The organism is Rossellomorea sp. y25 (genome assembly GCF_038049935.1).
Taxonomy (GTDB): Bacteria; Bacillota; Bacilli; order Bacillales; family Bacillaceae_B; genus Rossellomorea.
The window spans coordinates 1,175,072-1,367,500 of sequence record NZ_CP145886.1 but is presented as its reverse complement, the minus strand read 5'-3'; the positions used below and the strand labels follow the sequence as shown (position 1 = coordinate 1,367,500).

187 protein-coding genes, 1 pseudogene and 2 riboswitches (2 of these 190 only partly in view) are annotated in these 192,429 nt (G+C 43.0%); of the genes and pseudogenes, 78 read left to right on the top strand and 110 right to left on the bottom strand.

Features of this window, described 5'->3' with window-relative positions:
- The 8 genes from perR to AAEM60_RS06705 form a co-directional block, all read right to left on the bottom strand.
- Positions 1 to 143: the start of a peroxide-responsive transcriptional repressor PerR gene (gene perR / locus AAEM60_RS06740; RefSeq protein ID WP_299745124.1), read on the bottom strand. It extends 304 nt beyond the left edge of the window; 143 of the gene's 447 nt are visible here — the first part of the coding sequence; its start codon is at positions 141 to 143; its stop codon lies off the left edge, out of view.
- 87 nt (positions 144 to 230) lie between these two features.
- Positions 231 to 779, bottom strand: coding sequence for a cob(I)yrinic acid a,c-diamide adenosyltransferase (locus tag AAEM60_RS06735; RefSeq protein WP_299745121.1), 549 nt, complete (start codon positions 777 to 779; stop codon positions 231 to 233).
- A 1-nt stretch (position 780) separates the two neighbouring features.
- Entirely contained in the window at positions 781 to 1,731 is a 951-nt protein-coding gene (locus AAEM60_RS06730) for a D-2-hydroxyacid dehydrogenase (RefSeq protein ID WP_299745118.1), read from the bottom strand.
- A gap of 227 nt (positions 1,732 to 1,958) precedes the next feature.
- A complete protein-coding gene (gene bcp / locus AAEM60_RS06725; RefSeq protein WP_341357707.1) occupies positions 1,959 to 2,423 on the bottom strand; it encodes a thioredoxin-dependent thiol peroxidase in 465 nt (154 codons plus the stop codon).
- A 72-nt stretch (positions 2,424 to 2,495) separates the two neighbouring features.
- Entirely contained in the window at positions 2,496 to 2,900 is a 405-nt protein-coding gene (locus AAEM60_RS06720; protein WP_299745113.1) for an ion channel, read from the bottom strand.
- A gap of 61 nt (positions 2,901 to 2,961) precedes the next feature.
- A complete protein-coding gene (locus AAEM60_RS06715; protein ID WP_299745110.1) occupies positions 2,962 to 3,747 on the bottom strand; it encodes an ABC-2 family transporter protein in 786 nt (261 codons plus the stop codon).
- Positions 3,748 to 3,750: 3 nt separating this feature from the next.
- Positions 3,751 to 4,542, bottom strand: a complete 792-nt coding sequence (locus tag AAEM60_RS06710) for an ABC-2 family transporter protein (RefSeq protein WP_299745107.1) — start codon at positions 4,540 to 4,542, stop codon at positions 3,751 to 3,753.
- A 60-nt stretch (positions 4,543 to 4,602) separates the two neighbouring features.
- Complete coding sequence (locus AAEM60_RS06705; RefSeq protein WP_299745104.1) at positions 4,603 to 5,613, bottom strand: ATP-binding cassette domain-containing protein; 1,011 nt, start codon at positions 5,611 to 5,613, stop codon at positions 4,603 to 4,605.
- 204 nt (positions 5,614 to 5,817) lie between these two features.
- Between AAEM60_RS06705 and AAEM60_RS06700 the strand changes: the two genes are divergently transcribed.
- Together AAEM60_RS06700 and AAEM60_RS06695 are read left to right on the top strand one after the other, a co-directional pair.
- Positions 5,818 to 7,104: a glutamate-1-semialdehyde 2,1-aminomutase gene (locus tag AAEM60_RS06700; RefSeq protein WP_299745101.1), complete on the top strand. Its 1,287-nt coding sequence runs from the start codon at positions 5,818 to 5,820 to the stop codon at positions 7,102 to 7,104.
- 255 nt (positions 7,105 to 7,359) lie between these two features.
- Positions 7,360 to 8,442, top strand: a complete 1,083-nt coding sequence (locus tag AAEM60_RS06695) for an aromatic acid exporter family protein (RefSeq protein WP_113970037.1) — start codon at positions 7,360 to 7,362, stop codon at positions 8,440 to 8,442.
- A gap of 53 nt (positions 8,443 to 8,495) precedes the next feature.
- On the opposite strand, the gene nikC is transcribed toward AAEM60_RS06695, so the two are convergent.
- From nikC to fabL, 10 genes are all read right to left on the bottom strand, one after another.
- Positions 8,496 to 9,392, bottom strand: a complete 897-nt coding sequence (gene nikC / locus AAEM60_RS06690; protein ID WP_044339707.1) for a nickel transporter permease — start codon at positions 9,390 to 9,392, stop codon at positions 8,496 to 8,498.
- 28 nt (positions 9,393 to 9,420) lie between these two features.
- Entirely contained in the window at positions 9,421 to 10,425 is a 1,005-nt protein-coding gene (locus AAEM60_RS06685) for an ABC transporter permease (protein ID WP_299745093.1), read from the bottom strand.
- 276 nt (positions 10,426 to 10,701) lie between these two features.
- Positions 10,702 to 12,291 (bottom strand): ABC transporter substrate-binding protein, encoded by a 1,590-nt coding sequence (locus AAEM60_RS06680; protein WP_299745154.1) that lies wholly within the window; start codon positions 12,289 to 12,291, stop codon positions 10,702 to 10,704.
- A gap of 74 nt (positions 12,292 to 12,365) precedes the next feature.
- The gene (locus AAEM60_RS06675; protein WP_299745090.1) at positions 12,366 to 13,331 is read right to left on the bottom strand and encodes a dipeptide ABC transporter ATP-binding protein; all 966 of its coding nucleotides are present in this window, start codon (positions 13,329 to 13,331) and stop codon (positions 12,366 to 12,368) included.
- Positions 13,306 to 14,322 carry an ABC transporter ATP-binding protein gene (locus AAEM60_RS06670; protein ID WP_299745087.1) on the bottom strand — a complete coding sequence of 339 codons (1,017 nt, stop codon included), beginning with the start codon at positions 14,320 to 14,322 and terminating at the stop codon, positions 13,306 to 13,308. Before AAEM60_RS06670 ends, AAEM60_RS06675 begins: the two co-directional genes overlap by 26 nt.
- Positions 14,323 to 14,638: 316 nt before the next feature.
- Positions 14,639 to 16,387 carry an ABC transporter ATP-binding protein gene (locus tag AAEM60_RS06665; RefSeq protein WP_299745085.1) on the bottom strand — a complete coding sequence of 583 codons (1,749 nt, stop codon included), beginning with the start codon at positions 16,385 to 16,387 and terminating at the stop codon, positions 14,639 to 14,641.
- Between the two features lie 162 nt (positions 16,388 to 16,549).
- Positions 16,550 to 17,080, bottom strand: a complete 531-nt coding sequence (locus tag AAEM60_RS06660) for a DUF402 domain-containing protein (RefSeq protein ID WP_299745151.1) — start codon at positions 17,078 to 17,080, stop codon at positions 16,550 to 16,552.
- Between the two features lie 251 nt (positions 17,081 to 17,331).
- Entirely contained in the window at positions 17,332 to 17,595 is a 264-nt protein-coding gene (locus AAEM60_RS06655; protein ID WP_299745082.1) for a YgaB family protein, read from the bottom strand.
- A 197-nt stretch (positions 17,596 to 17,792) separates the two neighbouring features.
- Positions 17,793 to 17,999: a gamma-type small acid-soluble spore protein gene (locus AAEM60_RS06650; protein WP_299745079.1), complete on the bottom strand. Its 207-nt coding sequence runs from the start codon at positions 17,997 to 17,999 to the stop codon at positions 17,793 to 17,795.
- A 76-nt stretch (positions 18,000 to 18,075) separates the two neighbouring features.
- Entirely contained in the window at positions 18,076 to 18,819 is a 744-nt protein-coding gene (gene fabL / locus AAEM60_RS06645; protein WP_034762580.1) for an enoyl-[acyl-carrier-protein] reductase FabL, read from the bottom strand.
- 103 nt (positions 18,820 to 18,922) lie between these two features.
- Between fabL and AAEM60_RS06640 the strand changes: the two genes are divergently transcribed.
- Positions 18,923 to 19,147 (top strand): hypothetical protein, encoded by a 225-nt coding sequence (locus tag AAEM60_RS06640; protein ID WP_299745069.1) that lies wholly within the window; start codon positions 18,923 to 18,925, stop codon positions 19,145 to 19,147.
- A gap of 39 nt (positions 19,148 to 19,186) precedes the next feature.
- Here AAEM60_RS06640 and mutY read toward each other — a convergent pair whose 3' ends face one another.
- Entirely contained in the window at positions 19,187 to 20,293 is a 1,107-nt protein-coding gene (gene mutY / locus AAEM60_RS06635) for an A/G-specific adenine glycosylase (RefSeq protein WP_299745066.1), read from the bottom strand.
- 49 nt (positions 20,294 to 20,342) lie between these two features.
- Positions 20,343 to 20,651: a hypothetical protein gene (locus AAEM60_RS06630; protein WP_299745063.1), complete on the bottom strand. Its 309-nt coding sequence runs from the start codon at positions 20,649 to 20,651 to the stop codon at positions 20,343 to 20,345.
- Between the two features lie 90 nt (positions 20,652 to 20,741).
- Between AAEM60_RS06630 and AAEM60_RS06625 the strand changes: the two genes are divergently transcribed.
- Positions 20,742 to 21,728, top strand: a complete 987-nt coding sequence (locus tag AAEM60_RS06625) for a metal-dependent hydrolase (RefSeq protein WP_299745060.1) — start codon at positions 20,742 to 20,744, stop codon at positions 21,726 to 21,728.
- Positions 21,729 to 21,771: 43 nt separating this feature from the next.
- Here AAEM60_RS06625 and AAEM60_RS06620 read toward each other — a convergent pair whose 3' ends face one another.
- Positions 21,772 to 22,047 (bottom strand): YfhJ family protein, encoded by a 276-nt coding sequence (locus tag AAEM60_RS06620; RefSeq protein ID WP_299745057.1) that lies wholly within the window; start codon positions 22,045 to 22,047, stop codon positions 21,772 to 21,774.
- A 151-nt stretch (positions 22,048 to 22,198) separates the two neighbouring features.
- Between AAEM60_RS06620 and AAEM60_RS06615 the strand changes: the two genes are divergently transcribed.
- Positions 22,199 to 22,363: a small, acid-soluble spore protein K gene (locus tag AAEM60_RS06615; RefSeq protein WP_044339716.1), complete on the top strand. Its 165-nt coding sequence runs from the start codon at positions 22,199 to 22,201 to the stop codon at positions 22,361 to 22,363.
- A 31-nt stretch (positions 22,364 to 22,394) separates the two neighbouring features.
- Entirely contained in the window at positions 22,395 to 22,553 is a 159-nt protein-coding gene (locus tag AAEM60_RS06610) for a YpzG family protein (protein WP_082051311.1), read from the top strand.
- 38 nt (positions 22,554 to 22,591) lie between these two features.
- Here AAEM60_RS06610 and AAEM60_RS06605 read toward each other — a convergent pair whose 3' ends face one another.
- On the bottom strand, positions 22,592 to 22,918 hold the full coding sequence (locus tag AAEM60_RS06605) for a YfhH family protein (RefSeq protein WP_299745047.1): 327 nt from the start codon (positions 22,916 to 22,918) through the stop codon (positions 22,592 to 22,594).
- 503 nt (positions 22,919 to 23,421) lie between these two features.
- Here AAEM60_RS06605 and AAEM60_RS06600 point away from each other — a divergent pair.
- Positions 23,422 to 24,093: an SDR family oxidoreductase gene (locus AAEM60_RS06600; RefSeq protein ID WP_299745044.1), complete on the top strand. Its 672-nt coding sequence runs from the start codon at positions 23,422 to 23,424 to the stop codon at positions 24,091 to 24,093.
- Positions 24,094 to 24,136: 43 nt separating this feature from the next.
- On the opposite strand, the gene AAEM60_RS06595 is transcribed toward AAEM60_RS06600, so the two are convergent.
- Positions 24,137 to 24,550, bottom strand: a complete 414-nt coding sequence (locus AAEM60_RS06595) for a hypothetical protein (protein ID WP_299745041.1) — start codon at positions 24,548 to 24,550, stop codon at positions 24,137 to 24,139.
- A gap of 43 nt (positions 24,551 to 24,593) precedes the next feature.
- On the bottom strand, positions 24,594 to 25,400 hold the full coding sequence (recX, locus tag AAEM60_RS06590; protein WP_299745039.1) for a recombination regulator RecX: 807 nt from the start codon (positions 25,398 to 25,400) through the stop codon (positions 24,594 to 24,596).
- A gap of 90 nt (positions 25,401 to 25,490) precedes the next feature.
- On the opposite strand from recX, the gene AAEM60_RS06585 reads away from it, so the two are divergent.
- The 3 genes from AAEM60_RS06585 (at position 25,491) to AAEM60_RS06575 (ending at position 26,885) form a co-directional block, all read left to right on the top strand.
- Entirely contained in the window at positions 25,491 to 26,396 is a 906-nt protein-coding gene (locus tag AAEM60_RS06585; RefSeq protein WP_299745036.1) for a TIGR01777 family oxidoreductase, read from the top strand.
- 71 nt (positions 26,397 to 26,467) lie between these two features.
- Positions 26,468 to 26,593: a YfhE family protein gene (locus tag AAEM60_RS06580; RefSeq protein ID WP_079531092.1), complete on the top strand. Its 126-nt coding sequence runs from the start codon at positions 26,468 to 26,470 to the stop codon at positions 26,591 to 26,593.
- 106 nt (positions 26,594 to 26,699) lie between these two features.
- Positions 26,700 to 26,885, top strand: a complete 186-nt coding sequence (locus tag AAEM60_RS06575; protein WP_044339722.1) for a YfhD family protein — start codon at positions 26,700 to 26,702, stop codon at positions 26,883 to 26,885.
- 96 nt (positions 26,886 to 26,981) lie between these two features.
- On the opposite strand, the gene AAEM60_RS06570 is transcribed toward AAEM60_RS06575, so the two are convergent.
- Positions 26,982 to 27,476 (bottom strand): DoxX family protein, encoded by a 495-nt coding sequence (locus AAEM60_RS06570; protein ID WP_341357706.1) that lies wholly within the window; start codon positions 27,474 to 27,476, stop codon positions 26,982 to 26,984.
- A 319-nt stretch (positions 27,477 to 27,795) separates the two neighbouring features.
- On the opposite strand from AAEM60_RS06570, the gene AAEM60_RS06565 reads away from it, so the two are divergent.
- Positions 27,796 to 29,418 (top strand): AarF/UbiB family protein, encoded by a 1,623-nt coding sequence (locus AAEM60_RS06565; RefSeq protein WP_341357705.1) that lies wholly within the window; start codon positions 27,796 to 27,798, stop codon positions 29,416 to 29,418.
- Positions 29,419 to 29,483: 65 nt separating this feature from the next.
- On the top strand, positions 29,484 to 29,666 hold the full coding sequence (locus tag AAEM60_RS06560) for a hypothetical protein (RefSeq protein WP_299745009.1): 183 nt from the start codon (positions 29,484 to 29,486) through the stop codon (positions 29,664 to 29,666).
- Positions 29,667 to 29,821: 155 nt separating this feature from the next.
- On the opposite strand, the gene AAEM60_RS06555 is transcribed toward AAEM60_RS06560, so the two are convergent.
- Both AAEM60_RS06555 and AAEM60_RS06550 read right to left on the bottom strand, forming a co-directional pair.
- Entirely contained in the window at positions 29,822 to 30,145 is a 324-nt protein-coding gene (locus AAEM60_RS06555; RefSeq protein ID WP_299745006.1) for an MGMT family protein, read from the bottom strand.
- On the bottom strand, positions 30,142 to 31,911 hold the full coding sequence (locus AAEM60_RS06550) for an ABC transporter ATP-binding protein (protein ID WP_341357704.1): 1,770 nt from the start codon (positions 31,909 to 31,911) through the stop codon (positions 30,142 to 30,144). The genes AAEM60_RS06555 and AAEM60_RS06550 overlap by 4 nt, the downstream gene beginning before the upstream one ends.
- 121 nt (positions 31,912 to 32,032) lie before the next feature.
- Here AAEM60_RS06550 and AAEM60_RS06545 point away from each other — a divergent pair, with 121 nt between their 5' ends.
- Together AAEM60_RS06545 and AAEM60_RS06540 are read left to right on the top strand one after the other, a co-directional pair.
- Positions 32,033 to 32,806 (top strand): Cof-type HAD-IIB family hydrolase, encoded by a 774-nt coding sequence (locus AAEM60_RS06545; protein ID WP_341357703.1) that lies wholly within the window; start codon positions 32,033 to 32,035, stop codon positions 32,804 to 32,806.
- A gap of 116 nt (positions 32,807 to 32,922) precedes the next feature.
- Positions 32,923 to 33,435, top strand: coding sequence for a CBO0543 family protein (locus AAEM60_RS06540; protein WP_299744998.1), 513 nt, complete (start codon positions 32,923 to 32,925; stop codon positions 33,433 to 33,435).
- A 138-nt stretch (positions 33,436 to 33,573) separates the two neighbouring features.
- Here AAEM60_RS06540 and AAEM60_RS06535 read toward each other — a convergent pair whose 3' ends face one another.
- Together AAEM60_RS06535 and AAEM60_RS06530 are read right to left on the bottom strand one after the other, a co-directional pair.
- Positions 33,574 to 35,703 (bottom strand): ATP-dependent Clp protease ATP-binding subunit, encoded by a 2,130-nt coding sequence (locus AAEM60_RS06535; RefSeq protein WP_299744995.1) that lies wholly within the window; start codon positions 35,701 to 35,703, stop codon positions 33,574 to 33,576.
- 389 nt (positions 35,704 to 36,092) lie between these two features.
- A complete protein-coding gene (locus AAEM60_RS06530) occupies positions 36,093 to 38,144 on the bottom strand; it encodes a catalase (protein WP_299744993.1) in 2,052 nt (683 codons plus the stop codon).
- A 219-nt stretch (positions 38,145 to 38,363) separates the two neighbouring features.
- Between AAEM60_RS06530 and AAEM60_RS06525 the strand changes: the two genes are divergently transcribed.
- The 4 genes from AAEM60_RS06525 (at position 38,364) to AAEM60_RS06510 (ending at position 42,591) form a co-directional block, all read left to right on the top strand.
- Complete coding sequence (locus AAEM60_RS06525) at positions 38,364 to 38,999, top strand: DUF4004 family protein (RefSeq protein ID WP_299744990.1); 636 nt, start codon at positions 38,364 to 38,366, stop codon at positions 38,997 to 38,999.
- A gap of 25 nt (positions 39,000 to 39,024) precedes the next feature.
- Entirely contained in the window at positions 39,025 to 39,816 is a 792-nt protein-coding gene (locus tag AAEM60_RS06520; protein ID WP_341357702.1) for a polymer-forming cytoskeletal protein, read from the top strand.
- A gap of 168 nt (positions 39,817 to 39,984) precedes the next feature.
- Positions 39,985 to 41,283: an ectonucleotide pyrophosphatase/phosphodiesterase gene (locus tag AAEM60_RS06515; protein ID WP_341357979.1), complete on the top strand. Its 1,299-nt coding sequence runs from the start codon at positions 39,985 to 39,987 to the stop codon at positions 41,281 to 41,283.
- Positions 41,284 to 41,316: 33 nt separating this feature from the next.
- Positions 41,317 to 42,591, top strand: coding sequence for an MFS transporter (locus AAEM60_RS06510; protein WP_341357701.1), 1,275 nt, complete (start codon positions 41,317 to 41,319; stop codon positions 42,589 to 42,591).
- 38 nt (positions 42,592 to 42,629) lie between these two features.
- Here the strand turns inward: AAEM60_RS06510 and AAEM60_RS06505 are convergent, their stop codons facing one another.
- The 5 genes and pseudogenes from AAEM60_RS06505 to AAEM60_RS06485 all read right to left on the bottom strand — a co-directional run bounded on the left by AAEM60_RS06505 (position 42,630) and on the right by AAEM60_RS06485 (position 45,859).
- Positions 42,630 to 43,265, bottom strand: coding sequence for an FMN-dependent NADH-azoreductase (locus AAEM60_RS06505; protein WP_299744981.1), 636 nt, complete (start codon positions 43,263 to 43,265; stop codon positions 42,630 to 42,632).
- Between the two features lie 142 nt (positions 43,266 to 43,407).
- Complete coding sequence (locus tag AAEM60_RS06500; RefSeq protein WP_299744978.1) at positions 43,408 to 43,551, bottom strand: hypothetical protein; 144 nt, start codon at positions 43,549 to 43,551, stop codon at positions 43,408 to 43,410.
- A gap of 114 nt (positions 43,552 to 43,665) precedes the next feature.
- Entirely contained in the window at positions 43,666 to 44,205 is a 540-nt protein-coding gene (locus AAEM60_RS06495; protein ID WP_299744975.1) for a DUF3189 family protein, read from the bottom strand.
- Between the two features lie 127 nt (positions 44,206 to 44,332).
- A pseudogene (locus AAEM60_RS06490) lies at positions 44,333 to 44,837 on the bottom strand (ferritin).
- Between the two features lie 83 nt (positions 44,838 to 44,920).
- The gene (locus AAEM60_RS06485; protein WP_299744972.1) at positions 44,921 to 45,859 is read right to left on the bottom strand and encodes a DMT family transporter; all 939 of its coding nucleotides are present in this window, start codon (positions 45,857 to 45,859) and stop codon (positions 44,921 to 44,923) included.
- A 146-nt stretch (positions 45,860 to 46,005) separates the two neighbouring features.
- Between AAEM60_RS06485 and AAEM60_RS06480 the strand changes: the two genes are divergently transcribed.
- The gene (locus AAEM60_RS06480; RefSeq protein ID WP_341357700.1) at positions 46,006 to 46,137 is read left to right on the top strand and encodes a hypothetical protein; all 132 of its coding nucleotides are present in this window, start codon (positions 46,006 to 46,008) and stop codon (positions 46,135 to 46,137) included.
- A 3-nt stretch (positions 46,138 to 46,140) separates the two neighbouring features.
- On the top strand, positions 46,141 to 46,326 hold the full coding sequence (locus AAEM60_RS06475) for a hypothetical protein (RefSeq protein WP_299744965.1): 186 nt from the start codon (positions 46,141 to 46,143) through the stop codon (positions 46,324 to 46,326).
- A 48-nt stretch (positions 46,327 to 46,374) separates the two neighbouring features.
- Here the strand turns inward: AAEM60_RS06475 and AAEM60_RS06470 are convergent, their stop codons facing one another.
- Entirely contained in the window at positions 46,375 to 46,695 is a 321-nt protein-coding gene (locus AAEM60_RS06470) for a hypothetical protein (RefSeq protein ID WP_341357699.1), read from the bottom strand.
- A 158-nt stretch (positions 46,696 to 46,853) separates the two neighbouring features.
- Between AAEM60_RS06470 and AAEM60_RS06465 the strand changes: the two genes are divergently transcribed.
- Positions 46,854 to 47,192, top strand: coding sequence for an ASCH domain-containing protein (locus AAEM60_RS06465; RefSeq protein ID WP_299744959.1), 339 nt, complete (start codon positions 46,854 to 46,856; stop codon positions 47,190 to 47,192).
- A gap of 10 nt (positions 47,193 to 47,202) precedes the next feature.
- Positions 47,203 to 47,649, top strand: coding sequence for a hypothetical protein (locus AAEM60_RS06460; RefSeq protein ID WP_299744956.1), 447 nt, complete (start codon positions 47,203 to 47,205; stop codon positions 47,647 to 47,649).
- 366 nt (positions 47,650 to 48,015) lie between these two features.
- Here AAEM60_RS06460 and AAEM60_RS06455 read toward each other — a convergent pair whose 3' ends face one another.
- Together AAEM60_RS06455 and AAEM60_RS06450 are read right to left on the bottom strand one after the other, a co-directional pair.
- Positions 48,016 to 48,426 (bottom strand): YbaN family protein, encoded by a 411-nt coding sequence (locus AAEM60_RS06455; RefSeq protein WP_299744953.1) that lies wholly within the window; start codon positions 48,424 to 48,426, stop codon positions 48,016 to 48,018.
- A 101-nt stretch (positions 48,427 to 48,527) separates the two neighbouring features.
- A complete protein-coding gene (locus tag AAEM60_RS06450) occupies positions 48,528 to 48,941 on the bottom strand; it encodes a potassium channel family protein (RefSeq protein ID WP_299744950.1) in 414 nt (137 codons plus the stop codon).
- Positions 48,942 to 49,094: 153 nt separating this feature from the next.
- Between AAEM60_RS06450 and AAEM60_RS06445 the strand changes: the two genes are divergently transcribed.
- Positions 49,095 to 50,681 (top strand): sensor histidine kinase, encoded by a 1,587-nt coding sequence (locus tag AAEM60_RS06445; protein ID WP_299744947.1) that lies wholly within the window; start codon positions 49,095 to 49,097, stop codon positions 50,679 to 50,681.
- A gap of 12 nt (positions 50,682 to 50,693) precedes the next feature.
- Positions 50,694 to 51,386 carry a response regulator gene (locus AAEM60_RS06440; RefSeq protein ID WP_299744943.1) on the top strand — a complete coding sequence of 231 codons (693 nt, stop codon included), beginning with the start codon at positions 50,694 to 50,696 and terminating at the stop codon, positions 51,384 to 51,386.
- Positions 51,387 to 51,431: 45 nt separating this feature from the next.
- Here the strand turns inward: AAEM60_RS06440 and AAEM60_RS06435 are convergent, their stop codons facing one another.
- Genes AAEM60_RS06435 through AAEM60_RS06425 form a run of 3 tightly spaced genes read right to left on the bottom strand, consistent with a single transcriptional unit; the run spans position 51,432 to position 54,480 of the window.
- Complete coding sequence (locus tag AAEM60_RS06435; RefSeq protein ID WP_299744940.1) at positions 51,432 to 52,946, bottom strand: tripartite tricarboxylate transporter permease; 1,515 nt, start codon at positions 52,944 to 52,946, stop codon at positions 51,432 to 51,434.
- A 12-nt stretch (positions 52,947 to 52,958) separates the two neighbouring features.
- Positions 52,959 to 53,417 carry a tripartite tricarboxylate transporter TctB family protein gene (locus tag AAEM60_RS06430; protein WP_299744937.1) on the bottom strand — a complete coding sequence of 153 codons (459 nt, stop codon included), beginning with the start codon at positions 53,415 to 53,417 and terminating at the stop codon, positions 52,959 to 52,961.
- A gap of 55 nt (positions 53,418 to 53,472) precedes the next feature.
- The gene (locus AAEM60_RS06425) at positions 53,473 to 54,480 is read right to left on the bottom strand and encodes a tripartite tricarboxylate transporter substrate binding protein (RefSeq protein ID WP_299745145.1); all 1,008 of its coding nucleotides are present in this window, start codon (positions 54,478 to 54,480) and stop codon (positions 53,473 to 53,475) included.
- 233 nt (positions 54,481 to 54,713) lie between these two features.
- Here AAEM60_RS06425 and AAEM60_RS06420 point away from each other — a divergent pair, with 233 nt between their 5' ends.
- From AAEM60_RS06420 to AAEM60_RS06410, 3 genes are all read left to right on the top strand, one after another.
- Positions 54,714 to 55,022, top strand: a complete 309-nt coding sequence (locus tag AAEM60_RS06420) for a hypothetical protein (protein ID WP_341357698.1) — start codon at positions 54,714 to 54,716, stop codon at positions 55,020 to 55,022.
- 753 nt (positions 55,023 to 55,775) lie between these two features.
- The gene (locus AAEM60_RS06415) at positions 55,776 to 56,501 is read left to right on the top strand and encodes a TerC family protein (protein ID WP_341357697.1); all 726 of its coding nucleotides are present in this window, start codon (positions 55,776 to 55,778) and stop codon (positions 56,499 to 56,501) included.
- A gap of 99 nt (positions 56,502 to 56,600) precedes the next feature.
- The gene (locus tag AAEM60_RS06410) at positions 56,601 to 57,305 is read left to right on the top strand and encodes a DUF421 domain-containing protein (protein ID WP_341357696.1); all 705 of its coding nucleotides are present in this window, start codon (positions 56,601 to 56,603) and stop codon (positions 57,303 to 57,305) included.
- A gap of 33 nt (positions 57,306 to 57,338) precedes the next feature.
- On the opposite strand, the gene AAEM60_RS06405 is transcribed toward AAEM60_RS06410, so the two are convergent.
- Positions 57,339 to 58,388, bottom strand: coding sequence for an NAD(P)/FAD-dependent oxidoreductase (locus AAEM60_RS06405; protein ID WP_341357695.1), 1,050 nt, complete (start codon positions 58,386 to 58,388; stop codon positions 57,339 to 57,341).
- 184 nt (positions 58,389 to 58,572) lie between these two features.
- Here AAEM60_RS06405 and AAEM60_RS06400 point away from each other — a divergent pair, with 184 nt between their 5' ends.
- The 5 genes from AAEM60_RS06400 to AAEM60_RS06380 all read left to right on the top strand — a co-directional run bounded on the left by AAEM60_RS06400 (position 58,573) and on the right by AAEM60_RS06380 (position 63,939).
- Complete coding sequence (locus AAEM60_RS06400) at positions 58,573 to 59,418, top strand: ABC transporter ATP-binding protein (RefSeq protein ID WP_341357694.1); 846 nt, start codon at positions 58,573 to 58,575, stop codon at positions 59,416 to 59,418.
- Positions 59,369 to 60,298, top strand: a complete 930-nt coding sequence (locus tag AAEM60_RS06395; protein WP_299744918.1) for an iron-hydroxamate ABC transporter substrate-binding protein — start codon at positions 59,369 to 59,371, stop codon at positions 60,296 to 60,298. The genes AAEM60_RS06400 and AAEM60_RS06395 overlap by 50 nt, the downstream gene beginning before the upstream one ends.
- Before the next feature lie 69 nt (positions 60,299 to 60,367).
- Complete coding sequence (locus tag AAEM60_RS06390; protein WP_299744915.1) at positions 60,368 to 61,372, top strand: iron ABC transporter permease; 1,005 nt, start codon at positions 60,368 to 60,370, stop codon at positions 61,370 to 61,372.
- Complete coding sequence (locus tag AAEM60_RS06385) at positions 61,372 to 62,379, top strand: iron ABC transporter permease (RefSeq protein WP_299744912.1); 1,008 nt, start codon at positions 61,372 to 61,374, stop codon at positions 62,377 to 62,379. Before AAEM60_RS06390 ends, AAEM60_RS06385 begins: the two co-directional genes overlap by 1 nt.
- Positions 62,380 to 62,625: 246 nt before the next feature.
- Positions 62,626 to 63,939 carry a TIGR00366 family protein gene (locus AAEM60_RS06380; RefSeq protein WP_341357978.1) on the top strand — a complete coding sequence of 438 codons (1,314 nt, stop codon included), beginning with the start codon at positions 62,626 to 62,628 and terminating at the stop codon, positions 63,937 to 63,939.
- A gap of 164 nt (positions 63,940 to 64,103) precedes the next feature.
- On the opposite strand, the gene AAEM60_RS06375 is transcribed toward AAEM60_RS06380, so the two are convergent.
- The 7 genes from AAEM60_RS06375 to AAEM60_RS06345 all read right to left on the bottom strand — a co-directional run bounded on the left by AAEM60_RS06375 (position 64,104) and on the right by AAEM60_RS06345 (position 71,084).
- Positions 64,104 to 65,087, bottom strand: a complete 984-nt coding sequence (locus tag AAEM60_RS06375; RefSeq protein WP_341357693.1) for a bile acid:sodium symporter family protein — start codon at positions 65,085 to 65,087, stop codon at positions 64,104 to 64,106.
- Complete coding sequence (locus AAEM60_RS06370) at positions 65,084 to 66,481, bottom strand: FAD-linked oxidase C-terminal domain-containing protein (protein WP_299744906.1); 1,398 nt, start codon at positions 66,479 to 66,481, stop codon at positions 65,084 to 65,086. The genes AAEM60_RS06375 and AAEM60_RS06370 overlap by 4 nt, the downstream gene beginning before the upstream one ends.
- A gap of 330 nt (positions 66,482 to 66,811) precedes the next feature.
- On the bottom strand, positions 66,812 to 67,909 hold the full coding sequence (locus tag AAEM60_RS06365; protein ID WP_299744903.1) for a beta-eliminating lyase-related protein: 1,098 nt from the start codon (positions 67,907 to 67,909) through the stop codon (positions 66,812 to 66,814).
- Positions 67,910 to 67,923: 14 nt separating this feature from the next.
- Positions 67,924 to 68,886 carry an alpha/beta hydrolase gene (locus AAEM60_RS06360; protein WP_341357692.1) on the bottom strand — a complete coding sequence of 321 codons (963 nt, stop codon included), beginning with the start codon at positions 68,884 to 68,886 and terminating at the stop codon, positions 67,924 to 67,926.
- Positions 68,887 to 69,054: 168 nt separating this feature from the next.
- On the bottom strand, positions 69,055 to 69,666 hold the full coding sequence (locus AAEM60_RS06355) for a class F sortase (RefSeq protein ID WP_299744897.1): 612 nt from the start codon (positions 69,664 to 69,666) through the stop codon (positions 69,055 to 69,057).
- Positions 69,666 to 70,457, bottom strand: coding sequence for a DUF4397 domain-containing protein (locus tag AAEM60_RS06350; RefSeq protein WP_299744894.1), 792 nt, complete (start codon positions 70,455 to 70,457; stop codon positions 69,666 to 69,668). The genes AAEM60_RS06355 and AAEM60_RS06350 overlap by 1 nt, the downstream gene beginning before the upstream one ends.
- Positions 70,458 to 70,613: 156 nt before the next feature.
- The gene (locus AAEM60_RS06345; RefSeq protein ID WP_299744891.1) at positions 70,614 to 71,084 is read right to left on the bottom strand and encodes a DinB family protein; all 471 of its coding nucleotides are present in this window, start codon (positions 71,082 to 71,084) and stop codon (positions 70,614 to 70,616) included.
- Between the two features lie 102 nt (positions 71,085 to 71,186).
- A riboswitch (purine riboswitch) is annotated at positions 71,187 to 71,288 on the top strand.
- A gap of 76 nt (positions 71,289 to 71,364) precedes the next feature.
- Here AAEM60_RS06345 and ade point away from each other — a divergent pair.
- On the top strand, positions 71,365 to 73,104 hold the full coding sequence (ade, locus tag AAEM60_RS06340; protein WP_341357691.1) for an adenine deaminase: 1,740 nt from the start codon (positions 71,365 to 71,367) through the stop codon (positions 73,102 to 73,104).
- A gap of 306 nt (positions 73,105 to 73,410) precedes the next feature.
- Here ade and AAEM60_RS06335 read toward each other — a convergent pair whose 3' ends face one another.
- Positions 73,411 to 74,919, bottom strand: a complete 1,509-nt coding sequence (locus tag AAEM60_RS06335) for a flotillin family protein (RefSeq protein ID WP_341357690.1) — start codon at positions 74,917 to 74,919, stop codon at positions 73,411 to 73,413.
- A gap of 202 nt (positions 74,920 to 75,121) precedes the next feature.
- A riboswitch (cobalamin riboswitch) is annotated at positions 75,122 to 75,311 on the top strand.
- 146 nt (positions 75,312 to 75,457) lie between these two features.
- Between AAEM60_RS06335 and AAEM60_RS06330 the strand changes: the two genes are divergently transcribed.
- The 5 genes from AAEM60_RS06330 to AAEM60_RS06310 all read left to right on the top strand — a co-directional run bounded on the left by AAEM60_RS06330 (position 75,458) and on the right by AAEM60_RS06310 (position 82,547).
- Complete coding sequence (locus AAEM60_RS06330; protein ID WP_299744882.1) at positions 75,458 to 75,931, top strand: acyl-CoA thioesterase; 474 nt, start codon at positions 75,458 to 75,460, stop codon at positions 75,929 to 75,931.
- Positions 75,932 to 76,245: 314 nt separating this feature from the next.
- A complete protein-coding gene (locus AAEM60_RS06325) occupies positions 76,246 to 77,496 on the top strand; it encodes a helix-turn-helix domain-containing protein (protein WP_341357689.1) in 1,251 nt (416 codons plus the stop codon).
- A gap of 303 nt (positions 77,497 to 77,799) precedes the next feature.
- Entirely contained in the window at positions 77,800 to 81,876 is a 4,077-nt protein-coding gene (locus tag AAEM60_RS06320) for a S8 family serine peptidase (protein WP_341357688.1), read from the top strand.
- 141 nt (positions 81,877 to 82,017) lie between these two features.
- Positions 82,018 to 82,269, top strand: a complete 252-nt coding sequence (locus AAEM60_RS06315; protein ID WP_299744873.1) for a YuzF family protein — start codon at positions 82,018 to 82,020, stop codon at positions 82,267 to 82,269.
- Positions 82,270 to 82,361: 92 nt separating this feature from the next.
- Positions 82,362 to 82,547, top strand: coding sequence for a hypothetical protein (locus AAEM60_RS06310; RefSeq protein ID WP_299744870.1), 186 nt, complete (start codon positions 82,362 to 82,364; stop codon positions 82,545 to 82,547).
- Positions 82,548 to 82,590: 43 nt separating this feature from the next.
- On the opposite strand, the gene AAEM60_RS06305 is transcribed toward AAEM60_RS06310, so the two are convergent.
- From AAEM60_RS06305 to AAEM60_RS06250, 12 genes are all read right to left on the bottom strand, one after another.
- Positions 82,591 to 83,364, bottom strand: coding sequence for an arylamine N-acetyltransferase (locus AAEM60_RS06305; RefSeq protein WP_299745142.1), 774 nt, complete (start codon positions 83,362 to 83,364; stop codon positions 82,591 to 82,593).
- Positions 83,365 to 83,474: 110 nt separating this feature from the next.
- Positions 83,475 to 84,428 carry a PDR/VanB family oxidoreductase gene (locus AAEM60_RS06300; protein ID WP_299744867.1) on the bottom strand — a complete coding sequence of 318 codons (954 nt, stop codon included), beginning with the start codon at positions 84,426 to 84,428 and terminating at the stop codon, positions 83,475 to 83,477.
- On the bottom strand, positions 84,425 to 84,907 hold the full coding sequence (locus AAEM60_RS06295; RefSeq protein ID WP_299744864.1) for a dimethylamine monooxygenase subunit DmmA family protein: 483 nt from the start codon (positions 84,905 to 84,907) through the stop codon (positions 84,425 to 84,427). Before AAEM60_RS06295 ends, AAEM60_RS06300 begins: the two co-directional genes overlap by 4 nt.
- Positions 84,904 to 85,842 carry a DUF3445 domain-containing protein gene (locus tag AAEM60_RS06290; protein ID WP_299744861.1) on the bottom strand — a complete coding sequence of 313 codons (939 nt, stop codon included), beginning with the start codon at positions 85,840 to 85,842 and terminating at the stop codon, positions 84,904 to 84,906. Before AAEM60_RS06290 ends, AAEM60_RS06295 begins: the two co-directional genes overlap by 4 nt.
- Before the next feature lie 75 nt (positions 85,843 to 85,917).
- Positions 85,918 to 87,786 (bottom strand): squalene--hopene cyclase, encoded by a 1,869-nt coding sequence (gene shc / locus AAEM60_RS06285; RefSeq protein ID WP_299744858.1) that lies wholly within the window; start codon positions 87,784 to 87,786, stop codon positions 85,918 to 85,920.
- Positions 87,787 to 87,898: 112 nt separating this feature from the next.
- Complete coding sequence (locus AAEM60_RS06280) at positions 87,899 to 88,612, bottom strand: DUF2161 family putative PD-(D/E)XK-type phosphodiesterase (protein ID WP_299744856.1); 714 nt, start codon at positions 88,610 to 88,612, stop codon at positions 87,899 to 87,901.
- Between the two features lie 279 nt (positions 88,613 to 88,891).
- The gene (nagE, locus tag AAEM60_RS06275) at positions 88,892 to 90,340 is read right to left on the bottom strand and encodes an N-acetylglucosamine-specific PTS transporter subunit IIBC (RefSeq protein WP_341357687.1); all 1,449 of its coding nucleotides are present in this window, start codon (positions 90,338 to 90,340) and stop codon (positions 88,892 to 88,894) included.
- A 730-nt stretch (positions 90,341 to 91,070) separates the two neighbouring features.
- A complete protein-coding gene (locus AAEM60_RS06270) occupies positions 91,071 to 92,558 on the bottom strand; it encodes a glutamate synthase subunit beta (RefSeq protein WP_299744850.1) in 1,488 nt (495 codons plus the stop codon).
- A gap of 17 nt (positions 92,559 to 92,575) precedes the next feature.
- Positions 92,576 to 97,174, bottom strand: a complete 4,599-nt coding sequence (gene gltB, locus AAEM60_RS06265; protein ID WP_341357686.1) for a glutamate synthase large subunit — start codon at positions 97,172 to 97,174, stop codon at positions 92,576 to 92,578.
- A 431-nt stretch (positions 97,175 to 97,605) separates the two neighbouring features.
- Complete coding sequence (locus tag AAEM60_RS06260) at positions 97,606 to 98,061, bottom strand: DinB family protein (RefSeq protein WP_299744844.1); 456 nt, start codon at positions 98,059 to 98,061, stop codon at positions 97,606 to 97,608.
- A gap of 125 nt (positions 98,062 to 98,186) precedes the next feature.
- Complete coding sequence (locus AAEM60_RS06255) at positions 98,187 to 98,648, bottom strand: SRPBCC family protein (protein WP_341357685.1); 462 nt, start codon at positions 98,646 to 98,648, stop codon at positions 98,187 to 98,189.
- Positions 98,641 to 98,991: a MerR family DNA-binding transcriptional regulator gene (locus tag AAEM60_RS06250; RefSeq protein ID WP_299744838.1), complete on the bottom strand. Its 351-nt coding sequence runs from the start codon at positions 98,989 to 98,991 to the stop codon at positions 98,641 to 98,643. The genes AAEM60_RS06255 and AAEM60_RS06250 overlap by 8 nt, the downstream gene beginning before the upstream one ends.
- 411 nt (positions 98,992 to 99,402) lie before the next feature.
- Between AAEM60_RS06250 and AAEM60_RS06245 the strand changes: the two genes are divergently transcribed.
- On the top strand, positions 99,403 to 100,953 hold the full coding sequence (locus AAEM60_RS06245) for a family 10 glycosylhydrolase (RefSeq protein WP_341357684.1): 1,551 nt from the start codon (positions 99,403 to 99,405) through the stop codon (positions 100,951 to 100,953).
- A gap of 42 nt (positions 100,954 to 100,995) precedes the next feature.
- On the opposite strand, the gene AAEM60_RS06240 is transcribed toward AAEM60_RS06245, so the two are convergent.
- From AAEM60_RS06240 to AAEM60_RS06210, 7 genes are all read right to left on the bottom strand, one after another.
- On the bottom strand, positions 100,996 to 101,547 hold the full coding sequence (locus tag AAEM60_RS06240) for a cysteine dioxygenase family protein (RefSeq protein WP_299744833.1): 552 nt from the start codon (positions 101,545 to 101,547) through the stop codon (positions 100,996 to 100,998).
- 17 nt (positions 101,548 to 101,564) lie between these two features.
- Positions 101,565 to 102,488 carry a DMT family transporter gene (locus AAEM60_RS06235; RefSeq protein WP_299744830.1) on the bottom strand — a complete coding sequence of 308 codons (924 nt, stop codon included), beginning with the start codon at positions 102,486 to 102,488 and terminating at the stop codon, positions 101,565 to 101,567.
- A gap of 448 nt (positions 102,489 to 102,936) precedes the next feature.
- Entirely contained in the window at positions 102,937 to 104,268 is a 1,332-nt protein-coding gene (locus AAEM60_RS06230; RefSeq protein WP_341357683.1) for a 6-phospho-beta-glucosidase, read from the bottom strand.
- A 19-nt stretch (positions 104,269 to 104,287) separates the two neighbouring features.
- The gene (locus AAEM60_RS06225; protein ID WP_341357682.1) at positions 104,288 to 104,578 is read right to left on the bottom strand and encodes a hypothetical protein; all 291 of its coding nucleotides are present in this window, start codon (positions 104,576 to 104,578) and stop codon (positions 104,288 to 104,290) included.
- A 380-nt stretch (positions 104,579 to 104,958) separates the two neighbouring features.
- The gene (locus AAEM60_RS06220) at positions 104,959 to 106,239 is read right to left on the bottom strand and encodes a PTS sugar transporter subunit IIC (protein WP_299744822.1); all 1,281 of its coding nucleotides are present in this window, start codon (positions 106,237 to 106,239) and stop codon (positions 104,959 to 104,961) included.
- 27 nt (positions 106,240 to 106,266) lie between these two features.
- The gene (locus AAEM60_RS06215; protein WP_044339788.1) at positions 106,267 to 106,572 is read right to left on the bottom strand and encodes a PTS sugar transporter subunit IIB; all 306 of its coding nucleotides are present in this window, start codon (positions 106,570 to 106,572) and stop codon (positions 106,267 to 106,269) included.
- A gap of 2 nt (positions 106,573 to 106,574) precedes the next feature.
- On the bottom strand, positions 106,575 to 107,441 hold the full coding sequence (locus AAEM60_RS06210; protein WP_341357681.1) for a MurR/RpiR family transcriptional regulator: 867 nt from the start codon (positions 107,439 to 107,441) through the stop codon (positions 106,575 to 106,577).
- A 161-nt stretch (positions 107,442 to 107,602) separates the two neighbouring features.
- Between AAEM60_RS06210 and AAEM60_RS06205 the strand changes: the two genes are divergently transcribed.
- From AAEM60_RS06205 to AAEM60_RS06175, 7 genes are all read left to right on the top strand, one after another.
- Positions 107,603 to 107,935 (top strand): PTS lactose/cellobiose transporter subunit IIA, encoded by a 333-nt coding sequence (locus AAEM60_RS06205; protein ID WP_299744814.1) that lies wholly within the window; start codon positions 107,603 to 107,605, stop codon positions 107,933 to 107,935.
- 18 nt (positions 107,936 to 107,953) lie between these two features.
- A complete protein-coding gene (locus AAEM60_RS06200) occupies positions 107,954 to 109,042 on the top strand; it encodes a MupG family TIM beta-alpha barrel fold protein (protein WP_341357680.1) in 1,089 nt (362 codons plus the stop codon).
- Between the two features lie 17 nt (positions 109,043 to 109,059).
- Entirely contained in the window at positions 109,060 to 109,974 is a 915-nt protein-coding gene (locus AAEM60_RS06195) for a BadF/BadG/BcrA/BcrD ATPase family protein (RefSeq protein WP_341357679.1), read from the top strand.
- Positions 109,967 to 111,133: an anhydro-N-acetylmuramic acid kinase AnmK gene (gene anmK / locus AAEM60_RS06190; RefSeq protein WP_341357678.1), complete on the top strand. Its 1,167-nt coding sequence runs from the start codon at positions 109,967 to 109,969 to the stop codon at positions 111,131 to 111,133. The genes AAEM60_RS06195 and anmK overlap by 8 nt, the downstream gene beginning before the upstream one ends.
- A 19-nt stretch (positions 111,134 to 111,152) precedes the next feature.
- Positions 111,153 to 112,052 carry an N-acetylmuramic acid 6-phosphate etherase gene (murQ, locus tag AAEM60_RS06185; RefSeq protein ID WP_299744804.1) on the top strand — a complete coding sequence of 300 codons (900 nt, stop codon included), beginning with the start codon at positions 111,153 to 111,155 and terminating at the stop codon, positions 112,050 to 112,052.
- 99 nt (positions 112,053 to 112,151) lie between these two features.
- A complete protein-coding gene (gene glcD, locus AAEM60_RS06180; RefSeq protein WP_299744801.1) occupies positions 112,152 to 113,564 on the top strand; it encodes a glycolate oxidase subunit GlcD in 1,413 nt (470 codons plus the stop codon).
- On the top strand, positions 113,561 to 114,880 hold the full coding sequence (locus AAEM60_RS06175; RefSeq protein ID WP_299744798.1) for a (Fe-S)-binding protein: 1,320 nt from the start codon (positions 113,561 to 113,563) through the stop codon (positions 114,878 to 114,880). The genes glcD and AAEM60_RS06175 overlap by 4 nt, the downstream gene beginning before the upstream one ends.
- Positions 114,881 to 114,968: 88 nt before the next feature.
- Here AAEM60_RS06175 and AAEM60_RS06170 read toward each other — a convergent pair whose 3' ends face one another.
- From AAEM60_RS06170 to bioD, 3 genes are all read right to left on the bottom strand, one after another.
- Positions 114,969 to 115,127 (bottom strand): hypothetical protein, encoded by a 159-nt coding sequence (locus tag AAEM60_RS06170; RefSeq protein ID WP_341357677.1) that lies wholly within the window; start codon positions 115,125 to 115,127, stop codon positions 114,969 to 114,971.
- Positions 115,128 to 115,471: 344 nt separating this feature from the next.
- Entirely contained in the window at positions 115,472 to 116,791 is a 1,320-nt protein-coding gene (bioA, locus tag AAEM60_RS06165; RefSeq protein WP_299745139.1) for an adenosylmethionine--8-amino-7-oxononanoate transaminase, read from the bottom strand.
- 16 nt (positions 116,792 to 116,807) lie between these two features.
- A complete protein-coding gene (bioD, locus tag AAEM60_RS06160; RefSeq protein WP_299744795.1) occupies positions 116,808 to 117,536 on the bottom strand; it encodes a dethiobiotin synthase in 729 nt (242 codons plus the stop codon).
- A gap of 85 nt (positions 117,537 to 117,621) precedes the next feature.
- On the opposite strand from bioD, the gene AAEM60_RS06155 reads away from it, so the two are divergent.
- Positions 117,622 to 118,200 carry a biotin transporter BioY gene (locus tag AAEM60_RS06155; RefSeq protein ID WP_299744792.1) on the top strand — a complete coding sequence of 193 codons (579 nt, stop codon included), beginning with the start codon at positions 117,622 to 117,624 and terminating at the stop codon, positions 118,198 to 118,200.
- A 159-nt stretch (positions 118,201 to 118,359) separates the two neighbouring features.
- Here the strand turns inward: AAEM60_RS06155 and AAEM60_RS06150 are convergent, their stop codons facing one another.
- The 3 genes from AAEM60_RS06150 to AAEM60_RS06140 form a co-directional block, all read right to left on the bottom strand.
- Positions 118,360 to 119,277 carry a ketopantoate reductase family protein gene (locus tag AAEM60_RS06150; protein ID WP_299744789.1) on the bottom strand — a complete coding sequence of 306 codons (918 nt, stop codon included), beginning with the start codon at positions 119,275 to 119,277 and terminating at the stop codon, positions 118,360 to 118,362.
- Positions 119,278 to 119,407: 130 nt separating this feature from the next.
- Complete coding sequence (locus tag AAEM60_RS06145) at positions 119,408 to 120,016, bottom strand: methyltransferase (RefSeq protein WP_341357676.1); 609 nt, start codon at positions 120,014 to 120,016, stop codon at positions 119,408 to 119,410.
- Positions 120,017 to 120,059: 43 nt separating this feature from the next.
- Positions 120,060 to 120,617, bottom strand: coding sequence for a GNAT family N-acetyltransferase (locus tag AAEM60_RS06140; RefSeq protein WP_341357675.1), 558 nt, complete (start codon positions 120,615 to 120,617; stop codon positions 120,060 to 120,062).
- 230 nt (positions 120,618 to 120,847) lie between these two features.
- On the opposite strand from AAEM60_RS06140, the gene AAEM60_RS06135 reads away from it, so the two are divergent.
- The 3 genes from AAEM60_RS06135 (at position 120,848) to AAEM60_RS06125 (ending at position 122,850) form a co-directional block, all read left to right on the top strand.
- Positions 120,848 to 121,807, top strand: coding sequence for a sodium:calcium antiporter (locus AAEM60_RS06135; RefSeq protein ID WP_299744781.1), 960 nt, complete (start codon positions 120,848 to 120,850; stop codon positions 121,805 to 121,807).
- Positions 121,808 to 121,934: 127 nt separating this feature from the next.
- Entirely contained in the window at positions 121,935 to 122,165 is a 231-nt protein-coding gene (locus tag AAEM60_RS06130; RefSeq protein WP_341357977.1) for a hypothetical protein, read from the top strand.
- A 7-nt stretch (positions 122,166 to 122,172) separates the two neighbouring features.
- Positions 122,173 to 122,850 carry an NAD(P)H-dependent oxidoreductase gene (locus AAEM60_RS06125; protein WP_341357674.1) on the top strand — a complete coding sequence of 226 codons (678 nt, stop codon included), beginning with the start codon at positions 122,173 to 122,175 and terminating at the stop codon, positions 122,848 to 122,850.
- Positions 122,851 to 122,898: 48 nt separating this feature from the next.
- Here the strand turns inward: AAEM60_RS06125 and AAEM60_RS06120 are convergent, their stop codons facing one another.
- The 4 genes from AAEM60_RS06120 to AAEM60_RS06105 form a co-directional block, all read right to left on the bottom strand.
- Positions 122,899 to 123,957, bottom strand: a complete 1,059-nt coding sequence (locus tag AAEM60_RS06120; protein ID WP_299744776.1) for a C45 family peptidase — start codon at positions 123,955 to 123,957, stop codon at positions 122,899 to 122,901.
- A gap of 72 nt (positions 123,958 to 124,029) precedes the next feature.
- Complete coding sequence (locus AAEM60_RS06115) at positions 124,030 to 124,548, bottom strand: hypothetical protein (RefSeq protein ID WP_341357673.1); 519 nt, start codon at positions 124,546 to 124,548, stop codon at positions 124,030 to 124,032.
- Between the two features lie 215 nt (positions 124,549 to 124,763).
- The gene (gene clpP, locus AAEM60_RS06110) at positions 124,764 to 125,363 is read right to left on the bottom strand and encodes an ATP-dependent Clp endopeptidase proteolytic subunit ClpP (RefSeq protein ID WP_341357672.1); all 600 of its coding nucleotides are present in this window, start codon (positions 125,361 to 125,363) and stop codon (positions 124,764 to 124,766) included.
- A gap of 3 nt (positions 125,364 to 125,366) precedes the next feature.
- Positions 125,367 to 126,053, bottom strand: a complete 687-nt coding sequence (locus tag AAEM60_RS06105) for a sigma factor-like helix-turn-helix DNA-binding protein (RefSeq protein ID WP_299744767.1) — start codon at positions 126,051 to 126,053, stop codon at positions 125,367 to 125,369.
- 184 nt (positions 126,054 to 126,237) lie between these two features.
- Between AAEM60_RS06105 and AAEM60_RS06100 the strand changes: the two genes are divergently transcribed.
- The 4 genes from AAEM60_RS06100 to AAEM60_RS06085 all read left to right on the top strand — a co-directional run bounded on the left by AAEM60_RS06100 (position 126,238) and on the right by AAEM60_RS06085 (position 130,043).
- On the top strand, positions 126,238 to 126,906 hold the full coding sequence (locus AAEM60_RS06100; RefSeq protein ID WP_299744764.1) for a response regulator transcription factor: 669 nt from the start codon (positions 126,238 to 126,240) through the stop codon (positions 126,904 to 126,906).
- Between the two features lies 1 nt (position 126,907).
- Entirely contained in the window at positions 126,908 to 128,278 is a 1,371-nt protein-coding gene (locus AAEM60_RS06095) for an ATP-binding protein (protein WP_341357671.1), read from the top strand.
- 72 nt (positions 128,279 to 128,350) lie between these two features.
- Positions 128,351 to 129,388 (top strand): ABC transporter permease, encoded by a 1,038-nt coding sequence (locus AAEM60_RS06090; RefSeq protein WP_341357670.1) that lies wholly within the window; start codon positions 128,351 to 128,353, stop codon positions 129,386 to 129,388.
- A gap of 1 nt (position 129,389) precedes the next feature.
- The gene (locus AAEM60_RS06085) at positions 129,390 to 130,043 is read left to right on the top strand and encodes an ABC transporter ATP-binding protein (protein ID WP_299744755.1); all 654 of its coding nucleotides are present in this window, start codon (positions 129,390 to 129,392) and stop codon (positions 130,041 to 130,043) included.
- A 43-nt stretch (positions 130,044 to 130,086) separates the two neighbouring features.
- On the opposite strand, the gene AAEM60_RS06080 is transcribed toward AAEM60_RS06085, so the two are convergent.
- Positions 130,087 to 131,109 (bottom strand): hypothetical protein, encoded by a 1,023-nt coding sequence (locus AAEM60_RS06080; RefSeq protein WP_341357669.1) that lies wholly within the window; start codon positions 131,107 to 131,109, stop codon positions 130,087 to 130,089.
- A 144-nt stretch (positions 131,110 to 131,253) separates the two neighbouring features.
- Positions 131,254 to 132,120, bottom strand: a complete 867-nt coding sequence (locus AAEM60_RS06075; protein ID WP_341357668.1) for a DMT family transporter — start codon at positions 132,118 to 132,120, stop codon at positions 131,254 to 131,256.
- Between the two features lie 211 nt (positions 132,121 to 132,331).
- Here AAEM60_RS06075 and AAEM60_RS06070 point away from each other — a divergent pair, with 211 nt between their 5' ends.
- Positions 132,332 to 133,867: a multicopper oxidase gene (locus AAEM60_RS06070; RefSeq protein WP_341357667.1), complete on the top strand. Its 1,536-nt coding sequence runs from the start codon at positions 132,332 to 132,334 to the stop codon at positions 133,865 to 133,867.
- A gap of 144 nt (positions 133,868 to 134,011) precedes the next feature.
- On the opposite strand, the gene AAEM60_RS06065 is transcribed toward AAEM60_RS06070, so the two are convergent.
- The 8 genes from AAEM60_RS06065 to AAEM60_RS06030 form a co-directional block, all read right to left on the bottom strand.
- Positions 134,012 to 134,446, bottom strand: coding sequence for an SRPBCC family protein (locus AAEM60_RS06065; protein WP_341357666.1), 435 nt, complete (start codon positions 134,444 to 134,446; stop codon positions 134,012 to 134,014).
- Positions 134,447 to 134,478: 32 nt separating this feature from the next.
- Positions 134,479 to 135,255 carry an SRPBCC domain-containing protein gene (locus AAEM60_RS06060; RefSeq protein ID WP_341357665.1) on the bottom strand — a complete coding sequence of 259 codons (777 nt, stop codon included), beginning with the start codon at positions 135,253 to 135,255 and terminating at the stop codon, positions 134,479 to 134,481.
- 228 nt (positions 135,256 to 135,483) lie between these two features.
- The gene (locus tag AAEM60_RS06055) at positions 135,484 to 136,188 is read right to left on the bottom strand and encodes a lactate utilization protein C (protein WP_341357664.1); all 705 of its coding nucleotides are present in this window, start codon (positions 136,186 to 136,188) and stop codon (positions 135,484 to 135,486) included.
- Entirely contained in the window at positions 136,175 to 137,614 is a 1,440-nt protein-coding gene (locus AAEM60_RS06050; RefSeq protein WP_341357663.1) for a LutB/LldF family L-lactate oxidation iron-sulfur protein, read from the bottom strand. The genes AAEM60_RS06055 and AAEM60_RS06050 overlap by 14 nt, the downstream gene beginning before the upstream one ends.
- Before the next feature lie 16 nt (positions 137,615 to 137,630).
- Positions 137,631 to 138,347, bottom strand: coding sequence for a (Fe-S)-binding protein (locus tag AAEM60_RS06045; protein ID WP_299744731.1), 717 nt, complete (start codon positions 138,345 to 138,347; stop codon positions 137,631 to 137,633).
- 342 nt (positions 138,348 to 138,689) lie between these two features.
- The gene (locus AAEM60_RS06040) at positions 138,690 to 140,465 is read right to left on the bottom strand and encodes an L-lactate permease (protein ID WP_341357662.1); all 1,776 of its coding nucleotides are present in this window, start codon (positions 140,463 to 140,465) and stop codon (positions 138,690 to 138,692) included.
- Between the two features lie 225 nt (positions 140,466 to 140,690).
- Positions 140,691 to 141,410, bottom strand: a complete 720-nt coding sequence (locus AAEM60_RS06035; protein ID WP_341357661.1) for a FadR/GntR family transcriptional regulator — start codon at positions 141,408 to 141,410, stop codon at positions 140,691 to 140,693.
- A gap of 405 nt (positions 141,411 to 141,815) precedes the next feature.
- Positions 141,816 to 142,673, bottom strand: a complete 858-nt coding sequence (locus AAEM60_RS06030) for an AraC family transcriptional regulator (protein ID WP_341357660.1) — start codon at positions 142,671 to 142,673, stop codon at positions 141,816 to 141,818.
- Between the two features lie 381 nt (positions 142,674 to 143,054).
- Between AAEM60_RS06030 and AAEM60_RS06025 the strand changes: the two genes are divergently transcribed.
- Together AAEM60_RS06025 and AAEM60_RS06020 are read left to right on the top strand one after the other, a co-directional pair.
- Positions 143,055 to 143,480: an SRPBCC domain-containing protein gene (locus AAEM60_RS06025; protein WP_341357659.1), complete on the top strand. Its 426-nt coding sequence runs from the start codon at positions 143,055 to 143,057 to the stop codon at positions 143,478 to 143,480.
- Complete coding sequence (locus AAEM60_RS06020) at positions 143,481 to 143,837, top strand: metalloregulator ArsR/SmtB family transcription factor (RefSeq protein WP_299744716.1); 357 nt, start codon at positions 143,481 to 143,483, stop codon at positions 143,835 to 143,837. It abuts the gene before it with no gap.
- 54 nt (positions 143,838 to 143,891) lie between these two features.
- Here AAEM60_RS06020 and AAEM60_RS06015 read toward each other — a convergent pair whose 3' ends face one another.
- Together AAEM60_RS06015 and AAEM60_RS06010 are read right to left on the bottom strand one after the other, a co-directional pair.
- On the bottom strand, positions 143,892 to 144,260 hold the full coding sequence (locus tag AAEM60_RS06015) for a permease (protein WP_299744713.1): 369 nt from the start codon (positions 144,258 to 144,260) through the stop codon (positions 143,892 to 143,894).
- Positions 144,260 to 144,469 (bottom strand): helix-turn-helix transcriptional regulator, encoded by a 210-nt coding sequence (locus tag AAEM60_RS06010; RefSeq protein WP_299744710.1) that lies wholly within the window; start codon positions 144,467 to 144,469, stop codon positions 144,260 to 144,262. The genes AAEM60_RS06015 and AAEM60_RS06010 overlap by 1 nt, the downstream gene beginning before the upstream one ends.
- 139 nt (positions 144,470 to 144,608) lie before the next feature.
- On the opposite strand from AAEM60_RS06010, the gene AAEM60_RS06005 reads away from it, so the two are divergent.
- Both AAEM60_RS06005 and AAEM60_RS06000 read left to right on the top strand, forming a co-directional pair.
- The gene (locus tag AAEM60_RS06005) at positions 144,609 to 145,586 is read left to right on the top strand and encodes a DUF4003 family protein (RefSeq protein ID WP_299744707.1); all 978 of its coding nucleotides are present in this window, start codon (positions 144,609 to 144,611) and stop codon (positions 145,584 to 145,586) included.
- A gap of 1 nt (position 145,587) precedes the next feature.
- Entirely contained in the window at positions 145,588 to 145,797 is a 210-nt protein-coding gene (locus tag AAEM60_RS06000) for a DUF3951 domain-containing protein (RefSeq protein ID WP_299744704.1), read from the top strand.
- 43 nt (positions 145,798 to 145,840) lie between these two features.
- Here AAEM60_RS06000 and AAEM60_RS05995 read toward each other — a convergent pair whose 3' ends face one another.
- Entirely contained in the window at positions 145,841 to 146,776 is a 936-nt protein-coding gene (locus tag AAEM60_RS05995) for an NADP-dependent oxidoreductase (protein ID WP_341357658.1), read from the bottom strand.
- A gap of 163 nt (positions 146,777 to 146,939) precedes the next feature.
- Here AAEM60_RS05995 and AAEM60_RS05990 point away from each other — a divergent pair, with 163 nt between their 5' ends.
- From AAEM60_RS05990 to AAEM60_RS05975, 4 genes are all read left to right on the top strand, one after another.
- Complete coding sequence (locus AAEM60_RS05990; protein ID WP_299744698.1) at positions 146,940 to 148,541, top strand: sigma 54-interacting transcriptional regulator; 1,602 nt, start codon at positions 146,940 to 146,942, stop codon at positions 148,539 to 148,541.
- A 162-nt stretch (positions 148,542 to 148,703) separates the two neighbouring features.
- On the top strand, positions 148,704 to 149,852 hold the full coding sequence (locus AAEM60_RS05985) for an iron-containing alcohol dehydrogenase (protein ID WP_341357657.1): 1,149 nt from the start codon (positions 148,704 to 148,706) through the stop codon (positions 149,850 to 149,852).
- Positions 149,853 to 149,903: 51 nt separating this feature from the next.
- On the top strand, positions 149,904 to 151,292 hold the full coding sequence (locus AAEM60_RS05980) for a hypothetical protein (RefSeq protein ID WP_341357656.1): 1,389 nt from the start codon (positions 149,904 to 149,906) through the stop codon (positions 151,290 to 151,292).
- Between the two features lie 21 nt (positions 151,293 to 151,313).
- Complete coding sequence (locus AAEM60_RS05975) at positions 151,314 to 152,732, top strand: NAD-dependent succinate-semialdehyde dehydrogenase (protein WP_299744690.1); 1,419 nt, start codon at positions 151,314 to 151,316, stop codon at positions 152,730 to 152,732.
- 54 nt (positions 152,733 to 152,786) lie between these two features.
- On the opposite strand, the gene AAEM60_RS05970 is transcribed toward AAEM60_RS05975, so the two are convergent.
- On the bottom strand, positions 152,787 to 153,584 hold the full coding sequence (locus tag AAEM60_RS05970; protein WP_299744687.1) for a LysM peptidoglycan-binding domain-containing protein: 798 nt from the start codon (positions 153,582 to 153,584) through the stop codon (positions 152,787 to 152,789).
- A gap of 175 nt (positions 153,585 to 153,759) precedes the next feature.
- Positions 153,760 to 154,044: a DNA-binding protein gene (locus tag AAEM60_RS05965; RefSeq protein ID WP_299744684.1), complete on the bottom strand. Its 285-nt coding sequence runs from the start codon at positions 154,042 to 154,044 to the stop codon at positions 153,760 to 153,762.
- Between the two features lie 303 nt (positions 154,045 to 154,347).
- On the opposite strand from AAEM60_RS05965, the gene brnQ reads away from it, so the two are divergent.
- Positions 154,348 to 155,649 (top strand): branched-chain amino acid transport system II carrier protein, encoded by a 1,302-nt coding sequence (gene brnQ, locus AAEM60_RS05960; protein WP_341357655.1) that lies wholly within the window; start codon positions 154,348 to 154,350, stop codon positions 155,647 to 155,649.
- A 70-nt stretch (positions 155,650 to 155,719) separates the two neighbouring features.
- On the opposite strand, the gene AAEM60_RS05955 is transcribed toward brnQ, so the two are convergent.
- Positions 155,720 to 156,184 (bottom strand): GNAT family N-acetyltransferase, encoded by a 465-nt coding sequence (locus tag AAEM60_RS05955; protein ID WP_299744679.1) that lies wholly within the window; start codon positions 156,182 to 156,184, stop codon positions 155,720 to 155,722.
- 125 nt (positions 156,185 to 156,309) lie between these two features.
- Complete coding sequence (locus tag AAEM60_RS05950; protein ID WP_299744676.1) at positions 156,310 to 156,804, bottom strand: lactoylglutathione lyase family protein; 495 nt, start codon at positions 156,802 to 156,804, stop codon at positions 156,310 to 156,312.
- A 131-nt stretch (positions 156,805 to 156,935) separates the two neighbouring features.
- Between AAEM60_RS05950 and AAEM60_RS05945 the strand changes: the two genes are divergently transcribed.
- Positions 156,936 to 157,268, top strand: coding sequence for a helix-turn-helix domain-containing protein (locus AAEM60_RS05945; protein WP_299744674.1), 333 nt, complete (start codon positions 156,936 to 156,938; stop codon positions 157,266 to 157,268).
- A 281-nt stretch (positions 157,269 to 157,549) separates the two neighbouring features.
- On the top strand, positions 157,550 to 157,906 hold the full coding sequence (locus AAEM60_RS05940) for a DUF488 family protein (protein WP_341357654.1): 357 nt from the start codon (positions 157,550 to 157,552) through the stop codon (positions 157,904 to 157,906).
- Between the two features lie 322 nt (positions 157,907 to 158,228).
- Here the strand turns inward: AAEM60_RS05940 and AAEM60_RS05935 are convergent, their stop codons facing one another.
- From AAEM60_RS05935 to AAEM60_RS05925, 3 genes are all read right to left on the bottom strand, one after another.
- Positions 158,229 to 158,759 (bottom strand): DUF402 domain-containing protein, encoded by a 531-nt coding sequence (locus AAEM60_RS05935; RefSeq protein WP_299745133.1) that lies wholly within the window; start codon positions 158,757 to 158,759, stop codon positions 158,229 to 158,231.
- Between the two features lie 166 nt (positions 158,760 to 158,925).
- The gene (locus tag AAEM60_RS05930) at positions 158,926 to 159,267 is read right to left on the bottom strand and encodes a zinc ribbon domain-containing protein YjdM (protein ID WP_299744668.1); all 342 of its coding nucleotides are present in this window, start codon (positions 159,265 to 159,267) and stop codon (positions 158,926 to 158,928) included.
- Between the two features lie 297 nt (positions 159,268 to 159,564).
- Positions 159,565 to 160,065, bottom strand: coding sequence for a GNAT family N-acetyltransferase (locus tag AAEM60_RS05925; protein ID WP_299744665.1), 501 nt, complete (start codon positions 160,063 to 160,065; stop codon positions 159,565 to 159,567).
- A gap of 249 nt (positions 160,066 to 160,314) precedes the next feature.
- On the opposite strand from AAEM60_RS05925, the gene AAEM60_RS05920 reads away from it, so the two are divergent.
- The 3 genes from AAEM60_RS05920 to AAEM60_RS05910 all read left to right on the top strand — a co-directional run bounded on the left by AAEM60_RS05920 (position 160,315) and on the right by AAEM60_RS05910 (position 163,489).
- The gene (locus tag AAEM60_RS05920) at positions 160,315 to 160,698 is read left to right on the top strand and encodes a GntR family transcriptional regulator (RefSeq protein ID WP_341357653.1); all 384 of its coding nucleotides are present in this window, start codon (positions 160,315 to 160,317) and stop codon (positions 160,696 to 160,698) included.
- Between the two features lie 4 nt (positions 160,699 to 160,702).
- Complete coding sequence (locus AAEM60_RS05915; RefSeq protein WP_341357652.1) at positions 160,703 to 161,806, top strand: DUF5808 domain-containing protein; 1,104 nt, start codon at positions 160,703 to 160,705, stop codon at positions 161,804 to 161,806.
- A gap of 264 nt (positions 161,807 to 162,070) precedes the next feature.
- Positions 162,071 to 163,489, top strand: a complete 1,419-nt coding sequence (locus AAEM60_RS05910) for a sodium:alanine symporter family protein (RefSeq protein WP_299744656.1) — start codon at positions 162,071 to 162,073, stop codon at positions 163,487 to 163,489.
- A gap of 37 nt (positions 163,490 to 163,526) precedes the next feature.
- Here AAEM60_RS05910 and AAEM60_RS05905 read toward each other — a convergent pair whose 3' ends face one another.
- Positions 163,527 to 163,730 (bottom strand): hypothetical protein, encoded by a 204-nt coding sequence (locus AAEM60_RS05905; RefSeq protein ID WP_299744653.1) that lies wholly within the window; start codon positions 163,728 to 163,730, stop codon positions 163,527 to 163,529.
- A gap of 346 nt (positions 163,731 to 164,076) precedes the next feature.
- Here AAEM60_RS05905 and AAEM60_RS05900 point away from each other — a divergent pair, with 346 nt between their 5' ends.
- A complete protein-coding gene (locus AAEM60_RS05900) occupies positions 164,077 to 164,946 on the top strand; it encodes a DMT family transporter (protein WP_299744650.1) in 870 nt (289 codons plus the stop codon).
- A gap of 252 nt (positions 164,947 to 165,198) precedes the next feature.
- On the opposite strand, the gene AAEM60_RS05895 is transcribed toward AAEM60_RS05900, so the two are convergent.
- The 4 genes from AAEM60_RS05895 to AAEM60_RS05880 form a co-directional block, all read right to left on the bottom strand.
- Positions 165,199 to 166,302: a carbohydrate-binding protein gene (locus AAEM60_RS05895; RefSeq protein WP_341357651.1), complete on the bottom strand. Its 1,104-nt coding sequence runs from the start codon at positions 166,300 to 166,302 to the stop codon at positions 165,199 to 165,201.
- A 220-nt stretch (positions 166,303 to 166,522) separates the two neighbouring features.
- The gene (locus tag AAEM60_RS05890; RefSeq protein WP_299744645.1) at positions 166,523 to 166,807 is read right to left on the bottom strand and encodes a thiamine-binding protein; all 285 of its coding nucleotides are present in this window, start codon (positions 166,805 to 166,807) and stop codon (positions 166,523 to 166,525) included.
- Positions 166,808 to 167,157: 350 nt separating this feature from the next.
- The gene (gene hflX / locus AAEM60_RS05885) at positions 167,158 to 168,423 is read right to left on the bottom strand and encodes a GTPase HflX (RefSeq protein WP_299744642.1); all 1,266 of its coding nucleotides are present in this window, start codon (positions 168,421 to 168,423) and stop codon (positions 167,158 to 167,160) included.
- Positions 168,424 to 168,891: 468 nt separating this feature from the next.
- Positions 168,892 to 169,743, bottom strand: a complete 852-nt coding sequence (locus AAEM60_RS05880) for a CBO0543 family protein (RefSeq protein ID WP_299744639.1) — start codon at positions 169,741 to 169,743, stop codon at positions 168,892 to 168,894.
- Between the two features lie 153 nt (positions 169,744 to 169,896).
- Between AAEM60_RS05880 and AAEM60_RS05875 the strand changes: the two genes are divergently transcribed.
- A complete protein-coding gene (locus tag AAEM60_RS05875; protein WP_299744636.1) occupies positions 169,897 to 170,916 on the top strand; it encodes a DUF3231 family protein in 1,020 nt (339 codons plus the stop codon).
- Between the two features lie 106 nt (positions 170,917 to 171,022).
- On the opposite strand, the gene AAEM60_RS05870 is transcribed toward AAEM60_RS05875, so the two are convergent.
- From AAEM60_RS05870 to AAEM60_RS05855, 4 genes are read right to left on the bottom strand one after another with little or no spacing between them, the layout of a single operon-like run.
- Entirely contained in the window at positions 171,023 to 171,967 is a 945-nt protein-coding gene (locus AAEM60_RS05870; protein WP_299744634.1) for a hypothetical protein, read from the bottom strand.
- Positions 171,964 to 173,058 (bottom strand): hypothetical protein, encoded by a 1,095-nt coding sequence (locus AAEM60_RS05865; protein WP_299744632.1) that lies wholly within the window; start codon positions 173,056 to 173,058, stop codon positions 171,964 to 171,966. The genes AAEM60_RS05870 and AAEM60_RS05865 overlap by 4 nt, the downstream gene beginning before the upstream one ends.
- Position 173,059: 1 nt before the next feature.
- Positions 173,060 to 173,506, bottom strand: a complete 447-nt coding sequence (locus AAEM60_RS05860; protein ID WP_299744628.1) for a hypothetical protein — start codon at positions 173,504 to 173,506, stop codon at positions 173,060 to 173,062.
- Positions 173,503 to 174,033, bottom strand: a complete 531-nt coding sequence (locus tag AAEM60_RS05855; protein ID WP_324748414.1) for a sigma-70 family RNA polymerase sigma factor — start codon at positions 174,031 to 174,033, stop codon at positions 173,503 to 173,505. The genes AAEM60_RS05860 and AAEM60_RS05855 overlap by 4 nt, the downstream gene beginning before the upstream one ends.
- 848 nt (positions 174,034 to 174,881) lie before the next feature.
- Here AAEM60_RS05855 and AAEM60_RS05850 point away from each other — a divergent pair.
- On the top strand, positions 174,882 to 175,313 hold the full coding sequence (locus AAEM60_RS05850) for a hypothetical protein (RefSeq protein WP_341357650.1): 432 nt from the start codon (positions 174,882 to 174,884) through the stop codon (positions 175,311 to 175,313).
- A 151-nt stretch (positions 175,314 to 175,464) separates the two neighbouring features.
- Here the strand turns inward: AAEM60_RS05850 and AAEM60_RS05845 are convergent, their stop codons facing one another.
- Together AAEM60_RS05845 and bglX are read right to left on the bottom strand one after the other, a co-directional pair.
- A complete protein-coding gene (locus tag AAEM60_RS05845) occupies positions 175,465 to 178,794 on the bottom strand; it encodes an amylo-alpha-1,6-glucosidase (protein WP_341357649.1) in 3,330 nt (1,109 codons plus the stop codon).
- Positions 178,795 to 178,813: 19 nt separating this feature from the next.
- On the bottom strand, positions 178,814 to 180,979 hold the full coding sequence (gene bglX, locus AAEM60_RS05840) for a beta-glucosidase BglX (protein ID WP_341357648.1): 2,166 nt from the start codon (positions 180,977 to 180,979) through the stop codon (positions 178,814 to 178,816).
- Between the two features lie 376 nt (positions 180,980 to 181,355).
- Here bglX and AAEM60_RS05835 point away from each other — a divergent pair, with 376 nt between their 5' ends.
- The 6 genes from AAEM60_RS05835 to AAEM60_RS05810 all read left to right on the top strand — a co-directional run bounded on the left by AAEM60_RS05835 (position 181,356) and on the right by AAEM60_RS05810 (position 189,721).
- Positions 181,356 to 182,591 (top strand): sugar ABC transporter substrate-binding protein, encoded by a 1,236-nt coding sequence (locus AAEM60_RS05835; RefSeq protein ID WP_299744612.1) that lies wholly within the window; start codon positions 181,356 to 181,358, stop codon positions 182,589 to 182,591.
- 160 nt (positions 182,592 to 182,751) lie between these two features.
- Entirely contained in the window at positions 182,752 to 183,651 is a 900-nt protein-coding gene (locus AAEM60_RS05830) for a sugar ABC transporter permease (protein WP_299744609.1), read from the top strand.
- A gap of 33 nt (positions 183,652 to 183,684) precedes the next feature.
- Entirely contained in the window at positions 183,685 to 184,515 is an 831-nt protein-coding gene (locus AAEM60_RS05825; RefSeq protein WP_113971086.1) for a carbohydrate ABC transporter permease, read from the top strand.
- A gap of 125 nt (positions 184,516 to 184,640) precedes the next feature.
- A complete protein-coding gene (locus tag AAEM60_RS05820; protein WP_299744600.1) occupies positions 184,641 to 185,633 on the top strand; it encodes a LacI family DNA-binding transcriptional regulator in 993 nt (330 codons plus the stop codon).
- A gap of 267 nt (positions 185,634 to 185,900) precedes the next feature.
- Entirely contained in the window at positions 185,901 to 186,476 is a 576-nt protein-coding gene (locus AAEM60_RS05815; protein ID WP_299744597.1) for a TetR/AcrR family transcriptional regulator, read from the top strand.
- Between the two features lie 77 nt (positions 186,477 to 186,553).
- Positions 186,554 to 189,721, top strand: coding sequence for a cytochrome P450 (locus tag AAEM60_RS05810; RefSeq protein ID WP_299744594.1), 3,168 nt, complete (start codon positions 186,554 to 186,556; stop codon positions 189,719 to 189,721).
- A gap of 216 nt (positions 189,722 to 189,937) precedes the next feature.
- Here AAEM60_RS05810 and AAEM60_RS05805 read toward each other — a convergent pair whose 3' ends face one another.
- On the bottom strand, positions 189,938 to 192,429 hold the 3' portion of the coding sequence (locus AAEM60_RS05805) for a bifunctional 2',3'-cyclic-nucleotide 2'-phosphodiesterase/3'-nucleotidase (protein WP_341357647.1). 1,819 nt of this gene lie beyond the right edge of the window; 2,492 of the gene's 4,311 nt are visible here — the last part of the coding sequence; its start codon lies beyond the right edge, outside the window; its stop codon occupies positions 189,938 to 189,940.

Here is a 192,429-nt window from a genome sequence, read left to right as displayed (position 1 = left end):
TTATATATATCATCAGCAGTTGGATGAGCCATTGAATCAATGAGATACTCTAATATCGCATGACGTTGAGGAGTAATACGGACTCCCGTTTCCTTCAATGTCGAAATCGCTTCTTTTAATTGTCCTTCTTCAGACATCGTCATGCACCTCTTTTCATAAGAATTATTATTTTATAATCTTTATAAATAGTGTACTAATCATCGGTCCCTTTTGTCAATCTTTCTCCCTAGTTACTCGTGTAAGTTTTTCTCTTGTTCCCCGAGCTGCTGGTTTATATAGCGGCCTGCAACGAAAAGGTAGTCAGAAAGTCTGTTCAGATAAGAAAGGACCAACGGATTAATGTCTTCATCAATGCCAACCGCTTCTCTTTCGGCTCTTCTCACGATTGTTCTGGCTGTGTGAAATGCAGCTCCAGCAGGCTGACCTCCAGGAAGGATGAAATTGCTAAGGGGCGTAAGGGCGCCATCAAGAAAGTCGATTTGCTCTTCCAGTTCTTTAATATGTGATTCTTCAAGCTTCCATTTCACTTCTTTCCCTGCAGGAGTAGCCAGTTCCGCTCCAACATGAAAGAGAATGGTTTGTACCTTATGAAAGAACTCCTCAAACTTTTCTTTTCCATCAAAGTATTCAGCTTTAAGGTAGCTTAGACCTAAACCAATCATGGAATTTGCTTCATCGCATGTCCCGTATGCCTCTACACGCTGATCTTTTTTTGACACTCTCGTTCCATATACTAAAGACGTCGTTCCCTTATCTCCCGTTTTTGTATATATTTTCACCCTAATATCCCCTCTCTGCATCAATCACGTTAATATAGTTTCCACTCTTCTTACTATATGTAGTTAAATTCTTTTTAAAAATATCAAGTGCTCTTGGCATGTATTTTTTTGTGATGCTGGATAGATGAGGTGTCACCGTTATCCCTTCATTCTGCCAGAAAGGATGATCCTTGGGTAGTGGTTCCTTGTCAAACACATCAAGATACATATGACCGATCAACTTCTTTTCATTCGCTTCAAGAAGAACGGATTCTTCTATCAAATCACCGCGGCCTATGTTGATAAATACAGCCGTGTCCTTCATTTGTTCAAAGTGAACAACCTTTAGGAGATGCTTCGTTTTAGCAGTACTGGGGAGAACGGATACGACGTAATCTGCGTGCTGCAGCTGCTCTGTGAATGTTTCCAGTGTGAACATGCTGTCAAAGTGTTCCGCGTGCGATCCGCTGGAGTTCACACCACTCACTCTCATGTGAAACGCTTTGGCCAACCGGGCGATTTCTCCTCCAATCGCTCCCGCTCCGAGTATAAGGAGAGAAGCTTGATGAAGTTCTGCGGTCGGAAGTCTTCGGCTCCACACGTTATCGCTTTCCTGTTTCAATACCGCTTGAAGCTGTTTTGCATACTGAAGCATTAATCCGATTGTAAACTCAGCCATAGGAATTTTATGGATTCCCCTTGCATTGGTCACCAGGATGCCTCTTTTTTTGATGGCTTCAAATGGCATTTTTTCCAGTCCTGCCGAAGTGACCATGATCCATTTGCACTTCGCACTCTTTTCAATGTGGTCGTCCGTTAGGTCTTCACCCATAGTGACAATCACCTCTGCGTTTGGAAGTTCATTTTCTGCTTCTTTGATTTTTTTATAAAAGAGAAATTCAACCGCAGGGAAGCTGTTTTTCATGTCTGAGACGAATTCTTCCTTGGGTTGAAATGTAAAGATGATTTTCATGTGGCTGCCTCCCATCACTATTACCCATTATTTTACCATACGGGAGAGCAATCGCCCTAGCTTTAGCATCCTTGAGGCATAAAAAAAAGAGGACCGACATGGTCGATCCTTCTACACGGATGAGACTGACTTATTTGAGGAGGTTGCCCTACTCTTACTATATGTCCTTACACGCTTTGTGAATGGACAAAAGCCTCGACCCAGTTAAAATAGGCTTGAAAATAGGCTTAGGAAAGGTTCTCTTGAATGTATTGCAGAGCTTCCTCCACATGTCCCTTCACTTTCACCTTTCTCCATTCCTTTGAAAGGTTTCCTTCTTTATCGATAATGAAGGTGGAACGTTCAATTCCCATATATTCTTTCCCGAAGTTTTTCTTCAGCTTCCACACGCCGTACTCCTCTGCCACCTTGTGATCTTCATCTACAAGAAGAAGGAATGGCAATCCATGCTTGTCTACAAACTTTTCATGCTTATCAACAGGATCCGGGCTCACTCCTAAGATAACGGCATCCAGATTTTCGAAGTTTTCATGCTGATCCCTGAAATCACATGCTTCTGTCGTGCAGCCAGGTGTCATATCCTTTGGATAGAAATAAAGGACCACGTTTTTTCCCTGGTAATCCGAAAGCTTCACCTTTTCTCCATTGCTTGCAAGTAATTCAAATTCCGGTGCTTTTTGACCAACTGTCATGTATCTTCCCCTCCATTGGATAGTATTCTGACTTTAGCGTACCCAAAAGCAGGAAAAAACTCAAACCATACGCTACTTGTTTTCGTAGTTTAGGAATGATTTCACGACAAAGGCCGCAGGGATAGTGTAACCCAGCCATGATTCAATGAGGGCAATTCCTCTCCCGATCCCAATAGGTGTGACATCCCCGTACCCTACTGAGAAGAGGGTGATGCCACTGAAATACATTGTGGTAAAGAAATGATCGAGAAAGTCTCCGGTTAAAGGTTTCCCTCCTTCAACGAGAATCGGAACCCCTTCAAGCTCAAGGAGTGTAAACAGAAGGCCAAATCCGATCATGATCGTGATATAACTCATCCCCAGGAAGATAAAGTGATGAAATGAAACGTGATGCTCTTTCCATCTGGAAGGATAAAATAAAGCCCGTAAACTCATCACCATGCAGAACAGAATGAAAAAACCAATGATATAAAGCATGTACATACCCTCTTTTTTCTGCTTGTCTTAGTATATGTACGCTTTATACCTCAGAATCATTCTAGTTACCTGCACCCCTGTATCGTTTCACTCCTTCATTCCATAACACGATCGAGAAGATAAAAAATCCGATGCCCACAAAAGGAGTCAGAAACGAGTATGGATACCATTCCGTCTTTTCCAGGAAAAAGGCAGATGGATAGACTCCAACGAACGCGAATGGAAGAATCCACGTTAACACGAAACGAATCACTTTATTATAGATATCAACGGGGTATCTTCCATAGTTTCCGATATTGTACATCATCGGCATGATCGACGTTTTCGCATCCGACCAGAACCCGATGCTGGCAAGGGCGATGAAGATCCCTGCATACACCAGAGCTCCCCCAATGACAAAAAGGATAAATAAAATGGGTTCGTACCATTCAAAGGTAATATCCAGTCTTCCCCCGGCGTAAAACATAACCGAAAGGCCCGTGATCACTCCGAAAAGCGACTCCAGTTCCATTCGCTCTAAGATGATTTGAAACAAGCTGTGTATGGGACGGGTCAGTATCCGGTCGAACTCTCCCTTGACCACATACCTGTCGTTAAAGTCCCATATATTGAAGAACGAACTAAATAGTGCAAACGGGACCAGGAAGAAACCATAGATGAAAATAATTTCGTCTCTTGTCCAGCCGCTCAACAGCTGAGTATGGCCAAACACGACCAGGATAAATACGAGGTTAACTGCCTGAAACAGTAAATCAGAAAGAATCTCCACAACCAGGTCGGCCCTGTATTGCAGTCTGATCTTCATATATTGGGCGACGTATTGAAAAAACATCTTCACATAAAACATCGGTCACCCTCCTTGAATAATCATTTGTTTTTTTGCCATGACCCAGAGTATCTTGATAGGTATGAGAAGAACCAATGACCATACGCCCTGCATAAGTATCGCATTGAATGATTCAGAAGTAGTAAAGCCATCGGTGAAAATCATGCTGGGAACATAACTTATACTTTGGAACGGTAAGTATCCCATCACATTTTGCGCCCAAAGCGGGAAAAAATGAATCGGAAGCAATAAGCCGGAGAACAAATCAATGACCACTCGTTTCGCCCGGATGAGACCGTCATTATTAAATAAGAAAAAGGTCGTGATCCCCGTCAGCAAATTGATTTGTGTATTGATAATGAAACTAAACAGGATTGAAATCGCAAATAAGCCCAATGTATCTAATCCTGTACCGAATTGAAGCGGGAAGATGAGGCTGACAATAATCATTCCCGGGAACGAGAAAAATAACAGTCTGAAGATTCCCTCTCCGAGTCCCTGCATCGTCTTCATCCCAAGATAGTTATAGGGCCTGATAAATTCAACAGCCACTTTTCCTTCTTTAATTTCCTGAGCGATTTCACGGTCAATATTATTAAAATAAAAGGCCCTGGCCATCCAGGAAACGGCTACATAGGTGGTCATTTGAATGATTGACAACCCTTCTATATCTTGCTTTCCACCGTAAATAGCCTGCCATAAGAAATAGTAAGCACCTATATTGATACTATATATTAATATTCCACTATAATAATTAGTTCTGTATGCCAGCATCATGAGAAAGCGGATGCGAATCATTTCAATATACTTAGCCATGATACCCTCCTTCGCACTGGAGCTCACTATTAAATGGAATGATGGCTTCTATTCCATTACTCATCTTGTTACAGCTCCTTTTTCATAGATGTTTCGAATGATTTCTTCTGTTGTCGTTTCTTCTATTTTCATGTCTTTCACTTTGAAGTTCGCCACGACTTTCGTTATCAGTTGTGAGATTACTTCATCATCCGCTTCAGTTAAAGCCGAATAGCTCTGTTTTTTCTCATCGAAAGACCAGGAGATATTCTGATTTCCAGTAAGGTCGGATAAAGCAGTAAGTGACGTATCATCAAGAAATTGAAACACGACTTCCTTTTGGTCTCCCCAGTTCTCTTTCAGCTGACTCAGTGCACCATCATAAATGATTTTTCCTTCATCCAACATGACGACCCTTTCGCAAAGAGCTTCAATATCAGATAAATCATGTGTGGTTAACAAAATCGTCGTATTGTACTTTTCATTGATTTCTTTTAAAAATTGACGGATTTTCAGTTTCACTAGAACGTCTAACCCGATCGTTGGTTCATCAAGAAATAGCAAAGGCGGATTGTGAACTAGCGCCGCCGCTAACTCGCATCTCATCCGCTGTCCCAGGGATAATTTACGGACAGGCTTGTCCAGAAGCGGTGCGATATCCAGCGTCTCTATGACATGATCCATATGTTCCTGGTATTGCTGATCCGGCACTTTATACACTTTCTTTAAAAGCTGAAAGGATTCCTGAACCGCGATATCCCACCAGAGCTGTGAACGCTGTCCGAACACAACCCCGATTGTCTGAACAAATTTTTCCCGGTCGCGGTGAGGATTCATTCCATTGACGGTCAGCTCTCCACCGGTTGGTGTCAAGATCCCAGTCAGCATTTTGATGGTGGTGGACTTCCCTGCACCGTTTTCACCAATGTATCCGACCATCTCTCCCTGCTTCACATTGAATGAGATATCATTCACCGCAGGAACGATTTTATAATTACGCGTAAACAAATCCCTGAATGCCCCTTTTAATCCGGAACGACTGGAAAAAGCCTTGAATTCCTTACGCAAATGATTGACTTCGATTGCATTCATGCTGCGTCCTCCTATAATCGATAAGTATTGGTGCCTCTTTTACAAACAAAGAATAGTGTACCACAGAGAACAGGTTCCCTTTGAACAGTCTGCTTGAAAATAAATGTGTCCAATGATTCCCTATTTGCTAAAGTACAAATAGGCGTACTACAATAGAGTGGTAGCTTACCAGATAATCAAATACATTTTTTTCAGGAGGTAAACATGAAATTCACTGAATCAGAAACTTTACATACAGAAGCACTGGAACATATCGTCGGAGGCGTGAACAGTCCATCCCGTTCATATAAAGCAGTAGGCGGAGGTTCTCCGGTGGCGATGGAAAGAGGACATGGCGCATACTTCTGGGATGTAGATGGGAACAAATACATCGATTACTTGGCAGCATACGGTCCTATCATTACCGGTCATGCTCACCCACATATCACAGAAGCGATCAAATCCGCAGCAGAAAACGGTGTCCTATACGGAACGCCTACCCGTCATGAAGTGAAATTCGCGAAAATGATTAAAGAAGCAATGCCATACATGGATAAAGTACGTTTCGTGAATTCAGGAACGGAAGCCGTCATGACGACGATACGGGTAGCACGAGCTTACACAGGAAAAGATAAGATCATTAAATTTGCAGGATGTTATCATGGTCATTCCGATCTGGTACTTGTCGCTGCAGGTTCAGGCCCTTCTACTCTCGGCACCCCGGATTCTGCCGGCGTTCCGAAGAGCATCGCCCAGGAAGTCATTACCGTTCCTTTTAATGACATCGAACCCTTTAAAGAAGCAATGGAAAAATGGGGAGATCAAATTGCTGGAGTGCTCGTTGAACCGATCGTTGGGAACTTCGGAATTGTGGAGCCGAAAGAAGGCTTCTTAGAACAGGTAAATGAAATTGCACACAGTGCAGGAAGCCTTGTGATTTACGATGAAGTCATCACGGCATTCCGCTTCATGTACGGCGGGGCTCAGGATATGTTAAAGGTAAAGCCTGACTTGACGGCGCTGGGGAAAATCATCGGCGGCGGTCTTCCAATCGGGGCGTACGGCGGGAAGAAAGAAATCATGGAACAGGTCGCTCCGTTAGGTCCTGCCTATCAAGCAGGTACAATGGCAGGAAATCCCGCCTCCATCCTTTCAGGAATTGCCTGCCTTGAAGTGTTAAAAGAAGAAGGCGTATATGAGAAACTTGATAAACTCGGAGAAATGCTTGAAAAGGGGATCCTTACAGCAGCTGAAAAACATAACGCACCAATCTCCATTAACAGATTAAAAGGAGCTCTCACACTTTACTTTACTACAGAAAAAGTGGAAAACTATGAGCAAGCTGAAGCGACCGATGGGGAAATGTTTGCGAAGTTCTTTAAGCTGATGCTTAATCAGGGAATCAATCTGGCTCCTTCTAAATATGAAGCATGGTTCATTACGACCGCTCATACAGAAGAAGATATCCAAGTAACGATCGATGCAGTCGATCGTGCATTCGCACAATTATAATAGAATAACCTAAAGACTGTCCCACCTGCGTTGGGCAGTCTTTTTTTTACCATTTTCAGAATAACTCTTACCTTCCCGGCATATTTATTCATTCTGTAGAAGAATTCCGCCTGCTGTGATTTGTTTATCCCCCTCTACAAAAAGGTACATATTCTGTAAAAACTTATTTAGATTTGCCTATTGATATTACTTGTAAGTACATGTATAGTACAGTATTGTTTATAAATACGTTACACAAGAAAGGATCCTAATTCCATGAAACTTGGTGCTCGCATCCTAAAAACGGGAATTGCGATTGTATTAGCTTTACTTGTATCGCAGCTATTGGGTATACCTTCTCCAGTGTTTGCTGGAATCGCGGCGGTCTTTGCCGTACAGCCCACCATTTATCGCTCCTATCTATCGATCATCGAACAGATTCAAGCGAACCTGATCGGTGCTGGGATTGCTGTTATTTTCGTTCTCTTATTCGGTAGCAATCCACTTATTGTAGGTCTTGCTGCTGTCATAGCCATTGCCATCATTCTTAAACTAAAGTTGCAAAACACGATTGGTCTTGCCCTGGTAACGTTGATCGCGATTATGGAAGTGACGGATCAGGATTTTATTCAATTTGCATTCATCCGCTTCTCAACCATCATGATCGGGGTATTCTCATCGTTCATTATTAACCTGATTTTCCTGCCGCCGAAATACGAAACGAAGCTATATCATAAAATATCTGATTCAACAGAAGAAATCTTAAAGTGGATTCGATTAAGTTCAAGGCACGCAACAGAGTTCCACCTCTTAAAAAAAGACTTGGAGCGTATTAAAGAAAAGCTTATAAAGGTCGATCAATTGTATCTTCTCTATAAAGAAGAACGAGATTATTTTAAGAAAAATTCGATTGTCAAAAGTCGTAAGCTTGTGATTTTCCGTCAGATGATTTCATCAACGAATCGTAGCTTTGACATTTTGAAGCGATTGAACCGGTATGAAAATGAAATCTTTCAGTTACCGGATGAATTACGGGGAGTTATCAAAGGCCAGCTCGATTGTCTCCTTACTTACCACGAACAGCTTCTATTGAAGTTCTTAGGTAAAATGCATCCACATGCAGAGTCTGAAGCTCAGCAGGATGTGTGCATGCATCGGAAAGAACTGATGAATATCATGATCCAGGAAGTAAAACAGCATAGTAAAGATGAAAATATTCATAACTTCCATCTGCTTCATATTTTCTCGGCTATCTTTGAATACGATGAGCATTTAGAGCATCTGGAAAAACTTATCACAAGCTTTCAATCGTATCATAAAGAAGACAATGAAGTGATGATCGGGGAAGAAGAAGAATAAATAGAAAACGGAGCAAAGGATGTTAATGCCTTTGCTCCGTTTTATTGTTCTATTTAGTTTTTCATCTTAGGATCAAGGGCATCCCGAAGTCCGTCCCCCATCAAGTTGAATCCCAGTACCGTCAGCATGATGGCAAGTCCAGGGAAGATCATTGTCCAAGGGGCTTGCAGCATGAACGTACGTGCGTCAGCCAGCATTTTCCCCCATTCCGGTTGAGGGGCTTGAGCTCCTAAACCAAGGAAGCCAAGTGCCGCTGCTTCAATAATAGCAGTCGCAATGGCAAGGGTTCCCTGTACAATGATCGGCGCCATACTGTTAGGAAGGATATGACTCAATAGAATACGGCTATCTTTCATCCCAATGGCTTTAGCAGCCATAACATACTCTTCCTGCTTTACACTCAACACCCGTGACCGAATGAGTCGTCCAAAGTTTGGGATATTGATAATCGCAATGGCAATTAAAGCATTTCTCAGGGATGGCCCAAGAGCAGCTACAACAGCGATCGCTAACAGGATACTTGGGAATGCAAGCATAATATCAAAGATTCGTGAGATGATCGTATCCACCCATCTTCCATAATAACCTGCCACGATACCAAGTAGACTTCCTACTACTGCGGAACCGATAACTGCAAAGAAACCTACCCATAATGAAATTCGTGCCCCATAAATAATTCTGGACAATATATCCCGCCCAAAGTCATCTGTTCCGAGCCAATGTTCGGAAGATGGAGCTTGAAGTCTTTTCGATAAATCTTGTTCATTGATGCCTTGTGGGGCGATGACGGGTGCAGCAATGGCTAAGACGACAAAGAAAAGCACGATGAAAAATCCGACTAAAGCTATTTTGTTTTTTCTAAAGCTTTTCCACGCTTCCTTCCAAGGAGAAACCGTTTCTTCCTGCAGGGAAGGATGAAGCTCCTTTTGTGGTTCTGCTAATTCTGCCATGAGAGTTCACCTCTTTCTTCTATTGATGTTAGTTGTATTTAATGCGCGGATCGACTGCGGCATATAGTAAATCGACAATTAAGTTGATGGTGACAAAGATCGTTGCGACTACGAGAATGCCGGACTGTACAACAGGATAATCACGGAAGCCGATCGCTTCATAAATATAGCGACCAATTCCAGGCCATCCAAAGATTGTCTCAGTCAATATCGCTCCCCCTAATAGGAGCCCCATTTGCAGACCGATTACCGTCAGTACTGGAATGATGGCATTTTTAAGAGAATGCTTGTACACCACCCAGAACATCTTCAAACCCTTGGCACGGGCAGTTCGAATATAATCGGAACGCATCACCTCAAGCATGCTTGAACGGGTCATACGGGCAATGATCGCCATTGGAATCGTAGCAAGTGCGATCCCCGGAAGGATCAGATGCCTCAGCACTTCACCTAATTGGTCGAAACGCCCCTGTATGATGGTATCTATAATATATAGATTCGTAATGGCATCGATTGGATTTCGGATGTTTTCCCTTCCTGTGGTCGGGAGCCAGTCAAGTTGAATACCAAAGATCCACTGCTCCATCAAACCAAGCCAGAAGATCGGCATGGACACCCCGACCAAAGCCAGGATCATAGCTGTATAATCAAACCACGAGTTTTGGAACCAGGCACTGATAATACCCGCATTCACCCCTATGACCACGGCAATGATGATCGCTACAATCGCCAATTCTGCTGTCGCGGCCAAGTACGGCCAGATTTCATTTGAAACTTCTGTTTTAGTACGAATGGAACTGCCTAAATCACCTGTTAAAAGGCCTTTTAGATACTCAAAATATTGAACATACCAGGCATTATCAAGACCTAACTGACCTCTAAGCTGCTCAATGGCTTCCTTAGAAGCCTGTTGACCCAAGATCACCTGGGCGGGGTCCCCTGGTATCGCACGAATGATAAAGAATACAATAAAGGTCATCCCTAATAATACGGGTATTAATTGAAGTAATCTTCGTATGGTGTATTGGAACATTTTGTTCACCTCTCTGAAAGGAGATTCTAGTATTCTTGGTAGCTTGCTTAAATCGTTTTCACGTTACATGCTCTGTTCGAGCCGCCTCCGCTTTTCTTTTTGTCCAGCTACGGCGGGTAGCCCCTCGAGGTCATAAGTCAATCTTGCCCCAAAGGCAAAAAACGCCTTTCGTGCAAGCTCGCCTTATGCTTGTCGGGGCTGAACGAGCCGCCTCCGCTTTTGTATGTACAAAGGGGAGATTAAAACTCATCTCCCCTAGGTTGAATCTTATTACGATTATTCCATATCTACTGAACCTAAGAAGTCAGATCCGGTTGGATGCGGTTGGAAGTTCTTCACAGCCGCACTACCAGCCAATAATGGTGTAGAGTGCGCCAGAGGTACCCAAGGAGCATCTTCATGGATGATTTCTTGAGCCTGTTTGTACATCTCTTCACGTTTTGCTTGATCTGTTTCAGATTGAGCAGCAATTAATAATTCATGAAGCTCATCATTGCTGTAGTAAGTGTAGTTGTTGCTTCCGATATTGTCTTTATCAAGTAATACATATAGGAAGTTATCTGCATCACCGTTGTCACCAGTCCATCCAAGTAAGAATGCATCCGCTTCTCCGTTACGGGCTTTTTCTAAGTATGTCGCCCACTCGTAAGATACGATTTTCGCTTTCACCCCTACTTCTTGAAGGTCGGCTTGAATCGCTTCAGCTACTTTTTGACCATCCGGCATGTATGGACGTGGAACAGGCATTGCCCATAATTCCATTTCGAATCCATCTTCGAGTCCTGCTTCAGCAAGAAGTTCCTTGGCTTTTTCAGGATTGTATTCATATCCTTCAAGTGCGTCATTGTATCCCCCAATAACTGGAGGCATTGGGTTTTTCGCTACTTCTGCTCTTCCTTCGAAGAATGCGTCAATGATTTCCTGCTTGTTGATTGCATAGTTGATCGCTTGACGTACTTTTGGATTATCAAAAGGTTTACGAGTTGATGTTAACCCTAAGTATCCAACGTTCATAGAAGGACGTTCGAATAATTGTAATTGGTCATTACCTTCAACTTGGGCTGCATCACTTGGATTGATACCATCTGCAAGATCGATTTCACCAGAAACCAGCGCGTTAAGTCGTGCAGAGTTTTCAGGAATTGATTTGAAGACAACTTGATCTAATTTCGGTAGATCTTTTTTCCAGTAGTCTTCATTCTTGACTAAAACGATTTTGTCATTACGCTTCCACTCTTTGAACTTGAAAGGACCTGTTCCGGCATCAGTCGGTGCTTCACCTAACTTATCACCTAACTCATCAAGAGCTTTAGGACTTACAATCGCAAACGGGCTCATCGCAATGTTCTTTAAGAACGGAGCCTGTGGACGTTTAAGGACAAACTCAACGGTTTTCTCATCAACCGCTTTTACCTCATTGATAACATGACCTTCATCACCCTTAAATCCACCAAACATAGATTTATAGTAGTAGAATGCCTCTTCATTTCCATTCATCCAACGCTCGAAGTTCTTCACGACTGCGTCAGCATTGAAGTCTGTACCATCTTGGAATTTGACCCCTTCACGAAGTGTGAACGTATACGTCAAACCATCATCAGATACCTTCCACGCTTCAGCTAATCCTGGATTTGGTTCTGTATCCTGCTCACCAAATTCAACTAGAGTTTCAAAGATATTCTTTGTTACTTTAAATGATTCACCATCCGTAACCGCAGCAGGATCAAGTGCTACTGAATCCCCTCCGCGACCAAAGATCAATACTTTAGGATCGCCACTTTCTTTACTATCGCTGCCTTCGCCTGAAGAGCTTTCATTCCCTCCACATCCGTAAAGAACGGATGATACGAGTAGGATGAGCAGCATTAAAATTGACCAGCTTTTTTTTCTCAACTAAATCCCCTCCTGAATAATGTTTATATACTTATGAGACTTGCCTTCTAGTAAAGATGACAAGCTACATAATGCCCTGGTTGGTGTTCCTTGAATTCTGGCACTTTCTGTTTACATATCTCCGTAGCATGCGGACACCTGGTGTGGAATGTACAACCACTCGGTGGATTGGACGGGCTCGGAATATCCCCTTGCAAGAGAATTGTTTCTCTTTTGAAATCAGGATCCGGCACCGGTACCGCTGATAGTAGTGCCTGGGTGTATGGGTGAAGCGGTTTTTCATAGAGAGTTTCACTATTACTCAGCTCTACCATTTTTCCGAGGTACATCACGCCTACCCGGTCACTTATATGTCTAACTACACCTAAATCATGCGCAATGAAGATATAGGTGAGTCCGAACTCTTTTTGCAAATCCTGCATCAGGTTCAGGACCTGGGACTGAATGGATACGTCAAGAGCTGACACAGGCTCATCGGCAATGATGAGTTTTGGGTTTGTCATAAGTGCTCTGGCGATACCAATTCGCTGCCTTTGTCCACCACTGAATTGATGTGGATAACGTTTGGCATGATAACTGCTTAACCCAACAATATTGAGTAGTTCATGAACCCTCTTTTTTCTTTCCTTCGCTGAACCCATTCCGTGGACCTTTAATGGTTCTTCGAGAATCTGCTCAACAGTATGCCTTGGATTCAAGGAAGCAAAAGGATCCTGAAAGACCATTTGCATTTCCCGGCGAATCTTTCTCATTTCTGAGTTTGATAGACTGGTAAGTTCTCGATCCTCGAATGTCACCTTTCCTTCCGATGGATCGATGAGTCTCATAAGCATCCTGCCCGTCGTCGACTTTCCACATCCGCTTTCTCCTACGATCCCAAGTGTCTCTCCTTTATTCACGGTAAAAGAAACCCCATCTACCGCTTTTACCGAACTGACAGGTCGTCCAAGAATTCCTCCTGTAATCGGAAAGTGTTTCTTAAGATTCTCAACCTTTAGCAACGGTTCCGTCATAAACTCCCTCCTCCACTTCATCGAACAGGAAGCATCGTGTGCAATGTCCTTGTGATGTTTCATATAATTCCGGTGTTTCGACTAAACAGCGATCGAAGGCATAATCACAGCGGGCTGCAAACCGGCATCCGGTCTTGATGGATCCCGGTTTAGGAACATTCCCCTGAATTGAATGCAATCGCTGCTGCTTGATTCTCATGTCCGGTACGGATTGAATCAGACCTTTCGTGTAAGGATGCTGCGGGTTCTTGAAGATTTCTTCTACCGTACCTTCTTCCACCACTTTACCTGAGTACATAACGACCACTCGTTCACATGTTTCGGCTACAACTCCCAAATCATGAGTGATCAAGAGGACCGCTGTATTCAGCTCTTTATTTAATCGTTTCATCAATTTTAAAATTTGGGCCTGAATCGTCACATCAAGAGCGGTTGTCGGCTCGTCTGCTATCAACACACGTGGATCACAGACCATTGCCATGGCAATCATGACCCTTTGTCTCATACCGCCTGATAGCTGATGCGGGTATTCATTGATCAACTCTTCCGATCTCGGCAAACCTACCATCTTCATAATTTCGATTGCTTTATCTCTTGCTTGTTTCTTTCCAACCTTCGTATGTATCCGTATTGCTTCCGTTAATTGATCACCTATGGTAAAAACAGGGTTTAAAGATGTCATCGGTTCCTGGAAGATCATCGCTATATCATTACCCCGGATATCTCTCATCCGCTTTTCCGATGCTTGTGTCAGATCTTCATCTTTATAAAGAATCTTTCCACCTACTATTTTCCCCGGTGGTTTCGGTACAAGGCCCATTATGGATAGGGATGTAACACTTTTACCACATCCGCTTTCCCCGACGACCCCGAGCACCTCCCCTTCATTCACATGAAAACTAACTCCATCGACTGCAGGAACTTCTCCGTCATCAGTAAAAAAGGAGGTCCTTAAATCTTCCACTTTTAGTAAAGGACGCGCTTCGCTCATTCAAATCCTCCTCTTCGAAACTATCTCTCTTTTCTTAATAGTGCTTATTTTCTAAATTTTATATGTTTCTTATTATACAAGATGTTACAAATGTTGCAATCTATTTTCAGAATTTTTCCACACAAAATTCATATGCTCTTTCATTCCTAATTCAATTCAATATATGTCCAAATATTCTTTTCATTCCTTCCAGATAAAGTTATTTAGCCCTACTTTCTTCACGACACACCTGCAATAAGTTCGATATATTTTTTTGATATACAAAAAAAGTCATGACTTTTATCACATGTATCGTGATAAGTCATGACTTTACATTTTATTGATCAAGCTGTTGTACTTGGAACAGTTTATAATAATGGCCCTGCTTCGCCATCAACTCTTCATGTGTCCCCATTTCGACAACTTCTCCGTGTTCCATATGAATGATTCTATCAGCATGAGTGATCGTTGATAGACGATGGGCGACTATGAAGGTCGTCCGATCTTTCGCCAGGATTTCAAGGGATTCCTGGATCAGGTGTTCACTTTCCAGATCAAGAGCTGACGTTGCTTCATCCAGTATGAGTATCGGCGGGTTTTTAAGGAATACCCTGGCAATCGCGACACGTTGCTTCTGTCCGCCCGATAGTTTCACGCCTCGTTCCCCTACTTTCGTGTCATAGCCTTGAGGTAATTTCATGATGAAATCATGTGCGTTCGCCGCCTTGGCAGCTTCTATTACTTCTTCATCCGTCGCATCAGGATTACCGAATTTAATATTCATCTTGACCGATTCACTAAAGAGAATATTGTCCTGAAGAACCATTCCGATATTGTCCCGCAATGATCTCACCTGAAATCTTCTGATATCCGTACCATCTAAAAGAATTTCACCATCTGTAACATCGTAGAACCGGGGAATCAGACTGACGAAGGATGATTTCCCTCCTCCGCTCATCCCGACCAGAGCAACGGTTTCACCCGTTTTAATATCAAGGTTGAGATTACGCAGTACCTCCTCCTCTTCAGATTCATAGCGGAAGGAAACATTTTTAAAATGAATATCCCCGCGTACATTTTTACAAGGAATCGCACCTGGTTCATCATCAATATCATACTTCTCATCCATGAACTCAAATACACGGTCCATGGAAGCGATCGATTGAGTCAAGGTTGTTGAAGAATTCACCAGTCGTCTAAGCGGACCATAAAGACGATCGATATATGCGATAAAGGCAGCCATCGTACCAATGGTCAAATCTCCATCAATGACTTGCAGTCCAGCATACCCAATGATGATTAATGGAGAAATATCCGTAATAGTATTCACAACCGCGAACGCTTTCGCATTCCAGCTTGTTTGCTTCAAGGCCTTGGTTAAGAAATTGCTATTCTGATCCTGAAACTGTTTCTGTTCGTAGTCTTCAACAGCAAAGCTCTTTATGACGGCCATCCCCTGGACCCGTTCGTGTAAATGACTTTGAACCTCCGCCAATGCCTGAGAACGGTCTCTCGTCAACCCTCTAAGTCTTCCAAAGAAATAACGGACGGAGAAAGCATAGAAAGGAAACGCTATAAGAGAAACAAGTGTTAACGAAACATCCATCGTAAACATGATGGAGAGGGCAATGACTATGGTAGCCGCATCGAGCCATAGATTCATCAGTCCGGTGATCACGAAATTCTTCGTTTGCTCAACGTCATTGATGACCCTGGAAATGACTTCCCCCGCTCTTGTATTCGAATAATATTTAAAGCTTAGTCGTTGAATATGTGAAAACAAATGATCCCTCAAATCATACAGGATCTTGTTACCCGTCCACTGAGCAAAGTATTGCCTATAATACTCTACAGGCGGTCTTACAAGTAAGAAAAGGACAAGCATGATCCCCATGATCATCAGTAATTGATCGGTCTTTTCTTCCGCAGATAAGCCAGAAGCCCCTACTATATCATCAATGACATATTTGATTAAAATCGGAATCAATAAGGGAATCGTAAATTTAATAATACCTATAATTAATGTACCGATAATTTGCCACCGATAAGGTTTTACAAATTGAAGGTAGCGTTTGATACTATCCAAGTGATTACTCCTTTCTAAGATGTTAGTATTTATTTTGCCCCAATAAAAAGGGATGACCCTGTATGGAACGCAGCACTGTTCCTCTTCAAATCCTGTTTGGGAATGAAAAGGTTGCTCCTTACTGGGTCAGCCCTTTAATGCCTATACAATTTTCCAGCTGTGTTACCCCCTGTGAGTCAAATAGCGCTCGTACCAAATATCAATAAAGTCCGGAGCAAAAGGCCCTTTTCTTTGTCGGATCCAGCGAACAAGCTTGTCTACATTTCGCTTCAGGATGTGATCGATCACATCCGGGTAACCGTACAATTTACGATGAGCTTCATACTCATCCTCATCCAGCAATGTATATGTCATATCAGGAAACACTTTAATATCCAAGTCGTAATCGATATACTTGATCGCTTCATGATCATATACAAATGGTGAACTTAAATTACAATAATAATAAATACCGTCCTCACGAATCATACAAATAATGTTAAACCATAGCTCTGAATGGAAATAGCATATTGCCGGTTCACGGGTCATCCACGTTCTTCCGTCGGATTCCGTCACCATCGTTCGATCATTTCCACCGATAATCTGATTGCTTGTTCCTTTCAGGATCGTCGTCTCATTCCATATCCGGTGAATGTTGCCATCATGCTTAAAGCTATGTATTTGTACAGATTTTCCTTCTGTGGGAACCGCCATCGTATCCCCTTCTTTCATTTCATAATTACCCTTATATATACTTATCTATTCTATCATTATAACGTTTCCTCAGAAAATTTAAAACAAAAGGGCTATCCTTAAAGAAAATATCCTTTAAGAATCGCCCGATTTCGGTTCAAAAATGGGTTTTTATTATAAATTGGGAGAGCTGCCTTTTACTTGACCCGCATTTGGGTGAAAGGTTTATTCGTGAAACATATCTCGTTTCCACTTACGTTTAAAGTTGCTTTTTACGTTGTCACACTGTTTTGTTCCTTTTGATATGAACGAATCACATCATCGGTTTGCCGTTGAAACATTTTTTGAATCTCTTTAAGTTCCTTCTTTTTTGACGCAATCTCTCTCTTTATAGATTCAACCTTCGTCATCTCTTGAAGCTGAAGTAATTCCTTTTCCAGATCCTGACACCGTTCTATCTCCGACTGAAGATATAACAACTTATCCATCGTTTCTAACTGCTCTGAAACCAACTCATTAAATCGATGCTGTATCACTCCAACCAACTCCTCTAAACAAGCTCTCCTAAAACATTCTCCTTTCCAACCCCAAACCCTTTGACAACTTCTGTCACAATGCCACCAGTTTTGTCGATGTGGATCTGAGTGTGTGCGGGCGTTCGAATTCCATTATATGTAAAAATACGAAAAAGCACCCAATCAATTGGGTGCTTTCTCCGTCAAGAACAATTCAATTATTGTTGTTGACCGTATTTACCAGAAGCTTTCGCTTTGTTAGCTTCTGCTTGTTGGTTTTGTTGTTTCACATGTTGAGCTGCTGTTGTTTCTGAAGCGAACTCAGTACCGTATTGTTGTTGCTGAGTTGCACCAGCTTGAGCGTTTTGTTGCTTAACATGTTGAACGCTTGTACCAGCTTGAGTTTTGTTTGGTTGTTTTGCCATTGTAATCACCTCCACGCTTATTAAGATAACCAAGCGTGGATTTCACTATTCGATTTTTTTCAGGAAAAACATTCCACTAAACGAGTAGTGAACGACCGCCATCGACGATGATGGTTTGTCCTCTGATCATGGAAGAATCGTCCGAAACGAGGAACATGACAGACTTCACAAGATCATCAATTTCCACCATTCGTCCTGCAGGTGTTTTACTGCGGGCATCTTCCAGGAGCTCTTCACGATTAGGGAAATGCTTGAGTGCATCTGTATCGATCGCACCACCGGAAACTGCATTTACGATAATGTCACGTGGTGCAAGCTCAACGGCAAGATAACGCGTTAATGCTTCAACTGCAGCTTTAGATACTCCCACAGTTGTGTAATTGTCTAAATAACGGATGGATCCCAATGAGCTTATGCTTACGATGCGTCCGCCCTTATCCATTAACTTTGCTGCTTCCTGGGCACAGAATAGTAATGCCTTGCTGTTAATGTTCATCGTCCAATCCCAATGAGATTCTTCAAGCTCCATGACTGGACGAAGAACCCCTGATGCTGCGTTACTAACCAAAACATCCAAACGGCCGAACTCTTCTTTGATCTGTTCGAACATCGATTTGATTTTATCGACGTCCCCTACATTCGCCCGTACGACAAATGCTTTTCGTCCCAACTTTTCCACCTGTTCAGCCGTTTCAAGTGCACCTTTTTTGCTTCGTGCGTAATTAACGACGATATCGTATCCTTTTTCAGCTAGTTGAATTGCGATTTCCCGTCCAAGTCCGCGGCTGCTACCTGTGACTAATGCTACTTTTTGACTCATGTTGATCATCCTTTCAATTTCATTTTCCATTTGGTGTAAGGCATAACCATGTCTTTAACATGCACACTAATAAGAGCATGTCAGTTAAATGGAGGAATGAGTTATGTATGTAGGCAGAGATATGACAGAGCTTTCAATGATTCCAAAAAATGAATGGGAGAAAAGCGAGCTTGCTTTCTTTCATCATTCACTACAACAAATAGTACCCTATTTGAACGCAGAAGGACAATCGATTCACCGAGAAATTATTGAGGAAATTGAAAACCGCGGTGGATTGAAGCGGGGTGAAGCAGATTATACTCATGGCACGAAGGTTAGTTACGATTGAAATGATTATATAAAGAGCAACCATCACGGCTGCTCTTTTTTATTTTTGCAGTATTCCTGCTCCAGTTTCCTTCCAAATTTTCTGATGGGAAACGGGGAAGGCATATTTCTCTAATTCTTCAGTCGTAACGGCAATCAGGTCGCTGGCATCAAGAGTAGCGCTGTCGATAGAACCAACATATACTTCAATGTCCCACACTATGTGAGAGAATATATGCTGGATTTTCGTGACAACCCCTGCTTTCAAAGAGCAATCTACCTTGTATTCTTCCTCCATGAAATCAACCAATTGCTTTCGACCGCCGCTTGAATTTCCCACTTCAAAATTAGGGAATTCCCATAAATTCGCAAGCAGACCTTTATTTGGACGTTTATGAATAACGACTCGATCATCTTCCGTAAACAAAACAGCTGCCGCCATATTCAATTTACGGGCAGATTTCTTCTTCGATTTGATCGGAAGCTCAGTTTGAACCCCTTCTTCAAATGCCTGGCAGTGCTCCCGAACAGGACATAGTAAGCAGGATGGTGAAGTCGGAGTACAAATCAGGGCACCAAGTTCCATCAATGCCTGATTGAAATAGGATGGGTTCTCTTCAGAAATCAAATTTCTGACGGCTTCTTCAAACACTTTTCGTGAAGCAGGTTTGGCAATATCCAGCCAGATGGACAGGATACGTGAAAATACCCTCATGACATTTCCGTCGACAGCAGGCTCCGGTTTGCCATAGGCAATACTCAAGATCGCTCCCGCTGTGTATGGGCCCACTCCTTTTAAAGACGAAATCTCTTTCGGAGTATCAGGGACGATACCATCATACTTTTCGTTCACTTCTTTTACAGCGGATTGGAGATTCCTGACTCTCGAGTAATAGCCGAGTCCTTCCCATGCTTTCAGGACATCTTCTTCGTCTGCAATTGCAAGAGCATCTATGGTAGGAAATTTTTCGATGAATCGGTTAAAATAAGGTATGACCGTATCCACCCTCGTTTGCTGAAGCATGATTTCGGACACCCACACTTTGTAGGGATCTTGATCCTTCCTCCACGGCAGATCTCGCTGTTCTCTTGAAAACCATGAGATTAAATCTTTCTGGAATTCCTCACGGTTAATGGTTTGTAAATGTTTCAATGGTTCTTCAGTCAATTTTTTACCTCCAGGATGTTAAATGTTACGTTGAATAGGGAATAAATAATTAAAGCTGTGTTTTTAATCCAACAAGGTTTATTTCTTTTAACCCTCCACAAATACATTCGTCCAATAATCCAAATAATAAATGACGACGGGAAGTTCGTAAACGTTTCAAAACATGGAAATGGGATTCCGTGGGCACAATAAACCGTTCGATGTAACGATTAGAGTCGGCTTCAGACTTTTCCCATTGGATATTAAAGGCGTCGTATTGTGGTAATGTCTCTACAATATTATTCATAATCTGCTTATATTGAGGTTGAAAATTTTGTTTTATTTCATATTCTAAGTAAATGTGTAAAGTGTTTTTCATTGAAATAAACTCCTTTTAACCATATCATGTTCAAAAATGAATACAAGTCATAAAGAAAACAGATGAAAATGAGCCAAGGGAGGACTTTTTTTGGATACAGGCACTCATATTGTCATGGGTTTCGCTCTTGGGGGCTTAGCCACCCTGGATCCCGTTGTTGCTGAAAGTGCAGCCACTTCTCAAAGTGTGTTAGTTGCAGCAGTCATCGGCTCTCAAATACCAGACATTGATACCGTTTTGAAATTACGCAATAATGCTGTTTATATACGTCATCACCGAGGCATCACCCATAGCATTCCAGCCGTTGCTCTATGGCCGCTTTTAATCGTCGCTTGTCTTTATCCATTTTTCCCGGGGGCAGATTTGCTTCATTTATGGATTTGGACATTTGTGGCCGTATTCCTTCATGTATTTGTCGACATTTTCAACGCCTATGGGACCCAGGCAATCAGGCCGATTTCGTCGAAATGGGTCGCTTTAGGGGTCATTAACACGTTTGACCCGATTATTTTCGGGATTCATATTGGGGGATTGATCCTTTGGGGCTTTGGATTACCACCGGGAAAAACCTTTTTGGTCATGTACATTGTGATTTTTGCTTATTATGTATTGAGATTCCAGGTTCAAAAAGCCGTGAAAAATGCGGTGAAGCGAAGAATTCCGAAAGCGGAGAAAATCATCGTTTCGCCGACCATCCGATTTTTCCAATGGCGATTAGCCATCGTGACGAAGGAGCATTATTATGTCGCAAGGGCATTTAGACGGTCGATTACGATTTTTGATAAATTTGAACGGATACCGATACCTGAAAATCCAGTGATCAATGCTGCTAAAAAAGATAAAAATCTTGCAGCCTTTCTTTCCTTTTCACCGGTTTTCCGCTGGGAATTGGACGAATACGACGATCACTTTGAAGTACGCTTTATCGATCTTCGCTACAGAAATAATGGACACTATCCATTTGTCGCCCTGGTCCAGCTCGACAAAGACCTGAACATCGTCAGCTCCTACACAGGATGGGTCTTCAGCGAAGAAAAACTCCGCTCAAAAGTCGACATCGACATTTTAATCGATTAAAGCAGTGAGGGACGGACCTTTTCAAGGTCCGTCCCTCATCACTTTAGTGTACTAAATCGCCATCTTCTTTATCGTCGATCAGGTGTTTGTATTTAGGGTTTTGTGCAGCAAATTCATGGATCTGTTCCCCGTACGTATTGACCCATTGGCGAACGACTTTCTCCGTTACTGCTTTCCCTTTATAATCGTAACCTGCTTTTGCGTATGTTGCTTCGAAATCCTCCCAGACAAGTTCAATCCAGGTTCTCGCTTTTTCATAAGATAGCTTGTTATTTTTTTCAATTAACAATTGTGTTAATTCGTGGAATGTTGACTCCATTTTGTCTCCTCCTTTTCCATATATTTAGTTCCCGCTTTTATGATAATGTACACCATTTCACCCATACTATTAGTACGTGGTTAAGCTTAGTTGTGAATCTTTGCTTCTTCACGGTATGAGTAAGTACATTTCACCTTTTAGGAGGCACATTATGCGAAATAAAACGACAGGGTTCCCTAACATGAATAACAATAAATTCGAAGGTGAACCGAGAGCTAAAGCGGAATTTGCATCTAAAAGGGCTAACGGCACCATCAATACCCATCCTCAAGAACGTATGAAAGCTTCTGGAGAAAGAGATCACGACTCACTTTAATGAAGTGAAATTTGTTTAGGGGGTAGTCACGATGGCAAACATGAAAAACAACTTCTACCGAAATAAGTACAGTAGTCCATTTAACAAGGCATTCTACAATCCAAAGCATGCCCATTCCCAAGCTAATGGACAAACCACACAAACTCAAGACTTAATCATTCTAGAGAACCAGACACGCAAGCGTTCCTAGACTGCTTCCGAGGTCCGTCCCTATGACGGACCTCTTCATTATTTCTTTTCTCCAGCTAAAAGGGAGATAGGCAAAGCCTCTTCTTTTCCATCGCCACCCAAGCGATATCCCCAAGCGAATACCCCGTTTAAGTAGTCCACTCTGAAATATGTACCGGGATCTCCTTCTATCGCGTAGATTCCACCAGGCTTGTAGCTGTCAGGATCCATTAAATAAGCCTGGGCCATAAGAGCCTTTCGCTCCAATACGGCAAACTCATTCACAATCCCCAGCTGTTCAGCCTTTCTTGCCTTTTCCTTCAACGAAGCAATTTCCTGCTTTAACTCATGCTCCGTCATCTCACTATATCTTCTCTCTTGTTCCATCTTCATCACCTCTACTAATAGTAGTATAGAGAAAATGATACAATAAGAAAAGCGGAAGCGGCTTGGTCAGCCCCGACAAGCATAAGACGGGATGGCTGAAAAGGCGTTCTTTGCCTTTTTGGCCATCGCGGCTTATGACCTCGAGGGGCTAGCCGCTGGAGCTGGACAATAAGAAAAGCGGAGACGACTGGGTAGACCCGACAAGCACTTTTGGAAAATCCCAAAAGGCGCTCTTTGCCTTATGGGATTTTTAAAAAGTGATCTCGAGGGGCTAGGAGTCGTAGCTGGACAATAAGAAAAGCGGAAGCGGCTTGGTCAGCCCCGACAAGCATAAGACGGGATGGCTGAAAAGGCGTTCTTTGCCTTTTTGGCCATCGCGGCTTATGACCTCGAGGGGCTAGCCGCTGGAGCTGGACAATAAGAAAAGCGGAGACGGCTCGGTAGACCCGACAAGCACTTCGGACAATCATCTAACCACATTCACGAGAAAGGATGTTACCTTCATGAAAACAGCCATCATCACAGGAGGAGGCTCGGGCCTCGGAAAAGAATTAGGAAAACTTCTTAGCCAGCAAGGATATCATATCTTCCTTCTTGGACGAACGGAAGACCGCTTAAACGAAGCGGCAGCAGAAATCGAAAGCATAGGCGGAAAGGTTTCTTTTGCCACGTTGGATATACGTTCAACTGGTGCCATTCAACAATTCAGTGAAACTCACCTCCAGGGCCAACATGTAGAACTACTCATACATAACGCAGGGATAGGTTATTTCGGCCCCTTCAAGGATACGGACGATGAGGAATTAGTAAGCATGTTTGAAACGAATGCACTGGGTCCCATTCGACTTACCAAGGCACTGCTAAATCAACTGGCCCAAAATAGCACCATCATTAACATTATTTCAACAGCTGGCCTTAGAGGTAAAAAGAACGAATCATTGTATGTAGCGAGTAAGTTTGCTCTGAGAGGATTTGGTGAAAGTTTACAGAAGGAGTACGAGGATTCAAATCTTCGCATCGTGAATGCGTATATGGGTGGGATGAATACTCCATTTTGGGAGAACAGTGATCATATCAGTGATCCATCAAGGCTTCGCTCCCCTAAAGAAGTAGCTGAATTGATTGTGAATGAATACAAAGAAAAAGACGAAATCGTCATTGAATCAAAAAAATAAGCCTCAAAAGGCAGCCTTCCCTCAACGAAGACTGCCTTCTCATTTATGGAGCAAAGGGGAAGAATATAAAGGCCACGATAAATAATAACACTGGCACTAAAAATACAGCGAATGCATCAATAACCACTAAAAATGCCATCCAAACCCAGCGGATACCGTCTTTTCTTTTTAGAAACTGCTGAATCATCCGGGTGTTCACGAGGATGAAGAAGATCGTCAAACCCAAAATAAAAAATGGCATCACCCATTTCCCCATGGTTTCGGCGTATCCTAGGTTATACCACTCTTGTTTCCCCAGTGAATAGAAGCCAGTTTGGACTTTAATGATGATTTCACCAATAATAAATAGAATGGCTGCCCCCACCACTAATCCACCTGCATATAGCTTAAATTTTTTAGTCGTACCGATTAGCAGCAACAGTGTTAAACAAGCAAATAGTATCGTGAAAATCTCCACCAGGCTTCCCCCTTGTAGTTCACTCTATCTTGAAAACCAAAGATCATTCTTCATTTTCTTTTAACTCTTCTAAAAGTCTTTCAATGTCCTCCATTGAAAAACCTTTTCTATATAGCGTTTGTTTCATTTTTTGGACATACTCATATCCATCATATTTAGAACTAAGTTTTCTATGAGCCTTTAGCCCTTGGTGATAGACGGCATCCCATTTTTCATCGTCATCACGATCAGATTCCACTGTCTCCCAGACAATTTTCATGACAGAACCAGGATAACCTTTTCGCATCAGGTTTTGTTCAATTTTTTGCCTGGCGATCATTTTGGAATCTTTCCGGTACTTTTGAAGAAGTTTTTCGGTTAGTCCGACCGCCTTGTCTACCTGCTTCTCTTCGGTAAATACAGCAAGGGCCTCTTCGATATAAGGGTCATCCACCCCTTTTCTTCTTAATTCCCCGCGGATCCATGTCGGACCCTTATCAGAGGTATTCATGTGGGTCCCGACAAAAGCGTGGGCGAATTCTAAATCATTGATGTATTTAATATCATTTAATTTATGAATCACTTCCTGTATGACGCCATCTTCAGGATCACCTTCTTGTAAATGGTCCCTAATTTCTTTTTCCGTACGCATTCGATAGGCTAAATACTGAATGGCTTTATTGAATGCTTTTTTCACATCGTCTTCGTACTGTAGCTCGGAGATTTCAAGCTCATCGACTTCCAATCCTTTTCTGAGCTGGAACTTCGCCAATACTGCTTCATCGACACTGAAAGAATATTTTCCATCTATAAATAAATTGTAACGCTCATCGTTCTTTACTTGCTTCGTTATTTTCGTAATCTTACCCATTTTTTCCACCTCATAGTAATCCTAACACATTCAGCATATGTTTTTTATTCTGTAGATAGGTAAAATAATATGTATATTGGAGGGATGATGATGAAGATCGCTATAACAGGTGGTACGGGTTTTGTCGGTCAGGCTTTGACGGATGAACTTCTCGAACACCATCACGAAGTAATGATACTTACCCGGAACCCGGATAAATACGACAATCGTTCAGGTGTTACCTACGTAAAATGGCTGTCCGACGGTGCGAAACCTGAAGATGCGCTCGAAGGAATCCAAGCCTTCATTAACCTTGCAGGGGAATCCATCAACAGCGGCCGCTGGACGGATGAGCGTAAAAAACGAATCATCAATAGCCGAATCAACTCGACTCAAGAGGTAATGAACATTATTAAGGCACTGAAAGAGAAACCCGCGTGTCTTATTAACGCAAGTGCAATCGGCTACTATCCTTCTTCAAAAACGAATACGTATACGGAAGCGTCAACGGAAACGGCAGACAACTTTTTAGGAGAAACCGTTCAAATATGGGAAAAAGAAGCGAGCAAGGCGAATCAGTTGGATATCCGGGTTGCATATGCTCGTTTCGGAATTATACTGGGAGAGGAGGAAGGCGCCCTCCCTCGTATCGCTCTTCCTTATAAAATGTTTGTGGGAGGAACGGTTGGGTCCGGTGACCAATGGATGTCGTGGGTCCATATTAAAGACATTGCAAGAGCGGTGCATTTCATTGTTAAAACACAATCCATCTCTGGACCGGTGAATGTGACAGCACCCTCTCCCGTTACCATGAAAGAATTCGGGAAAACACTCGGGGCCGTGCTTGGCAGGCCACACTGGATTCCTGTCCCTTCCCTTGCTTTAAAAGTAGCAATGGGTGAAATGAGCGCCTTAGTGCTAGAAGGCCAAAAAGTACTTCCGAGTGTCCTTTCAGAAAACGGTTTTCAATTTGAATACCCTGAATTAAAAAGTGCCTTGATTGACATTTATCATTAAAACACAGGTATGCCCCCTTCTTTTCAAGGCAAAAATAGAAGTAATCTTGAAAAGAAGGGATGTACATACGAATGGATAATAAGAAAAAGAAAGACAAAAACAAATCGGTTCTATCCAGTGCCCAGGAAGTAACGTATTCACGAGAATTCAAAGCAGCTGATCGTGCAGGCGGCTTCAGCTCCAAAGCCCATAGATAGACAATTATTACCTAACTAAAAACCCTTACTTTGAAGAAGAATAAAGGTACAGACTCCTTAGTCTGTACCTTTATTTTTTTAACCAACTGAAAAGGGGATGTTCATATTGGGCAGATCACGCGGAAATAGTAAACGAGGAAACAAAAACAGCTTGCCACAAACACCCGCTCAGCTCAAATCTGACGGTGTTGACGAAGAGTTCTCACGTGAACTTGCCGACCAGGCTGATATGGAAGCACAAGCTCGCGCCAATGCTGCCAACCAGCGTGCACGAGTGAAGAAAAACCAATAGTGCACTCCCTGTAGGTAAAAAAAGATAGGTTCTGAGGAATTCATTAAGAAACCACCCATGAGAAACCATCATGGGTGGTTTTAATTAAACGTACTATCATACCACGATCGGCTTTTTATGCTGTTTAGGAAGAACCATATGTTTCAGGTATGGTAACACCCATCGGTCAGCTCCCCAACAGAAAGCCCCTCTGCCGGCAAATAGAAGTATGATGGCAACTGTGTAGAGAACTGGATTCGTGCTCACTGTACCCGCCAATAAGAAATTTAAGTTCATGAATGCTCCTGCGACTAGTGCAGGTATTGTCATGAATCCGACAATCAAACCAGCTCCCACCAGCACTTCTCCCCAAGGAATCAAGATGTTGAATAAATCTACATTGGGAATAGCGAACCCTTTTAGAAATTCTGCGTACCACCCTTGAACGGCTGGATGATCTCCCGTCGCCTTAGCCAATGCTCCTTGCAAGAAGCCGGTTGCATCAAAACCATCATTCACTTTGTGCCAACCCGCTTCCAGCCACTGAACGCCCAACCAAATTCTAATCACTGTCCAAACCAAGCTCACCTTTTGATTTTCCCACCATCTCATGATGGATCATCTCCTTTTGGATGTATATTGTGAAATATTTCACAAGTGTGATTAAAAAAACAGTTGATCAAAGTTTGTGATGGTTTCGATTTGATAGCTGTTTTGTTTGTGAAATTTTTCACATTCTCTTTACACTTATAATATACCTCTTCTCCCTCCTTATTGCAATAGGCTTTTAAGCAGTTCACAAAGGTGTCAAAATACCATAAAAATCGAATGAAAAAAATGTAATATTTTGATTATAAGTTAGAGAAACTTTCTTCTTTTTTATCCGTATTACATAATAGATAGAGATAGTCCAGTTACGGGGGATGAAACGATGAAGTCAGAGAAGAAGCTTTGGAGAATGTGGAAGGTACTATCACTGGCTCTTTCCATCGTAGTAAGAGTCTATTGGTACCGTCTTCGCGGTAAGTCCCAATCGGAGAAAGATAAGCTTTGGGAAAAGATAGGAAAAGAGTTTAAAGAGACCTTATTTGAATTAAATGGTGTTTTGATCAAGGTTGGACAGCTCCTCAGTATACGTGAGGATTTACTGCCGAGAGGATTTATTAATCAAATACAGGATCTGGTCGATCACGTTCCTCCTTCACCATGGGAGGAGATTGAAAGGGTTCTGGAACGTGAATGGGACAGCTCAGTGACTACTAAGGTTCAGGCCATCGACCAGGAAGCTGTTGCATCAGCTTCTATAGGAGAAGTATATAAGGCGACGCTGTCAGATGGTAAGCAAGCAGCTATCAAGGTGCAGCGCCCTGAGATTCCTTCCCTGGTGAAGACGGATTTCCGCTCCCTTGCCATCATTATTTGGTTTGCCAGACATTTCGCACCTGTTCCAAAAGGGTTCATTGATTTCAAAATGCTTTATCAGGAATTGAAGCTGGTCATCGAGCAAGAGCTCGACTTTTCAAAGGAAATGAACACGGCCATTTCATTTAAGCAGCGGTTCAAGGACCATCCTAACGTGAAGATTCCTGCTATGTACCCTGAACTTTGTACAGATAAAGTATTGGTGATGGAGTGGGTGGATGGCGTTCGATTGAATGACCGAAAAGCATTTGAGTCGTATGGATTGGACGGTCAGAAGTTAGCTCAGGAATTGTTTCGCCTCTTCATTCCCCAATGGCTCGAGCCAGGAATCTTCCATGCCGACCCACATGCAGGGAATATACTGCTTCAACCGGATGGTACCTTCGTTCTCCTTGATTACGGAATGATCGGGGAAATTTCGAAGAGAGATTCCACTCACTTTCAAGATCTTCTGGAAGGAATCCTACTAAAAAATTTCCGGAAAGCAGCAGAAGCGCTGGCTCAATTAGGGTTCTTGCTTCCTGATGCAAGTCCGAAAACGATAGAACCCGTACTAAAGGAGTTTGTCACACTCGATATGGAGCAGTTCAAACAGATGGATCTGCTAACCGTGAAGAAAGAAATAAATGATATGGTGAAATCATTACCTGTACAAGTGCCTACCCGCTTCATCTTTTTAGGTCGGTCTTTTGCAACCATAGAAGGACTTGTCCATACATTGAGTCCCGATGAGGAAACCCTCGATGTCGTCAAACCCGCCTTCATGGATTGGATAAAGGATAGTAACACAAACAAGTGGGAGCTTCTCATGAAATGGATAAGTGCTCAGCCCTTGTTTCAAACGGTGCAAAAAGTCCGTCAGCTCCTGGACGTACCGGAAAAAGCACTCGAGCAAAAGGATCATCATCAGCAAAATGAGTTTCAATTTGTGGTATTTGAAAACCAGAAGAAGCAGGCTTTCATCCTTCTACTCTTCAGTGGTGTTGGCGCCTTCACAGGAATGGGATTCGACGTGGATTTCATTTGGCAAGGTAGTTTCGTCGTATCTGGATTAAGTTTAGTTGGTTATTTGTTTATCAGCTTCCGACAAAAACGTTGGCTGAAGAGACTTAGGAATGGACAGCTGAATTAATAAAAAAAGGTAACCTTGAATTTAGGTTACCTTTTTTATGGTAAAATATAGAAAGGAGGGATACCATGACAAATCCTAAAAAACCGTTTAATGATGTAACTGACCATTTGTCAAAAATCGAAGGAGCCTCCATGAGTAAACCCGAAATGGGGAGTCTGCCATTGGGAATCCGGATCATCGGATACGTGATCATTGGATTCACAGCCCTTACATCTTTATTTGTCATTGTTTTCGGCTTTCTTGATTGAAGCCTGGTTAAGATTTTGACATAGAGATGCCACAATGGAATCGGCCGGTACCGTTAGCCTGAACCAATAGAAATTAACTTTTTAGCTATGCAATTTTGAGGTGAGGAGTAATTTATGCGTCATTTTGAAATTATTGGAATTGATCACCCTTATCATTAAATGTCCCACTCCGGTTCGGGCTCATACCGATACTCCTCTAACCTGATCCGATTCTTCCCTATGAAATGAACCCCTTCAGCTTCCAAACATAGCCTTTGGGTCATCGCTTGCTCTTCATCCCCGAATCCAATTTCCCCCTTGCTATTCAAAACCCGGTGCCAGGGAAGTTTATACTTTTCACTCATGGAATGAAGAATCCGTACGATCTGCCTGGCAGCTCTTGGACTGCCTGCAAATGAAGCTATTTGACCGTACGTCATCACTTTTCCAGAAGGGATGCTCTGTATGATTTTTACAACTCGTTCAGTAAAAGGTTTCATGTTAATTTACTTCCTGCATCAGGATGCTCCCCTATCCTTAACTGCTGTCTCGCAAAGTCGCGGTATAAAGCATGGGAAGTAAACAATTCCTCATGTGTCCCCACTCCGGTCACCTTTCCTTTTTCTAAAAAGACAATTTGATCGGCATCCACGATGGTGGATAAGCGATGGGCAATCACGAGGGTGGTTCGTCCCTTCATTAAGTTCTTTAGGGCTTCCTGAACGACAATTTCTGATTGACTATCCAGGCTTGAAGTGGCTTCATCCAGCATGAGGATATCAGGATCCCTCAATAGGGCTCTTGCGATGGCAAGTCGTTGTCGCTGTCCTCCTGAAAGCTTGATTCCTCTTTCTCCTACTTCTGTTTGATAACCGTTAGGGAGTTCCTTAATAAATTCATGGGCATAGGCCATTTTTGAAGCGGCAATCATCTTTTCCTCTGATATATCCCCATCGAGCCCGTAAGAGATATTGTCCCCTATTGTGCCTGAATAGACCGGACTATCCTGGGAGACGTAGCCAAGAAGTTCCCGCCATGATTTTAGCGGGTATGAGCTGATTGTATCTTCCCCCAAGAGAATGGCTCCTTGCTGGGGCTTATAGAACTGCTCTATCAATGAAAAAAGTGTCGTTTTCCCACTTCCACTCGGACCTACGATGGCCGTAACTTTCCCTTTTTCAGCCCTTATCGTCACATCCTTTAACACCTTCTCCCCCTCTTCATACCCAAACGTCACGCCATTAAGAACCAGGGCAAGATCTGTTTGAGGAACGGACCTTCCATCCTCAAGGTTTTCTTCCTCTAAATTGAGAATCGATAACACTTTCTCTGTTGCTCCCACAGTTTTCTGGAATTGAGTTACAAACACGATGATCTGGGTGATCGGCATGATAATCTGAAAGAGGTAGATAAAGAAAGCAACAAGCTCCCCGGCCGTCATGGCCCCAGAAGTCACTCGAATACCACCGAACCCAATGATTAGGACAAGAACGATGATAATTAAAGAAGAAACGACCGGCGACATTAACGCTTGTATGATCCCTTCTTTTAATCCGAGGACATAAAGCTTCTTGATTCCTGTTTGACCTTTTTGAAATTCAATCCCCTCCGCATTGGATGACTTCACGAGACGGATTTCCGAAAGGACTCTCGTTAAGATAGCCGAGAAACTTGCAGTCTCGGTTTGCAATCCCCTTGAGATATCAGCCATCTTTTTGCCTATCGGGATAAGAAATAATAATGATAGTGGAATGATTGAAAACATCACCAAGGTAAGAGGCCAATCTAAATAAAACAGCACGATGATGGCACCTATTACAGAAATGATCCCTGTAATAAAGCCTGTCAGATGCTCGGTGATCAAGTTTTTGATCACTCCCGTATCACTGGTCATACGGCTGACCGAGTCACCCGTTTCATGCGAATCATAATAAGGAACGGGCAGAACCAGTAATTTTCTCCAAAGCTTCTCTCTCAAGGAAGCGATCACGTGCTGCCCGACCCTCGCCAATATGTAAACAGACACACCTCCCGCAATCGCTTGAACAAAAAAGGCAGCGATCATGCCTATGATGACCCCTTTGCTTAACGAATCTAAACTGAAGTCATCGATCAACTTACTTGTTAATAAAGGTATAGCAAGTCCCGCAATCGTTGTAAGTAGGCTCAAGAATAAAGAAATGCCAAACAGGGTTTTCGGTGGATCGGTTTCCTTTATTAAAGTAATAAGCTGCTTCCACTTACCCTTTTCATATGTAGACTCCATTGTTCTCTCCCTCTCAAATAGATACTCTTTTCTATTGTAATATGAAGTACAGTACTTAGGAAATAATACCTTCACTAAGTCGGCTCCCTAGAAGATTTGCTCCAATTATATTACACTGGAGATGAATGAATTAAAGGACGTGATAGGTATAATGGATATTAAATTAATTGCCCTGGATATGGATGGAACACTGGTCAATCATGAAGGAGAAGTATCTCCTGAAAACGCACAAGCCATTCAGCGTGCGAAGGAGAAAGGGATTCATGTGGTATTAAGTACTGGCCGCTCCCTTTTCACATGCCGGGATATTTCAGATGAGCTTGGCCGTTCATCTTATCTGGTGACTGTAAATGGCGGGGAAATTTACGATCATGAATACAATCTAGTAGACAGTATCCCACTTGATCTTGATCTTGTGAAACAGCTTTGGAAATTAAAAGAAGAGCATGATGTATACTTCTGGTCTTCCACTTCCCAAGGACTATTCAATACGAATAAGCCTTTTGATCAGGAAATCGATACCTATAACTGGCTGAAGTTTGGATTCGATATTCAGGATGATGACGTCCGCAAAGTCATGATGGACGAGCTGATGAAAAATGAAGCACTGGAAATCACCAATTCTTCGCCGACGAATATTGAAATCAATCCTGCAGGGGTCAATAAGGCCGCAGCTTTGGTCAAGGTCTGCAAATGGCTGGACCTTTCCATGGATCAAGTCATGGCGGTCGGGGACAGTATGAATGATATAGCCATGATTCGTGAAGCCGGATTCGGAGTGGCGATGGGGAACGCACAGGAAGCCGTGAAGGAAGCCGCTGACTGGGTCACTGGCCTCCATACAGATCATGGTGTTGCCCAGGCGATTGATAGAGTACTGGCAGAAAAGGAATAAAACAACCCTATTAAAGTGCCTGATTCAATGAGAATCAGGCACTTTATCTATTCAGAAGGTCTATTCCACCTCCGATAAGTCCATACTGAGTAACAAAAACAAGGATTGTACTCAATATGTATCTAATTCTGGTAGTGGTTGTTTATCTTATTTTCGCCAAGCTTTTTGTTGATTGGAAACGCTGGAGGGAGTATTATCCAACGGTTCAATATTATATTATTTGCAATCTCTCCTATAACGTGCTCTTTTATAACCATACACTTTGGGAATATAAAGCTGTGACGGTCGATTGGCTTAATCATACGTTTATTGATCTCGTTTTCACTTTTTTTATCATTCCTGTCGTCATCATGATCTTTCTTCGTTATTTTCCATATAGAAAAAAGAAATGGCTGTATCTTGCCTGCTGGATTGCTTACTTCACGTTATTGGAATACCTTTTTCATAAAAAAGGACTGTTCCTTTATGAAAATGGCTGGAATTTAGGATGGTCTGCACTTTTTAATGTCATCATGTTTACAATCTTAGGATTGCACCATAAAAGACCGTTACTTGCCATCATTATTTCCGTACCTATAATCGCGATTTTATTACTCGTTTTCCATCCGTCTTTACAAGATCTAAAGTGAGGGTGTTTTTATGACTTCCTTTTCGACCCCTGTATTTATTGTCTTAGTTTTAGGAGTTTATTTAGCTATGGCAGTTTATATCACTTTTTTGAAGAGGAAAGAATAGAAAAAGAAGCACCCAAAAGGATGCTTCTTTTCTTATTTGACGATGATCTCATCGTTTTCAAGTGAAATGACTACGTTGGTTATGCCATCTTCATCAAGAAGTAAGTCAGCGATTTTATCTTCCACTCTTTCCTGGATCACACGACGTAATGGGCGTGCACCGAATTCAGGATGATATCCCAGTTCAACGAGTTTACTCTTCGCATCTTCGTCGATGGTGACAGTAATCCCCTGCTCTTTTAGTTCAACCTTCAACTCGTCAAGCATAAGGTCAAGAATTTGAAGAAGCTCTCCTTTGTCAAGAGATTCAAATTCAATGATGCTGTCAAAACGGTTCAGGAACTCCGGCTTAAAGTAGGCACCGAGTGATTGCAGAATATTCGTTTCTTTAATCGCATCTGTGCCGCCTGTGTTAAAACCGACCACTGCTTCCTTCTTGTCCGTCACACCTGCGTTACTTGTCATGATGATCACAGTCTCTTTAAAGCTGACCGTTCTACCTTGACTGTCGGTGAGACGTCCATCTTCAAGAATTTGCAGGAACATATGCTGAACATCCGGATGTGCTTTCTCAATTTCATCCAGGAGAATGATTGAATAAGGGTTCCTTCTTACCTTTTCAGTCAATTGACCTGACTCCTCATGACCTACATAGCCTGGAGGTGAACCGATCAGTTTAGATACTGAGTGTTTCTCCATAAACTCACTCATATCTAATCGAAGCATGGAATCTTTAGAGCCGAATAACTCTTCTGCCAGTGTTTTCGTTAATTCTGTTTTACCTACACCTGTTGGTCCTACAAAGAGGAAAGTACCAATTGGACGATGCTTCGCCTTCAATCCTGCACGGCTGCGGCGGATCGCTTTCGCTACTTTTCTCACTGCTTCTTCCTGTCCGATTACTTTACCCGCCAGGTTTTCTTCCAGTGCTTTCATTCGTTTTCGATCATCACTTTGCAGCTTCCCAACAGGAATACCCGTTTTCGATTCAACGATCGTCTGAATCAGTTCTCTTTCTACAAATGCTTTAGAGTCTGACCCACCTTCACTAATTTGTCTTTCTAATTCTGCTTCTTGATCGCGAAGGATGGCAGCTTGTTCATAGTTCTCTTCTTTTGTTGCCAGATCCTTCTTCTCTCTTACATCGTTCAATTTTTTTAGGATGGCAGTCTTGTCTTTACCCTCTGACTGCAGATTGACTTTAGAACCTGCTTCATCCATTAAATCAATGGCCTTATCCGGTAAGAATCGATCCTGAATATATCGATGGGATAGTTTCACACAAGCCTCAATGGCCTCGTCTGTAAACTTGACTCCATGATAGTTTTCATATTTATCTTTTAATCCTCTAAGGATCTCAATAGCTTCTTCAGTTGTCGGCTCATTGACCAAGACCGGCTGGAAACGACGCTCGAGTGCTGCGTCTTTTTCAATTTGGCGGTACTCCTTCAATGTCGTAGCCCCGATTACTTGCAGTTCACCCCGGGCTAAAGCAGGTTTTAGAATGTTTCCTGCGTCCATGGAGCCTTCTGCGGAACCCGCCCCAACTAATTGATGAATCTCATCAATAAATAACATCACGTTCTTTCTATTCTGAAGTTCGCTGATGATGGCTTTTAAACGTTCTTCAAAAGAACCGCGAACCCCTGTACCGGCAGTTAGTGAAGCAACATCCATTACATACACTTCTTTATTTAATAACTTGGATGGTACATCACCTTCTACAATTTTAAGGGCCAACCCTTCAGCGATAGCTGTTTTACCCACGCCGGGCTCACCGATGAGTACAGGGTTATTCTTATTACGGCGATTTAAAATTTCAATGACGCGATCCACTTCTTTGTCCCTTCCGATAACCGGGTCAATCAAACCAGCTTTGGCTGCTCCTGTCACATTGCGTCCAAACTGATCGAGAACGCCATTTCCTCCATTTCCGCCTTGGGTTTGAGGAGATGATTGCTGATTGTGGAAGCCATGATTTTGGTTTCCACCCATGCTCATCCCTTTGAACAACTCATCAAACGGAAATCCTCCATGTATTCCAGAAGGCGTTTGCTGCTTTTGAAAGCAAGTTGAACACATCTTCATACTGGACTTATGACCATTCACTTGCTTATACACTTCAACTGTTGCTTGATTGTGTTGACATACTTGGCATTTCATTAAACATTACCTCCTGCAGTAGTGTTTTATATAAATAGTTTTGTAGATTGTATTATGGATAAGGTCAGTGTGTTTAGTATTCGTTTAAGCTGAGTTCGACTTTGACTTTCTTTGACCTTACAAACATAGTATACTTTGACCTTTTTTGACTTTCAAGATTTTTGCTTATGGGAATTTTTTCATTTTCAGTGGCTGATTGGCCTGTTGATTGCAGAGTATAGTAGGTGCAACGAAGTGAATCAAGTGATTGACTTGGACGATGCAAAAGTGGGAATTGACTTACACTGGCTTGGTTTTTCATTATATAAAAAATGCCAGACCTGAATGATCAGATCTAGCACTTCTCAACTAGTAGAGAGAGAATTACTCCACTTGCTGCCTATTAAATCTTATACTAATTCGCGATCCCAATGACGATGTGCTGAGATGGCTACTGTGAATTCTTTCGCAAATGACTTCATGTCTTCCCCAGTTACCACACCTGAGCCGCTGACACCTGCTTCTTCCAGCCAGTTGGTGCCCTGATGCGTAGCACCGATCGGTTTGAAGTGAGAATACGCTTCTTTGACAAAGTAGGTCGTATCTTGAGAGAACTTTTTATCTACATCCTCTCCACCTACTACATAAAGGCTATCAAACAATACAGATTCCCCTGTTAAGAAGGTATGGTCCACTTCAAGCTCCGTACCGTCATCCCCTTTTCTCATCCCCAGCTTGTCACTGATGATCTCCGGCTGGATGCCATCCTCTTTAAGTGCCGATAGAACCATTTTCACCTCTTCCCCTTTAAAGCCGTTTCCTACGATGACCCCTACTTTACGGGTAGCAGGTTTCTTGATCGTATTTTCCTGGCTTAAGGCTGGAGAGGATTTGGTTACTTTTGAACCTTCTCTGCTAGGAACTTTCGCGCTTATCGCTTCTGCAAAGCCTTTTGCCAGATCCAGGCTTACATTGGCAAACATGTCGACTACCTGCTGTTGAACCGATTTGCTCTTCACTTTTCCAAGCTCGAAACTGAAGGCTTGGATGATATGCTCCTTCTCGGGCTCACTCATGCTGTTCCAGAAAAGAGTAGCCTGTGAGAAGTGATCTTTGAAGCTTTCACTTCTTGCCCGGACTTTACGCCCTTCCATCTTCTCCTGGTAATGAGTGTAGCCTCCTTCTTCCTGACTCGCAGGGGCTGGTGTATTTTTAGCAAGTGAGTTGTTATGGTAGCTCACCTGACCCTTGTTAATCGTTTGACGGCCATATCCATCACGCTGATTATTATGGAATGGGCACACCGGTCGGTTAATCGGAAGCTCATGGAAGTTAGGTCCACCGAGTCGGATCAATTGTGTATCAGTATAGGAGAATAAGCGTCCTTGTAGTAAAGGATCATTAGAGAAATCAATTCCGGGAACAACGGATCCTGGATGGAAAGCCGCTTGCTCTGTTTCTGCAAATACATTGTCTACATTGCGATTCAAGGTCATTTTCCCAACGATTTTCACAGGAACTTCTTCTTCAGGCCATAGCTTGGTAGGATCAAGAACATCAAAGTCAAAGTTAAACTCATCTTCTTCCTTAATGAGCTGAATTCCCAGCTCGTACTCTGGATAATCTCCATTTTCGATGGATTCATACAAATCACGGCGGTGGAAATCCGGGTCTTTCCCGTTGATCTTCTGAGCCTCATCCCAAACGAGAGAGTGAGTTCCCAATACAGGCTTCCAGTGGAACTTCACAAAATGGGCCTTCCCCGAAGCGTTCACCAGTCGGAATGTATGGACACCGAATCCTTCCATCATACGGAGACTGCGTGGAATTGCCCGATCGGACATTGCCCACATGACCATGTGAGCGGACTCCTGGTTATTCGCTACAAAATCCCAGAATGTATCGTGGGCAGAAGCTGCTTGAGGCATTTCATTATGTGGTTCCGGTTTAAGAGCATGAACAAGATCCGGGAATTTAATCGCATCTTGAATAAAGAACACAGGAATATTGTTTCCTACAAGATCATAATTGCCTTCTTCCGTATAAAATTTCGTAGCAAATCCACGTGCATCACGCACAGTTTCTGCGGACCCCTTAGATCCCGCCACAGTGGAAAAACGAACAAAGACAGGGGTTTTCGTTGATGTGTCCTGAAGAAATTTAGCTCGTGTATATTCTTTCATGGAATCATAGAGTTCGAACTCTCCGTGTGCCGCAAAACCCCGGGCATGGACAATCCTCTCCGGTATACGCTCATGGTCAAAGTGAGTCATCTTCTCACGGAAGTGGAAATCCTCCATTAAGGTAGGTCCGCGTTCTCCCGCTTTCAAGGAAAATTCATCTTCTGATACCTTCAATCCTTGATTGGTTGTAAGATGCTTACCTTCGTCTTCTACGCGATACTGTTCAAGCTGTTCATCCTTGCTTTTCTCATTCACTTTCGTACGGCGATCGTCTCCCATTCTTTCATCCCTCTCAACGGTTATTAATGTTTACTATGTAAAACATTTCTGTTTGTTTTGTACCCTAGATGCTCATAATTAAACATTTATTGGATAGTTTGGAGTGAGATGTTTTTTGAAAATTTTACAAATTCATCTTTACTAACGTAACATTGTTCTGTTAAACTAATCATCAAGTAACGTAACAATGTTTTGTTACAGAGAAGAGGTGATCCCTCATTGGAGGCAGATCTTATATCTAAGAAGGAAGTATTGGAACTGACCGGAATTTCGTATGGCCAGCTTTACCGTTGGAAGCGAAAGAACATTATTCCGGAGAGTTGGTTTATTAAGAAATCCAGCTTCACTGGTCAGGAAACGTTCTTTCCCAGGGAAAAAATGCTCTCACGTATCGATACAATCAAAGAGATGAAAGATGACTATTCACTGGATGAACTATCCGATTTCTTTTCACCAAATCCAACTAAGATTGAAATCAGTGCAGATGAATTACCTTCGTATAACATTCTGTCGGAATATACCTTATCCTTCTGCACAGCATTTCTACCGGTAAGAAAGGGATTTGAGTTTCCTGATATATTAAATATGTTGATCATTGAGAAGGCGAAAAGGATACAAGTCCCAAGAGAAGAACTGCAAACCTTATTTCTTTTTCTTCATGAGAAGTTCACTCCACTGAAAGATTCTTCCCTTGAACTTGTTGGTCTTCGCAAAGAAGAGGAATATGTATGGATGCTCCTTCCCCTACATTCCAAATTGCTTGTTGACCATTTAGCACAGACTGTATTGAGATTCGATTTACAACAGATGATGGAAGAATTGAAAATCACGTTAACGAATACAAAAGGGATCTAACTTCCCTTAATTGGAGGAGAAATGAATGAATACTATGGAAAAGAAAGAACTGCATGACTTGAAGATCAGTGGATCCGGTACGTCCGGCGGAGGAAAATTTGATGCAGTAAAAATCAGTGGAAGCGGAAAAATCGCTGGCGACATCGACTGCCACGAGCTTAAAATTTCAGGTTCCGGGACGATTTCAGGTGACGTAAAAGCTGGATACATTAAAACGAGCGGTTCTTCTACCATTAAAGGTGATACAAAAGCAGAAACGATTACGACCAGTGGAAGCTCCAAGTATGAAGGCTCGGTGATGGCTGCTGAAATGAACACAAGTGGTTCAAGCAAAGTATTGAAAGACCTCATCTTTAAAAATTTCAAGGTGAGCGGTTCATGTAAGGTTGGAGGAAAGATTCAAGGGGGATCGATTAAAGCAAGCGGTTCTTTAAGAGTTGAAAAGGATTGTGAAGTCGAAACCTTCTCCTCTTCCGGCTCGGTCCATATCGAGGGGCTCCTCAACGCTGACCGGATTCAAATCGAAATCAATCACGAATCCTCCATTAAAGAAATCGGTGGCGAAACGATTGCAGTGAAACACCATAACTCGAACGGACTGATTAAACAAGTGGTCAACTTCTTTCTCCAAAAGGAAGATTACCTATTTTCAGATCTGATCGAAGGTGACGAGGTGTATCTTGAAAACACGAAGGCTAAACTGGTTCGCGGTAAGAATGTTGTGATCGGGGAGAATTGTGACATCAATACGGTTGAATATTCAGGTAGCCTGGATGTGAAGCAGGATAGTCGAATCGGGGAAAAAGTGAAGATATAAATTTTAGTATAGCTAAGGGCAGGGAGGGTTTTACCATCTCTGTTTTTTTATGTAAATCTTCGTCTTTACGATTCATTAACATGCATACTCGAAATTTCATATTTTTATTCTGAATGTTCTGCTATATTAATAGGTATATAGTACAATCCTACGCGAAAGCTGGAGGCCATTATGACTCGTCTTACGGATCATCTGATTGTCATATCTTTCGATTGTTTATCTGCTTTGGATTACCCCATTCTAAAGGATCTTCCTCACTTTCAAGAACTGCTTGCCCATGGGTCCTTTTGCAAAAATGTTGAAACCATTTACCCTTCTGTGACCTATCCTTGTCACGCCACCATTGTCACCGGTAAATTTCCTAAACGTCACGGTGTAGTGAATAATACACTCATTCAGCCTGGCCGGGTTTCTCCGGATTGGTATTGGCATAGAAGGGCTATTAAGGGTACCACCTTATATGACGAAGCAAAGAAAGCCCGGATGACCACAGCCGCTCTTCTGTGGCCGGTTACAGCCAAAGGGGATATTGATTATAATATGCCGGAGATTTTCGCCAATCGCTCGTGGCATAACCAAATTCTTGTTTCCCTTTTCAATGGCAGTCCTCTCTATCAATTACACATGAACCGTCTCTTTGGTCACATCCGTAATGGCCTTAATCAACCGGAGCTTGATGACTTCGTTCTGGAATCGACGGTTGCAACGATCAGAAAGAAACCCAACCTATTGCTTGTCCACTTTACAGATCTTGATACACAACGTCATTACCATGGGTTTTCTTCAGAAGAAGCACATGCCGCCATTCAACGTCATGATGCCCGATTAGGGAAAATCATTCGGGCATTAAAGGAAAACGGCATCTATGAACAGTCAACCATTGTCGCTCTTGGAGATCATAGTGCATTGGATGAATCAAAGGCAATTCAAGTGAACGTCCTTTTCAAGGAAAATGGGTTAATCACATTGAATGCCAGGGGAAAGGTAACCGACTGGAAAGCATATTGCAAAGGATGTGATGGATCAGCCTATGTGTACGTGAAGGATTCTGAAACGAAACCAGCAGTTCAATCCCTATTGGAGCAATTGCAAATGGATCCTTCCAATGGAATTGAAGAGATACTCACTGGTGAAGAAGCCGGAAGAAAAGGGGCCGATGGATACTGTACCTTTATGCTTGAAGCAAGAATAGGATTTTATTTTAAAGATGCTCTTAAAGGATCCTTCATTCATACCATCACACCGGAAGATGTAAAGGAAAAGCGTTATACGTATGGATCTCACGGATACTCTCCTGAAAAAGAAAACTACTCCACCACCTTCATGGCCGCCGGAAAAGGGATCCGGTCAAATGTTGAAATTCCTTTTATGCACCTAGTAGATGAAGGCCCGACACTGGCACGCCTGCTCGGCCTTAGTCTGGGTGCAACAGATGGAAAAGTGATCGAAGAATTGCTGGATATATAAAGAACAGACTTTGTTTCCTTAGGGGGAAAAACAATGAAGCGTTTCTCAAAAGAAGAAAGCAGCTGGATCTTTTATGATTGGGCAAACTCAGCCTATTCCATTATCATTTCGACAGCCGTATTTCCGCTTTTTTATAAGGCTGCCGCTACTAATGCAGGGGTCAGTGCCGCGAATTCGACTGCTTATTTAGGGTACACCATTGCGATTGCCACCTTTATCCTCGCTATGATCGGTCCGATTCTGGGAACGATTGCTGATTATGAAGGCTACAAGAAGAAATTTTTCACCTTCTTCTTTGCCCTCGGTGTTACATTTACTGCCCTGCTTGCTTTCGTTCCAAGTGATCAGTGGCTGCTTCTGTTAATTTTTTATACAGTGGCAGCGGTCGGATCAGCTGGCTCCAATGTTTTCTATGATGCCTTTTTAACCGACGTAACGACAGAAGAGCGAATGAACAGGGTGTCATCCCGTGGATTTGGATTCGGGTACATCGGGAGCACAATACCATTTATCATAAGCATCGCCATCATCATATTATCTCAAAATGGGGTACTTCCTTTCTCCGTTACCATCGCCAGTAAAATCGCGTTCATCATTACTGCATTATGGTGGGGACTCTTTGCCATCCCCTTAATCAAAAATGTCCATCAGCGCTACTTTATCGAGCGTGAAAAGAATCCCGTTGCCAATAGCTTTAAGCGTCTTGGTAAAACGATGAAAGAAATCAGGAAATATCGTGCACTATTTTTGTTTCTTCTTGCTTATTTCTTTTATATTGATGGAGTCGGCACCATCATTACGATGTCCACTGCATACGGTACAGATCTTGGGATCACAGCCACTAATCTCTTGATCATCCTGTTTGTTACTCAGGTGGTGGCTGGGCCTTTTGCAATTCTTTACGGAAGGCTGGCAGAGAAATTCACGGGGAAAAAGATGTTGTATGTAGGGATATTCGTTTATATCATCGTTTGCATTTATGCTTACTTTTTAGAGACCACAATGGACTTCTGGATCCTCGCTATGCTCGTTGCTTCTTCCCAAGGTGGCATCCAGGCATTGAGCCGGGCATACTTTGCAAAATTAATTCCGAAGAAAAATGCCAATGAATTCTTTGGTTTCTATAATATCTTTGGTAAGTTCGCCTCGATCCTCGGGCCATTGTTAGTGGCGGTCACCGCCCAAGTGACAGGTGAATCCAATAGTGGAGTCTTCAGTCTTGTCGTCCTCTTTATCATCGGGCTTGTCATTCTTGCCTTCGTCCCTGAGCCGAAAGGAAATGAGATTGAGAAGCCAACAATTGTATAATAAGAGAGCCTGAACGCATATGTTCAGGCTCTTCCCTTTTAAAATGTTTGAGCGGCATCCTTCGCTCTAGCAATGGCATTCTCTTTGATCTCCTGGGCTTTATCAGGCATAGCAGCATGCCCCTCTACAAATACACCCTCGAAGGAAGGTACGCCGAAAAATTGCATGATGATGTCCAGATAACGATGACCCATTTCCATGCCGGCTGCAGGACCCTCTGAGTAAATCCCACCTCGTGCCTGGATATGAATAGCTTTCTTGTCTGTCAGTAATCCGACCGGTCCCTGTTCCGTATACTTAAACGATTTACCGGCAACCGCTACAGAGTCAATATACGCTTTCATCACCGGCGGGAAGGAGAAATTCCATAATGGTGTAACGAACACATATTTATCTGCAGAAATAAACTGTTCTGTTAACTCATTCAGACGATTCACTTTCGACTTTTCTTCCGATGAAAGCTCCTCAAACCCTTTTCCCGTTTGCAGTTTCCCCCATCCACTAAACACATCAGCGTCAATATGGGGTATATGTTCTCGGTACAGATCAATGTGAACCACTTGATCGTCAGGATTCACTTCTTTATACGTATCCATAAATGCTTTCGCCACCGCCATGCTGTACGATTGAGTATCATCATGGGGATGTGCCGTAATATATAATACTTTTGCCATTCTGCATCCATCCTTTACTCATATTTTTTGCTGTATTATTTTGTGAAAAAAAGAAGGAATTATCCAAGGTTTGAACCTCTCAGAAAAAAAAAGAATGTGTCTGATAGACAACATCCGATTGTTCATAGGTTTTAGTTGTTTCTTACTCTTCCTCGCCGGAAGCTTCAAAAGGGTTTCCCCCGATATTCTTTCTCATTTCGTCTGTTAGTTCAAATGGAGTGTTTTCTTGTGCTTCCCCTGTTGCGAAATGGTGACTGCCATCATAGTGATATGGTTTACCTTCCAATGTCGACACCTCCGTTTTTACTATAGTATTACCTTTATGTATGGTTCTATCCGGTTCATCCTGAACTTCACCAAGACAAACCTTTTACCTAGTAGTATTTACTTATTATAATATTTATTTCTTCCAGAAGATATGTTTTTTTCCAATTTTATATTGATATTTCTTATTTTCCAACACAACTACCTGTTCATGAGAATCTTTGGACATTTGTTTCGTTTCCTCAACGAGTTGATAGATGAGAGTGTGGCATTGCTGTGCCCCTTTCACGAGAAGGGGCACGCCTATCGAATCGATTCCCAGCTCCCTTGATAGAAAGCCCCCAGCTGTCATAAGGGGAGGAACAGTCGGCGAGGTGTTGGAAATGATGATTTTCTCCCTTTTTCCATATCTTCTAAGAAGGATGGTACTTAGATCAGCTAGTGCAGGAACGACATACTTAGAGTTCCTTCGCCCAATCGTATACACCGGGTTATCCTCTTTGTCTATTCCATGATAAAGAATGTGTCCTGACTCCTTTTTCGTAAGCTGGTTAAAGAAAGGGACAGATAGAACATCCTTCTTTGTCAAGTTCCCCGGTTTTAATAAATGTAAGTGATAAGCCGCAGCCAAGGACGTCGTATGAGTCCCACCAAAATCATTGTAAATATAAATCATATGATCACCCTTAATAGAAATCCGTTTTCTTCAGTATGAACTCAATGAGCAGGGTGTATCCTTTTTCATTTCAATTCAATAAAAAAAGCTGCTTCCATGAAGGGATAGCAGCTTTTCACTGTCTGGATCAACCACCTGCAGGTGCAGCCGTACGCTGACCGAGCTCTTGATCCAGTACCAATAGGGCAGCAGGATTGTCCCCGGCAAGTTTCAACCGATCGACAATTGTTTGCGCCTGAGCTTCTTCATCAATTTGCTCTCTCAGAAATTCCCTGAATGATGACAGCGGTCTGTTGATCATTTTGGACGGCATAATTATATGCCTGTTGATAGGAGTTCGTCACGAATTGCTCATGCTCCAACACTTTTTGAAAGGTTTGCAGAGGGGTTCCATATTCCTTCGGCTGAGCCGGAAGCTGCTGAAGATCCACCATCCCTCCCCTATCCGTCATATAGTCGATAAGCTTCAACATATGCGTGCGCTCTTCCTGGGACTGTAGTCTCAGCCAGCTTGCCATCCCCGTATAATTCTGATTCGCCATATAGGCGGACATGGCAAGATATAAGGTAGTCGAGACATGCTCGATTTGAATTAAATTATTCACTAACTTCTGAATTTGATCGTTAAGCATTCCCATCCCCCTCAAAATAAATTGACCTTTTATTTTATTGAGGGGAAGCTAAAAATATGTTGGATAAGAAAAAACAGAACCATCTACATTTGATGATTCTGTTTTCCCTCCAGGAAGCGTTTCTGTTTTCTTTTTACCACAAATTCTTCAAGGGTACCGGAACCGCACACCACTCCAAGCACGATGAACACCAATCCGATCAGGTGATGGTACGTCACGGTTTCATTAAGGAAAATAGCCGCTCCAACGAGGGAGAAAAAGGTATTGAGATTCAGGAAGATCGATGTTTCGGCGGCTCCAATTTCACCAATCGAATGGTTATAAATCATGTGCCCTACTGCCGTTGCTACAATGGCAGAAGCAAAGAATAGAAGCCAAATTGAGCTTGAGGCATTTCCTAACTCCTTCAGTGCTCCCGGCTCTGTTACAAGACTAATCGCAAACAAGACAATGGAACCGAACACCAGCATATACCCCGTAAGTAATCGGGGATCCAACGTTTTGGCTGCCCGGCTGATGATAATGAAGCTTAAGGCCTGTGAAAAAATGGAGATAAAGATAAACAGATCTCCGGTCTTAAGTCCGCCTAATCCCTCTCCGCCTGACAACACAATGATCGCAACCCCGCCACTGCCAGACAGAAACCCGATGATTTTAATCACTGTCGGCCGGTTTCGAAGGATGATCGTCGCCATTAAAGCCGTCAACAACGGTCCCGTTCCCAGAATCAGTCCCCCGTTAGTCGACGACGTTCCGGTCAGCCCGACTGATAAAAAATAATGATGACTGACCACATTCAATAAGCCACCTGTGATAATGAACAAGAACTCTTTAGCTGTTGGTTTTCTTATTTTCCTCATGATACCAAGAATGACAAATACGGTAATCCCTGCCGTAAAGATGCGGAGTGATGTAATCGTTACAGGCGAAAATTCACTCACCAATACCTTTAATGCAGGAACATTAAAGCCCCAAATCAACATGATGAACACAAGTATCAAATACGTTTGCCACTTTTTCACTTCTCCCTGAGGCCTTCTTTCTGTATTTAGTATTCACCCATCATAGCACCAGGTGACTTTTCTTACCAGAAAAACATTTCGATTCGTGAAACAATTTTAGAGTTTAAAACGTGACATAGATATAAGAGATGAGGAGATATATATTAATGAGAAACTATTGTAATGGATTTATGATTAGTACCCTTTCCTTATCCTTTCTTTTCGGATGTTCTAATTCCGAAGAAGCGAAAGAGAGTACCCGGGCCATCACCCTTGAGGAATTTAACGGTGTGACATAAGGGATGGAACTAGAAGAAGCCATTGAACTTATTGGCGGAGAAGGAAAAATAATGGGTGAGAGAGGGAAAAAAGGAACCCCATCCTATCAAATCGATATGGTGTGGGACGGTGAAAACAGTAAATCATTCGGACAGATTTCCTTTCAGAATAACAAGATGATAACGAAGAAGGAAAAAGGATTGCGGTAGGGACGCAAAAAAGTCCATTCTTTTACCACCAAAGAATGGACTCACCTCTTACAATTGATCAATGCTGCTCAGAAAAGCATCTAATTCCTTTTCAGAAATAAATTTAAACGAGTATCCATATTGGATAGGCTGCTGTCCTGTATGCTGCTTCTTCGGAAATAACGTAAAAGCTGTACTATGGGTGATACCATTACTCCTACTTCGCAAGGATTTAGTATTCTCTACACGTTGTGGGTGGATGACGGCACATAAATCCTTCGTAGGCAGCAAATAAATGATATCTTCCCCTTTCTTGAATTCTACTGCTTTACTGTTTTCTTTCGATAGTATGTATTCATTTTGTATAAAGATATTTTTTAGGTTTTCCATTTCACGACTCCCCTCAAAGATCTTTTCTTATTTTATCATGAGGGGATACATGAACATACTACTTCTTCGGTGCACTCCTTGTAAGTAAAATATACTGATCAACATTTTTCCTGAACCCGGACTATGCTATAGTTAAAGGTCGAAAGGGGTTTTGTAAAATGACAAATCAACAACTACCGCCAAAAACGTGTACGATCGACCGTCTGGTAACTAAAGCTGAGGACGTTGAGAAAGTGATGAAGGGGGAGAAAACGGCGACCCGCAGAAACGGACGATACGCTGATATTGGAGAAGTCATGGAGCTTCAAGGAAAGAAATACATAGTAGAAAGCGTCTACTCCCAATCACTTGGTGAGCTGACAGATAATCATGCCAAGCAGGAAGGGTTTAATACAGTTGAGGAATATAAAGAAGCCATCCTCTCTTATCATCCAGGCATGCCGTGGCACCCCAGCATGAAAGTATGGGTGCACGAATTCACATTAGTGAACGAATAGAGTACGAGGGATGGAGTATTTATTATACAGAACGCTCATCTATCTTCATGTAATCAGTGTCGTGGCTTCCATCGGCCCATTTTTCATACTGTTGCCGATGATGAAGAAATTACGGACGGCTTCTGATTCCGTGCTTCCTTCGTACTTGGACACGTTCCGCTTCACGGTCCGACTTTCCAAGCATGCGGGACATGTGCTCGTCGGAACAGGAATCCTCCTGGTACTACTCGGACCTTGGACATGGAGTACACCGTGGATCATCATGACCCTTGTCATTATGTTCTGCTCCCTGTTCTTTCTCGCAAGAGCGTTCTCACCTACAATACGGAAATTTGGAGAAGATGACGCTGACCGGGAATGGCTGATTGGGAAATTGAAGCGGACCGTTTGGATTTATCTAATCCTTCTACTGTCAATGCTGTGGTTTATGGTCGTGAAGCCGAATCTGTGGATGTAGTGGATGTAATGGAGTTGACTCATAGCGTGTACCAGGTACAATGGATGTCATTTGTACCTGGTACACGCTATTTTTGAAATGAATTTACACTAAAGAATGTTGTTTGAAACGATAGTTTGGTCTTCTTGAGTTGATTTTAATGGAATTTGTGCTGAATTATAAATCTGGCAACGTTTTGGGGCAGGAATTCCTTATCTGTCGGTCGAGGGACCTTATACCCCGTTGTGTATTATGTCTCTTCCCAATAACTTGTTGTGCTACTTTAAGCTTTTGTTGTGCCACTTTTGGCAAAACAACTTGTGCCAAATTGTTAACAAGCCACAGTTTTTGCGCCAATATACCCTTATTAAGCCTCGATGCCTACCGTCAATCCCCCCGAACTGCTACAGTCCTTATCTTAAAAATAAAATAGTAATACTTATACACAATGATCAAACTCAGGATCACCTTAACTATCAGACTATCCGATAAAATCAGCGGTATAAGAATCATGATGTCTGAAAAAATTAGCAGCGTAACCTTCTGGCGCAGTGTCATGGACCGATGACGAATAAAACCTTCTAAATGCTTCTTATATACACTGGTTCCTTTAAACCAGGCCTCAAATCGTTCGGATCCCCTTACAAAGAAAAAGGATGCCAACAACAAGAGTGGAGTCGTTGGTATTAGGGGCAGCACGATGCCTACAACCCCTATTCCCATAAATAACAAACCTAATAATATGTAAATCATTTTCTTAATCTTATTTATTACGGCCACTCCCTCTTTACCCTTCATTCCCTCTCTATTCTATTCATGATAGAAGAAGCTGGCAAGGAACCAAAAAAGAATCTGACTTTGGTGGAGTATACGCTCACACCATTATCAGATCCCCTCTTCTATTCATTCTCCCTATTCTCTTTTCCCTTCGACTCCAAAACCTTCATAAAATAGGCCGTCGGGAGCAGCAATCCGATTGCTGCTTCAAGCAGTGCAAAGAATCGGATATGGCCTGTCGGGATATAATCTCCGTACCCGACGGAGAGGATCGTCACCCCGCTATAATAGAGATAATTGAGGAACGTATGCTCTACCGGCTTGCCACTGGGTGAACTGACACGCAGCATCGGATTCTCAAATGACAGGACATAATAGAGTACTGCAAATGCGATCATGATACTGAAAAGTACGAAAAACAGCTTATAAAATAGCGTTGTACTAAAATAACTGTATTTGAAATGCTTATCCTTAAAGAAATAGATTAAGTTTACCAGGATGAAAATGATGGCTACGATTGTAACGATGCTTGCCAAAACGTTTGAATCCTCCTCTTTCATGTACTATGTTTCATATACCACGTGTTGTATGTTTAAAACTCATCTATAGTAGATTCTCATCTCCCCTTGTACAAACCCATCAACTCTTTTATTCTAGTAATAATAGAATTTTCCGAAAAGAAGGAACCCATGATGAAAAAGTTCTCACTTCAATCTAAGATTATCGTTATTGTATTAGCACTTCTTTCGATTTTGATTTTATCCCTGTCGATTATTTTCTTTAGAATGTTATCAGACACGCTGACGGATTTGAAAGGAAAGCAAGCCTTGGCGGTGGCACAGTCTGTATCCAAGATGCCTGCTGTAATCGAAGCCTTTAAGACGAATCAGCCGGAGGAGATCATCCAGCCTCTGGTAGAAGATATTCGAAAAGAAACAGGGGCCACCTTTATTGTTGTAGGCAATAGAGACTCTGTCCGATACTCTCACCCCATGCCTGAACGGCTCGGGAAAAAGATGGTCGGTGGAGACAATGAAAGAGCCTTAATAAGGGGTGAATCTTATGTTTCTCATGCACGGGGATCATTAGGACCATCTGTGAGAGGAAAGGTTCCTATAAGAAACGATCAAAAAGAAATCATCGGGGTAGTGTCAGTCGGATTTCTTGAAGACAGTATCCATGACATCGTCATTCCCTATCGTACTAGGGTACTGATACTTGTCGGCGTCATTCTGTTAATCGGAATCATCGGCTCCTTTTTTATAGGGAAAGGAATCAAAAAAGCGATTTTTGGTTTGGAACCTGCTGAAATCGCCATGCAGTTCAAGGAAAAGCGGGCGATCATCGAATCGGTCCGGGAAGGAATCATCGCAATCGATCAACATGGATCAATTACGGAAATAAATGCTAAAGCCCACAGTATCCTGGCTCTTGATCATCAATCCTCCAACAGAGGGAGACATATTCTGGAAGTCATCCCAGATACGAAAATGATGGATGTCCTAAAAACACGGGAAAGCCAGCTGGATGATGAGATTTCATTAAATCATCATGACCTCATCGTCAACAGGCTCCCTATTTTTGAAGAGGAAGAAATCGTCGGGGTGGTAGCGAGCTTCAGGAGAAAAGATGAAATCGATCAGCTCACTAAGGAACTTTCTCAGGTGCAAGAATATGCGGGTATATTGCGCTCACAGACCCACGAATACAGAAATAAACTGAATACGATTGCTGGTCTCATTCAACTTCATCACCACGAAGAGGCATTAGCCCTCATACAGGAGGAATCCTCTGGATATGAAGACTTAATTCAATTTCTATTGAAAGCGGTTCCTGATCCTGTCCTGGCAGGGCTGATCATTGGAAAATATAATCGGTCTCAAGAGTTGAAGGTCTCATTCTCGATTCATCCTGATAGCTCCATTACAACGCCACTTATTGATGTGCAGCAGGAAAAATTGATTACCATCATTGGGAACATTCTTGATAATGCCTTTGAAGAAGTCTTATCCCGGCCATTTCATAACAGGCGGGTTCAATTGTTTATGACTGATTTAGGTGATGATTTTATTTTTGAAATAGAAGACAGCGGAGCAGGAATCCAGGATATAGACTCAATATTTGAAAGGGGTTATTCAACAAAAGCCGGCAAAGACAGGGGCATCGGTCTTCACCTGGTGCAACGAAGTGTGGAGCACCTGAACGGCTACATGACAGTGGAAAATAGTGAACTTGGGGGCGCTTTGTTTACGATTAGTATTCCAAAGCAACATTAGGGGGAGAAAGTATTGCGTAAGTGGAACGTATTCATTATAGAAGATGATATTCAAACAGCTGAGATCAACAGTCAGTACATTGCTCAAATGGAAGGATTTCAGGTAGGCGGGATCGCCACTACCATCGCAGAAGCCAAGAAAGTCTTACCTGTTGTTAATCCTGATCTAATCTTACTTGACGTCTACTTTCCTGATGGGACCGGCAGTGAATTTCTCTGGGAGATCAGAAAGCATTATCGCAGCACAGATGTCATCCTCGTCACAGCAGCAAAGGAAACCGACCATATCTCCAATGCCATCCGTGGCGGGGCATTCGATTATATCCTGAAACCCATCATCTTTAACCGATTTCAGGATACTCTACTAAAATATCAACACTATAAAGAGAGAATGAATGATTCTCAAGTCGAAAATCAACATGAAGTGGACAATTTGTTCAGTAGAAAGAAAAGCACGAGTAACATTCAGACCGTCCAACACCCCCCGAAAGGGATCGATACGATTACATTGGATTCCATACTTAAGCGGATAGAAACCGATCACAGCCTGGGCTATACTGCTGAGGAAATGGCGGGGGAAGTCGGCGTGACCCGTACAACAGCCAGGCGCTATCTGGAGTATCTTGTTTCACAAAAGAAGATTAAAGTGGAGCTTACATATGGAGGCGTCGGGAGACCTCAGAGAAAATATTTCTTTCAAGCTTAATAGAAAAGCAGTGAGGCATTCAGGGCTTCACTGCTTTTCTATTGATCATGCTTCTTTCTTCAGATCATGACTTTCCGTGGCCTTTCCTCTTTTCGTAAATCCTAAAATGGTAGGGAGAACAAGTGAAAGGAATGAAACAATCAGTAATCCGATGGTGATATTACTTTGAAAAAACACACTGTAAGAACCGTTTGATATTGTCATCGCCTGTCTGAACGATTGCTCCATCATTCCCCCCAGTATAAATGCGAGAATAAACGGAGGCGCAGGGAATTTAAACATTTTCAATAAATACCCTAACACGCCAAATCCTACAAGCAAATACAGATGGAACGTGTTGAAGCTGACTGCGTATACCCCTATTAAACAGAACACAATGATCAAAGCGATCAACAGCTGCTTCGGAATATATAAGATTTTTGCCAGTACCGGGATGAGCGGCAAGTTAAGTATCAATAGGAAAAGATTCCCGATATACATACTTGCGATGACTCCCCAGAAAACGTCCGGGTGATCCTGAAGCATCAATGGACCGGGCTGCACCCCTACAACAAGTAAGGCACCAAGTAATACAGCAGTGGTTCCAGACCCTGGTATCCCTAATGTTAACAAGGGAACGAATGCCCCGCTTGTCGCAGCATTATTGGACGTTTCCGGCGCAGCTAACCCCTTGATATTCCCTTTCCCAAAAGAAGAGGGCTCTTTAGATAAACGTTTCTCCGAAATATAGGAAAGGAATGAAGCGATCGTAGCCCCGGCTCCAGGCAGGACTCCCAAAATAAAACCAAGGACGGAATGACGGCCAATCGGTCCTGCCATCTCCTTTAATTCCTTCTTCTCAAGCTTTAAACTGCCAACAGCACTCTTCCCTTTCAACGTATTTTCATTCCGTGAGATAATTAACTGACAAACCTCGGATAGTGCAAATAATCCTAAAGCAATGATCAGAAAGTCGATCCCCTCTAATAAACCCGGGTTTCCGAATGTGAAACGCTGTGTACCTGTTTGCTGATCAATCCCGACAGTTGCGATGATCAATCCAATCGTCGCCGAGATCAGTGCTTTATTGGTGGACCCTTCGGATAAGCTGGATATCGCTGTCAGGCCCAGAAGCATCAATGCGAAATACTCAGTAGGACCAAACGTAATGGCAAGCTTGGCCATATAAGGAGCGACCAGCATAAGTGCCACCACACTTATTGTTCCACCCGCAAAAGACGATATGGCGGCTATGGCGAGTGCTTTGCCTGCCTTCCCCTGCTTTGCCATGGGATATCCGTCAAATGCTGTTGCCACTGTCCCTGAGATACCGGGGGCATTTAATAGAATAGAAGAAGTCGAGCCGCCAAACACGGCACCATAATAAACCCCTGCCATCAGGATCAATGCGGAAGCCGGCGACATCCCATAACTTAGGGGAATCATGATGGCAATGGCACTGATTGGACCCAATCCAGGCAGCATCCCGATGATCGTACCAGCCAACACCCCTATAAATGCGAAAAATAAATTTTCCGGGGTGAATGCTACTTGAAATCCATATAATATACTTTCAATCATGCCCGTCACCTCCTAAAAGGGTAGAATCCCCTGTGGTAATGTAATGTTGAGTAAATAGTTAAATGAATAATACATGATGCCTGAAAATAGAAAGGCCACTAATACCGTTGTGAGTTTCTTTCTAAAGCCCAATACAAACGGGATGACCAACAAAAATAGAATAGTAGATAATAAAAATCCGAGCGGTTCAAGTAAAAAAATATATATGAGCAGTGCTCCTAATACCGATAAAAGAATGATGACATCTTCTTTTTTGACATAACGTCTTTTCTTATCTTCTTCTGTATCATCCTTCGCCTGGAAGAACAAAACAACCGCCAAAATAATGAGCAGGAATCCAAGCCCCTTCGGAAGGACGTCACTATCGATGATGGCGTATGGAAATGCAGGAAGCTGAAAGCTGAGAGCTAAATAGATTCCAGCAAAAACTAGTAAAAGTATTGAGATGATTCGATCTGGTTTGGTTCTCATGTGATTCACTCCTAATCAAGAAAAGGAAGGAGCAGATGTTCTGCTCCTGGCCTTATTATTTTTTCAAGCCGATTTCCTCCATTAATGCTTCAATTTCTTTGTACTCTTCATCCAGGAAGGTACTGAACTCTTCTGAAGACATGTAGTTGTCCGTCCAGCCAAACTTGTCCCGCATTTCCTTCCACTGTTCCGTTTCGATCATGTCTTTAAACGCTTTCTCATAATAAGCAACGGCATCGGGATCCATATCCTTTGGACCTAAGAATCCACGCCATACAACAAATTCATCATCAATCCCTTGTTCTTTTAACGTCGGGAATTCTGAAACCGTATCTCCTTCCAAACGTTCGGGAGCTGTAATCGCCAGAACCTTCACCTTACCTGCACGAGCTTGTTCAGAAGCTTCCGCAAGGCCAGTGGAGTACACATCCACTTTTCCTCCGAGAAGCATGCTCATCCCAGATCCGTCTTGAGCCGAAACATATTTCAGCTTTTTAACATCTACCCCCGCTGCCTTAACCGCTTTTACGAACTGCATGTGATCCATGCTTCCCGGTGAAGAAACCCCCACAATGGATACTGATGTCGGATCCTTTTTTAATGCATCGACAAGATCATTCATCGTATCGTAAGGTGAATTCGCGTCTACCACAAAGGCTGCATAGTCAGCGATCACCCCGGCTATAGGTGTGAAGTCTTTGTGAGACAATGTCGACTGTCCGTTAAGGGGAACAAAGAACATCGGTGGAGACGTGACGAACATCGTGTGGTTATCCCCTTTTTTACTATCGATATATGACCAGCCGACAGAACCTCCTCCACCTGGTTTATTGACTACAGCCATACGCTCTTCAATGATTTTCTGTTCCTCCATTACCTTTGAAACAGTCCTGGCCGTCGTATCCCATCCTCCACCAGCACCAGCAGGAGCAACGACTTCAATTGGTTTAGATGGGGTCCATTCCCCATCACTTTCGGCGTTACTTGCAGAATCGGAACCCCCACATGCAGTGGTTACGACTAATAAACTTGATAAAAGAATAGCCATGATACCTGTTTTCATTTTCATCAACCATTTCCCCCTCTGATTATTATTGGTAACGCTTTCATTATAGAAAATTCAGAAACTTATTTAAATAAATCGTAAATAAACGGCAAAAGAAACTTTGTGGGTATATTGTTTATAAAGTTCACGGAATTGACTTATGTCTTATTTATCGGCTAAAACTAATTAAACCCTTTCAAAAAATCCACATATGATAAAGCAACTTCTTGATATTGAGAAAGGTGAGAGCAATGTTTAATCAACCATTCAGTATGGACAGACCGATACACGGAGGCGGAGGGCATGCGAGCTGGGGCAATGGACACGGGCACGCCACTTGGGGCCACGGAACAAGTTGGAACCAGGGAGGAAATTGGAATCACGGAGGGAACTGGGGTTATCACGGAGGTGGCTACTATCCTGGATTTGCGGCGGGAACGGTTACTGGCTTAGCTGTGGGGGCTGCAGCTTCACCGGGTCCTTACCCTGTACCGGTTCCAGCTTATCCTTACCCATATCCGTACCCTTACCCATATCCACCTCCCTACCCGCAACCTTAATAAAAGAAAGCTCTTTTCACAAAGATTGTTGTTTTCTAACATAGAATCTGCCAGGGCTCTGACAACCAGTTTATGCTGGATGGTGAGGGGAACTGCTCCGCTTGCAGCTAGCGTTCGGCCGAGCCTCCTCAGCTTAGCCGAACGGGGTCTCGGCACGCCCAAAATCCGCAGGAATCTGCGCAGTTCCCCTCACCATCTTTAACAGTATTTTCATGACAGAGCTTCAAGGGGTGCAAGAAACTAGAAAAAAATAATCCTTCTTCCTTAAAAGGAAAATCAATCTCTACTTACCTTAAATGAGATTGTTTGTTAAAATTCTTGTTTTAATTGTTTTCCGTTAAGAATTCATGCTCAGAAAGTTGATTGGAGCGGAAGGATGCTCGACTCCTGCGGGAATAGCTGGACAGGTGAGACCCCGGAGGCGCAGCCGATGAGGCTCACCGCCAGCCCCGCGGAAAGCGAGCATCCTGGAGCGGAAATCAACTATTACTTTCTCCTCTACAATAAGCAACAAACTTTACGAAAAGAGCCTAAAAAGAAAAACATCAAAAAACAAAGCTTCATCTCCTGGTAAAAGTGAGATGGAGCTTTCCTTTCATTATAGGTACTTATCCTTCATTGATTAAATAGTACAAGCATAAATTGGAAATATTTATCTTAGAAATAATAGCCGTTCAAAATTCCATCAATTGTGATACTATAGATAAGTTAGTGTTTCGTTCATAGTTTAGTAGAATCAAGGAGGAACTGAATATGGATTTCTTATTTCCACTTGGACTTGCCATCTCATCTGGAGCCATCATTGCACTATTAAAAATCATTGCAATCGATATCATACTTTCCGGGGATAACGCGATTGTCATCGCCATGGCAACGAGAGGATTACCGAAAGAACATCAAAACAGAGCGATTTTCTGGGGAACAGCAGGAGCTGTCATCCTGCGCATTTTCTTTGCTGCCATTATTGTTTACTTATTAAAAATCCCTTATGTTCATCTGATCGGCGGGGTCCTTCTTTTATGGATCGCTTACAAGGTACTGGTCGAAGGTGAAGGAGAAGCCAATATTAAATCTCACACCGGACTTAGACAAGCAATCACAACCATCATCATCGCAGATGCTGTCATGAGCCTTGATAACGTTGTGGCCGTCGCTGGTGCAGCACATGGACATATCGGTATGATTGCACTTGGAGTATTCATCTCGATTCCGATCATGATTTTCGGATCAAAGGCGATTGTCAGAGTACTTGAGAAGTACCGTTGGATCGCTTACCTTGGAGCTGGGATCCTTGCTTTCACAGCAGGGGAAATGATTGTTCGAGACGAGAAATTCCTACATTTACTCAATATCCATCATGGTCCAATCACTTATGCTATCACGATTGGGTTGACTGTTGCCGTATTACTTGTAGGTTATTTAGTCAATAAGCGTGCAGAAGCAGCTCATAATGGGAACGTTGAACAATATAACGCATAGTCATGAAAGATGCTTACATATGTAGGCATCTTTTTTGTTTTATGGAAGAATCTTTTGGGGATACTATATGGCAGTTGAAAGAAGTAAGGACGTGTTCGTTTGGATTTCTTTATGAGTCAGGAATCGTTGACTTCCCTGGAATGGATTTTACGCGCTATTTTTGGCTTTATGTTCCTAATTGTCATAGCTAAATTAATGGGGCAACGATCGATTTCACAGTTAAGGTTCCTTGATTTTGTTATGGCACTCTTAATAGGGAACATCATGGCTCACCCATTATCGGACGAAGGACTGGGATTGAAAGGCTCCATGCTCACCATGGGTACATTGGTGGCTCTCTATCTGATTGGGGTATACCTCAGTCTACATTCAACCTTCATACGAAAAATACTTGACCCCTCCCCCATTCCATTGATCGATAATGGGGAAATCCTATATCAAAATCTCAAGAAAGCACGAGTACCCTTAGACAGCCTTTTGTCTGAATTAAGAAAGCAGCAGACCGAGGAAGTTGAGAAGGTGGCGTTGGCCCTATGGGAAACCGGCGGAGAAATCTCCATATTTCTCAAACCCCAATACCAGCCTGTGACTCAAAAGGACCTATCCCTGTCTCCAAAGGGGTTCGATCTCCCCATGCCCGTTATTGAAGATCGGAAAATTAATCAAACTCTCTTACTCGAGCTTGATAAGGATGAAAACTGGCTGCATGATCAGCTAAAGACCCTTTACAATGTCACCGTGCACGATGTATTACTTGCCACGATTGATAAACAAGAGCACATTAAGATCTATTTGTATAAATAAAGCTCTCCCCGCATGTGGAGAGAGCTTTATTCATTACTTCATCATCTGCTTGACCAGTTCTTTGTTTCTCTTCTTGAATACTTCGTTATGAGAAGAGACCATGGCGTCTTTATTTGCTTCAGGCTGAATGAATTGCTTCGCTTTATTAACTGCGTTTGCAGCGTCCTGGAATGCTCCCGCAATCAAGTTTACCTTTCCGTCATGTTTCAAGATGTCACCCGCTGCGTAAAGACCTTCGATCGATGATTCGCTGTTTGTCGTACCGGCTATGTAATACTGATCGATCATGTCGATATTCAATGAACTATTTTTTAGCAGGGATGTATCTATTTCATATCCATGATTAATGATTACTTCATCAATAGGTAAATAGGAAACCTCTCCTGTCTGATGATTGGTCAGTTGTACCTTTTCAATGGTTTCATGATCTGCGGCCGCAATCAGCTTGGTAATCGATGTGTTGAGCAGGCAGGAGGCCGAACTGTTCATGAGCTGGGCACATTGAGCTTCGTGTCCGTTCAACGCTTCCTTCCGGTAGGCAACATACACTTTCTTCGCTACGTGTTCTAGTTCATTTGCCCAATCGATGGCTGAGTTCCCTCCACCTGAAATGATGACCGTCTTATCTTTAAACCTTTTTAATGACTTGACTGTGTAGTTTAAATTAGAAACTTCAAATCGCTCTGCCCCTTCGATATCAAGCTTTTGAGGGTTAATGATTCCGCTTCCCACTGCGATGATGACCGTTTTTGAGTAGTGCTTTTCACCTGATGAACCTTCTAATATAAAGATACCTTCTTCATTACGTGTAATGGATTCAACTTTTTCGTTTAAGACGACAGTGGGATCGAAAGTCAATCCTTGTTGAACCAGCTGCTCAATTAATTTGGCCCCGGGAATCGGAGTGAGCCCCCCTACATCCCAAATCATTTTCTCAGGATACACATGTATCTTTCCACCCAATGTTGGTTGAAACTCGATGATCTTTGTTTTCATTTCTCTAAGTCCACTATAGAAAGCTGAGTAAAGTCCCGCTGGACCTCCCCCAATGACTGTCACATCAAATAGTTCATGATTATCCATTTCCGTCCACTCCTTGAGCAACCAAGATATAATTGATTATCATTCTCAATTACATCCTACCTCTTTTTTTATGCTTTGACAATACAAATTTCTATTGACATTAGTAAAAAAGGATTATAGTATTTTAATTGTTCGAGATTGAGAATCATTATCACTTTACTAATCTATAAACGGAGGTCTTAAAATGGTTCGCCTCTATACAAACGAATTAAACATTGGCTACGGTGAACGCCTCATCGTGAAAAACTTAAGCGTGGACATCCCTGATAAAAAAATCACAACGATCATTGGTTCGAATGGTTGTGGAAAATCGACTTTACTGAAAGCGATTACCCGTATCATCCCCCATCATTCCGGTAACGTCCTGTTAGATGGTGAAAACATTTTTAAAGGCAATACAAAGGAATTAGCGAAGAAGATGGCGATTCTTCCGCAAACTCCTGAGAGTGCCAGTGGACTGACGGTAGGAGAATTGGTTTCATATGGTCGTTTCCCTCATCAAAAAGGAATGGGCCGTCTATCGAAGAAAGATTATGATGTCATCAACTGGGCGCTTGAAGTGACAGGTACCCTGGAGTTTAAGTACAGGGAAGTCGATGCCTTATCAGGCGGTCAGCGACAACGCGTCTGGATTGCCATGGCTCTTGCCCAGGAAACAGATATCATCTTCCTTGATGAACCGACTACATATTTAGATATGGCTCACCAGCTGGAAGTACTGGAACTTCTACAGAAGCTGAATAGAGAACAGGAACGCACCATTGTGATGGTCCTCCATGATTTAAATCAAGCTGCACGATTTGCCGACTATATCGTTGCTTTAAAAGAAGGAGAAATCGTGAAAGCAGGAAATTGTGAGGAAGTCATCACCCATGAGGTCCTGAAAAAAGTATTCCAAATCGACGCTGAGATAGGTAGAGATCCTCGAACAAACAAGCCAATGTGTTACACATATAATCTATTAAAAGGAGAAGATCAACATGAAGAAATGGCTCATCCCGTTTACTCTGCTGTTAGTGCTGCTCGTTAGTGCCTGCGGCAACAGCTCTACGAAAGAAGATGGCTCGGACTCAAAAGAAAAAGAAAACAAATCTTCTGATACCATCACCTATCAATCAGAAAATGGACCTGTTGAAGTACCGGCAGATCCACAGCGCGTAGTCGTCCTATCCTCATTTGCCGGTAACGTCATGGCACTTGATGTGAATGTTGTAGGTGTGGACTCATGGTCAAAAATGAATCCTCGTTGGGATAAGGAATTAAAAGATGTGGAAGAAGTAACCGACGAAAGCTTGGAGAAAATCATTGAGCTTGATCCTGATTTAATCATCGGTCTATCCAATATTAAAAATGTCGATAAGTTAAATGAAATTGCCCCTACTGTTACATACACTTATGGAAAAGTAGACTATTTAACGCAGCACATCGAAATTGGCAAACTACTAAATAAAGAAAAAGAAGCGACAGAATGGGTGGATGACTTCAAGAAGCGTGCCCAGACTGCAGGAGAAGACATCAAAGCGAAAATTGGAGAAGATACAACCGTTTCCGTTATTGAAAGCTTCAATAAGCAATTATACGTTTATGGAAACAACTGGGGTCGCGGTACGGAGATCCTTTATCAGGAAATGGACCTGAAGATGCCTGAAAAAGTAAAAGAACAAGCGTTGGAACCTGGATATTTCGCTCTTTCAACAGAGGTTATGCCTGAGTATGCCGGAGATTATCTGATTATAAGCAAAGATCCGAAAGCAGATAACTCATTCATGGAAACAGAAACATACAAAAACATTCCTGCTGTTAAGAACAATCAAGTATATGAAGTGAACATGATGGAATTCTACTTTAATGATCCATTAACACTTGATTACCAGTTGGATTTCTTCAAAGAGAAATTTCTAGGCAACTAATTTGTAAAGGGGATTCTTATCACAAGAATGCCCTTTCTTTCTACTCCAATAAAGAAAAGATGATTGATTATGAAAACTCAAAATCAGCGAATTCCATTTTTTTATAAATTAATCGGGGCCACCTTCTTATTTGTTGCTGCTTTTCTTATATCTGTGGTGTATGGGGCTGCGGAAACAACTGTGAAGGACGTATGGCTTGCATTGACTCCTGCCGGTGACGGAGATAAGGTAACCATCCTGAGGGAGATCCGCTTCCCCAGGGAAGTTGCTGCCATTGTTGTTGGAGCTTCTTTAGCCGTATCGGGAGCCATCATGCAGGGCATGACGCGAAATCCCCTTGCAGACCCGGGGTTACTTGGATTGACAGCGGGAGCAAACGCAGCATTAGCCGTTGCTCTTGCCTTTTTTCCTTCCATCAGCTACTACGGCATTATGATTGCTTGCTTCATCGGCTCTGCTGTTGGGGCATTGTTGGTATTTGGCATCAGCTCAATGAAACGGGGCGGCTTCTCTCCCTTTAGAATTGTATTGGCCGGTGCTGCCGTTTCCGCCTTTTTATTTGCCATTTCTGAAGGAGTCGGTCTCTATTTTAAGCTTTCCAAAGATGTGTCAATGTGGACGGCCGGTGGAATGATCGGGACAACCTGGAATCAGCTTCAAGTGATTGTTCCATTTATTTTATTCGGTATCGTGGTTTCAATCTTTTTATCCAGACAACTAACGATACTAAGTTTAAATGAGGAAGTTGCCGTCGGATTGGGTCAACGTACGGCCTTTGTGAAAACCATCCTCTTTATCGTGATCGTTCTACTTGCAGGGGCTGCCGTTGCCCTTGTCGGGAATATGGTATTCATCGGCTTGATGATCCCCCATATTGTCCGGGCTGTGGTTGGGACAGATTACCGCTTGATCATCCCCATCTCCACCCTGTTTGGAGCAACATTCATGTTGCTCGCAGATACGCTCGGCCGAACAATCAACACCCCATACGAAACACCTGTGGCAGCGATCGTCGCGATGATGGGCTTACCTTTCTTCCTATTTATCGTGCATAAAGGAGGGAAAGGCTTCTGATGATACATCCGGATTTGATCAAAAAACAACGATTACTTCTTATTGGACTACTAATCCTTATCGCAGCAACAACATTTATTAGTATTGGACTGGGCTATTCTTCTGTTTCATATGATCGTCTACTGCCTACTATTTTAGGTGAAGGGTCATTCAAAGAAGAATTCATCCTATTTTCCATTCGTTTACCCAGAATCATCATTACGATTTTGGCCGGGATGGCCCTGGCCCTTTCCGGTTGCATTTTACAAAGTATCACACGTAATGACTTAGCGGATCCAGGTATTATCGGAATCAATTCCGGGGCAGGGGTTTCCATCGCCATCTTCTTCTTATTTTTCCCGATAGATGCCGGTTCATTTGCATATCTGCTGCCGATTGTTGCTTTCGCAGGAGCTCTTCTTACAGCCTGCCTCATCTATATGTTTTCGTATAGTAAGCGGAATGGGATTCAGCCCGTCAGGTTGGTCTTAGTAGGGGTCGGATTCTCCATGGCTCTGTCGGGACTCATGATCATTCTCATCTCCAGTGCGGAACGGGCTAAAGTGGATTTCATTGCCATGTGGCTGGCGGGGAATATCTGGGGGTCAGACTGGCCGTTCATCTGGGCGCTTCTACCGTGGCTCGTGATTCTGATTCCATTTGCCCTCTATAAATCCCAGATGCTGAATCTTCTTGGATTAAGTGAACCAGTCTCTGTCGGTGTAGGAGTTTCCATCAACCGTGAACGTTTCATCATGCTGATGGTAGCTGTTGCCTTAGCCGCATCAGCTGTGTCCGTTACAGGTGGAATCGCCTTTATCGGATTAATGGCTCCCCATATCGCCAAAGCATTGGTCGGACCACGGAATCAAATGTTCATCCCGATTGCCATACTGCTTGGCGGATGGCTATTATTACTCGCTGACACAGTCGGTCGTAATATCCTGGAACCCGATGGCATTCCAGCCGGGATCATGATCGCTCTGATTGGGGCTCCTTACTTTATGTATTTATTGTTGAAGAAATAAGATTGGGTTAAGAGGCTTTAGGGACGGACCTTGGGGTATGCTATTTTGATAGAAGAATGTGATAGGAATGGGCTTTTGTGTGTTTTAGGAGATGCGTGGAGGTCCGTCCCTCTTTACCAGTCTCTCTCTGCCTAGAAGTTAACTACTGTTATGTAGAAACCTGCAATTTCCTTTTATTTTTGATTAGGGACATGTATTTATTTTACATTCAATATAATGTAACAACCACCGAAAGGAGTTGTTATGATGTTATCTTCCATTGCAGATCGAGTCTCAAGAGTTGTACAGCGTTACTTGCCAGATGCTTTTGTCATTGCAGTTCTCCTTACTTTATTTGTTTTCATAGTTGGATTTATTACGAACCCTGAAGAACCCATTACCCTCGTTAAATCCTTTGGAGATGGATTTTGGGTTTACCTTACGTTTACCATGCAGATGGTTCTCCTTTTACTTACCGGGATGGTATTAGCAGCTGTACCCGTTGTTAAAAAAGGACTGGCATCAGTAGCAGGACTCGCAAATACTCCTACTAAAGCTTATGTTCTTACGTTTGTGGTATCTGCTTTCGCCTATTATATTAACTGGGGACTTGCGGTTGTGGTTGGGGCTATTTTTGTACGTGAGGTAGGTAAGCGAAATCAGGATGCACACTTTCCTCTCCTTGTTGCAGCAGCCTATTCACCAACTGTCCTTTACACCGCTGGTTTATCAAGTTCAATCGGTTTAACTGTTGCTACAAAAGATCATTTCTTAGCAGATGTGATGGGTGTAATCCCTACTTCAGAGACCATATTCAATCCTTCCACTCTCATTATTTTTGCTGTCTTATTTGTTACTATGCCTATCGTCATTTGCCTCATGGCTCCTAAAACAAACATTAAACCTTATCAGGAAAAAGAAGTTTCTTTGAAAACAGAAACCTCATCACAAGAAGCGGATACACCTGCTCTTAAACTTGAACAAACGCCCGTATTAGGTATTGTAACAGGTATTGTTGGATTAATTTATGTGATAAATGAATTCGTGATCGGAAGAGATTTGGACTTGAATATCATTAATATCTTATTTCTTTCACTGGGCCTTATCCTTCACCGTTCACTTGGACAGTTTGGGAATGCTTTTAAAGAGGCTGTTGGTTCAACTTCTCCGATTATCTTGCAATTCCCATTCTACGCCGGGATCATAGCCGTTCTTTCAAGTTCCGGATTGGGTCAAACCATCATTGATGGTATGACATCCATTGCAAATAAGGAAACCTTTGATGTCTTTACTTATTGGTCGGCAGGGGTTGTAAATATTTTAGCTCCTTCGGGTGGAGGTCAATGGGCATTACAAGGTCCTTTACAGGTTCCAGCAGGAATGAAGTTAGGGGTTGATCCTTCAACGATTGCAATGGCCGTTGGCTGGGGAGATGCATGGACGAACCTGATTCAGCCATTCTGGGCGCTTCCAATATTGAGTATTGTTGGACTTCATATTAGACATATCATGGGCTACTGCTTCTTACTGGCTATCTGGGTTGGAGTTATTACTACCATCTTATTGCTATTCTTGTATTAAGGAACTTTTTTAAAGTTGATGCTCAGAAAATAGTTAGGAATATTTTCATTTGAAAAGGACTGGTCCACTCAAAGTGGATCAGTCCTTTTCCCCTACTGCCTCAATCTCTTAAAAAATGAGAAAATCATGTTTTTTCACTTCAACCATATCAAGTCTTATCGTTTTCATAACCTTGCATTCGGACTAGCTGCCCGAGGCACAAATTCCTCCTCTATCTCTTCCTTCACAGGTTTCTTACTCCAAAACGTCGCAAGAATCGGTCCTGAAATATTATGCCATACGGCCGCAATGACACTTGGTAATGCCGCCAGCGGTCCAAAGTGGGCAGTGGCCAGTGCCACCCCAAGTCCGGAATTTTGCATCCCGACTTCAATCGAAATCGCTCTCCGCTTACTTTCATCTAATTTCATCAGGGCTCCCGTGCCATATCCCAGTCCAAGTCCAAATAGGTTATGCAGGATCACAGCTGTAAAAATGATCGCTCCTGAAGTTGCGATATTATTGACATTTGCAGAAACGACCGCCGATACAATAATAATGATCGCCAATACTGAAATCAACGGAATGACATTTAAACTTTTTTCCACTGTGCTCGGGAATAGTTTACGAATGACTAACCCAAGAGTGATTGGAATGATGATCACTTGAACGATGGAGAGAAACATGGCAATCGGATCGACAGGCAGCCACTGACCTGCCAAAGCGAATAAAATCAGCGGAGTCGCAATGGGGGCCAGTAATGTTGATAGTGATGTCATGGCAACAGATAATGCCAGATTCCCTTTTGCCAGATACACCATGACATTGGATGCTGTCCCACCAGGAACCGACCCCAATAATACTAATCCGGCGGCTAATTCATTCGGTAGATTCAGTATATACGCTATCAATAGGGCACCTAACGGCATGATGATAAATTGGGCCATTACTCCAGTGATGACAGGCAACGGCTTCTTAAGAACCAGCTGAAAGTCAACGGGCTTTAACGTAAGTCCCATACCGAACATCACAACACCTAATAGAATCGTTATATAGCCACCCAAAGGGAGGAAAGGAGCAGGAACAAAATAGGCTACCGCCGCTACGAGGATGACCCAAATAGCGAAATACTTTCCTGCCAGATTACTGATCGTTTCGAGAAGTTTCATTTTTTTTCCTCCTTCTTTTTATGTACTAGTTTATGAGGATTAAAGATTCCATTTGGATCTATGGCCAGCTTGATTTTTTCCATGACCTGCAAAGCACCACCGTGTTCCCTCTGTTGATACTTCATCTTTCCGACTCCTACACCATGCTCTCCCGTACATGTGCCATTTCGTTCAAGGGCATATTCCACGATTTGTTCGTTATATATTTCCGCTCTCTTCACCTCTTCAGGGTCGTTTAAATCAATCATGAGTGATGTATGATAATTTCCATCACCCACATGTCCGAGGATTCCCCCTATCAACTCTAATTCTTCCAGCCTTTTTCGTGCATGCAGCACGGCACCGGACAGTTCTGAAATGGGCAGGCACACGTCAGTCACCATGAGCTTCCTTCCTGGGTTTCCATGTACATAAGCATAGGCAAGATTATGTCTCGCTTCCCACAATCTATTCCTTGCAGCAGTGTCTTCTTCAAACATAATCTCTTCACAGTCATGATCGGCCATAATCTCTTTGGTGAAATCTACATCTTGTTGGAGACCTGCTTCATTACCATGAAACTCAAGAAAAAGAGTAGGTTTTTCTTTATAATCCGTCTCACTGAATCGATTTACTTGGACCATCGATGGTTCATCCACCAGCTCCACTCTCGCAATCGGAATGCCGGCTTGTAAAATGGACACGACCGCTTCCACTGCATCATTTATATGATTAAACGATGCACGTGCCGCAACAATATACTCAGGTATGCCATATACGCGTAGGGTCAGCTCCGTAATACATCCCAACGTGCCCTCTGAACCTACGAATAAACTGTTTAAGTGATAACCGGACGATGATTTCTGAGCCATGTTTCCTGTGTGAATCACCTCTCCATCGGGAAGCACCACTTCTAAATCCCGTACCTGATCCCGCATGACTCCATATTTTACAGAAGTCGTCCCACTCGCATTCGTGGCTGCCATGCCTCCAAGGGTCGCATCAGCACCTGGATCCACTGAAAAAAAGAGACCGTATTTCTTCAATTCCTTATTCAACTGAGAACGTGTAACACCAGGTTGAACTTTTACGAGAAAATCCTTCTCCCTCACCTCGAGTATTTTATTCATCCGGGAAAAATCAATGGTAATTCCTTTATCATATGGAATCACATGACCTTCAAGGCTTGTACCCAGACCAAACGGGATAATGGGTGTGTGATGGGCGGCTGCCACCTTCACAATCGCGCTCACCTCCCCGGCACTCTCAGGGAACACCACTATTTCCGGAGAGCTCGGCCTATGATAGGACTCATCCTTCCCATGCTGCTCTAAAATCGTTTCATTCACCGTCACCCGATGACTGCTTAAGATTTCACCTAATTCATCGAACAAACCACTACTCTTTACACTCATACGCCTTCTCCCCTTCAAAAAATGTATAATGTATCGAATTATACCTAATAATCAGAATATTTCAATAGTAAATAAGATGTTTCTTTCTCCGGAGAGGGACGGACCTCTATTTATGTTAGAGGAATGTGATAGGGACGGGATTTAATTCTGAATAAAGTAAAGGGTGAGAGGTCCGTCCCTCCAAAAGAAGCGGCACGGTGAACTGAGGGACGGACCTCCAAAATAGTGATTTATGAGAAGAATGCTGAAATGGCAAGGATTCTGTATTGGTGGAGGTCCGTCCCTCAAAAAAAGTGGCACCGGAATCATCCGGTACCACCATACAATCCTTTATTTTTCTATCAGTGTCTTCAATTTTTCATCCAACACCATAAATAACTTAGCCAATTCTTGTTTTGGAACGTTCTCGTATTGATCTCCTACGCTTACTTCATACGCACACTCATTTTCAGTCACTTCTTTTACATATCCCGTTAAACCAATACCTGTCTCGTCATACACTTTCATCAAAATCGTTTCTATTTCTTTTTGTGGATAGTGAAAGAAGACATGAAACATATTGGAAACAGGCTGTTCAGGAAGAGTCGATGCACCCTGGCAGCCGTTAAAAAGACCGGCAAGTTCTTTTGCTCCTTCATAATACTGTTCCATTTTGTTGATTCGTTGATCAAAATAATGGTCTGCACTCAGGATGTATGGATAGAGGCTGATGAGATCACCGCCATGACGTCTTTTCCATACCTTTGATTCTTTGGTAAACTCCTCGCTTCCGGCCAGGATCGCACCTGCAATTCCTCCGATTCCTTTATAGAATGAAATATAAACACTATCGAAAAGGGCGCAGATTTCCTCTGCTGATTTCCTATAATGGGGCAGGATTTCATAGAGCCTTGCACCGTCTAAATGGATCCTGATTCCTTTATCCCGGCAGTATTCAGAGATGGCTTCAAGAGTCTCATAGTCCGGAAGTTGACCGCCTATTTCCCTTTGAGGCAGCTCTAACAGTAAGCAAGCAATGTCCTCTTCAAGATCCATCACGTCTTCCAGTCCGATCACACAATCCTTGTCTGCTATTAGAATCGGTTCAATTCCATGTAATTTCTTCAGCCCATCTTCTTCATGAATCTCTAAATGACATAAAGGATGGTACGCCACTCTGTGCAACTCTTTTTGATCGCACCAGATACGCAGGGCGATCTGCTGAGCCATCGTGCCGCTCGGAAAGAAAATGGCACTTTCTTTTCCCAGGAAGTTTGCCATCTTCTTTTGGAACTCCTCTATTATCCTTCCTGATCCGTAAATATCACTTTCCAAGTCACCATCTACATCTACTAAAACATCTTTAAGAACATCCAGATTTCGTTTCCCATTTCCCTGAAGTTGAAAAGCAGTCTGTTTATACGCTTCAAATAAAGTCTTTTCTCCCATCGTTTTGCTCCTTTTTATGAGTTCATCACTTTTTCAATGAATCCCTTCACTCGTTTCTTGTATTCCTCTTCTTCTACCGTAAAGCCTTCTGTGTGCCCGGCGCCTGGTACTATCCATAATTCTTTCATGCCATTCGTTGCTTCGTACAGGCGATTAGCCATTTCGGTTGGAACGAGTTCGTCCTGATCTCCATGAATGATGAATAGAGGTAATTGATTTTTCTTCACCTGTTCGAGTGCCGAGGCTTCACTGAACGTATAGCCTGCTCTCACCTTCGTCACCAAACTCGTTACCTCCATAATCGGAAATGGCGGCAAACGGTAAAGATATCTTAATTGGTGAGTCAGCTCTTCTTTCAATGAGGTATATCCGCTGTCGGCAATGATTCCTTTCACCTCTTCTGGGAGGTCCTCACCACTCGTCATCAATACGGTTGCTGCCCCCATGGAAAAACCGTGCAAAAAAATAGATTCTTCACCTTTTTCATTGATTAAGAGATTGATCCATTCTTTATAATCCAATCGATCGTCCCAGCCATATCCGATATAATCCCCTTCACTTTTCCCATGCCCTCTCGCATCGGGTTTTAGAATATTGTATCCTTCCTCGTAATAGAATCTTGTGACTTCAGGCATCTGCTCGCTGTTCCCTTTATACCCATGGGCCAGGATAATGGATTTTCCATTCGGTGACTCATTTTCAAGATATTGAGCTCTAAGGGTCAAGCCGTCCTCTGTTTCGACCTCAACTGTTTCAAAGTTCCGCTTTCGTGTCCAGTTCCTTAATTCTTCTAATCTCTTTTGTTCTTCCTCCAAGGCGCTGACGGCTTCAACCGCTTCGTCTGTTCCGCCATATAATTCTATAGCCTCATTACTTCTATTAATGGCCACATCATAAAAATAGTTCCCGGCTACAATAAGTGCTACCACCAATAACAACAGCAAACTGCTCATGATCCATGCGATACGTTTTTTCATGACATGGTCCCCTTCGTACAAGTAGTTAAGTCTATTTTACTTGAAGCCGGTGTGAGTTTCATAGAATAAAGCACATACATATGTGTTATTTTCTACAGCTTTTCCACATTCAACATCACCTAGACGAAATAAAAGAGCTTATCTTCCACGTAATGGGAGATAAGCTCTTCACATTCCTTTATTCTCTTCTGCCAGTTCTGTAAAGACAACCAATCGTTCTACGTAATTATGGATTTCCTGGTCAAAATAACCTGTGCACGTAATCAAATTAAGCATGCGTTTTTCACTTGGACCGAAAATGGTTCTAAGAGGTGCGTCGTCTTTTTGATAAGCGACCTTTTCCCTTACTACAAATGTCATAGTGTCTCCATCTTCATCTTGTAAATGGATCTCATCCCCAGGCTCAAGCTCTTTTAGTTCAAAAAAGACAGCAGCCTTTTTCTCATCATCTACATGTCCAGCCAAAACGGCATTCCCTTTTTCTCCTGGTTGAAAGCCCGGTTCAAACCATGCCACATCCTTTCCGTTATCCGGAAGCTCCATATTCCCTTCCTTATCGAGCCCGAATCCCTTGATAGGTGCTTCGAGATCAAGCTTCGGTATGGAAAGAATAGCTGGTGTCATACTGTATTCTTCTTTTTGCGGTTCAGGAGTAACGGGATGAACAGGTTGTTCAATGGTGGATGATTGAACTTCACTTTCCGTAACCGATTGAGGCTCTTCGGCAGCACATGCCGCGAGAAGAGCCATCAAAGGGATAGACAATAGAAGTCGTTTCATTATTTTTGCAGTTTTCTGCGTGTAACATATAGTAGTGCCGCTCCACCTAATACTGCCGTTGCAAGTACGATTGGAAGAGTAGAAGACGATTGAGTCGCTGCTCCACCCATACCTGTTTCAGGCATGCTGCCAGGCATTAATGTATAATCTTTCAGGACAAGTACTTCCAATTGAGCTGCTGTATTGATTGCGAACACGCTGTATACTGTGTTTTCTTCAAGCATTGTTCCAGACAGGTCCAACACTTGATCTCCTTCTGGTGTTCTGATCTCTAAATCATAGGTTCCTGGATCTAGCTCCTGATAATCCGTGATTGCTTTGAACTCAGCTCCACTGAATAATGAGTCTCCACCCACAAGACCAACATCAACCGTTGGTGCATCCGGGGAAAGATGTCCGACACGTACCTTCGTCATTCCTTCTGTTACATCCATTGAATCCTGCGCTACTACTAATTCCAGGTTTTCAACTGTATTAGCAGCCGCTACTGTGTAAGCCATCCCTGCTTCAACCGTTAAATCTTGAGAAATGACAGGATCTTCGCTTCCCATTGTTCCTGCAGCATAAATTTCAACTTTATGATCCCCTGCAGGAAGATTCATATAATCTGTTGCTGCTTTAAATTCTGCACCTTCAACCACTGCATTCCCATCCACATACACATCGACAGCCGGAGCATCGGGAGAAGCATGAACAATACGCACCATCGCATCATTCTCAGCCGCAAACGCACCTCCAGCCAGTGATAACATTAACATGACCGTTGCCAAAATCGAGAAAATCTTTTTCATTTCTTCCACTCCTTTTGTGTGTTGTACAAGTTTTGTATTTTACTTGTACATATAATGTATAACTATTAGAGGGATATATCAACTAATAAACTGCCCGGTTAGCACATTCAACTCTCTGAACCATTTTTACCCACAAAAAGGGGGCATAAGTATTGCCTATTCAAACAGCGAAACCCCGGGATCCCGATCACAACAGTGAACAAGAACCGCATGAAGCTGGCCTCTATGATGATAAAGATGAGCTGTGATTTCAACGAGCCATTCGAACTTGGTGTAAGTTACACCCCAATAGGACGAGGTTTCTTCTTTGAGCATTTCGTCACTTAAACATGAGACCCGTTCTTTTAAATCGTTAACATTATTGATCAGTTCTTCTTTCATCTCGGTGAGGGTATGTAGGGTTTTACTTGAGTAGTACGATTCCAATTCTTCTTGGGCAGCTCCTGTAGCTATGATGTAATCCGCCCTGCAAATGAGGGCTAAATGTGAAAGCAACTCCCCAACTGAATGCTTAGTTGAAGTCGGTCTCTTATCTAAGTCTTCATCCGAAAGACGATCCATTATGTTGATAATAGAGGTAACCGCCACTTCGATTTGATGCAGCACACTTTTACAGTAAAAGTTCATTCTCATTCTCCTAATAACTATTTTCTTCATTATACTTAAAAACCGATTACCATTGACACCTTCCATTTCATGCATATAAAATGTGAAATAATCATTTTCAACATATAAAATCATATAAACACTCGTATAATATTGGAAATATGGTCCAAAAGTTTCTACCAAACTACCGTAAATGGTTTGACTACGAGAGAGTTAGAGCCAAAAGTCTCTACCCTTCTCTCACTATGTCAAACCTCGGGTGCATCCCGGGGTTTTTTTATTTAGATAAGGAGAGGATCCTATGAGTACCAATAAAGAAAGACTTAAAAAACGAATTGCATCTGCGAATAAAGATATCCCTGCAGACCTTGTTATTAAAAATGGAAAAATAATCGATGTTTTCAACCTTGAAATCATCGAAGAGGATGTGGCGATTTCAGATGGAATGTTCGCTGGAATTGGAGAATTTGAAGGGAAACAGGTAATCGACGCCAAGGGGAGATATATAAGTCCTTCCTTTATCGATGCACATGTTCATATAGAATCCTCCATGGTCACACCATCCGAATTTGCTAAAGTCGTCCTCCCGCATGGGGTCACGACCGTTATTACAGACCCCCATGAAATCGGGAATGTATCCGGAGAAGAAGGAATCGGATTCATGCTCGATGATTCAGGGAACATCCCATTAGATGTGTTTACCATGCTTCCATCCTGCGTGCCGGCAACTCCATTTGAAAATGCAGGAGCAACGCTGACAGCCAAAGAGCTGGAACCTTTCTTTACACATGAGCGTGTCATTGGATTGGCAGAGGTAATGGACTATCCTTCCCTTCAAAAAGGCGATGATTCCATTGTCGATAAAATCACTGTCACCTCGGAAAATAGTCATAATATGGACGGACATTTAGCGGGACTTTCCACAAACGCGGTCAATGTTTATAAATCGGCCGGCATTCGAACCGATCATGAATGCACCACCGTCCCTGAAGCATTGGAACGAATACGACGAGGGATGTACCTTCTCATTCGCGAAGGATCCGTGGCCAAGGATTTGAAATCACTTATTGGAGTTGTTAACGATAGAAATGCCCGGCGCTGTCTATTCTGTACAGATGATAAGCACTTGGATGACTTAATCGAGGAAGGCAGCATCGATCAAAATATCCGCTTAGCAATTAAGGAAGGGCTCGACCCTCTATTGGCGATTAGCATCGCCTCTTTGAATGCTGCTGAATGTTATGGGTTACACACGAAAGGCGCAATTGCACCTGGATACGATGCGGATTTTGTCTTACTGGATGATCTTAAAACGCTCTCTATCTTAGAGGTGTACAAAGAAGGGAAACTGGTAGCTGCACATAGTCAGTATGTCGGCGACCCAATCGTAAAACCTGCGCCAAAACCACCTCTGACTTCAACTGTGCATATTCCGAATCTCACTGAAAAGGATCTGCAAATCGAGATAGGCGGAACAAAGGAAGCACATATTATCGAAATCATCCCTAATCACCTTAGAACCAATAAACGGATTGAAAAGGTTCAAGTAGAAAATGGATTCTTTATCCCTTCCATTCAACAGGACCAACTTAAAATGGCTGTCGTTGAAAGACATAACGGGACAGGAAATATCGGCTTGGGCATTGTAAAAGGATTCGGATTGAAAGAGGGAGCCATCGCTACCACCATTGCCCATGATTCACACAATATTGTCGCGACAGGTACAAATGATCGTGATATCCTGCAAGCCATCGAGGCGCTTAACGAAATGCATGGCGGCCTGGTGATGGTGAGAGACGGAAATGTCATCGCTTCTCTTCCTTTACCGATAGCAGGGTTGATGTCCGATCAGGGATTTGAAGAAGTGGTATCAGGGCTCGACCTGTTGAAGAGCGCCTTTATTGAATTAGGTTTCTCCCGGGACTTCAATCCGTTTCTTACCTTATCATTTCTAACGTTACCTGTGATTCCTCAGTTGAAGCTGACGGACTTGGGGCTATTTGATGTTGAGGGCTCCAAGCATATTAAGGTTGGGGTTTAGGGTATGAATGGGTGTTTGACTGTTGAAATTTGCTCTTTTTTTGACAGTTGAATTTTGAGGTGTATTCACCGGTTGAATATCCGGGAGAATTTGACTGTTGAATATTTGCATTTTTTAACATTTGAATTGTCCTCACTCTTAAAATAGATCTGCTGTACCAGGTACAATTTATCCGATTTGTACCTGGTACAGTGGTCATAACAACAGGTGCCAGGTACAGAATCAACATCCCGTGCCTGGCACTCTTTTTATCCCACTCAAAAAAAGAGATGCCCCCATATACCCGAGACATCTCCCTCTCATTATTTACTTTGGCTGTCTTCCCTTTACCTCTGTTTCTTCCTTTTCGTTCGTCACAGCGACTTCCTTGTCAGCTGTTTCAGAGATCGCTGGCTGATAAGGTCTTTCATGGGATCTATTTGCATATGACTTCAGTAATTCACCTACATCGATGCCAGTCATTTCGCGTAACGGTTCCTGCATATCAAGCATCGTTCTGGTGATGCTTTTCCCAAAGGAAGGAACTCCCTGGCCATTACCGGAATCAATGATTTTAACAGAGTCAATATTGTTAAGAGGCTGAGCAATTTTCTCTGCGAAAACAGGCAGCATTTCGATTAGTTTCTCGGTAATGATGACATCACCATGTTTCTCCATTGCTTCTGCCAGCAGTTTACGGGATTCGGCTTCCGCTTTACCTCGCTCTCTGATAACATCGGCTTCAGCAGAACCTTCTTCTCTGCGTATCTTGGCTTTCGCTTCCCCGTCAATTTCAGCCTTGCGAGCTTCCGCTTCCGCTTTACGAGTGGTTTCGTAGTATTCGGCGTCGGCTTTCGTTTTACGAACTTTTGATTCTTCTGCTTCAAGTTTAACGGCACGTTCACGTTCAAGGAATTGAAGGGTTAACTCTTCCTCTTTCACTTCCTTTGTAAGTTTGGCTTTTTCCAACTCATAGGACTGTTCGGATTTCGCTCTTGCCCGCTCTGTTTCTTCTTTGAAGGCTGCGTCTTTGATGTCCTTCTCTTTTTTCGATTGGGCAATGGTAATTTGACGCTTGTATTCTTCCTCTTTCGCTTCCTGATCGGTTTGGGCACGGTGAATACGGGTTTCACGCTCGGTGTTTGCTTCTGCAATTTCAGCTTGCTTGCGAACCTCGGCGATACGTGGACGACCAAGATTTTTTAAGTATCCATTTTCTTCGTCAGCATCTCTTATGTCCGTTAGCCCGAGTGACGTAATTTTGAAGCCCATAAGATCCAGCTGCTTCTGGGCAATTTCAGATACGTCAGCGTTAAACTTTTCACGGTTGCTGTTGATATCTTCAACCGTCATTTTAGAAAGAATCGCACGAAGATTACTTCCCAGTACCTCAATGATTTCATCTTCAATCTCTTTTTGGTCCTTACCTAGGAACTGCTCGGCATAGTTCGCAATTCCGTTTAATGTGTCTGCCACCTTCACCATGGCCACTGCGTCTGCAACGATTGGTACTCCGCCATTTGTGTAAACTCTCGGTGTCGATAATTTTAATTGGAAGGATGTAAGATTAACAGGTGTAGATGTTTGGAAACGTCTTAATCTGTACCCTCCACCCCTGATGATTTTCATGGAACGCCCTTCCTGGTCGGTGAAAATATTCGTTTCCTTTTCAGGATCCCCCAGTTTCGGTCCGGTAATGATCAGTGCCTGGTTGGATCTCGCTGTACGATAGCGGAACCTCATCCAGAAATAATACGCGATTCCTGCAATAGCTGCAATAACCAGAACAGGAATCAAGAACATGAAAAATCCGATAATACTTAATGATCCTAGCATTCTGACAACCCCTCTCAAACTTTTCTATAAATCAGTCGAGCAACTGATTCACTATTTTATAAAACTTCTAACTACAATATTATCTACGGAAGGGTTGTAGAAAAGTTTCAATATTTAGGTAAATTTTCTAATTTTAATACAATAATTCCTACCAAATAAAGACCTTACTTCTCATTCCTGTGATAAAATAAAAGCGTTCACAATTTAAACATTGCTCATTGGTGAAGATGATCAGGTCATCTTCTTAAAAGGGAAGTTGGTGAAAGTCCAACGCGGTCCCGCCACTGTAAAGCTGAGATTTCGTATGGATCCACTGTTTCGAATCGAAATGGGAAGGAATATGAAATTGTTGACGCTGAGCCAGGAGACCTGCCAATTGAGAAGAACACAGAGTTCCTACGGGAGATAGGAGGGTGTTGCGCTATATGAGCCAAATGAGGAATCACAGGATTCTGGACGTCCGCTTGAAGTAGCCGCATCTTCTTTTCAAAGGGAGATGCTTTTTTTTATTTCAGAAATTAAACTGGGAGATGAGAAAATGGAACAAGCTTATTCGGTAGAACGTTCACGAACCATACAAACAAAATTGGTACTGCCACCGGACACCAATCATATGCAAACGATTTTTGGAGGGAAAGTCCTTTCCTATATTGATGAAATTGCGGCACTATCAGCAATGAAGCACTCCAGCTCAGTCGTCGTCACGGCATCGATTGACTCCGTCGACTTTTTGTCGTCTGCAACGGTCGGTGATGCGTTAAGTCTGGAAGCCTACGTTACGTCTACAGGTCGAACATCCATGGAAGTATATGTAAAGGTCTACTCTACGAATCTTGTAACGAGTGTCAAAACCCTGACGACTGAATCATTCCTGACGATGGTCGCCGTTGATGAAAATGGTAAGCCCAAGCCGGTACCAAAAGTCATTCCAAAGACGGAAGAAGAATCGAGGCTTTTCAATACGGCTCCTTTGCGAAAAGAGCATAGAAAAAATCGTGCGCTTATTTTGTGAAAAGTCCCTGATTGCTAACTCTCCTAATAAACAAGAACACTCAGAGCTTCTCTAGGCTTTGAGTGTTTATAAGGGCTAGTCTATTGATCCTAATTGGAATGAAAACGGGGTTGGTTTTAGAGCGGGAAGTCATCCAGGATTCCTTCTTCTGGTGAAAGAAGTACAGGATCAACTCTAGGAAGAAAAGAGAAAAACAGTATAGAGATGCGATTTGGATGTTATTGCCTTCAGACCTCCGTCTTGTTCTAAACCTATAGAATACCGAGAAAATATTTCCTATAATGGATAATAAAATAGTTCATTTGGGGTGTAGTATGATCGAAGGTAAATTAATTAAATTTCATCGTGAAGATTCGGGTTTGACTCAAGAGCAGCTTGCACAGGGGATCTGCTCTACCACACATCTAAGTAAAATCGAAAGAGGGATCACAGAGTATTCCAGTGAAATTACTGATTTACTGGCAAGGAAGCTTGGAATCAATATGGAAGTCGAACGTTCTCGGTATCATTCGTTACAGGCTAAATTATCTGAATGGAATGATGCAATTATTATGATTCGAACCAATGACATCCATCAACTTAAAGGTGAAATCGAAAAGGAACCTTTAAGGTTTCTATCTGACTTCATCATTCAATACAACCTTTTCCTGGCAAGATATTATTTATTTTTGAACAAGCATGGAAAAGCCAAGGAAATCCTGGGCATGTTCGAAAACAAAAACTATCCTCTATCCCCTTTCGAACAAAATTTATTACTTCATGTCAAAGGGATCTACTATCATTCAACAAGACAATTTAACACTTGCATAAATGTATTGAAACAGATTGACGATGAATATCCGAACTCCGAATATTATTTTCATTTGGCATTAGCCTATCATTCCATTCATTCAAACACCTTTGCCTATTATTATGGGCAAAGAGCCTTGCATTTTTTCCAAAAAACATTGAATATCCTTAGGGTCATCGATTCTGAAACGTTAATTTTAATTCAATTGAATGCCAAAGAACCCTTTGATATGGAAGAAACCAAACAACAGTATGATAAGCTCCTCAGAGTCTGTGAATCCGTTAATTCCAAGGAAAGGGCACATAAAATCCATAACAATCTGGGATTCGAATATTTTAGGAGAAAACGATATTCTGAATCAAAAGATTCCTATGAAAAAGCATTAAAACTTATTAATGAAGACACGCCAGCGTCACATTATTTAGTCACACTCAGCGGATATATACTAGCTTGTCTGAAAGGGAATCTGCTTTCTTCCGAAGAACTCAATCAATTAGCGACAAAAGGACTAAAAAGGGCTACTCAGCATCAGGACCCCACCTACGTTTTCTTTGAAATATACTTACTTACCATAAAAGGAAATGAACAAGAACTATATGAGTATATTGAATATACAGCTCTCCCCCATTTCAACAAAACGGGGAGCAAGTTGATGTATCAGCATTATGAAAGACAACTATTTTTATATTATGTAAAAACCGGGCAAACAGAGAAAGGATTCAAACTTGCATCCAATAAAATGTCCAATGAAATAAGCTATTATGAATTAGAATAATGACACTTTTAATGATAAAAGGAGGTTTTCTTTTATCATTTTTTTATTCGGCTGATTTCTCGTTGATTGTTAGCCACTATATTTGTTTTGTTTTCTGAACAACCCCAACTCACCGCCATTATTTCGCAACTTTCCTCCTACCCCCTCCTAAAAAATCAGAAGATAAATGATTGTTAAACTCCAATCAGTAGTTAAATAGTCCCTAAACAAACCCCCATACAAACATGACAGATTTAAATTTACACTATTAAATGTAATAATTTTTAGAATTATCGAACTAACAACTAAAGAAAAGAGGTAGAGATGATGAATGGATCTTCCATCGCAAAGAAATCAGCTGTGATTGCATTATCCACTGGATTACTTTTATCCCCTGTATCGGGCTACTCCTCTCCAACAGCTACAGCTGCGGATTGGAAAGCAGAAACGATTTTATCTTCTTTGACAGAAGAGCAAAGACAAGCATTGCATCAACTGAAATTAAATAACGCAGAAGGTCTCCAAGGATTTCAACCGAATGAATTGGCATCCGGTGAAGAAATCTCCGTTATCGTCGAATTCCAATCCAAACCTGGGCATGTAGCCGTACTAGAAGCTGCAGTAAAAGGAAAAACAGTAAAGAAAGAAGACGCCAAAGCCCAAGTGGAGAAAGAACATAAGATGTTCAAAGAAGATGTTGCAAAACATCTATCTACTAGTCTTGTAAAAGGAAAAAAGATAGAGCCGAAAATCACCCAAACCTATAAAGAAGCATATAACGGTGTGGCGATGACCCTTCCGGCCAATCAAGTAGAACGCCTGCTAAACTCCAAAGCCGTCAAGGCTGTATTTAAAAACCAGACCTATACTGTCGATCCGGTTCAACAAGATCTTCCTAATGATGTAGACCGTGAAATCACAACATCTGTTGAAAGCATTCCTTATTTAAAAGTGGATGAATTACATAAGGAAGGAATCACAGGAGACGGAATCAAAGTCGGCGTGATCGACACAGGTGTTGACTACAACCACCCTGATTTAAAGGATGCCTACAAAGGCGGATATGATTTTGTTGACGACGATGCGGATCCAATGGAAGCAACGTATGAAGATTGGAAGAGTACGAGTGAACCAGAGTTCAGTTATACGGGAAATCCCTATTATACCTCTCATGGTACTCATGTATCCGGAACCATTGTAGGACAAAACGAGAATGATAGTGAAGTATCTGTAGAGGGAGTTGCTCCAGATGCTGACTTATATGTGTATCGTGTCCTTGGTCCTTACGGAAGTGGTTACACCGAAGACGTCCTTGCAGGAATTGAGAAATCGGTTCAAGATGGTATGGATGTCATCAACCTCTCATTGGGAGCAAGTGTCAATGACCCTTATTACCCTACAAGTACCGCCCTTAACTATGCTGTGTTAAATGGTGTGACGGCCGTTGTTTCAGCCGGGAATTCAGGACCAAATGACTTTACCCTTGGCTCTCCTGGAACAGCAGCTTTAGCTTTGACTGTCGGGGCGAGTGATGTCCCTGTTTCCCAAACCACTTTTACCGGTCAAACGACAGCTGGCTGGTCGACCGGTATTGTGAGTATGGCTAGGGGATTCGCTCACACATTCGATAGTCTGGAAGATCAATCACTAGAATTAGTAGATGTTGGCCTAGGGTATGAAGCAGACTATGCGAATAAAAATGTAGATGGTAAGATCGCTTTTGTTCAGCGAGGAAATTTTGCTCTGAATGACAAGGTGAAATTTGCCAAAGAACATGGAGCTAAAGCCGTGATCATGTACAACAATGCAGAAGGTCATGTAGGATATAACCTCGGAGAATCAGCCCATTATGTCCCGGCCTTCTCGATGACAAAGGCTGCCGGGGAAGAATTAAAAGCAGCAATCGAAAGTGGCACATCAAGCTTCACGTTTACGAATTTAGAAGAAAGCTTTACAGAGGGTGACCAGTTAGCCGATTTCAGTTCAAGGGGTCCAGTCAACAAAAGCTTGGATATGAAACCTGAAGTGGTCGCTCCCGGGGTCAGCGTTCTATCGACTTTCCCTTCTTTTATGATCGATCCTGAGAACACGGATGACTATCAGTATGCTTACTCAAGACTTTCAGGAACCTCGATGGCTTCTCCATTCACAGCGGGGCTGGCAGCTTTACTTTTGGGAGAGAATCCGGATCTCGAGCCAGCTGATATTAAAACGATACTTATGAACTCATCTGATCCTTTGAAGGGAGATTACAGCGTATTTGAGGTTGGTGCAGGAAGAGTGGATCCGTATCAAGCCCTCCATAGCCAAACAACGATTCAAATAAACGATGAAACGTTGCTTCCTAATGGCGAAGAACTGATTGCAATCGATCATCCAACTGGGGGATTGAGCTTTGGAAATCAGGTAGTGGCCGAAGGAGATCACCTCCGCGTACAAAAAAGCTTTGAAATCACAAATAAAAGCGATCAAAAGAAAACCTTTGACATTACGTTTGAAGAAAATGTACAGGAAGGCACCCTTAGTCTCAAGGAAAATGGAGTTGAAGTGACTTCAGACAAGTCTATTAAAGTGAATGGTGGCAACAAAAAGACTTCAAATTTCTTCCTGACAATGCCTAAAACAGCTGCGAAAGGGATTTACGAGGGATACCTGGTCGTTACGAACCGTAATGATCAAACAGAAAGCTACCGCGTGCCATTTAGCGTAAAGAGATCGGAGGAAGGCTTTAATACACTTGAATTGTTATCCCCCACCTTTGCACCTTCTCACTATACTCACGGATATGATCCATTCCGCTATCCATGGGCACTGGTTGAATTCAACCTGAGTTCACCGATGGAAAGCATGGATATCATCCTTCAGGACGGGGAAACAGGTGAAGATTTAGGATTAATCGGTACACTCGATCTGCAGGGTGCCCTGCTGGATAACAACTACTTACTAAGAGCATTCCAGGGTGGCTATTTCGCATTTACCGGTGATAAGAAAAATCCCGTTTCAGAAGAAATGACCATCGCAAAACCTGGGCACTATAAGATCAAGTATGCGATGACAGATCCTAAAGGCAAAGTAAAAACAAAATCAGAGCATTTCTATATCGACATTGAAGGTCCTACATTCAAGAGTTCCCTGGATGGTGAGTCACCGTTCCTTGAATATAAGCGGGGTCAGGAAACGTACCCTTTTGAGATTGAAATTACAGATCCACTTATTGAAAAAATGCAAGCAGCAGGAATCGACACAGATCAATCCAAAAACTTTATGATTTATTATTGGAATTCACCTTTCCCTTCGTCACCTCTTTACATGGATGAAAACGGTAAGTTTGTCGAAGAAATTGCGATGAATGAGAATGTGAAAGCCCTTAACTTTAGAATGAAGGGCTATGATATGGCTGGGAATAATAGTACGATGAAAAACTATTTCTTTATTAAAGAAGGTACTCCGAACGCGTATCTGAAAACCGATGTCGATACCGTTACAACAGGTGAAACCGTAAAGGCAACCCTATTACTGGATAATGTTCAAGATGCAAAGGAAGCCACCTGGACATTTGAAGATCACTACGGAAAAAAACCAGAAGTGATTGATGCCAAGCTATCCGGGGAGTTTCTAGAAAAAGCTTCCCTGACACTTGAAGGAAATCAAATTAAAGTCACCTTCAATGAACCTGTTGAATCATTCGATCATAGTGCGATCGTTGAGGTGCACGTAAAACTTCAAGATGAAATCTTCACGAAAGAGGATGGGTTGGACCCGACGGTAACCGTTACAGATTCCAACAATGAAACAATGAATTTATTACATGCTGGTGCAGGATTCACTGTAAATCCTGACTTTAACTCAATAAGGGGATATATAAGTCCTGAAGGATTTGATAGTGGAAGTGGCTACAATGCCAAGAAGGATTGGTCAAAAGCAGATGCAACTGTAGAATTCAAAAATTCAACAGGAGACGTCTTTACACCATCATCCATCACAGATAATGGTGAGTACTCCATTGAGAAACTCCCATTAAGCAAAGACCCTTATGATATAACCGTAACACTTCCAGGCCACTTCTTAACTAAGAAGAATAATGAGCAAATCGGTTATGAGTACAACGGAATGCTTTACGGAAAATATCATAGAGTGAACAATATGAAACTTGTCGGAGGAGATGTCAACCAGGATCATGTCATCGACATTCATGATGCCATTGCCATTCAGGATGCCTGGAATACTAATAATCGTGCTGCCGACATCAATTTCGATGAAGTGGTGGATGCGAACGATATGAATTTTGTTCAAAAGAACTATCTATTACAGAATGAGCATGTTAAGAATGCCCCTGCTCCAGTTGAATCAGCCGACGGAAAAACGTTGGATTCGATTTTAGAGGAATTAGGACTGAACTAAACATCATGCCAGAATTTAAAGGAATGGGCCCTCGTTACATCAGGGTTCATTCCTTTCTGCTTTGATCCATAATACAAACCACCCTTCTTACATACAAATGAAGAGATAGCCTAAAAAATTCATCTTGAAGGATGGTGCTTCATGTATAGCTATTATCAGCCTTATGATCGTAACCAGGGCATGAATGTAAATACTTCCTATACCACTTTGATTGATCCATTCGTCGTCAGCAGACTGCAGTCCGTCATGGGGAAAATGCTCATTGTGGAGACTACGAAAGACACGATTCGAGGCGAATTGATTGAGGTTCAACCAGATCATATCGCACTTAAAGCTGGTGACTCTGTATTTTTCGTGAGAATTCAACAAATCGTCTCCATTATGCCTGTTTAAATAGTCAATTTGCAATTAGGCAACATCACGAATCTTGGGTTCAACTTCCCCTTCCCTCCGACATATACTACCCTGAGAGGAGGCATGACAGAATGGATCGTTTTATTCTTTTGTTAGTAGCGGGTATCTTATCCGGATTTGCATTGTTGAAAGCTCCTTTAGCAGGGACGTTTTTAGCAAGCATAGCCCCGGTAACAAACGTCATTGGCATATTAGCAATTCTCATATTCTCTCTTTTCCTTATATATAAAGGCGTTATGGAAATACTCGGCAAGTAAAAATATGGACTCAGATATTTTTCTGAGTCTTTTTTTATGCTTATTATTCAAACCAGATGTTCAGCAGTTTTTTATATTCCTCATGATCAATTTCCTCTTTCGTCATCTCTCCATCCTTCCACTGTGTAAAGGACGTATCGGTTAATGTTACATTCCCGTTATCAGTCCTTTTTGTCAACAATGGATGCTTGTTGAAAGGGGAAGCTGAATGTTTGGCAATAATCGTTTGAATGTCATTCAATTGAGTGACATCCTTTATGTGATCACGCGAATCGAAAGCATATCCGGTTCTCCATTCCGAATGCTTATGCTTTAATTTCATTTCAAAAATATAATCTCCATGGGGACTGTCGGCCTTTTTAACTCTAAACTGACCATTTGAAGAAACGACCTCTTCTCCCGATAATGGCACTGTTTTCAACGGGAGATTTCCTCCAAATCCCGTATCAATCACATATGATGAATCGTTGTGTGTGACTAAAATCACCACATGGGTCCTTCCTAACGTCTGGTACTGCTCTTTATCATGATCGTAAACGACTCCCCGAACGAGAGATGCATCAAATTGATTTTCGACCAAAAATAAATAAAACAATGAATTCAATTCATAACATAGACCACCTTCGTTCTTCACGAGCACTTTATTCATTAGATTTTCTTTGGTAAGATCAGTGAACGTATTTCCAATAACACATAGATTTTCAAATGGGATGCTTTTAGCTGTTTCTTCTAAAATGGTATCTAATTGTTGAAAGGTTATTTTCCCTGTGGGTGGATAATGTATTCTTTTGCGAAATAATGTATTTAGATCGGTAATGGTGAGCCCTCCATTTCTTAAGCGTCATTCTACATTATGTTGTATCTGTTTATTATTTACTTTTACAATGTCGAATTTCAAGAAAAACACCTTATATGCCAAACGCCCTATCACAACTGAATTCGCAACTTTCCAGACTGGGCACGCGATACACATGTCAGAATCGACCGGTGTCCATTCCGTTCTTCCTCACTCAAAAAAGAATCACCATGATCGACTTTTCCCTCTATCACGTTTAATTCACATGTTCCGCATCGCCCAGCCCGGCAGGAATAGGGAGCTTTGATCCCTAACTCGAGCAGTGCCTCTAACAAAGTCTCTTCTTCCGACACAGAAATGGTTTGACCACTCGTTAACTCCACTTCAAATCTTCGACGTGTTAGTGTCTGTGGAGGAGTGAATCTCTCGCAATGAATACTCCGCGGAGGATATCCGATTTCGAGGGCACTTCTAGTAAATTCTTCGATGAATGAAGGTGGACCACAGAAGTAAACGTGGGTTCCTATTCTGTGCTTCCAAAGTGTTGTATCTGTCAACCTCTTTTCTTTTGAAAAATAAAAGTGAGCCTGCTCAGGAAAGGTTTCCGTTAGAAAGGAGTAGAAAGGGCAAGCCTCTTTCGATTTCACTGCATAATGGAGTTCGAAGGTCCGTCCCTCCTCCTTAAGCTCTGCCATCATGGACATGTAAGGGGTGATACCGATTCCCGCGGCATAGAATACATGGTGTTTTGCTTTAAAACTCAGTGGGAAATGATTTTGTGGAAATCCCACTCGTAAGGTATCCCCCACTTTCATCCGTTCATGCCAATACATAGATCCCCCCTGGGACGTTTCTTTTAGACGGATGGCGATTTGATAGGCGGCTGTTTGACCAGGTGGGTTCGTTAAGGAATACGACCTGGCAATGGTTTGTCCATCCAGCTCAACATATGTAGTGATATGGGATCCCCCGCTAAAATAAGGAAGGGATTCGTTATGTTCATGAACAAGAGTAAACCTCTTGATATGAGGGGTTTCCTGATGAATGGACCTGACTTTTACGGGGATGGTTTTGAGTAGATTCACCTTTGACCACTCCCCATTTCTAAGGTAGCGTAACCGAGGAATGACCCTCGTAATGGAGAGTAGTGATCGGAAATGGACAACTTTAAGTGACAATGGGAACAGATCGTCTCGAGTTTACCCAAACCCTCAATCTTTGTTTTCTGATGACATTTGCAACAGAAAACTTCGATCATTCTGATACCGTGACCAATTAACTGCACTTCCTCTTCAGAAAAACCACATTCCACAGCCAGGTGCTTGAGACCTTCCAGCTTACCCCACTCCATTGCTATATATAGAAAACTGCCCATCCTCTGATTTCGCAACCACCGTGAGATATTGGTTTCTTCCTTTTCACCAAGATACACCACTTCAAAGGAGACATTCTCCTTCATTACTTTTTTTATGATAGGAGTCAGTCGTTTCATCCCTTTATGATCACCGCAAAATAAATACTTTCGTTTACTTGGTACGAACGCTGGCTGTGTCTCGGTCTTCACTTTATCACCCGCTTTTCATTCAAGTATTCAATAACCTCTTCTTTAAAAAGGGAAATCCCTTTGTAATCTGAGATAGGTGGTGGAAGCTCCTGCAGGATCCGGTGAAATTCCTCGGTCCACTCCGGATTTCGAGTGAACTTATCCAGTGAGAGGAGGTGGGTATGAATCGTGAACAGTAAACCGTTTGACCCAGGCAAACGGAACAGTTTCTGCACTTCTACCCGCAAATGAACGAATGCCCCGACATTTTCTCCAGTAACTACCCTTCTATCCTTCCCCCACTGATCAAAGGTCTCAAGAGAAGTATCCAGCCGATCCCCCGCCATTAACGACCAATTCCGCCTGACCCAAGGATCACCTGCTTCCATATGCATTAAAAACCTCAGAATTCGTTGATCCAATCCTACTTCTTTAAAACCGGGTATCGGCTTATGGATCTCTTTAAAACTCATTCCTGAATTAAAAGCCAGGGACCAATTAGCAGGAAAACAAAGCTGTCCCGCATCCAAATATAAATCCCCATCCCGCTGCATCATGAAAATCAGGTCCTCTTGTACATGTCGACCGATAAAATCGAGTGGTTCCAATGATAAAGTGGATTCATCCCCAAGTTTAAAGGTTTTTTGTTCATTTAGAATGTGGTTGTGGAACGTCCATTTTCCATCATTTTTTTCAAGGGAAAACTGCTGAGGATAACACGTAGTAAGATGTTGAATGACCAGCTCTGCTATTTCCCATTGAGCTTTCAAGGTATGCGGCCGGGACTGAAAGCACCGTTCGGGATGATGCGTAAGCAGTTTCCGTTTAAGCTTGATTTCTTCTTCATAAGAAGAGGTAATCTCAACACTCCTCTGCTCCTCCAAAGGAACCGAATTATTCGAATACCGATACACATCCCCCTTAAAGGGATAAGGAAACGAATCCACTTTCACCATACAACCACCCTTTTATCTGAAAATTCTTACTTTTATTTTATCGTATAGAGGGACGGACCTCAAGAGGTCCGTCCCTCACCCGTATTTCTCATTGTACCGGCTGAGTGTAATCAGGGGCCATATCCACCGGTAGCTATGGTAGTGTATATAGAAGTGTCCTGGAAGACCGACTCCCGTTGGATACGTTTTGGAAGAGTCATCTGATGCTCCTTTTATTAATTCGAGAAGAGCCATGATGCCCAAGTCGATCGCCGGGGTTGGTTTGTCTTCGATACAGATGAGAGATTCCAGTGCCCATGCTGTTTGTGAAGGGGTAGAAAAGGAAAGAGGTACGTATGTCTTCTCCTGATCACTGTAACAGGATTCTCCCCAGCCCCCGTCTTTGTGTTGAATGCTTTCCAGCCAAGCTTTTGCTCTTTGGATATGTTTATCAGAAGACGGCACACCCGTTGCTTTCATACCCGTGATGGCCGCCCATGTTCCATAGATATAGCAGACACCCCAGCGCCCGTACCAGGACCCATCGTCCTTTTGCATCAGCTTCAGCCATTGTATCCCTCTTTTCACCTGAGGATGGTCCTTTGTCAACCCTGCCCGGCTGCCCAGGAATTCCAGGGCTCTTCCTGTTAGATCAGGGGTTGATGGATCGATTGCCGCTGCCTCTGCCCCGTCCATAGGAAATGAAGTAAGGATTCCTTTCGTCTTGTTTTTTTCAAAAGCCGGCCAGCCTCCATCACGGTTCTGCATACCAAGTGTCCATTCAAGCCCCCGGTCCCACGATTGCCGCACAAGTGGTTTTTCAGCAGCCCAATAGGTAATGGCCCTGAGTGCCGCCGTCGTGTCATCCACATCAGGGTGAATGCTGTTGCTCTTTGAAAAGCCCCAGCCCCCAGGCTTCACAACGCTCTCCATCGCCCAATCCCCATAGCGGAAATGTTGTTTCTTGAGAAGGTACTCCACCGCTTTGTCTATGGAGCGGTCCCGTGCATCCACCCCCGCCTCCTGAAGGGCATAGCCGATCAAGGCTGTGTCCCACACGGTTGAGGGTGAATTTTGAATATGAATGCCTTTCTTCGTTTCGCAGGCCATCTCTTTTAATCCACTCATTGCCTTTACGATTATAGGGTCACTCTTTTTGTATCCCAAAGCAAGCAGTGCATAAATCATATAAAACGTTGTGCTGAAATAACTAAGATACGTCCCATCGGATTCAATTCTTTGCAGCATATACTGCTGGGCAAATTGTGTGGCCTGTTGATGCAAATGAGATGGAATACTTATTAAGGACTGTAAGCCCTCGTTGATTTTCGAAAATAATTTCAGCTCCCTTTCACTGTATCTTACTTCATGTGGTGATCGGGACAGATGCTGCATTTGTGGAATGCTGTTTGATTTTAATGAGAATCCCTGATCCTTCAGCAACAGCAGCGGTGCCAAATGAGCTCGTGCATAGCTGCTGAAATCCCAGAAATTCAAGGGGAATTGCTTCGGAATCATTAAAAACCCGATGGGAATCGGAAGCAAATGCCTCCAATCATATTGTCCATGAATGGCAAGCATAAATTTCGTAATCGAGTGCGCCCCGTGAATACCACCCTTTTTCTCTATGAAACGCTGGGCTTTCTCCAGTCTCTTGTCATCCTTCTCCACCAACCCACTAAATAAGAGAGCAAAGTATGCCTCAATCGTTGAAGACAGATTTCCTTCCTTCTCATCCTCAAAAAGCTTCCATGTCCCTTCCCTTGTTTGCACTTTCCAAAGGCGGTTCACCAACCGTCCCACTAGCTCTTCATCATCCATCTCAAGGGAACGCAGGAGAATGATCATATACGCATCGGTCATCAAGCTATTTTCAAAGCAGAAGGACCAGCTTCCGTCTGCATTTTGTTTATGCTGAAGATCACTCACCATTTTATGAATCGTACTCTCAATCTTCTTTTTCATACATTTATCCTCCCGATATCTTCTCTGATGTAATGTATATGTGAAGAATGCGGGTACTAGTAGTGAGATGCAAAGAAGAGCCCGCTCTCCGGTTACGGAAAGCAGGCTCTTTCTATTGTTCTTCTAATTTCTTTGAGTAATAGCTTACGAGTTCGGGATACTTTTCAAGCTCTTTTTTTCCTTGCTCCGTTATCTGGTAAACTCCCCTTTTCACCCGCTCAAACCAGCGGTAATAATTCTTCTGAAGAATGGATGGGGTTTTCGTACCCGTGCCCAGCTTGGCTAAGTTCCTCGGTGACATGGGCCCGTGTTTTTCCAAGTAACAGGCGATCTGAATGCAGTTTTCCTTGTAAGCCGTCATGATTTTCGTCTTATTGCTGCCGCCTACATTGTAATCTGCACTGCGCCCTTCGATTTCTTTTACAAGCGCCGCCCGTTTCCGCTTACTGTTCTTCATACTCTTTTTCCGGTCAAAGGCTTCTGGATGAATGACAAAATCAAGTTTTGGCGTTTTCGTCGTAAATGAAACGGTGATCAGACCGAGCTCCAATCTGCGAACCAAGTGGCAGACATCATTCCACCGCTTTGACCGGGGACGCTTTGGTTTCGGGATCGCAATGTACACCAGGTCTGTGAGTCTCTGCCGCTTTGTCGCTTGAATAAGAAGCTCGACATTCAATGAAAGCTTCAATTCCACAATCACAAGTTCTTCTTCTTTAAAAGCAGTCACATCACAATCGTTCACTTCGCCGTTCACCTGGTATCCCTGTTTATGAAAATGTTTTTGGATCGGTTGATAGAGATCCGATTCTTTAAGTTTCTTCATGGTAAAAACCTTCCTGGGAAAGAATTCTATAGGATAAAGTATAGACTATTCTTGAGATTTTTGCAGTTTGGGAGAAAAAGAGACCCCAACTCCTTGTGCGGGAGTTGGGGTGGAAGGCTCTCGGTTTCGCTTATCTGCCATGTTGGGGATTCATCTGCCATTTAGGAAGTATATCTGCCTTTTTTTATTTTATCTGCCATATTTACCATATATCTGCCATTCTGCAAAAAAACGATAAACTCCCCTCCATTAAACCCATCACACAATCGGCCGACACTCCTACCCTCGAATCTTCTCAATCTCATCAGCCACAAATTGCACCGACGTCCCGACAATCACTTGAATGCTATTTTCCCCAACCACATGGAGGCCCGGAACCCCTGTCGCTTTGATCCGCCCCTGATCCACGGCATCCATGTCCTTTACTTCCACTCTCAATCTTGTTATACAGTTATCTACGGATGTTACATTTTCATCTCCGCCGAGTCCTGTATAGATTTCCTCTGCCATCACGGCAAACTTTTCGCTTTGAGTATGCACTGTTGCATTCTCCACTACTACTTCTTCATTATCCTCTTCACGCCCTGGAGTCATAAGATTGAATTTCGCGATCATGAAGCGGAACAAGAAATAGTAGAGAAGGGCAAATACGACACCTTGTATGAGCAGCATGTACGGAAGATTCGCTAACGGAAGTCTTGAGCTCAGGACAAAATCGACGAACCCTGCGCTGAACCCGAACCCGGCCGTCCATTGAAAGAAGGAGGCAATCGCCAAGGATAACCCTGTCAACACAGCATGTGCTACATAAAGGGCAGGTGCCACGAACATAAAGGCAAACTCAAGAGGCTCAGTCACCCCTGTGAAAAAGGAAGCAAAACCAGCTGCCAGCATAAGTGACGCCACCAGCTTCTTCTTATTTGGTTTTGCAGCATGATAGATGGCAAGTCCCGCTGCAGGAAGACCAAACATCATAACCGGGAAGAACCCAGCCTGATACATACCCGTCACACCTTTTTCACCGTTACCTGACCAGAAGTTCCCGATATCATTAATACCGGCAACGTCGAACCAAAACACGGAATTCAAGGCATGATGCAATCCAGTAGGAATTAATAATCGATTAAAGAATCCATATAGACCAGCACCCGTGAAGCCGAGCCCACTGATTTCCTTCCCGAATGAAACCAGGGCAGTGTAGATGACCGGCCAAACAAACAGCATCACGCCTGATACAACCAGCATGGCAATCGCCGACATGATCGGAACCAATCGTTTTCCGCTAAAAAAGGCAAGGGCATCCGGAAGCTTCACGTGACTGAAGCGATTGTACATAGCTGCCGCAACGATCCCTGACAGAATCCCGACAAACTGATTACCGATTTTCTCAAATGCAGGATTGACTGCTGCGGCATCCACACCTTGAAGCAGTGCAACTGAGTCCGTTGAAAGGAGTGTCGTAATCACGAGATAAGCGACCAACCCGCTCAGTGCTGCAGATCCATCCTTTGTTTTGGCCATACCCAATGCTACACCGACTGCAAATAGAATCGACATATTATCTATGATCGAAGCGCCAGCCTTAATTAAAAAAGCGGCAATCGGACTATCCGCCCCCCAGCCGGTTGGATCGATCCAATACCCAATCCCCATCAAAATCGCTGCAGCCGGCAAAACGGCAACCGGAAGCATTAACGAACGACCAATACGCTGAAGATATTTCATCATTTTGTTTTCCCCCTATCAGTCTTCAATTTTAATAAAATATAAGTGCGTCCCTCCCATCCTGTCTTTGGACAAAACTCTTACAGTAGACAATATTCCTATTCTAGATTGTTTAGAAGTGAATATGCTACCCTTTCATACTTATTTTCACTAACTTGTTCTATAGTCAATAGAGCCTTTATACTTAGGACTTTTTATGAATATTGAGGGACGGACCTTGGAAGGGAATTTTTTTGATGTGGTCCGCTATCATTTTTCCATAAAATAGAAAATGACGCAATTACTAATGAAAATGACGCAATTACCTATGATAAAGACGCAATAAACTAAAAAATGACGCAATTCTTTACCAAAGCGACGCAATTATCTCCAAGCACACTAGATAAAGCCCTTACCTAGACCTTCTAAAGAACCTATCAGACCCTTTTTTTAGATTTAAAATACGTATTTAGAGCCTATACGAATGAAGTTTCACCATATTTCCCTTAATATGGCCACTTCCCTCACTTTTCAACGATCGTACAACCCACATCCCAGCAAAAGAAACAACCAACTGCTCCCGTAATTCTCTACTTACAGGATCTTAAGGGACGGACCTTGAAGTTAGATAGAAGAAATGGTGTGGTTATGAGGATTGGAGGTGGTGGATGGGACGTGAGGGAGGCCCGTCCCTCTTTAAACACGCAAAAAAAACCCCGTCAGGCATCAAGCCCAACGGAGGTCCGTCCCTCTATTAAGGTAATTCAGTTCCACCCATGAGGTAGCGGTCGCATTCGCGTGCTGCTTCACGGCCTTCGTTGATGGCCCAGACGATGAGGCTTTGGCCTCGGCGCATGTCTCCTGCAGCGAAGACTCCATCGACGTTGGTCAGGTATTTGCCGTACTCTGCTTTAACGGTGGAATTGCTGTTTGTTTCGACTTCAAGTTCCTTGATCAGGTCTTGTTCCGGACCACTGAATCCGATTGCCAGAAGGACAAGATCTGCCGGCCATACTTTTTCAGTTCCAGGAATTTCATCTCGGATTTTGTTTCCATCTTCATCATAACGAAGCTTTACATTGATCGTATGAACTTCTTTGATATGACCATGTTCGTCACCGACAAACTTCTTGGTCATGACAGCGTATGCACGTGGATCTTCTCCAAGTACTTCAGCTGCTTCTTTTTGACCGTACTCCACCCGGTGAATGACCGGGTATTGCGGCCATGGGTTGCCGACTTCATCCCGCATGGCACCCTTTTTATCGTAGATATCAAACTGAGTGAGGCTTTTACAGTTATGTCTTACAGAAGTGGCTAAACAGTCTGTGCCTGTATCCCCACCACCGATGACGATGACGTCTTTCCCTTCAGCAGAAATATAATTTCCGTCTTCCAGGTTGGAATCCAACAGGCTTTTTGTATTCGAATGAAGGAATTCCATTGCGTAATGAACGCCTTTTAAATCACGTCCTTCAACTTGGATGTTACGATGGACGGCTGCACCTCCGCAAAGTATGACTGCGTCAAAGTTTTCACGCAGATTTTCCACTGTGTAGTCTTTCCCGACCTCCGTATTCGTAACGAATTCAATGCCCTCTTCCTCTAAAATATCAACGCGACGCTTAACAACTGAATAAGGCAATTTCATTTCCGGAATGCCATATGTTAATAGTCCGCCTACACGATCATTTTTTTCAAAAACAGTCACAAGGTGGCCTGCTTTATTCAATTGAGCAGCAGAGGCTAATCCTGCAGGACCTGAACCCACGACCGCCACTCGTTTACCTGTGCGGTGTTCAGGTGGTTCAGGAATGACCCAGCCTTCTTCAAACCCTTTTTCAATAATCGAACGTTCCACTGTTCTGATCGCCACAGGCGGCTCATTGATCCCGAGTACGCATGCTCCTTCACATGGTGCCGGACAAGCAAAACCGGTGAATTCCGGGAAGTTGTTCATCTGATGTTCACGCTTTAGGGCTTCTTTCCATTGTCCCTGGTACACAAGGTCGTTCCATTCCGGTATTAAGTGATAAACGGGGCAACCAGTTGTCGCTCCGTTGATTTCCATTCCAGACTGACAGGTAGGAACGCCGCAATCCATACAGCGCGCCCCCTGTTTCTTGACTTCTTCTTCCGAAAGAGGAGAGGTGTAGTCGTTCCAATCCTTCGTTCGTTCAGCTGGATTTCTTTCATCTAATGTTTGTCTTTTATATTCCATGAATCCAGTTGGCTTTCCCATAATATCCCCCTCCCTCTTTATTTCGCTGGTTCTAACACTTTTTTCTCTTCTTTTGTGCCTTCTTCAAATGCTGTCATTTCGGCATCGAATTTCTCTAATCCACTATTTTCAAGCTCACTGATCCGCTCTCTCATCTTGAGGTATGATTTCGGAATCACGCGCACAAATTTGGACACGTAGGAATCCCAGTTCGCTAAAATCTTCTTACCGTTGTTGCTGTTTGTATAATGAACGTATTTCTCGATCATGTCGTATACATCTTTCATTTCGTCCGGATCAAATAATGGCTGAACGAGGACAAGCTCCTGGTTACATCTCGATCTGAAGTTTTCATCTTCATCCAGTACATAGGCGACTCCGCCTGACATACCTGCGGCAAAATTCCGTCCTGTAAGTCCGAGTACAACCACTTTTCCACCTGTCATATATTCACATCCGTGATCCCCGACGCTTTCAACGACTACCTGCGCTCCACTGTTACGGACACAGAATCGCTCGCCGGCCACTCCATAAATATATGCTTCTCCACCAGACGCCCCGTAGAAGGAAACGTTACCGATGATCGTGTTTCGTTCTGGGATGAACGTAGCGGTCGGATCAGGATGAACGATGATTTTCCCGCCTGATAAACCTTTTCCTACGAAGTCATTTGAATCCCCGACAAGTCGAAGGGTCAGACCTTTTGGAATAAAGGCTCCAAAGCTTTGCCCTGCAGATCCTTTAAACGTCAAACGGATTGTATCTTCCGGTAAGCCTTCTGCCCCATAACGTTTTGTAATTTCGCTTCCAAGCATCGTGCCGGTTACGCGGTGAATGTTTCGAATCGCTGTCGTCCATTCAACCGGTTCTCCCGTTTCAATCGCTTGGCGGCAGCGGGGAATCAGCTCTTGATAATCGAGTGTTTTCTCAAGCTCGTGATCCTGCTTTCTTGTCGCATAGCGGCCCACCTTTTCAGGTACATCTGGTTGATACAGAAGAGCAGAGAGGTCGATTCCTTTCCCTTTCCAATGATCAATCGCTTCGTTTGCTTCCAGGATATCGGTTCTGCCAATCATTTCATTGATCGTTCGGAAACCAAGTTGAGCCATAAGCTCTCTTGTTTCCTGGGCAACAAATCGCATGAAGTTCGCTACATGTTCAGGATCACCTGTGTATTTTTTTCGTAACTCAGGGTCTTGTGTCGCAATACCGACCGGACATGTATTCAAATGACAAACACGCATCATGACACAGCCAAGAACAACAAGCGGTGCAGTGGAGAATCCATACTCTTCCGCTCCTAGAAGCGATGCAACAACAACATCCCGGCCCGTCATCATTTTCCCATCAGTCTCGACGACAATCCGGTCGCGAAGACGATTCAGTAACAGGGTCTGATGAGCTTCGGCAAGACCGATCTCCCATGGCAATCCTGTATGTTTCAGACTGGTTCTCGGTGCAGCACCCGTTCCCCCGTCATATCCACTGATTAAGACAACATCCGCCCGGCCTTTTGCCACACCTGCAGCGATCGTGCCAACACCTACAGCAGATACCAGCTTTACGCTGATGCGTGCTTGCGGGTTTGCATTCTTCAGGTTATAAATCAGCTCGGCAAGGTCTTCAATCGAATAAATATCATGATGAGGCGGTGGTGAAATCAACTCCACGCCAGGAGTAGATCCCCGCACTTCAGCAACCCAAGGATATACTTTCTTTCCAGGGAGATGTCCTCCTTCTCCAGGTTTGGCTCCTTGTGCAACTTTGATTTGAATTTCGTCCGCATTAACCAGGTAATGGCTTGTTACACCGAAGCGTCCTGACGCTACTTGTTTGATCGAGCTGCGCCTTGAATCCCCATTTTCATCCGGTGTGAAGCGGCTCGGATGTTCCCCACCTTCACCTGAGTTGCTCCGACCTCCAATTTTATTCATGGCTATCGCTAATGCTTCATGGGCTTCCTGACTGATGGATCCGAATGACATGGCACCAGTCTTGAATCGGCGACAGATTTCTTCCACTGATTCAACCTCTTCAATCGGGATAGGCTTCGTTTCTTTAAACGAAAGTAGTCCACGCAGAGACTGCAGATTCTGCTTCTCGTCTGTGAGCATGTTGGAATATTTTTTGAATAACTCGTAATTATTCGTACGACATGCATGTTGAAGGGTGTGAATCGTACTTGGATTGTACGCATGATCTTCTCCATTTTTTCTGTACTGGAATTCATCTCCCGAATCCAATGTGCGTTGATTATCTTTTCGGTCATTGAACGCTTTTCGATGCCTTAACAGCACTTCTTTTTCGATGATATCCATCCCGATTCCGCCGAGTCTTGACGCTGTACGGGTGAAATATTTATCAATCACATCTTTATGGATCCCTACCGCTTCAAATATTTGTGCTCCACGGTAACTCTGGATCGTCGAAATTCCCATTTTAGATAAAACTTTGATGACACCGTCTGTCCCTGATTTCACAAAGCTTTGAACCGCTTGTTCGTAAGTAGTGTCCTGCAGCTCGCCCTTATCGATGAGATCACGCAGCGTTTCATAGGCTAAATAAGGATTGATTGCTTCCGCACCATATCCGAGCAGGGTTGCGAAATGGTGAACCTCTCTTGGTTCCCCTGATTCCAAAAGGATGCTGACAGTCGTACGCGTTCCTTGGCGAATTAAGTGATGATGCAGTCCTGAAACGGCTAGGAGTGCTGGAATGGCAGCTTTGTCCTTCACAACTCCACGGTCAGATAAAATAAGGAGTGTCGCACCATCTTCAACGGCCTGGTCAGCTTTTTCATACAGAGCATCCAGCGTGCCTTCAAGCTGATTTTCCTCATTTGTTACATCAAATAAAATCGATAAAGTAACGGCTTTGAAGCCCTTTTCGTTTTGATGACGAATCTTTTCAAGCTCTTCACCGGTTAAAATCGGTGACTTTAAATGGATATGCCTGCAGCTTTCAGGACCCGGATTAACCAGGTTTCCTTCTGCTCCAATCGTTGTTCCTACAGATGTAATGATCTGTTCTCGAATCGCATCGATCGGTGGGTTTGTTACTTGAGCAAATAGTTGTTTGAAGTAGTTATAAAGAAGCTGTGGCTTTTTCGATAATACGGCAAGAGGTGAATCATATCCCATGGAACCAACCGGATCTTTCCCATCCGTCACCATCGGCTTAATGATTTTGTTCAATTCCTCATTTGTGTAGCCAAAAGCCTGCTGTTGCAAGAGCACATCTTCTGAATCCAGTTGAACTGGTTCATGTGTCGTTTCAGGTAAATCCTCAAGTTCAAATTTATTGTTGTCCAGCCAATGTCTGTACGGATGCTCAGAGGCAACACGCAGCTTGATCTCTTCATCCGGAATGATTCTTCCTTTTTCCAGATCTACAAGCAGCATTTTTCCTGGCTGTAATCGATCTTTGTACACAATGTCATCGGCAAAAATATCCAGGGCCCCTACTTCAGAACCAAGAACAATCATACCGCTTTTAGTCACATAGTAACGTGCAGGCCGAAGTCCATTTCGGTCAAGGCAGGCACCAATCTGTTTTCCATCCGTAAACACAAGGGCTGCCGGTCCATCCCATGGCTCCATCAAGCAGCTATGATACTCGTAGAAGTCCTTTTTCTTCGGATGAATCGTGTCATCGTTTTCCCAAGGCTCCGGTACCATCATCATGGCGGTGTGAGCAAGGGATCTTCCTGATAAATGAAGGAATTCAAAGCAGTTATCAAACATAGAGGAATCACTGCCTGTCTCGTCAATAACAGGAAGGATCTTTTCCAGATCTTCTTCTTTAAATGCACTTGAATGGCACAGCTTCTCACGTGCGCGCATCCAGTTCACATTCCCTCGTAATGTATTGAATTCTCCATTATGGATCGTATATCGGTTTGGATGAGATCGCTGCCAGCTTGGGAAAGTGTTTGTACTAAAGCGGGAATGTACAAGGGCTAAAGCTGACCGGAACTCAGGATGGTTGAGGTCAATATAAAAGGAATCCAGCTGCTCGGGAATGAGCATCCCTTTGTAAACGATGGTTGTAGAAGACAAACTACAAAGATATACATCCTCTTGTCCTTCAACATTTGCCACTTCTTTTTCAATTCGTTTACGGATCACATATAGCTTACGCTCGAAATCCATCCGGGACTGTATGTCATCCGATACGCCTATAAATACTTGACGAATGAACGGTTTAGACTTGGAAGCCACTTTTCCTACAAAGGAATCATTGAGTGGAACAGGTCTCCAGCCAAGTGTCTTCTGACCTTCTTCTTCAATGATGCGCTCAAAGATTTCTTTGCTCTTCATGCGCTTCTCATAATTTTCAGGAAGGAATACCATTCCGATCCCATATTCACCTTTTCTAGGAAGGATAATGTCTTCTTTCTCACATTGCTTTTTGAAGAAATGATGAGGGATTTGGGTAAGGATACCTGCACCGTCACCAGTGCTTGTATCAGCTGATTGTCCTCCACGGTGCTCTAAGTTACATAGAATGTTAATTGCATTTTGAACGATGCTGTGACTTTTCGTCCCATCAATATTTGCAATCATTCCAATTCCACATGCTTCATGTTCTTGCGCAGGATCATACATGCCTTGCGCTACAGGAAGATTCGTTTTCATCCAATGTCCTCCTCTACTAAACTTGTATATTTTTTGAATAATTAACCGGTTAATTAAATTTTCTTAATTTTCGTTAGTATATCATGAAAATTAGAAAAAACGAAAAATTAAGTTAATGGATAGAGAGTGGTTTTTCCAAATATATATGTAATTGGACGGATGAAGGTTGATATATAAATGTTTGTTTTCACTTAATATTCAGAATCTTTAAAAGCTTGATGCAATCATAAAGAAATCGCTTTCAAAAATTCGCTCATCGGAACATATTTCATCAAAATCCAACATGAATTTTCATGCAAAATCTTAACTGAAAAATTTTTTTCGCACCCTGAAATTCAGCTCCTGAAACTCCTCTTCTTTTCCCTCTATTAACAAAATTCAAACCATATGAAGAGGGACGGACCTCCGAAAATTCCGTAGGTCCGTCCCTCTCAAATAAGCTCATTTATCTGATTCATATGGTGTTCATCATGTTTGGCTAAGTTATTAAAATAGTCAGGGATTGTTATTGTGCTTTTGCCGATGGTTATCTCTCTGTGCCATTCCTGATCATTCATTGTAAGGATCGCTTTATGCAGCTTTTGTCTCGTAAGAATGAATGCTTCAATGGTTTCGTGTTTGGAACGCTCTCTGCTTTCCTTTGCAGCTTGATGATTCAATTCATCCGGGTCAGGCCCAGGAGGCATTTCTTTTCCTAATTTAAAATAGGGAATCCGGCTTTCCAGAACAAATTGATCCCACGGAATGAAGTGTCCGATGATTTCCGCAACACTCCATTTCCCTTCATCAATCGGCCTTCTCCATTGTACCTCCGATAAGGACTCAAGTGATGTCACCCATTCCATTACCTTTATGTGATGTGTTATGATTTTTTCTTTATTATCCATTTTCTACATCCCCTTCTAAATAACACTTACGATGCTACATTCGATTAAAGAAGGGATAGTTCCTGCTTGTGAACGTAAAGAGGGACGGACCTCCACGAATCGTGGAGGTCCGTCCTTCTTCTTCACTACTTATTCGCTTCTTTCAATGCTTCACTTTCAACACGGTCCATGAAATCGGTGACGACTTTGTTGTTGTTTTTTTCTCCGCCAAGTTTTAATAAGACTTTTCCGAGGAAGTTCAGTCCTCTGTTTTCGCCTTTATAGATGAATCTGGTTTGTTTGTCGTCTATTTTGTGGAGGGTGAATTCAGCTTCGATTTCAAAGGCTTTTGCAAGTGTGAAGCCAATTTTATTGTGTTTTTTCTCGGGGGTGTTCTCGTACTCGAGGTCTTCTACAATATACGTCTCGATTCTTTTCCCCTCTTTGTATTTCTGTTGGTAGGTGGACCCTACCACGCCTTTCTTTTGCTCCAGTACCTTGTTTTCAACGACGTTCGGCATGATTCGTTGAATGTTCTCAATCTCAAACAAATGCCATATCGTTTCAATATTGACTGGAATGATCCGTTCTTCATGCCATTTAATCATTCATATCCTCTCCTATTCCCATCTCGAAGAAATCATCCATTTCTGCAATCACTGTTTGTATGCGCTCTATCTCCGCTTCTAAATCCCGTTTCTTCGCACGTATCAATTGTTCCAAATTCTCAAAGGATTCATCATTTACGACGGTTAACATTTCTTGTATGGAAAAGTTAAATCTCCTTAAGTAGACCAATAATCGTCCCACTAGATAGGATCCATTATCATAATAGCGATAGTTGTTTGCAGGATCGATATACACAGGTTCGAGCAATTTTATCTCTGCGTAGTAACGCAGTGTTTCCTTACTCAGTCCTGTCATCTTGGAAAACTCGCTCACCTTGTACATTCTTTCCACCTCACACCTAAATCATAAACTATGTGGTGCACCACATGGTCAATCCCTTTCTATCAAAAGATCTCTCAACCCTGCTTTGTGAATGGAGTGCTTAATGAATCGAAGCCCTTCAAACTCTTATATTACCACCACATCAACCCGATGGTTCGAAACATTCTGTATCCATTCTTTCCCTTTCTTTCGTTTTTAGAACTATTTAACTAGTCAAATCTTACTGATTACCGATAGAATATTCAGTTTTTTTACCTCGTTGGTACTATATACCATAAGAAACCAACACCTTATAATGAAAATAGAAATAATATTTCATGTTTTTATTTTATTTTGTGAAGTATTATTTCAATAAAATGAAAACGGTTTCTTTTAATGGGAAACCTGTTAATGAAAGCGGGGAATTTGTTGATGAAAGCAGTGAAGTACATGATCATGGCCGCCTTGTTGTTCTCGCTAGCCCTTCCTTTTTCTACAGGAAAAGCAAAAGCTTCGGAAACTCATGCGCCTAAACATGAAATGCGCGCAGCATGGATTGCCACGGTTCAAAACATTGATGTGAAAGCTGGAATGGACCAAGAGGAGTATACGGATTGGGTGACAGAGACCCTTGACGAGCTAAAAGAGTTGAAATTTAATACCATCATCTATCAGGTGAAACCTACTGTAGATGCCTTCTATCCTTCTGAACTGGCTCCTTGGTCCCAGTACATTACAGGTGACAAACAAGGAACCGATCCGGGATATGATCCACTACAGATCATGATCGATGAATCTCATAAGCGCGGAATCGAGGTTCATGCATGGGTGAACCCTTATCGAATTACGATGCCAAATCAAACGATCGAGTCACTTGCTGATGACAATGTAGCTAAGCTGCATCCAGAATGGGTAGTGAAATATGGCAAGCAGTATTATTTGGACCCGGGTATACCTGAAGTACAGGAATACCTGATTGATACGGTTGAAGAATTAGTGAGCAATTACAACATTGAAGCCGTTCACATGGACGATTATTTCTATCCTTACCGCATTGCAGGAGAAATCTTCCCAGATCAAGATACATACGAGAAATATGGAAGTTCGTTTGACGATATTGAAGACTGGAGACGAAATAACGTAGATGTTCTTGTAGCTGACATCAATTCATCCATCAAAGACATTAAAGAATGGGTCCAGTTTGGTATCTCCCCATTTGGTGTATGGAGAAATATCGCTGATGATCCTACAGGAAGCGACACACAGGCAGGACAAACGAATTATGACGACTTGTATGCAGACACCCGTCAATGGATCAAGGATGGAAGCATCGATTATATTACCCCTCAAATCTATTGGTCTAGAAAACTGGCTGTTGCTAACTACTCCGTTCTATTGGATTGGTGGAGTCAGGAAGTGAATGAGTATGCGTACAACCATCCTGTTAATCTTTATATAGGGACGGCCGACTATAAAGTGGGAGACAATTTTGACCAGGAATGGTTCAATCCTTATGAGCTGCCAGAGCAAATCATGGACAACCGTGATAACGGAACCGCCCTTGGACAAATGCATTTCTCTCTAAGACAAATCTTTGAAAACCCACTTGGTTACGCAGATATTTTACGTAACGAGGTTTACACAGAGCCTGCTTTAACCCCTGCCACTCCTTGGAACAATGAAACGCTTCCAAAGAAACCGAACACGGTGAAAGCAGACAAACATGAAGATCATGTAACTTTAACCATCGATGATAAACATCACTCCGATGCCAGAAAATATGTCATCTATCGCTTTGATGGCGTGAAAGAAGGAGATTACGAGAATCCGGCTAATATTGTAGATGTCGTTTATTCTCAAGGAAAGCTAACAACGTATGAAGATACTTCAGCTCAAGAAGGTGGAATGTACACTTATGGAGTTACGTCTGTTTCTCCGACAGGGGTAGAAAGTAAGGATGCGAAAACAGTGAGAGTACAATAATCATTGAAAGAAGCGTTCCCCCATAATGGAGGAACGCTTTTTTCATTTTAATTGAATTTCCTTCACTTTCTGCTTTATATGATCCGGCCACCATGCCCCGCATTCTTCAGAAACAACACAGGCAGCACATTTTCCCAGGTCGTACACCATCATACCCTGAATAGGCGGCGAATAGAGATGGAGGGTCACCAGCTCTTCCCCACTCCCCTTCTTCATTTTATGAACACCCTTTTTGGGTGCAAAAAAGAAAGAACCTTTCCTATATTCGCGATCAAATATCTCCTGTGGAAGCTGGTTTTCTTTTACTTCAAAGATTGTATTGACTGAAGTCCCGTTCATGACTTGAATCCATCCCTTTGAGTCCCCGTGATCATGTGGAGCACATTCCATGTCGGACCAATTCATCACGAGAAGCTCTGCTACTTCATTTTGATAAAGGAGCTTTCGATAATAGGGTTTTCCATCCGCAGACTGTAAGTATGGCTGTAAATCATCGAGACTTACGTTTAGAGACTGCAAGACTTCTTTAAGTTCTTTCGTGGAAGGGGTTGTCAATTCATCTAATCTATTCTTTATGCGTTCCCTTAAGGTCACCGCGATTCCTCCCTGTGTTATCTTTTCCTCCCAAGCAACCGCTGGAAAACAGAAATCATCTGGCCGTTTACAATCACAACTCCTATTATAATTATGACTCCACCCATGATGCTTATGAAGAAAATCTTCTCATGCAGGAGAAGGATCGCCGCAATGAGTGTGGTGACGGGCTCTAAATACAGAAACATCGAAACCTTTGACGCATCCAATACCTCCAATGCTTTCGCCCAGTACCAATAAGCGATTCCCGACACAAACATACCGAGGAACATTAAGTGGGCCCATTCCACATTTGACAAAAGAGAAATGCCTTCCCAGCCCCGGTTTCGGATGAGAAAAGGGATGGTTAAGCTGAAACCAAGTAGACTCATATAAAAGGTGATGACGAGGGATGGCAGCTCGATACGAAGTTTTTTCAGCAACACAGAATAGATGGCCCAGTTTAATGTACTGAGAATCATCAGGATATAACCGATATTGACAGCAAATCCGATGGACTGCCCGCTCCTCGCTGTCGTTACCATCAGCACACCTGTAATCGCTATAATCATGCCCAGTGCTTTAGGAACCGTCATTTTTTCATGTAAAAAAATCATGGAGAGGATTACGGTGAACACGGGAGAAAAAGAAATCATCCAGCCTGCTGATGATGCATCGATTGTAAGGAGGGCCGTCGCCTGGATCACTTGATGAATGAAGACGCCAAGTACCCCCAGCACGATCAGATGAGGAATAAACTTTAGCGGAATGGTGAGTCGATATCTTTTTAAGAGTAAAATCATGAGAAGAAACAGCGCTCCAATCGCAAACCGAAGAACGAGCAGCGTATAAGGATCAAGGGTGTCCAACACTGCTTTCGTTGATACAAATGATATGCCCCAAAAGCTGATTGACATCGTGGCATATAAGGAGGCTGCTACTTTTGTTTTAACTGGAATCATAGGCGGACGTTTCCTTTCGGATAAGCGTTCTTTCTATCATGGTATGCTCGTCCGGAAGAAAGATGTGGGGATTGTGGTCGAACTTGGTGAGGGGGTGGGTTGAGTTGAGGCGTTTTGAAAATAAATCTGGAAATTTGAAAATAAGTTGGGTGTTTTTGAAAATAAATCTGAGAATTTGAAAATAAACTGGGTTCTTTTGAAAATAAACTGGAATCGGACCCGCTTGGGCATCGCTTATTTATCGAATATCGATAATATAATGGGTAAAGTCGATGATATATTTGAAAAGTCTATAATAAACATGCCAAACTCGATAATATATCCGAAAAGTCGATAATAAACAGCTCAAACTCGATAATATCTTAACCAAAACCACTTCCTACCCCCATTCTCCTCGCCAATCCACGCAAAAAGTGCCCCAAATCAATATTTGAGACACTTCCCAACCTTAACTATGTGTAAATCGCTCACGAAACTGCGGTAAATACTCTTTATGCACCTCAAGCATTTCATCCAGCAGCTGCTTAGCCTTCACATCACTCGTCACCAACGGATTGATCGTCATGGCAAGCAATGCTTTTTCATAGGACCCTGTAACCGATGCTTCCGCAGCAACCCGTTCAAAGGATTTAATTTGATGAACAAGTCCACTCACAGCCACCGGCAGCTCACCAACCGCAATCGGCTTAGGACCAGACTTCGTAACGACGCAATTCACTTCCACAGCAGATTCCCGTGGTAAATCACTGATCGCTCCGTCGTTCTGGACATTCAGCGTTTGAATGTCACCGCGATCATTATAAATCGATGAGATGAGATTACATGCCGCATCGCTGTAATAAGCGCCTCCCCTTTGTTCAAGCTGTGGAGGCTTGATATCAAGGTTTTCATCCTTGTAAAGTTCGAAAAGCTCATTTTCTAATTGCTGAACCACTTCTGCCCTGGTGGTCCCCGTCTTGAATTCCTCTAACTGCTTTTCTAAAATATCACTCGTTTTATAAAAATATCGGTGATAAGGACATGGAATGATTCCCAGACTCTTGATGAACTCCGGTTCCCATGGGAGCGGCGCAATATTCCTCATGCTGACCTGCTTGTCAGGATTGCTCATGATTTCCAGTACATCCTCTAAAACTGACTCACCGTCCACCAAAACGTCCAATCCGTACACCATATGATTCAATCCGGCGAAGTCGATATGCAGTCGTTCTACCTCCACGTCAAGAAGCTTGGCCAATGTCATTCTCGTATTAATGGGAAGATTACATACGCCAACGACTTTAGGATGTGACCCGTAGCGCAGCAAAGCCTCTGTCACCATGCCTGCAGGATTGGTGAAGTTGATCAACCAGGCGTCAGGGCAGAGCTGCTGCATTTCATCTGCGATTTCCAATAGAACCGGGATCGTCCTCATTCCCTTGAACAATCCCCCGGCACCATTCGTTTCCTGGCCGATCATCCCGTACTTGATCGGAAGCCTCTCATCTTGGATTCTCGCCTTTAGTTGTCCGACTCGCATTTGAGTCGTGACAAAATCAGCATCTATCAATGCCTCTTTCCGGTCCAGCGTAAGATGAATCTCCATGGGCACCCCAGCTTTTTCTACCATTCTCTTCGCCAAATTCCCGACGATGTCGAGCTTATTTTTCCCAGCTTCAATATCTACAAGCCACAGCTCACTCACTGGAAGCTCATCATAACGCTTGATCAATCCTTCCACAAACTCGGGAGTATAGCTTGAGCCCCCGCCGATCGTAACGATCTTGATTCCGTTTTTCATTGTGAATGCCTCCTCGAGATTACTTGGCAACAAACGCCAAAATAAAGCTTATTAAGAAACTGACAACCACTGCTAATAAAACGCGCTTCTTTTTAACGGAGGCATTTTCAACAGGACCTTCAATTTTCAAGAGAACATATGAGAGTCCAACCGATGCCGAAATCCCCGTTGCTAAAAATACGCTCCAATCCTTTGCGAGTCCCGCACTCATCAAAGGCTTGGAAAGAAGTAATAGTCCAATAGATACGGAGATTAGAAGAACAAACACACTTCTAAAACCGATTCGCTTTGGGACAACCGTTTCTGTCATTTGAATCACTCCTAATGCTAATGAAGAAGTGGGAATCCTAGGACCCCCACTTCTGTTTTTTGATATGAATGCTTATGTGGAGAGGGAAAAGCCGCCTCCGCTTTTGTATTTGTCCAGCTACAGCGGCTGTTCCCTCCGCTTTTCTACCTGTCCAGCTACGGGGCTTAGAGGCTCGAGGTCATAAGCTATTCCGCCAAGAAGGGTGAAGTGCAACCTTCTTGACGGCTTAGCTTATGCTTGTCGCCTCTAGGCAAAGTCCCTCCGCTTTTCTCTTGTCCAGCTCCGGCGGCTAGCCCCTCGAGGTCATAAGTCCAGCCCACCAAAAAGGCAAAGAACGCCTTTCCGGTGTCGGAGCTGATCGAGCCGCCTCCGCTTTTCTATTACGCCGCTTGTTGATCGCTTTCTTCCATCTTCGCCATCTTCTTGTCATACATCTTGAAGAATGGGAAATAGATAGCGAACGAGATTGCGATATTGATAAGAACCATGACGATGGCTCTCCAGTCACCACCCGTTGCGAGGTACGCTCCGATTGGTGCCGGCAGTGTCCAAGGTGGCATGATATAAGTTGGCGATACCAGGCCAATAGACGTTGCCACATATGACAAAGTACCAGTGATCAGAGGGATCGTAATAAATGGAATGATCAGAATCGGATTCAATACGATTGGAGCACCGAAGATGATAGGCTCATTGATATTGAAAATGCCTGGTACAATACTTGTTCTTCCTAACGCTTTCAGGTATTTCGAGCGCGAGAAGAAGACCATGGCCAGAACTAGTCCGAGAGTTGCTCCTGAACCACCGATCCAGATGAACCATTGGTAGAATGTTTCTGGTGCGATGTGCGGGATTGCTTCTCCGTTTGCAACCGCATCTGCGTTGTTTACAAGGAACACTTCCCATAATGGACGGGCCACCGTTCCTACTACAGACACCCCGTGGATACCGAATGACCAGAAGAATGTAATTAAGAATACCGGAATCAATACACCGAATATACTGTCACCGGCTGTAACTAATGGAGCAACAGCTACACCGATCAAATGATGTAAATCTATTCCGGCTAATACGGTTACGGCAGAAACCAGTAGAATGACAATCGCTACAGGAATAAGTGCTTCGAAGCTTCGTGATACAGATGCCGGTACTTGCTCAGGCATTTTAATCGTAATGTTCTTCGTTTTACAGAACCTCAAAATTTCAACTGCAAAGATCGAGACGACCATGGCGACGAATAATCCATGACCACCAAGGTTGGTCATCGGCAGAACCCATCCTTCCCCGTCCATTACTTTCGGTGTAATTGTTAATAGAAGTGCTGCTACTGAAATTTGGGCACCGGATAATGGATCCAGATTATAGCTTTTCGAGAGGTTGTACCCTATCCCGAAGGCTATATAGAGTGACATGATAAACATGGTCAGTCGGTATGGAATCAGGATTTCGACGATGTTGTCTGCAGCCCACTGCTTGATGTCTCCGAATATTCCGCCATCAGGAAGCGGTGGAAAAGCTAAGATCAGGAAAAATGAACCTACGATAATAAATGGCAGTGCTGAAATAACCCCATCCCGAATTGCTTGCAAATGCCTTTGTTCAGAGAGTCGGGCCATTGGACCTGACAAGTTATTCTCTAAAAAATTCACAAACTTTTGCATGTTTTTACCCCCTTGTTTCCTATTAAATTAGTTGGTTAATTCTTTTACTGTTTTCAGTAAAGTCGGGCCGCCAAGTGGCGTGTACGCTTGTGGAGGAATCGGACCACACGGAACATTCGCTTCATCAGCGGCTTTCTTCACTTGATCAAAACGGTGTCTGATCTGTGGTGCCACCATACAAACATCCCACCCCTTGGAGATCTCCTCAGATACCTCACCGGTTCCGATTGCATGGACTTCCATCTCAATACCTGCCTTGTCCCCTTCTTTTTTCAGTGCATTCACTACAATTGCGCTGGACATTCCACCGGAACATACGAATAATACTCTCATTTCTACTCTTCCTCCTCTTTCATTCTTTGTACTACTTCATGTGTATGAATAATTTGCTCATAGACGCCATGTCCTTTTTTCATGCATAAAGCGACGAATAAAGCATCAATCACGACGAGTTGAGCAATTCTTGCCGTCATGGTCCCGATTCGGATGTTGTGTTCTTCCTCGGAAATCGTTAAGACGATATCAGCGAGCTTCCTCGCCGGTGATTTCCCATGCTGTGTCAATAGAACGATTGTAGCCCCTTTTTCTTGGGCGACGTTCATCAGCTTTAATATTTCCTTCGTCTGCCCTGAAGTCGAAACGACGAATAGGACATCTCTTTCCGTTAAATTGGCAGCCATCATCATCTGCACGTGAATATCACTAGCTTGAAATGCCAGATAGTTCAGTCGTAATAGCTTTTGCGTAAAGTCTTCCGCTACTACAGCTGAACCTCCTACTCCATACAGGTATACCCGTTCAGCTTTATGGAACGCGTTCACAGCCCGATCCAGATCATCTATGGAAAAAAGCTTTTCCGTGTTCTTGATCGCTTGATAGGTGTTCACCAGTACTTTGCTGAAGACGGTTTCAAGATTGTCTTCAAAATGGAGGAGTGTATTGATGTCATGACTCATTGTTTCTTCAATATTTGTGCTTTTGGCCAGTTCGATCTTCAATCCGCTGAAACTATTGATTCCGATTCGTTTGCAGAATCGGATGATGGCTGCTTCACTGCTCCCGCATGATTGTGAGAGTTGCTTTGTCGTCATTTCCATTACTTTGTCAGGAAACTCGATCACATATTGAGCAACCGCAATTTCAGACGGGGTGTAGTTCTCCATCTGACTTTTGATGTGTTTTAGTACTTGAAATTCTGTCATAGTCACCTCCAAAAAAAATGATTGTCTTGAAAAGGCTTTCAGTTTAATATGATTATATGCGATAATGAAATTAAATTTCAATATTATTTTAAAATATTTAAACTTTTATTTTACTACTCTAGTAGAAACTAGTTCTAAACAGGAATGAGGAGGAGTACACAATGGCAGAGGTACGCAACGTAGAAATGGAGATATTTGAAATTATATCAAACGGCGGGAATGCAAAAAGCACCGCATATGAAGCACTGGCAAAGGCACATGAAGGTAAGTTTGCGGAAGCTGAAGAGATGTTGAAAACAGCCCATGAAGAGCTGAACAAAGCTCACAAAACGCAAACGAGTCTCATTCAGGCAGAAATCAATGGAGAAGATTTTGAAAAATCACTTCTGATGATTCATGCCCAGGACCATTTGATGACCTCTATCAGTGAGATCTCGTTAATTGAACAAATGATACCCTTATTAAAAAGAATAGATAAACTTGAAAACAATTAATTTTAAGGAGGCTTACCAATGAGTAAAAGACTCGGAGTTTCAATTTACCCAAACCATTCAACTACTGAAAAGGATAAAGAATATCTGGCTCTGGCTGCGTCTTACGGTTTTAAGCGAGTGTTCACCTGCTTACTATCAGTAGAAGGTGACAAAGATGGAATCATCTCGAACTTTAAAGAAACGATTAAGTTTGCACGTGAAAAAAATATGGAAGTCATCGCTGACATCAGTCCCCGTATTTTCAAAGAACTGAACATCTCGTATGATGATTTATCCTTTTTTGCCGATCTCGGGGCTCACGGTATCCGCCTAGATCTCGGGTATACAGGGCATGAAGAATCGATGATGTCGTACAACCCTTATGATTTGAAAATTGAACTCAACATGAGTAATGCAACGAAATACATCGATAACATCATGACGTATCAACCGAATAAGGATCAATTGCTTGGATGTCATAACTTCTATCCGCACCGCTACTCCGGTTTATCCTATCCATTCTTTATTGAATGCAGTAAAAAGTTTAAAGACTTCGGGATGAGAACGGCTGCGTTTGTCTCTTCTTCCGATGCAACATTCGGTCCTTGGCCGGTCACGGAAGGATTGCCTACATTAGAAATGCACAGGAACCTTCCGATCGATGTCCAGGCGAAGCATCTTTTTGCAACAGGGTTAATTGATGACGTCATTATCAGTAACGCTTATGCATCAGAACGTGAAATGCAGCTGCTTAGTGAACTGAACACATCGAAGCTGACCTTTACAGTCGAAACCCATGAGACGACCACTGACTTAGAAAAGACGATTATCTTTGAAGAACCGCATTTCTATCGTGGTGACGTATCTGACTACTTGATCCGCTCGACTCAAAGCCGCGTGAAATATCGTGGAAGAGAATTCGCTCCCCATAATACGGTAGACATCAAACGCGGAGACATTGTTATTGAAAACGACCTATATGCCCAGTATGCAGGAGAACTTCAAATCGCGCTTCAAGATATGGAGAACTCAGGCAAAACCAATGTGGTGGGGCGTATCCGCGAAGAAGAGATCTTCTTATTGGATTACCTGAAGCCTTGGGGTAAATTTGCTTTTCAAACCAAGTAATGTGGAGGTTTCTTTAGATGACTAGAGTGATAGGAATCGATGCAGGCGGGACGAAAATACAAGGACTCGTTCTTGATTCAGAGAAGAACATCCTGTTTCAAAGTTTATCCGGACACGGCAATCCAACGGTTTCCTTTGAAGAGGCACTGACCAACCTCTCATCCGTGATTCAACAATGCTTGGACCACACTTCTTCTGAAGAGGTGTCCCATATTGTAATCGGAATGGCAGGTGCCGAGTCCGGTAATCTGGCTCATCGAATCAAGAAGGAGTTACAAAGGATGACTTCCCTGCCTATTATCGTATTGAATGATGCCACCCTCGCCTATTTCAGTTTAATCGGAAATCAGAACGGGGTGATGACCATTGCGGGAACCGGTTCGATTTGTTATGGACGAAACGGGAAACAGGAAGGAACCACCGGCGGATGGGGACATCTTCTTGGTGACGAAGGCAGTGCGTATCATATAGCCATGGAAGCCTGTAAACAGGTTTCCATGGAGATGGATTCCGGTAAACCACTTTCCCCTTTCTCCCGTGCCATTTTAAACGAAATCGGAGCGAGTGATGGGAAAGGGTTAAAAGGGTTTATCTATTCTTCTGCCAAAGGTGAAATTGCCAAGCTGGCGAAGGCGGTTCACAAGCAAGCTGAGGCTGGTAATGAAGAGGCCTTTCTTTTACTTAAGATAGCCGGGGAGCAGCTTGCTCGACAGACGATTGCCTTATTGGAGAAACTGCAGATCTCTTCGAAACCGGTTATCGCCTTAAAAGGAAGTGTCCTTGAACATAATGTGGTGGTGCAATCCATTTTTAAAGAAAGTATTTCAGAGCGATTTCCAGACGCTTCCTATATCGTCGATTCAACCTCCCCTGCCACCGGGGCAGTCAATGTGACAGAAGCCATCAGGGAAGGAAGGATGTCATATGAGTAAGCGTTTAGCTGTCGGGTTAATGTCCGGTACATCTGTGGATGGGGTGGATGCTGCCCTTGTTTCAATTGAAGGCAGCGGCACGGATACAAAGGTGGAGCTCGTTCATTATTCGACGGCTCCATTCCCTCCACACGTAAAAAAGAAAATCTACGACGTGATGAGTGTCACAGAATCGTCCACCCCCCTCCTTTCCAGCTTGCATTTTGAGCTTGGAGACGTTTATGCCGATGCTGTGTTGAAGGTGTGTTCAGAGGCTGGCGTTTCATTAGAGGCTTTAGACTTTATCGGATCACATGGGCAAACGGTCTATCACCAGCCCTTCCATACCGAAAATTCGGTTCCTTCCACTCTTCAAATCGGGGAGCCGAGCGTGATTGCGTATCGTACAAATACTAGAGTCGTCTCCAATTTCCGCTCCATGGATATGGCGGCCGGCGGTGAAGGGGCCCCACTTGTACCTTATACTGAATACCTTCTTTACCGGAAAATAGACAAAGGAAGACTGCTTCAGAATATCGGCGGCATCGGAAATGTGACTGTACTTCCTAAAGATTGCACTCTTCAAGAAGTATTCGCATTTGATACCGGTCCTGGAAATATGGTCATAGATGGATTATGCGAGCGACTATTCGGCCTCTCTTTTGATGAGGATGGAGCGATTGCTGCGAAAGGGACGGTCCAGAAAGACGTCGCACAGAAATGGATGGAATGGGAGAAGGATTTCTTCCTTAAAGACCCTCCAAAGTCAACGGGTCGCGAGCTGTTTGGAGATGTATTCGTGAATCGCATCCTCGAAGAGTTTGGTGATCTTTCGAAAGAAGACTTGATTGCGACAGCAACCTACTTCACAGCTCTGACGATTTCGGATGCCTATGAAAAATTCGTTCTTCCAAAACACCCTATTAACGAAGTCATCATTGGCGGCGGCGGAAGCTACAATGGGTCACTTCTCTGTATGATGAGGGAGCTTCTTCCCCAGTTAGACATTCAGATCCAGGAAGATATCGGCTATTCTTCCGATGCCAAGGAAGCAATCGCCTTTGCCCTCCTGGCGAACGAAACGCTTCACGGAAATCCGGGCAACGTCCCAGGAGCAACCGGAGCAGGTAAACCCGTCATACTGGGGTCCATCACTCCCCGTCCCGTATTCACAAATTGAAAGGCAGGTACTATAGAATATGGACCTTCATAAGATCCTGACTGAAACGAGAAATCCTCAAACATTAAACATAGATACATTGAGCACGGAGAAGATTTTAGAAAGAATCAACGAAGAAGATCAAACCGTTGCATACGCCGTGGAAAAAACCATCCCAGTAGTATCACGTGTGGTCGATTCCATCGTAGCGAGGTTGAAAAATGGCGGCCGTCTTCTTTATGTAGGTGCAGGCACAAGCGGACGCCTGGGCATCCTAGACGCATCGGAATGCCCGCCTACCTTTAGCACAAATCCCGGCCAGGTGATCGGAATCATCGCGGGTGGTGAAAGAGCCATCCAGTTTCCCTTAGAAGGCGCCGAGGATGATGAAGAGGGCGGCCGCAACGAAATCGCGATTCGTGAAGTTGGCGCAAATGATGTCGTGGTTGGTATCGCCGCAAGCGGACGGACGCCTTATACGATCGGAGCTTTAAAGGAAGCAAAATCAAGAGGGGCTGTAACCGCGTCTGTTGTGTGCTCACCTCAATCCCCGATGTGTGATGTAGCCGACCACTCGATCGTCGCAGAAGTCGGTCCGGAAGTCGTCACAGGATCGACGCGCATGAAAGCCGGAACAGCCCAAAAATTGATTTTGAATATGCTCACTACCGCATCCATGATCAAACTGGGCAAGGTATACAGCAACTTAATGGTCGACGTGATGCCTTCAAACGCAAAACTGAAAGTCAGAGCGCGAAACATCATCATGGAAGCAGCGGACGTCTCCGAACAGGAAGCAACCGAAGCCCTTGAAACATTCGGCAGCGTCAAACCTGCCATCCTATCGCTTCTGACAGGCCTCGAAGAAAAAGAAGTCTACGACCTTCTCACACTTCACAACGGCCACCTGCGATCAGCCATGAAAGCAGCAATTAAATAAGCTATTATGAGGGACGGACCTTGACCCATCGTCAGGTATCGTCTCTTTACTCTTTTTATACAAGATATGAAAAACATGTTAATAAAGGTGGAATTTAGTATGATCACTCCAGAAATAAAAAAACGTTTCATCGAAATCGTCGGCGAAGAAAATTACCGGGATACACCCGCAGAAAAGCTTGTCTATTCCTATGATGCAACTCCTAATTACCAATCCATGCCTGACGCGGTCATCGTCCCCCGTTCGACAGGGGAAGTATCAGAAGTCGTAAAAGTCTGCAATGAGCACCGTATTCCCATCGTCCCTAGAGGGTCCGGAACGAATCTCTGCGCAGGTACCTGCCCTACAGAAGGCGGACTTGTACTCTTATTCACCCATATGAACAAGATCCTGGAAGTCGATGAAGAGAATTTAACAGTGACGGTCCAGCCGGGTGTTGTGACCCTGGATCTCATTCATACAGTAGAAGCAAAGGGTCTTTTCTATCCTCCTGACCCAAGCTCCATGAAAATCTCAACGATCGGTGGGAACATCAATGAGAACTCCGGTGGTTTGAGAGGGCTGAAATATGGCGTAACCCGCGATTATGTGCTGGCATTGGAAGCCGTCCTCCCCAATGGAGACATCATCCGTACCGGGGGGAAACTTGCGAAAGACGTAGCCGGCTATGATTTGACCCGCCTTTTTGTCGGATCTGAAGGAACACTTTGCGTCATCACAGAAGCGACATTAAAGTTGGTTCCCATGCCCGAAACGAAGCAGACGATGCTGGCCCTTTATCAGGATATCGAAGCAGCTGCCCAAAGCGTTTCCAGCATTATCGCCAATCGTATCATTCCGACTACCCTTGAATTTTTAGATCAGCCTACACTTGAGGTGGTCGAGGATTTCGCCAAAATCGGCTTGCCAACCGATGTAAAAGCGGTGCTCTTGATCGAACAGGACGGTCCTCCGGAAGTGGTTGCACGTGATATGAACCGAATGGAGGAAGTTTGTTTGCAGAACAACGCTGTATCTGTTCAATTAGCCAAAACGGAGATAGAAGCAGATGCCCTTCGTACCGCCCGCCGTTCTGCCCTATCGGCACTGGCACGTCTTAAACCGACGACGATATTAGAGGACGCGACGGTTCCCCGCTCGGAAATCGCCAAGATGGTGAAAGCGATCAATGATATTTCCGATCGCTATGAGTTGAAGATTTGTACCTTTGGCCATGCCGGGGACGGAAATCTTCACCCGACGGTTGCGACTGATGCCCGGGACCATGATGAAATGGAGCGCGTCGAAGCGGCCTTTGAAGAAATCTTTGCTCATGCCATTGAATTGGGTGGAACCATTACCGGAGAACACGGAGTCGGCATGATGAAAGCCCCTTATCTCGAATGGAAACTTGGACCTGAAGGCATTGCAGCCATGAAAATGATCAAGCAATCATTCGATCCAACTAACATAATGAATCCGAATAAAGTATTCGCTAAAGAATCAAGAAAACGTGTGGTGATTTCAAGATGACAACCCTTTTAGAAAAACAAAAGATACAGCAGGAATTTAAAGACCGAATGGATGAAGATGAATTATTGAATTGCATGAGATGCGGATTCTGTCTCCCTTCCTGTCCTACGTATATAGAATCAGGATTTAAAGAATCCCATTCACCGCGCGGTCGAATCGCCTTAATGAAGGCAGTGGTGGATGGCGTCATCGAACCCGATGAAGAAGTTGAACGAACATTGGATCTATGCTTAGGCTGCAGAGCCTGTGAACCCGTTTGTCCTTCCGGAGTGAACTACGGTCACCTTTTAGAAGAAGCACGCGATATCATCAATCAAAATAAAAAGCACTCCCTTCCTGTACGGGTTCTTAGAAGAACCGTTTTTGAAGGATTATTCCCACACCCGGACAGAATGAGAATGGTCACGAACCTTCTCGGAATCTACCAACGCTCAGGACTGCAGAAGGCGGTACACACTACGGGTGTTATGAAACTATTTCCGGAAAGCATGGCGACAATGGAGCGCGTACTTCCTCAAGTTCCAAAGCTGAAAGACATGAAGGAGCGCCCAACGTCTCTTTCCTCGATTGGGGACGTTCGTAAAAAAGTCGCTTTCTTCTCTGGCTGTTTAATGGATACGATGTTTCTGGAAACAAATAATGCCACTACGAAACTATTGCAGCTGGCAGGCTGTGACATCGTGATTCCAAAAACGCAAACCTGCTGCGGAGCCTTGCATGGCCATAGCGGTGAAAAGGACTCGGCAAAGGATTTGGCAAAGCGAAACATTGCCGCATTTGAAGAATCAGGAGTCGATTACATTATCACCAATGCCGGAGGATGCGGAGCCTTTCTCGTCGACTATGATCACTTACTGAAGGATGATCCCGATTGGAAAGATCGTGCGGTTCAATTTAAAAATAAAATCAAAGACATCTCCTCCATTCTTGTAGAATTAGAGTTTCATAAAAAGAAATTGAACGTTTCCCCTCAACGAATCACGTATCAGGATTCATGTCACTTGCGAAACGTTCAGCGGACATTTGTGGAACCAAGACTTCTCCTGCAATCAGTGGAAGGTGCTGATTACGTTGAGATGAAACAAGCCGATCACTGTTGTGGTTCAGCCGGGATCTACAACATCGTCGAATCCGAAATGTCCATGAAGATCCTCGATCACAAAATGGACAACGTCGAACAAACCCAGGCAACCACCATCATCACATCAAACCCGGGCTGCCTCCTCCAAATGAAACTCGGCATCGAACGAGAAGGCCTATCCAATAAAATGCGAGCAATCCACATCGTAGACTTTTTATTGGAAGCAATTCAGTGAGAGGGACGGACCTCCTCATTTACTCAAATCCCGTTAAATCAATGTTTTGGTTTTGGGTGGGGTGATTGGAGGTCCGTCCCTCCTTTTTTCACTTTTTGATTTTGAAGAATGAAAAGTAGACGAGAAAGGATAGGATGATACCATAGGCAGCTAATAGGGTAAGGGCATTAGTGGCGTTTGATGTAAGCCAGATAGATATGGCAGCGATGAGGACTATTGGTGCGCTCATCCAGATTGTTTTGCTCATTTTGAGACCTCCTTTGAAACTAAGTGATGGATATTGATATATACGTTTTGGTGGGAGAATGGTTTCCTTTTTTGTTGTTGAGAGGTGGATATTTTGGTGTGTACCCGGTACAATTCAGGGGTTTTGTACCCTGTACATTCTCGCTTTTTTGCACCCCTTACAAATCACATTATTTTGACTGTTGGATTCCATCTATATTCCTCCTGTTAATTTCCAGCGTTTTTTCACCTGCTAAACTACCACCCTATCAAACAATAAAGGGACGAACCCCATCCAAGGTCCGTCCCTCTCTCTACTTTCTCTACCGTTTTGATTAGCAGTGCTGGGTGGTTGAAGGTCCGTCCCTAAACCCCAACTGCTTTCTTCGTTGTGATGCATATTGCTTCTTCCATAATTCGTACCATTTTCTCGAGCTCTTCTTCGGTTGTGGCGAGTGGTGGCATGAAGACGATGGTGTCTCCGATCGGCCGGGTCAGCATGCCCAGTTCACGCATCTTTATGGTGGTACGGTAGCCGACTCTGTCTTCCCATAGGAACGGCTCTTTACTGGCTTTATCCTGTACCAACTCAATGCCGCAGATCATCCCTAGCTGTCTAATGCTGCTTACATGGGGATGGTCCTTTAATGGAACTAATAAGGTTTCAATGATTCCCGCTTTCTCTTGAACTTTTTCAATCAGATTTTCTCTTTCATAGATCTCCAGATTCGCCAATGCCGCAGCACAGCCGAGCTGATTCCCTGTATAGGAATGGCCGTGGAAGAAGGTTTTCAATGACGTGTAATCATCATAGAAAGCTTCATAGATTGCTTCTGTGGTAAGGGTTGCTGCAATCGGGAGGTATCCTCCGGTGATCCCTTTTGCCACAGTCATGATGTCCGGCTGGACCTGTTCATGCTCGACAGCGAACATTTTTCCTGTACGGCCGAAGCCTGTTGCCACTTCATCGACAATGAGAAGCACCTCATATTTCCGGCAAAGCTTTTCGACGCCTTTAAAGTAGCCCTTCGGCATAATATTCATACCACCAGCACCCTGTATCAACGACTCCACTGTCATCCCGGCAATCTCATGGTGGTTCTCTTTCAAAATACCTTCCAGCTCTTCGAGTGCACGATCTCGAATCTCTTCCTCATCTACTAAATCTGGATGATGAACGACGTCCGGGAACGGAGCAACGAGTGATTCAAACATAAGGGATTTGTAGACTCTGTGAAAAATGTCCACCTTCCCGACGCTGATCGCACCGACTGTATCTCCATGGTACGCATTTTGGAGAGTGATAAACTTCTGCTTTTCCGGTTTCCCTTTATTTTGCCAGTATTGATAAGCCATTTTAATGGCAATCTCAACAGAGGTTGCACCGCTGTCTGAGTAGAAGACTCTCGCTAATCTCTCCGGGGAAAGTTGGACCAGCTTCTCGGCTAACAAAATTGATGGAACATTGGTGGCACCGAGAAGAGTAGAGTGAGCGATTTTATCGAGCTGATCCTTAATCGCTTGATTGATTTCCTCATTGCGATGGCCATGGACATTTAGCCAAAGGGAAGAATAACCATCAAGATATTCGTTCCCGCAGATGTCCCGAAGATAAACCCCTTCCCCGCTTTCAATCACCAACGGGTTCTCATCATAATCTTTCATCTGTGTAAACGGAAGCCACATATATTGACTGCTTTTTTCAATAAGCTGTAATTGATTCACTCTGTATATCCTCCTCTGACTCTTCTAGTTTCCAATTCTTGAATAATTCCGCTACATCGACAGTTTCAAAAGAATCCTGTGATATGTTTGGCAGTACACCGATTACCTTTACACCGGTTAATGTTTCAATCATTCGTTTGTTGTCCCGCTCGATCTCCTCCATTTCATCTATGGATGTCTGATTCAGGATGATGCCTGCGATTTTAATACTCCGCTGTTTCAATGCCATCACAGATAGTACCGTATGATTAATTGTGCCAAGTCCAGCCCGCGCGACAAGAATGACAGGCAGTGACACTCGTTCGATTAAATCAAGAATGGTTGCTTCTTCGTTTAACGGGACAATCAGTCCTCCCGCTCCTTCAATCAGTAAAAGTTCGTGAATGCCTTGTAACTTCTCCACTTGTTCTAAAATTGGCTTCAATTCAATCGAAACACCGTCTATTGCAGCTGCCAGATGAGGAGAGCTTGGCGTTTTTAATACATATGTATTCGCATCTTTTCCAAAAGAACGATTGGTGACCTCTTCATAAAATTCAGTATCAGGGGCTACTAGTCTACCTTTTTTCAAGACAGCTCCACTTTGTACGGGCTTATAGGGGAACGCATCAATGCCCTTTTCCAAGAAGTACTTTGTTAACAATCCAGTTGTTATCGTTTTTCCGATATCCGTATCTGTGCCGGTGATGAAAAACCCTTTCATCATTTCCCTCCTTTTATGTCAACCTTATTTACAAATAGGTTAACATTTAAGATAATAACAATCATACCACAGTTTTAAGGAGGAGAAAATGGAAATGGGAAAAACTAGAGAGATGGTCTTATGTGGTCTTTTTGCGGCATTAATGGCAGTAGGAGCGAATGTGTCTCCGTTTTTAATGATCGGAGGAGTTCCGGTCACCCTTCAATTGGTGTTTGCCATCATTGCCGGAGGAGTGCTTGGAAGCCGCGTGGGCGCGAAGGCGATGACGGTTTATTTAGCTCTGGGATTAGTAGGGGCACCGGTGTTTGCACAATTTAAAGGAGGACCTTCAAGTTTATTCAGTCCTACCTTTGGATTTATTCTATCCTTTATCGTGGTTGCGTTCGCCGTGGGAATCGTTTTGGAAAGGAAGCGTACATTTGGAGGATATCTCATTGCAGGAATCCTCGCCCTATTGTTAAATTACATAATCGGAACGAATTTCATGTACCTTGCCCTAACATTTTGGGCAGAAGCACCGGACGGATTCAGTTACACGGTTGCCTGGGGATGGATGGTTGCGTATCTGCCGCTGGACGTAGTAGTCACGGTTGTTTCCATGGTGGTTCTTCAGCGATTATATAAGGTGGTCCCGTCGAGGAATATGAGTCCTTCTTTTCATAAATAAGGGGATGGTGCAATGAGCTTGTATAGATTGGCAGCTGAGGGATTGGATTCAGCTGCTGATTTTCAGCATTTATTTAACAACTGCCTTCCATAAAACCAACTCCATTTCACAAAAAAAAACATCCAACACCTTATAACAGGCATCAGATGTCTATCATCTTTATTTACTCGCTGTCTCATAAATCTTCAAATTCCCATAAATCAAACGCAACTCTCTTGCTTCAATCCCCTGTGCTTCAGCAGCCTTCAATAAATATCCGTATAAATGATCCGCTTCTACGGAGAGATTTTTTTCCATATCCCGCTGTAAGGATGATTTCATACTGTAGCCCATTTGATTGATTTTATCGTATTGAGCTTCTTCTATTTTCTCAGCAAGTGGTGCTTTCAAGCTTCTCATAACCGCTGCGGCTTCATAAAGGACTCCTTTGATCCTATCTGCACCCTCACCTATTTCCCGAATCGGTCCAATCGGTGCCCGGAATAAGGATGTTACACCTGAAAGAGTGGTGATAAATAAATACTTATGCCACATATCCTGTTCGATGGTGTCGGATAATCGAAAGTTTGCCTTCGTTCCTGAAAAGGCCTCATCTAGCTTCACAATTCTATCCGTTCGCTCACCACTTCTTTCTCCAAAAACGAGATCATGAATGGGACTCGATTGAATGACCTTCCCTGTTTCATCAAGCGTCGACTCCACAAAGCATAAACCGCCAATCACTCTTTCTTCCCCGAATGCTTCTATAAGGTCGCCTACGTGTGACATCCCGTTTAAAAGTGGAAGGATCATCGTATTTTCACCTACAAAGGAGTGAATACTCTCGATAGCTCCCTTGAGATGATAAGCCTTGGTTGAAAGGATAATGGCGTCAAAGGGCTCTGCTTTTTCTTCTGATCTCAGCGTTTTCGGCTCGCAGTGAAAATCACCATGTACACTTTCAATAAGCAATCCATGCTCTTTCAGCTGCTGCTCTCTTCGCTCACGGACGAGAAACGTAACATCCTCACCCTTTTCTACCAATCTACCTCCGAAGTAGCCACCAACGGCACCTGCACCAACAACTAGTATTCTCATTCTCCAACCGCCTCCTTTTCCTTTTCACATGCCATGTACTATTCTCCGATATGAAAGCGGATAAATCAAAAATATTGGCTTTGCCCTAAAAAAAAGGTGCCCTCCCAAAGCTAGTCAGGAGACACCCCATTCAATACATCAAACCGTACACCAAAAATCGCTCATACTCATTCTTTTCATAATCCCCTGACAAGTTCACTTCTTTCCGCAAGACAAAAAGGGGGTGATCTTCTAAATAATGCACATAATCATCCGAGCTATAATACAACACGATCTCGATATCACGTGGTGATTGTTCCACTGAAAAGAGGATGTTATTGATGATCCTCATGAAAATTTGAACAGAGAACGGATTGAAAAAGTAAAATCGGTTATCCTTTGGATGGATCCTATACTCTTCTGCCAGGCAGTGATAAAAGTAGAGATTTTCACGTTTGGCTTTTGCTTTTTTTAAATAGCTTTTCCGGTTCGCCACGGCTTCTTCATAAAACTCTTCATTCATTTCAATGCCAACAACGGTAGATTGAAATAGGTGGTGAATTAAGAAATTCAATCGTCCTTTCCCACAACCGAAATCGACCACACGATCGCTGCTATTCAATCTATAATGTCGGAATAATTCATCCAATGCCTGATACGGAGTCGGCTCGTACCGATGATAATTAAAAGACCGGTGAAACCCCATCTGCAACTCACTCGTACGAACACCTAATAATTCATCATAATACTCTTCCTTCATACATACTCCTTTTTGAAGGTCCGTCCCTCTCGGACCTCAAAGTTTAGTAGAGGTAACCAAGCATGTCCAGTTGGCCGCTTGACCATTTTTTGGTACCTATTGGTTTGATCATGAGTTCGTTTATGGTTTCGGTCCCAATGCCCCTGGTGGTCTGGTTTTGGTCGTTGATTTTCATCCACGTGCATTGGTTGGACACCGATTGGAAGCCATTTTTTTTATATAAGGAAGGATCATCGGCAAATAAGAGAAGGAAATCGATATTTCGCCCATTACAGAACCTTTCTAATTCGAAGAGAAGTTGTGATCCGATTCCCAGGGAGCGACTACCCTTTGAAACGCACAAATCGATTACCCCCAATACATTTATAGGCTCACCTTCCAATTTCATGACTCGGTAATCCACCCCAACATGCCCCACTAAACGTTGATCTTCGTTATGGACGAGATACCTGAAATGAGGAATCTGTTTAAAGTAAATTCTATCATCAGGATAGCCATCTCCAAAACATTCATTTAATAATTCTTGTATTTCAGCTTTCATTTTTCCTTTGATATCATAATCAACTATTTGTTTCACTTGATATTCCCTTTCCACTTTCACACGTTCGCCTCCTCATAAAATAATATAAGCACTTTCATTGACAAACCTTCAAAATCCTAATACATTAATAGTAACAAGGGGAGTAGCGACCGGTAAACGGCTGGTGAATCGTCATCACGGTATGAAAATACCTGGTTCATCAGGCTTTAGCTCATTCTTCAGCACGCAAGACCTTGGTACAAAATTTGTGCCGGGGTCTTTTTTGTATGCGCTGGCTTGGAGGGGATTATATGGTTTACATTGTTTTTCTACTTGCTGCAGCCATCGTGGTTGCGGCTGCTATTTACCTGAATCAGTTCGGAGATGTCATCAGTAAGAAGTCTTCATTAAGTGGGGCTGTCGTTGGAACATTCCTCATTGCAGGGGCAACGTCACTTCCGGAATTAACAACGAGCTTAACGGCGGTTTATATCGATAACCCTGATATTGCCGTAGGAAACATGCTCGGCAGTAATGTGTTCAATCTTTTTATTCTGGCAGTGGTGGATCTGATTTATCGTAAAAGAAGATTGTTCCAAAAGGTGAACAGGAAGGCAAATATTCCTTCTGCCCTATTTGGATTCCTGTTTCTCACGATCATCATTTTCGCCCTTTTTATGCCGGGCTCCATTGAAGTTTTTGGCGTTGGGATTGAAATGTTCTTTATTATCATTCTATACTTCGTTGCGATGAAATTCGTTTCCAGCGATGATGCAGAAGGAGAATCTGTACCTGCGAAGGATTATTCCCTAAAAGCGGCCGTTATAGGTTTTATCATTGCTGCACTGGTCGTATTTGCGTCAGGAAGTGTGTTATCGATTGCAGGTGACCAATTGGCAAAGGCAACAGGTATGAACGCAAGCTTTGTAGGCAGCTTTCTCATCGCTGCTTCCACTTCCCTGCCTGAGCTTGTTACAGTCCTTGCTGCTTTTAAACTGGCAAACTATAATATGGCGATCGGCTCTATTCTCGGAAGCAACCTCTTTAACATACAACTGCTCGTCCTGACCGATGTCCTTTACCGAAAAGGCGCCATCCTTGAAGCAGTCGACAGTTCCCATATCTTTATCGCGGGATTGGGATTATTGATGACACTCGTCATCGTCTACTTGCTTCTTCGCCCGACAAACGTGATGAACAAGTGGAGATATATGGCTCCATCTTTTATTATAACCGTTTTGTATATTGTCGTATCTTATGTATTGTTTTAAATATCAAAGAGGGCAGGACAAAAGTGTTTTAGTCTAAGTAAAACCCGAACAAACCTGCTTCCTAGAAGGTGGATTGGTTCGGGTTTATATTTATTTCCATACATTTGATTTTAGCTGTTTCCAGCGGTTGATTGGAGTGCACGACGAAGACTCCTGCGGGAAAAGTAGCTTATGTGAGACCCCGCAGGCTTGCCGAGGAGGCTCACCGGCTACCCGCGGAAAGCGAAGTCTTGCACGGAAATCATTAGCGGTATTAAGAAACTACACCAAACGATTAAGAATTGTTCAGGCACATCACATGATTCACCTTCTCACTTATGGTAAATTAAACATGATTGAATCAATGGATAAGGAGTGAATGTTTAATGGCTGATAATAAAGAACGAGTAAAGCAAGACATTTTAGATGCCTACCATTTTAGACATGCAACAAAGGAATTCGACCCAAACAAGAAAGTGTCCGATGACGATTTCAGGTTCATCATGGAAACCGGCCGTCTGTCACCAAGCTCGTTTGGATTCGAACCTTGGAGATTCGTCGTGATTCAAAATCCTGAACTGAGAGAAAAGATCAAGAATACGGCTTGGGGAGCGTACGGAAAGCTGCCTGAAGCCAGTCATTTCGTCGTGATCCTGGCCAGAACGAAAAAAGATACGAAATACGATTCACAATACTTACAAGATCATTTTAAAAACGTGAAACACTTGCCCGAAGATCATATGGCAAAATACTTAGAAAAGATCGAGCAATTCCAGAAGGTTGATTTCGATTTACTTGAAGGCGATCGTCCCCTATACGACTGGGCCGGAAAGCAAACCTATTTAGCCCTTGGAAATATGATGACGGCAGCCGCTCAAATCGGGGTCGACTCGTGTCCGATCGAAGGCTTTGACATTGAAAAGTTGAATACGCTTTTAGATGAAGAAGGGTTATTGGAAGATGGTCGTTTCAGCATTTCCGTCATGGTGGCATTCGGATACCGGGTAAAGGATCCAGTACCGAAAACGCGTCGACCATATGAAGATGTCGTGAAGTTCGTTTAATCTTAATATGCCCCCGGTTACAGGACCGGGGGCATTTTTTATGAAATTCTACTGTTTAAACCAATCGGCTCCTTCATCCATGTGCACAAAGGGAATATCCGTATCCACCTCACCCATGATCTTTTCAAGGACAACATCTTCCCCTTCAAGCCACTTGGCAAAATCAAAGACAACTGGTTCCCGGTCCCCACCCAGGGCAAACCAAGCCTTCATCTCACTAGGAAAATAAGCAGATGTATGGATGGTGCCAGCCCAGCTTCCGTATAAATCGGAGAAAACGCCTTTATCAGTATCATTCATTAAGCGGAATGCTTCATGGGCATCTGTTGCCTGCTTATTTTGAATGATACTCAATCGGCGTTTCGAATCGACCAGATGATTTCGATTTTCATGAGTCATCACTTCAAAATGATTCGTACACGCATTCGACTGCCGAATCTCCACGCCACGAGGGGAAGTCTCAATGATAAAGGTTTCACCGCTTCTGTCATACACCACATAACTAAAAGAGTGCCGGTGAGGAATTTCTTTCAGCATCTCAACAGCTTCCGATACATCTCCGCATGATTCCAGAATCAAACGTCCAATCATACAGCAAATGAAGCCATCCCCCGGGTTTTTCCGATGCATGAAGTTATATCCAATGGCCAATCCTTTCTCATTCATACCGTCCATCCGTCCCGTCACCCGCTGACTCGGTCCGATGATACTATACCCTCCATCCGTCGGCTTGTAAAAGGTATACCTTCCCTCATACGTCTTCGGATGATAATCATAATTTCGGATCAAATAATTTTTGCCCGTCATAATCGAGCAGCCGGACTTCACATACTCAACACGATATCCGCCAAACTCCTTCAGTACTCTTTCCAACGGCCACTCGAGCGCCTCTTGTAATCCAAGAAGTTCATCCCAGATGCCAGGGGCAAATCTTTTGATCGCTCCCTTTGTTTCCCTGATGCCGATGGAAAAGCGCTGTTTTCGTACCTTCCATTGATTCTCGCGATTTCTCACCGTGACCGAATCCTTTATCCTAGACCCTTGCATATAACCAAAATCGTAATGAGATCCACGAAATTGAATCACATCGCTATGTATTGTTTTCATGCTAAAACCTCTTTTTGTCAGAATGTATTCTATAAGGATAATAGAATGGATGAGAAAAAGAAAGGAATCCTGCTACACACGCCTATCAACGGGAAGAAAAACCATTTTCACAAAGCATATGACAAACGCCACCCCCGATACCAATAGCCCAAGAAAGAATCCTACAGAGGTCATAACCCCGTCCTCACCTGGATACTGAGGTACATAAGTGACCCATTGATACAGGATGAACAAAAAGAGAAGCAAATAGAAACTGCTTCCCACCATACCTGCCTTCAGTCTCTCACCTTTCTCCCACTCTTTCGCACTTCCAATTGAACTCCACACCAGGATACTCACCACAACAGCAGCCAACATGATAACAAGGTGAAGGTATGGAATCATCATCAAGGTAAGACCATACAATATCAGTCCTGTTGTACCAAATAAAACCAGATTCATCCCAAATAAAAAACATCCGACTGCCCAAGGATTTTGAAACCACTCATACGTATTCAAGGAATCAATCCACTTAAATGAATAGGCTTTCTCACTTGGCGTTCTCATGAAAATAAAAACCCCGATAAGCCCCAAAAGTATAACCAATGTCACCTGCGATTCCTCCCTCATACACATAAAATATCATGGTTTATTTTACCATACCCTTCTTGAGTTATGGCGTATCGTGAGAAATGTACCAGGTACAAATTCCACGTTCTGTGCCTGGTACACCCTTCCCCTTCGTTCAGCTGCTGAATTCCTCTCCATTATCAGCAAATGAATGACATAAAAAAGGAACGGCCCCAACGACCGTCCCTTCCTTTCCATCATTTCTTCTCTATAATTTCATCGATAATCCCATATTCCTTCGCCTCATATGCACTCATGAAATAATCACGGTCGGTATCAAGGGCAACCTTTTCAACGGGCTGGCCTGTTTTTTCAGAAATGATTTCGTTGATGTGCTGTCTTAGCTTCAGAATCCGCTTCGCTGAAATCTCCAGGTCTGTAGCCTGCCCACGGGCACCACCTAATGGCTGATGAATCATGATTTCACTGTTTGGTAAGGCAAACCTTTTTCCCTTTGTCCCTGCAAGCAGCAGCATCGCGCCAAAAGAAGCCGCCATTCCGGTGCAGATCGTTCGAACATCAGGACTTATATAGTTCATCGTATCAAAGATGGCGAACCCCGCTGAAGTGGAGCCACCAGGGCTATTGATATATAAGGAAATGTCTTTCTCCGGATCGTCTGCAGCAAGGAATAACAATTGGGCGACAATGCTGTTGGCCATCTGGTCATTCACTTCATCACTCACCATGATGATCCGGTCTTTTAACAATCGTGAATAAATATCGTAGGATCGTTCCCCTTTGCTTGACTGTTCAATGACATAAGGTATGGTATTCATCCTTACTTCCTCCTTCATTCGTTATGCAGCTAGTGAGAGGACGCTTGAAGGAGAGCCAGACGTTCGTACAAATCGGCCTTGGGCGGGAGCATGTGCAAGGAGGATTGGAATGTATGCCAAAAGAAGACTGGGATCCTGGGCCATTAGGCTGCGGTATAAAATCGCGTTCAACTCCTTCTGAAGCGCTTCATTCCAGTAGGTTTGAACGCCGCACCCGTCTCCATCATCGGAGAATTTTTTCAGCTTTTCCCTCGATCGATTCAGCAAGGCTTTCACAGCGGTTTCCGTCATCCCCAGAACTTCTGCCACTTCAGAAATCTTGAATTGAAACGCCTCTTTCAAAACAAAAGTGACTAACTGTTTGGGTGTCATCTTTCTTGAAAGCTTCTCCAGGGTTTCAAGACTGATCCCCTCATTTGGAATGTCTTCAGCCTTCACTTCCGGGACTCCGCCAATCGCTTCCTTACTCTGTTTCCGAACTTTATCCACCCATAGATGATAAGCGATTTTATTAAGTAAAGATGATTTCCACTGTTGAGCAGGATAATGACTCAGTGCCTTACATATGGACTCTTGAGCCAAGTCCTCACCGTCCCATTTGCTCTTCGTCAGAAAATAGCAGTATCGATAGAGCTTGGGAACAAGCTCTTCCATGACTTCATCATTTGGCTGTCCTTCATTCTTTTTTAAGCCAGATCTCGTTTGCATCGTCCTCACTCCTTTGAATCCTCTCATACTTATAACGGATGAATTGGTTAAAAAGATATGGGTGAAAGATATTTTTATTTATATTATATCCAACAGTACTGGAATGGGTCATTAATTGGTGTAAGCAGCGTGAGTTATGCTAAAGTTGATTCATAAAAACAGGTGACGGAAAAGAGGATTAGTGATGATTTCAATACTTGTCGTAGATGACGATCCCCATTTACGTAAGCTTATACGTGTTCATTTAGAGCAGAATGGCTATTTGGTTACTGAAGCACAAGACGGGGACGCAGCTTCTGTCATTCTTGAAGCACAGTCGATCGATTTGGCGATTGTCGATTTGATGATGCCAAATAAGGATGGGTTTCAATTGGCGAAGGAAATCAGGGAAACCTACGATATTCCGATTATTATTTTAACCGCTAAGAACAGTCTTACCGATAAAGCGAAAGGCTATGAAGCCGGAACCGATGATTATATGGTAAAGCCCTTTGAAAAGGAAGAGCTTCTCTTTCGAGTACAAGCGATCCTGAGGAGATTTCACCGTGCCGCTCCCCAGAAAATTCGTCTCAATGAAATGATTCTTGATAAACGATCGTACGAAGTGAAGGACGGAGCAAAAACAATCATTCTTCCACTTAAAGAATTTGAATTATTATATTATTTAGCGAGCTTCCCTAACAGAACCTTTTCACGGGAAGAAATCATTCAACATGTATGGGGAATGGACTTTGAAGGGGATGACCGAACGATTGATGTCCATATTAAAAGGCTTCGTGAACGTTTCCGTCATTCCGATGATTTCTTGATCACTACTGTTCGTGGAATTGGCTATAAATTGGAGGTGACCTAAAATGCGCTCGCTGTATGTCCGGATTGTTGTCGTCACCCTTCTTATCATGTTGACGAGCAGTGTCATTGCTTTCATCGGTTCGAATCTTTACTATCAACATATTTTAAAGCCAGCCAATGATGAAAAAAACACTGAAATCGCGAAAGACATCGTTGATCTATTTAATGCAGCTTCAATGGATGCTCCTGGTTTTTTTCAAAAAACGGCGAAGCTCAGCTATCAATTTTATGTAACAGATGGGAAAGCTCCCGGAACATTCTACGGAGAGGACTTCCGTGATCAAAGCCTTTCTCAGGAAATTGTAGAAAGTGTTGTGAACGGATCCACTTACCATGGAATTGCCAATTATCCATCTACCACATTTGTGACCGGATTTTTCTCAAATGAATTAACCAACAGCATTGGTGTTCCCATTGAAATTGATGGAAAACCCCATGCCCTGTTCATGAGACCCAATGTGAAACAACAGTTTAATGAAATTCATATTCTTTTATCTGTCCTGCTTCTTTTTACGATACTTCTCAGCATGCTGATCGTGTTCTTCAGTACCCGCTATCTTGTGAAACCGATTCGTGAATTGACGAATGCCACGAAGAAAATTGCCGGCGGTGAGTATTCGATTCGACTGAATGAAAGCCGCAAGGACGAAATCGGTACCTTAGCCCGCTCCTTTACAACCATGAGCCGGCAGCTGATGCAGGTGGAGAATATGCGACAGGAGTTCGTTTCAAATGTTTCGCATGAAATCCAGACGCCCCTGTCCTCCATGAAGGGCTATGCCAATCTGCTTCTCTCCCCTTCCTTGTCAGAAGAGGATCGGGACCATTACTTAAAAGTGATTGAATCAGAAAGCACCAGGCTGTCGAAGCTGAGTAAGCAGCTGCTGACCCTCGCTTCTCTCGATAAGGATAATGGATCGATTCAACATGAACCCACTAACATGACTCAATTGCTCCATGATCTCATGAAACAAACACGATGGCTGTGGGAAAGAAAAGACCTCGCTGTGTCCATCCAAGCCGAAGATGTGACTTATAACGGTCACGGAGAGCTGCTCTATCAGGTATTTGAGAACCTGTTGGCAAATAGCATCAAATACACACCACCAGGGGGCGAAATCAACCTGTTCCTTCACAAACATCACCAGGGGTTCAGGTTTATTATTGAAGACAGCGGAATCGGCGTTCCTCCTGAACACCAGGGAAAGATATTTGAACGTTTTTACAAAGCAGATTACTCACGAAGTAAAGAAAAGGATAGCAGCGGCCTTGGCCTTTCCATTGTCAAAAAGATCATCACCCTGCACCATGGTGAAATCCATGTTGAGAGCAGGACCAATAAAGGAACCACCTTTACGGTGACTCTTCCTTAATCCGTTGTTCATCTTCCGTTCATACTTCTCTTTTATCATTAGTGAGAAGTAATGAAAGGGAAGGTGATTTTTTTGTTTCTAGCATGGAAAGAAATGCGCTATGGGAAGGTAAAGTTTTTATTAATTATAGGCATTATCACATTAATCACGAGCCTGGTACTATCGATATCAGGACTTGCCAATGGATTATCGGTGGATAACGCTTCGGCTATAAAGAATATGCCTGCTGACACGTATGTGGTGGAAGCTGGTGACAAGCATCAGCTTGAACGATCACAGATAACAGAACAAGAGATTGCTTCTATAAAAGGAGGATCTCCTCTTGGTTTGAAAATGGTAGAGATCGATCAGGGGGGCAAGACGGTAAATGTAAGCCTATTTGCCGCTGACCCCGACAGTACTTTTATGCCAACGACGGCAGATCACCCGAAGCTTGCTCCCTATGAAGTTCTTGCTGATCCTGGCCTGAAGAAAGAAGGGTTGGAGATTGGGGATTCTTTCACCTACGACGACAAAAAGTGGGTGATCAAGGGATTTACTAAAAAACGATTCAGCTACGGCCACACGCCGGCCGTTTTTACATCTTTAGAAACATGGGAGGATCTTTATGGCGATTCGCTCACATACCAAGCGATTCTATTTACGAATGAAGGAATGATAGACACGCCTTCAAAAATGGATACCGTGTCTAAAGAAGAGATTCTATCTAATGTGCCTGGCTATTCTGCAGAGCAAGGCTCACTGAATATGATGGTGATCTTTCTGCTCATCATATCAGCGATTGTATTAGCCACCTTCTTCTATGTCATGACCCTGCAAAAACTTCACCAATACGGTGTTTTAAAAGCGATCGGGACGAAAGCGGGCATTCTTCTCGGTGCACTATTCGCGCAAATTTCCACCCTTACCATCGCAGGCATCGTTGCAGGGAATGTCGTTACCTTCGGACTTACATTAGTGATTCCGGCAGACGTACCTTTTGAATTATCGGTCACCATGATCCTATTCAACAGTGCATTAATTCTATTGATGGCGTGGATCGGTTCCCTTTTATCCTTTAGAAGCATTGTGACTGTGGATCCATTACAAGCAATCGGGAGTGTGAAATAAGATGACAGCCATTTTAGAGTTACATGATGTGAGCAAAACATATGAACAGGGAAATGAGAAGCTGAAGGTATTGGACCATGTATCCATGAGGGTAAATCCAGGTGAGTTCGGTGCCATATTAGGACCTTCCGGATCGGGAAAAAGTACGCTTCTCTCCATCATAGGAGCCTTAACCAGTCCGTCGAGTGGTGAAGTGAAAATGAACGGGCGAAACGTCCACAATCTAAACGAGAAAGAACAAACATCCCTTCGCCTCAAAGAGATCGGCTTTATCTTTCAACAATCAAACCTGGTTCCTTTTTTAACGGTGGAAGAGCAATTAGTGTTTGTAGGAAAGCTGAATAAACAGGGGGACAGACTCCGGAAACGGGCAGGGGAATTATTATCCCACCTCGGATTGGCTGATCGCAGGTCCCATTATCCTGAACAGCTGTCAGGCGGGGAGCAGCAGCGGGTTGCCATCGCCCGTGCCCTCATGAACGAACCAAGATTGATCCTCGCAGATGAACCTACTGCAAGCCTGGATCAAGCTCGCGGCAAGTCCGTCGTGGAGCTTCTCGCCAAGGAAACAAAGGAAAGAAATATCGCCACCATCATGGTGACACATGATGAAACGATGATCGGGCATTGTGATTGGGTGTATCGGATGAAGTGATCGATGCTGAGTGCCTGACTTTATTAAAAGTCAGGCACTTTTTTCATGAATTCCTTACCTCCAACAATTCCTTCAACCTCTCCGGCTCATCCACCCTTAGAGCAATTTCAGAGACTCTTTGCTTTCTCCCCATAAACATCGTTGCTTCCACTGGTTCTTTCAAAGATAGAACGACTTGTGGATGAATCTCTTCAAAGTCTTTATGCATGAAAACGAGTGCTTCTTTGCCAGGTTTCCTCCCCCATTCGATTTGTTCAATTTGATTAAGAGGTAAGCCTATTCGTTGCATCAACCCTTGCGTCACATAAAGATGACCATTTTTCACTTCCAGTGGATGCAGCCTGGTAATCTGAATTTCAGCTATAAACAATAGAACGGTATAAACGTTCAGAATCAAGAGAATGAAAGACAGAATCGGAAGCTTGGAATGAAGCCACCAGTGGATACCGATCGTCTCGATCACGACGGCATGGATGAGCATGATGTTCATGGCAACGGCACTGGTCTTATGATGCATCGTTACTGCACCGGCATGGACAGGAGGTTTGCTGCGCCAGCACAATAGAGCATAGTAAACCATTAACACCTCTGAGGAAAGGATCCGGTTCAGAATGTGACCGGTCACTTTTTTCTCTACTGCCGGCAGCAAAGAAAAGATCGGTCCTACTCCAGATGATCTCATGGCAGATCGAATTTCGGGGAATTTTCGTACAGCAAGGAAGATAAGCCCAACCTCTGCTGCCAGGAATAATACTTCTAAACCGATCCCGGAATAGAGAAGGATAGTGAACGGTTCAAATAATTCTTCAGGAATGATGAATCTGGCTAACACAAGGCCGAATACCATCAATCCAACGACTTGTTTCTTCGACAGTTTGAATGCGGCATAGGCCAGGGCCGGGGAAATAATCATCAAATCCAGTAGAGATCCTATGACTACTCCCCTCTCCAATTCTATCGATAGAAATCGTTGAACCACTGATTGATACAATAAAAGATTACTAAGGAGAACGACACCTAACAGGGCGATTGCCCACTTGGCTGATTTTGTTTCGCGCAGGACCATGAAAACTCCCCTCTCCGCAATTAATTCCATATACTTACATTATAGCTCTTTCAGCTTTTTTGGAAATACTGATTTTCAAAAAGCTGTCATTTTCTCTTTCCTTAACAAAAAAATCCCCATCCGGTAAAGGGATGAGGAAAGGAATCATGCTTCTGATTTGTTACCTGCTTGATTATTTTTCAAAAACATATATAACGAAGCAGCAAAGATGATGACGTATCCGATGATGCTTAATACGTCAGGAATCTGCCCGAATAAGAAGATGCTGATCATGGCGGAATACACGACGGTTGAATAGAAAAAGATTGATATTTCCCTTGCAGGTGCAAACTTGTAAGCCATCGTGATTCCGAACTGACCCACTGTCGCGAAAACGCCGGCGGATAATAGATAAATCCATTGCTGAGCGCTCATCGGTTCATAAAAAGCGATCACGAACGGAATAAGTACGACAGTCGTAAAAAATGAAAAGTAAAAGACTACCGTATAAAATTTCTCTCTGCTTCCCAACACACGAAGGACCGTGTATGCCCCTGCTGCGAAAATAGCAGAAAACACTCCAGCCAAATATGGAATAACATCAAAGGAGAACGCAGGTTTGATGATAAACAAGGTACCGATAAACGCAATGATGATCGCCACTACCTGGAAAACACGTGTCCTTTCCCTCAAGAAAATAGCCGAGAAAATGATGGTCAGGAACGGACTGAGCTTATTCAACATATCGGCATCGGATAACACCAGATGATCAATCGCATAGAAGAACAGGACGATCCCGACAGCCCCTAAACTGGAGCGCAGCAACAGCAGCTTCTGATTTTCTTTCTTACCGAATAATCGCTCCTTATGATAGCGGACAAAACCGAATGCGATGAATGCAGAAACGATGTTCCTGAAAAAAGTTTTTTGGATCGTCGGCACATCTCCTGACAGCTTCACGAATGCAGCCATCAGGGAGAAACCAAACGCTGATAGAAGTAATAGGAGTATTCCTTTATTTCGATTTGACATGACTTCCTCCAATGATTGAACGATTTAGCAACTTAGATAGTGTAACAAATTTATGATGATTTATGGAGAATTTAAACTGAAGTAAAGGAGCCCGACAAAAAACGCTACCCTCCAATGGGAATAGTGTATTCTACCTTTTTTATAGGGAAAGAGGATATTTCAAAAACGACCGAAATACATATCAATAAATGGTTCCATATAAAGGAGGATTATGATGCTTGAGAAATTCGTCGACCAGCTGCCTGTCATGGGAACGATCCATCCCACCTCTTCGCACAAGGATTCCCTTTATTACGAAGTGACCATGAAGGAGGGAATGCAAAAGCTTCACCGGGATCTCCCTCCTACTAAAATATGGGGTTACAACGGACAATTCCCAGGTCCTACCTTTAGAGCGAAACGCAATCAAACTGTGCGGGTACTATGGAAAAATGAACTTCCAGAGGAGCATTTCCTCCCCATCGATACAACTGTTCACGGGGCGGAAAAGGATAACCCGGAGGTCCGTACCGTGGTTCATCTTCATGGTGGCGCTACCCCTGATACGAGCGACGGTTACCCAGATGCCTGGTTTACAAAGGACTTTAAAGAGGTCGGTCCTTTCTTTGCAGTGAAAGTCTACACGTACCCCAATCAACAGCCAGCCACTACTCTTTGGTACCATGACCATGCAGTAGGGATCACCCGCCTGAATATATATGCCGGACTCGCAGGTGCTTATATCATCCATGACGAAAAGGAGAGGTCTTTGTCCTTACCCCAAGTTCCATACGATATTCCCTTGGTGATCATGGATCGTTCCTTCAATAAAGATGGATCACTCTACTATCCTTCACAGCCTGATCCTCCCAATACTTACGTCAATCCCTCCATCCGCTCTAATTTCTTTGGAGACACGATCCTGATTAACGGGATGGTATGGCCATACTTAGAAGTCCAACCACGCCGCTATCGCTTTCGGATAATCAATGCTTCTAATTCCCGGACGTATCAACTCTCACTCTCTAACGATCATCCGTTTATCCAAATCGGTTCCGATCAAGGTCTCCTCCCTGCACCTGTTAACGTCCGGAAGATATTACTCTCTCCAGCTGAACGAGCGGATGTCATCCTGGACTTTTCTTCCATGAGAGGGCAAGTCATAACCATCCAAAACGATGCGCCGGCACCTTTTCCAACGGGTGATCTTCCTGATCCTGATACGACGGGAGTCCTGATGCAGTTCCGTGTGAACAAACCACTCGTAGGGACAGATACGAGCAAGATTCCATCAACATTAAATGCTGTACCAAGGTTGAAAGAGAGCAATGCTTATCAAACCAGAAATCTTCTGTTGAACATGAGTAATGATCAATACAAGCGGGAAATTCACCTTTTAAATAATCAATTATGGTCGGATCCAATTACAGAAATGCCCCTTCTTTGGAGTATTGAGATATGGAATTTCATCAACGTAACAGAAGAATCCCACCCCATCCACTTGCATTTGGTCAGGTTTCAAGTCCTCGACCGACAGAAATTCGATAAGGAGATCTATCAAACGGGAGGGAGTGTTGTACCCATTGGACCTCGTATCAAACCCGAGGCCAATGAGCAGGGCTTGAAAGATACGGTTTGTGCAAACCCAGGGGAAATGACACGGATTATTGTGCCATTCGGTCCTTATACAGGGTTATATGTCTGGCATTGTCATATTTTAGAGCATGAGGATTATGAAATGATGAGGCCTTATGTGGTGATCAAATGAACCTGAATACAGTCTGCCCCTTTTCAGGAGCAGACTTCTCTTTTTAGGCAGACAGGGGATACACACCAGATTTTTCTTGCTCACCATTCCACAAGAAAAAGGAAGGCTGAATTCTTTAGTTTCAAGAAAACAGCCTTCTTCCTTTTAGCTCTCCAAAATGTCTTTGATTCTTTTTAAATCCTTTTTGTTCGCTTTTTTCATCATGGTAGACATAAAAGGCGCCACCCATTTAGAAAAACCGGTGGGCTTTCCTTGATTTCGGAGAGTCATCCTTGTCACTTGTTCATCAAGTGCCTCCCATGTATAGGTGGTTTCCATTGGAAACGGTCCGTTTGCGGTTTTCATTACAAGCTTCTCACCCGGGATAAACTCCGTAATTTCATAAACGTAAGAGAGTTCCTTCCCTAAGAATTTTGCTTTAAATGCAACTTGAGAGTCAATGGATAAAGGCTTATCCGTCAACCATTCTGCCGAATCAATATTTACGTACCATTCTGGTGCATTTTCTGGATCGGAAGCATACTCCGAAACCTTATGAAGCGGGCAGCGAATGGTTATTTCTGTCAGTACATCTACCATTTTTATCACCTTTTATGAACTTTTTCGTATTTTTATTTCTCTTCCACATATTTTTTCAGCAGGGTACCCAGTAGGTAACTCCACCCTTCTGAATGCTTTTCCTGCCAATCGTCTTCAATGACTCCTGATGCAGTATGGGATAGCTGAAGAAGCGTGGAATCGCCTTTTTCAATCAAGCGGTATGTGTATGCACTGTTTACGGCACCTTGCATACCAAGGTGGCCATGGAGACGGATTTCCTCAGGAGCATTAACGTAATACACCGTTCCCCAAAGTGCCCCCTCGTTTTCACGCCACTTCTCAATAAATTGCCCACCAGGTACAGGATCAAATGTGAATTGTGAACTTACTCCCTCAGGAGCCAATTTAAACTCCCACCAATCCCCCGCTTGCTCGGTTAACGCTTTAAATACCTGTTCCCTTGGTGCATCTATCATCAATTCTTGCTCAATACGAAATACTTTACTTCTTTCCATTCCTTCTTCTCCCCCTTTGTTTTCTGCCAATGCCTGTAACTTTAACAGCGAATTGGCGGTAGACTCCATATACTTTCCTACCCACCGATTGTGCATTTCCTGAAGCGGAACCGCGTTAAGGTAATTTCGTCGGTACTTCCCTTCCCGCTTCACCACCACCAAATTCCCTTCCTCCAAGATCGTCAAATGTTTCATGATCGCATATCTTGTCACCTCGGGAAAATGCTCATTCAGTTCACCGGTTGTTCTTGCCGACTGCTTTAACAGGTCCAGGATTTCCCTTCTTATCGGGTGCCCCAGCGCCTTAAATAATGTGGAAAGTTCGTCCTTCATATTAACGATCCTTTCATTGTGTTTTACATGTGAATGATTGGTCACCTATAATATGTGACTTTATAGTAACATGATGAATATAAAGAGTCAATCACGTGTTGAAGAGGAGATATTGGTATGGTGGGGGTTGGCCTAAATTGAGTGAATGATGGAGAAGTTCCCCTCCCCTTTTCTAATAAAAAAAACCTGATCACTGGTACATAAACCAGTAATCAGGTCCAGGATTTTTCATTGATCATCCACAATTATATACGTAGCCTTAACAGGACCATGCACACCCACAATCAAATTCATTTCAATATCCGCGCTGTTGCTTGGACCTGATATGAAGTTCACGCAGGATGCGACACGTTCACCGCTTTCGATTTTATTGTGAATGTCTCTGGCCACTTGGGTCATCCTTGGGACGATCGTACTTTTGGGGATGATGGCGATGTAGACAGCAGGGAGCAAGCTGACTGCACGTCCCTTACCATCATCACTATATAAGACAACCGTCCCCGACTCGGCAAGTGTGGCATCGCTAAAGGTAATACCGATATCAGCAGTCGCTGAATAAGCAAGATTCTCTTCTCCGCTATTTCGATCCCATACACGTACATCCATCCCGTCATCTCCAAAATCAGATAGACCAAACTCGGCAAATCGCGGGTCATCCCAGGTCACAACTGTTTTCCCACCGTAATCCCTTATAAGGTGGGGGATCAGCGTGGATAACTCAGAAGCAACGGTTTCATGTACGTCGGTATGAATAATCTGGCACTGCTTCTTAAATACGTCAACGAGTTGATCCTGAGAGTAATCTTTGTACACTTCCCATTGGGGGTTGTGATTCCATTGAGGCTTGTCAACATGCGATTTGCGCTCTCTTCCCAGGTGAGATGCCAGGTTATTCAAAAATGAATCACGATTCTTGATATTACCGATGCTCATCCGCTTTTCCCTCCTTCTGTCTCTTTTTATACCAATCTCTGAATCGATCTTTCTTCGGTACAGGAAAGTCACGGGATTCGGTCCAGTTTTTCAATGGTCCCGGGCCGTTTGTAATCTTCCCGTCTTTTGTAAAAGCAGCAAAAGTCGTTGGTGCGAATCTGGACCCGATATTGTACATGGCTGGTGAAGCCGTTCCGAGACTGAAGGCCTTCATGGATAGATTTTCAAAAATAGGGGCCTTTCCTTCCTTCTCAATGATTTCCTGACGATGACGGAGTAAATGTTCGTGAAGCGGAATTTTAACCGGGCATGCTTCCGTACAAGCTCCGCATAATGTGGATGCATACGGCAGCTCTTTATAATCTTCATATCCACCAAGTAGCGGAGACAAGACAGCTCCCACTGGCCCGGGATAAATCGATCCATACGAGTGGCCGCCAACATGTCGATATACAGGGCACACATTGATGCACGCTGCACAACGAATACAATGTAAAATCGATTGGAAGGCGGTACCCAAGATTTTCGAACGGCCATTGTCGACGATTACAAGGTGAAATTCTTCAGGACCATCCACTTCCCCTTCTTGTTTAGGACCCGTCAGAGCGGTGATATAGCTTGTCAGCTTTTGTCCGACTGCGGCACGGGTCAGCAGGCTTACGAGGACCTCCATCTCTTCCCATGTCGGGACAATCCGCTCCATTCCCATTACGGTGATCTGCGTTTTCGGCACCGTGGTGACCATACGGGCATTCCCTTCATTGGTCACAAGAGAGATTGTGCCTGATTCGGCAATGGCAAAATTACATCCTGTGATTCCGATATCAGCCTGAAGAAATTCTTCCCTTAACTTTTCCCGTGCGAATAAAGCCAGTTCTTCCGGTTTTTCTGTCTTGTCATAGCCGAGTTTGTTTCGAAATACTTCCCGGATTTGTTCCTTGTTTTTATGAAGGGCAGGAGTCACGATATGAGAAGGTGGATCGTGATCATCGACTTGAAGTATCCATTCTCCCAGATCACTCTCAACAACCTCGCAGCCCGCTTTTTCCAAGGCTTCATTCATATTGATTTCTTCTGTCACCATGGACTTCGATTTAACGACTTTTTTACCGTCCTTTTTTTTCACAACATTTGTAATATATTCGTTGGCTTCTTCTGCAGTTTCCGCAAAAAACACATGACCGCCGCGTCCCGCTACATTTTCACTCAATTGCTCAAGGTAGTAATCAAGGTTTTCGATGGTATGGGAACGAATTTCTTCCCCAAGCTTACGCCAATCTTCCCAATTCCCCAATTCTTTGGCCGCGTTTAACCGGCCATTCCGGAAACGCCCTTGAGCAGAGGAAACGGCTCCCCTCATAAACGTGTCGGCTAGCCCGCTTGAAACGCGATCGTTAAAGGATTGATTTCCTATTTTCATTGCCATTTGCCTTCCTCCTTTCTTATCGACTATTCAATACAGAAGCAATATGCATGACCTTTACCGGCTTGCCCTGCCTCTCAATGCGCCCACCAATATTCATCAGGCATCCGCAATCCGCACCTATTAAAATATCAGCTTTTGTTTCTTCCACATGCTGCACCTTTTCATCTACCATTTGCTCTGAAATCGGGGACATTTTCACCGAGAATGTCCCACCAAATCCACAGCAATCATGACGATGTGGCAGCGGTTTCATTTCTAACCCTTCCACATGACTTAGGAGTTTCATAGGGGCTTCCTTCACCCCCAGCAGACGCGTCATATGACAGGAAGTATGATAGGTGGCTACCCCATCGAGCTTCGCACCTACATCCTCGACTCCCAGCACATCGACGATAAATTGAGTAAGCTCATACGTTTTATCCGCTAATTCTTGAGCACGCCCCTCCCATTCAAGGTCCCCTTTAAAAAGATGAGGATACTCCTTAAACATGGTTCCGCACGATCCGGACGGAGTAATCACATAGTCCGAGTTCTCAAAAACCGAAATCATATGCTTCATTGATTCCTTCGCCTTCGCTACATATCCACTGTTATAAGCAGGCTGACCGCAGCAGGTCTGCTTTTCTGGAAAATCAACCTCACACCCAAGCCTTTCAAGTAATTCAACCGTATCCATTCCCACATCGGTCTGAAATATGTCTATTAAACAAGTCACAAATAATGATACTTTCATAGACCTCACCTTTACTTTCCGGAAAAATTCATTGGAATTCTCTGCTAGTTCACTAATAGTACTAGTGTAAAACGTAGATCACTTTAAGTCAACAGGTCATCAGATGACTTGGTTTGGATTATCTTTTAGTAAGTTCGATGCATACGTTTGTCATTCCTCTTTTAAATGATAATGGTATTTGTGTTCAACTGTTGAAATTTGATTGAATGTTAACTGTTGATTTTTGTGTTGAATTCACCTGCTGATTATTCCCATTTTTTCAGCATATTGACATACACCCATTTCAAAAGCTAAAAACAAAGCAAGCTCACTATTAATGGGAGCTTGCTATATGACCATTCCTTATGCTGTTTGTTTCAAGTCTTTCTTGCTTTGTTTTTGCCCATTTATGATAAGGCCGGCAATCATCACTACAATTCCAACCAGGATGAACGTGCCAATGTTAAAGCCGATTCCATTAATCAAGACGTACCCAATCCCCCCGGCAAATAGGACGTAAAAACCCATTGGAATGAGCGTCTTTCTAATGAGATTTCCTTCTTTTCCGATTAACCCTGCAGCAGATGAAGCAGCAACGACATTATGAACGCAAATCATGTTCCCTGCGGCCCCTCCCACTGCTTGCAGTGCAACAATCACGGCAGGCGTTGCCAGGATATTATCCGCTACTCCAAACTGGAAAAGGGAAAACATCATATTGCTCACGGTGTTACTTCCGGCAGCAAAGGCACCTATGGCCCCGATCGTAGGAGCTGCCAGTGGCCAATAACTTCCGAATACATTGGAAATCCCTTCAGCTAACACCAGTGGCATACTTGCATACTCTGCAGCATTGACACCTGAATTGATGAATACCTGGACCATTGGTACAGCGAAAATTAAAGCTGCCATTGCACAGACGATGGTTTTATAGGAATCTTTTACGGCGCGTCCGTAATCTTTCATATTCATTTTATAGATAAAAATGCTGATCAGTGAAACGAAGATAAAAATCGTTCCCGGTATGTTCAATGGTTTTGATGCAACCGAGATCGTCGTACCAAATACATTGTCTGCTGATAAAACCCAGGCCTGTATCCAGTCTGTGAAAGGCAGCGATTTTAACCTCGTAAGAACTAATAGGACCGCTACTAAGAGATATGGCATCCAAGCTGCAAGGAATGAAATGTTTTTCTTGGGTTTTTCTGTTTCGTCAATTTTCAGCGAACCATTCCACGCCGGGTCCCAATTTGATGGTTTGTCAAAATCCCATGTTCGTTTTGGAACGAATAATCCTTTTTTAGCTGCCGGCACCACGATGGCCAAGCCGACTAGACCACCGATCAAGGAAGGAAATTCCGGTCCAAGAAGGTTCGCTACAAGCGCATAAGGAATCGTAAACGCCAATCCTGCAAATATAGCAAACTTCCAAACGGCCAATCCTTCTTTGATGGATTTATTTCTTCCGAAGAAGTACGTAAGCATGGTGACCATAAAGAGGGGAATGAAGATTCCGATGATCCCATGAATGATGGCGACCTGACCGCCGATTCCATTTATGTAGGCATCCATGGTCGTTCCTTGTTCTGCCACGTATCGCTGAACCAATGGTGAATCCTTTAACCCTGTATTCACTCCGATCAGAATGGGAGTTCCAACTGCCCCAAAGGAAACGGGAGTCGATTGCAGGATTAAGGCGACCATGACGGCTCCCATGGCCGGAAAACCGATCGCAACGAGGAGTGGACCAACGATCGTCGCTGGTGCTCCCCATCCTGCAGCTCCTTCCAGGAAAGCTCCGAACAACCAACAAACGATGATCGTCTGTACGCGCCGGTCAGGTGAGATACTCGTGAATCCTTTGCGGATCGTGAAAACAGCTCCACTTTCCTTTAACGTATTTAATAATAGAATCGCTCCGAATACGATGACTGCCACTTCCAGTGCGGTTACAACCCCTTTCACACTTGCGGCTGCAATCTGATTCCCCGGCACCTCCCACACAAACATGGCCATCAGCACGGTCACAATCAACGAAACAGGCATCGCTCTCTTTGCCGGCCATCTCAATACAACTAAAAACAAGAAAACCGAAAAAATAGGCATGGCCGCCAATAAAGCTAACATACCAACACTCATCCTAACTTCCCCCTCTAAAAGTGAATTTCATTTTCTCCCACAAACTCCCCAACAAATCATGTTAACAGGTCATCAGATGACTAATATATGTAACAGTATAAATAAAACGCTTACATACCACAACCTTATTTTTGTAATTTTATAAAAAATCAAGAGGGACGGACCTTCATCAAAGCTCAATCCTTGTTAAATCAAGGTTTGGTCTTTTTTGGAGGTCCGTCCCTCTTATTCTTGGATGTCCTCGAAGTATTTCATGAGGACTTCTTCGACGCTATGTAGATGTTGGAGCATGAGTTGCTGTGCTTTTTGTCCGTCTTTTGCTTCGATGGCTTCGTAGATGTTTTGGTGTTCCTGGTATAAGCGATCCAAGGTCGACTTTTTTGAATATAGCCAGAGACGTCGCGTTTCTCTCATGGTGGTGACCATCATTTCCGACACATTGTTCATGAGGCCCGTCAACAGTTCATTTTGTGAAGCCTTGGCAATCGCCATGTGGAAACGGAAGTCTGCTTCTTCCCCCAGTTCTTCATCACTGGCTGAATGCATCTGATCTAAAGCCGTTTTAATTTCTTTAAGCTGCTCGTCGGTTCTTCTCGAAGCAGCCGCTTCAACAGCACCTACCTCTAATATCCTCCGCACTTCCAGCAATTGTTTTACGTCATCTTTTTTCATTAAGGCTGCAATATATATGGGAAGAGAAAGCATGCTTGAATCGAATTCTCTTACATATGTACCTTCACCCTGATGCATTTCAACTAATCCCATCGCCCTTAACGCGCTCAATGCTTCACGGACAGCCGAGCGGCCCACTTGAAAATTCTCAGCCAACTGCTGAACGGAATCCAGCTTGTCGCCTGACTTCAACTGACCCGATTTAATCATATCGATCAAAACCTCAGCCACTTCTTCATATATTTTTCGCGGTTTAATTCGTTTATAATTCAATCGTTTTCACCCCAATATGTATGTATATATGATTCTATAGTATTATGCGTGGGGGGACAATATTGAAGGAATGCAGTTATTGGTTGAGAGTAAGCTGGTTTACTTTACTGAGTTAATAATAGTAGGAAGCCAATGTTGAGGGATGAGGAAATATTTCAGTAATGGGCAAATTGAATAGAATCGAACTCGATAATATATGGACGAAAGTCGATAATATATCTCAAGAGTCGATAATAAACACGTTAAAGTCGATAATAAAACCCTACTTACCTTCCCCCGCGATTTAAATCATATGACTTTCACTATCAAAATGGACTTTTCATAACTGAATTGATGAGTATCCCAATCAAAAGTCCAGATGAATGACAAAAAAGCCCCCATTCATGAACTGGAGGCCATCTGCCATTATTTCTTCATAATCGGAACCCACACCTCACAACGATAGTTTTCGTCATTCGGATTTCCCGGCGGGTATAATTCAAACTCGGGACCGCCTGCATGTTCATACCCTGTGGAAGGGAACCATTCAGAGAAGATTCGCTTCCAGACGATTTGGATCGCGTGTGGCATCGGCCCGACTGATTCGAAGACAGCCCATGTTGCAGCGGGAATCTCTTTTACCTCTAGTGTATGATTATTATCTGTCTTCTTCCCAGCCCCGATAAAATACGTGAACTCTTCATTTGGATGATCAAACTCCATACAAATCCCGAGCATCTCGTTATTTCCAGCTGCTTCACAAATCTTCCTATCTAAATCAGTCGTGTTCACTTCATTCCAAAATGCAGGAATGTCTTTCAAATTCTCACCGTTACACGTTGAAACTCTTTTACCTTTTCCAATCACTTGAAATGCTTCTTTTTCCTCAATCTTGTAATCCATTTCGACTTCCCCTTTAAGTTGGATTTGGAATGAGATGCGTGGAAATGCTTTTAAGGGAGTGCCTGATTCCCTCACTTGGGATGGGGATACTCCGTGAGCCCTTCGAAAGGCTTTCGAGAAGGACTCTGGTGTCTCATATCCGTACTTAAGAGCAACATCGATGACTTTGGCATTCGTATTAGTCAGTTCCTGAGCCGCTAATGTGAGTCTCCTCTTCCTGATGTAATCGGCTACGGTAAAACCTGTCACAAGTGAAAACAGCCTCTGAAAGTGAAATTTTGAACTGAGTGACAACCGGGCCAATTCATCCGTCTCGATTTCTCCATCAAGATTGTCCTCGATATACTGGATGCAATCATTCATCCTATTAAGCATTTCCATTGCTTATCTCCTCCCTGCTATCTAAATGTACCATTCGGATGGTAAGTCCTCCTGTCATTCTGTGCTATTGTGTGACCGGTACTTTGCCACAAAATGATTTGCCTGTTAAATTTCCTGCAAATTTCAACAGGTGAATATCGTCGTTTATTTGCCTGTTAAATGCACCACCTAAATCAACGGATGAAAATCAAATAAAATTCACCTATTACACCAATACTACCAATCAAAGACGTAATCAATTACGCCAAGAACTCTACTTCTACAATCTCCCACCTTTCTCCTTCTTTCATCACACCACCATTGACACGAAACCAAAAGGTGTTATATTATAAATACAAAACCAATTGGTGTTATTTCAACCAAAGAAAGCAGGCGACATTCATGAAATCAAATCAATTAGAAGATATTAAACAAACCGTTTTATTCAACGCTCCCATCCAAAAAGTATGGGACACGGTTTCCACATCAGACAGTATTTCCTCTTGGTTCATGCCCAATGATTTCAAACCGGAAGTCGGTCACGAATTTCATATTCAATCCCCTTTTGGACCTTCTCCTTGTAAGGTATTGGAGCTAGATCCCCCTTACAAGTTGTCCTTCTCATGGGATACAGATGGGTGGGTGGTTACTTTTCTCTTAAAAGAGGTAGGAGATCAAACAGAATTTACGCTTATCCATGGCGGCTGGAAGCATGATGATGCGGTTGTATCCAAAGCGCATGAAAAAAGCTCTGTTATTCGTGACAGAATGGCCAACGGCTGGGTCGGCATTGTGGATCAGAGGCTTAGGAAGGTTGTGGAAGGATAAGTGTCTGCAGCTAAACATGATGTATTCCAGGCGATCGCAGACCCGACTCGCAGGGAGGTCCTAAGGTTACTTTCCGAAAAAGAGATGCCCATCTCAGCACTGACCTCTCATTTTCCAATCAGTCGAACAGCCATCGCCAAGCATCTCACCATTCTTTCTGAAGCTGAATTGGTCTATGGTGAAAAAGTGGGCAGGGAAAAAATCTATCGATTACAACCTGAGCCTCTAGCTGAGTTAAAAGACTGGCTCTCATATTACGAGCAGTTCTGGACCAATAAGCTGTCCAAGCTGAAACATATAGTGGAAGAGAGTGACGATGCATCTCCATTGAAAATAGTGGATCAGGAAAAAGATTGATGATGAAGATGATGAGGGACGGACCTTAGGAATCAAGGTCCGTCCCTCTTTACTTTAGTAGATTCTCGCCACAATCACCATGGAGATAAATACGGTCATGATGGTGAGGCTGGTCAGGACATTTAATAGGTTCATTGCTGTTAGGTGGATCACGTCAAACTGCAGAATGGTCATGAAAATGATGTGAAACACCAAGATGGCAAAATACGAATAATAGATCCCCTTTTCCCGGATCATCTTCATCCGCTCATCCTTTTGTTTAAACTGTGGATAGAGATAATACATACAAAAACTTAAAACAGTCAATGACATGGGAGTAAGAGCAAAATATGGAAATTCCTTTGCCGTTATGCCGACAAAGAACAAGAAAGCAGTCTGTATGACCAGAACCCATCCTAAAACCAGGTATGCCTTTGTTTGCACTATTTCTTTCCCCCTTTCTCTTCATAAATAAAAATCTCTTCAATTGACACTTCGAATACATTTGCCAGCTGAAAAGCCAGATTCAAAGAAGGGTCATACTTCCCTTTTTCAATCGAGATGATGGTTTGCCTTGATACCCCTAATTTAGCCGCCAATCTTTCCTGTGAGTATCCAAACGTCTTCCGGTATTCTACTAGTTTATTTTTCAAAGAGGGATACCTCCTTATATTTCCATATCATAGTGTAAAGGAAACTTAACGTCAAGTTTCCTTTACATAGTTTGCATGAAACTTTTTTTCCATACACTCGTATATCTTACTAACTAACAAAATAAGGGATGTGCAATGAATGGAAGATGTAATGAGTAAAGTGAAGAAATACAAGGATATCTATTCACAATTAAAGAAGAAATTGCGCTGGAAGGTATCGGACTCCCGTTCCTTAATGATGGTCGCTTCATTGTACGTAACGAATGAACGCGCATTTGACCTGGACCGTTTTGTAGAAGTCAGTGATTATCTTAAAAATGAAGTCGGTGCATTTTCGACGTTAAAGCATGAAATTCGATTTACTTTTGCGGGGATGCTTGATACACGTTTTGAAACGCCAGAAGTAAAGTTCCATGAATTTCTTGCCTTATATGATTCTTTAGTGGAAGCTGGATTTTCTAGAGGAACGTTTACCTATATAGCTGCCATGACCCTGCTTTCAAATGATGATTACAGTACAGATTTGTCCTATCGTGCAATGAAGGTTTATAAAGAAATGAGAGCCCAGCATTTCTTTTTAACAGGACATAGTGATTATCCCTTCGCTACTCTGCTTGCTCAAAGAGAAGGTGATCAGAGTGAGATGGTCCATACGATTGAAGGCTTCTATACGAAATTGAACGATGCAGGATTCAGAAAAGGGAATGATCTGCAAAGCATGAGTCACATTCTTTCCCTGCACGAGGAAGCGTCTCAAGATGAGCTTGTCAGCCGCTGCATTCATTTGTTTGATACCATGAAGCAAGCAGGCATCAAGACGAAGGCGATGTTCTATCCTCAAATCGCTCTACTATCTTTTGTAAATGCCGACTCTAGCTTAGTGAATCAAGTAAAGGATGTCTGGGAAGAACTTAACTCTGATAAGTACTTCAAGTGGCACAAGGATATCAATTTAATGATGGCCGTGAACCTTTTGATCAGCGATAAGATTACGAACTCTACAGTGATGCAGGCGAGTTTATCGACTGCCATTGAAACACTCATACAAGCGCAGCAAGCAACGATGATTGCAACCATTTCGGCTGTATCCGTGACAACCGCTGGCGGAGATTCCTGATATGGATCCGATCAATCTTTTGGTTGTAGGTTTCCCAACTGCCTTAACCATATTGGTGCGGATCGGCTTATATAAGGTGTTTGTAAAAAAGAAAAGCGTTACCCTCTTTTACACACCGTTTGATCAAGTGACTGGACAGACGGAAGTGGAATTTCACGAGGAGCAGGAAACGATCGTGGAGGATGAAGATGATGGTGAGGGGAAGAAGTAGCAAAGAGGGACGGACCTTCCATCAAGGTCCGTCCCTCCCATTTTCATTTCACTTTAATCACGATTTTCCCTTGAGCGTGATGTGTTTCGCTTAATGCGTGGGCGTCCTTTAATCCTTGCTTACTCAGCTCAAATGTCTCTCCGATTACAGGCTTCAATTGACCGGACTCGTACAGGTCGGCAAGCTTGGCCAGTTGCTCTCCCTTAGGATCGAGCCACAAGAATTCGGCTTTCACACCGTACTTTGCCGCTTCTTCCTCAGATGGAGGCTGTGCAATGGATACGAGCTTTCCGTTTTTCTTAAGCACCTTATAGCTGTTTGATTGGACTTCCCCACCCATGGAATCCAGTACTAAGTCAAACTCTTGCAGCACCTCACTGAAATCTTCTTCTTTATAATTGATGAACTGATCAGCACCCAATGATTTGACGAACTCTTCATTTTTGCTACTTGCCGTAGTCGCGACGTGTGCTCCGAAGCTTTTCGCAATCTGAATCGCGAAATTACCTACTCCACCGGATCCCGCATGGATGAGCACCTTATCCCCTTCTTTGATTTGTCCAAAATCTACTAAGCATTGCCAAGCCGTTAATCCGGCAAGGGGAATGGCAGCAGCCTCTTCAAAGCTCATGCTGTCAGGCATTTGGGCGAGGAGTTTATCATCTACTGCCACATACTCAGCATATGTACCCAGCCTTGTCGTTGCCGGTCTGGCGAATACTCTGTCACCGACTTCAAACCCCTTCACATTCTTGCCTTTTTCTGCAATCACACCTGCTGCATCCCATCCAAGGATGATTGGAAATTCAAAGTCGAGCATGTCTTTCAAGTATCCTGCCCGTACCTTCCAATCAATTGGATTAATGGATGTTGCATGATTTTCCAATAAGATTTGATTGTCTCCGATTCTTGGTTGGTCGAGTTCTTTTTCTTGTAATACGTCTTTGTCTCCGTATTGATCAATGATGATGGCTTTCATATGCATACCTCCCTGAAATCTTCATATGGTTTATGTTCCCTCAGAGAGATACGATTTAAACACCCTTTCTAGTCAGGCTCATGGGAAGTGAAGGTCCGTCCCTCATCACTTTAGTGTAGAATAGAGTTAACGAAGTAGCATGTTGAATGGGAGAGGATTTTGTATGAAGCTGCTAGTTTCAGATGAGGTGGATCGTGCGATTGAATTATTTTCAGAATCTGGGGTGGATGCTCTGGAGGTTGTGAATCATGAGAATGAGATTGTCGGAATTCTTACGCTTGATGATATGAATACGATTTTTCATGATGGTCATCTCGGGGAATCGATTGGTGAAATTCTCAAGAAAATAATGTTCCATCATTCTCCTCCAAAGATAAGGTTGAAAAAAAATCAATATAGTGAGCTACTTGAAAGTCCTGTTTTCAATGATATAATCAATTCCCTTTATGATGGGGTCTTCATTACAGATGGACATGGTATTACGGTCAAGGTAAACAAATCCTATGAAAGAATAGCGGACCTCAAATCCGAGCAACTTATCGGTTATCATATGGAAGAGCTCATTAAGGCTGGATATATATCCAAGTCTGCCTCCATCCAGGTCTTGAAAGAAAAAAGACCGATTACATTGATGCAGTCCATTCACAATGGAAGAAAAATCATCGTGTCCGGTACACCGATTTTCAATGATGACGATGAAATCTTATACGTTGTAAACAGTGTTCGTGATATCACCGAACTGTTAAAATTAAAACTGCAAATTGATGAGCTGCAAGAACTAAAGAACCTCCGCCAAAGTTCGAATGCTACGTTTTCTAATGAAGCAGAGAAGTCATCCATCTATTCCAGTGAAAGGATGAAGAAGGTTTTCACCACCATTAATCGAGTAGCCAAAACGGATGTAAAAGTCCTCTTGCAGGGGGAAACCGGTGTTGGGAAAACGATGATTGCAAAATACATACACGAGCATTCGAATCGTTCGACCAGCAGTTTTCTAGAGCTTAACTGCGGAGCCTTCCCTCCAAGTTTAATAGAGGCAGAATTATTCGGGTATGAATCAGGTGCTTTCACCGGTGCTTTATCTAAAGGAAAAAAAGGATTGCTGGAAGTGGCGGATAATGGCACGTTATTCCTTGATGAAATCGGTGATCTTCCTTTGGAGCTTCAAGTAAAACTATTAAAGGTCATTGAAGATCAAGCATTCATTCCCATTGGTTCTTCAAAACTCAAACAAATTAATGTTCGAATCATCGCTGCTTCTCATAAAAACATTAAGAACTTAGTGGAAATAGGGGAATTTCGCGAAGACTTATATTACCGTTTAAACGTCGTTCCAGTTCAAATCCCTTCCCTGCGTCAGCGTCGCGAAGAAATCATTCCCCTTTCTCAACACTTTTTACAAAGCTTCAATGATGAATATGGATCAAGCAAAGTGATGAGCATTGAGGCATTGGATTGTTTACATGAATACGATTGGCCTGGTAATATTCGAGAATTAAAAAATTTGATTGAGCGCTTAGTCGTTATCACTCCTTTAGAAACAATCGGACGTGAAGATCTCCCACCTGAATTAAGTGAATCCATCAAGAAACCAGACGCATTTTATGAAGGAGAAATTCTTCCTTTAAAAGAGGCCGTGGATCGAGTAGAGAAACAATTGATCACTAATGCAATACGAAAATATAAAACAACGAGAAAAGCAGCAGAAGTCCTCGAAGTCAGTCAATCCACGATCGTCCAAAAAATGAAGAAATGGGAGCTTTGATTACTTTTAGAATCAAGGCTCTCTTTTTTGATTATTTTTATAATCGGATTTGACTATTTTTCGACAGCCTTACAAACCTCCTTCCTTCTGTTCATACTTTTCAGAAAGTTGGCACAGAACTTGCATTACTGTTTATAGAAGAATCGAAAGGAGATACTTTTCATGACAATCTCAACTTTTAAAATTGCTAACAAATTGGTGACAGGAAAAGGAGCAACAGAAGTTTTACCGGATGAAATCAAGCGCCTCCAAATTCAAAACCCACTAATCGTCACAGATGAAGTCCTCCAAAAAGTCGGGGTGGTTGATCAAATCACCCCATTTTTGAAAGGGCTTACTTACGGAATATTCACAGGCGTTAAACCTGACCCTGAGCTCTCTATTGTGGAAGATTGCACGAAAGTTTTTATAGAAGGGAATCATGATGGCTTGATTGCTATCGGGGGCGGAAGTGCGATCGATATAGCAAAAAGTGTTTCTGTTTACGCAGGTTTTGATGGCAGCCTGTCAGAACTGATCGGTACAGACCTTGTTCCACAAAAAGGCGCACCTATCATCACTCTACCGACCACTGCCGGAACAGGTTCAGAAGTAACGAATATATCGATCCTTTCTGACACAGAAGCTCAGCTCAAAAAAGGAATCGTGAGTGACTACTTGCTTCCTGATGTGGCGATTGTAGCACCGGAAATGACGCTGACCATGCCGCCTTCAGTCACTGCAGCAAGCGGAGTGGACGCATTGGTTCATGCCATTGAAGCATATATCTCGGTTCACGCTTCACCCATAACAGATGCCTTGGCCATTTATGCGATACGAATGATTTCGGAGAATCTGCCAAAAGCGTACGCCAATCCTAACCATTTGGAAGCCCGTGAAAAAATGGCGACTGCAAGCTTAATGGCCGGTATGGCTTTTGGTAATGCCGGCGTCGGTGCCGTTCACGCACTCGCCTATCCATTAGGCGGCCGCTATCATATTCCTCATGGGGTCAGTAATGCTCTCCTGCTTCCATATGTCATGGAATGGAATAAAATTGCCTGTATGGAGCGCTTCCGGGACATTGCCGCAGCACTGGGCGAAAACGTACGCTCCTTATCGGACGCAGAAGCAGCGGATAAAGCCGTGATTTCCATGAAGCGATTATGCACCGCAGTCAATATTCCAACTGGATTACGTTCCTTTGACATTCCGGAAACGGCACTTTCTGACATGGCTGAAGATGCAAGCAAGATTGAAAGACTATTAAACAATAACCCACGTCAATTAAACAAAAGTGAAATTGAACAAATCTATCAATCTGCCTATTAATAAAAAGGATTTCAGTTCATTGTTATCAAATTAAGAAAAGGGGTATATAGGATGTGGAGAAATCGAAAAGATGGTGAGGAATCACCATATATTCCAATGGGACCTTTTAAATTAAGACTCCCGTTTATTCACTACAAATTTGAATGGCCGGATTATGTCCAAGGTTTGCTAATGTGTGCTGTTGATTTAGCTGCGATTCCATTAATGATTGAACTTCTAGGCATGCCTTTTGAAGTTGCATTAGCCGTTGTACTGTTGAATGGAATTCTTTATTTAACTCATCACTTACTCGGCGACCCCGTCGTTCCCGGATGGATCACTCCAGCGATTCCATTAATCATGGCTTATGTATCAGCATTTCCAGAAGGATCGGAACGTGTGCACGCACTGGTCGCCTTCCAGCTTACACTCGGCTTACTTTCCATCCTGTTAGGGGTGACAGGATTAGCGAAAAAAGTCGTTACATTCGTTCCCCCGGCGATTAAATCGGGGGTAATCTTAGGAGCAGGATTTGCAGCAATCATTTCTGTCTTCCAGGTTGGCGGGCGTTTCGAAAGCTTTCCATGGACCATTTCCATCGCAGTAGGGATTGCCTTTTATATTATATTCTCTCAACATTTCAATCAACTGAAAGCCAAAAGTGCACTATGGGGACTTATTGGAAAACTGGGAATCTTTCCGATTATTATTCTCGCTGTCATCATCGCACCTCTCTTTGGAGAAGCACCGTGGCCAACGATTGAGTGGGGGCTCATTAATCCTGACTTCGGTACACTTTGGAGTGAATACACCATCTTTGGGCTCGGTTTCCCTCCGGCAATGTTATTTGTAACAGCCTTGCCTACTGTATTAGCCGCTTATATCGTCTTATTCGGAGACGTTTTACAAAGTAAGGCGCTAATTGATGAAGCGGACGATGTGCGCCGTGATGAAAAGATCGATTACAATCCGAATCGTGCCCATATGGTCTTCGGTGGACGCAACACCATTATGAGTATACTTGGTCCTGATGTCACAATGGCAGGTCCACTATGGGCAGCCATGCAGGTTGTCGTAATTGAACGGTTTAAAGAAGGTAAAAAAGCAATGCATTCAATATTTGGGGGTTCTGGGTCCTTCAGATGGGGTACAAATACTGGACTCTTACTTCTCCCTATTGTAAGTTTAGTACAACCAATTCTAGGCATCGCCCTCGCCTTAACTTTGCTGATCCAAGGTTATGTAAGCGTTCGCGTAGGGATATTGGAATCCCGAAGTCACCGTGACCTTGGCATTGCCGGAGTTATAGGGGCAGTACTCGCCACCAAAGGTGCTACTTGGGCATTCGCAGTTGGAATTTTATTATGCTTATTGCTTTACGGTAAAAAATTCTTCATCGGTGAAAACGACGAAATTTTCACAAAAGATCTGGAAAATAATGATGCCAAGAAAATCTCATAAAACATTAAAAGGAGGAACACTATGCAACACTACAATATGATCATCAACGGAGAACAATTAGGATCGGATCTATCTAAACGGGATGTGACCAACCCCGCCACTTCAGAAGTGATTGCAACGATCCCTGATGGAGGCAAAAAAGAAGCAGCCAGCGCTGTTGACGCGGCTTATGATGCATTCAAGGAGTGGTCCCAATACTCTGCATACGAACGAAGTGAACTTATTCGAAAATGGTATGATTTAATTGATGAGAATAAAGAGGACCTTGCCCGGACCATGACCATGGAGCAAGGGAAACCACTAAAAGAAGCACTCGGTGAAATCCAATATGCCAACGGCTTCATCTCCTGGTATGCAGAAGAAGGAAAGCGTGTATATGGCGAACAAATTCCGGCGACTCAGCGAAACAAGCGATTATTTGTCCATAAGCAACCTGTTGGGGTGGTAGCCGTCATCACACCATGGAACTTCCCTGCCGCGATGATCACACGTAAGGTTGCACCGGCACTAGCCACGGGCTGTACGGTCGTGATAAAACCGGCAAACCAAACCCCTTTGACTGCTCTGAAAATGGCGGCACTGGCAGAAGAAGCCGGTATTCCTAAAGGAGTCATCAACGTGGTGACAGGTGATTCGAAATCCATTGGGGAGGCGTGGATGGAAGACACACGTGTACGAAAACTGACATTCACGGGATCAACGGAAGTCGGGAAGGTACTGATGAAAGGATCGGCTGACACCGTCAAAAAAATATCGCTGGAACTCGGAGGTCATGCACCTGTGATCGTGATGGCCGACTCTGATTTAGAAAAAGCCGTCGATGGGGTCATCGCCTCCAAATTCAGAAATGCCGGTCAAACCTGCGTCTGCTCCAACCGTGTCTATGTTCATGAATCCGTCGTAGATTCGTTCACGGAAAAACTCGTGGAAAAAGTAAAGGATTTGAAAGTTGGGAACGGTCTCGAAGATGGTGTCGATATCGGACCTTTAATTGATGAAAATGCGATCGAGAAAGTCCAGAAACACGTGGAAGACGCTGTAAACAAAGGAGCTTCCATTGCTTATGGAGGCAAAGGAAAAAGCGGGTTATATTTTGAACCCACTGTTCTTACTAACGTAACTGATGACATGCTTTGCATGAAAGACGAAACATTCGGTCCAGTCGCTCCCATCACTACGTTTAAATCGGAAGAAGAAGCGATCGGGCGGGCAAATGATTCCATCTATGGACTTGCTGCGTATGTATTCACAGAGAATATTACGAAGGGTATTCGAATCAGTGAGCAATTAGAGTATGGAATTGTAGGGCTGAATGATGGATTACCTTCCACTCCACAGGCTCCATTTGGCGGATTCAAGCAAAGTGGCCTTGGACGTGAGGGCGGACATCATGGCATTGAAGAGTATCTCGAAATTAAGTATATTTCGGTCGGGTTATAGGAGAAAGAAGGTCGTGTGCCCACGACCTTCTTTTATTTGAACTTCCTTTCATCACTAGAAGTTCACTTTTATTCTCACGAGATCCTGAATGCTCCCATCTTTTGCACTTCGGCTGTATACCCAGAGTTCACCGGAGCTCGCAGTCGGTGGACGGTCAAAAGGAATGGCCGTACTGAAAAAACCATATTCCGGGGCTCCTTCATTTGTCATGGCGAATCGCTCATTCGTCACGATCACACCGTTATTGTCTCTTAACTGGTAGTTTACGACCGCTTCAAAAACCCTTGCATATCCCTCAACTCTTTGGCCGCTGCTTATCGATGAACTTGGAAGTGGTTTTGTCACGAAGATATTCCTTGAAGTAGGGATAGGAATGATCAAGTGGTAATCGGGCCAGATGACATCCCGTTGGAAACCTGGTCTACCTGCATTTGCTTCTTCTATAGCTGAAACGGAGACACCAAACCTTCTGGAAATAGCAAATAAAGTATCCCCACTTACAATCCTGTAAGCCAGGGCAGGGATCATTAACGGCTGGCCAACATAAATAAAGTCAGGATCATCGATATTGTTCACTCCCGCGATAAGGTCCACGAAACTATTATAGGCATTTGCAATTCCTGTAAGCGTATCTCCACTCGCAACGATATACCTCATAATCGGAGAATTGGTTGAAGTCGGAATAACCAACACATCGCCTGGAAAAATCAAGCCTCGATCTGTAACAGGGGGAAACAAATAATTCGCTCTTTCAATTGCGGCAATGGTACTGCCAAATTGGTTTGCAATCGAATAAAGTGTATCTCCTTGTTTAATAGAATAGATGATCCCTCTTGTTGTAATAATCGGCATCTTAACACCTCCTTTCCATATAAAATATGGTAGAGAGGTGCATAAGTGAACGGCACTTTGACTAGCCATTCTTTTATTTACTAGTTATGGAGATTATTTAAGAGTTGATAGAATTAAGTTCCAAGCCCCACACCGGACATATTAAGCAGCGTACCGAGGGCCTGGCTGACTAATATTACTTTTTGTATATCTCACCAGATGCCATCCACTCCATGAATCTCTGATAGGGATAATAGGTCGTTCCATTCAACTCAACTTTTGGAGCCTCGGGAAATTTATGTAGCAATTCGGTTACTTCTTCTTTCGTTAGACCTACATGAAGATGCAAATCTTTCTCTTTTATCAACGTGGGATACTCTGAGAAGCTTGCTTTGGGGTTACCAAAGTTCTTTAACCCATCTCCTATAAAATATCCTAAGGCCGCGAGCCCCGCTGCTATCCAGAAAAAACTAATATCCATTTTACAACTCCCCTTTTCTATGAAATCTATACTTTACATACGGGTGAACTTGATAAAAGTTCCAACTTATACAAGTTTTATCCATTGAAATAGTCATACAAGTCTAGAAAAATAGAAATTGATATTATATTAGGAAAATTCATTGACTGCGCTTTCTTCCTGTGCTAGATTGTGTTTATTAATAAAATTCCATGACGAGAAAATATGACTCGTCCCTGGTCAGGGACGGGTTTTTTTATGTGAAATAATCAGAATAATCAATAGAAGCTATCATGGTTTGGGTAGGGATTAGGAGGGGTTTCGTTGAGAAAAAAAGATGTGCTGGTTTCAGGATTTATGCTTTTCTCACTGTTTTTCGGTGCTGGAAATTTAATATTTCCGCCTTATCTAGGAATGGAATCAGGCAGTTACTTTGTTGCAGCTATTGCCGGGTTTATTCTAACGGCGGTGTTTTTACCTTTTTTGACGATCATTTCAGTATCACTTTCTACTAATGGATTATTATCGATTGGCCAACGGGTCCACCCCGTTTTCGGACTTGTGTTTGCCATCGTGATTTATATGTCGATTGGAGCACTTTACGGTATTCCAAGGGCGTCGAATGTTGCGTATGAACTCGGGTTTATGCAAATGATCAGTGTGGAAGGACGTTTACCTTTATTCTTATTCTCACTCGTCTTTTTCGGATTGACCTACTTACTCAGCATCAATCCCAAGAAAGTAATTGATCTTGTCGGTCAGTTTTTGACGCCAGTTTTGCTCATTGTATTAGCAATATTATGTGTACGGGCCTTTATTACCTTTGATTACATGGAAGCTCAAGCGACTGAAAAGTTCCAGTCCGATCCGTTTCTTAAAGGGTTTCTGGAAGGGTACTTCACTATGGATGCTGTAGCGGCCCTTGCTTTTGGGATTGTGATTATCAATGGGTTGAAAGACAAAGGAGCCACTCATAAAAGGGATGTGATACGTGGAACAGTCAGTGCAGGGGTGATTGCAGCAGTCGGCTTAATCATGGTGTATCTCTCACTTGGATGGATCGGACGAGTGGTTCCTCATGACGAGCCACTTCGAAATGGAGCAGAAATATTGGTTCTGGCGTCACAGCAATTATTTGGATACAGTGGCAACGTATTGTTTGGCTTGATTGTGATGATCGCTTGCTTAACGACCTGTATTGGTCTCATTAATGCATGCGGACGTTTTTTCAACGAAATTTTTCCGAAATATTCATATAAGACTTATGTATTGATTTTCATCCTGATTGGTATGATCGTTACAAATCTTGGACTGAATTTGATTTTAAAAGTGGCTACACCGTTACTGGTTTTTATTTATCCTGTAGCTATTGTGCTTGTAGTCCTCTCTCTCTTCCAGCATTTCTTTGGAGAAAGTAAGAGAATGTATGTGTACGGGGTTGGTGTCGCTACATTATTTGCCTTTTACGAAATGCTAATGACACTAAATATTCAAATGGATGGAATTCAAGCGACCCTGGGCTTCCTTCCCCTGAGTGAAAATGGCCTGGGTTGGACATTCCCTACCCTGGTAGCTGTCGTAATTGGATACTTCCTGGACCGAATGCAGAAGAAAATCATCTTTTGAGGGACGGACCTCTAAAAAAAGCAGCAAGAGAACGTGTTCATTCACATTCTCATTGCTGCTTTTTTCTGCTTTATGGTTGTTCACTTGTTCGTTTTTGGTAGACTTTCATAGAATCTCCGCTCAATCCGATTGCTTCCGTGGAATGAGTCCAGCCGTATTTTTCATAATAGTCTTCCAAGTCTGTTGTGAGGTAGAGGTGTTTGTACCCTTTTTCATTGGCCTGTTGCAGAGCATGGGCAAGAAGGTTGGAACCAAGTCCGCGCCCTCTATGTTCCGGGTCTACATACAGGCATGCAAACCATGGATACAGATCTTGGCGGCTGTTGAGATCATTTCTAAGTAAAGCGTAAGTACCGATGATTTTTTCTTCATGTAAAGCGATATAAAATCGGGGCAGATCTTCTTCTGTTCGACAGGAATGAAACATACAATCGTGATAAAACCTATAATTATCTTCACTTCCCCATTGTCCCCAGAACACTTTCACTGCGTCTAAAAACATGGTTGAAACTTTATGTAACTCCATTATCTTCATTTCAGCTTTCCTTTCCTCTCCTAATGAATAGACGTATCTATAATGAATTCTTCATCAGTGAGGGAAAACCTTTTTTCAAAGAGAAAAAAGCACGCTCTACACTGAACGTGCTTTTTTGCATCAAATTAATAAGCCCCATCAGAATAAGTTAATTCATAGCTATGTGAGTAAATCTCAAAAATATTACCGAATGGATCTTCAACATATACCATGCGATAAGGCTTTTCACCGGGATAATATTCACGGATCGGCATCCGCTGTTTACCGCCATGCTGTTTGATTTTTTCTACCATGCCTTCTACATCAGGGTCCTGGATACAGAAATGGAAGAGACCTGTTTTCCAATACTCGAAGTTATTTTCCGGCTTTTCGTTTTGAGGGAACTCAAACAGCTCCACTCCGATTTTATCACCCGTTGCCAGATGGGCAATTCTGAATTTCTCCCAATCATTGCCGAATACATCACGGCACATCTGCCCGATTGCCGTGTCATCATTTTCGACATCAGATGGTTCCATGATGGTGTACCAACCGAATACCTCAGTGTAAAATGTAATGGCCTCTTCGAGATTTGGGACGGATAGTCCAATATGTGAAAACGATCTTGGATATGGTAACATCGTCAATATTCCTCCTCTTTTTGATTCGTTTCATCTAACATGTCCTCATTATACGAAACAGGACTTCTTAATGTAAGAATGCACTTTTTTGTGAGAAACTAACCTTAAGGTAAGAAAGGACTGGATCAGATATGGATACACCCATCGATCAACAAGGGAAACTGAAGTGCTCCATTGAATATACCCTGAAGAAAATCGGAGGCAAATGGAAGACGGTCATTCTGTGGCATCTGGGTACGGACGGGACCCTTCGGTATAATGAATTGCGCAGGTTACTACCTGGCGTGGCCCATAAAGTATTGAGCCAACAATTAAAAGAACTCGAAGAAGATGGCTTCATCAAACGTACCCAATACGATACCATCCCACCCAAAGTCGAATACTCCATGACTGATTTAGGCATGACCCTTATGCCGATCCTCAAGCAGATGCATACATGGGGAAAAGAGCATGGGGAGTTTTAGGAGAGGGACGGACCTTTAATTAGCGAAAGCTTTATTGAATCGGGGTTAAGCTAATTTTCGAGGTCCGTCCCTCAAATGGGATGCCATACTTTTGCAGTCAATGGTCGATTGGTGGCCATTTTGTTTATTTATGTAGGGAATAAGAAGAATCGATATGAGTCAAGTGGCTGCATCATGATACCCGAATACTAATCAGTGCGAGACTTGGTTCAGAAATCTTTGCATCACACTGAGATTCAATTTATCCTTTAAGTATACCGACTGCGAATGGAGGACGAGAAATGTCTATTGTTCTAAAGAGAATCTATGATGAACCTCCTCGTCTAGGGGGCCACCGGATATTAATCGACCGGGTTTGGCCACGTGGCATTTCAAAAGAGGATGCCAATCTTGATGCTTGGATGAAAGAGATTACGCCCAGTCCATCTCTAAGAAAATGGTTCAATCATGATCCGCAAAAATTTGAGGAGTTTAAACAAGCCTACAAAGATGAAATCAATCAAGATAAGGAAAAACAAAGTAAGTTGCAAGAACTAAAAGAAATGGCGACAAACGAACGCTTAGTTCTTCTATACGGTGCAAAAGATGAGCGTCATAATCATGCCGTTATTCTAAAAGAAATGGTAGAAAATGGATGATAGATGAGGGACGGACCTCCAATCAGCATAAACCTTAATTAAGACAAGGATTATACTTTTTGGAGGTCCGTCCCTCTTTAATCAAATACTCTCAATCAATAGATAGATCCCCGTATATAGCAGGAGTACGTATGTAAATATATGTAACATTTTCGGGTTAATTTTACTACATTCTCCTTTGACTTTCTTTAAAATAGATTCCTTTTCGACTCCACCCATAAACCAATCTCAACGATTAGAAACATTAACACGATGGGCATGTTCAAGGATTTTCTTCTTTTTTATTATTGGTATAAAATCCGGCATACTTTTCACTGTATCATCAGATCCAAGAATGAAGATCTTCATGAGGAAAATTAATTGTTGTCTCGGATATGATTTGAGGAAGAAGGGTATCAAGATCATTTAATAATCCCTGTAAAGATTCCTTAACAGAACCAGCCTCAAATTCTTCCAATGGTAAGGGTAACTCATCTTCGTCCAACACGTAAGCTTCTCCATTGGGCAAAACCAGCACATCGATAATCAAATCCTCAAACGATACTATCCCATCAGTTATGTATGAATTTTTAACAATATTAAAATAGGAACCTAAATATTTCCCCTTTTGATCTCTCCAGATATACAGATTATAAGGTCGATCTTTCCAGTAATAAGCCAGGGTATAGCTGCCTTTAGAAATGGTTAAGCTTGACCGATTCGCTGTCATCGTAAAGTTTTCTACTATTTTATGAAAAAGAACAATGTCTTCACTTCCTACATGCAACAGCCGACAATGATGTTCCACCACTTCTGAGTCATAGCGGATCTTTCTTTCAATAATAGAATCACCAACCTGGATGGCTCCTCCCATTGGATACCCACTCACCAAACATCACTCCTTCGAGATAATATACCAAACTGCCACATCACGATAATTGTATCACCTAAAGATAGGGACGGACCTTCAATCAGCATAATCCCCATTAAAACAAGGCTTATAACTTTTTGAAGGTCCGTCCCTCTCTCTTTACTCATTCTTATATCTTTTTAACAAATTCAGATTTTAGTTTCATGGCTCCGAAGCCGTCTATTTTGCAGTCGATGTCGTGATCGCCTCCCACCAGGCGGATGTTTTTCACTTTGGTTCCCATCTTTAGGACGGATGAGCTTCCTTTTACTTTCAGGTCTTTAATGACTGAAACGGAGTCACCATCGGTTAGGACGTTTCCGTTTGAGTCTTTGACAACCTTTTCGTCTTCATTCGTCTCTGGTGCTGCTTCTGCCGTCCATTCATGAGCGCATTCCGGACAAACGAACAGACTTCCATCTTCGTATGTATATTCTGAATTACATTTTGGGCAATTAGGCCACTCTGACATTGTTTTATTTCCCCCTGTTGATGATTATGCTATTTTTGAAAGACTACGCGTATCATTATACCTAATGTAGGGCGTGTTTGTTATGTATATCCTATTGATTTTATAGTACAGCGCTTGAAGACGAATACACTACACAAGTGAAAATGTCAGCCCGGCAGACATCAACCTTCTAAACTGACACTTTTCTATTCTCTAATAAGACACACCGGGACGGACCTCTAATCGTTAAAGACACCATAATAAATGGATATTTAATCGTTTAGAGGTCCGTCCCTCACAGCATTTTATCTTAGTCTCCTAAATCTGTTTATAGTAAATGATCGTTGCCTCTAATTCCCCGAAAGGTGACGCTGCGTAGTCAGGAATCCTTCCACCCTGAACAAATCCGAGGGAAGTATATAAGTGATTTGAAGGGGCTCCCTCTACCGTATCAAGTACAAGCAAGGTCCGTCCCTCCTTTTTCGCTCTCTCTTCCGCCTTTTGCATAAGCCTGCGGCCAATTCCCTTTTGACGGAATTGAGGATGTACCATCATTTTAGCGATTTCCGCTCTATTTTTCCCGTTCTGCTTCGTACATAAATGGATTTGTACCGTTCCCACAATTCGATTATCCATCTTTGATACTAATAGAATGATATTTTGATCGAGTGCATTTTGCCAATAATTCATCGCTGCAGAATGGGCAAGCGGTGATAAGAAACCAATCGACGCCCCATCATTCACTACGCTTATTAAAAGCTCGGATAGTTCACGTAAATGACTTTCTATCATTGTCAGTTCTTCAATTGTTTGATTCATAGCCAACATCATCACCTCACGAATTTACATAGTTACACTTCTATATTTCATTACAGAAATCCTACTACGGCAACCGGATTGTCAGATTATGTAACAAACTTTCCTCAGTATAACCTTCAGATAATATACTCAAATTATAACGAGAATTCCCTCCTGTATCTAACTTTTTTTGGAAAATATGTGCTTTTGTTATATTATATATAGAACAATTCTGTTATACTAAACGTATAACAATTAGGAGGTAAAACCTTGTTTATCCAAATTGAATCTCAATCAGTTGTACCGATCTATGCTCAGGTGAGAAATGGCATTATGGAAGGGATTGTACGTGGTGAGTTAGTACCTGGCGACGTGCTTCCATCCGTCCGTGCCCTTGCTGCTGACCTCGGTGTGAACATGCATACGGTGAATAAAAGCTATCATGAATTGGAGAGCAAGGGAGTGATTCAGATAGTTCCCAAGTCAGGGGCTGTTATTTGTCCACCTTCAGTAGATGGGATTGCATCATTAAGAATAGATCAGATTTCAGGTGAATTGCGACCGATTTTGGTGGAATCCCTTGTGCTTGGAATGAAAGAAGATGATATTAAGGATTTAGTCACATCCATTATTTCAAAAGTTAAGGGGGAATAATTTTATGGAAATGACACTTTTAATTGTTACGGTCGGGTTTCTAATGGTGATGCAAATCGCCATTCCTTTTATTGTTAAACGGACGGTGGTGTTTGGTGTAACGATCCCTGTTGACGAAATAAGGAATGAGCAATTACTTCGATACAAAAAAATCTATGCTGTATCAATATTTTTCATTTCAATTCTGGTGTTAGCCCTATATTTTATATGGTCGACGGGCATTACACCTACAGAAAATCACCTTATCTTTGCAGGGCTATTCCTTCCATTCGTGATCCTGTTCATATCCTTATCACTGTACTTTTATTTTCATGTGAAAGTAACAGGGCTTAAAGAACGGGAACAGTGGTTCAAAGATCGCAAGCAGGTAAAGGTTTCAGAATTGAACATTCGTACGAAAGATGAAATGCTTCCTTGGATTGTATTTACGATTCCAATAATCATTACAGTAGGATTGATCGTGTTTACATCAGTGAACTACAGTTCTTTCCCTGATCAGATCCCTGTACACTGGGGACCCGATGGACAACCGGATTCATTCACACCAAAAAGCTACTTATCTGTCCTGACATTGCCTTTTGTACTGTTAACGATGAGTTTCATGTTTCTGGGGATCAATGAATTAACAAGAAACTCCGGTATTAAGTTGAGTGCAGGAAATGTGAAGGCATCCCGAGTTCGGCAATTGCGTTTGCGGAAATACACAAGCTGGCTCTTGTTCTTCATCTCCATTCTTATTTCCATGCTGTTTACATTCTTACAATTTACCACTCTCTACGAAAACAGCGTCAGCGATTTATTAATCATCATCATGCCGCTTGCCTTCTCAGCCCTTGTTTTGATAGGGACGGTCCTTCTGGCTGTCAAAGTAGGCAAAAAAGATTCGGATTTTGACATAGAAGTGATCGATGAAGATTCCGGTGAAATGATTAACGCTGATGAAGACCAATACTGGAAGGGCGGACTCATCTACTTCAACCCGAACGACCCCTCCATTTTCGTAGAAAAACGCTTCGGAGTCGGCTGGACCCTGAACTTCGCCCGGCCTCTTGGCTACATCATCTTAGTCGGACCTCTGCTGGTCATACTGATTATTACACTAATTTAGTAGTTTTGAGGGACGGACCTCCTAACAGATAGCGATGGCGTAGTATTAACGTTCTTCGCGATTAGAGGTCCGTCCCTCTTCTTTGACTTTCAACATCAATTCAACTTTAACCGAAGGAGAGGTCCGTCCCTCCTACTACTAAAAAAGGCTCAATCTCTGGAAATTCGACTTTTGTTATGGACAGATTGTTCGGAATACTATATAAATAGTAGATGGAAACTCACAAAGAAAACGTTTACAACTTGAGACGACAAGGAGGATTCTATGTTAGATGTGCTAGACAAGATTAATTCATTCTTATGGGGGACACCAAGTTTAGTACTGTTATTTGGGACAGGCCTTTTCTTGACTTTTATGCTTAAAGGGCTGCAGTTCAGAAAGCTATTGTATGCATTTAAACTTGCTTTTACAAAAGAAGAACCCTCTTCTTCTGCTGACAAATCGGAAGGAGATATCAGTAACTTCAAAACGTTGATGACAGCTCTGTCAGCGACAATCGGTAACGGAAACATTGCCGGTGTTGCGACGGCATTGACGATTGGCGGACCCGGGGCCATTTTCTGGATGTGGGTTGTCGGCCTACTCGGTATGGCGACGAAATACGCAGAAGCGCTGCTTGCGATGAAGTACCGTGTGAAAAATAAAAACGGTGAATACTCCGGAGGACCGATGTATTACGTTGAAAAAGGTCTCGGAAGCAAGTGGAAGTGGCTTGCTGTTGCGTTTGCTTTATTCGGTGCATTTGCTGCCCTGGGAATCGGAAACAGCGTACAGTCCAATACGATTGCAGACGTCATGACATCAAGCTTTCAAATTAGCAATCTCGTAACAGGAATCGTTTTAGCCGTCCTGACAGGTTTGATCATCTTTGGAGGGATTCAACGGATCAGTACCGTCGCGTCCTTCTTTGTACCGATCATGGCATTCCTGTACATTGGCGGTTCATTGATCATCATCGTACTGAATTATGACATGATCATTCCGGCATTTGAAATGATTTTCTATTATGCGTTCAATCCTGTAGCTGCAGCTGGTGGTTTCACCGGGATCATTATCAGTGAAGCGATCCGCAGCGGGGTTTCACGTGGGATTTTCTCCAATGAGGCAGGACTTGGTACGGCTGCATTGATTGCAGGTAATGCGAAAACCGATCATCCGGTTAAACAGGCACTTGTCGCCATGACGGGTACGTTCATTGTGACAATCGTCGTCTGTACGATGACGGGGCTGGTCCTCTTGATCACAGGCTTCTGGGATCCGACAGGAGGAGCGATATCGGGTGTCGAGCATGCACCAAGTCTTGACGGCGGAGCACTGACGAGTGCGGCATTTGGACACGCCCTCGGTACTGTCGGGGAATACATCGTATCGTTCTCCGTCATCTTCTTCGGATTCTCGACGATCGTTGGCTGGTATATGTACGGCGAGAAATGCTTCGAGTATTTGACAAATTATCGTTTTGCAAACTCCTACAGACTCATTTACATTTTAGCAACCGGACTTGGTGCCGTTGCAAACCTGGAACTCGTATGGGCATTCGCTGATATGTCTAACGCCTTGATGATGATTCCGAACCTGATCGCCCTTATTTTACTTTATAAGGTCATCGTTCGTGAAACGAATCATTACTTCAATGAATACATGCCTATGATGCAAGCTCAACCAAGGAAGAAAGCCAGTTAAAAAGAAACCCGGCGTGATGTGTGAATCATGCCGGGTTTTATATTTGTAGTATGATTTCATATTTACTGTGACTCCCGTGAATATGGGTAACTTCTTTTAAGGGATATCGTTTTTGGTAATTGCTTCGTCCTTTTTGTCTGTATCCTCGATGCTGCATCACTAACCGCTCCAAAACCTTGTTTAGATCCTCATTTTTTGCCTGCGTGATTTCATAAACTTCTTCATCGAGTTTAAAACGCATGGTCATTTCTCCTTTCCCAATTTGGTAGAGTACCCACTTACCCATCATTTGGACATATACTTTGCCAATTCCTTCATTATATAAAAAAAAACAACCCTATTTACACTCTAAACCGTCCCGTTTTGAGGTGCTGGAACCTTAGATGGATCATCCCTTCCTATTGCATGAGAGCTAAATTAGGTTTAAGTAAGGAAAATAAAAGGAATCACCATTAACACCTCTATTAATCTACATATGTTTAAGCAGGTGCGAATAGAGGATTTCTTGGTCTTTACATTTCCGTTATTAAGGTCAAGCTGGGTTAGCTCTAAAATTCGAATCATAATTTATCTTTAGGAGGCACACGATGAAATTTGCAGGTATAGGTTTAGTTATGCTGGCCGCTATATGCTGGGGCATTAGTGGGGGGATTGCCGATGTTTTAATGAACAAGGGATGGGATCCCATTGTGATCTCACTTTACAGGGGGGTTGTTGGATTTATATGTTTTTTTGTGTGGTTTCTCCTTCGCTTTAGACAAAATCGGGGCATCTCTACCCGTTTATATATATGGTCTCTAATTGCAGGTGTTGGTGTTGCTGGAAATTTCACTTTTTATTTTCTAAGTATCGAAGCCTCAAGCGTTGCGGTTGCCGCTACTTTAATGTACACCGCACCTGTGTTCGTCCTATTAATCTCCTTCTTATTACGAATAGAAGATTCTACTTGGTTTAAATGGGGCTGTATTACCGGGGTTCTTTTGGGGATCATCCTGCTTACAGGTGCCTACAATACTGAATCGATTTCAGTGAGTTTTTTAGGTATGGCGGCGGGACTTGCTGCTGGCCTTTCCTATGCTTTGTTTATATTCGGGTTTAAAAATGCGTCTTCTATCGGAAACCCACACACCACGCTAACCATTGCTTTTTTTTCATTTTGTCTCATCCTTTTTCTCTTTACGGATAAGGGTGAAGCAGCTGCTGTGTTGGCGTCAAGGGATATAGGATGGTTTTTACTTTTAGGGATCCTCGGGGCTGGACTGTCCTTTATATTGTATGTGACTGGAATTCGATGGACCACTCCGGCAAATGCTTCGATGGTCGCTATGGTAGAGCCGGTGACAGCCTCATTATTTGGCGTTCTGGTTATCGGGGATCAATTGACGGGCATTCAAATTGTTGGCATGGTGGTTATACTGGTTACGATCACCGTACTTAGCGTGAAGCAGTCCGACTGAGAAAGTGGACCACCTCTAACCGAATTAATTTGAACTCATTTATTTTTGTGGAACGAAATTTTTCCAGTGAAAAACGGTTCATAAAATTAAAAGTAACGGTCAATCGTTCTGCCTTCACTAATAATAAGTGGAATGACCCATGAGATAGAAATAAACGTCCTGTGACAATTCACAGGACGTTTTTAATGGCGTTTATAGGTTATGCACTCCAAAAAAGAACGGATTATTTACACACAGGGACGGTACCATCCATCAAGCATACCACTTATGCCACATATGATCATTTCTGCCTCTTACAAAGGCATCCACTCGGTTACGGCCCCAGGACACTGCTCCCGGTGAAGAACGAACGCCTCCTCTTGGTGCTCCAAGGTCTTCCCAATTACTCCAGCGGGAACCATTCCACCATTTGTGCCACATATTGTTGTTGTCACCACGGACAAAGGTATCGATCCGGTTCGGGGCCCATGATGATGCTGCGGGAGCGCCTTCGAATCCTCTAGGCGGTGAGCCCAGGTCCTCCCAGTTACTCCAGCGGGAACCATTCCACCACTTATGCCACATCCGGTCATTGTTTCCTCTTACAAAGCAATCGATTCGATTCGGCCCCCAGGATACAGCACCTGGTGAATCCCTCAAGCCGCCTCTTGGAGCACCAAGGTTTTCCCATTGGCTCCATCGGCTTCCGTCCCACCATTTATGCCAGAGATTGTTGTCATTCCCTTGCACGAAAACATCGAGACGATTTGCTTGCCATGACGCAACCGTCGGATCTCCCTTAAACCCACGTGGTGGTCCCCCAAGGTCTTCCCATTCATTCCATCTCGAGCCATCCCACCACTTATGCCAAAGTGTATCCCGATTCCCTCTGACAAACGTATCAATACGATTCGGCCCCCAAGACACGGCCGCAGGCGAACTCCTTAAACCTCTTCGCGGAGCTCCAAGATCTTCCCAATTACTCCAGCGGGAACCGTTCCACCATTTGTGATACATTCTATCGTTCTCACCTCGAACAAACGTATCCAAGCGGTTCGCCTGCCAGGAAGAAACGGCCGGTGACCCCTTCATCCCCCGCGGCGGTGCACCAAGGTCCTCCCATTCTCTCCAGCTTGCCCGCCAATCAAATGGATCTTCGTAGACAGGTTGGTCATAGAATCCCTGATAAGGATCATAATAGTTAAGCTGTTGTGGATAATACGTGAACTCACGTGGTTGTTCGTATGGTGGATAGAACTGTTGATAAGTATGTGGCAACAGACCATCTTCATAATGGTTTCTGACTTCTGGCCAATACGGATAGCATTCTTGTTGAACATCATACGGTATCACAGGATATCGTCGTGGAAAAAACATACTGCATCCCTCCTCAGCATTACTTTATGCAGGAGCCCAGGTCGAGGAGCAGGTACAATTATTTACATTGAATAACCTCCACTTATACACTTTGTATAAGATAGAACTTGCTCGCTTGAACCAAAGATAATGAAAGAGGTATACAATCTTTACTATAAAAAAAGAAGCACCAAAACATAGATGCTTATCATCATACTCTATATTTAATTGAAAGTGGTCTTCACACATCCTTCTTTTTATCTGCGATAGATACTCCGTCTGATTTATAATGCATTTTGATATTGGTGAAAACCTCAGTTGCTCCGTGTTGTATCCCTACTTCCTGGCTTTCTTTAATAACGCTCATAATTTTATCATATTCACCTTCGACCACCGTTTCCATCGGCCCTACTTCGTATGTTAAACCCGATTCTTTTACCACTTCGATCATTTTGGGGATAATTCCATTTGTATCCACGTCTTTTCCGTTTGGCATAGTTTGAAATCCTACTGTTAATGTTGGCATCTGCATGCTCCTTTCTCGACTAGTTCTATACTTCTACCTCCCTCCACAAATAAATAAACATGTAGAATATTACCGAAATATACGTAAACCTCTTTATTGCTCGAAGTCCAGCGTCTCCAAGACATTTTCACTGCACATATTCTCTCAAGCATCGGCTCTCGGCAGGGCTGCCTTATACCACTGGTAACAGAAAGCCGTTCTTTCCTTTTGTAGTGGTAAACTTTTCATAAATAGGTCTAAAAGGGATGAGTAGGTGCACCAGAATTCCGGTCTCATCTTAAATCTGGTAGCTTTATATGAAATAAAATAAAACAGGACCTTGTGATTAGAAAAGGTCCTGTTTTTCCTGGTTATTCTTGAATGACAAACTGTTGATATTTTTCAAAGTCACTTACCTTGCACTCAAGGGTCATTATCGTTCCATTTTCTTCATACTCGGTTTCTAACACATTCGCATTCTCATTAAAATAAGAAATCAAATGTCCTTTATCAAATGGGATCAGCATTTGACAGCGTTTATAGTCCTTAAAAATATAACTTCTCACCACTTGAAGCAGCTCGTCGATCCCGAGTCTATTTTTTGCGGAAAAATAAATGCGGTCCTTTTCCACTCTGGGTATCTCTTCTCCCATCAGTTCGGCTTTGTTAAACGCGTAGATGACGGGTATATCACCTATCCCCAGTTCTTCAAGGGTTCGATCAGTCACCTTCATCAATTTCTCGTAGTGAGGATCGGAATAATCGACAACATGAATGATGAGATCGGCCTCCACGACTTCTTCAAGAGTAGAACGGAACGCCTTGACCAGCTGATGGGGCAGTTTGTTAACGAACCCAACCGTATCTGTCAGGAGAAATGCCTTTTTGTCCGGTAAGGTGATATTCCTCACCGAGGTTTCAAGGGTCGCGAATAGCATATCCTTTTCAAACACTTGCTTGTTCTCGTTTGGATGGAACTTTTCTACGAAAGCGTTCATAGTCGTCGATTTCCCTGCATTTGTGTATCCGACGAGGGATACGACGGGAATTTCACTCTTTCTACGCTGCTTACGTTGTGTGCTTCGCAAATCAACAAGCGAATCAAGCTCTTTATTCAACGTTGTGATTTTCTCTTCAATTCGGCGTCGATCTAGCTCGAGCTTCGTTTCACCCGCACCACGATTTGCGAGTCCAGATCCTCCTCCTTGACGGCCTAATGACTCACGGCGTCCAATCAAACGCGGCAGCATATATTGCAGCTGAGCTACCTCCACTTGAAGTTGCGCTTCCCGGGTTTTCGCACGTTCTGCGAAGATATCGAGAATCAACATCGTCCGGTCCATGACCCGAATATCGAGTTTCTCCTCAAGGACACGAATTTGCGAAGGAGACAGCTCATCATTGGAAATAAGCACCTCCGCTCCCCATTCTTCAATGAGTGGCAGGAGCTCTTCAATTTTCCCCTTACCAATATAATGAACATGATTCGGTCGGGGCAGGTTTTGAGTCAGTTCACCGACTACATCAATATGCCTAGCTTCTGCCAATCCATTCAACTCAAGCATCGAATATTCGAAGTCATTATTCTTATCCTTTGTATTAACGCCTATGGCGATTGCTTTTAAACGTTCTTCCATTACTTCGTCACTTCCTATCTTTTAGTAGGTACAGAAAAAAGCACAGGCCCCTGCCTGTGCTTTTTGTAAATGGATTTGAATAAACCGCTGGCGCATGAAGAAGACCGCATTTTCCCCTGGCGTTTTCCCAAGAAAACACACAATATGGCACCACTCGGCAAATATTCAATTCTATTCTTTAAGAAAACAAGAAAGAGGAGCCAATTAGCCTCCCTTTCCTTCATTCAACGTCCAATGAAGAATTCCTTTAAAAATAGTCAGACCGATCCCATTTACCCTGCACACAGGCAGAGCCTTTGAACATATTCAATTAAGCGTTCAAATTGCGGATGCGTAGTCTGATTAAAATCAAAAGGAAAACCCCCATTTCTCATAAATTATTACCATCTTACCACAAACAACTGAGGATGGGAAGATATGGTTTGAGGGACGGACCTCCAACAAGTATAATCCAAGCTAACACCTGGCTTAGAGGTCCGTCCCTCGCTTCATATACCGGAGGATACGCAGGTTCAGCCAAGATAGGAGGAGGATAATCGCAAATTGGATGATGGAGAGAGACAGGTTCCAATTGTTGGTGTGAAAGAGGTTGAGTGCTGCCGTGCATTGTTGAATCACACTTAGGACTGCAATCCAAACAAGGTATCTCCATAGAGTGGGATGTTTCGATTGCCTGCTCAGAAAAATCAAAAGTGGAACACATACCACTATCCACCGATAAAAGAAATCAACCGGATGTACATCTTTCACAACATAATAATATAGCTCATATTTCCCCTTCAATACGGCATCTATAAACAAATTCATATATAGAATGAAGAATAAGCTTCCGTACCACTCCAGTGGGGACAAATGAAAGTACGTTGTCTTTACATCGCGCAATTTATCAACGAATCGAAAATTAAATAACAAGATCAGAAACAAAATAGGATAAATCGGAACCGAGTATATCAATCTCCAGCCACTGTATTGAAAGAAGGAAGAATAGTGGGCGGCAAAAAACTCATAACTTAACGCAAATAGTGACCAGCCCAGTATGTACATCCCCTTGACGATCACATTCTTCTTTGCAGGAAATAAAGCTAGAAACAGGATATTAATCGCTGGGTAAATGCCAATTGCACCTACAAAATCAATCCAGTCCACCCCTGCTTCGAAATAGGAATATAACTTGAACATTCCACCCAAAATGGAATCTGCAAATAAAGCTAAATAAACCGAAAACAAAGAGGTGACGTACATCGCGATGATCGAAAGCCTTTTTCTTACCATATAAACTAAACCATTCAGGGCAAAGATTGTTATCCACATCAATAGCATAAACATCATCCCAGACATTCTTATAATGTCTTCATTATTGACATATCTCATGGGAATGTATTCTAAAAACCACCAATACCACCACCATAAATAATTCTTTAAAGACAAATCCATACTAATGTATACATTCACTGAACAGTAGGAGGCGTATACATGTCACTTCATCCCAAAACAAATTTAACCTCAGCTGAAATGGCCACTCTTTGGTCCACCTATCAAAGCGACACTTTGGCCCTTTGTGTATTTGAATATTTTATTGCAAAAAATCAGGATCCCGATACAGCATCCATTCTTCGCTTAGCACAAGAAAAATCTGAACTGCACATTGAATTCATCTCAAGCATTTTCAAAGAAGAACAAATCCCTATCCCTGTTGGATTTTCAAAGGAAAAGGACGTATTCCCTGATGCCCCGTCCATTTATGGCGACACCTTTTTCTTGATGTATCTACGGCAAATGGCCAAGGTTGGAATGATTACCTATAGTGGAGCCCTTGCCCTGACCGTGAGAGAAGACATTCTTGAGTTCTTTCAACAAGCCCTTCAGTTTTCTGGTGACCTCTACAAAAAAACGACGGAAACTGGAAAAGAAAAAGGAATATTAGTCAGACCTCCGTATATTGATTATCCTGAAAAGGTTGAGTTTATCAAGGAAAAATCATATATGAGCTCCAGCCTGAATCCATTTGTCAATAGACGGCCGCTGAATGCCATTGAAATCTCCCATCTCTTCCTTAACACGGAAACCAATTTACTCGGGAGCATGATTGCTACAAGCTTCGCTCAAATGGCGCAATCAAAAGAAGTAAGAAAATTCATGACCAGGACACAGGAAATTGCTCAAAAACACCTCAATATCTTCAGTGATGCACTGATCAATAACGATATGCAGGCTCCCATGTCTTGGGATACCAATGTAAAAGCTTCAACCACCGCTGCTTTTTCAGATAAATTGATGATGTTCCACACCACCCTGATAAGCAATGCCGGGATGGGGAACTATGGTACAGCTGCAGCGGCAAGTATGAGAGCTGACCTGGTATCGAATTATTTCAGACTCATACTCGAGGTCGCTGAATTAGGTAAAAGTGGCGCGGACATCATGATCGATAATGGTTGGCTGGAAGAACCACCTCAGTCTGCTGATCGAAAAAAGTTGGCGGAGGATAAGTGATGAGGTCCGTCCCTCATCACGTTAGATCACTAAAGAAAAACCTCCAAATCAGCTCTATTCCAATTGATTTTCAAGTGGAATGATGGAAGATTTGGAGGTCCGTCCCTCAGTTCTTGATCGATACATTTACTTGATCGGAATGGGAGATGGTGATGGGGTGTTGTCCGGTTCCCAGTTTGAGGGTGGCGGATTTGTTAGGGTTCCCTTCGTCTTCTATTCCTTCTTCTTCTGATTCAGGTACATTTGCTTGTTCTAGAAATTGCCACTCGGCGTCCTCCCCCTGTATGTCCCCTACATTTTCGGCATTGATGGTCAAATCTTCGGATGAAGGAAGAACCAGGTTGACCATTCCTGAGCTTGATACTTCCCATGAGCTTGAAAGGGTTCGCGGCTTTAATGTGACGTCGTTATAGTTACTGGAGATTTCCAAGGACTTTGATGCCGGAACGACGAGTGTAGCCTGCATTTCCTGACCAGATTGTCTCCATCCATTGGACTCAGGAAGACCCTTTAGGGTGATAAATAATGTGTCTCCTTTTTGTGTTGTCAGTAAATAATCTTCAGGCTTCGAAAAGAATGGCCGATCTCCCGAGAAGGTTCCTCGATACGTACCAAACACACTCACTTCTTTATCTGTAACGGTTTCAATCGTTATCGGATAGTAACTGGAATCAACGACAATCCGCTTCACATCATCACCAACCTGATGGTTATAAGATGGAAGGTCCGCTGTTTTCACTTCAGAATCAAAGAACGCTTGCATCTGTTCCATCAATCCTGTTGCCTGCAGAACGGTAAATCCGATTCCCAGCGTCCCAATGACAGCCACAAAGATAATACTTAAAAAATCATATTGTAATATCGGTTTTTCCTGCCTGGATAGATACAAGTATACTAAGATTTCTGCCCCCAATACGATCAACAGCACCGGCCACCAACCTGCCAATACATAGGCTGAATCCCATTTTAACAACTGTGAAAACAGCAGGAAAATTCCCAGGAACAAAAGGGATGCCCCCATTGATATAGATCCGACTCTCCAAGTTCTCATTCTGATACCTCCTCTTTCGAATGGGCTTTTTTACTTCCCGCCACCAATTTAATTCCTCCCCCTATAAGAAGAAGGCAAACAATCCCCGGCTGGATATAGTTATACATCACATGATAAAGATCAATTCCATACGTCTCTAAAAACGGTAGTGATAGGGGCATAAGGATGTTCGTTGCCAAGTAGTAGACCCCAAGCAGCATCAATCCGATTCCCACCCACTTCTGCTGATTGATTAAGTAAGACACGATCGGCGTATCTTCTAGAGGTTCCTTTCCGTGCTTAGAAGCCCGTTGCAATCCATCAAAGAAGCTGTAGAACCAGATGATCGGAACTAAGAATAGAAAAATCCCCAACCGAAGGACGTCCAATATATAGATGGAGAACAAGAACACCGCCATTAGCTGAATGCCCCGTCGTTGATATCCAAGGTACAGATGTCCCGCTCCAGGAAACATCGATAAAAATGTGGCGAATGCCTTACTCTTCCTCCCGCCTTCATGCTGGGCTTCCAGGTCTTCCAACACAGACCGATCCGTCAGCACTTCACCAGCCTGTTTTTTATTCAATAATTGCATGGTATCGAAGAAGTTGTATACCCATACGACAGGTAGAACGATCAGGAATACCATAAACTCCCCTCTCCCCGTCATCGCTGTTACAAACAGGATCATCGCAGCCACTCCGAGGAACGTTGCCAAAAATGTGACACCCCGGTTCATCAGTCCCAGTTGGAAATGACCGAGACCTGGGATCATGGAAAGGATGATGGTATAGAAGCGTTCGGTACTCAGCTCCCCTGAATCACTTTCTACCACCGGTTCTCGTGATGCTTCATTCGCTTTCAACATTCTGGATGCGACAAGTGCCGTATTAACGATACTGATGAGATATAATAGGAACGCAAATCCAATGGTGATAAAAGCAAAACCATCCCAGTTCAACACTTCCGCTCCCACGAATGCAACAGGAAATGACGCAATCAATACGAGTATAAACAGGACCCCTCTAAAAACCTTCCCTAAATACATTAATCCCACACCGGGTATAAAAGCCAACAAAAACGCAATGATCGGATTCTTCTTTTTATCCATCTTACTCTGCCTCCTGTTCTTCAATTTCTTCAACACTATCCAGTAAAGCCGTTGTTTTATTTAAAATATTTTCTGTAAACGAAGGTTGTTGATTTTTTTCAAAATCAGTCGTGATTTTCGTTAGTTCACCAAAAATACCAGATGCCATCAAAATCAGCGTCATCGCCGTAGCCAGCACATAATGAAACACCTTTTCCTCATACCACTGTTTTTTGACCGGCCTCATCACGGGATCCCTTTCAACCGGAATTCGCTCCATCACCTGTTCTGTATAGAGGGACGGACCTTCAATGGAAGGAAGCTCATCCTGAACCGCCTCGATTGCTTCCATATAAAGACTCATGCATTGATCGCAATTGTATAGATGCTCCTCGTATTCGGTTCGCTTATTATCATCCATTTCTTCTCTGGCGTAATTCTTCCATTCTTCCAACGCAATATGGCTCATATGAAATCCTCCTCCTTCCAATGCTTCCTCATCCATAGCCTTGCCCGGTACAGCTTTGTTTCAATCGTTTTCACCTGCACATGCTGTTCATTTGCAAGCTCCTGATAGGACTTTTCTTTTATGTAGAACCCTTCAATCACTTCTCTGTACGATTCGGGAACTTCTTCTAAATGCCTCAACACGAGCTGCTTTTGTTCTTTTCTTAGTAATCGTCTTTCTATAGCGTCCTCTGACTCTTTTACAGGGAGCTCGTCGACCAGCTCTTCCTCCTGTCTTGCCTGCCTTCGCTTACAATCAATGGCATGGTTCACCGCAATTCTCGTCATCCATGTCTTAAACCCTTGATGCCCGTACTGAGGGAGAGAGGTGTAAATCTTCATCCAGACTTCCTGTGATGCATCTTCAGCATCTTTCTGATTTCGCAGAACCCCGAAGATGCATTTAAAAACATACTGCTTATGCATTTCGATCAACATCCGAAACGCATGCTCACTTCCATTCTTCGCCTTTTCAATTAGCGGATCCACCAACCTCTCTCCCCCTTTCTTGTGGTCTCATACTAATAGACGAAAGAAAATGGTGAATCCCTACAGTTTTTTAAAAATATTTTTTTGTTGTTGGTGGTGCATGTTACATTTCATTGGATTCACAGCTGATCATCGCTCATAATTTCACGATTTGTGATTTCGCCGTTATATTGAAAATATCGCCGTTAAAATCAGGATTTCGCCGTTATATTGAGAATTTCGCCGTTAAATGTATCGCTCATCGATTCAACAGGAGATTACAAGTACCGGGGAGTGGGTCGATACCCCTTCTTGAATGTACGTTCGCTGATATATTGATAATTTTGCCGTTAAAATTAAGATTTCGCCGTTATATTGAAAATATCGCCGTTAAAATCAGGATTTCGCCGTTATATTGAGAATTTCGCCGTTAAATGTATCTCTCATCGATTCAACAGGAGATTACAAGTACCGGGGAGTGGATCGATACCTTCTCTTGAATGTACGTTCGCTGATATATTTGAAATTTCGCTGATAAAATTCGGATTTCGCTAATATATTGATAATTCCGCTGATAAATTTTAGATTTCGCTGATATATTGATAATTCCGCTGATAAACTAGGCGATTTCGCTGATATAATGACAGGTCCAGTATTTCGCTCCCTCTCCCTAATCGAAACAATACGAATTTTGTCGGTTATTCGTTGAATCGCGATTAAAATTGAGAAGAATCTCAATTATTATCAATTTCGACCATCCCCCAGCCTCATCCCTCCAGAAAACCACCCTTATTTACCATCTAACACGAAATCTACATTCCTGTTATACTCGTAAAGTACTGAATTCCATAAAGAAGTGAGTGGATACTATGAAAGAAGGCATTACGTTTATTGTGGAGATCATTAACAACCTCCACGACATGTTAATAGGAATAACGAGTGATCTCGGTTTCACTCTTACTGATAAAGATCTGCATTTTTGGATTATGGGGATCATCGGGATCTCCGTGTTCTTTTTTGTATACATTGTGTCTAAGATTCTATCGAAGCTTAAATTCGGGATTACCGCACTTGCTTTCTTCTATACATTGACCTTCATGTTTGTATTGGTCTTTGCAATTGAAATTCAGCAAGCAATCACCAACCGCGGGCAGATGGAATTCATTGATGCCATTATTGGTTTATGGGGATATATTGTTTTTTTCCTCATGTACATTGGATTCGCAGCCATCATTCTACTAATTAAGTTTTTCTATCAAAAGCTTTCCCGGAATAAAGAAGAGACCCTGGGAAGCGATTAGGATCTTGTTTTCACCAGATAATACAAATATGTTGTTTCCTCATGATAAAGTTTCCCTTTCCTATCAAAAAAGAGGGAGGACTCCGCTACAAACCTGTATACAGAAAAAAAGGAGCAAACGCCATATGCGCTTGCTCCTCTATTATTTCATCTTACATAAACACTTCAATTCGATTACTTTCCTCACTCAATAGACCCTCAAGTACCTCTCGTTTAATCCTCATACCACCCGAACGATATCGGTTAGATACCTCTTCAGTATCCACTTTTTCACCATTAACCACAATGTGGCCGCTCTTTTCTCCCGTGTGATAAGTGAATGTAACTGGACGATTCATAAATTTGAAATCAAAGGTCAATCCGTCAAATTTCTCTGGTAAAACGGGATCAATGATCAAATCTTCCGCTTCTTGACGGATGCCCAGGCAGTTGGATATTAATTGGTTCATGTAGATTCCAGGTCCGCTTGAATAGATTCTCCAGCCGCCTTTTACCGGTACGGTCCCTGCGCGCAGCTCGTTGAACCGTTCCTGCGCCTCGTATCTTGTATTGAATTTACCGTCGGAGCTGCTGAAGTATGCGTTACTTTGTCTTCTTTCAGCGTTTGGAACGACTTCTGTCAACCCGACCGGATTGATGATTTCAAGTCCTTTCCACACTTCCTCCGTATTTCCGAGCTTCGCCATGGCTTCTACAAAGCGAATATGGGCGTGAACATATTGCAGACCGATTTCCCGGCCGAAATTAGCTGCTTGTTCTGCTCGTTTGAAATGTGTGCTTACTCCACCTTTGTAGTTTGCAGGGCGGTTCATCAACCGGACCCCGTCTGGACAATAGAGGTGTTCCTTCACCAATTTGTAATGGGATTCTGCTTGTTCCGGAGTGAATAATTCAGAAATGATACTGCGGTTCATCGGCAGAAGTCGATACTCTATGCCCGTTTTCGTGTCCGTCGGGTGAAGCATTAATTCTGCATGTGCCGGATCTTCCATGTATACAAAGCCTGGTATCACATCATTTTGTAAAATATAGCGATTATAATCATTCTGAATTCCTGATGCAAGTGCCTTGAATTCCGAAGCTTCTTCATTCCGGACTCCCTCAAGTACATTAGATAATCGATTCAATACCTGATAGGTAAGGGCTACTGTCCAGCTGCTCGCCATGAATTTTTTCAGCTGGGGGTTTGCCGGTTGAAGTGTATCATCCCAATCTCCATCACCGTATGACGAAAGATATGTGTCATATAAGAAATGTTCTTTAATATAGTCGATTTCTTTATGAATATGATGTAATAGCGTCGCTTTTTCCTCTGAAAAACCAAAGCCGTCCCGGGTCGTATAAGGGATTTCTTCTTCCAGAATGTTGTAATCATTGGTCGCTGCGATATAGTCACCGACAACCTTTAATGGCCAAACAATGATATCTCCGTGGCTATCATCCTGCTGAATCTTGAAGTAACGGTCAAACATGAACCATTGCGGCCAATTGCCGTTGTCTTCATATTGATGGGAATAGACGGTTTTGATGATATCTTTCACACTTTGGTAGTTGTGAGTCGCCATGAAGTATTCCGTCGGGCCCTGGCACACATCCCGGGTTCCCCAAGCCGCTCCGCCGTATTGCTCCAGTCCATGTGGTACGGAAAAATGTACAAGCATGTTGTGGGTGTACCACCATGCTAAGGAATTGACTTTGGCCAGTTCACTTGGAATCTCCCCATGTTGAGAAAGCTTGAATCCACTCATAACTAGATGATAGTACTCTCGATAGCGCTCAATTTCACTGTTCATATCAGGCTCTTCGAATTCTCTATCTTCCCCGTGAAGAAGACCTTGAATGGTCATGGTCCATTCTGATGTCGCGGTTAGGTCGAGTACACAAAGTGATGCACTTCCCACTTCTACATTCCGACCCAATCTTTCCTCGTTCTCCACGCTCATGTCAGCCCCATCGACCTTTATTCTATAACAAAGATGAGGGTACGCTTCGCTGCTTTCAGATTGAGAATCAGCAGAAATGGAGAGGATATCCCCATTTTTTTCAAGCTTATAAGGGACTTCATATTCATTGTTGTTCATTGTAACCTGATTCGAAACAAGATAACGGTTCTGTTTTCCGTTCTTAGATCGTACGTGCAGCCGGACTTCAGGTGTATCAACCGTCGTATAATTTGTGATGATGATTGTGTCATCCTGTGTCTTGTAATACCAGCGCGCATAGTTGAAGCCTAATTCAAATAAGGAAGGCATGGTTAGTAAACGATACACTCCTTCAATCTCAACATAAATGCGTTGACCGGACGTTTTCATGACGTTTAAATGATTCCGGGTATTCGTTAACATCTTGTTGAACGATGTATTTCCAATCACCAGTTGGGAGTTGAATACTCCATACATGAAGGAAGTGGTTGTAATGGTCCCTTCCTTCAGCTCATGATTTCCCCCAGACATGAGGATGTGTCCATGAGGGCGTTCAACAACCCATTCTTTTTCTTTTAACACGACATGTTCGTGCGTGTCTGTGAAAAAGGAAAGCAAACGGTCGCCATCCCATTCTTCCGTATGACGCTCAGTAAATAGACCATCAATTTCTTCTTTGGACATCTCTTCCGTTTGAAGAGGTTCGCCAATTTCAGGTGATAGAATCACTTTTTCAATTGGAGCACTGAAATTTTCCTTAAGCTGCTGCACTTCAATCCATGCATGTTCTACTTCTTGTTGATATTCTAACGTTGTGATCGCTTCAGAATGGTTTTCTCTAAATAGACCGTAGAAGACAAAATGTTCTTGTCCTGATAATCGGACCTTCTCTGATTGCAGGGCCGTATAAGCAAATTCATATTGATAGACTTCGTTTGCCAATGTAGGCTTCGTCAAGATTTCAGGTTGGTTTGTTTCCTTGTAGGATAAGCCGAAAAATTGGAATCCGTCCGTCGAATAGCCAACCGTTTTTCCAATGGCCCCTTGCTGAATATACGGAAAACCATTCGATTGTGGCTGGTTTTGACGGGAACAGACGACAAATCCTTTTTGACTGTCTTCAAATACTTTGTGATCCACATATTGGGACATATAGGCTTCATTCGAGCGGACGCCGCCTTTATCTGCCAATCCCAAATCCTGTCCATAAATGACATCGATCTCTGCGTCCTGTCCATCCACCATCACATCCCAGAACCAAACCCCAGTTTGTGACAATGTAAACGTTACTTCATATTGAAGAGCCTTATGGTTCCCTGACCATTTCACCTGTGATTCTGAAAACGAGACTTCACTAGTCGATTGAACACCGATTAATGGAACAATCTCGATTTCAGATGAGTGATAGATTCGTAAGTAAAGGTTGTTTAACGAGCCGTCGATGGGATTCGTCAATAATTGATTGATCATGGTAGATGCATGGTTTATTTCAAAAAGATCGCCACTATTTAAAAAGGTGAATTGAAGATCACCGGATGTAAGCTTATGCGTAGAATTCATTCTGTTCCCCTCGTTTCGTCTATTTTACTAATGTAAAGGATTGCTCCATTCCTTCTTTGCTATTTGGACCAGCATAGGCAATAAATGTCCCCGGGTCACTGTCAAATTGTAAATCTGAATGATGATAACGTAGCTGTGATTCTGATAGGGTAAAGGTAACCAGCTTCGACTCTCCCGGTTCCAGGGCAATTTTCCGGAAATCCTTCAGTTCCTTTAATGGGCGGATCACTTCCCCACTCACATCCCGCACATATAGCTGAACGACTTCCTCGCCTCTCTTAGATCCGCTGTTTGTTACGGTAACTGAAACGGTAATCGGCTGATTGGGTGTCATAACAGATTCAGCAATCGTCATGTCGCTATACGAAAATGAGGTATAACTTAAACCGAAACCAAACGGTAAAAGAGGATCATTCGGAATATCCAGGTATTGAGAGACATAACGGACCTGGGCATCCGGTGCTCCCTTTGGTCTCCCCGTATTGAAGTGATTATAATAAACCGGCACCTGTCCTACACTATATGGGAAGGACATGGTCAGGCGTCCGGATGGATTTTCATCCCCGTATAATAGGTCGGCAACCGCTGCCCCGCCTTCCGTTCCGGGGTACCAGGCTTCGAGGACCGCGTCTACCTGGTCGATGACCCCATGTAAATCCAGTGGTCTGCCATTAAATAGAATGGCCACCATCGGTTTATTTAATTTCTTCAATCGCGAAACAAGTTCCAGCTGGGCATCAGGTAGTTTAATATTCGCTCTACACCCTGCCTCCCCGCTCATTTCAGAATCCTCACCAAGTGCCAGAACGATGATATCTGCTTCTTCCGCCACTCTCTCAGCCTCAAGCAATTGCTCTTCAGATACCGTTTCAATTTCAGATCCTTTAGCAATCGTAAGGTGAGAAGACTCCACTTTCATCTTCATTCCATCCATTAATGTCACGGCATCTTCTTTCGATCCTAACCATGACCAAGGCCCAAGGATGTCATTATTTTGAGCAAAAGGTCCAATAAGTGAAATTTTCTGGCTCCGTTTTAAAGGTAAAACACTCTCATTTTTTAATAGAACGCAAGACTTTGCTGCTAGTTTACGAGCTGCCACACGGTGTTCGGAGCTCAACACCACTTCTTGTTCAAGCAATTCATTTGCACCGCGGTAAGGATTCTCGAATAATCCTAACTTTTGTTTAAGCTCTAAAATTCGTAAAACGCCTTCGTCAATGATGGATTCATCTACTGCTTTTTCTTCCACCAGCGTTTTTAAGTATTTCACATACGTCGAAGTCATCATTTCGATATCAACGCCGGCTGTGATCGCTTTAAGGGCAGCTTCCTTCTCATCCTCTGCCACACCATGGGGGATCATTTCTTTCACTGCTCCCCAATCCGATATAAGAACTCCCTTGAATCCCATTTCTTCTCGAAGTATGGATCGCATAAGCTTCTTATTTCCTGTAGCCGGTATTCCGAACACCGTATTAAAAGCGGTCATGACCATTTCACAGCCTTCATCAAGAGCAGCTTTGTATGCAGGTAAATAGGTTTCCCTGAGTTCCCGCTCCGACATATCAACTGTGTTATAATCACGTCCGCCTTCAGCTGCACCATAGGCGGCAAAGTGTTTGACACAAGCTGCCACACGGTTATGATCGTGAGTCAGATCCTTCCCTTGAAACCCTCTCACGAATGCTCTGCCAAATTGACTGTTTAAAAAGGAGTCTTCACCTGTAGACTCCATCACTCTTCCCCAGCGAGGATCGCGAACGAGATCAACCATCGGGGCAAACGTTACATGGACTCCTGATACTGCTGCTTCTTTTGCAGCAATTTCCGCACTCTTTTCCGCAAGCTCCAGGTCCCATGAGCATCCGATCCCAAGTGGTACCGGAAAGATCGTTTTGAAACCGTGTACAATATCGGACATGACTAATAAAGGAATGCCCAGTCTGTTTTCTTCCATATGTGTACGTTGAATGTTTATGACGTTTCTTGCACCAGAAGCCCCCAATACGGATCCACTATTTCGGACAACTTCCTCGTCGATCCCCATGTCGACCATCGGGCCGGTAATTTCCCCTTGATCGCTTGCCCCTTTAAAAAAAGGAGTAGCAAGCTGGGTAAGCTGAGCAATTTTTTCATCCAACGTCATTTGGTTAAGTAATGCAGTCAGTTTATTTTCTTTCATAAGTAGAACCTCCAATTGGGTTATTCATTTTGGTTCTTTCAAATTATTGAAACGTTTCGATTAACAATTGAAGAAAAGTATAAAGGTAAATGTTTGGTCAGTCAACTATAGAATCTAGCACTACTACCCTTCTAAAAACCTTGTTATAACAACAAGTTATATAAGATATATATAGGTATAATATGGAATGAATCTTAAAATTCTAGTATTTTTCAGAAAAGTATTGAAAGCGGATACACCTTTGATTATAATATAGTCATCGAAACGTTTCAATAACACCAGGTAAGATATTTTCCATAACAAGAAATTAACTCTTACCACCTCTGATTCAATTTTTTTAATAGGGTTTCAAACTAATAGAAATGGAGATGAAGGTATGAAAAAGAAAACGTGGTCTTTCTTTATGATTTGTGTACTGGCGTTATCTACTGTATTAGCGGGATGCGGCGGTGGAAGCGAGTCTGAAGATGGGAAGAAAACCATCACTGTCTGGGCAATGGGTGAAGAAGGTAAGAAGCTTAATAAACTTGCTAAAGAATTTGAAAAAGAAAACACAGATATCAAAGTAAAGGTACAAGCGATTCCTTGGGAAACGGCTCATGACAAACTACTAACAGCTGTTGCTTCAAAAAATGGACCAGATGTTCTTCAACTGGGAACAACCTGGGTTCCGGAGTTTGCAGACGCAGGAGCGTTGCTTGATTTAACTCCATATTTAGAAGATTACCCGGATTTCAAACCTGAAAATTATTTCGCGGGTTCTGCGGACTCTATGACCTATGATGATCAAGTGGTCGGGATTCCTTGGTATATCGATACTCGTGTTTTATACTACCGAACTGACCTCTTAAAAGAAGCAGGATACGATCAAGCTCCTGCTACTTGGGATGAAATGAAAGATGCCGCTAAGAAGTTAAACGATAGAGGCGATGACGTTTACGGCCTTGATATCGACCGCAACGACCAAATCACACCGTTTATCTTTGCTTGGCAAAATGGGTATGAATTTGAAGGTAAAGATAAGATGAATTTCGATAGTCCTGAATTTAAAGAAGCGATAGAATACTATACAAGCTACTTTAAAGAAGGAATCAGCCCTACTACTGAAGGAATGGATATTGTCCAAGCGTTCAAAGACGGTGTGAAACCGATGTTCTTCAGTGGTCCATGGATGATCAATATCATTAATGACCAGGCTCCGGATCTTAAGGATAAATGGTCAGTGGCCGTTATGCCGAAGAAAGAAAAGAATACATCAAGCATGGGTGGAGCGAACTTCTCTATCTTCCATAATTCAGAGAATGTAGACGAGTCCCTTAAATTCATCTCCTATGTGAATGAAGTCGATACACAAATGGAATGGCTGGAAATGTCCAATACGCTTCCATCAAGAAAAGAAGCATGGGAAGAGCCAAAATTAAAAGACGACCCACTATTATCCGTGTTCGGGGAACAGCTGAAATCTACTAAAGCTTCTCCACAAATCAAAGAGTTTGAAAAGATCGCACAGGAATTCCTTTCAACTATTGAGAGAGTTACCGTTGGCGACGCTGACTTAGATAAAGAATTAGAACAGTTTAATAAAAAAGCACAAGAAATGGTAGAAGAGTAAACGAATCATTTTAGACGAAAATAAATGAAACAAACGCTTCTATTATGAAGTTATAGTAAGGTATATTTGGAGTTGCAGGCATATGGATCACACCTTTGCCTGAGCTCCATTTTTAGCAAGCTGGCCTTTACGAAGCGTAGTTTTAGTTAGGTGGGATATCATGGGCAATGGATTCAAATTCAGTAAAAACAATAAACATCCATATGTGTTTATAGCTCCTGCGGTTATCATATTGACTGTCTTTAGTATCATTCCGATCATTGTAGCGTTCTTTATAAGCTTTACAGATCTTGACTTAAAGGGCTTAGCCGATTGGTCCAACATCAGTTTCATCGGGCTTGAGAATTATACCAAGTTGATAACGGATGATTTATTTCATAAGTCGATCATTAATACGTTGTTTTATGTTGTCATCGGCGTTCCCCTTGTCATTATTTTTTCGTTGGGAATTGCTTTGCTGCTGAACTACGGAACAAGCACGTTATTCAAAGTGTTTCGTGGCGTGTACTACATGCCATCCATCACAAATATCATTGCCGTCGCAGTGATTTGGGGATTTCTATACAACACTGAGTACGGTTTGTTTAACTACCTATTATCACTATTGGATGTGGATAAAATTCCTTGGTTAGGAGAGCCAACGATTGCGAAACTATCGTTGATTGTTTTAGCCGTATGGAAGGGAATCGGAATCAATATGATCATCTTCCTTGCTGCCTTGCAAGGGATACCGAAATCCTATTACGAGGCTGCTGAGATGGATGGTGCCAATCGATTGCAGGTCCTTTTCAATGTCACGATTCCATTATTGAGGTATGCTACTTTCTTTGTGACGATCACCACCCTGATCGGCTGGTTGCAATTCTTCGAAGAACCATTTGTCATGACTAATGGCGGTCCACTGGATGGCACGATTTCCATGGCGCTATTCATCTACAAAAAAGGCTTCCAATTCAGTGAATTTGGTTATGCCGCAGCAGGTTCCTTTATTCTATTTATCTTTATCATTTTGATTACGCTATTCCAATTCAAGCTTAGAAAATCTGATACAGAATATTAAGTCTGAAAATTTATTAGTATCGGGGCTGAAACAATGAAAGCAAATACAATGAAACGAAAAACCGAAAAAACGCTGGTTGCCTTACTCATGATTCTTGGTGGAATCCTTGTTTCCATCCCTTTCATTTGGATGATTTCAAGCTCATTTAAACCTGAAAGTGAAGTATTGCAAATACCACCTACCTTGTTCCCAGAGAATCCTACATTGGAAAACTATCTTAACTTATTTGAAAGCATGAACTTTGGTGTGTATTTGAGAAATACCCTTGTCATCGTCTTATTTTCCTTTTTAGGATTATTCTTTAATGCCATGGCTGGCTATGGATTTGCTAAGTTTCATTTTAAAGGGAAAGAAAAAATCTTCTATATTGTACTTGCAACCATGATGATTCCTGCACAAGTCACGATGATTCCCGTTTACCTGATTTTAAATGAGATGGGCTTGACCAATACGATGGCCGGAATCATCCTGCCCGGGCTTGCAGCAGCATTCAGTATCTTCCTATTTAGACAGTTTATGACCACGATTCCAACTGATTTGCTTGAAGCAGCCCGACTTGATGGGGCAGGAGAATTTTATATCTTCTTTAAATTAATCGTTCCGATCGCGAAGCCTATCTTTGCTGTACAGGGAATCCTGACGTTTATCGGAGCTTGGAACAGCTTCCTATGGCCGTTGATCATCGCCAATGATGAAAGTCTCTACACCCTGTCAGTAGGACTATCCCTGCTTCAAGGGCAGTATGCGAATAACTTCGGTCTTCAAATGGCTGGAGCAGCATTCATGGTCGTACCGATTATCATCATCTTCTCTTTCTTTCAAAAATATATCGTCGAGGGCTTTACGATGTCGGGGATTAAATAGTGACGGGGAAAAATATCAATCTCTATTAGTCGAGAGTGTGAATACCCATACTATAAATGTATAATGGATTTTAAATACAGAGATGAACAACCGCTATTCATATAGCAATCATAGGATGTGAATAAATGGCAACAATCAAAGATGTAGCAAAGCTTTCAGGAGTAGCCGTTTCAACGGCCTCCTACGCTTTAAATAACAGCAACAAAGTAAGCGAAGAAACACGAAAGAAAGTATTGGATGCAGCAAAGCAATTGAACTATCAAAAGAACGGACTCGCATCCGATTTAAAACGAACCAACACGAATACCATCGCCCTGATTTTAAGTGATTTATCAGGCCCTTATTATTCTGAATTAATTAAAGGCGTCCAGGATGTGACCTCTACTAATGGGTATGATCTCATAGCCTGCAGTTCAATTGGCGGTGCCCAATCTACGGCTATTAAATTTTTGAGAGAAAAACGAGTCGATGGGGTCATCATTCTAGCTCACAACATAACAGACGAAACAATATTGGAATCCACCCGCGAAGGATTCCCTATCGTCGTGTTGGACCGGGATATTAAACATGACCATGTTCTCCAGGTGGAAGTGGACAATGTCGAGGGTGCTTTTCAAGCAACGGAACATCTGATAGAGAATGGTCACCGTGACATTGCCTATATCAGCGGTCCATATAACTCCCACGATAATGAACTTCGTTTCCAAGGATTTAAACAAGCCCTGGAAAAACACGGCATCACCTATCGTTCTAAATGGAAGACATCAGGCGGATTTACACGTGAAGGCGGATACAAAGCAACGAAAATGCTCATTGCACAACAAGATATTCCCCAAGCGATCTTTTACGCCAATGATGAAATGGCCATTGGAGGATTACAAGCTCTATCTGAAAAGAAATTCAGCGTTCCAGAAGATATTTCGATTATCGGATTCGATGATATTCAACTGGCAGAGTACGTATCCCCCCCTTTGACCACAATGAGGCAGCCGAAATACGAAGCCGGCGCACTCGCTGTTCATCTTATCTTTCAGAAGCTGGCTAAAGAGGAAGTCGATCCTTATTATAAGTTGACGACTGAATTAATAGTAAGGCGTTCAGTGAAAGAGAATCGTTAGAATGTGAAGCAAATCCGTAAAAGCGGATTTGCTTTTTTGTCGTGAAACACCCTTCATATTGCAAACAGTACTTCTAATGTCACCTGTACAAAAACCACATATAGGACGACCAACTCCTTTCCTAAAAGTGACTCTTACTAAAACCATCCGTTAACAAAACCTTCACAAATATGGGTACATTGTGTGATTGAGATGGTATTTTACTGGGTATACAATGAGTAGGAATGAATATTCATTCCGTATTTAACCCATGAAAGGCTGAATCCTATGGCAACTGCAATAAATAAACGAGACAGCATTATATCAAGCGCGTTGGTCCTTTTCGCTGAGCGTGGATACGACGCGACTACGATTCCAATGATTGCGACATCGGCAGGAGTCGGAGCCGGTACCATCTATCGTTACTTTGAAAATAAAGAAGTGCTTGGCAACACGCTCTTTCAAGAGTATGTAGGGATATTTACGGAAACTCTTGAAAAAGATTTCCCGTATGATGAAACCATTCGCGATCAATTTCATCATATATTTAAAGCCATGATTCTATTTACAACAAAGCAGAGCCATGCACTTTATTTTATTAAAACACATAGCAGTGCCCACTTTTTAGACAAAGTTAGTCATGATAGCTTTCAAGGACTGCTCGATATCCTAAAGAATTTCTTCGATTCAGGAAAAGAAAAAAAAGAAATTAAGGAGCTTCCTTCCTCCGCGTTGATTGCCATTGTTTACGGAGCGTTTCTTGAGCTTCAGCGATTGGTGCGTATCGGGGAGCTGGAACCGGAAGCACAACTATTGGAACATGTTGAAAAAAGTATGTGGGACGCCGTACGCTTACACGAATGAGAAATGATTTGTTTCTCATACACCAAACGGAATGAACGTTCATTCCGTTATCAATCTTTAAAAAGAGGTGCTATTAAATGACAAAGTCAAACCAACTTCCACAGCCAAAGACGTATGGACCCCTCGGCAGTTTGCCGGTCATCGATAAAGACAAACCTCTTCAATCCTATATGAAGCTTGCAAGAGAACTTGGCCCGATCTTTCAGTTTCAATTTCCAGGGCGCATCAGTACGTTTGTATCGAGTGCCTCCCTTGCTGAAGAAATATGCGACGAAACACGCTTTGATAAGAAAGTCGGCCCGGCCCTGCAAAAAGTAAGAGCATTTGGCGGCGACGGCCTTTTCACAAGCGAAACGACGGAACATAATTGGAAAAAGGCCCATAATATCCTGCTTCCAAGCTTCAGCCAGCAGGCAATGAAAGGCTATCACGCGAAAATGGTCGATCTCGCCACCCAACTTATTCAGAAGTGGGCCCGTTTAAATCCGGCTGATGAAATCGATGTTCCTGAAGATATGACTCGCTTAACGTTGGATACGATCGGCCTTTGCGGATTTAATTACCGCTTTAACAGCTTTTACCGGGAAAACGCCCACCCATTTGTCGACAGTATGGTTCGGGCAATGGACGAAGCCATGAGTCAAACACAGCGGCTTGGTGTTCAAGATAAATTGATGGTTAAATCAAGAAAACAATTCAAAGAGGACATTCAATACCTGTTCTCTGTCGTTGATGAATTAATTGCCGAACGTAAACAAAATGGTGATCAGGGCGAGGATGACCTGCTCTCCCATATGTTAAAGGGAACTGATCCGGAAACGGGTGAAGCGTTGGATGATGAAAACATCCGTTTTCAAATCATTACGTTTTTAATTGCAGGACACGAAACAACGAGTGGTCTACTATCGTTTGCCATTTACTATCTCATGAATAATCCGGATAAATTGAAGAAAGCACAACAAGAAGTGGATGAAGTGCTGGGGGGTGACATTCCAGATTATAAACAGGTGAAAAAATTGAAATATGTTCGCATGGTGCTTAATGAAGCTCTTCGTCTATGGCCGACTGCACCGGCATTTTCCGTACATGCAAAGGACGACACGACGCTAAACGGACAATACAAAGTTAAGAAAGATGATGTATTCACCCTTATTATTCCTGAGCTTCACCGTGATCCATCCGTTTGGGGAGATGACGTGGAATCGTTTAGACCAGAGCGCTTTGAGGATCCGTCTGCTATTCCATACCATGCTTACAAACCTTTCGGAAACGGGCAGCGTGCCTGCATCGGACAGCAGTTTGCCCTTCACGAAGCTACCCTTGTTCTCGGAATGGTTTTGCAACACTTTGATCTGATTGATCATAAAGAATATCAATTGGAAGTAAAAGAAACCTTGACCCTCAAGCCAGATGGTTTCACGATGCGCGTTTCACCGCGGAAACCGGGCATGTCCTTTACCAATGCTTCTCCTGAAGAAGTGAAATCTGAAACAAAAGCAGCACAAGCTTCTATAGAGTCTTCTCATGGTACACCACTCTATATTCTGTTCGGATCAAACATGGGAACAGCCGAAGGAATCGCCCGCGATCTTGCTGAAACAGGTCGTCAACAAGGCTTTAAAGCCGAGGTTGCTCCTTTAAATGATTATACGGGTGGGCTTCCGGCAGAAGGAGCGGTTCTCATTGTCTCTGCTTCTTATAACGGAAATCCGCCGGACAATGCGGATGCATTCGTTTCTTGGCTAAAAGAAACGGAGGAAGGGACGCTGAACAATGTTCGCTATGCAGTATTCGGATGTGGCGATCACAACTGGGCGACTACGTACCAACGCATCCCTACCTTCATTGATGAGCAGATGGAACAAAAAGGAGCTCATCGCCTGGCAAACACAGGGCATGGTGATGCAAGCGACGATTTTGAAGGAGATTACGAGAAATGGTCGGATGAACTTTGGCCGAACCTGGCAAAAGAATTGAACATTGAACTTCATCAAAACGGCGAAGACAGCAGCTCGATCACGATGAATGTTGTCAGTGATGTCAGTGACACACTACTCGCCCGCACTCATCATGCTTTTACATCTGTGGTAAGTAGAAATATTGAATTGCAGCATGAGGAAAGTGGAAGGAATACAAGACATATTGAGTTGACTCTTCCAGAGGGTGTAGATTATCAGGAAGGTGACCATATCGGAGTGCTTCCGCGTAATCCTGGCGTTCTTGTCGAGCGAGTGCTCAGTCGATTCAACCTAAACGGCGAAGACTATGTCCAACTTACTGGGGATCCGGGAAAAGCAGTCCACCTTCCAACAGAGAAGCCAGTGAACCTTAAGGAATTACTCTCTAATTATGTGGAATTCCAAGAACCCGCTACCCGTTCGCAAATCCGGGCACTTGCGGCTCACACGGTATGTCCTCCCCATGTAATGGAGCTTGAAGCACTATTGGGGGATGAAACATATAAAAGGGAAATTCTCGGTAAACGGATCACAATGCTGGACCTGGTGGAAAAGTATCTTGCATGTGAAATCCCGTTTGAAGCTTTCCTGCTTTTACTCCCGGCACTAAAAGCAAGATACTACTCTATTTCAAGCTCTCCCCTTTATAAAGAAGGAGAAGCGAGCATCACGGTCAGCGTGGTTCGCGGAGCTGCATGGAGCGGAAATGGAGAATACAAAGGAATTGCATCAAACTATCTGGCGGAACGTTCCGAAGGAGATAAAGTAGCGTGCTTTATATCTACACCTCAGTCGAACTTCCAGCTTCCGGACGAAACCGAAACACCAATCGTCATGATCGGACCCGGGACAGGAATTGCACCATTTAGAGGATTTATTCAGGCTCGCCGGATTCTTAAAGAAAAAGGAGAAACTCTTGGTGCAGCCCATCTTTACTTCGGCTGCCGCAATCCACAACATGATTTCTTATATCAAGAGGAATTGGAGAAGGCCGAACAAGATGGAATCGTCACTCTTCACACGGCTTTCTCAAGATGCCCTGGTAAAGAAAAGACATACGTCCAGCACCGTTTGGTGGAAAGCGCTGAAGACATTCTTCCTTTGCTGAAAGATGGCGGCCGCTTATACATCTGTGGAGACGGTGGTAAAATGGCACCTGATGTGGAACACACATTAGTGGAAAGCTATATGCATTTCTATCAAACAACGAGAGAAGAAGCTGCCGCATGGCTGGGATCACTTGAAGAAGATGGTCGATACGCCAAGGATGTTTGGGCAGGAGCGTAATGAAAAGGAGAGCAGCGAACCTTTGTTGGGTTCGCTGTTTTTTTGTGATGAATGGGAGTGGCTGTAGGAAAACCCGGAATCATTTAAAGGGATAATTGACTATTCAGGTGCCTGGCATTTACCCTATCCCCATCCATATCAACCAATCATGCTACTTACCCCCAAAAAATAATACAAAAAAAGCACCGGATTATTCCGGTGCTTTCCAACAAATCCTTACTTATTAACCTTCAAAATACGTCCTTCTTCAACAGGATCTACTGTCCCTTGTGCTTTGATATAGTTTACAAAAGCTTCTAAATCTACGATATCAATGACTTGGTTCTTACCTTCTAATAGAACCGAGTATCCGTCCCCGCCGCCTGCCATAAAGTTGTTTACCGTAATGGAGTATGTTTTTGCCAGATCAAGTGGTTGATCGTCCCCGGTTGTAACGGATTTAATTCTGCTTCCTTCAGGTTTACTGCTATCATACGAAACCTTCAATCCGGAAATCTGTAAGATTCTTGGTGCATTAGGATCTTTCGCCCATTGGGATTCGAAAAGTTCATAGACCTGCTGTCCAGTCAGATCCATCGTTACAAGGTCATTACCGAACGGCTGAACAGTGAAGGCTTCTTTCCATGTGATTTCTCCTGCATCGATTTCTGCACGGATGCCGCCTGGGTTCATAAAGGCAAAGTCTGTTCCCGTATGACTTCTCATAGCGTCTGCGATCAGATTACCCATGGCAGACTCACCATCGGCATTTTGAACCCTGCTGATTCCGTTTGTTGTGTTCCCAATTTTCACATTCAGGATAGGTGCGACATCTGCAAGATATTCATCCAGCATGTCTTTAATCCGGGCATCTGGCGTGATGGTTCTAACGGCAGAAACGATTTCCGCTTTTTTCGACGTGATATCCTTGGTGTCCGGATCAATCACGAAATCCACATCCGAAAACGCTGTACCATAAGAATACGATTGAACAAGAAGCTTTCCATCCACAATCGTATTTGCATACTGATGATTGTGTCCACCAAACATAATATCCACTTCATCGTCTACTTTTGTTGCCATATCAGCCAGTTCTTCTGAAGGGTTAGATCCATCAGTGTTTGATTTCACAGGGTTATGGGAAAGGACGACAATCGCCTCTACACCCTTCTCCTTAAGTTCTTCTGTATATTTGTTAATCGCTTCGACTTCATCTGTAAATGTGACTCCCTCTGTTCCACTCGGTGTGACAATTCCCGGTGTATCAGAGAAAGCAATTCCGATAAACCCAATAGGAACCCCGTTAACCTCTTTTACCACATATGGAGAAAGAATCGGTTCTTTCGTATTGCTATCCACTACGTTTGCCGCTACATAAGGGAAATTCGCCCCTTCAAATACCCCATATTTAGAGTAGGTTTTTGAATGTCTTCCACCGTCGATCAGGCGCATCATTTCATCTACACCTTCGTCAAACTCATGGTTTCCTACAGTTCCTACATCAAAACCGATTTCATTTAGCATTTTGATCGTTGGTTCATCTTGTAATAACGCAGATACCGGAGAACTCGCCCCTGCGATATCTCCTGCATGCACCATAAGTGTGTTAGGATTCGTTGCTTCACGTTCTTTTAAATGGGCAGCCAAGTATTCAATCCCCCCAGCGTTCAAACCTTTGTTATATGTGTCCAATTGACCGTGAAGATCATTGATGCCTAATAATTGAACTTCAAAGGGCTCTTCTGCTGGAAAATCAATCTTGTATTTATGGAATCCATTTGTACTTTCTCCGACATGATGGATGTTCGATGTTTGCTGAGCAAACGTTTTTGCTTCTGGAGAAGATTCAAAGGTGACATCAACCTTTCCCGAAACCGGTGCAAACGTCCAGTTCTTATCTGCAGTTGGATTAATCGTTTTGTTTTTAATAATGTAGTTCATGACTACTTGACGATTCTCGTCTGGTGAAACATAGATGACTCGTTTCCCATCAGGATTCGCAAGCTTAGTAAATGAAGCACGATAGTTATTCGTAGCCACGACAAACTTCTGATTTTCCTCTACCGGCTTACCATTAAACATTAAGTTTTTCACACGACTTGCTCCTGCATTAATCACGTTCCCGGACTGATCATATTTGGCAGGCTTCGTTACATCCACTTCATACGTCACACCATCGATCGTATCAAAGTTGTAAGCTTGGAAATCCTTATTAATCAAAGATTGTTCCTCTGTTATCGTCGGATCGATTTGATTGAAGTTCCCTGTTGTCCATTCGATATATTCTTTTACTTCGGCACCTGTTAAAAGTAATGCTTGAACCGTATTTGGATACTTGTAAAGGTCAGAAACGTTTTTAATCGTCACTGTTCCTTTAGGAATGTTTGTGTACTCACTGGCCCCATTTCTTCCAGCTTTAAAAGGAGCTGCAGATGAAAGGACAGGAAGATCTTCGTATTCAGTTCCTTTTAACGCATTCTCTACATACTCTTTTTGAGCGTTGCTGACAATTTGTACGGATGGATCATCCTGTACCCGTGCAAAGAAGCTGTGAATAGGTGCTTCCGTTTGACCTACTTCACCATTGATGTATTGAATGGTGCTGTCATGGGAATCTTTTAAAACATCAACCATTTCTTTATCCGCTGCTGCTCCGTTTGAAGAAATAACTTCCGATTGAGAATCTTTCACTTTCCATTTACCATTAACCTGTTCCAGAGTTAAGTCAA

What these genes read in the sequence shown, in the direction of transcription:
- AAEM60_RS05825 (WP_113971086.1), top strand. Translation starts at nt 183,685, where the DNA reads ATGAAAGCAAATACAATGAAACGAAAAACCGAAAAAACGCTGGTTGCC.
- AAEM60_RS06310 (WP_299744870.1), top strand. Translation starts at nt 82,362, where the DNA reads ATGGATCGTTTTATTCTTTTGTTAGTAGCGGGTATCTTATCCGGATTT.
- AAEM60_RS06065 (WP_341357666.1), bottom strand. Translation starts at nt 134,446, where the DNA reads ATGGTAGATGTACTGACAGAAATAACCATTCGCTGCCCGCTTCATAAG.
- AAEM60_RS06270 (WP_299744850.1), bottom strand. Translation starts at nt 92,558, where the DNA reads ATGGGAAAGCCAACTGGATTCATGGAATATAAAAGACAAACATTAGAT.
- AAEM60_RS05880 (WP_299744639.1), bottom strand. Translation starts at nt 169,743, where the DNA reads ATGCTATTGATGTGGATAACAATCTTTGCCCTGAATGGTTTAGTTTAT.
- AAEM60_RS05910 (WP_299744656.1), top strand. Translation starts at nt 162,071, where the DNA reads ATGTTAGATGTGCTAGACAAGATTAATTCATTCTTATGGGGGACACCA.
- AAEM60_RS05925 (WP_299744665.1), bottom strand. Translation starts at nt 160,065, where the DNA reads ATGAATCAAACAATTGAAGAACTGACAATGATAGAAAGTCATTTACGT.
- bglX (WP_341357648.1), bottom strand. Translation starts at nt 180,979, where the DNA reads ATGAAAGAAAATAAACTGACTGCATTACTTAACCAAATGACGTTGGAT.
- AAEM60_RS06135 (WP_299744781.1), top strand. Translation starts at nt 120,848, where the DNA reads ATGGTTTACATTGTTTTTCTACTTGCTGCAGCCATCGTGGTTGCGGCT.
- AAEM60_RS05905 (WP_299744653.1), bottom strand. Translation starts at nt 163,730, where the DNA reads ATGCGTTTTAAACTCGATGAAGAAGTTTATGAAATCACGCAGGCAAAA.
- AAEM60_RS06145 (WP_341357676.1), bottom strand. Translation starts at nt 120,016, where the DNA reads ATGAAGGAAGAGTATTATGATGAATTATTAGGTGTTCGTACGAGTGAG.
- AAEM60_RS06120 (WP_299744776.1), bottom strand. Translation starts at nt 123,957, where the DNA reads ATGAAAACAATACATAGCGATGTGATTCAATTTCGTGGATCTCATTAC.
- AAEM60_RS06640 (WP_299745069.1), top strand. Translation starts at nt 18,923, where the DNA reads ATGTATGTAGGCAGAGATATGACAGAGCTTTCAATGATTCCAAAAAAT.
- AAEM60_RS06215 (WP_044339788.1), bottom strand. Translation starts at nt 106,572, where the DNA reads ATGAGAGTATTATTCGTATGTTCCGGTGGAATGTCCAGCGCAATTGTA.
- AAEM60_RS06320 (WP_341357688.1), top strand. Translation starts at nt 77,800, where the DNA reads ATGATGAATGGATCTTCCATCGCAAAGAAATCAGCTGTGATTGCATTA.
- AAEM60_RS06510 (WP_341357701.1), top strand. Translation starts at nt 41,317, where the DNA reads ATGAAGCGTTTCTCAAAAGAAGAAAGCAGCTGGATCTTTTATGATTGG.
- AAEM60_RS06100 (WP_299744764.1), top strand. Translation starts at nt 126,238, where the DNA reads ATGATTTCAATACTTGTCGTAGATGACGATCCCCATTTACGTAAGCTT.
- AAEM60_RS05845 (WP_341357649.1), bottom strand. Translation starts at nt 178,794, where the DNA reads ATGAATTCTACGCATAAGCTTACATCCGGTGATCTTCAATTCACCTTT.
- AAEM60_RS06045 (WP_299744731.1), bottom strand. Translation starts at nt 138,347, where the DNA reads ATGAAAGTATCATTATTTGTGACTTGTTTAATAGACATATTTCAGACC.
- ade (WP_341357691.1), top strand. Translation starts at nt 71,365, where the DNA reads ATGAGTACCAATAAAGAAAGACTTAAAAAACGAATTGCATCTGCGAAT.
- AAEM60_RS05835 (WP_299744612.1), top strand. Translation starts at nt 181,356, where the DNA reads ATGAAAAAGAAAACGTGGTCTTTCTTTATGATTTGTGTACTGGCGTTA.
- AAEM60_RS06565 (WP_341357705.1), top strand. Translation starts at nt 27,796, where the DNA reads ATGAAGTCAGAGAAGAAGCTTTGGAGAATGTGGAAGGTACTATCACTG.
- AAEM60_RS06585 (WP_299745036.1), top strand. Translation starts at nt 25,491, where the DNA reads ATGAAGATCGCTATAACAGGTGGTACGGGTTTTGTCGGTCAGGCTTTG.
- AAEM60_RS06600 (WP_299745044.1), top strand. Translation starts at nt 23,422, where the DNA reads ATGAAAACAGCCATCATCACAGGAGGAGGCTCGGGCCTCGGAAAAGAA.
- AAEM60_RS05895 (WP_341357651.1), bottom strand. Translation starts at nt 166,302, where the DNA reads ATGTTTTTTCCACGACGATATCCTGTGATACCGTATGATGTTCAACAA.
- bcp (WP_341357707.1), bottom strand. Translation starts at nt 2,423, where the DNA reads ATGACAGTTGGTCAAAAAGCACCGGAATTTGAATTACTTGCAAGCAAT.
- AAEM60_RS06225 (WP_341357682.1), bottom strand. Translation starts at nt 104,578, where the DNA reads ATGACAGAAACGGTTGTCCCAAAGCGAATCGGTTTTAGAAGTGTGTTT.
- AAEM60_RS06495 (WP_299744975.1), bottom strand. Translation starts at nt 44,205, where the DNA reads ATGATTTATATTTACAATGATTTTGGTGGGACTCATACGACGTCCTTG.
- AAEM60_RS06155 (WP_299744792.1), top strand. Translation starts at nt 117,622, where the DNA reads ATGGAAATGGGAAAAACTAGAGAGATGGTCTTATGTGGTCTTTTTGCG.
- AAEM60_RS06030 (WP_341357660.1), bottom strand. Translation starts at nt 142,673, where the DNA reads ATGGAAATGCTTAATAGGATGAATGATTGCATCCAGTATATCGAGGAC.
- AAEM60_RS05815 (WP_299744597.1), top strand. Translation starts at nt 185,901, where the DNA reads ATGGCAACTGCAATAAATAAACGAGACAGCATTATATCAAGCGCGTTG.
- AAEM60_RS06330 (WP_299744882.1), top strand. Translation starts at nt 75,458, where the DNA reads ATGGAACAAGCTTATTCGGTAGAACGTTCACGAACCATACAAACAAAA.
- AAEM60_RS06505 (WP_299744981.1), bottom strand. Translation starts at nt 43,265, where the DNA reads ATGGCAAAAGTATTATATATTACGGCACATCCCCATGATGATACTCAA.
- AAEM60_RS06085 (WP_299744755.1), top strand. Translation starts at nt 129,390, where the DNA reads ATGACAGCCATTTTAGAGTTACATGATGTGAGCAAAACATATGAACAG.
- AAEM60_RS06200 (WP_341357680.1), top strand. Translation starts at nt 107,954, where the DNA reads ATGAGTAAAAGACTCGGAGTTTCAATTTACCCAAACCATTCAACTACT.
- AAEM60_RS06555 (WP_299745006.1), bottom strand. Translation starts at nt 30,145, where the DNA reads ATGAAACCTTTTACTGAACGAGTTGTAAAAATCATACAGAGCATCCCT.
- AAEM60_RS05975 (WP_299744690.1), top strand. Translation starts at nt 151,314, where the DNA reads ATGCAACACTACAATATGATCATCAACGGAGAACAATTAGGATCGGAT.
- recX (WP_299745039.1), bottom strand. Translation starts at nt 25,400, where the DNA reads ATGGGTAAGATTACGAAAATAACGAAGCAAGTAAAGAACGATGAGCGT.
- glcD (WP_299744801.1), top strand. Translation starts at nt 112,152, where the DNA reads ATGATCACTCCAGAAATAAAAAAACGTTTCATCGAAATCGTCGGCGAA.
- fabL (WP_034762580.1), bottom strand. Translation starts at nt 18,819, where the DNA reads ATGAGTCAAAAAGTAGCATTAGTCACAGGTAGCAGCCGCGGACTTGGA.
- bioA (WP_299745139.1), bottom strand. Translation starts at nt 116,791, where the DNA reads ATGTGGCTTCCGTTTACACAGATGAAAGATTATGATGAGAACCCGTTG.
- AAEM60_RS06105 (WP_299744767.1), bottom strand. Translation starts at nt 126,053, where the DNA reads ATGCAAACGAGATCTGGCTTAAAAAAGAATGAAGGACAGCCAAATGAT.
- AAEM60_RS06385 (WP_299744912.1), top strand. Translation starts at nt 61,372, where the DNA reads ATGATACATCCGGATTTGATCAAAAAACAACGATTACTTCTTATTGGA.
- AAEM60_RS06325 (WP_341357689.1), top strand. Translation starts at nt 76,246, where the DNA reads ATGATCGAAGGTAAATTAATTAAATTTCATCGTGAAGATTCGGGTTTG.
- AAEM60_RS06195 (WP_341357679.1), top strand. Translation starts at nt 109,060, where the DNA reads ATGACTAGAGTGATAGGAATCGATGCAGGCGGGACGAAAATACAAGGA.
- AAEM60_RS06425 (WP_299745145.1), bottom strand. Translation starts at nt 54,480, where the DNA reads ATGAAAACAGGTATCATGGCTATTCTTTTATCAAGTTTATTAGTCGTA.
- AAEM60_RS06055 (WP_341357664.1), bottom strand. Translation starts at nt 136,188, where the DNA reads ATGAGCATCGGTAATATCAAGAATCGTGATTCATTTTTGAATAACCTG.
- AAEM60_RS05870 (WP_299744634.1), bottom strand. Translation starts at nt 171,967, where the DNA reads ATGAGAACTTGGAGAGTCGGATCTATATCAATGGGGGCATCCCTTTTG.
- AAEM60_RS06685 (WP_299745093.1), bottom strand. Translation starts at nt 10,425, where the DNA reads ATGTTCCAATACACCATACGAAGATTACTTCAATTAATACCCGTATTA.
- AAEM60_RS06520 (WP_341357702.1), top strand. Translation starts at nt 39,025, where the DNA reads ATGAATACTATGGAAAAGAAAGAACTGCATGACTTGAAGATCAGTGGA.
- AAEM60_RS06620 (WP_299745057.1), bottom strand. Translation starts at nt 22,047, where the DNA reads ATGGAGTCAACATTCCACGAATTAACACAATTGTTAATTGAAAAAAAT.
- AAEM60_RS05985 (WP_341357657.1), top strand. Translation starts at nt 148,704, where the DNA reads ATGACAATCTCAACTTTTAAAATTGCTAACAAATTGGTGACAGGAAAA.
- AAEM60_RS06605 (WP_299745047.1), bottom strand. Translation starts at nt 22,918, where the DNA reads ATGGAACAAGAGAGAAGATATAGTGAGATGACGGAGCATGAGTTAAAG.
- AAEM60_RS06700 (WP_299745101.1), top strand. Translation starts at nt 5,818, where the DNA reads ATGAAATTCACTGAATCAGAAACTTTACATACAGAAGCACTGGAACAT.
- AAEM60_RS05945 (WP_299744674.1), top strand. Translation starts at nt 156,936, where the DNA reads ATGGATACACCCATCGATCAACAAGGGAAACTGAAGTGCTCCATTGAA.
- AAEM60_RS06290 (WP_299744861.1), bottom strand. Translation starts at nt 85,842, where the DNA reads ATGGTGAAAGTGGATTCGTTTCCTTATCCCTTTAAGGGGGATGTGTAT.
- AAEM60_RS06210 (WP_341357681.1), bottom strand. Translation starts at nt 107,441, where the DNA reads ATGACAGAATTTCAAGTACTAAAACACATCAAAAGTCAGATGGAGAAC.
- AAEM60_RS05900 (WP_299744650.1), top strand. Translation starts at nt 164,077, where the DNA reads ATGAAATTTGCAGGTATAGGTTTAGTTATGCTGGCCGCTATATGCTGG.
- AAEM60_RS06545 (WP_341357703.1), top strand. Translation starts at nt 32,033, where the DNA reads ATGAATGAATTAAAGGACGTGATAGGTATAATGGATATTAAATTAATT.
- AAEM60_RS06610 (WP_082051311.1), top strand. Translation starts at nt 22,395, where the DNA reads ATGGCAAACATGAAAAACAACTTCTACCGAAATAAGTACAGTAGTCCA.
- AAEM60_RS06715 (WP_299745110.1), bottom strand. Translation starts at nt 3,747, where the DNA reads ATGTTTTATGTGAAGATGTTTTTTCAATACGTCGCCCAATATATGAAG.
- AAEM60_RS06255 (WP_341357685.1), bottom strand. Translation starts at nt 98,648, where the DNA reads ATGATTAAATGGCATGAAGAACGGATCATTCCAGTCAATATTGAAACG.
- anmK (WP_341357678.1), top strand. Translation starts at nt 109,967, where the DNA reads ATGAGTAAGCGTTTAGCTGTCGGGTTAATGTCCGGTACATCTGTGGAT.
- AAEM60_RS05940 (WP_341357654.1), top strand. Translation starts at nt 157,550, where the DNA reads ATGTCTATTGTTCTAAAGAGAATCTATGATGAACCTCCTCGTCTAGGG.
- AAEM60_RS05980 (WP_341357656.1), top strand. Translation starts at nt 149,904, where the DNA reads ATGTGGAGAAATCGAAAAGATGGTGAGGAATCACCATATATTCCAATG.
- nagE (WP_341357687.1), bottom strand. Translation starts at nt 90,340, where the DNA reads ATGATGAAATATCTTCAGCGTATTGGTCGTTCGTTAATGCTTCCGGTT.
- AAEM60_RS06355 (WP_299744897.1), bottom strand. Translation starts at nt 69,666, where the DNA reads ATGAAACGACTTCTATTGTCTATCCCTTTGATGGCTCTTCTCGCGGCA.
- AAEM60_RS06095 (WP_341357671.1), top strand. Translation starts at nt 126,908, where the DNA reads ATGCGCTCGCTGTATGTCCGGATTGTTGTCGTCACCCTTCTTATCATG.
- nikC (WP_044339707.1), bottom strand. Translation starts at nt 9,392, where the DNA reads ATGGCAGAATTAGCAGAACCACAAAAGGAGCTTCATCCTTCCCTGCAG.
- AAEM60_RS06670 (WP_299745087.1), bottom strand. Translation starts at nt 14,322, where the DNA reads ATGAGCGAAGCGCGTCCTTTACTAAAAGTGGAAGATTTAAGGACCTCC.
- AAEM60_RS06650 (WP_299745079.1), bottom strand. Translation starts at nt 17,999, where the DNA reads ATGGCAAAACAACCAAACAAAACTCAAGCTGGTACAAGCGTTCAACAT.
- AAEM60_RS06435 (WP_299744940.1), bottom strand. Translation starts at nt 52,946, where the DNA reads ATGATTGAAAGTATATTATATGGATTTCAAGTAGCATTCACCCCGGAA.
- AAEM60_RS06245 (WP_341357684.1), top strand. Translation starts at nt 99,403, where the DNA reads ATGAAAGCAGTGAAGTACATGATCATGGCCGCCTTGTTGTTCTCGCTA.
- AAEM60_RS06235 (WP_299744830.1), bottom strand. Translation starts at nt 102,488, where the DNA reads ATGATTCCAGTTAAAACAAAAGTAGCAGCCTCCTTATATGCCACGATG.
- AAEM60_RS06420 (WP_341357698.1), top strand. Translation starts at nt 54,714, where the DNA reads ATGTTTAATCAACCATTCAGTATGGACAGACCGATACACGGAGGCGGA.
- AAEM60_RS05875 (WP_299744636.1), top strand. Translation starts at nt 169,897, where the DNA reads ATGTCACTTCATCCCAAAACAAATTTAACCTCAGCTGAAATGGCCACT.
- AAEM60_RS06455 (WP_299744953.1), bottom strand. Translation starts at nt 48,426, where the DNA reads ATGAAGGGTAAAGAGGGAGTGGCCGTAATAAATAAGATTAAGAAAATG.
- AAEM60_RS06315 (WP_299744873.1), top strand. Translation starts at nt 82,018, where the DNA reads ATGTATAGCTATTATCAGCCTTATGATCGTAACCAGGGCATGAATGTA.
- AAEM60_RS06050 (WP_341357663.1), bottom strand. Translation starts at nt 137,614, where the DNA reads ATGGCAATGAAAATAGGAAATCAATCCTTTAACGATCGCGTTTCAAGC.
- AAEM60_RS06415 (WP_341357697.1), top strand. Translation starts at nt 55,776, where the DNA reads ATGGATTTCTTATTTCCACTTGGACTTGCCATCTCATCTGGAGCCATC.
- AAEM60_RS05965 (WP_299744684.1), bottom strand. Translation starts at nt 154,044, where the DNA reads ATGGATATTAGTTTTTTCTGGATAGCAGCGGGGCTCGCGGCCTTAGGA.
- AAEM60_RS05810 (WP_299744594.1), top strand. Translation starts at nt 186,554, where the DNA reads ATGACAAAGTCAAACCAACTTCCACAGCCAAAGACGTATGGACCCCTC.
- AAEM60_RS06360 (WP_341357692.1), bottom strand. Translation starts at nt 68,886, where the DNA reads ATGAAAAAACGTATCGCATGGATCATGAGCAGTTTGCTGTTGTTATTG.
- AAEM60_RS06540 (WP_299744998.1), top strand. Translation starts at nt 32,923, where the DNA reads ATGTATCTAATTCTGGTAGTGGTTGTTTATCTTATTTTCGCCAAGCTT.
- AAEM60_RS06040 (WP_341357662.1), bottom strand. Translation starts at nt 140,465, where the DNA reads ATGAGTGTTGGTATGTTAGCTTTATTGGCGGCCATGCCTATTTTTTCG.
- AAEM60_RS06005 (WP_299744707.1), top strand. Translation starts at nt 144,609, where the DNA reads ATGGAAGATGTAATGAGTAAAGTGAAGAAATACAAGGATATCTATTCA.
- AAEM60_RS06680 (WP_299745154.1), bottom strand. Translation starts at nt 12,291, where the DNA reads ATGCTGCTCATCCTACTCGTATCATCCGTTCTTTACGGATGTGGAGGG.
- murQ (WP_299744804.1), top strand. Translation starts at nt 111,153, where the DNA reads ATGGACCTTCATAAGATCCTGACTGAAACGAGAAATCCTCAAACATTA.
- AAEM60_RS06375 (WP_341357693.1), bottom strand. Translation starts at nt 65,087, where the DNA reads ATGAAACTTCTCGAAACGATCAGTAATCTGGCAGGAAAGTATTTCGCT.
- AAEM60_RS06430 (WP_299744937.1), bottom strand. Translation starts at nt 53,417, where the DNA reads ATGAGAACCAAACCAGATCGAATCATCTCAATACTTTTACTAGTTTTT.
- AAEM60_RS06000 (WP_299744704.1), top strand. Translation starts at nt 145,588, where the DNA reads ATGGATCCGATCAATCTTTTGGTTGTAGGTTTCCCAACTGCCTTAACC.
- AAEM60_RS05935 (WP_299745133.1), bottom strand. Translation starts at nt 158,759, where the DNA reads ATGGGAGGAGCCATCCAGGTTGGTGATTCTATTATTGAAAGAAAGATC.
- AAEM60_RS06480 (WP_341357700.1), top strand. Translation starts at nt 46,006, where the DNA reads ATGAGAAACTATTGTAATGGATTTATGATTAGTACCCTTTCCTTATCC.
- AAEM60_RS06170 (WP_341357677.1), bottom strand. Translation starts at nt 115,127, where the DNA reads ATGAGCAAAACAATCTGGATGAGCGCACCAATAGTCCTCATCGCTGCC.
- AAEM60_RS06250 (WP_299744838.1), bottom strand. Translation starts at nt 98,991, where the DNA reads ATGTACAAGGTGAGCGAGTTTTCCAAGATGACAGGACTGAGTAAGGAA.
- clpP (WP_341357672.1), bottom strand. Translation starts at nt 125,363, where the DNA reads ATGAAGGAGGAAGTAAGGATGAATACCATACCTTATGTCATTGAACAG.
- AAEM60_RS06175 (WP_299744798.1), top strand. Translation starts at nt 113,561, where the DNA reads ATGACAACCCTTTTAGAAAAACAAAAGATACAGCAGGAATTTAAAGAC.
- AAEM60_RS06260 (WP_299744844.1), bottom strand. Translation starts at nt 98,061, where the DNA reads ATGGATAATAAAGAAAAAATCATAACACATCACATAAAGGTAATGGAA.
- AAEM60_RS06370 (WP_299744906.1), bottom strand. Translation starts at nt 66,481, where the DNA reads ATGAGTGTAAAGAGTAGTGGTTTGTTCGATGAATTAGGTGAAATCTTA.
- AAEM60_RS05890 (WP_299744645.1), bottom strand. Translation starts at nt 166,807, where the DNA reads ATGCCAACATTAACAGTAGGATTTCAAACTATGCCAAACGGAAAAGAC.
- AAEM60_RS05955 (WP_299744679.1), bottom strand. Translation starts at nt 156,184, where the DNA reads ATGAAGATAATGGAGTTACATAAAGTTTCAACCATGTTTTTAGACGCA.
- AAEM60_RS06080 (WP_341357669.1), bottom strand. Translation starts at nt 131,109, where the DNA reads ATGGTCCTGCGCGAAACAAAATCAGCCAAGTGGGCAATCGCCCTGTTA.
- AAEM60_RS06660 (WP_299745151.1), bottom strand. Translation starts at nt 17,080, where the DNA reads ATGGCGGTTCCCACAGAAGGAAAATCTGTACAAATACATAGCTTTAAG.
- shc (WP_299744858.1), bottom strand. Translation starts at nt 87,786, where the DNA reads ATGAAAAAGAAGATTGAGAGTACGATTCATAAAATGGTGAGTGATCTT.
- AAEM60_RS06570 (WP_341357706.1), bottom strand. Translation starts at nt 27,476, where the DNA reads ATGAGATGGTGGGAAAATCAAAAGGTGAGCTTGGTTTGGACAGTGATT.
- gltB (WP_341357686.1), bottom strand. Translation starts at nt 97,174, where the DNA reads ATGAAAACGAATCTTCCTGTAGCGCAAGGCATGTATGATCCTGCGCAA.
- AAEM60_RS05970 (WP_299744687.1), bottom strand. Translation starts at nt 153,584, where the DNA reads ATGCCGATTATTACAACAAGAGGGATCATCTATTCTATTAAACAAGGA.
- AAEM60_RS06395 (WP_299744918.1), top strand. Translation starts at nt 59,369, where the DNA reads ATGAAGAAATGGCTCATCCCGTTTACTCTGCTGTTAGTGCTGCTCGTT.
- AAEM60_RS06550 (WP_341357704.1), bottom strand. Translation starts at nt 31,911, where the DNA reads ATGGAGTCTACATATGAAAAGGGTAAGTGGAAGCAGCTTATTACTTTA.
- AAEM60_RS06025 (WP_341357659.1), top strand. Translation starts at nt 143,055, where the DNA reads ATGAAATCAAATCAATTAGAAGATATTAAACAAACCGTTTTATTCAAC.
- AAEM60_RS06720 (WP_299745113.1), bottom strand. Translation starts at nt 2,900, where the DNA reads ATGCTTTATATCATTGGTTTTTTCATTCTGTTCTGCATGGTGATGAGT.
- AAEM60_RS06150 (WP_299744789.1), bottom strand. Translation starts at nt 119,277, where the DNA reads ATGAGAATACTAGTTGTTGGTGCAGGTGCCGTTGGTGGCTACTTCGGA.
- AAEM60_RS05990 (WP_299744698.1), top strand. Translation starts at nt 146,940, where the DNA reads ATGAAGCTGCTAGTTTCAGATGAGGTGGATCGTGCGATTGAATTATTT.
- AAEM60_RS05850 (WP_341357650.1), top strand. Translation starts at nt 174,882, where the DNA reads ATGAAAGAAGGCATTACGTTTATTGTGGAGATCATTAACAACCTCCAC.
- AAEM60_RS06345 (WP_299744891.1), bottom strand. Translation starts at nt 71,084, where the DNA reads ATGAACTTTTACTGTAAAAGTGTGCTGCATCAAATCGAAGTGGCGGTT.
- AAEM60_RS06070 (WP_341357667.1), top strand. Translation starts at nt 132,332, where the DNA reads ATGATGCTTGAGAAATTCGTCGACCAGCTGCCTGTCATGGGAACGATC.
- AAEM60_RS05915 (WP_341357652.1), top strand. Translation starts at nt 160,703, where the DNA reads ATGGAAATGACACTTTTAATTGTTACGGTCGGGTTTCTAATGGTGATG.
- AAEM60_RS06580 (WP_079531092.1), top strand. Translation starts at nt 26,468, where the DNA reads ATGGATAATAAGAAAAAGAAAGACAAAAACAAATCGGTTCTATCCAGT.
- AAEM60_RS06465 (WP_299744959.1), top strand. Translation starts at nt 46,854, where the DNA reads ATGACAAATCAACAACTACCGCCAAAAACGTGTACGATCGACCGTCTG.
- AAEM60_RS06405 (WP_341357695.1), bottom strand. Translation starts at nt 58,388, where the DNA reads ATGGATAATCATGAACTATTTGATGTGACAGTCATTGGGGGAGGTCCA.
- AAEM60_RS06280 (WP_299744856.1), bottom strand. Translation starts at nt 88,612, where the DNA reads ATGAAGAAACTTAAAGAATCGGATCTCTATCAACCGATCCAAAAACAT.
- AAEM60_RS06220 (WP_299744822.1), bottom strand. Translation starts at nt 106,239, where the DNA reads ATGCAAAAGTTTGTGAATTTTTTAGAGAATAACTTGTCAGGTCCAATG.
- AAEM60_RS06560 (WP_299745009.1), top strand. Translation starts at nt 29,484, where the DNA reads ATGACAAATCCTAAAAAACCGTTTAATGATGTAACTGACCATTTGTCA.
- AAEM60_RS06475 (WP_299744965.1), top strand. Translation starts at nt 46,141, where the DNA reads ATGGAACTAGAAGAAGCCATTGAACTTATTGGCGGAGAAGGAAAAATA.
- AAEM60_RS06365 (WP_299744903.1), bottom strand. Translation starts at nt 67,909, where the DNA reads ATGGGAGAAAAGACTTTATTTGAAGCGTATAAACAGACTGCTTTTCAA.
- AAEM60_RS05860 (WP_299744628.1), bottom strand. Translation starts at nt 173,506, where the DNA reads ATGAGCCATATTGCGTTGGAAGAATGGAAGAATTACGCCAGAGAAGAA.
- AAEM60_RS06710 (WP_299745107.1), bottom strand. Translation starts at nt 4,542, where the DNA reads ATGGCTAAGTATATTGAAATGATTCGCATCCGCTTTCTCATGATGCTG.
- AAEM60_RS05820 (WP_299744600.1), top strand. Translation starts at nt 184,641, where the DNA reads ATGGCAACAATCAAAGATGTAGCAAAGCTTTCAGGAGTAGCCGTTTCA.
- AAEM60_RS06695 (WP_113970037.1), top strand. Translation starts at nt 7,360, where the DNA reads ATGAAACTTGGTGCTCGCATCCTAAAAACGGGAATTGCGATTGTATTA.
- AAEM60_RS06535 (WP_299744995.1), bottom strand. Translation starts at nt 35,703, where the DNA reads ATGAAATGCCAAGTATGTCAACACAATCAAGCAACAGTTGAAGTGTAT.
- AAEM60_RS06125 (WP_341357674.1), top strand. Translation starts at nt 122,173, where the DNA reads ATGGCTGATAATAAAGAACGAGTAAAGCAAGACATTTTAGATGCCTAC.
- AAEM60_RS05830 (WP_299744609.1), top strand. Translation starts at nt 182,752, where the DNA reads ATGGGCAATGGATTCAAATTCAGTAAAAACAATAAACATCCATATGTG.
- AAEM60_RS06445 (WP_299744947.1), top strand. Translation starts at nt 49,095, where the DNA reads ATGATGAAAAAGTTCTCACTTCAATCTAAGATTATCGTTATTGTATTA.
- AAEM60_RS06470 (WP_341357699.1), bottom strand. Translation starts at nt 46,695, where the DNA reads ATGGAAAACCTAAAAAATATCTTTATACAAAATGAATACATACTATCG.
- AAEM60_RS06400 (WP_341357694.1), top strand. Translation starts at nt 58,573, where the DNA reads ATGGTTCGCCTCTATACAAACGAATTAAACATTGGCTACGGTGAACGC.
- AAEM60_RS06335 (WP_341357690.1), bottom strand. Translation starts at nt 74,919, where the DNA reads ATGCTAGGATCATTAAGTATTATCGGATTTTTCATGTTCTTGATTCCT.
- AAEM60_RS06705 (WP_299745104.1), bottom strand. Translation starts at nt 5,613, where the DNA reads ATGAATGCAATCGAAGTCAATCATTTGCGTAAGGAATTCAAGGCTTTT.
- AAEM60_RS05930 (WP_299744668.1), bottom strand. Translation starts at nt 159,267, where the DNA reads ATGTCAGAGTGGCCTAATTGCCCAAAATGTAATTCAGAATATACATAC.
- AAEM60_RS06230 (WP_341357683.1), bottom strand. Translation starts at nt 104,268, where the DNA reads ATGAAAAACGGAATCAAGATCGTTACGATCGGCGGGGGCTCAAGCTAT.
- AAEM60_RS06630 (WP_299745063.1), bottom strand. Translation starts at nt 20,651, where the DNA reads ATGAAAAACACTTTACACATTTACTTAGAATATGAAATAAAACAAAAT.
- hflX (WP_299744642.1), bottom strand. Translation starts at nt 168,423, where the DNA reads ATGGAAGAACGTTTAAAAGCAATCGCCATAGGCGTTAATACAAAGGAT.
- AAEM60_RS05950 (WP_299744676.1), bottom strand. Translation starts at nt 156,804, where the DNA reads ATGTTACCATATCCAAGATCGTTTTCACATATTGGACTATCCGTCCCA.
- AAEM60_RS06675 (WP_299745090.1), bottom strand. Translation starts at nt 13,331, where the DNA reads ATGACGGAACCGTTGCTAAAGGTTGAGAATCTTAAGAAACACTTTCCG.
- AAEM60_RS06060 (WP_341357665.1), bottom strand. Translation starts at nt 135,255, where the DNA reads ATGAAGGACGAACTTTCCACATTATTTAAGGCGCTGGGGCACCCGATA.
- AAEM60_RS06460 (WP_299744956.1), top strand. Translation starts at nt 47,203, where the DNA reads ATGGAGTATTTATTATACAGAACGCTCATCTATCTTCATGTAATCAGT.
- AAEM60_RS06730 (WP_299745118.1), bottom strand. Translation starts at nt 1,731, where the DNA reads ATGAAAATCATCTTTACATTTCAACCCAAGGAAGAATTCGTCTCAGAC.
- AAEM60_RS05995 (WP_341357658.1), bottom strand. Translation starts at nt 146,776, where the DNA reads ATGAAAGCCATCATCATTGATCAATACGGAGACAAAGACGTATTACAA.
- AAEM60_RS06390 (WP_299744915.1), top strand. Translation starts at nt 60,368, where the DNA reads ATGAAAACTCAAAATCAGCGAATTCCATTTTTTTATAAATTAATCGGG.
- AAEM60_RS06350 (WP_299744894.1), bottom strand. Translation starts at nt 70,457, where the DNA reads ATGAAAAAGATTTTCTCGATTTTGGCAACGGTCATGTTAATGTTATCA.
- AAEM60_RS06380 (WP_341357978.1), top strand. Translation starts at nt 62,626, where the DNA reads ATGTTATCTTCCATTGCAGATCGAGTCTCAAGAGTTGTACAGCGTTAC.
- AAEM60_RS06205 (WP_299744814.1), top strand. Translation starts at nt 107,603, where the DNA reads ATGGCAGAGGTACGCAACGTAGAAATGGAGATATTTGAAATTATATCA.
- AAEM60_RS06530 (WP_299744993.1), bottom strand. Translation starts at nt 38,144, where the DNA reads ATGGGAGACGATCGCCGTACGAAAGTGAATGAGAAAAGCAAGGATGAA.
- AAEM60_RS06615 (WP_044339716.1), top strand. Translation starts at nt 22,199, where the DNA reads ATGCGAAATAAAACGACAGGGTTCCCTAACATGAATAACAATAAATTC.
- AAEM60_RS06075 (WP_341357668.1), bottom strand. Translation starts at nt 132,120, where the DNA reads ATGTCAAATCGAAATAAAGGAATACTCCTATTACTTCTATCAGCGTTT.
- bioD (WP_299744795.1), bottom strand. Translation starts at nt 117,536, where the DNA reads ATGATGAAAGGGTTTTTCATCACCGGCACAGATACGGATATCGGAAAA.
- AAEM60_RS05865 (WP_299744632.1), bottom strand. Translation starts at nt 173,058, where the DNA reads ATGGATAAAAAGAAGAATCCGATCATTGCGTTTTTGTTGGCTTTTATA.